This window comes from Bdellovibrio sp. BIS2 (genome assembly GCF_055398295.1).
Genome location: NZ_AP035879.1, coordinates 1 through 230,686, shown reverse-complemented (window position 1 = coordinate 230,686; position 230,686 = coordinate 1). Strand labels below are relative to the sequence as shown.

218 protein-coding genes, 5 tRNA genes and 1 other RNA gene (1 of these 224 cut by a window edge) are annotated in these 230,686 nt (G+C 49.9%); 88 read left to right on the top strand and 136 right to left on the bottom strand.

Features of this window, described 5'->3' with window-relative positions:
* Positions 1–450, top strand: the 3' portion of a protein-coding gene (locus tag ACZ520_RS01120; RefSeq protein ID WP_464127120.1) for a hypothetical protein. The gene continues 78 nt to the left of window position 1, outside the view; 450 of the gene's 528 nt are visible here — the last part of the coding sequence; its start codon lies beyond the left edge, outside the window; it ends in the stop codon at positions 448–450.
* A gap of 33 nt (positions 451–483) precedes the next feature.
* Here ACZ520_RS01120 and ACZ520_RS01115 read toward each other — a convergent pair whose 3' ends face one another.
* From ACZ520_RS01115 to rpsU, 6 genes are all read right to left on the bottom strand, one after another.
* Positions 484–840, bottom strand: coding sequence for a hypothetical protein (locus tag ACZ520_RS01115; RefSeq protein ID WP_088566565.1), 357 nt, complete (start codon positions 838–840; stop codon positions 484–486).
* A gap of 293 nt (positions 841–1,133) precedes the next feature.
* Positions 1,134–1,210 (bottom strand) — tRNA-Met (locus ACZ520_RS01110).
* Between the two features lie 129 nt (positions 1,211–1,339).
* Positions 1,340–3,169, bottom strand: coding sequence for an RNA polymerase sigma factor RpoD (gene rpoD / locus ACZ520_RS01105; protein WP_088566567.1), 1,830 nt, complete (start codon positions 3,167–3,169; stop codon positions 1,340–1,342).
* A gap of 14 nt (positions 3,170–3,183) precedes the next feature.
* Positions 3,184–5,052: a DNA primase gene (gene dnaG / locus ACZ520_RS01100; protein ID WP_464127119.1), complete on the bottom strand. Its 1,869-nt coding sequence runs from the start codon at positions 5,050–5,052 to the stop codon at positions 3,184–3,186.
* 15 nt (positions 5,053–5,067) lie between these two features.
* Positions 5,068–5,514, bottom strand: coding sequence for a GatB/YqeY domain-containing protein (locus tag ACZ520_RS01095; RefSeq protein WP_088566569.1), 447 nt, complete (start codon positions 5,512–5,514; stop codon positions 5,068–5,070).
* A gap of 92 nt (positions 5,515–5,606) precedes the next feature.
* The gene (gene rpsU, locus ACZ520_RS01090) at positions 5,607–5,801 is read right to left on the bottom strand and encodes a 30S ribosomal protein S21 (RefSeq protein WP_374032987.1); all 195 of its coding nucleotides are present in this window, start codon (positions 5,799–5,801) and stop codon (positions 5,607–5,609) included.
* Between the two features lie 178 nt (positions 5,802–5,979).
* Here rpsU and ACZ520_RS01085 point away from each other — a divergent pair, with 178 nt between their 5' ends.
* From ACZ520_RS01085 to ACZ520_RS01070, 4 genes are read left to right on the top strand one after another with little or no spacing between them, the layout of a single operon-like run.
* A complete protein-coding gene (locus ACZ520_RS01085) occupies positions 5,980–7,011 on the top strand; it encodes a hypothetical protein (RefSeq protein WP_374031758.1) in 1,032 nt (343 codons plus the stop codon).
* Between the two features lie 39 nt (positions 7,012–7,050).
* A complete protein-coding gene (locus ACZ520_RS01080; protein ID WP_374035851.1) occupies positions 7,051–7,803 on the top strand; it encodes a TerC family protein in 753 nt (250 codons plus the stop codon).
* Complete coding sequence (gene tadA, locus ACZ520_RS01075) at positions 7,803–8,744, top strand: tRNA adenosine(34) deaminase TadA (RefSeq protein ID WP_464127116.1); 942 nt, start codon at positions 7,803–7,805, stop codon at positions 8,742–8,744. Before ACZ520_RS01080 ends, tadA begins: the two co-directional genes overlap by 1 nt.
* Positions 8,745–8,794: 50 nt before the next feature.
* Positions 8,795–10,321: a DEAD/DEAH box helicase gene (locus tag ACZ520_RS01070; RefSeq protein ID WP_464127114.1), complete on the top strand. Its 1,527-nt coding sequence runs from the start codon at positions 8,795–8,797 to the stop codon at positions 10,319–10,321.
* 15 nt (positions 10,322–10,336) lie between these two features.
* Here the strand turns inward: ACZ520_RS01070 and ACZ520_RS01065 are convergent, their stop codons facing one another.
* The 7 genes from ACZ520_RS01065 to ACZ520_RS01035 form a co-directional block, all read right to left on the bottom strand.
* Positions 10,337–11,149, bottom strand: a complete 813-nt coding sequence (locus ACZ520_RS01065) for a gamma-glutamyl-gamma-aminobutyrate hydrolase family protein (RefSeq protein WP_374031755.1) — start codon at positions 11,147–11,149, stop codon at positions 10,337–10,339.
* Between the two features lie 59 nt (positions 11,150–11,208).
* A complete protein-coding gene (locus ACZ520_RS01060; protein WP_232468861.1) occupies positions 11,209–11,886 on the bottom strand; it encodes a response regulator transcription factor in 678 nt (225 codons plus the stop codon).
* A gap of 96 nt (positions 11,887–11,982) precedes the next feature.
* A complete protein-coding gene (locus ACZ520_RS01055; RefSeq protein ID WP_015089412.1) occupies positions 11,983–12,216 on the bottom strand; it encodes a translation initiation factor in 234 nt (77 codons plus the stop codon).
* A gap of 125 nt (positions 12,217–12,341) precedes the next feature.
* Positions 12,342–13,871 carry a SpoVR family protein gene (locus ACZ520_RS01050; RefSeq protein WP_088566575.1) on the bottom strand — a complete coding sequence of 510 codons (1,530 nt, stop codon included), beginning with the start codon at positions 13,869–13,871 and terminating at the stop codon, positions 12,342–12,344.
* A gap of 53 nt (positions 13,872–13,924) precedes the next feature.
* On the bottom strand, positions 13,925–15,022 hold the full coding sequence (locus ACZ520_RS01045; protein ID WP_088566576.1) for a DUF444 family protein: 1,098 nt from the start codon (positions 15,020–15,022) through the stop codon (positions 13,925–13,927).
* The gene (locus ACZ520_RS01040) at positions 15,022–17,097 is read right to left on the bottom strand and encodes a PrkA family serine protein kinase (RefSeq protein ID WP_088566577.1); all 2,076 of its coding nucleotides are present in this window, start codon (positions 17,095–17,097) and stop codon (positions 15,022–15,024) included. Before ACZ520_RS01040 ends, ACZ520_RS01045 begins: the two co-directional genes overlap by 1 nt.
* A gap of 76 nt (positions 17,098–17,173) precedes the next feature.
* Entirely contained in the window at positions 17,174–17,773 is a 600-nt protein-coding gene (locus ACZ520_RS01035; protein ID WP_232468863.1) for a hypothetical protein, read from the bottom strand.
* Positions 17,774–17,817: 44 nt separating this feature from the next.
* On the opposite strand from ACZ520_RS01035, the gene ACZ520_RS01030 reads away from it, so the two are divergent.
* Positions 17,818–18,456, top strand: a complete 639-nt coding sequence (locus ACZ520_RS01030) for a hypothetical protein (RefSeq protein ID WP_088566579.1) — start codon at positions 17,818–17,820, stop codon at positions 18,454–18,456.
* Between the two features lie 61 nt (positions 18,457–18,517).
* Here the strand turns inward: ACZ520_RS01030 and ACZ520_RS01025 are convergent, their stop codons facing one another.
* Together ACZ520_RS01025 and ACZ520_RS01020 are read right to left on the bottom strand one after the other, a co-directional pair.
* Positions 18,518–20,401 (bottom strand): tetratricopeptide repeat protein, encoded by a 1,884-nt coding sequence (locus tag ACZ520_RS01025; RefSeq protein WP_088566580.1) that lies wholly within the window; start codon positions 20,399–20,401, stop codon positions 18,518–18,520.
* 105 nt (positions 20,402–20,506) lie between these two features.
* Entirely contained in the window at positions 20,507–21,007 is a 501-nt protein-coding gene (locus ACZ520_RS01020; RefSeq protein ID WP_088566581.1) for a hypothetical protein, read from the bottom strand.
* A gap of 285 nt (positions 21,008–21,292) precedes the next feature.
* Between ACZ520_RS01020 and ACZ520_RS01015 the strand changes: the two genes are divergently transcribed.
* Positions 21,293–21,817 (top strand): polyhydroxyalkanoate synthesis regulator DNA-binding domain-containing protein, encoded by a 525-nt coding sequence (locus ACZ520_RS01015; RefSeq protein ID WP_231839234.1) that lies wholly within the window; start codon positions 21,293–21,295, stop codon positions 21,815–21,817.
* A 68-nt stretch (positions 21,818–21,885) separates the two neighbouring features.
* On the opposite strand, the gene ACZ520_RS01010 is transcribed toward ACZ520_RS01015, so the two are convergent.
* On the bottom strand, positions 21,886–23,136 hold the full coding sequence (locus ACZ520_RS01010) for a COG3014 family protein (protein ID WP_464128378.1): 1,251 nt from the start codon (positions 23,134–23,136) through the stop codon (positions 21,886–21,888).
* Positions 23,137–23,139: 3 nt separating this feature from the next.
* Positions 23,140–23,739, bottom strand: a complete 600-nt coding sequence (lpoB, locus tag ACZ520_RS01005) for a penicillin-binding protein activator LpoB (RefSeq protein WP_038450554.1) — start codon at positions 23,737–23,739, stop codon at positions 23,140–23,142.
* A 160-nt stretch (positions 23,740–23,899) separates the two neighbouring features.
* Here lpoB and ACZ520_RS01000 point away from each other — a divergent pair, with 160 nt between their 5' ends.
* Entirely contained in the window at positions 23,900–24,316 is a 417-nt protein-coding gene (locus ACZ520_RS01000; protein ID WP_232468865.1) for a JAB domain-containing protein, read from the top strand.
* Here the strand turns inward: ACZ520_RS01000 and ACZ520_RS00995 are convergent.
* On the bottom strand, positions 24,306–24,911 hold the full coding sequence (locus ACZ520_RS00995; RefSeq protein WP_232468867.1) for a hypothetical protein: 606 nt from the start codon (positions 24,909–24,911) through the stop codon (positions 24,306–24,308). The two genes, ACZ520_RS01000 and ACZ520_RS00995, sit on opposite strands and share 11 nt — an antisense overlap.
* 340 nt (positions 24,912–25,251) lie before the next feature.
* Here ACZ520_RS00995 and ACZ520_RS00990 point away from each other — a divergent pair, with 340 nt between their 5' ends.
* Positions 25,252–25,773, top strand: coding sequence for a hypothetical protein (locus ACZ520_RS00990; RefSeq protein WP_088566583.1), 522 nt, complete (start codon positions 25,252–25,254; stop codon positions 25,771–25,773).
* A gap of 50 nt (positions 25,774–25,823) precedes the next feature.
* Here ACZ520_RS00990 and ACZ520_RS00985 read toward each other — a convergent pair whose 3' ends face one another.
* The 9 genes from ACZ520_RS00985 to ACZ520_RS00945 all read right to left on the bottom strand — a co-directional run bounded on the left by ACZ520_RS00985 (position 25,824) and on the right by ACZ520_RS00945 (position 35,820).
* Positions 25,824–26,744: a hypothetical protein gene (locus tag ACZ520_RS00985; RefSeq protein ID WP_374031750.1), complete on the bottom strand. Its 921-nt coding sequence runs from the start codon at positions 26,742–26,744 to the stop codon at positions 25,824–25,826.
* The gene (locus tag ACZ520_RS00980; protein WP_464127107.1) at positions 26,741–29,107 is read right to left on the bottom strand and encodes a fimbria/pilus outer membrane usher protein; all 2,367 of its coding nucleotides are present in this window, start codon (positions 29,105–29,107) and stop codon (positions 26,741–26,743) included. The genes ACZ520_RS00985 and ACZ520_RS00980 overlap by 4 nt, the downstream gene beginning before the upstream one ends.
* Positions 29,108–29,154: 47 nt before the next feature.
* Positions 29,155–29,898, bottom strand: coding sequence for a fimbria/pilus periplasmic chaperone (locus ACZ520_RS00975; RefSeq protein ID WP_464127105.1), 744 nt, complete (start codon positions 29,896–29,898; stop codon positions 29,155–29,157).
* A gap of 68 nt (positions 29,899–29,966) precedes the next feature.
* Positions 29,967–30,179, bottom strand: a complete 213-nt coding sequence (locus ACZ520_RS00970) for a hypothetical protein (protein ID WP_374031747.1) — start codon at positions 30,177–30,179, stop codon at positions 29,967–29,969.
* 32 nt (positions 30,180–30,211) lie between these two features.
* Positions 30,212–32,179: a sensor histidine kinase gene (locus ACZ520_RS00965; protein WP_088566588.1), complete on the bottom strand. Its 1,968-nt coding sequence runs from the start codon at positions 32,177–32,179 to the stop codon at positions 30,212–30,214.
* A complete protein-coding gene (locus ACZ520_RS00960; protein WP_464127102.1) occupies positions 32,176–33,132 on the bottom strand; it encodes a hypothetical protein in 957 nt (318 codons plus the stop codon). Before ACZ520_RS00960 ends, ACZ520_RS00965 begins: the two co-directional genes overlap by 4 nt.
* Entirely contained in the window at positions 33,113–33,583 is a 471-nt protein-coding gene (locus tag ACZ520_RS00955; RefSeq protein WP_088566589.1) for a helix-turn-helix domain-containing protein, read from the bottom strand. The genes ACZ520_RS00960 and ACZ520_RS00955 overlap by 20 nt, the downstream gene beginning before the upstream one ends.
* Positions 33,584–33,642: 59 nt before the next feature.
* Positions 33,643–34,686: a rod shape-determining protein gene (locus ACZ520_RS00950; RefSeq protein WP_015089392.1), complete on the bottom strand. Its 1,044-nt coding sequence runs from the start codon at positions 34,684–34,686 to the stop codon at positions 33,643–33,645.
* Positions 34,687–34,788: 102 nt separating this feature from the next.
* Entirely contained in the window at positions 34,789–35,820 is a 1,032-nt protein-coding gene (locus ACZ520_RS00945) for a hypothetical protein (RefSeq protein WP_464127099.1), read from the bottom strand.
* Positions 35,821–36,021: 201 nt separating this feature from the next.
* Between ACZ520_RS00945 and ACZ520_RS00940 the strand changes: the two genes are divergently transcribed.
* Positions 36,022–40,875: a hemagglutinin gene (locus ACZ520_RS00940; protein ID WP_464127097.1), complete on the top strand. Its 4,854-nt coding sequence runs from the start codon at positions 36,022–36,024 to the stop codon at positions 40,873–40,875.
* On the opposite strand, the gene ACZ520_RS00935 is transcribed toward ACZ520_RS00940, so the two are convergent.
* Together ACZ520_RS00935 and ACZ520_RS00930 are read right to left on the bottom strand one after the other, a co-directional pair.
* On the bottom strand, positions 40,876–42,510 hold the full coding sequence (locus ACZ520_RS00935) for a glycerol-3-phosphate dehydrogenase/oxidase (RefSeq protein WP_416479659.1): 1,635 nt from the start codon (positions 42,508–42,510) through the stop codon (positions 40,876–40,878).
* Positions 42,511–42,513: 3 nt separating this feature from the next.
* Complete coding sequence (locus tag ACZ520_RS00930; RefSeq protein WP_088566593.1) at positions 42,514–42,969, bottom strand: hypothetical protein; 456 nt, start codon at positions 42,967–42,969, stop codon at positions 42,514–42,516.
* 51 nt (positions 42,970–43,020) lie between these two features.
* Between ACZ520_RS00930 and ACZ520_RS00925 the strand changes: the two genes are divergently transcribed.
* Positions 43,021–43,764 (top strand): HAD family hydrolase, encoded by a 744-nt coding sequence (locus ACZ520_RS00925; RefSeq protein WP_088566594.1) that lies wholly within the window; start codon positions 43,021–43,023, stop codon positions 43,762–43,764.
* On the opposite strand, the gene ACZ520_RS00920 is transcribed toward ACZ520_RS00925, so the two are convergent.
* Entirely contained in the window at positions 43,761–45,122 is a 1,362-nt protein-coding gene (locus ACZ520_RS00920) for a hypothetical protein (protein ID WP_374031742.1), read from the bottom strand. The two genes, ACZ520_RS00925 and ACZ520_RS00920, sit on opposite strands and share 4 nt — an antisense overlap.
* 297 nt (positions 45,123–45,419) lie before the next feature.
* Between ACZ520_RS00920 and ACZ520_RS00915 the strand changes: the two genes are divergently transcribed.
* Positions 45,420–46,736 (top strand): PAS domain-containing protein, encoded by a 1,317-nt coding sequence (locus ACZ520_RS00915; protein ID WP_464127094.1) that lies wholly within the window; start codon positions 45,420–45,422, stop codon positions 46,734–46,736.
* 41 nt (positions 46,737–46,777) lie between these two features.
* On the opposite strand, the gene ACZ520_RS00910 is transcribed toward ACZ520_RS00915, so the two are convergent.
* The 7 genes from ACZ520_RS00910 to ACZ520_RS00880 are packed head-to-tail and all read right to left on the bottom strand — an operon-like array spanning position 46,778 to position 52,577.
* Positions 46,778–48,100, bottom strand: coding sequence for an aminopeptidase P family protein (locus tag ACZ520_RS00910; protein ID WP_088566597.1), 1,323 nt, complete (start codon positions 48,098–48,100; stop codon positions 46,778–46,780).
* Between the two features lie 8 nt (positions 48,101–48,108).
* Positions 48,109–49,110, bottom strand: a complete 1,002-nt coding sequence (locus ACZ520_RS00905; protein WP_464127092.1) for a patatin-like phospholipase family protein — start codon at positions 49,108–49,110, stop codon at positions 48,109–48,111.
* Positions 49,079–49,855 carry a TlyA family RNA methyltransferase gene (locus ACZ520_RS00900; protein WP_464127090.1) on the bottom strand — a complete coding sequence of 259 codons (777 nt, stop codon included), beginning with the start codon at positions 49,853–49,855 and terminating at the stop codon, positions 49,079–49,081. Before ACZ520_RS00900 ends, ACZ520_RS00905 begins: the two co-directional genes overlap by 32 nt.
* Before the next feature lies 1 nt (position 49,856).
* Positions 49,857–50,726, bottom strand: a complete 870-nt coding sequence (locus ACZ520_RS00895) for a polyprenyl synthetase family protein (RefSeq protein WP_464127088.1) — start codon at positions 50,724–50,726, stop codon at positions 49,857–49,859.
* A gap of 3 nt (positions 50,727–50,729) precedes the next feature.
* Positions 50,730–50,954, bottom strand: coding sequence for an exodeoxyribonuclease VII small subunit (locus ACZ520_RS00890; RefSeq protein WP_011162803.1), 225 nt, complete (start codon positions 50,952–50,954; stop codon positions 50,730–50,732).
* A 1-nt stretch (position 50,955) separates the two neighbouring features.
* A complete protein-coding gene (gene xseA / locus ACZ520_RS00885) occupies positions 50,956–52,362 on the bottom strand; it encodes an exodeoxyribonuclease VII large subunit (RefSeq protein ID WP_464127085.1) in 1,407 nt (468 codons plus the stop codon).
* Positions 52,363–52,418: 56 nt separating this feature from the next.
* Positions 52,419–52,577: a hypothetical protein gene (locus tag ACZ520_RS00880; RefSeq protein ID WP_157678807.1), complete on the bottom strand. Its 159-nt coding sequence runs from the start codon at positions 52,575–52,577 to the stop codon at positions 52,419–52,421.
* 140 nt (positions 52,578–52,717) lie between these two features.
* Here ACZ520_RS00880 and ssrS point away from each other — a divergent pair.
* The 3 genes from ssrS (at position 52,718) to ACZ520_RS00865 (ending at position 55,525) form a co-directional block, all read left to right on the top strand.
* Positions 52,718–52,897, top strand: a non-coding RNA gene (ssrS, locus tag ACZ520_RS00875) — 6S RNA.
* Positions 52,898–53,015: 118 nt separating this feature from the next.
* Positions 53,016–54,986 carry a hypothetical protein gene (locus ACZ520_RS00870; RefSeq protein ID WP_464127083.1) on the top strand — a complete coding sequence of 657 codons (1,971 nt, stop codon included), beginning with the start codon at positions 53,016–53,018 and terminating at the stop codon, positions 54,984–54,986.
* Complete coding sequence (locus ACZ520_RS00865; RefSeq protein WP_464127081.1) at positions 54,968–55,525, top strand: hypothetical protein; 558 nt, start codon at positions 54,968–54,970, stop codon at positions 55,523–55,525. Before ACZ520_RS00870 ends, ACZ520_RS00865 begins: the two co-directional genes overlap by 19 nt.
* Here the strand turns inward: ACZ520_RS00865 and ACZ520_RS00860 are convergent.
* The 7 genes from ACZ520_RS00860 to ACZ520_RS00830 are packed head-to-tail and all read right to left on the bottom strand — an operon-like array spanning position 55,496 to position 61,931.
* Entirely contained in the window at positions 55,496–56,161 is a 666-nt protein-coding gene (locus tag ACZ520_RS00860) for a hypothetical protein (protein ID WP_088566605.1), read from the bottom strand. The two genes, ACZ520_RS00865 and ACZ520_RS00860, sit on opposite strands and share 30 nt — an antisense overlap.
* 6 nt (positions 56,162–56,167) lie before the next feature.
* The gene (locus tag ACZ520_RS00855; RefSeq protein ID WP_088566606.1) at positions 56,168–56,728 is read right to left on the bottom strand and encodes a NifU family protein; all 561 of its coding nucleotides are present in this window, start codon (positions 56,726–56,728) and stop codon (positions 56,168–56,170) included.
* The gene (locus ACZ520_RS00850; protein WP_416479667.1) at positions 56,725–57,954 is read right to left on the bottom strand and encodes an aminotransferase class V-fold PLP-dependent enzyme; all 1,230 of its coding nucleotides are present in this window, start codon (positions 57,952–57,954) and stop codon (positions 56,725–56,727) included. Before ACZ520_RS00850 ends, ACZ520_RS00855 begins: the two co-directional genes overlap by 4 nt.
* A 5-nt stretch (positions 57,955–57,959) precedes the next feature.
* Entirely contained in the window at positions 57,960–59,219 is a 1,260-nt protein-coding gene (gene sufD, locus ACZ520_RS00845) for a Fe-S cluster assembly protein SufD (protein ID WP_464127078.1), read from the bottom strand.
* 9 nt (positions 59,220–59,228) lie between these two features.
* A complete protein-coding gene (sufC, locus tag ACZ520_RS00840; RefSeq protein ID WP_464127076.1) occupies positions 59,229–59,987 on the bottom strand; it encodes a Fe-S cluster assembly ATPase SufC in 759 nt (252 codons plus the stop codon).
* A gap of 38 nt (positions 59,988–60,025) precedes the next feature.
* Entirely contained in the window at positions 60,026–61,483 is a 1,458-nt protein-coding gene (sufB, locus tag ACZ520_RS00835; protein ID WP_088566610.1) for a Fe-S cluster assembly protein SufB, read from the bottom strand.
* Entirely contained in the window at positions 61,476–61,931 is a 456-nt protein-coding gene (locus ACZ520_RS00830; protein WP_088566611.1) for an RrF2 family transcriptional regulator, read from the bottom strand. Before ACZ520_RS00830 ends, sufB begins: the two co-directional genes overlap by 8 nt.
* A 254-nt stretch (positions 61,932–62,185) precedes the next feature.
* Between ACZ520_RS00830 and ACZ520_RS00825 the strand changes: the two genes are divergently transcribed.
* From ACZ520_RS00825 to ACZ520_RS00795, 7 genes are read left to right on the top strand one after another with little or no spacing between them, the layout of a single operon-like run.
* On the top strand, positions 62,186–62,995 hold the full coding sequence (locus tag ACZ520_RS00825) for a hypothetical protein (RefSeq protein WP_416479669.1): 810 nt from the start codon (positions 62,186–62,188) through the stop codon (positions 62,993–62,995).
* A gap of 60 nt (positions 62,996–63,055) precedes the next feature.
* Positions 63,056–63,793, top strand: a complete 738-nt coding sequence (gene tolQ / locus ACZ520_RS00820; protein WP_038450529.1) for a protein TolQ — start codon at positions 63,056–63,058, stop codon at positions 63,791–63,793.
* Positions 63,794–63,795: 2 nt separating this feature from the next.
* Positions 63,796–64,212, top strand: coding sequence for an ExbD/TolR family protein (locus ACZ520_RS00815; RefSeq protein ID WP_088566613.1), 417 nt, complete (start codon positions 63,796–63,798; stop codon positions 64,210–64,212).
* A gap of 8 nt (positions 64,213–64,220) precedes the next feature.
* Complete coding sequence (locus ACZ520_RS00810; RefSeq protein WP_088566614.1) at positions 64,221–65,081, top strand: TonB family protein; 861 nt, start codon at positions 64,221–64,223, stop codon at positions 65,079–65,081.
* Positions 65,082–65,094: 13 nt separating this feature from the next.
* Entirely contained in the window at positions 65,095–66,480 is a 1,386-nt protein-coding gene (locus ACZ520_RS00805; RefSeq protein WP_416479671.1) for a translocation protein TolB, read from the top strand.
* Positions 66,473–68,773 carry a [protein-PII] uridylyltransferase family protein gene (locus ACZ520_RS00800; protein WP_464127072.1) on the top strand — a complete coding sequence of 767 codons (2,301 nt, stop codon included), beginning with the start codon at positions 66,473–66,475 and terminating at the stop codon, positions 68,771–68,773. Before ACZ520_RS00805 ends, ACZ520_RS00800 begins: the two co-directional genes overlap by 8 nt.
* Before the next feature lie 35 nt (positions 68,774–68,808).
* Positions 68,809–69,444, top strand: coding sequence for a peptidylprolyl isomerase (locus ACZ520_RS00795; protein ID WP_011162785.1), 636 nt, complete (start codon positions 68,809–68,811; stop codon positions 69,442–69,444).
* 53 nt (positions 69,445–69,497) lie between these two features.
* Here ACZ520_RS00795 and ACZ520_RS00790 read toward each other — a convergent pair whose 3' ends face one another.
* Both ACZ520_RS00790 and ACZ520_RS00785 read right to left on the bottom strand, forming a co-directional pair.
* Positions 69,498–69,956: a DUF4430 domain-containing protein gene (locus ACZ520_RS00790; protein ID WP_374031723.1), complete on the bottom strand. Its 459-nt coding sequence runs from the start codon at positions 69,954–69,956 to the stop codon at positions 69,498–69,500.
* Positions 69,943–70,293: a thioredoxin family protein gene (locus ACZ520_RS00785; RefSeq protein WP_464127069.1), complete on the bottom strand. Its 351-nt coding sequence runs from the start codon at positions 70,291–70,293 to the stop codon at positions 69,943–69,945. Before ACZ520_RS00785 ends, ACZ520_RS00790 begins: the two co-directional genes overlap by 14 nt.
* A gap of 181 nt (positions 70,294–70,474) precedes the next feature.
* Here ACZ520_RS00785 and ACZ520_RS00780 point away from each other — a divergent pair, with 181 nt between their 5' ends.
* Both ACZ520_RS00780 and ACZ520_RS00775 read left to right on the top strand, forming a co-directional pair.
* Positions 70,475–73,240, top strand: coding sequence for a hypothetical protein (locus tag ACZ520_RS00780; protein ID WP_464127067.1), 2,766 nt, complete (start codon positions 70,475–70,477; stop codon positions 73,238–73,240).
* A 126-nt stretch (positions 73,241–73,366) separates the two neighbouring features.
* Positions 73,367–74,068 (top strand): hypothetical protein, encoded by a 702-nt coding sequence (locus ACZ520_RS00775; RefSeq protein ID WP_088566619.1) that lies wholly within the window; start codon positions 73,367–73,369, stop codon positions 74,066–74,068.
* A 60-nt stretch (positions 74,069–74,128) separates the two neighbouring features.
* Here ACZ520_RS00775 and ACZ520_RS00770 read toward each other — a convergent pair whose 3' ends face one another.
* The 6 genes from ACZ520_RS00770 to ACZ520_RS00745 form a co-directional block, all read right to left on the bottom strand.
* Positions 74,129–74,689 (bottom strand): hypothetical protein, encoded by a 561-nt coding sequence (locus ACZ520_RS00770; RefSeq protein WP_088566620.1) that lies wholly within the window; start codon positions 74,687–74,689, stop codon positions 74,129–74,131.
* Positions 74,690–74,752: 63 nt separating this feature from the next.
* Positions 74,753–76,129 carry a S41 family peptidase gene (locus ACZ520_RS00765; RefSeq protein ID WP_088566621.1) on the bottom strand — a complete coding sequence of 459 codons (1,377 nt, stop codon included), beginning with the start codon at positions 76,127–76,129 and terminating at the stop codon, positions 74,753–74,755.
* Positions 76,130–76,133: 4 nt separating this feature from the next.
* The gene (locus tag ACZ520_RS00760; RefSeq protein ID WP_417867435.1) at positions 76,134–77,249 is read right to left on the bottom strand and encodes a murein hydrolase activator EnvC family protein; all 1,116 of its coding nucleotides are present in this window, start codon (positions 77,247–77,249) and stop codon (positions 76,134–76,136) included.
* Positions 77,250–77,252: 3 nt separating this feature from the next.
* Positions 77,253–78,146, bottom strand: a complete 894-nt coding sequence (locus ACZ520_RS00755; protein WP_088566623.1) for a cell division protein FtsX — start codon at positions 78,144–78,146, stop codon at positions 77,253–77,255.
* Positions 78,143–78,805 carry a cell division ATP-binding protein FtsE gene (gene ftsE, locus ACZ520_RS00750; protein WP_088566624.1) on the bottom strand — a complete coding sequence of 221 codons (663 nt, stop codon included), beginning with the start codon at positions 78,803–78,805 and terminating at the stop codon, positions 78,143–78,145. Before ftsE ends, ACZ520_RS00755 begins: the two co-directional genes overlap by 4 nt.
* Before the next feature lie 72 nt (positions 78,806–78,877).
* Positions 78,878–79,180: a hypothetical protein gene (locus ACZ520_RS00745; protein WP_232468877.1), complete on the bottom strand. Its 303-nt coding sequence runs from the start codon at positions 79,178–79,180 to the stop codon at positions 78,878–78,880.
* A gap of 71 nt (positions 79,181–79,251) precedes the next feature.
* Between ACZ520_RS00745 and ACZ520_RS00740 the strand changes: the two genes are divergently transcribed.
* From ACZ520_RS00740 to ACZ520_RS00685, 12 genes are all read left to right on the top strand, one after another.
* Positions 79,252–79,962 carry a DUF481 domain-containing protein gene (locus ACZ520_RS00740; RefSeq protein WP_088566625.1) on the top strand — a complete coding sequence of 237 codons (711 nt, stop codon included), beginning with the start codon at positions 79,252–79,254 and terminating at the stop codon, positions 79,960–79,962.
* A 15-nt stretch (positions 79,963–79,977) separates the two neighbouring features.
* Complete coding sequence (mscL, locus tag ACZ520_RS00735; RefSeq protein WP_088566626.1) at positions 79,978–80,412, top strand: large conductance mechanosensitive channel protein MscL; 435 nt, start codon at positions 79,978–79,980, stop codon at positions 80,410–80,412.
* A 177-nt stretch (positions 80,413–80,589) separates the two neighbouring features.
* Entirely contained in the window at positions 80,590–81,987 is a 1,398-nt protein-coding gene (locus ACZ520_RS00730; protein ID WP_374034522.1) for a coiled-coil domain-containing protein, read from the top strand.
* 81 nt (positions 81,988–82,068) lie between these two features.
* The gene (locus tag ACZ520_RS00725) at positions 82,069–84,744 is read left to right on the top strand and encodes a penicillin-binding protein 1A (RefSeq protein WP_464127061.1); all 2,676 of its coding nucleotides are present in this window, start codon (positions 82,069–82,071) and stop codon (positions 84,742–84,744) included.
* Positions 84,741–87,689, top strand: coding sequence for an excinuclease ABC subunit UvrA (uvrA, locus tag ACZ520_RS00720; RefSeq protein ID WP_464127059.1), 2,949 nt, complete (start codon positions 84,741–84,743; stop codon positions 87,687–87,689). Before ACZ520_RS00725 ends, uvrA begins: the two co-directional genes overlap by 4 nt.
* An 11-nt stretch (positions 87,690–87,700) precedes the next feature.
* Positions 87,701–89,422: an ABC transporter ATP-binding protein gene (locus ACZ520_RS00715; RefSeq protein WP_088566630.1), complete on the top strand. Its 1,722-nt coding sequence runs from the start codon at positions 87,701–87,703 to the stop codon at positions 89,420–89,422.
* A 20-nt stretch (positions 89,423–89,442) separates the two neighbouring features.
* On the top strand, positions 89,443–90,633 hold the full coding sequence (locus ACZ520_RS00710; protein ID WP_088566631.1) for a mechanosensitive ion channel family protein: 1,191 nt from the start codon (positions 89,443–89,445) through the stop codon (positions 90,631–90,633).
* A 127-nt stretch (positions 90,634–90,760) separates the two neighbouring features.
* Positions 90,761–92,317, top strand: a complete 1,557-nt coding sequence (locus ACZ520_RS00705) for a sigma 54-interacting transcriptional regulator (RefSeq protein ID WP_088566632.1) — start codon at positions 90,761–90,763, stop codon at positions 92,315–92,317.
* Positions 92,318–92,506: 189 nt separating this feature from the next.
* Entirely contained in the window at positions 92,507–93,376 is an 870-nt protein-coding gene (locus ACZ520_RS00700; protein ID WP_088566633.1) for a hypothetical protein, read from the top strand.
* A gap of 41 nt (positions 93,377–93,417) precedes the next feature.
* Positions 93,418–94,452: an aminoglycoside phosphotransferase family protein gene (locus ACZ520_RS00695; RefSeq protein WP_232468879.1), complete on the top strand. Its 1,035-nt coding sequence runs from the start codon at positions 93,418–93,420 to the stop codon at positions 94,450–94,452.
* The gene (locus ACZ520_RS00690; protein WP_088566635.1) at positions 94,449–95,438 is read left to right on the top strand and encodes a sugar phosphate nucleotidyltransferase; all 990 of its coding nucleotides are present in this window, start codon (positions 94,449–94,451) and stop codon (positions 95,436–95,438) included. The genes ACZ520_RS00695 and ACZ520_RS00690 overlap by 4 nt, the downstream gene beginning before the upstream one ends.
* An 11-nt stretch (positions 95,439–95,449) precedes the next feature.
* Positions 95,450–96,643: an exo-beta-N-acetylmuramidase NamZ family protein gene (locus tag ACZ520_RS00685; RefSeq protein WP_464127054.1), complete on the top strand. Its 1,194-nt coding sequence runs from the start codon at positions 95,450–95,452 to the stop codon at positions 96,641–96,643.
* Between the two features lie 54 nt (positions 96,644–96,697).
* On the opposite strand, the gene ACZ520_RS00680 is transcribed toward ACZ520_RS00685, so the two are convergent.
* From ACZ520_RS00680 to ACZ520_RS00670, 3 genes are all read right to left on the bottom strand, one after another.
* The gene (locus ACZ520_RS00680; RefSeq protein WP_464127052.1) at positions 96,698–97,711 is read right to left on the bottom strand and encodes a hypothetical protein; all 1,014 of its coding nucleotides are present in this window, start codon (positions 97,709–97,711) and stop codon (positions 96,698–96,700) included.
* 8 nt (positions 97,712–97,719) lie between these two features.
* The gene (locus ACZ520_RS00675; protein ID WP_464127050.1) at positions 97,720–99,228 is read right to left on the bottom strand and encodes a hypothetical protein; all 1,509 of its coding nucleotides are present in this window, start codon (positions 99,226–99,228) and stop codon (positions 97,720–97,722) included.
* A gap of 95 nt (positions 99,229–99,323) precedes the next feature.
* Positions 99,324–101,543 (bottom strand): Tad domain-containing protein, encoded by a 2,220-nt coding sequence (locus ACZ520_RS00670; RefSeq protein WP_464127048.1) that lies wholly within the window; start codon positions 101,541–101,543, stop codon positions 99,324–99,326.
* 122 nt (positions 101,544–101,665) lie between these two features.
* Between ACZ520_RS00670 and ACZ520_RS00665 the strand changes: the two genes are divergently transcribed.
* The gene (locus ACZ520_RS00665) at positions 101,666–102,544 is read left to right on the top strand and encodes a hypothetical protein (protein WP_374031706.1); all 879 of its coding nucleotides are present in this window, start codon (positions 101,666–101,668) and stop codon (positions 102,542–102,544) included.
* A 3-nt stretch (positions 102,545–102,547) separates the two neighbouring features.
* Positions 102,548–103,660, top strand: coding sequence for a beta-N-acetylhexosaminidase (gene nagZ, locus ACZ520_RS00660; protein WP_374031705.1), 1,113 nt, complete (start codon positions 102,548–102,550; stop codon positions 103,658–103,660).
* Here nagZ and ACZ520_RS00655 read toward each other — a convergent pair whose 3' ends face one another.
* Together ACZ520_RS00655 and ACZ520_RS00650 are read right to left on the bottom strand one after the other, a co-directional pair.
* Positions 103,661–104,410 carry an OmpA family protein gene (locus ACZ520_RS00655; protein ID WP_088566641.1) on the bottom strand — a complete coding sequence of 250 codons (750 nt, stop codon included), beginning with the start codon at positions 104,408–104,410 and terminating at the stop codon, positions 103,661–103,663.
* A 15-nt stretch (positions 104,411–104,425) separates the two neighbouring features.
* A complete protein-coding gene (locus tag ACZ520_RS00650) occupies positions 104,426–105,178 on the bottom strand; it encodes a flagellar motor protein (RefSeq protein ID WP_232468885.1) in 753 nt (250 codons plus the stop codon).
* Positions 105,179–105,273: 95 nt separating this feature from the next.
* On the opposite strand from ACZ520_RS00650, the gene ACZ520_RS00645 reads away from it, so the two are divergent.
* From ACZ520_RS00645 to ACZ520_RS00630, 4 genes are read left to right on the top strand one after another with little or no spacing between them, the layout of a single operon-like run.
* Positions 105,274–105,858: a phosphatase PAP2 family protein gene (locus ACZ520_RS00645; RefSeq protein ID WP_088566643.1), complete on the top strand. Its 585-nt coding sequence runs from the start codon at positions 105,274–105,276 to the stop codon at positions 105,856–105,858.
* Positions 105,855–106,847: an SDR family oxidoreductase gene (locus ACZ520_RS00640; protein WP_088566644.1), complete on the top strand. Its 993-nt coding sequence runs from the start codon at positions 105,855–105,857 to the stop codon at positions 106,845–106,847. The genes ACZ520_RS00645 and ACZ520_RS00640 overlap by 4 nt, the downstream gene beginning before the upstream one ends.
* A 7-nt stretch (positions 106,848–106,854) precedes the next feature.
* Complete coding sequence (gene mtgA, locus ACZ520_RS00635; protein ID WP_088566645.1) at positions 106,855–107,688, top strand: monofunctional biosynthetic peptidoglycan transglycosylase; 834 nt, start codon at positions 106,855–106,857, stop codon at positions 107,686–107,688.
* Entirely contained in the window at positions 107,685–108,092 is a 408-nt protein-coding gene (locus ACZ520_RS00630; protein ID WP_088566646.1) for a 2-thiouracil desulfurase family protein, read from the top strand. The genes mtgA and ACZ520_RS00630 overlap by 4 nt, the downstream gene beginning before the upstream one ends.
* Here ACZ520_RS00630 and ACZ520_RS00625 read toward each other — a convergent pair whose 3' ends face one another.
* The 6 genes from ACZ520_RS00625 to lysC form a co-directional block, all read right to left on the bottom strand.
* Positions 108,093–108,881 (bottom strand): ABC transporter permease, encoded by a 789-nt coding sequence (locus tag ACZ520_RS00625; RefSeq protein WP_011162751.1) that lies wholly within the window; start codon positions 108,879–108,881, stop codon positions 108,093–108,095.
* Positions 108,881–109,807, bottom strand: a complete 927-nt coding sequence (locus ACZ520_RS00620; protein WP_374031700.1) for an ABC transporter ATP-binding protein — start codon at positions 109,805–109,807, stop codon at positions 108,881–108,883. The genes ACZ520_RS00625 and ACZ520_RS00620 overlap by 1 nt, the downstream gene beginning before the upstream one ends.
* Complete coding sequence (gene typA, locus ACZ520_RS00615) at positions 109,807–111,621, bottom strand: translational GTPase TypA (RefSeq protein ID WP_088566648.1); 1,815 nt, start codon at positions 111,619–111,621, stop codon at positions 109,807–109,809. Before typA ends, ACZ520_RS00620 begins: the two co-directional genes overlap by 1 nt.
* Positions 111,622–111,743: 122 nt before the next feature.
* Complete coding sequence (dusB, locus tag ACZ520_RS00610) at positions 111,744–112,757, bottom strand: tRNA dihydrouridine synthase DusB (RefSeq protein WP_088566649.1); 1,014 nt, start codon at positions 112,755–112,757, stop codon at positions 111,744–111,746.
* Between the two features lie 232 nt (positions 112,758–112,989).
* Positions 112,990–113,589, bottom strand: a complete 600-nt coding sequence (locus tag ACZ520_RS00605) for a nitroreductase family protein (protein ID WP_464127041.1) — start codon at positions 113,587–113,589, stop codon at positions 112,990–112,992.
* 48 nt (positions 113,590–113,637) lie between these two features.
* Entirely contained in the window at positions 113,638–115,020 is a 1,383-nt protein-coding gene (lysC, locus tag ACZ520_RS00600; protein ID WP_464127039.1) for a lysine-sensitive aspartokinase 3, read from the bottom strand.
* A gap of 84 nt (positions 115,021–115,104) precedes the next feature.
* On the opposite strand from lysC, the gene ACZ520_RS00595 reads away from it, so the two are divergent.
* Positions 115,105–115,599 carry a hypothetical protein gene (locus ACZ520_RS00595; RefSeq protein ID WP_374034512.1) on the top strand — a complete coding sequence of 165 codons (495 nt, stop codon included), beginning with the start codon at positions 115,105–115,107 and terminating at the stop codon, positions 115,597–115,599.
* On the opposite strand, the gene mltG is transcribed toward ACZ520_RS00595, so the two are convergent.
* Genes mltG through ACZ520_RS00570 form a run of 5 tightly spaced genes read right to left on the bottom strand, consistent with a single transcriptional unit; the run spans position 115,596 to position 121,947 of the window.
* Entirely contained in the window at positions 115,596–116,678 is a 1,083-nt protein-coding gene (gene mltG, locus ACZ520_RS00590; RefSeq protein ID WP_088566653.1) for an endolytic transglycosylase MltG, read from the bottom strand. The genes ACZ520_RS00595 and mltG overlap by 4 nt on opposite strands.
* Positions 116,678–118,195 (bottom strand): succinylglutamate-semialdehyde dehydrogenase, encoded by a 1,518-nt coding sequence (locus tag ACZ520_RS00585; protein WP_416479687.1) that lies wholly within the window; start codon positions 118,193–118,195, stop codon positions 116,678–116,680. The genes mltG and ACZ520_RS00585 overlap by 1 nt, the downstream gene beginning before the upstream one ends.
* Before the next feature lie 3 nt (positions 118,196–118,198).
* Entirely contained in the window at positions 118,199–119,227 is a 1,029-nt protein-coding gene (locus ACZ520_RS00580; RefSeq protein WP_088566655.1) for an arginine N-succinyltransferase, read from the bottom strand.
* Positions 119,224–120,570 carry a M20/M25/M40 family metallo-hydrolase gene (locus ACZ520_RS00575; RefSeq protein WP_088566656.1) on the bottom strand — a complete coding sequence of 449 codons (1,347 nt, stop codon included), beginning with the start codon at positions 120,568–120,570 and terminating at the stop codon, positions 119,224–119,226. Before ACZ520_RS00575 ends, ACZ520_RS00580 begins: the two co-directional genes overlap by 4 nt.
* A complete protein-coding gene (locus ACZ520_RS00570; protein WP_088566657.1) occupies positions 120,571–121,947 on the bottom strand; it encodes an aminotransferase class III-fold pyridoxal phosphate-dependent enzyme in 1,377 nt (458 codons plus the stop codon).
* 135 nt (positions 121,948–122,082) lie between these two features.
* Here ACZ520_RS00570 and ACZ520_RS00565 point away from each other — a divergent pair, with 135 nt between their 5' ends.
* From ACZ520_RS00565 to ACZ520_RS00480, 18 genes are all read left to right on the top strand, one after another.
* The gene (locus ACZ520_RS00565) at positions 122,083–122,868 is read left to right on the top strand and encodes a tetratricopeptide repeat protein (protein WP_464127035.1); all 786 of its coding nucleotides are present in this window, start codon (positions 122,083–122,085) and stop codon (positions 122,866–122,868) included.
* A gap of 34 nt (positions 122,869–122,902) precedes the next feature.
* Positions 122,903–123,640, top strand: a complete 738-nt coding sequence (locus ACZ520_RS00560; RefSeq protein ID WP_464127033.1) for an outer membrane protein assembly factor BamD — start codon at positions 122,903–122,905, stop codon at positions 123,638–123,640.
* Entirely contained in the window at positions 123,640–124,362 is a 723-nt protein-coding gene (locus ACZ520_RS00555; protein ID WP_464127031.1) for a tetratricopeptide repeat protein, read from the top strand. Before ACZ520_RS00560 ends, ACZ520_RS00555 begins: the two co-directional genes overlap by 1 nt.
* A 12-nt stretch (positions 124,363–124,374) precedes the next feature.
* A complete protein-coding gene (hpt, locus tag ACZ520_RS00550; protein ID WP_088566661.1) occupies positions 124,375–124,893 on the top strand; it encodes a hypoxanthine phosphoribosyltransferase in 519 nt (172 codons plus the stop codon).
* Positions 124,894–125,190: 297 nt separating this feature from the next.
* Positions 125,191–126,678, top strand: a complete 1,488-nt coding sequence (locus ACZ520_RS00545; protein WP_088566662.1) for a HAMP domain-containing methyl-accepting chemotaxis protein — start codon at positions 125,191–125,193, stop codon at positions 126,676–126,678.
* Positions 126,679–126,688: 10 nt separating this feature from the next.
* Positions 126,689–126,997, top strand: coding sequence for a hypothetical protein (locus ACZ520_RS00540; protein WP_088566663.1), 309 nt, complete (start codon positions 126,689–126,691; stop codon positions 126,995–126,997).
* A gap of 153 nt (positions 126,998–127,150) precedes the next feature.
* Positions 127,151–127,339: a Flp1 family type IVb pilin gene (locus ACZ520_RS00535; RefSeq protein WP_088566664.1), complete on the top strand. Its 189-nt coding sequence runs from the start codon at positions 127,151–127,153 to the stop codon at positions 127,337–127,339.
* A gap of 49 nt (positions 127,340–127,388) precedes the next feature.
* Positions 127,389–127,583 carry a hypothetical protein gene (locus tag ACZ520_RS00530; RefSeq protein ID WP_011162732.1) on the top strand — a complete coding sequence of 65 codons (195 nt, stop codon included), beginning with the start codon at positions 127,389–127,391 and terminating at the stop codon, positions 127,581–127,583.
* Positions 127,580–127,828, top strand: a complete 249-nt coding sequence (locus tag ACZ520_RS00525; RefSeq protein ID WP_011162731.1) for a hypothetical protein — start codon at positions 127,580–127,582, stop codon at positions 127,826–127,828. The genes ACZ520_RS00530 and ACZ520_RS00525 overlap by 4 nt, the downstream gene beginning before the upstream one ends.
* Positions 127,829–127,837: 9 nt before the next feature.
* A complete protein-coding gene (locus ACZ520_RS00520; protein WP_464127028.1) occupies positions 127,838–128,479 on the top strand; it encodes a hypothetical protein in 642 nt (213 codons plus the stop codon).
* Positions 128,473–128,979, top strand: a complete 507-nt coding sequence (locus ACZ520_RS00515) for a hypothetical protein (protein ID WP_088566666.1) — start codon at positions 128,473–128,475, stop codon at positions 128,977–128,979. The genes ACZ520_RS00520 and ACZ520_RS00515 overlap by 7 nt, the downstream gene beginning before the upstream one ends.
* A 14-nt stretch (positions 128,980–128,993) precedes the next feature.
* Positions 128,994–129,905 (top strand): Flp pilus assembly protein CpaB, encoded by a 912-nt coding sequence (gene cpaB / locus ACZ520_RS00510; protein WP_015089307.1) that lies wholly within the window; start codon positions 128,994–128,996, stop codon positions 129,903–129,905.
* A 34-nt stretch (positions 129,906–129,939) separates the two neighbouring features.
* Entirely contained in the window at positions 129,940–131,469 is a 1,530-nt protein-coding gene (locus ACZ520_RS00505) for a BON domain-containing protein (protein ID WP_464127026.1), read from the top strand.
* Between the two features lie 52 nt (positions 131,470–131,521).
* Positions 131,522–133,738, top strand: coding sequence for an ATPase, T2SS/T4P/T4SS family (locus ACZ520_RS00500; protein WP_088566668.1), 2,217 nt, complete (start codon positions 131,522–131,524; stop codon positions 133,736–133,738).
* Positions 133,739–133,741: 3 nt separating this feature from the next.
* Entirely contained in the window at positions 133,742–134,617 is an 876-nt protein-coding gene (locus tag ACZ520_RS00495) for a type II secretion system F family protein (RefSeq protein ID WP_011162725.1), read from the top strand.
* A gap of 30 nt (positions 134,618–134,647) precedes the next feature.
* On the top strand, positions 134,648–136,300 hold the full coding sequence (locus ACZ520_RS00490; protein WP_088566669.1) for a DUF6531 domain-containing protein: 1,653 nt from the start codon (positions 134,648–134,650) through the stop codon (positions 136,298–136,300).
* Between the two features lie 15 nt (positions 136,301–136,315).
* On the top strand, positions 136,316–136,621 hold the full coding sequence (locus ACZ520_RS00485; RefSeq protein WP_088566670.1) for a hit locus: 306 nt from the start codon (positions 136,316–136,318) through the stop codon (positions 136,619–136,621).
* A 189-nt stretch (positions 136,622–136,810) separates the two neighbouring features.
* Positions 136,811–137,011, top strand: a complete 201-nt coding sequence (locus ACZ520_RS00480) for a hypothetical protein (protein ID WP_088566671.1) — start codon at positions 136,811–136,813, stop codon at positions 137,009–137,011.
* A gap of 103 nt (positions 137,012–137,114) precedes the next feature.
* On the opposite strand, the gene ACZ520_RS00475 is transcribed toward ACZ520_RS00480, so the two are convergent.
* From ACZ520_RS00475 to ACZ520_RS00465, 3 genes are read right to left on the bottom strand one after another with little or no spacing between them, the layout of a single operon-like run.
* Entirely contained in the window at positions 137,115–137,375 is a 261-nt protein-coding gene (locus tag ACZ520_RS00475) for a hypothetical protein (protein WP_088566672.1), read from the bottom strand.
* The gene (locus ACZ520_RS00470; RefSeq protein ID WP_011162721.1) at positions 137,362–137,754 is read right to left on the bottom strand and encodes a response regulator; all 393 of its coding nucleotides are present in this window, start codon (positions 137,752–137,754) and stop codon (positions 137,362–137,364) included. The genes ACZ520_RS00475 and ACZ520_RS00470 overlap by 14 nt, the downstream gene beginning before the upstream one ends.
* Before the next feature lie 42 nt (positions 137,755–137,796).
* Positions 137,797–138,978 carry a hypothetical protein gene (locus ACZ520_RS00465; RefSeq protein WP_464127022.1) on the bottom strand — a complete coding sequence of 394 codons (1,182 nt, stop codon included), beginning with the start codon at positions 138,976–138,978 and terminating at the stop codon, positions 137,797–137,799.
* 77 nt (positions 138,979–139,055) lie between these two features.
* Here ACZ520_RS00465 and ACZ520_RS00460 point away from each other — a divergent pair, with 77 nt between their 5' ends.
* Positions 139,056–140,642 (top strand): hypothetical protein, encoded by a 1,587-nt coding sequence (locus ACZ520_RS00460; RefSeq protein WP_464127020.1) that lies wholly within the window; start codon positions 139,056–139,058, stop codon positions 140,640–140,642.
* A 64-nt stretch (positions 140,643–140,706) separates the two neighbouring features.
* Here ACZ520_RS00460 and groL read toward each other — a convergent pair whose 3' ends face one another.
* The 7 genes from groL to ACZ520_RS00425 all read right to left on the bottom strand — a co-directional run bounded on the left by groL (position 140,707) and on the right by ACZ520_RS00425 (position 145,496).
* The gene (gene groL, locus ACZ520_RS00455; protein WP_417867389.1) at positions 140,707–142,347 is read right to left on the bottom strand and encodes a chaperonin GroEL; all 1,641 of its coding nucleotides are present in this window, start codon (positions 142,345–142,347) and stop codon (positions 140,707–140,709) included.
* 32 nt (positions 142,348–142,379) lie between these two features.
* The gene (groES, locus tag ACZ520_RS00450; RefSeq protein ID WP_038452046.1) at positions 142,380–142,667 is read right to left on the bottom strand and encodes a co-chaperone GroES; all 288 of its coding nucleotides are present in this window, start codon (positions 142,665–142,667) and stop codon (positions 142,380–142,382) included.
* 175 nt (positions 142,668–142,842) lie between these two features.
* A complete protein-coding gene (locus ACZ520_RS00445) occupies positions 142,843–143,349 on the bottom strand; it encodes a hypothetical protein (protein WP_374031683.1) in 507 nt (168 codons plus the stop codon).
* Between the two features lie 194 nt (positions 143,350–143,543).
* A complete protein-coding gene (locus ACZ520_RS00440) occupies positions 143,544–144,656 on the bottom strand; it encodes a hypothetical protein (RefSeq protein WP_464127018.1) in 1,113 nt (370 codons plus the stop codon).
* A 106-nt stretch (positions 144,657–144,762) separates the two neighbouring features.
* Positions 144,763–144,838 (bottom strand) — tRNA-Asn (locus ACZ520_RS00435).
* 57 nt (positions 144,839–144,895) lie between these two features.
* The gene (locus ACZ520_RS00430) at positions 144,896–145,351 is read right to left on the bottom strand and encodes a hypothetical protein (protein ID WP_464127016.1); all 456 of its coding nucleotides are present in this window, start codon (positions 145,349–145,351) and stop codon (positions 144,896–144,898) included.
* A gap of 68 nt (positions 145,352–145,419) precedes the next feature.
* A tRNA-Arg gene (locus ACZ520_RS00425) sits at positions 145,420–145,496 on the bottom strand.
* Between the two features lie 142 nt (positions 145,497–145,638).
* On the opposite strand from ACZ520_RS00425, the gene ACZ520_RS00420 reads away from it, so the two are divergent.
* Positions 145,639–145,729, top strand: a tRNA-Ser gene (locus ACZ520_RS00420).
* Positions 145,730–145,778: 49 nt separating this feature from the next.
* Here the strand turns inward: ACZ520_RS00420 and queF are convergent.
* From queF to ACZ520_RS00390, 6 genes are all read right to left on the bottom strand, one after another.
* Positions 145,779–146,291 (bottom strand): preQ(1) synthase, encoded by a 513-nt coding sequence (queF, locus tag ACZ520_RS00415; protein WP_464127015.1) that lies wholly within the window; start codon positions 146,289–146,291, stop codon positions 145,779–145,781.
* A 55-nt stretch (positions 146,292–146,346) separates the two neighbouring features.
* Positions 146,347–148,383, bottom strand: a complete 2,037-nt coding sequence (locus ACZ520_RS00410) for a hypothetical protein (RefSeq protein WP_464127013.1) — start codon at positions 148,381–148,383, stop codon at positions 146,347–146,349.
* Between the two features lie 58 nt (positions 148,384–148,441).
* Complete coding sequence (locus ACZ520_RS00405; protein ID WP_374034491.1) at positions 148,442–148,909, bottom strand: nucleoside deaminase; 468 nt, start codon at positions 148,907–148,909, stop codon at positions 148,442–148,444.
* 131 nt (positions 148,910–149,040) lie between these two features.
* Entirely contained in the window at positions 149,041–150,144 is a 1,104-nt protein-coding gene (locus ACZ520_RS00400) for a hypothetical protein (RefSeq protein WP_464127010.1), read from the bottom strand.
* 14 nt (positions 150,145–150,158) lie between these two features.
* Entirely contained in the window at positions 150,159–151,280 is a 1,122-nt protein-coding gene (locus ACZ520_RS00395) for a hypothetical protein (RefSeq protein ID WP_011162704.1), read from the bottom strand.
* Between the two features lie 9 nt (positions 151,281–151,289).
* Positions 151,290–151,694 (bottom strand): DUF333 domain-containing protein, encoded by a 405-nt coding sequence (locus ACZ520_RS00390; RefSeq protein ID WP_416479693.1) that lies wholly within the window; start codon positions 151,692–151,694, stop codon positions 151,290–151,292.
* Positions 151,695–151,812: 118 nt separating this feature from the next.
* Here ACZ520_RS00390 and ACZ520_RS00385 point away from each other — a divergent pair, with 118 nt between their 5' ends.
* A complete protein-coding gene (locus ACZ520_RS00385; RefSeq protein WP_416479694.1) occupies positions 151,813–153,870 on the top strand; it encodes a hypothetical protein in 2,058 nt (685 codons plus the stop codon).
* The gene (locus tag ACZ520_RS00380) at positions 153,854–155,803 is read left to right on the top strand and encodes an adenylate cyclase (protein ID WP_464127008.1); all 1,950 of its coding nucleotides are present in this window, start codon (positions 153,854–153,856) and stop codon (positions 155,801–155,803) included. Before ACZ520_RS00385 ends, ACZ520_RS00380 begins: the two co-directional genes overlap by 17 nt.
* Here ACZ520_RS00380 and ACZ520_RS00375 read toward each other — a convergent pair whose 3' ends face one another.
* From ACZ520_RS00375 to ACZ520_RS00350, 6 genes are all read right to left on the bottom strand, one after another.
* Entirely contained in the window at positions 155,804–156,439 is a 636-nt protein-coding gene (locus ACZ520_RS00375; protein ID WP_088566952.1) for a DedA family protein, read from the bottom strand.
* Between the two features lie 45 nt (positions 156,440–156,484).
* Positions 156,485–157,297 carry a DUF4476 domain-containing protein gene (locus ACZ520_RS00370; RefSeq protein WP_374034486.1) on the bottom strand — a complete coding sequence of 271 codons (813 nt, stop codon included), beginning with the start codon at positions 157,295–157,297 and terminating at the stop codon, positions 156,485–156,487.
* A gap of 193 nt (positions 157,298–157,490) precedes the next feature.
* Positions 157,491–157,580 (bottom strand) — tRNA-Ser (locus ACZ520_RS00365).
* 96 nt (positions 157,581–157,676) lie between these two features.
* Entirely contained in the window at positions 157,677–158,972 is a 1,296-nt protein-coding gene (serS, locus tag ACZ520_RS00360; RefSeq protein ID WP_374031671.1) for a serine--tRNA ligase, read from the bottom strand.
* A gap of 31 nt (positions 158,973–159,003) precedes the next feature.
* Positions 159,004–159,312, bottom strand: a complete 309-nt coding sequence (locus ACZ520_RS00355; RefSeq protein ID WP_088566685.1) for a hypothetical protein — start codon at positions 159,310–159,312, stop codon at positions 159,004–159,006.
* A gap of 27 nt (positions 159,313–159,339) precedes the next feature.
* Positions 159,340–162,237 (bottom strand): tetratricopeptide repeat protein, encoded by a 2,898-nt coding sequence (locus ACZ520_RS00350; protein ID WP_464127005.1) that lies wholly within the window; start codon positions 162,235–162,237, stop codon positions 159,340–159,342.
* A gap of 260 nt (positions 162,238–162,497) precedes the next feature.
* On the opposite strand from ACZ520_RS00350, the gene ACZ520_RS00345 reads away from it, so the two are divergent.
* The 3 genes from ACZ520_RS00345 to ACZ520_RS00335 all read left to right on the top strand — a co-directional run bounded on the left by ACZ520_RS00345 (position 162,498) and on the right by ACZ520_RS00335 (position 164,869).
* Complete coding sequence (locus tag ACZ520_RS00345; protein WP_011162695.1) at positions 162,498–162,896, top strand: hypothetical protein; 399 nt, start codon at positions 162,498–162,500, stop codon at positions 162,894–162,896.
* A gap of 142 nt (positions 162,897–163,038) precedes the next feature.
* Positions 163,039–163,941, top strand: a complete 903-nt coding sequence (locus ACZ520_RS00340; protein WP_464127002.1) for a polysaccharide deacetylase family protein — start codon at positions 163,039–163,041, stop codon at positions 163,939–163,941.
* 133 nt (positions 163,942–164,074) lie between these two features.
* The gene (locus tag ACZ520_RS00335) at positions 164,075–164,869 is read left to right on the top strand and encodes a trypsin-like serine peptidase (protein ID WP_416479700.1); all 795 of its coding nucleotides are present in this window, start codon (positions 164,075–164,077) and stop codon (positions 164,867–164,869) included.
* Between the two features lie 42 nt (positions 164,870–164,911).
* On the opposite strand, the gene murA is transcribed toward ACZ520_RS00335, so the two are convergent.
* From murA to ACZ520_RS00315, 4 genes are all read right to left on the bottom strand, one after another.
* The gene (gene murA / locus ACZ520_RS00330; protein ID WP_088566689.1) at positions 164,912–166,165 is read right to left on the bottom strand and encodes a UDP-N-acetylglucosamine 1-carboxyvinyltransferase; all 1,254 of its coding nucleotides are present in this window, start codon (positions 166,163–166,165) and stop codon (positions 164,912–164,914) included.
* Positions 166,158–167,039, bottom strand: a complete 882-nt coding sequence (gene prmC / locus ACZ520_RS00325; RefSeq protein WP_374034481.1) for a peptide chain release factor N(5)-glutamine methyltransferase — start codon at positions 167,037–167,039, stop codon at positions 166,158–166,160. Before prmC ends, murA begins: the two co-directional genes overlap by 8 nt.
* A gap of 3 nt (positions 167,040–167,042) precedes the next feature.
* Entirely contained in the window at positions 167,043–168,116 is a 1,074-nt protein-coding gene (prfA, locus tag ACZ520_RS00320; protein ID WP_088566691.1) for a peptide chain release factor 1, read from the bottom strand.
* Between the two features lie 138 nt (positions 168,117–168,254).
* Entirely contained in the window at positions 168,255–168,500 is a 246-nt protein-coding gene (locus tag ACZ520_RS00315) for a type B 50S ribosomal protein L31 (RefSeq protein ID WP_011162689.1), read from the bottom strand.
* A 334-nt stretch (positions 168,501–168,834) separates the two neighbouring features.
* Here ACZ520_RS00315 and ACZ520_RS00310 point away from each other — a divergent pair, with 334 nt between their 5' ends.
* The gene (locus tag ACZ520_RS00310) at positions 168,835–169,314 is read left to right on the top strand and encodes a hypothetical protein (protein ID WP_464126998.1); all 480 of its coding nucleotides are present in this window, start codon (positions 168,835–168,837) and stop codon (positions 169,312–169,314) included.
* Positions 169,315–169,392: 78 nt separating this feature from the next.
* On the opposite strand, the gene rho is transcribed toward ACZ520_RS00310, so the two are convergent.
* Entirely contained in the window at positions 169,393–171,138 is a 1,746-nt protein-coding gene (gene rho / locus ACZ520_RS00305; protein WP_464126996.1) for a transcription termination factor Rho, read from the bottom strand.
* Between the two features lie 393 nt (positions 171,139–171,531).
* Between rho and ACZ520_RS00300 the strand changes: the two genes are divergently transcribed.
* On the top strand, positions 171,532–171,900 hold the full coding sequence (locus tag ACZ520_RS00300) for a PilZ domain-containing protein (protein WP_011162686.1): 369 nt from the start codon (positions 171,532–171,534) through the stop codon (positions 171,898–171,900).
* Positions 171,901–171,968: 68 nt separating this feature from the next.
* Here ACZ520_RS00300 and ACZ520_RS00295 read toward each other — a convergent pair whose 3' ends face one another.
* The 6 genes from ACZ520_RS00295 to gatC all read right to left on the bottom strand — a co-directional run bounded on the left by ACZ520_RS00295 (position 171,969) and on the right by gatC (position 177,984).
* On the bottom strand, positions 171,969–173,321 hold the full coding sequence (locus ACZ520_RS00295; RefSeq protein ID WP_416479703.1) for an LPXTG cell wall anchor domain-containing protein: 1,353 nt from the start codon (positions 173,319–173,321) through the stop codon (positions 171,969–171,971).
* A 113-nt stretch (positions 173,322–173,434) separates the two neighbouring features.
* On the bottom strand, positions 173,435–173,860 hold the full coding sequence (locus ACZ520_RS00290; protein WP_374031663.1) for a DUF192 domain-containing protein: 426 nt from the start codon (positions 173,858–173,860) through the stop codon (positions 173,435–173,437).
* A 7-nt stretch (positions 173,861–173,867) separates the two neighbouring features.
* Positions 173,868–174,782 (bottom strand): Ppx/GppA phosphatase family protein, encoded by a 915-nt coding sequence (locus ACZ520_RS00285; protein ID WP_088566696.1) that lies wholly within the window; start codon positions 174,780–174,782, stop codon positions 173,868–173,870.
* Positions 174,783–174,796: 14 nt separating this feature from the next.
* Positions 174,797–176,230 carry an Asp-tRNA(Asn)/Glu-tRNA(Gln) amidotransferase subunit GatB gene (gene gatB, locus ACZ520_RS00280; RefSeq protein WP_088566697.1) on the bottom strand — a complete coding sequence of 478 codons (1,434 nt, stop codon included), beginning with the start codon at positions 176,228–176,230 and terminating at the stop codon, positions 174,797–174,799.
* On the bottom strand, positions 176,220–177,692 hold the full coding sequence (gene gatA, locus ACZ520_RS00275; protein ID WP_464126992.1) for an Asp-tRNA(Asn)/Glu-tRNA(Gln) amidotransferase subunit GatA: 1,473 nt from the start codon (positions 177,690–177,692) through the stop codon (positions 176,220–176,222). The genes gatB and gatA overlap by 11 nt, the downstream gene beginning before the upstream one ends.
* A 10-nt stretch (positions 177,693–177,702) precedes the next feature.
* Complete coding sequence (gene gatC / locus ACZ520_RS00270) at positions 177,703–177,984, bottom strand: Asp-tRNA(Asn)/Glu-tRNA(Gln) amidotransferase subunit GatC (protein ID WP_088566699.1); 282 nt, start codon at positions 177,982–177,984, stop codon at positions 177,703–177,705.
* A 115-nt stretch (positions 177,985–178,099) separates the two neighbouring features.
* Here gatC and ligA point away from each other — a divergent pair, with 115 nt between their 5' ends.
* Complete coding sequence (ligA, locus tag ACZ520_RS00265) at positions 178,100–180,100, top strand: NAD-dependent DNA ligase LigA (RefSeq protein ID WP_374031660.1); 2,001 nt, start codon at positions 178,100–178,102, stop codon at positions 180,098–180,100.
* On the opposite strand, the gene ACZ520_RS00260 is transcribed toward ligA, so the two are convergent.
* The 3 genes from ACZ520_RS00260 to ACZ520_RS00250 all read right to left on the bottom strand — a co-directional run bounded on the left by ACZ520_RS00260 (position 180,097) and on the right by ACZ520_RS00250 (position 182,831).
* Entirely contained in the window at positions 180,097–181,014 is a 918-nt protein-coding gene (locus ACZ520_RS00260) for a M12 family metallopeptidase (RefSeq protein ID WP_464126989.1), read from the bottom strand. The genes ligA and ACZ520_RS00260 overlap by 4 nt on opposite strands.
* A gap of 107 nt (positions 181,015–181,121) precedes the next feature.
* Positions 181,122–181,316 carry a histone-like protein gene (locus tag ACZ520_RS00255; protein ID WP_011162677.1) on the bottom strand — a complete coding sequence of 65 codons (195 nt, stop codon included), beginning with the start codon at positions 181,314–181,316 and terminating at the stop codon, positions 181,122–181,124.
* A gap of 93 nt (positions 181,317–181,409) precedes the next feature.
* Positions 181,410–182,831 carry a metallophosphoesterase gene (locus tag ACZ520_RS00250; protein WP_088566953.1) on the bottom strand — a complete coding sequence of 474 codons (1,422 nt, stop codon included), beginning with the start codon at positions 182,829–182,831 and terminating at the stop codon, positions 181,410–181,412.
* Between the two features lie 20 nt (positions 182,832–182,851).
* On the opposite strand from ACZ520_RS00250, the gene murD reads away from it, so the two are divergent.
* A complete protein-coding gene (gene murD / locus ACZ520_RS00245) occupies positions 182,852–184,204 on the top strand; it encodes a UDP-N-acetylmuramoyl-L-alanine--D-glutamate ligase (RefSeq protein WP_374034469.1) in 1,353 nt (450 codons plus the stop codon).
* Here the strand turns inward: murD and ACZ520_RS00240 are convergent.
* The 11 genes from ACZ520_RS00240 to ACZ520_RS00190 form a co-directional block, all read right to left on the bottom strand.
* Complete coding sequence (locus tag ACZ520_RS00240) at positions 184,188–186,218, bottom strand: hypothetical protein (RefSeq protein WP_232468902.1); 2,031 nt, start codon at positions 186,216–186,218, stop codon at positions 184,188–184,190. The two genes, murD and ACZ520_RS00240, sit on opposite strands and share 17 nt — an antisense overlap.
* 133 nt (positions 186,219–186,351) lie before the next feature.
* A complete protein-coding gene (locus tag ACZ520_RS00235; RefSeq protein ID WP_011162673.1) occupies positions 186,352–186,795 on the bottom strand; it encodes a hypothetical protein in 444 nt (147 codons plus the stop codon).
* Positions 186,795–187,442, bottom strand: coding sequence for a fructose-6-phosphate aldolase (gene fsa / locus ACZ520_RS00230; RefSeq protein ID WP_088566703.1), 648 nt, complete (start codon positions 187,440–187,442; stop codon positions 186,795–186,797). Before fsa ends, ACZ520_RS00235 begins: the two co-directional genes overlap by 1 nt.
* A gap of 61 nt (positions 187,443–187,503) precedes the next feature.
* Positions 187,504–188,013: a hypothetical protein gene (locus ACZ520_RS00225; protein ID WP_088566704.1), complete on the bottom strand. Its 510-nt coding sequence runs from the start codon at positions 188,011–188,013 to the stop codon at positions 187,504–187,506.
* Entirely contained in the window at positions 188,010–188,696 is a 687-nt protein-coding gene (locus ACZ520_RS00220; RefSeq protein WP_088566705.1) for a 4-hydroxy-tetrahydrodipicolinate reductase, read from the bottom strand. Before ACZ520_RS00220 ends, ACZ520_RS00225 begins: the two co-directional genes overlap by 4 nt.
* A complete protein-coding gene (dapA, locus tag ACZ520_RS00215; RefSeq protein ID WP_374034466.1) occupies positions 188,693–189,574 on the bottom strand; it encodes a 4-hydroxy-tetrahydrodipicolinate synthase in 882 nt (293 codons plus the stop codon). The genes ACZ520_RS00220 and dapA overlap by 4 nt, the downstream gene beginning before the upstream one ends.
* Positions 189,571–190,428 (bottom strand): diaminopimelate epimerase, encoded by an 858-nt coding sequence (gene dapF, locus ACZ520_RS00210; protein ID WP_464126985.1) that lies wholly within the window; start codon positions 190,426–190,428, stop codon positions 189,571–189,573. Before dapF ends, dapA begins: the two co-directional genes overlap by 4 nt.
* Positions 190,425–190,640, bottom strand: a complete 216-nt coding sequence (locus tag ACZ520_RS00205; RefSeq protein WP_088566708.1) for a hypothetical protein — start codon at positions 190,638–190,640, stop codon at positions 190,425–190,427. Before ACZ520_RS00205 ends, dapF begins: the two co-directional genes overlap by 4 nt.
* On the bottom strand, positions 190,624–191,475 hold the full coding sequence (locus ACZ520_RS00200) for a tetratricopeptide repeat protein (protein ID WP_464126983.1): 852 nt from the start codon (positions 191,473–191,475) through the stop codon (positions 190,624–190,626). Before ACZ520_RS00200 ends, ACZ520_RS00205 begins: the two co-directional genes overlap by 17 nt.
* A gap of 18 nt (positions 191,476–191,493) precedes the next feature.
* Complete coding sequence (locus ACZ520_RS00195) at positions 191,494–192,066, bottom strand: hypothetical protein (RefSeq protein WP_088566710.1); 573 nt, start codon at positions 192,064–192,066, stop codon at positions 191,494–191,496.
* Positions 192,067–192,138: 72 nt separating this feature from the next.
* Positions 192,139–194,535: a DNA translocase FtsK gene (locus ACZ520_RS00190; RefSeq protein ID WP_374034465.1), complete on the bottom strand. Its 2,397-nt coding sequence runs from the start codon at positions 194,533–194,535 to the stop codon at positions 192,139–192,141.
* A gap of 92 nt (positions 194,536–194,627) precedes the next feature.
* On the opposite strand from ACZ520_RS00190, the gene ACZ520_RS00185 reads away from it, so the two are divergent.
* The 5 genes from ACZ520_RS00185 (at position 194,628) to ACZ520_RS00165 (ending at position 198,378) form a co-directional block, all read left to right on the top strand.
* Entirely contained in the window at positions 194,628–195,266 is a 639-nt protein-coding gene (locus ACZ520_RS00185) for a radical SAM protein (protein ID WP_416479712.1), read from the top strand.
* A 95-nt stretch (positions 195,267–195,361) separates the two neighbouring features.
* Positions 195,362–195,601, top strand: a complete 240-nt coding sequence (locus ACZ520_RS00180) for a helix-turn-helix domain-containing protein (RefSeq protein ID WP_015089245.1) — start codon at positions 195,362–195,364, stop codon at positions 195,599–195,601.
* A gap of 102 nt (positions 195,602–195,703) precedes the next feature.
* Entirely contained in the window at positions 195,704–197,119 is a 1,416-nt protein-coding gene (gene dnaB / locus ACZ520_RS00175) for a replicative DNA helicase (RefSeq protein WP_088566714.1), read from the top strand.
* Positions 197,120–197,133: 14 nt separating this feature from the next.
* The gene (locus tag ACZ520_RS00170) at positions 197,134–198,060 is read left to right on the top strand and encodes an SDR family oxidoreductase (RefSeq protein WP_464126980.1); all 927 of its coding nucleotides are present in this window, start codon (positions 197,134–197,136) and stop codon (positions 198,058–198,060) included.
* A gap of 114 nt (positions 198,061–198,174) precedes the next feature.
* A complete protein-coding gene (locus tag ACZ520_RS00165) occupies positions 198,175–198,378 on the top strand; it encodes a hypothetical protein (protein ID WP_011162659.1) in 204 nt (67 codons plus the stop codon).
* A gap of 73 nt (positions 198,379–198,451) precedes the next feature.
* Here ACZ520_RS00165 and ACZ520_RS00160 read toward each other — a convergent pair whose 3' ends face one another.
* The 4 genes from ACZ520_RS00160 to rpsF all read right to left on the bottom strand — a co-directional run bounded on the left by ACZ520_RS00160 (position 198,452) and on the right by rpsF (position 201,327).
* On the bottom strand, positions 198,452–199,327 hold the full coding sequence (locus ACZ520_RS00160) for a S1 family peptidase (protein WP_374031648.1): 876 nt from the start codon (positions 199,325–199,327) through the stop codon (positions 198,452–198,454).
* A gap of 171 nt (positions 199,328–199,498) precedes the next feature.
* Positions 199,499–199,942 (bottom strand): 50S ribosomal protein L9, encoded by a 444-nt coding sequence (gene rplI, locus ACZ520_RS00155; RefSeq protein ID WP_088566712.1) that lies wholly within the window; start codon positions 199,940–199,942, stop codon positions 199,499–199,501.
* A 16-nt stretch (positions 199,943–199,958) separates the two neighbouring features.
* On the bottom strand, positions 199,959–200,849 hold the full coding sequence (locus ACZ520_RS00150; protein ID WP_374034459.1) for a DUF2232 domain-containing protein: 891 nt from the start codon (positions 200,847–200,849) through the stop codon (positions 199,959–199,961).
* Between the two features lie 19 nt (positions 200,850–200,868).
* Positions 200,869–201,327 carry a 30S ribosomal protein S6 gene (gene rpsF, locus ACZ520_RS00145; protein WP_088563732.1) on the bottom strand — a complete coding sequence of 153 codons (459 nt, stop codon included), beginning with the start codon at positions 201,325–201,327 and terminating at the stop codon, positions 200,869–200,871.
* Between the two features lie 148 nt (positions 201,328–201,475).
* Here rpsF and ACZ520_RS00140 point away from each other — a divergent pair, with 148 nt between their 5' ends.
* Together ACZ520_RS00140 and ACZ520_RS00135 are read left to right on the top strand one after the other, a co-directional pair.
* Positions 201,476–202,165, top strand: coding sequence for an FHA domain-containing protein (locus tag ACZ520_RS00140; RefSeq protein ID WP_088563733.1), 690 nt, complete (start codon positions 201,476–201,478; stop codon positions 202,163–202,165).
* Positions 202,166–202,176: 11 nt separating this feature from the next.
* Positions 202,177–203,061 carry an alpha/beta fold hydrolase gene (locus ACZ520_RS00135; protein ID WP_088563734.1) on the top strand — a complete coding sequence of 295 codons (885 nt, stop codon included), beginning with the start codon at positions 202,177–202,179 and terminating at the stop codon, positions 203,059–203,061.
* A gap of 69 nt (positions 203,062–203,130) precedes the next feature.
* On the opposite strand, the gene ACZ520_RS00130 is transcribed toward ACZ520_RS00135, so the two are convergent.
* The 5 genes from ACZ520_RS00130 to ACZ520_RS00110 all read right to left on the bottom strand — a co-directional run bounded on the left by ACZ520_RS00130 (position 203,131) and on the right by ACZ520_RS00110 (position 208,923).
* On the bottom strand, positions 203,131–204,774 hold the full coding sequence (locus ACZ520_RS00130; RefSeq protein ID WP_374034456.1) for a S8 family serine peptidase: 1,644 nt from the start codon (positions 204,772–204,774) through the stop codon (positions 203,131–203,133).
* Positions 204,775–204,984: 210 nt separating this feature from the next.
* Positions 204,985–205,236: a hypothetical protein gene (locus ACZ520_RS00125; RefSeq protein ID WP_088563736.1), complete on the bottom strand. Its 252-nt coding sequence runs from the start codon at positions 205,234–205,236 to the stop codon at positions 204,985–204,987.
* A 300-nt stretch (positions 205,237–205,536) separates the two neighbouring features.
* Positions 205,537–206,325: a succinate dehydrogenase/fumarate reductase iron-sulfur subunit gene (locus tag ACZ520_RS00120; RefSeq protein WP_088563737.1), complete on the bottom strand. Its 789-nt coding sequence runs from the start codon at positions 206,323–206,325 to the stop codon at positions 205,537–205,539.
* 10 nt (positions 206,326–206,335) lie between these two features.
* The gene (locus ACZ520_RS00115) at positions 206,336–208,252 is read right to left on the bottom strand and encodes a fumarate reductase/succinate dehydrogenase flavoprotein subunit (RefSeq protein WP_088563738.1); all 1,917 of its coding nucleotides are present in this window, start codon (positions 208,250–208,252) and stop codon (positions 206,336–206,338) included.
* An 11-nt stretch (positions 208,253–208,263) separates the two neighbouring features.
* Positions 208,264–208,923 carry a succinate dehydrogenase cytochrome b subunit gene (locus ACZ520_RS00110; protein WP_417862978.1) on the bottom strand — a complete coding sequence of 220 codons (660 nt, stop codon included), beginning with the start codon at positions 208,921–208,923 and terminating at the stop codon, positions 208,264–208,266.
* A 180-nt stretch (positions 208,924–209,103) separates the two neighbouring features.
* Between ACZ520_RS00110 and ACZ520_RS00105 the strand changes: the two genes are divergently transcribed.
* The 8 genes from ACZ520_RS00105 to ACZ520_RS00070 are packed head-to-tail and all read left to right on the top strand — an operon-like array spanning position 209,104 to position 216,657.
* On the top strand, positions 209,104–209,877 hold the full coding sequence (locus ACZ520_RS00105) for an electron transfer flavoprotein subunit beta/FixA family protein (RefSeq protein WP_011162646.1): 774 nt from the start codon (positions 209,104–209,106) through the stop codon (positions 209,875–209,877).
* Between the two features lie 10 nt (positions 209,878–209,887).
* On the top strand, positions 209,888–210,856 hold the full coding sequence (locus ACZ520_RS00100; protein ID WP_374031640.1) for an electron transfer flavoprotein subunit alpha/FixB family protein: 969 nt from the start codon (positions 209,888–209,890) through the stop codon (positions 210,854–210,856).
* Between the two features lie 2 nt (positions 210,857–210,858).
* Positions 210,859–211,524: a lysophospholipid acyltransferase family protein gene (locus ACZ520_RS00095; RefSeq protein WP_011162644.1), complete on the top strand. Its 666-nt coding sequence runs from the start codon at positions 210,859–210,861 to the stop codon at positions 211,522–211,524.
* A 47-nt stretch (positions 211,525–211,571) separates the two neighbouring features.
* The gene (locus tag ACZ520_RS00090; RefSeq protein ID WP_417867348.1) at positions 211,572–212,381 is read left to right on the top strand and encodes a peptidylprolyl isomerase; all 810 of its coding nucleotides are present in this window, start codon (positions 211,572–211,574) and stop codon (positions 212,379–212,381) included.
* Positions 212,382–212,393: 12 nt separating this feature from the next.
* Entirely contained in the window at positions 212,394–213,362 is a 969-nt protein-coding gene (locus ACZ520_RS00085) for a peptidylprolyl isomerase (RefSeq protein WP_374031638.1), read from the top strand.
* Positions 213,355–214,299 (top strand): peptidylprolyl isomerase, encoded by a 945-nt coding sequence (locus ACZ520_RS00080; RefSeq protein ID WP_232468907.1) that lies wholly within the window; start codon positions 213,355–213,357, stop codon positions 214,297–214,299. Before ACZ520_RS00085 ends, ACZ520_RS00080 begins: the two co-directional genes overlap by 8 nt.
* Positions 214,292–215,242 carry a 4-hydroxythreonine-4-phosphate dehydrogenase PdxA gene (locus ACZ520_RS00075; protein ID WP_464126971.1) on the top strand — a complete coding sequence of 317 codons (951 nt, stop codon included), beginning with the start codon at positions 214,292–214,294 and terminating at the stop codon, positions 215,240–215,242. Before ACZ520_RS00080 ends, ACZ520_RS00075 begins: the two co-directional genes overlap by 8 nt.
* Before the next feature lie 47 nt (positions 215,243–215,289).
* A complete protein-coding gene (locus tag ACZ520_RS00070; protein WP_011162639.1) occupies positions 215,290–216,657 on the top strand; it encodes a phosphomannomutase/phosphoglucomutase in 1,368 nt (455 codons plus the stop codon).
* A 33-nt stretch (positions 216,658–216,690) separates the two neighbouring features.
* Here ACZ520_RS00070 and ACZ520_RS00065 read toward each other — a convergent pair whose 3' ends face one another.
* Together ACZ520_RS00065 and ACZ520_RS00060 are read right to left on the bottom strand one after the other, a co-directional pair.
* Positions 216,691–217,668, bottom strand: coding sequence for a MerR family transcriptional regulator (locus ACZ520_RS00065; RefSeq protein WP_464126969.1), 978 nt, complete (start codon positions 217,666–217,668; stop codon positions 216,691–216,693).
* A gap of 43 nt (positions 217,669–217,711) precedes the next feature.
* Positions 217,712–218,212, bottom strand: a complete 501-nt coding sequence (locus tag ACZ520_RS00060) for a hypothetical protein (RefSeq protein WP_464126967.1) — start codon at positions 218,210–218,212, stop codon at positions 217,712–217,714.
* Between the two features lie 146 nt (positions 218,213–218,358).
* Here ACZ520_RS00060 and ACZ520_RS00055 point away from each other — a divergent pair, with 146 nt between their 5' ends.
* Positions 218,359–219,279, top strand: coding sequence for a hypothetical protein (locus ACZ520_RS00055; protein WP_464126965.1), 921 nt, complete (start codon positions 218,359–218,361; stop codon positions 219,277–219,279).
* 98 nt (positions 219,280–219,377) lie between these two features.
* On the opposite strand, the gene ACZ520_RS00050 is transcribed toward ACZ520_RS00055, so the two are convergent.
* The 10 genes from ACZ520_RS00050 to dnaA all read right to left on the bottom strand — a co-directional run bounded on the left by ACZ520_RS00050 (position 219,378) and on the right by dnaA (position 230,644).
* Complete coding sequence (locus ACZ520_RS00050; protein WP_011162635.1) at positions 219,378–219,695, bottom strand: ATP synthase F0 subunit C; 318 nt, start codon at positions 219,693–219,695, stop codon at positions 219,378–219,380.
* A gap of 32 nt (positions 219,696–219,727) precedes the next feature.
* The gene (gene atpB / locus ACZ520_RS00045) at positions 219,728–220,417 is read right to left on the bottom strand and encodes a F0F1 ATP synthase subunit A (protein ID WP_088563746.1); all 690 of its coding nucleotides are present in this window, start codon (positions 220,415–220,417) and stop codon (positions 219,728–219,730) included.
* Positions 220,407–220,763 (bottom strand): hypothetical protein, encoded by a 357-nt coding sequence (locus ACZ520_RS00040; protein ID WP_088563747.1) that lies wholly within the window; start codon positions 220,761–220,763, stop codon positions 220,407–220,409. Before ACZ520_RS00040 ends, atpB begins: the two co-directional genes overlap by 11 nt.
* On the bottom strand, positions 220,760–220,996 hold the full coding sequence (locus ACZ520_RS00035) for an AtpZ/AtpI family protein (RefSeq protein ID WP_088563748.1): 237 nt from the start codon (positions 220,994–220,996) through the stop codon (positions 220,760–220,762). Before ACZ520_RS00035 ends, ACZ520_RS00040 begins: the two co-directional genes overlap by 4 nt.
* Positions 220,996–221,793, bottom strand: coding sequence for a tetratricopeptide repeat protein (locus ACZ520_RS00030; RefSeq protein ID WP_088563749.1), 798 nt, complete (start codon positions 221,791–221,793; stop codon positions 220,996–220,998). The genes ACZ520_RS00035 and ACZ520_RS00030 overlap by 1 nt, the downstream gene beginning before the upstream one ends.
* 1 nt (position 221,794) lies before the next feature.
* Positions 221,795–224,278: a DNA gyrase subunit A gene (gyrA, locus tag ACZ520_RS00025; RefSeq protein WP_088563750.1), complete on the bottom strand. Its 2,484-nt coding sequence runs from the start codon at positions 224,276–224,278 to the stop codon at positions 221,795–221,797.
* 23 nt (positions 224,279–224,301) lie between these two features.
* A complete protein-coding gene (gyrB, locus tag ACZ520_RS00020; RefSeq protein WP_088563751.1) occupies positions 224,302–226,722 on the bottom strand; it encodes a DNA topoisomerase (ATP-hydrolyzing) subunit B in 2,421 nt (806 codons plus the stop codon).
* Between the two features lie 85 nt (positions 226,723–226,807).
* On the bottom strand, positions 226,808–227,932 hold the full coding sequence (recF, locus tag ACZ520_RS00015; RefSeq protein ID WP_088563752.1) for a DNA replication/repair protein RecF: 1,125 nt from the start codon (positions 227,930–227,932) through the stop codon (positions 226,808–226,810).
* Positions 227,932–229,038 (bottom strand): DNA polymerase III subunit beta, encoded by a 1,107-nt coding sequence (gene dnaN, locus ACZ520_RS00010; protein ID WP_088563753.1) that lies wholly within the window; start codon positions 229,036–229,038, stop codon positions 227,932–227,934. Before dnaN ends, recF begins: the two co-directional genes overlap by 1 nt.
* A 232-nt stretch (positions 229,039–229,270) precedes the next feature.
* Positions 229,271–230,644: a chromosomal replication initiator protein DnaA gene (dnaA, locus tag ACZ520_RS00005; protein WP_374031629.1), complete on the bottom strand. Its 1,374-nt coding sequence runs from the start codon at positions 230,642–230,644 to the stop codon at positions 229,271–229,273.
* Positions 230,645–230,686 lie beyond the last annotated feature (42 nt).

The window sequence follows — 230,686 nt, the reverse complement described above, 5'->3', positions numbered from 1 at the left end:
CTGCAGGGAGTGACCTTTACAGACTGGACACAGTGGACTTGCGAAGGCACTCGCTGGAAGATGAAATCCACCAAACAACAAGTCCAAAAGCAAACGCGGGATCTAAATGTTCGGGATTTAGGCTGGGCACTGACTGCTTCCGGCATTGATATTTTAAAACCGGCGACTACAGACACAGGCTGCGCTTATCTGCACGGCACAGGCAAGTACGGCAATAGAAACTCTCACGTCATCATTCCTTACAATGACAGCAATCCATCCACATGCATGAAAGACAACGGCCAGATACTAACCCTGACGATGGGCCAAGAGATTAAATTGCCACTGGGGCCCTGCACACCTGCAAGCCTTATTCAGACAGGCACACTCAAATTTCGTTATGGTTATGACCTGGATTCCGAAGGAGACGTTATCTGGAACCCGCAGCCTATTGAGTTCGTAGCCCAATAAAAGTTCTGCGGGTCTTGAGTTGCTGCGGCACCCTTATTGGGAGACTTTGCAATCCACAGGAGCCATCCCAGGGTGGCCGTCGACGACAAGCTTAAAGTTGCTTTTGGACGTCACGTCCACCTTGCCCAGACAGATGGGTTTATTGTCGGTGGAGATGATTTCGTATCTTAGGACAAGCTCATTGGTGTCCAACACTCCATAGTTTTTCTCGAAGGCCTCACCCGGTGCAAGGATCTTGTCATCCACAACACTCAGCGGGGCTCCGCCACTTGCACGAGTCAGAATCAAGTCCGCCATAAAACGCACATCCGTTGAATTCACAACCTTTGCCGTCATCGCCTGCGCAGCGCCGCCAAGAATCAATACAGAAAACATAGTTAGGAATTTCATCAGTACCCCCATTTACATTTTTAACACTGGCAACCCGACAGCGATATTGGAAATTGGAGATTAGAGGATTTTTACTTCGCAAAAATGGCAGGGGGGCGAGGTTGTGCCCGCGCTAAAAAGTGCCAGTGGCACTTTTTAGTGTGGAGCATGCGTGAGGCTCTTGCGGCGAAGGCCGCAAATGTCGAACGCTTAGAAAGACGAGGCTCGATGCCTCGGCTTTCGCGTCCCGACAAAGCCAGCACCAAACTCATTTAAAAATGAAAACTATCGGCAATAAAGAAGAAACAGAGGAATGGTAGGGGGCGAGGGACTTGAACCCCCGATCCCAGTGTTATGAGCACCGTGCTTTAACCAACTAAGCTAGCCCCCCACGATCTGGAATGAAGAGAGCCTATCAAACTAAAAAAGGCTTGGCAAAACCACAGTGCATTAGGCCTTAAACGAAAAAAGGCTCCCCGAAGGGAGCCTTTTGAGCTTTTGGCTAAGCCTAGTTGGTGGACTAGGAATCAACAAACGCTTTTAGTTTGTTGCTGCGAGAAGGATGACGAAGCTTTCTTAGAGCCTTCGCCTCGATCTGACGGATACGTTCACGGGTGACGTTGAAGTCCTGACCCACTTCTTCCAAAGTATGATCTGACTCTTCCCCGATACCGAAACGCATACGCAGGACTTTTTCTTCTCTTGGAGTCAAAGTCGACAGCACACGGCGGGTTTGTTCAGCAAGGTTCAGGTTCACAATCGCTTCTGCAGGATTGATGACCTTTTTGTCCTCGATAAAGTCGCCCAGGTGTGAATCTTCCTCTTCACCCACTGGAGTTTCCAAAGAGATAGGTTCTTTCGCAATTTTCAGAACTTTACGAACCTTATCAACTGGCATGTCCATTTTATCCGCGATCTCTTCCGGGGTCGGCTCACGGCCAAGTTCCTGGATCAGGTAACGGGATGTACGAACAAGTTTGTTGATGGTTTCGATCATGTGCACAGGGATACGGATCGTGCGCGCCTGATCGGCAATAGCACGAGTGATCGCCTGACGGATCCACCAAGTCGCATAAGTCGAGAATTTGTAACCACGACGGTATTCGAACTTATCAACGGCTTTCATCAAACCGATGTTACCTTCCTGGATCAGATCCAGGAATTGCAGACCGCGGTTGGTGTACTTCTTCGCGATGGATACAACCAGACGAAGATTGGCTTCAACCAACTCGGATTTCGCGGCATCAGCTTCACGCTCACCTTTCCAGATGGCCGTGTAGGTTTCTTTCACCCAGTTGTGATTCATTTCAGTTTCTGAATCCAAACGGCTGATACGCTTTTCCGCTTCCTGAGCCTGCAATACGTAGGATTTGAACTTCTGATAGTTCAAACCAGTGTCGCGGGTCATGCGGGTCAGTTCTTTTTCATTCGCATCGATCAGTTTCATACGCTCAGCCATCGCTGCAACGTCTTTGGAGAATGTACGCTCCACACCGTCTTTGATACGACGACGAAGAGTTCCGATACGGTTCACCAGGTTTTTGAACTTGATCACAACACGGTTGATGGTCTTACGGTTGAAGTTCACAGACTCGAAGTTCGCCATCAGCTTGTCATTCATGACAACAAGCTCTTTCATGGCAGCCTGACGAGCCGGAGTGTTTGTCTCTTCTTTACGAAGGGTCGCAAACAGCTTTTCCGCCGCTTTCTGATATTCAGTGACCTTGCCGATCAACTCGTGAATTTTATCGATGTATTCCTTTTCATCGTACTGAGTGTCCTCGTCCTCAAGGCCACGGAAGATCGATTTAACTTTGATACGGCCTTCATCAAGGCGCTTACCAAGCTGGATGATCTCGTAGGTACCCAGAGGGGACAAAAGGATCGCACGAACGATCTCGCGCTCCCCTTTTTCAATACGACGGGCAATTTCCACTTCCCCTTCACGGGTCAGCAGGGAAACACTTCCCATTTTGCGCAGGTAAAGGCGTACAGGGTCGTTACCCTTGACGTCTTCACTTTCGGCCAATTCTTCTTCATCAACTTCTTCGTCTTCAGAATCGACGTTTTCAAGGAAGGAGCCTTCGCCTTCCTCAGCTTTCGAACTTTCAGACAAGTCTGAAATTACTACACCACCGGCCTCAAGGCCCTGCATGAACGAGTCCAGCACGGATGGAGCGATAATTTCAGGGGGAAGGAGCTCATTGATCTCTTCGATCGTGAGTGCACCCTTCTCCTTTGCAAGCTTCAGGAATCTCTGGATTTCTTCTTTAATCAGAGCTTCCTGTTCCTGCAAAGAAAGAACCTTCACAGGCTCTTTCTCTTGTTTGTTTGGTAGGTTCGGTTTCATCAATACCCCGCCTTTTACCCTTTATTCAGAGAGATTCGGTTTCTCTGAATATTCATAATCTGTTCCAACTTATCCGAACTAGGTTCGTTTTTAAGATCACGTGCTAAGCGCTTTGCTTGTTCGCGCAGGAAATTTTCTTTTACGCGCTTAAAGCAATCGCGCAGGAGTTTCATTTCTGCCTCTTCGTCGTACCCTGGGTCGCCCTCATTCGCTGGGCTCACTTGGAATAAATATTCAGGCTGATCGACGTAAGAGACAAGCAGACTGGTCAATTTATCAAATTTACCGAGATCTTGTCTATACACATCCGTGGCTTTTTCGAGGATCTTTTTCACTCCTTCATGGGCCACGCTCTCGAGCAGATTTTCATTCACAAATTGATCGAAATTGGCACGACTTTTGAGTACCAATCCCAACAGCATCAGCTCTGCTTTAGAGGCACCCTGCAGACTGATTTTGCCTCCCTCTACACCAGAGGACACGTCTTGCGGGGCTTTCTGGTTAGCCGAGCCCATATTCGGGTTTGGCTGCACCGTCCTAGTCATTGCCGGGCGATTTTGTGAATTTACAGGGCCGCTGCCCTGTATTCCCACAGCCTGACGCAACCAAGGAAGCCCTACGTTCATTTTCTGGGCCGCCTCTGCCAAATACAGGTCTCTTAAGCGCAGATCCGGGATGGACTCAAACAGAGGTTTTAACTTATCCGCCAGCTTCACCTTTTCCGAGGCGTCACCGCGATAACCTTCCATCCAACGGGCCAAAATCATCACAAACAGGTCCGGAGCGCGATCCAGCTCGATTTTCAGAGCTTCCGATCCGTATTTCTTCACATAATCATCCGGGTCCATACCGTTTGGCAGCGTCAGCCCCTTCGGATACAGATCGGCCGCCAACAGGATCGGCAAACTGCGTTCAGCAGCTTCCATCCCGGCATTGTCCCCGTCAAACAGGGCCACCACGTTTTTGGTCATGCGCTTAAGCATTTTCCCGTGGTCCGGCGTCAGCGCGGTCCCCATCGTCGCCACGACATTGCGAATGCCGGCCTGGTACAGGGACACCAGATCCATATACCCCTCTACTATAAGGGCCAGATCGTCGCTGCGGATGTAACGGGCTGTCTGGGACAATCCGTACAACACCTTCCCCTTCACAAAGACCGGGGTCTCTGGAGAGTTCAGGTACTTGGGCTCATTTTCTTTTTTCTCTAAATAACGGCCCCCGAAGGCAATGGGCTCTCCCATCGCGGAAAGAATCGGGAACATCAAACGGTCACGGAAAATATCAAAGTGTCCGGACTTGTTGTTGCGGGCCTTCACCAGACGGGCTTCTTCCGCCAGCGCCATCGGCACATTTTTGCTAAGCAGGTATCGTTCCAGACCGTCCCATTCAGGCACGGCATAACCCACTCCGAAAGCTTCAATCACTTCCTGGGACAGGCCCCGGCTGGCGATGTATTTCTTCACCGGGTGGTCGTGTGGAACACGCTTAAGTTGCTCTGAAAAATAATCAGCCGCGAGCTTGTTTACTTTTAACAACAACTTCTTTTTATCACTGGCCTGATCGCGCTGGGCATCTTCCTTATCCGGAGCCGGCATCGGGATGCTGGCACGTCCGGCAAGATATTCCACCGCCTCAGGGAAACTCATCCCCTGATAGTCGCGCAAAAACGAAAACAGGTTGCCACTCTTGTGACAACCGAAACAGTGATAGACCTGTTTGGTTTCGGAAACGGAGAAAGACGCCGTTTTTTCAGCGTGATCAGGAAACGGACAGCGGCCCATAAGGCCGCTACCACTAGGTTTCAACTGAGTGTACTGAGAGATGATGTCAACGAGGTTGTTGGCCTCTTGCACCTTCTCGATAAAGTCTTGTGAAAATCGCATGTATCTCCAACAAAATTAGGAAAGCTTGGATTTAATAACTTCGCTCACTACTTTGTTGTCTGCGGCGCCGCCGGATTTCGCGATGACTTCTTTCATCACAGGACCCATGTCCTTCACGGATTTAGCACCCAATGCTGCAATTACTTCGGTAACAAGAGCTTCGATTTGTTCACGGCTCATCTGTGCTGGCAGATAAACTTCCAGTACTTTCAGTTCCGCGGTTTCCTGATCAACAAGATCTGTACGACCTGCAGTCTGGAATTGTTCGATGGATTCTTTGCGCTGCTTAACCAGCTTTTTGATCACGTTCATCACTTCATCAGAAGTGATTGGATCCGGTCTCATGTCGATTTCACGGTTTTTGATCGCAGCCTGGAGCATGCGAAGAGCTCCCAATTTTGCGGATTCTTTTGCGATCATGGCAGCTTTAACGTCAGCGGAGATTTTGTCTCTGATTTCCATAGTGCCTCCAAAAGGACTTACGAGAGGATTCGGTCATAAAACAGAGGCGACCAGTGGTCGCCTCTTGAAAAAACAATCTTTCAAAAAGGGAACTAGTCGTTCCAACCTTTTCTGGATTTTTTCACTGCGCGTTTACGAGCAGAGATAGACTTCTTTTTAAGTCTTACAGAAGGTTTTTCAAAGTGTTCGCGTTTTTTAACTTCAGAAAGAATACCCGCTTTTTCGCAGGACTTTTTGAATTTTCTGAACGCAGATTCAAAAGACTCACCGTCTTTGATCTTTACCATTGCCACGACAATCACCTTCCTTTCGATGTGGAATAAGAATTTGAGAGAAAGAGTGTATAACAAAGCGGCACAAAAGGGGCAAGTCTCGGGGTCCTGACGCGGTATATTATTCTTGGGCCGGTGCTTTTTTATTGAACAGCCCCGCGGCCGGTGGGACAAATGCAACAGAGGGGACCGTATGAAAGCACTTATCTACTTGATATCATTGTTATTCGTTGGAACCAGCCAAGCCCATGCTTGGGAGGCGTTCTATGTCCTTAAACCCGGAGAGCTGCGCTTTTCGAAGGCTGTCGCCACCTTCTCCCAGCAGGCCGCACCCGCTGATTGCCGGGCAAGGCTTAAAGAAATCACCTGCATTGTGAATCCGATTCAGGATCCAAAAGAATCCCGCACCTGCCAACCGGGCAGCGAAACGATGGCCCCGGCGATCGAGCGCATCTATGATGTGTTGCCGCCAAAACTGCAGCAAACCTTCTGCGGCATGACCGTGATCTTTATTGAAAACGACACCGATGTTCTGGCTTACGCCGGCGTCATGGCTTGGGATTCCAACAGCGAAGCCCAGGGCTCGTTCATGGGAATTCGCCGTGCTTTGGTTGAACAGAACTATGACGCCACATCGGTTTTGGGGTGGAAAGAGCAAAAAGCCTTTGGCCTGAAAGCCCCGCCCTTTGTGCATTTGCCAGAGGGGCCGCGCACCAGCATCGTTCTGCCGTCCTCGCTGTCAGCCCTTCATTATGTGATCGTGCATGAGCTTGGCCATATTCTGGACTTTGCCAATCGCGCCAACAACTTCGCCTGCCCGCCGGGGGAAACGTGCCATCTGAATGTTCCCGCACCGGGATCCTGGATGGCTTTAAGCTGGGAAACTCCCGAAAAACCCAAGTCGGATCAGTTGTTTCCGCTGTGGTCAAAGCTCTGCTTTTATGGCTGCAAAGAGCAGCTTAGTGTGGCCGAAATGGAAGACTTCTATCACCAATTGGCACCCACTGATTTTATCAGCACCTACGCAGCAGTCAGCCCCTGGGAAGACTTTGCCGAAAGCCTGACCTTCCATGTGATGGCCCAGCATGAGGATTTTGAATATCAGATTCAAACTCCGTTTGCGTCCTATGACCTTAAGAAGAAGTGGGACGGCCTGGGAATCAAAAAAATCTGGATGCAGGATTTCCTGAACCGCGATCTGAAATACCCAACACCTTTGAAATAGTCTAAATTGGGGGAACAACAACAGGAGTTCCCCTTTATGATGGAAATGCTAGCGAATCCGCAAATCTGGATCGCCTTCTTTACTTTGTTTGCCCTTGAACTGGTTCTGGGCATCGACAACGTTATCTTTATCTCAATCCTTGCCGGTAAACTTCCGAAGGAACAACAGGACAAAGCCCGCATCGCCGGTCTGAGCCTTGCCGTGATCACACGCGTGATTCTGCTGTTCTCTTTGTCCTGGATCATCGGTCTGACGGCACCGCTGTTTACAGTCTTCGGCCAGGAAATCTCCGGCCGTGATTTGATTCTGCTTCTGGGTGGTCTGTTCCTGATTGTGAAATCCACCATGGAGATCAATCATAAACTTGAGGGCGTGGAAGGCTCCCAGTCCAACCCGGTGGCGCATTCCTTTAATGCAGTGATCGTGCAAATCCTGCTTTTGGACATCGTTTTCTCTCTGGATTCCGTTATCACCGCAGTTGGTATGGTGAATGAGATTTCCGTGATGATCGCGGCGGTAGTACTGTCAGCGGCCGTGATGATCGTGTCGGCAAAATCCATCAGCAACTTTGTGGATTCTCATCCATCCCTGAAAATTCTGGCGTTGAGTTTCCTGCTGATGATCGGTTTCACTTTGATCGTGGAAGCTTTGGAAGTTCACATTCCAAAAGGTTATGTTTACTTCGCAATGGCGTTCTCGGTCGGCGTTGAAATGCTGAACATCCGCATGCGCAGAAAGAAACCGGCAGAGCCTGTGAAACTGCGTGAAAGAATCGCCGAGGAAACAAAATAGTGAGCCACCCTTCCCACGACGAAAAATGGATGCGCAAAGCCCTGGCGCTGGCCCGAAAAGCGGCCGAGCGTGAAGAAGTGCCTGTGGCCGCCATCGTTGTGGGACCGGAAGGGATGATCTCTTATGCGATCAACACCCGCGAACGTCAGCAGTCCCCCTTGGGACACGCCGAGCTTTTGGCTTTACACAAAGCCTCGCAAAAGCGCGGCAGTTGGCGTTTAAGTGATTGTACGTTGTATGTGACTCTGGAGCCTTGTGTGATGTGTGCCGGCGCCATTCAGCAATCGCGCATTGCCCGCGTGGTTTATGGCGCCAAAGACGCCAAAGCCGGCGCGGTGGAAAGCCTTTATCATGTCCTGAAAGACCCGCGCCTGAATCATCAGGTCGAAGTCAGCTCTGGCATTCTTGAACACCAATGCAGCGAGCTTTTGCAGGATTTTTTCAAAGGCCGCCGCGACGAAAAGAAATCCGAAAAAGCCCAGAAGGTATTCCGCGATCGCGCCAGCGTCGTGGTTTTGCACGAAGGTAAAGTCCTGGGCTTCCATGCGGTGGATCCCACAGCCCAAATTCCTTATTTCTTCCTTCCCGGTGGAGCGGTTGAAGCAGGCGAAACGGCTGCTGCCACTGCGGCACGCGAGTGTCTGGAAGAAACCGGCTACAAGATCCGCATCCTGGAAGAATCCGCCTTTGAACGCGTCTATGACTTTCCTTGGGACGGCAAAGTACACGCCTGCCGGACGGTGTTTTACGTCGGAGTTTTGGATCAAGAATGGGTCCCGCCAGGCAAAATTGAAGATGCCTCTTATCACAAGGGTGTGGACTGGCTGCCAGCCAAAGACGCCGCCAAAGTGTTTGGCTACAGCAAAGACATCCTCTGGGCCGTGCAAAAACTACTCAAAACCGCCCAAAAGCAAGCAGCCAGAACTGCCAAAAAACCTTAGGAAAGATAGAGGTTTACAGACCTCTCCCTGACCTGTAGAAGTTCCGTCACATGACGACGACTAAATTTACTGACCTTCCTTTGATTGCCCCTCTTCAATTTTCACTTAAAGAAGCAGGATACGAAACTCCAACCCCAATTCAGTTGGCAGCGATCCCTGTTATTCTTGAAGGGCACGATCTGCTGGGCATCGCCCAGACCGGCACCGGAAAAACCGCGGCGTTTTCTTTGCCGATTCTGCAAAACCTTTCCAAACACACGCGCAAGATCGAACCAAAATCCCCGCGCTGTCTGATTCTGACTCCGACCCGCGAGCTGGCCATTCAGATTCACGAAAACATCGAGGCTTACAGCAAACACCTGAACATGAAACACGCTGTGATCTTCGGCGGTGTGGGGCAAAACCCGCAAGTGCGCGCCCTTCAGGGTGGCGTGGACATTCTGGTGGCAACGCCGGGTCGTCTGATGGATCTGCACGGACAAAAGCATCTAAAACTGGATCGCGTGGAAATCTTCGTGCTGGACGAAGCCGACCGCATGCTGGACATGGGCTTCATGCAGGACATTAAAAAAATCCTGCCTCTGCTTCCGCAAAAACGTCACAACCTGTTCTTCTCGGCGACTATGCCGCACGAAATTCAAACTCTGGCCAACCGTATTCTGGTGAATCCGAAGAAAGTGGAAGTGACTCCGGTGTCTTCAACTGCTGAGAAAGTTGAGCAGCATGTGATGTACGTCGACAAGCCACAGAAGCTTGATTTGCTGTTGCATGTCCTGAAAGATGAAGCGCTCTCCAAGGTGCTGGTGTTCGTGCAGATGAAGTACGGCGCCAATCGCGTCGTGGACCGCCTAACAAAAGCAGGCATCCCTGCTGCCGGAATTCACGGTGACAAATCCCAGAACCAGCGTCAGCGTGCGCTGGAGGAATTCAAGAACGGTGACGTGCGTGTGCTGGTGGCAACCGACATCGCAGCCCGTGGCATTGACATCGACGGTATCACTCACGTGATCAACCTGGAACTTCCGCACATTCCGGAATCTTACGTTCACCGCATCGGCAGAACGGCACGCGCAGGCGCTACCGGCGTTTCGATTTCTTTCTGCACGGCTGAAGAAAGATCCTTCCTTTATGCGATCGAAAAAACCACTCGCACCAAGGTCAACGTCATCGAAGATCATCCGTTCCATTCCACTGAAATTGCCAATGCTCCGGTGATGACTGTGGGTAAAGCCAAAGCCATCCTAGAAGGCCAGCGCCTGCAGAATAAGGCTAAAAACCGTGGCGGCGGCCAACGTCGTCAAGGTGGTGGTGCGCCTCAAGGCGGCCAGGGTGGCGGAAAGAAAGCCGGTGGCAAACCAGCTCACGGCGGCAACAAGCCAGCCCACGGCGGCGGCAAACCGCACGCGAAGTCCGAGCACAAATCTGAAGGAGCAGCTTCTCACAAAGCTCACTCAAAACCTGCGCACGCAAAACCGGCTCACAAACCCGCTCACAAAAGTGAAGGCAAGTCTGCTGGTAAAAGCGAGCACGCACCAAAGAAGCGCAGCTTCTGGAGCCGTCTGCGCAACAAAGACTAAGTTTTTGTTTTTAAATCAAAGACCCAGAATATTTTCCGAAGGTTTCACCAGGGGGCCCTTACAGGCCTCCAGAAACTTCTTCACCAAAGGCTCTGACGACAGGAATCTTTCTTCCTCGTCGATATGAAACTCCGGGTGCCACTGAACACCCACAAAGAAGCCGTCTTGAGTGGAACTAAACGCCTCCACCAGACCGTCTTCCGAGGTCGCTTCGACTCGCAGCCCATTCCCCAGTTTTTTCACGCCCTGATGATGGATCGAAACAATCTCTCCGCCCGCCGTGTACATCTGTTGAAGCATTCCGCCCGGAGTGATTTCCACCCGGTGGGTGAGCTTTTCATAAAGCTCAGACTTAAAGTGCGCCAGATTGCTGGGAAGCTGGGTTGGCAGATCCTGGAATAAGGTTCCGCCCTTAAAGACATTCATCAACTGAAAGCCACGACAGATGCCTAACACCGGCTTATTGCGGGTGGCGAAGGCCTTCAGCAATTTCAGTTCATAGCGATCACGAATCGGATCGGTCTTGTGATGGGCCATGACTTCAATGGGTTCTTCACCATACAAGGTCGGACAGATATCCACCCCGCCCTGCAAAACCAAACCATCCAGAATTTCTGCGTACTGGTGAACATTCAGATCGTCTTTTTCCAGCAGGCCGGATGATTCTAAAGACGGAACCATAAACACCAAGCCGCCGTGTTTGGCGATCAAGTGCGCCAGATTCTGCTCAAGGTACTGGATTGATTTGCTTTTGATCTCAAAGCCGTCCGGCGTTTTATAAAGCAGACGAGGAGAAAGACCAATCAGCAAGGGTTTTGCTGCGTCCATACATTAAGTGTGGACCCATAAAACCCCTGGTGCAAGCCTCTTTGTGAAATTTCGGGGAACTATTCCTGAGCTTCCAGGCGATAGCCCAACGAAGGAACCGCCACGATGCGGCCGTTGAATTTATGAATTTTACGTTTCAGATAGTTGATCTGTGAATCCACATTTCGGGACGTCACTTCGGTGTCGCCCCAAATTTCTGAAAGACATTTTTCACGCGTGACCAGGTTGTTTTTCCCCGCCACCAGAAGCTTCAGAATATCAAACTGCTTTGGTGTCAGATTCACTTCTTCACCATCGACAAACACCTGACGGGAAAGAAGGTTCATCTTCAAATTCGCCGCATTCAGTTCTGAAGCCGCTTCCGGCTCTTTTTCAGAAAGGCGAGCTTTGATTCGCAAAATCAGCTCTTTCACATGGAAAGGCTTGGAAATGAAATCATCAGCGCCGGTTTCAAACGCTTTGATTCTTTCATCAATCGTCGCCGCACCGGAAACGAAGATGATCGGTGTATTTTTCGTGGAATCGCTTTCACGAACCATACGACACACATCCACACCCATCACACCCGGCATTTTATAATCCAAAAGGATCAGATCCGGACGCTTTTCATTGATCAGGCGAAACGCCGAGGTGCTGTCTGAAGTGTAAGAACACTCATACGTGGAGCTGAGAATCTCTGCCAGGAGCTTACAGCTTTCTTCATAGTCATCTACAATCACGATTTTTTTTGCAGCCAAGTCCGTTCCCCTTAAAGGAGTGGAAGTCGTAAACATATTCATATTTAAAAGCATGAGCCCAACAAATGTAAAGTGCAAGCTGCACAGGGTCCAGTTTTACATGCCTTTAAACTTGATCTTCTTCGCTTCCAGAATCTTCTTCAGTTGGTCTCTTTTGTCACCCTGGATTTCGATCATCCCGGCTTTGTCGCCCAGGATGTGGGTTCCACCGACGCCACATTTGGCTTTGAATTCTTTGGCCAAAGTCTTTAAGTACTCTTCATTACGAGGGAATCCATCAAGAACCGTGACCGTCTTTCCACCCCGTCCCCCTTTTTCCAGGCGGAACACAACGGTGAACTGGCCCTCCTGCACCGTGTCCTCAGGACGACAGCGGCATTCGGATTTTAATTCCTTACAATTCGGACATGTTACGTTGTCACGGGGATCAGTACTAAAAACTAAGCGAGTATTTTTCACGAACCTGAGCTCTCTTGATTGGATGGATTAGGGCTGGGCTCTTCACCCAACTTGTGCTGAGTATACTCTTTTCCATCGAATCTAAAAAGCTGCGGAGTTTCATCCATCACGGTCGCGATATTCACCGGGCGTTTCCAAAGCTTGAAAACGTTTTTCAGGGTTTCGCTCATGAAATCCGGCTGCATGTCGATGCCTTCATGCAGATGGGTCAAAAGCAGCTCCCCGCGGTTTTCAAAGTTTGCGTCTTCAATGCGAATGATCGGCTGACCGAAGTTCGTCATATGGAACAGCAATTGGGCTTTGATCGCCTTGAAGTCCTTGGTGTCGACCTCGAACTTCTGGGTTTTCTTATTGAACTTGTACACAAACATTTTGTTGCGCACACAGAAGTCTTCCGTCAGGAACTGATCAATGAACGTCACGTCATTGCAGACTTTTCTGACCTCGAAGATCTTGTCGCGACCCAGGCCCAACTTCCTGTCCCAGTGCTTGCGCTCACGCACGTCATCGCATTCTTCCCATTCACGACCGAACTGACCCTTGTTCCAGCGCTCTTCAATATCGCGCATCAGTTCGATGCCGACCTTGTACGGATTATACCCGTTTGGAGCCATCGCCATCGTGCCGGCATGGTGATCGGCAAAGTCGATGATTTCAGAGTCATTCAGAATCTTGGTCGTCATCAGTTTCGAGTGCCAGTAAGACGCCCAGCCTTCATTCATGGTTTTCGTCATACCCTGAGGCGAGAAGTAATAAGCCTCATCCCGGATGATCGAAAGCACATCCTGCTGCCAGTCCGTCAGCGGCGCATAGTGAATGAAGAAATTAAGAACGTCTTTTTCAGGTTCCGCCGGGAAGCGCTGAGCTTTGGCCTGCGCCTCGGCTTCCGCTTTCTGTCGCTGCTCTTCAACAAAAGAAGGCGGATTGATATAGTCCCGCATGTAGGAACGATCCACGCGCAGCAGATAGTTTGGTTCCTGCGCCGGTGGCGGATTCTGCGGCTTTACCACAGACTTTTCCACATAAGGGCTGTAACGGTCGATCAGGTTTTCCAGAGACAAACACACGTCGATGAAGTTTTCCACCACATCCTGACCATGACGGTCCATGTAGCGGCGGATGCGCGTGGCATGATTCGCCATCTGATCCATCATTTTGCGGTTGGTCTTGGAAAACCAGATGTTGTTCTTAAAGAAATCACAGTGACCGTACACGTGCGCCATGACCAGTTTCTGGTCCATCATGGCGTTACCTTCCATCAGGTACGCATAGCACGGGTCGGTGTTGATCACCATTTCATAGATTTTGGAAAGGCCGTATTCATAGCTCTTGGAAAGGTGCTCATACTCCATCCCGAACTTCCAGTGCGGATAGCGCACCGGGAATCCACCGTAAGCGGCGAACTGGTTGATTTGATCATAGGTGATCAGCTCAAAGATCGTCTCAAAGAAATCAAGGCCTGCGTCTTTCGCGATCTGGCAGATTCTTTTTCTTTCGGCTTCAAGTTCGGGTGTCAGATTAGCCATAATCACTCCGTGCTACTTCAGTTACGCGACTGACGTCGCTGCACTCTGTCCGCCTAGCGGCCTTTACCAAGGAAGTCTTTGATTGAATCCAGGATCTTGTCGCGGTTTTCGATCTGACTCAAAGTCAGCCTTTCGTCCTCGCCAAATTCCTTTTGCAGGTCCTTCAGGAACTGCCCGCTGCCGTATTTGCTTTCCACCTGGCCATAACTGAACACGTTACAGTTCGGCAGGAAGAATTCCTGCAGCATCTTAACACATAGACGCGTATCCTCGCCCGACCAGTTATCGCCATCAGAAAAATGGAACGGATAAATGTTCCACTCATTCGTGGGATAGTCTGTCTGAATGATTTCCTGGCACAGCTTATAGGCCGAGCTGATCAGGGTTCCGCCCGATTCACTGGTGCGGAAGAACGTGTCTTCATCCACCTCTTTGGCAGAGGCGTCGTGAATAATGAATCTGGTTTCCAGGCCCTTATAGTGTTTGCGCAGCCACGTGTTGATCCAGAAACTTTCCAGACGGACAATTTCCTTCTGCTCATCACCCATGGAACCCGACACGTCCATCATATAGATGACCACGGCCTGGGTTTGCGGCTGCTGCACTTTTTTAAAGGACTTGTACTGCATATCCCGGCGGATCGGCAGCACCAGCGGATCTTCAGAATTGTAAGTTCCCGATCCCACCATGCGCTTCAAAGCGCGTTTGTAAGAGGATTTAAAGTGGCGCAAGCCTTCCGGTCCGACCGGAGCCAGGCCCGTGAACTTCGTCTTCAGGGATTCGATGTTCTTAGCACCCTTGGGTTGAATCAGCGGCAGTTCCAGTTTTTCACCCAGAATGTCCGCCAATTCATCCATCGACATTTCGACTTCAACCAGATGTTCACCCGGAGCTTCTCCGGCCTGACCCTGTCCGCCTTCACCCGGATCGCCAACGTCTTGACCCGGCTGCCCTTCCCCCTGACCGACCCCACCCTGCTGTTTGGGACCGTACCGGAAGTTGGGAATATCGATGCGCGGAAGCGGAATCTTCACGAATTCATCTTCGCGCTTCCCGATCATTTCGCCCTGAGAGACGTACTTGCGCAGATCCTCTTTGACCTTGCCTTTAACGATCTCTCTGAATCTGTTATGGTCTTCGCGTATCGACATTATTTATTCTTTACGTCCCCTCGGGCGAAGATACTTGCCACGTAATGCAACACATCCGTAGCAGAGATTTCATCGTACCCGAAGTCCTTGATGAGACGGGTTTTAACAATATCAATCTTCTCTTGAGTGTCTTTGTCAGCAACGTTGCTTACCAATGTGGTCAGCTTGATGCTGTCTTTCTGATCCTCGAAGAGTTTCAACTCGATGGCTTTATGCAGGCGTTCGTTCATCTTGTAGTTGAACTTCTTGCCTTCCAAAGCCAAGGCCCCGATATAGTTCATGATCTCGCGGCGGAAATCATCCTTGCGGGACTCAGGGATTTCGATCTTCTCTTCGATAGATCGCATCAGACGCTCATCCGGCTCCTCGTCGTTGCCGGTGAACTGATTGCGAACTCGTTCTCTTTGCGTATAGGCTTTGACGTTATCAATGTAATTGGCACACAGGCGCTGCATGGCACTTTCATCCGCGCTGATGGCTCTTTGCACCTCAGCTTTGATGATTTCCTCGTACTCCTGCATGACCACACCCAGAAGTTCCTTAAACTCGGTTTTCAGCTCTTCGTTGGCGATCAACGAGTGGCTCTTAAGACCTGATTCAAGCTCTTTAAACACCATGAACGGATTCACAGATCCTTTATTGGACTGCTGGGCCGCCACCAGGGCGTTGGAAAGTTTGTCCTGGATGTAACGGGCCGAAATCCCCTCAAGACCCTCGCGCAAAGTTTCTTTACGAAGCTCGCGCACGTTGTCTTCGGTATAGTTCGGCAGGGTTTTACCGTTGTACAGTTTCAGTTTCTGTAAACGGGTCAAATTGGCTTTCTTCGGTTTTTCCAGACGGGTCAGAATTGCCCACATCGCGGCCATTTCAACCGTGTGCGGAGCAATACTGATTCCACGCACTTTCTGGGAATTGAAGTCGCGTTTATAGATGTTGATTTCATCTCTCCAGCGCGTGATGTACGGAATGTCGATCTTCACGGTACGGTCACGAAGAGCTTCCATGAATTCGTTGTCCTGCAGACGACGGTATTCCGGCTCATTCGTATGCCCGATGATCACTTCATCGATATGGGTCTGGGCAAATTTCTTAGGTTTCACCCGGTGCTCTTGCGAAGCCCCCAACAGATCGTACAAGAAGGCCACATCCAGCTTCAGAACCTCGACGAATTCAATCATGCCGCGATTGGCGACGTTGAACTCCCCGTCAAAGTTAAAGGCGCGTGGATCGGAATCAGATCCGTATTCGGCAATCTTACGATAGTTGATGTCCCCCGTCAGCTCGGTAGAGTCCTGATTCTTTTCATCTTTCGGCTGGAAGGTACCAATACCCACACGGTCCGCCTCAGAGATAAATAATCTTTTCACGCGCACGTGCGACAGAACCTGCATCAGGTTGCCGTCGTATCTTTCCATCAAAGCTTTAAAGATAAAGCGTGAAGGCGGGCTCAGTTCACCATCCACATGCACACGGAAGCTGCCTTCCTGGCCTTTGTTGATGGAATCGTAAACCGTCGAACGAAGTTCTTCCGGAATCAGCAGCAAAGGTTCTTCATTCATTGGGGAATGGAAGACCTTCACACCTTTACCCAGCAGACCGTCAAGTTCCAACTTTTCATCGATCCACTCAAAGGTGTACACCGCACCCTGCTTGGTGTGGGAATAGCGCTCCAATCCTTTTTTCAACATACGGCAGATCGTGGATTTCGCACTTCCGACCGGGCCGTGCAGCAGAATCACACGTTTCTCGGTTCCGTAACCCAGGGCCGCTGCTTTCAGGACATTCACCAATTTCATCAACTGCACATCAAGACCGAAGACCGCGTCTTTGCCGTTGTTGTGAACGTCGTCGAAGAACTTGTAGCGAATGACTTCTTTTTTGAAATCGATATACGTTTCAGTGCCTTCCTCAACGATCATGTCATACATGCGCTGATAGGCGTTTCGCGTGATTTTGGGATTTTGTTTTACCAGGTCGAGATATTCCTCGAAGGTGCCACTCCAATGCTCTTTGGCATGAGTGCTTGAGTTTTGCCAGTTGGCGACCAGTGAATGCAGATCAAACTTAGAGGCCATATTCTCTCCCCAAGGTGATTGGTGACACACCTACTCTGTTAGAGTATGCCTCATTACTAGACGGTTAACGAGTTTTTTAATTTAGTTGTATTGCTTTGAACCCTTGCGGTTGTCTCAAGGTGAAAAGCTCTGGTTTAAACTGGACCTCAGTCTTGGGTGCTTCGAAGAGCCACTGCATTTCAAATTGCGGGGCCGTAATTACGACTTTCTTTTGCCCTTCTTTTCGATCCAGCCATTCGACGCGTGTTTGTTTGGCAATATTCTCACATTGATAAATCAACCCTGCGGGATCCAATCCACATTTCCAGCCGGGGCCCCGCACCGGTTCATCAAAGGCGATATTGGCCAGATTCATCGGATGCAGTGGCATACCAATCACATTGGCGAACGCCCGTTCGGTGTTACGCCCATAGAAAAACGTCTTCTGAGGATAAACCGCATAAGAGATCTGTGTCGGGCTCATCACAACACTCGCCACTTGAAACCCCAGCAAAGCCGTGATTTCAAAACGGGCTCTTTCATTTTTGATCGCAAAGATATCTATATTTAATGACTGGGTCTTATTTTCCTTCTGATTTTTGATCAGGGCCTTGGTTTCCCACTGCGCTTTCTGAAACGCACCCTCTTTCACTGTCTTGGTGACACAGCCGGAAAGGAAAAGGGTTAGTACGAACATGAAAAAATAATTGAACCTGTTCATCATTGCCTTAGCATAGAGAAATGAATTCCCTTAAACAAGCCTTGATTCAATTAAAAGCGGACTGGAAAAACAGCCTCTTTTTGGGCTGTACAGCCACCCTGTTCGTTCTGGCGGTGCGCTTTACTCCTTATATTAGTGCATTGCTGATTTCCTTTGGACTGCTATTTTTGCAGGAAGTGACCAATCGTTACCTGACATTGAAGTCCTGGCCGCGGGATCTGGGTTTTCTGAAGGAAAACACTTTGTCCTTTGTTATCTGTTCTTTGATTCTGCTGCCGACAAGCACGCTTCTGGGCTCCGCCATCGGAGTTCTGGAAAGCCCGCAGGATTTCCTGCACACCATTCCGATGTCCTGGGGTCTTTTGATTCTGGCGGTGTATTTCTATCTGGTGCTGACCCATGCCCTGCGCATGACCATCGAAGACGGAACCGCTCTTGCAAAAGCGGTGGATATTGCCGCCCTGGCCTCGCTGAAAAACTTCCGCGAGTATTTCATCATCGCTTTTTATATGGCGCTGGCGGTTTTGATTTCAGGAATTTTGTGGGGCGCAGGCTTCATCGTGACTTTGCCAGTGATCTTCTTTGCCGCCCACTATTCTTTCCTGGCGACGAAAGAACGCGGACTGCTGCAGGAAAAGAAAACCGAACCGGCTTCTTAACCCGGAAAAAGAAAAAGCCCGCAGTTTGCGGGCTTTTTTATTTTAATTCTAAATCCAGGATCTATTTTTCAGAAGCGTGTTCCGCCACCGGCTTTTCAACGGAAGCTGGCAGACGAGGCGTGCCGTTCAGTTCCTGCTTTTCGATCGCCGTGATCTTGCTGCGGATTTCCTGAACTTTTTTAGGCTCAGTTTCAAGGTCCGCGGCTTTCTTATACATCTTCTTGGCTTTATCCACCATCGAGTGCTTATAGTAAGCATCACCCAGGTGCTCAGCAATGATGCTCACCGTGGACTGATGTTTGTAAGCGGCCTCCAAGAACTTGATGGATTCAGCGAACTTGTTTTGTTTGTACAAAATCCAGCCCAGAGTATCCAGCACATAACCATCCGTCGGCTCAAGCTCCAGCGCACGACGCGCCAGTTTTTCCGCCTCCGGAAGTTTCACTCCCATTTCAGCCCAGGTGAAGGCCAGATAGTTCAGGCCTTGCACGTGGTTTGGATCCAGCTCCAGAACTTTTTGCATTTCCGTCACAACCACATCTTTGTTGCCCATACGGTCGTTGATCGTGCCGTAATAGAAACGAAGCTGAGCGTTTTCCGGGAACTTTTTCAAACCCTGCTCCAAAGTGGCAGAGGCATTTTTGTAATCACCTTTTTCATCCAGCAAGGAAGCATACATCGCGAAGATCTGAGGCTGATCCTGGCGTGCTTTCAAACCAGCGGCCGCCACTTCCAAACCTTCATTCAGTCGGCCCAAACCTTTCAACAGGTAAGCGGCGTGAACCACGGCCTCACCATAGTAAGTGCTGGTCGCCGGGATCTTCGTGTATTCTTTCACGGCTTTTTCATGCTGACGGGTTTCTTCGTAAACCGCGGCCAGATAGAAGCGAACCTTGTCTGACTCTGGCGCATCTTTCAGAATTTCTTCCAGCTTCGCCACCGCCGTGTCGTAACGTTTCTGTTCAATCAGAATCAACGCCATTTTCATGCGAACATTCAGTGGCTCGTCGGAGTCCTGCTCCATCACTTCCAGTTGTTCATAGGCGTTTTCATAGTCACCGCGCTCGATATAGATCTGCGCCAGGACTTCAGCCACACGCGGGCTTGGGGAATTTTCTTTCTGGAAAGCGCGATACAAAGACACGGCTTTGTCTTCAGATTTCTGCTTGGAATAAAGCACACCCAAAGAAAGCACGGCATCGGCAAAATCCGGTTTCAGATCCAAAGCCTTCTTGAAGGAAGTCTCTGCCGCCTTTTGGAATTTGGTTTCAGACTGCTCCAGACGCACGCGTCCGATATAGTAGTGAGCCAGGTAAGGCGTGTTGTATTCAGGATTCTTCAGCAAAGACTCAAAGTACTTCACGGCTTTGTCGGACTGTTTCTGCTCGGAATACAAAGCACCGATGTAAAGCGGAGCCTCGGTATTGTCCGGCTGAAGCTTCATCACGGTGTTGTATTGTTCCATCGCCTTGGGATAAAGCTTCAAAGAAGAATACAAACCACCCAGCAACAGGTGACCGTCCACGTTCTTTGGATCTTTCGCCACCGCTTCTTCAGCCTGGGCCAAAGATTCAGTGATCATGCCCTGCTTCAGAAACTCTGCCGCCAGACGCATGTTCACGGCCGGGGAATTGGTGTCGTAGATAAGAACCATCTTGAAGGCTTCAACTGCTTTCTGAGAATTGCCTTCCAAAGCGTACGCCTCACCCATCGCGAAGTAGTAATCGGCCTGAGTGCGCATATAAAGTGGATCCAAGGAGGCCGCGCCGTTGTCTTCCGGAGAGACCACCGCCGGAGCAAAGGACGCAGGAGCGCGATTTCTATCGTTGAATGATGCCTCGTAGTAAGGGGCTTTGTCGTCAGACTCATTTGACGTGAAGGTCGCGCAAGCCGTGAGGGTCATCAGGAAAGGAACGATGATTGCGGTCCTAGTGTATGGAAACATGAAATCTCCTTAGTCACTAGGCTGATCGGCTTCTTATGAGAATTGCTTGATGCGGCTTGAGCACCCTTTCAGCAAACGCGACCAAGGGCGCGGCTGATAAAGTGCCTAGTTATGAGACACACTCAGAAGGACACCCAGATCGTCTCCTTCATAAAGAGGCTGGGCTTCCAGAGGTCGGTCCTCGTCATCGAGCGAAGCTGTTTCGATTTTCTGATTTGGACCGGACGACCACACCAGGATCTTGATCTTGCCAGCGGCATCCGCTGCAGAAAGGATGCGATAACGATAAGGCTGACCCCAAGGGTCTGTGCCCATGGTCCCCGTGCTGCGCAGGTTTTCAGCACTCAAAGCGGACTTATCCTCTGAAACCGAAGCTGGCAGCCTGCCTCCGGCCTTGTCTTCCGACACTGTATTTTTTGATGCTTCGCGGTAAATTTGTACAACTTGATACCCAACGACCTCTGCTTTTTGGCGGGCTGTCTCACTTCTAGAGTCCTGAATCTGACGATTCCAGGGGGTCGCAATGATGGCTGTAGAGAAGCCTACGAGGCCCAGCAGGGCCAACACACCAGAGGACTTAAACTCTTGTTTTTGCTCATTTTTCATTAATTATCCGCCCAAGATTGAAGGTCGTCCTTAAACATTTCGGCGGGCTTTGGAAAAAACTTTAGACAAAGGTCTGTAAAATTCGAAAAAACGAATGGCTATTTGCAGAAAAAATAACGCCTAGAGTCTTTTCTTTTGATTTTAGGACCCCTTGACAAGGGGTGGCGGCAGGGATAGGTTGCGCCCATCTGCAAGGGGACGCCGAATCATAAGGCACCGTTAACCCCTTGGGACTTTGGGGAAATTTCAAATTGGGAGGCACTTTTGATCAACCAAAACGAAACAATGACATCGAAGCCAAATTCTAAAGTTAAAATCATCAAGCGCTATCAGAACCGCAAACTCTACGACACTCAACAAAGCTGCTATGTGACTTTGGACGATATCGCTAAGATGATCCGCACTAACGAAGAAGTGATGGTTATCGACAACAAGTCTAAAAATGACATCACTGCTGCGACTCTGACTCAGATCATCTTCGAAGCTGAAAAGAAAGCATCTCAGTACGCTCCTCTTTTCACACTGCGTGAGATCATCCAGAACGGTAACGGCAGCATCTCTGGTTACTTGGCTAAACTTGGCGCGTTCCCTCAGGACTACATGACCAAGCAACAAGTGAACACAGTTGTTGAAAACGCTTCTACAGACAGCGTTAAACAAAACTTGGAAAACCGCGTTGCAACTGCAGCGACTCGCTACAACACAGACACTACTGCTAAAGTAGCTGCTGAAAAAGCGACTGTACTTCCAGGTCTTCAACAAGACGACGAAACTCCAAACCTGCCAGGCACTTCTTTGTTGAACAACTAAGAAGACCTTCCAGCAAGGGTTTCAAAAAAGGCTCCGCAAAGCGGGGCCTTTTTTTTATTCAATTTCTGCTATTTCAAGGATCTCCAGATCACGAACTTCTTTTGACCGGCTTTGATTTCCACGTCGCGGGAATCAAGACCCTCCCCGGTGGATGTATTGCTGTAGTCCACACCTTCCAAGCGGAACTTGTAGGTGCCCGCGCGCAACGGCACACGGATAATTTGAATTGTCTGAGGCAGGAAAGACCACTGTCGCACATCCGCGCGATCCGCCATCAACAAGGCGATGTAAGCCAAATCCCCCAAAGCCTGATTCTGCTGACGGATTTGATCGGACAACACCGCTTTGGTGGCAACACCCGCCACCCGTTTGGCGAAAAGAATTCCGTAATCCTCTTCCAGGGTTTTCATTGCGGCGGTTTGCACATCGTAAACTTCGCGGCTTAGGAAAGGCTCCACGTCGGTGGAAAGATACAGGCGTGCTCGTTGAGTTTGGCTGATCACCGGCACCAGCGTCGGCAAAGTGTGACCGTTGTTTTTACCCGCGGATTTTCGCGGCCCCCAACCCTGCTGATAGATAATCACCAGCTCCCCGTTTGCCCGGTCATACCAACGGTCGGATTCCACAACATCGGGGAATTTCTTTTTCCATTCCTTGTAGCTGTCCATGCGACGGGCCAGTTTCGCCGAACGAATCAGGTCCTCGCGGATCGTGGAAATGGAGGGGTCAATTTTGTAGGCTTCCGCATAGGCGATGTAAGCATCGTCGTAACTGCGGCTGGCTTCCCAGATCACGGCCGAAAGATATTTACTGAACGAATTCAGTTCAAAGGCCTGCTTTTCATCCGCGCGGTATTTCAGATATTTTTCATTGATACGACGGGCTTCAACCAGAGCATCATCCAGTTGATCCATTTCCAGGAAGTTCATCGCCAGATAGGCATTGATAAAAATCTTTTCGAAAGTGTCGCCCTTGTACTGAACCATTTCCTCGTTCAGCGCCAGGGATCCGGCAATGCGTGACACCGACTGATAGTCGACCAGTTCGGACAGACGATCAGCCTTCATCAGAATCTGATTGCTCTCTTTCAGTTGTCCGGCGACCTGCAGGGCCACGCCGTAGTCCATCAGATACGCCAGTTGGTCGTCATTTTCCTTGTCGGCCAGGGGCTTTAAATCCGCCAGAGCCTTGGTGAAATCATGACGAGCCAATGCCTCGCGGGCCGGCTGCACCTTGCTTTGGTAAGTGGCGCAACCAATCAGGGGCAAAACTAAAAAAAGACCCACGGCATGCGTGAGTCTTTGAGCAATAAGATTCATCAATTACAGACCGATGGATTTCTTTTTGAATGTTTTACGGATCTGTTTTTGGTCAGACCAGGTGATCATGCTGGATTTCAGATTGGTCAGATTCAAAGTCAGTTTGTAGTAAACGGACTTGTCTTTGCCCACTTCCTGAACGATGGAATCCAGACGGCCGTTGATGATGAAGTCTGCGCCAATCTGGCCACCTGGGCCTTTTTTGGTGCCTTCTTCAACCATGCCGGAATTCTGATAGTTGTATTCATCAGCGATATCCTGACGGGCTTCCTTGTCGATGAAACCAACCTTGCCGGATTTCATAAGCTCCACACGAACCATGTCCATGATGCTTTGAGTGTCGATGTGTTCGCTGGTTTTATTCTGCAGGCCAGTCACCATAACCACTGGCATTTTTTTAGCGCCGTTGATGGACGGAGAAGTCATCAAACTTGCCACCAGATCCTGAACTGCTTTCTGCATGTCTGTTTCAGACCACTGATCATTCAGAAGATTTTCACGGTTCACGTCGTCGTACTGGCCTTTCACGAAAGCTTTCGGACCACAACTGGTCATTGCCAAGAAAGAAAGAGCCACGGCTGCAAAAGTCAGATTCTTTTTCATAATACCTTCCTGTCCATTTCGGACACTTCCAAAGTCTATGCTGGGGTATTTCAGGGCGCAAGTCATGCCCCTCCGTTTCAGGACGGCTGTCCTAAATCCGTCCGCTAAATAAGGCCTGTTTTCCATTAAAAACCCCGTAATTTTGCAACGAGGGACAAATATGAGAGAAGTGTCCACAAGCCTGCAAGCCTATGAAATCCTGCGCAACGATATAAACCCCTTTGCTGAAGAGCTTTGGGTTCTTGCCCTGGACTCGCAAATGAATCTGGTGCGCAAAGAAATGCTGTTTCGGGGAACGGTGGATTTCTGTCTGATTCATCCGCGCGACATCTTCCGCTGTCTGGTGCAAGCCAACGCCAGTTCCTTTATTCTGGCGCACAATCACCCCAGTCAGAACGTGATGCCTTCCGAACAAGATCTGATCCTGACCCGAAAAATCCATCAACTGGCGCAGATGTTTGAAATTCCGCTGAACGATCATCTGGTCGTCTGTGAAAACAACTATTTCAGTATGGCTGATCATGGATATTTTAAGAAATGGCGAAAGACCCGCGCGACACGCAGTCTTACTGTATAGCTTCCGAACTGTAGTCAAACACATTCATGCTGCCGCCACTTGGATTGCGGATCGGAGTCACCGACAGAACGCGGGACAGATCTTCACTTAAGATCACACGGTATCCACCACGACGGGCGTTTTCAACAAACTGCCGAGCGTACTCTTCTTTGTATGCTTGCGAATACTCGGCCTGTTGTTCAGCGTTGAACAGTTCCTTCTGAACAATGTCATGCGGGGAAAGAGTTTCCTCTTTGCGCGTGCCACGCCCCAGCTCTTCCGCCAGCTCTTGTGCGCGCGTGTCCGATGTCAGATCCAGACGGTTTTCATTGTGATAAGCGCTTTGTGCAGTGGTGGAATTAAAGTCGGTGTTCATCAGCCGCGCGTTTTCAACCTGCATGCGCTGGCGGGCCATCTCCATCTTTTCGTTGGTCAACATCAGATGGCGGTTCACGGACTTTTCAAACTTTTCGGATTTCGCTGCCGCCGGAGCCGAAGCCACTTTTTTCGGCGGATCTTCAGAGCCCAGATAGACAAAGATCATCACCGCCGCCCCTACAAAGAGCAGCAAAGCCAAAAGCATAGAGTTTTCCTTTTGTGGCTTCTGTGAAGTCATAGCCCCCTTATCGGTCAATGTGGTCCACTTCTCAAGTTTGAGACTGTCTCAAGATGAGACACTTCGGGGGTATTGATCCACGTGTTTACTGCCTCATGTTTCAAGTTAAAGGTCGTTTAAAATCAGAGACTTCCAAACATTTCCTTGATCAAAGCCGCGGCTTTTTCAGGCTACGCCGAACGGGTGAGCTAAAATTTTGTCTCATTTGTCAAAAATCTGCGCATTAATCACGAGTCATTAACCACTTTAGGGCATTTTCGGTGTCGGCACAGAAAGTGAAGTTAAGAAGCTGTCAACTTAACTCATTACCCCCCGAACCCCCTTTTGAAAGGATCCCCCCATGAAAATGATTAAAACTCTTGCCGCTGTCAGTGCCCTGGCTTTCTCGGTTAACACCTTCGCCGCTTCCCAAGGCGCTTTGACGATCACAGGTGTTGTTGCCAACAACACTTATCTTTCCCTGACCAGCATGGGCGGCAATGATGCCAATGTGGATCAGACTCTGAACGTGGATCAGATCGTAAACGGAGCTGTGACTTCCAAGACTTTCGCAAGCATCTTCCACGAAGTTTCAAACTCCACCGGGGGTTACAAAATCACGGTTTCCTCTGCTCAGGCGGGTGAATTGCGCGGCCCAGGCACTGCGAAAGTAAAATACTCTTTGGATTATTCTTCCGCAAAGATCTCTATTGCCAACTGCGCTTTGACGGCAGCATGTGAAGCTTCTTCCGGCGCTTTGACTGCTAAAACAAGCTCTGCAGTTTCTGTGGTTGTTAAGGCCACTTCCACAGCGGCTGAAATTGCGGCTCTTCCGTCCGGCACATACTCTGACGTTGTGACCGTGACGATCGCAGCACAGTAATTTAAAACTGCAAAACAAAATAAAAAGCCGGTCCCTGCGACCGGCTTTTTTTATTGGCTGGATTGAATAGTCAGATTGATCGTGTCGCTGTAGGACCCTTGCGCTTTGCCGCTGGTATTCCCGATGATGATTGTCACCGGATTCACCAGCCCGCTGGCCGGCGAAGTCCCCGTCTGCGTGGCAATCTGGGTCCACCATGGAATCGCGTAAGTGGTTCCATTGATCTTAAAGGTGTAATCGATCGTATCCGTGCCGTTGACCTGCTTCAGCTTTCCACCGTTGTCAGACCAGGCATACAGATTATAGCCCGAATTGTATTTCACAATCACATCAGCGGTGCCTTGAGCCCCGGTTGTCAGGTTGTTGCCAAAGTTGATCGTGTGCGTGGTTTTGGAAAGATCAAAGGCCCCACCGGAAGACACTACCGACAGATCGGCTTTCTTGGGCGATCCGAATGTCAGCAGAAAAGCCTGTGAAGCCACCAGCGTGTAGTTTGAGATGTTTCCCTGATACAGGCGCACCGTCACAGTATCAAGATAAGTTCCCGCAGAGCGCCAGTCATTCGCGGTGTCAAAGGCCACGGTGTAAGACGACGTCTTGGTATTATAGAACGTATTTCCCTGAAGCTTGTCACAGATGACGTCCGAGCAGGAATTCACATCCGGGAACTTTTTCAGAATCTGCAAACCCGCATTGTCGGCCGAGATCTGGTACGGCCACACATCCGAACCTTTTTTGACAGAACGATTGGTGTAGGAATTCGAAGATCCATAATCAAAAGTCAGAAAATAATTGCAGGTACCTTGTGTGGTGTTGCCAAAGACTGTGACGTTAAAGGTGTCCTTCATCGTCCCGCCAGTCTGGAAATACGGCGCTGGCTGCGCCAGAATCAACCCCATGCTTGAACAGGCCGAGGCTCTGACTCCGGCAAACGTAAGTGCTGCAAGCAGAAGACCCACGATTAATTTCATCGCTGCTCCTTTGTTCCGGTTTTAACGGTGCCCAGATTCAACATTCTGTCAGCATTGCCGGGAATCTCAAATGTGAATGGAGCAAGACCTGATTGATCTGTCACAACCCGGTACACACCCGGTTCCAAACCTTCAATCAGGAAGCGCCCCTGCTTGTTGGTGAAGAAGGTGTTGTCCACGAGTTGTCCGTTGGCATCAAACACATCACCCGCGGCGTATTCCACCGCTTTGCCTGTGGCTGTCAGCAACTGCCCCTTGACCATGACTTTTTTGGCGATCTTCAGATCCAGCAAAATACCACTGCGATAAGTGGTCTGAGTTCCATAGAATTCTTTATCCAGCAGATAGCCCATTGGCAAAGAAGTGATATCCACATTCACCGTGTTTCGGTAATAAGACGACTGATCACGCAGCACCACCGTTCGGCGCGGCCCCAACTGAGCCTGCCCACGATCCCCCGTCGGATTGATCATGATGGCCTGCCCGTCTTCCAGATTCTTGGCGTGAATCAACACAAAGCTGTCGGTCACTGGTTGCGTGAAGGCCCCATGGCCACCCACCCACGCAAAGCCAGTGTTCAACCCCAACGACGTCAGGTTGTATTCACTTCCCTGCTGGGCATGGTTCATATGATCCAGACGCACACTGAAGGGCTGCTTCAAATATTCCCCCGAGATGCTGCGCGTGTTCCCCAGCTCGCTGTTTTGGATGTTTGCATTCCAGCGATAGTCATCATATTGATAGCGATTGTTGCGGGCCACGGTGGCATTGGTGGTTTTTTGAAGTGAGTCGTAATAAGAGCTCGCGCTGTAATAGCCCTGACTTTCATTCCAATAGAACGAAATCAAGAAGCGGTCTTCTTCTTTGTCCTGCAAAACCTTGTTATAGACAAATTCCAAGCGCATCTGGCTTTTCAGCGGAATCATCAGATTGGACCGATACGTGCGTTGGTCTTCTCCCGTCATATATTCCAAAGTATTGGCACCCACGCCCCACAGCCACGAGGAATCCAGACGGAAATTGAGCTGCGCATCGTAGCGGCGCAGGTACCTTAAAGGATCCACCACGGGGGTTTGCACCGTCACCGGGCTGAAGTCGCGATCCTGATTTTCAAATTCCAGAGCCAATAACAAAGGCATCTGACGACCCAGAATTTTATCCAGACTTCGATATGTCAAACGCTCGGCAAAACCACTTTGCTGTGCCGATTCAGATCCTTGCGCCGCTTGCAAAGACAGATATCCCAAACGGGAAACACCCGACACTTCCGCGCCCAGAAGCATCTTTTCATAATAGCCCTGATAGTTCAGCCCCACCGTCAGTTGATCGGTGATCCCGCGGCGGTTGTACAAACTGACAAAAGCCGCCGAATCGTCATAGGCCCGGTCGCCACCCGAAGGCTGCCACGGAAGACCGGCAGCATAAGAAAATTCTTCCACCCCGCGAGCCAGCAAGCTGTTTTCATAAAGCAGTGAGAAGTCATAAACTTCCTCTTGCCCCAGGTCATCTTTCACCTTGATGCGCACACTGCTTTGGCCTGTCGCCAAAGGGAAATCACGAATATTGAAAACCCCCGGAGCCAGGCGCACCTGACTGAACAGCAGGCCGTTGACATAGATCTCCACAATCGAAGTGCGCTTGATAATGATTTCGGTGTCACTGAGAGGTCTTAAGGTTTTATAAGGCTGAATTGCAAATTCCCGCGTCGCCGCCAGACCCGCAATGGAAGGTGTGATCTGAAAGCCCGTTGAGCGGAATGTCAGATCCCCCAGCGTGTAGCGGATCATGCGCTCTTCATCGTCATAGCGGATGCGCGTGTCCTGTCGGCGCCACTGGGAATCAGCGTCTTCTAAAAAATCCGCGCTGGATTCAAAGACAAAGCCTTTGATATTTTCCACCAACTCCAGATTTCCGGTCAGAGGCCGACGTTCGCTTTCCACATCCGGCCCGTACTGCCAGGATTGCTGGGTTCTTAGATTCAAGTACCCACTGTGCCGATCCGGGCGCAGGTACTTCTGATTTTCAAATTCAACAAAGTTCAAATCCAGATCCTGAGGCTTTCGATACTTGGCAGGAAGACTGAGGCGCAGCTCCAGGGTGGGCGGGTCAAAGGTCACCGAAAAGCCCACCGCCTCCAAAGACTGTGTCGTCACCACTCCTTCAGGAGTCACACTGCCTTGCAGGCGCAAAAACAAATCGTCCTTCATGTAGGGCTTCACAGCCTCAAGCACAGTGCGCGCTTCAACGGAAAATTCTTCGGCGCGGTCGCGCGGGAACAACCATGCCTCCGTCAACGGCCGCCCATCCAAAACAACCGGCGCCATCAGGAAAGGCTTTCCTAACGGAGGACGACCTTGTGCCATGACCAGCACCGGAAGCAGGATAGAAAAAATTAAAACGAGACAAGACCTCAATTCTCAAGATCCTTCAGCTCAATCGTGGCGCTCAATATTTGATTTGCAGGAACGTCCTTGGTTGTTTCAACCTCGGCCGTGGCCGTATCCCCGGCCAGCAGGTTGATGGACTCCACAGCCTTATTCGTGGTCAGATCCGCAATCACGGACTCACCGGCTTTGATCTTCAGATTCTTAAATAACAAAACCTTGTGGGCCTTGCCGTCATTTGCGAAAGTCACCGCCACTTTGCGGGCACCGGTGCGTTTCACGTCTTTGACGATCACTTTCGGCAACGCCCCTTCCGGCACAACGTAAGCTGAGGCCACGTACTGCAAAAGAAATTTTAAATTCACACTGGTTTTTTTCGGGTCCGAGTTCTTTTCACGAAAATCCACCGGCAGCTGTGAAGCCACCAGGCGATAGGCTTTTTCTTTTCCGTCCTTGATTTCACCAGACCACGACACACGCACGTTGCGCTTTTCCTTCGGCAGCAGCACGACCTGCTCAGGGTAAATCACAAAGTCTTCAGTTTTCGTGCGCACCTCTTCGCCTTTGGCATTGGTGCTGCGGGCGAAGGCTTCGATTTGTACAGGAAGCTTTTCATCACCGGGATTTTCAATCACCAGCACTTGGGTGGATCTTGATCCACTGGGCGCAAACTCCACAACCATCGGAGAAAATCGGAAGGCCCAGGAAACGGACGGAATTGCCAAAGCTGCCGAAATCAGAATCAGTGACATTGAAATGATTTTTGCCATATATCCCAATGATAGGGGCTATTTTTGGGCAAAAGAAGACTTCTTAAACCAGTCCTTAACAACTAGTCTTAGGGCGCTTGAACTGTGACGAGAGAAGCCGGAGTCCGCTTGTGAACTACGACTTTAAGGTGAGGTGAATTCTTTGTGATTTGCAGTTCACCGTTCTTGGTTTTCACGTCGACTTTTTCTGCGACTCTTCCGGAAAAATGCAGCTTATGACTTTTTGCCACCGCCACACCTGAAGCCATCAAAATCGAAAGAAAGACCGCCATGATACGCATGTCTTTCTTCTCGGACTAACTGGACTAAAGCTTTAGGACATTGGTTGGGGATTCTTTTCCTGGATTGGCGGATACACCGGGATGATCACGATAAACTCTGTGCCTACGCCCACTTCTGAGCGGGCCTGAATTTCGCCCCCGTGGTTCTGAACAATTCCGTAAGAGATACTCAAGCCCAAACCGGTCCCCTGTCCGACGCCCTTGGTGGTGAAGAACGGATCGAAGATTTTTTCCAGGACATCGGCGGACATGCCCTTGCCACTGTCTTGAATTGAGACCTGCACCCAGCCACGTTTGTCCTTGGAACCCTTGTAGTCCTTCAAAGCCGAAGTGGAAATCCAGATGTGACCGCTGCCTTCAATCGCTTGCACTGCATTGGACAGAATGTTCATAAACACCTGATTCACCTGGCTGGCATAACAGTGAATCAAAGGAGTTGGCTCGTACTGACGATGAATCTCGATGCGGTTTTTAATTTCACCCTGCAACAGATTCAAGGTGGTGTCGAGACTTTGATGAACGTCGATTTCCTGAAGTTTGGCTTCTTCCAGGCGCGAGAAATTGCGCAGCCCCAGAACGATGTCACGGGTGCGGCGGGCCCCGTCCTGACAGGACGCCACCAGCTTCGGCAGATCTTTCACGATGTAATCAAACTCGTACTCTTCCTTCAAAGCCGGAAGCTTTGGCGGATCTTTTTCGGCCACTTCAGCCAGCTCGATCAGTCTTTCCGAGTACTCTTTAAGATGAGTCATGTTGCTGTAAATGAAGCCGATCGGATTATTCAGTTCATGCGCAACACCGGCCACCAACTGACCCAGGCTGACCATTTTTGCAGAGTGAACAAGCTTGGTCTGAGTGTCCTTAAGTTCTTTGTTGGCCGCTTCCAGCTCGGTGATTTTTTTGCGAAGATCCGAACGGGCCACCCAGATTTTTTTGCTCATTTCATTGAACGACTCAGTCAGAAGACCGATCTCAGTGTCGTTTTTCACCGGAATGGTGACGGCCTGTTCCTGGGATTCAAAGGACTGCAGGGCTTCCACCAGTTCGTACAGCGGCTTCAGCACCCAGCTTGAAGTCACCAGAATCGTCAGAACCAACAGCACAATGACCGCACCAACGACGCTGATGAACGCATAGTTCACGTTCTTTAAAACTGCTTTGGCCTCGCTTTTTGAAGCGCCCAAGGCCACATAGAACTTCGTGATACCCCAGTTCAGCGGATAGATCAAAAAACCATAAGGGGTGCTGCGCACATTCAGATCAAAGAATGGCTCGGCCCCCGGGCGGAAATACGGACGGAAGAAGTCTTTTTTATAGAGGTAAAAATCCGGATGGCTGGCCACAACAGCCTGGCCGTTGTCCGAGAAAAAGATCAGTTCCAGCTTCAGGCGGCTTTTGATCTTGCCCACAAAAGTTTTGTTCAGATCCATCACCTGTTCCATGTAACCGACAACGCGGCCCCCGGCTCCGGTGATTTTCGAGATCAGGATCAGATTAACTTTTTGTTTGTCACCAAATTCAGCCAGGGAAATTTCACGCTGATCTTTGACCTGCGCCATGTACTTCGCCGACAGGAAAACGGCGTCCTGAACCGGAACAAAGCTGCGCACGTTTTCTTTTTCATCTTTGAAGACTGACGCCAGCATGCGGCCTTCGCGGTTGAAGAAGGTCAGACTGGAAATATTGTCAGTCTTGATCCACTGGGAAGAGATATTGCGGATGGTGCCGCTGTCGCCTTCAGCCATGTGATAGACAAGACTTGGATCACGCACATAACGATCCCGCTTTTGCTGAATGCTGGTCAGCAGGTCTGCCAGAATCAGCTCGACTTCGCGGGCATTGCCGCTCAGGCGCTGGGACAGCTCATGATCGATGGCTTTTTCGTATTTGATCATGGAATAGCCCGTGACGAACGCCAGGGGCACGACTGAAAACAGGACGAACCAGATAATCAAGATCGTGCGCAGGGATCGTTTGGGTTTCTTCCGGAGTGTTTTCACTTTTTGGATTCATCCAAAGTGAAGATCAGACGGATGATCCCGTCCGGCATCACACGAGGGTGTTTTTCTTTGGAAAATTTGGTCTTTCCGTAAGTGCCCAGATAATTCAGCAGATCCTGATACTTCGCTTCGGGAATGGTGAAGTGGTAATACATGGAGGTTGGAGTTTTCTTCCAGCCCAGCTCCACGGAACCGGCCTTACGACCTCCCAGCTCCATGATCTTGTCGGTGACCTTCGGGCCCACACTTTCAATGTTGGTGGCTACGATCTCGCCACGATAAAGGAATCCGCCGGAAGCGGCTGCCGGAGCAGCTTCCGCAGGCTTATCCTGTTTCGCCGCCACTGCAGCAGGTGCTGCTGGCGTGGGAGTAGTCGGTGCTGCCGGTGCCGGAGTTGCCGCCGCCGGTTTATCCGGAGTTTTTTCAGCCACTGGCGGAACAGCTTCTTTAGCCCCTTCATCCACGAATTCCGGAGTTTCCTGCACCACTGTTGCGGTTTCAGTTTTCGAAACCTCGGCCAGGATCACTTCTTTAGAGCCCGTCAGGTTCCCCAGTTGCATCACTTTCTGCCATGGTGTCACCGACAACAAAGTCACAATCACCCCAACAACAACCAGAGCTTCAAGGCCCCATTTAAGACCCTGAGGCCATTTGTCGAAATTGGATTTTTGCATCAGCACTGTCAGATAACTGGAAGGAGCATTGATTTGGGAAATGATCGGTTCAGAAACACGGGTGTCCGCCAGACGCTCGGCATACTTCTGACCATTTTCAATTTTGCCCAGATCCAACTGAGCATCACGCGAGAACTTCACATGATCTTCCACCGCAGAACGGCGTTCATGGTCCAGAGTTCCCGTCAAATAATCATAAAGCAGCTCATGCCCGATGAACGGAGAAATCTCTCTTTTGTTCTTTTTGGAGAGGGGAATTTTATTTTCCTGCTGAGCCATGCTTTAGTTTACTCACACCTTGGGTCATGCTTCCCAGCTTGCGCAATGCCCGGCCTAATCTGTATCGAATAGTGCCCTGGGTAATGCCCAAACCAGCCGAAATATCATCATCACTTATCTTCAGGATTTTAGACCAAATAACAGTCAATAGCTCGTCTTCTGAAGCGGATTTCTGAAATTCACGCCATGGGCCCAGATCGACCGCATCGGGAATCAGCCAACCGGATTCCACAGTGGTGTTGGGACGTCCGCGGGACACGCGCACTTTGAATTTGTCCCAGACCGTTTTGGTCGCGGCAACAATAGCTACAGAATTTTGCAAATCAGGATTTCGCGCCTTGCGAGCCCGACAAAGGGCCAGCGCCTGGGACGAAGCCTCTATCGCTTTTTGATCATCAAGCAGGGCAAAATAGAAAAACAAAGCGATAGATTGTACGTCAGCTTCGGTCATAGCACCTTTAAGTCCATTCGTGCGTTCGGGGGCACCCTTTCGTGGATGCCCTTACTATACTAATCGACTGTAAGCTGTCTGAGAAGGTCAAGCTGGTCGAGAACTTTACCGGAACCCATCACCACACAGGAAAGTGGGTCTTCAGCGATAGAAACCGGCAGTCCAGTTCTTTCTCTCAGAAGCACGTCCAGGTTCGCCAGCAAAGCGCCCCCGCCCGTCAGAACGATCCCGTTGTCCACGATATCCGAAGCCAGTTCCGGTGGAGTTTTTTCCAGCGCGGTACGAACAGCATCCACAACTTCAGACAAAGGATCCATCAAAGCATCGTTCACCTGGGAAGAGGTGATTTCGATGGTTTTTGGAGCACCGGCCACAAGGTCACGGCCCTTGATCTCCATGGATTTTTCTTCTTCAAACGGATAAGCGTTACCGATTTGGATTTTGATGTTTTCTGCGGTTCTTTCACCGATCAGAAGGTTGAACTGACGACGAACATAGTTCACGATCGCCTCGTCAAACTTGTCACCGGCAACTTTGATGGATTTGCAGTAAACAATACCACCCAAAGAAATCACCGCCACGCCCGTAGTACCACCGCCCATGTCGACAACCATGTTGCCGGATGGTTCAGTGATCGGAAGACCGGCACCGATCGCCGCGGCCATTGGTTCCTCGATCAGATAAACCTCACGGGCACCTGCGGATTGAGCTGCTTCTTTCACCGCACGTTTTTCCACCTGAGTGATCCCGTAAGGAACGCAGATGATGATACGAGGACGGATGAAGGATTTTTTCTCGCCAAGGGATTTGCCGATGAAGTACTTCAGCATGGACTGGGTGACTTCGAAGTCAGCGATAACACCGTCTTTGATCGGGCGGATCGCCACGATGCTGCCAGGTGTACGTCCCAACATGTCTTTGGCTTCTTTACCTACGGCAAGAACGCGGTTTTGCATGCCACGGTAATTCTTTTGGACCGCAACCACGGAAGGTTCATCAAGGATGATTCCGCGGCCTTTTACGTAAACAAGTGTGTTGGCGGTGCCAAGGTCAATGGCAATGTCATTGGAAAAATAGTCTTGAACTTTGTCAAAAAAACTCATGCTGAATCTCACTTCAGTGTAATATTCATCGGGCTTTAAACAGTTCAAGTCTAGGTTCTATAAAAACCGGAGTCAATACTGATATTTAGGCCTTCTCTGAGTTTATTTTGACGCAGGTGCGCACTGAATCGTAAGGTCGGTCCCCGTCAACTGACCACGGAAGCGAACTTCCAGGCCTTCATTCAGGGTTGTTTCAGCGACCAAGGTTTTGTCGATATCCAGATCCACCGCCTCAATGGCAATGCGCTCGTCTTGCGCTGCTGCAGCGGGTTTCAGGCGCAAAGTGATTCTTTCTGTCGAGCGGCCGCGGAATATTTCACGCTCCACTTTATTGGCAACATCCCACACGATCTCTTCGTCACGACGGGTTTCTTTGCGACCGGATTCAGAGTGAGTCAGCGAGCACTTCACACGGCGCAGATCGGCTTTGGGACGCTTGAAGGACTTGTCAGACAGACAAACCGCTTCCACTTCCTTTTGAATTTCAAGGTTAGTGACCTTCAGACTGATCTGCGAACCCAGGCCCGAGCGCACCGAGAACTTGCTGTCACCGCGCTGCTGGTGCAACTGGATTTCACCCAAAGCGGCGCGACCGGTCTGGGCCGGCGTCAGCAACAAACGGCCTTTGCCATAGGAATCAACCAGGCTGCCCAGAATGTCGTAACCCTGATCGTTCTTCCCGCTCCAGAACATGTCGCGATAGATCTGACGTCTTTGCGGATTGAACGGATTCATATTCTGCAGGAATGTGCGATCTTTCAAATCCATTCCGTTCACCACACAACGAGCGGTGCTCATCGCCGGCAAAGTTCCAGGACTGCTGACTTGAGTGTTGGTGGTGCACATGCGGTTGTAAGTTTCCACGCGCATTTCGCGGGCGCAGTTGTTGTTCAAGGCATCGTTCAGCAAAGCATCGCAGTACGCATTTTTGGAGGTCAGCTTCTGGCGGCCGGTGGTGCAGCCATTGAATTTATATTCGTAGGTGAATTCACCCTGCACATCCACAGGCGTTGGCGTGGGTGTCGAGGTTGTCGGCACCGGAGCTGCACCTCCGCCGCCACCGCCTCCGCCATTAGAGCAGGCCGCCACGGACAAAGCCAAAACAGACAAAGCAAGTTGTAGATGAATGCGCATGCTATACCTCCACACACGGTCAACACCGCCCTTACTTCAAAGACCCTGCCAACGTCATAATGCAATTGTTAGAGAACCAGAGGCCCCTTCTGTTACTCCTCTGACAGGTGTGACAATTTGAGACACTTTTCCGCCAGATTTCGCGAAAAGCCAGTGATCCTCGTTTAAATCCGACGAAACATCAGCCGATAAGTGTAGTAGATGAACGTAACGGCACTATTGATACTCCTTATCACCGGTCTGGTCTCGGGTTGCACCCTCGTGGGCAATCTGACGGACTATAATTCCCTGACGCCGCCGGTTCTGACCGACAGTAACGGAACCAAAATTGAATCCCTGATCATCAATTCTGCCGACAGTCTTTCCAACTACAACCTGCGCGGTGAATGCTACTATCCAAATCAAAAAATTGACGTGATCATTCAGCCCAGCCTGAACAGTCTGTCGACGATGGAACCAAAAACCTTCACCACCGTCTGCCAGGATGGAAGCTTCAGCCTGGATGTAAATACACAAGGCTGGCCGGATGCGGAATACACTGTCAAGCTGGAAGTGACCTCATTAGCGGGAGTAAAATCTTCGAACGAAACTGCTGTCACCAAAGACATCATCGCCCCGAATGTCAGTTTCTCCACAGCCCTGCCCGCGGAAGTGGGTAATGCGCTGATCGTGGCCCTGCCGGTGGATGGTACTTGCGAAAATGATGACGGACCTGTGTCGATTGTTTCTCAAGGCACGACGCTGGCGACTTTCACGTGCACCAACGGGACTTTCAGTGGTCCGGTGGTTGTCGGGGCGCTCAATGACGGCGCGACTGTTTTACAGGTTTCACAAACCGACAGCGCCGGAAACACCGGCACCGCCAACAGCTCTTCTTTCAATAAAGATTCCATCGCCCCTCTTCTGCCGGTGACCTTCGGTACGTTGGGAAGCGCTCTATCCAACAATGACACGGATCGCACGGTCACAGTGACGGTACCAGCGGACGCCACTCAGTATCGCTATGTCGTTGTGAAAGACACTGATTGCAGCAATCAGTGGGCGGCGTTGATGGCTGCCACGCCAGTGCCTGCCGGGACCCCGGCGACTTTAAGTTTTGCAGGCGATGGCCAATACCGCCTTTGTTTCATTGCCGGAGACCAGGCCGACAACTGGCAACCGGACACGGCAGTCATTGAATCCGGCGCTGTCACTATCGACACCGTGGGACCGGCTTTGAATATCACAAGTCCTCTCGCTGGCAGCAAACATAAATCCACTGTCACTGTTTCAGGTACTTGTGAAGCCGGGGCCTCTTTAAATTTTGCCGGCGACTATACGACTTCGCCATCCACCGGCACCTGCAGTGTGGGTGGAACTTTCAGCTTTAACATCACGCTGACGGCCGGGGATGGGTTGAAAAACTTCACGCTGTCCTCGACTGACGGCGCAGGCAACACGACAAATCACACCGCCTATTCTTTGATTCGTGACAATGTGATTGTGGCTCCGTCCGTGACGTTAAACACGGCAAGCACCACAAACAACCCTGCCGCGAAGTTCACAGTCAACGACTGCAGTGATGCGACTTTCATTCTGATGAAAGAAATCAATGCGCCTCCGGCCCTGGGGGATTCCGGCTGGATCGCCTGCTCGACTGCGGCACAAAACTATACCTTTGATCTGAGTGCCAATGGCGATCAGCAGGGGCTTCGCAACGTGCGCTTCTATGCCCGTGATGAAGCTGGGAACATTTCCACCGCAACGGTCTTTACTATCACCTATGACAGCAAGGCTCCCATTCTGACTTTGGATCCGGTGCCGACCCTGGCGATCAATGTCAGCTATCCCTTTGTGGTTTATGTCACCGAAGCCACCGTGACTGCGGCGGACACTTTGTATTTGGACTATTCCACTGACGGCGGCACCACCTGGAATGTGGCCACCAGCCGTGCGTTGGGACTTGCAGGTCCCATGAACAACAAATCCTTCACCGTGAATTGGACGCCGAATGCCTACAACACCAATGTGCTGGTGCGCGCGCGTTTGACCGACAGCCACGGATTGACTGGCACCGGCACCAGCAACGCTTTCGATGTGATCCTGGACACCATCAAGCCCGTTATCACGGCGAGTGAAATGAAAATCAATGGGCAGCTTGATCCGGATGATACCGTACGGTCTTACGTCACCGTCAGCCTGAAGGCGTCAGACGCGGAAACTGCCGTCACCAAGTTCTGCTTAAAAACCACCAACAGCGCTCCGAATGCCTCTGACAGTTGCTGGGTCAGCGTGAAAGCACCAAAACCAGGCCTTGCTGAACTGCCGACCTTAACCCTGGTGGATTTTGATTTCTTCCTGGGAATCAATTTTGGCAGCTATAGCATCTATGCCTGGGTGATGGACGTCGGTGGCAATATCAGCACCAATTCCGCAACCCTTGAAAAAGACTATAACACCATCAACTACATCAACGATCCGCCTCCCCTGGTGGCAAACTTCCTGACGGTGAATTCGACCACCCCGAATAATCCGCCAAATACTTTTGACATGAACTTTGCCAATGGCGCTGCCGCCCACATCAGTTGGCAAGCCAGTGACAATGGCACGATCGCCAAGGTCGAACTGTTTTATGCCATCGACGGTCAGCCGTTCACTCTGATTTCAGATGCACTGGCGAACAATTCCAGCAATGCGACAGCGTGTGCGTATTCGGCTCCGCGCACGGGTTGTTATCTTTGGAACTCGACTGTTCCCAACGACACCTTCTTCAAGCTGCAGATTCGCGTGACTGACAACAACGGACAGACCTCTCAGGTCACCAGTCCCCCGCTGAACAGTGGTGCTTACAATCTGATTGCCGGAAACCAGGATCCAGGACATGACGGAAATGCCAAAAGCACCGTCTTTAATACCAATGTGAACACAGACACCGCGCCCGGCACAGTGCTCGTCACTACCGATGGAAAAATCTTCTTCAACGATTCCTCTTACGGCATCATTTACATTGATCCGACCACCAACAACTCGAAGGTCCTTTTGCGTCTGGCAAAAGAAAATGAAAATGCCTTTGGCGATGGCATTCCGGTGGAACAGGCTCGCGCCAAGGCGATCTTGCGTACAGCGCTGGACTATCAGAACCGCATTCTGGTTTATGACCGCGATATGATCCGTCGAATCGACACCAACGTCACACCGATGACAATTGAAACCCTGATTGGTGCGGACCCGGCTGGAAATCTTGGAACGGACACCGCCGACACTGTGGCCGATCCACGGGACTTGAAAATCAATCTGATCAAGACTTCGTCTGTTGATGAAACCTGGCCGATCCGCCGACGTTCTCCGTTCATCCCTATGCCTAACGGGGATCTTTATTTCATTTCAGAAAAACCCCAGACAGCCAAAGACAACGGGGGTCGCATCCGCCTGTATAAAGGTTCTTTGGCGGTTCCGCGTGTGGAAAGCGTGCGATTCTCAGGAGCTGGGGTCTTTGGTCAACCGGCCTGGGATCTGAACACGATGCCTTATTCATTCTTCAGCTTAAAATTTGACCCTGCGACCAGTGCCATTCAGAAAGCCTACGTTCAGGCAATCTATAGTGTCCCGGGAAATTCTTATGGCCCGATGACAGAGCTTGATCCGGTGACCCTCGTGGGAAATGGTGTTTTCCCGAATCATCCGTTTGGAAACTCTTCGCTGACTTATTACGACGTCCAGGGCATGGACGGCCGCGTTTACCGCGCCAATCGATCCACCGAAAACGGCGTCAGTCAGTTGCAGGATGACGGCACCTGGGTGCGGGTTCTGGGAACCGGTTCTCAAGGGGAATGTGCCGATGGAGTCGATGCGACTTCCTGCCCGGTCGCACTGGATGACGTCTTTGTGGACCGTTATGGCCGAATCTTCTTTTCTGCGCGAGGAGTTATCCGCACTGTCGTGAACGGCAAAGTCTATACCCTGTTCGGTCAGCGCAAAGACGCTGGCGATGGCGGCTCCGGATTTGACATGCGCCTGGCTTCCGTTACCTACATTGATCACAGTGTGGGCGATGGTGTGATGTTGTTGGATCATCAGCAAAATAAACTGCGCGAGGTATTCCCGGGGGCATCTCCGGAAGTCCGCCTGGTGGCCGGCGATGGCGCCAATGCGGGAGTCAATTTCGGTATTGCCGCCAATCTGCAGTCCATTCTTTTGGGGAACTGGTGGGACCCGAATCAGTTTGCCACTAATCCAGCCAATGGTGATGTTTACATGAACTGCGCCACTAACAAAGTACTGGTCACTCCTCCAAGCACTTACACGGTCTATCACAGTGTCTGCCGTCTGAATCGCGCCACCGGCATGTGGGAACAGATGATGAACGGCGAAGGTGCCACACCAAGCCACTCTCAGACTTCTATCGATTACGGTGATCTGCAGTTGGTGGGTTATTCTCCAGAGATCGTGGGCTTCAAGGCCGGAAATCTTTTGATGAACAATCTTTACTGGAACGGAACCGCTCACCACAATGCCACCTTCCGTCTGATCACGCCGACCACCACCCATCACGTCGGTGGTCGCATTAGCGTGGACTCAGATGCTGATGACTGTCCGGACGGGCTTTCCACAGACTGCTCATTGGGTGTCAGCGGGGTTCACCGAGTGGCTGCGCCTGTGTATTTTGATCAACTGAGCGGCTGGATGTACACCCCGCCAGTAAATGCCTCAATCCTGACGGCGAAAATGCACGTGCTGTATTCTGGCAACGTCAAGACCTTGCTGACACTGCCGCAGATTCCAAGCGCCTATGCTTATGATTCTGCGGGAGCCGCAATTTACTACTGTGGAAATGTCGACAAGAAACTTTATAAGGTCGCGATTCACAATGCGGGAGATCTGGGAAATACCGCCGTATGGCCATTGGCTTCCGGGACTCACTTTACCATCACCGAGCTTCCGATGCCGACGGACTCGATTACATGTCAGGGGCGCCGCATTCTGATCAAGGCCGCTTCGGGACCAAAACCAAAACGCCTGGTCTTTATGGCCATGCAAAATGGTCTGCCGGCCGTTTCGGAATACTTTATTCCTTAATTAGAAATGTTTTTTCCATTCCACTTCGCGGGCCATGTATTCGGTCAGCATGTGCAGTTCTTCTTTCAGGCGGGCTTCGTTCCAGCCCAGCTTTTCCTGGAAGACTTTACCGATTTCTTCCATGTGCTTCACCCCGTGATTTCGATCCGCCAGGAACAAAGGCACCCGGCGGGCAAAGAAGTCACGCATATGCAGACACATCGTGGAATCAATGGCCTGAGCCGCTTCCAACTGCCAGTAAGTCATGTCAGAGGAGTACTTGTTCAGAATCTCTTCACCTTCCATACCATAACGTTCTGCCAGCAGACGCATGTCTTCGACAGAATGCCCGGTTTCATGGGCCCATACGTCCGCCTGAACCTTGGCTTGCTGGAAAGCATCCACGCTCGTGTATGGATTAAGTGGCGTGACCGTGTTTGATTTGGACCAGGTCACACGCTCTTCAAAGGTAAAGAACTTCAACGCCGCTTTGACGGTCTGTTCACACATCAGGCGGTAGGTGGTGTATTTTCCACCTGCCACGAAGGTGATTCCACGGTCATCAGACAAGATCGTGTGCTCGCGGCTGGTTTTGCCTTCGGTACTGGAACCGTCAGCCACCAGCGGACGAACACCGGCATAGCTGGCGATAATATCGTGAGCCGTCAGGTTGGCGCCCGGGAAGTAATGATCCGTGATCGAAAGCAGATACTTCACATCTTCCGGTGTGGTGGTTACGTTTTCCGGCGACTCCTTAAAGTCAGTGTCAGTGGTCCCAATAATGATCATCTCGTGACGAGGAATCCCGAAAACAATACGATCACTTTTTTCTGCTCCCATCACCACGGCACTGGTCAACGGCAGGCGGTGCTTTGGCAGTGTTAAGTGAATGCCTTTGGTGGGGCGAAGAATCTTTTTCCAATCTTTGAAAATGCTTTCACCCAGCTCGTCCGTCCACGGGCCCACGCTGCTGATCACATGGCGGGCTTTGACCGTGAACTTTTCCTTGGAATGCTGGTCTTCGCATTTTACAGATTGAATCTTTCCGTCCGGGCCAAAATTCACGCCCGTGGCTTTTACATAGTTCACACAAAGCGCGCCGTTTTCATTCGCCGATCTCATCGTTTCATGAACCAGGCGGTCATCATCCATGTACGCGTCAGAGTAAATGTAAGATCCAAGCAGGTTGTTCGGACGAATCGCCGGCATGTGCTCGATAGACGCTTTGGCATTCAGACGTTCATGCATCTCCGGGGCCTGGAACAATGACAGGGCATCATACAACCACATGCCCAGACCCATCTTGCCCATGCCCACACGGCTTTCCTGATAAAGAGGAATCATGAAACGCAACGGATGCACCAGATGCGGCGCCATTTCAAACAAACGGCCCCTTTCATTCAGTGCCTCGAAAACCAGTTTAAATTCCATGTTTTCCAGATAACGAATGCCACCGTGAATAAGTTTTGAGGACTTTGAAGACGTGCCAGAGGCAAAGTCGCGGGCTTCAATCAAAGCCACACGCATACCGCGCGCCGACGCATCACGCGCCACCCCTGCTCCGTTGATTCCTCCCCCGATTATCACCAGATCAAAATCCTGGGATTTCATCTTGTTGATATTTTGAATTCTGTTTGCGAAGGAGAAATTCTTCATGGCTTATCCTTTTGTCGTCTTGACGGAAAGAGTTCCCGGTTGCCAGCTTTCGGCCTTGAAAGCTTTTACAGAGTTTGGCACTCCGTTGTCGTTCGGGAAGTACACCCGTTGCAGATGCTTTTCGCGGCCCAGTTTGTAGGCCAGCTCACAAAGTTCATCGCGGGCCTGCAACGAACTGTACTGCACGTGCTCCACCCACAAGGTCTGCGTCTGTCCATCCAGGAACAACAGCGGCTGGGCAATGAAATAGCCCATCAGCTTGTTGGTGTCCTGCTCCACAGCCAGAAAACTCCAGCCCAGGGCAATGTAATGATTCAGGGCCTCAACGCGGAACTTGGAGTTCCAGGTGGCAATCATCCGCTCCATTTCATCCGGATAGGTTTCTGCGAGTTTTTTATTTTCCAGATCCAAAATCTGTTGCAAATCTTCCGGCTGAATCACGCGGCAATACAGGCTCATGCCCTCAGGTCTCCTTGTCATTTTACTTTTCATATTTCATACTAAGACACTATGAAATACAAAGACTATTCCACCGACATTTGGAACCGCATAAATACGACACTGGACCAAGTTTTAAAACAGGATTCTGCACCTGTGGCCGCCTTTGATGCAGATGGTACTTTGTGGGATACCGATCTTGGCGAAACTTTTTTCCATCACCAGATCGACAACAAACTTGTGACTCTTCCACCACAGCCCTGGGAACACTACGAGAACATGAAAGCCGCAGATCCGCGCAAAGCCTACCTTTGGCTAGCTCAAATCTGTCAGGGACAAAAACTGGAGCAAGTGCACCAGTGGGCTGTTGATGCGGTCAAAGGCCACTTCCCGGTTCCTGTATTTTTGGAACAAAAGAAATTGATCGATCTGTTTCTTTCCAAAGGTGTGAAAATTTACGTTATCACCGCCTCGGTCAAATGGGCGGTGGAGCCCGGCGCGGAAATGCTGGGCCTGACCAAAAACGATGTGCTGGGTGTGGAAACAATCGTGGATAACGGCGTGATCAGCGATCGCCAAAAAGGCACCATCACTTATCGTGAAGGAAAAGTGGAGGCCCTTCTTGAGGCCACCGGCGGCAAAAAGCCGTTCTTTGCCTCCGGTAACACCATGGGTGACTACAATCTGCTGCAATCGGCGACGCATCTAAGCCTGGCCGTCAGCGCCGCTTCCCGTGACGACAAGCTCTTCAAAACCGAAAAAGAACTGCAGGAGAACGCTGAAAAGTTCTCCTGGCTGTCCCATCGTTTTGTCTAGCGAACAAGCTTGTTCATGTTAAAGCGATAGCTCAACGTCAGATTGAACTGATTCGCCTTGTTTGGATATTTCAGATTTTCCTTGGCACCTTTGCGATCCAGCTGGGTGCTGCCGTACTCGAAACCGATATCCAGATTCTTCAGGCCCAAAAGATTGCGGCAAGTGGTGCCAGCAGCCCAGCCGCGCACCCCGCGCACTTTTTCAAAAGTAAATTCGCCATCAGCAAATGCCGCGTCGGTATTGAACACATGCTGGTTATAGTAGAAATCCCAGGCGCAGGGTCCCGCCTCCACTCCACGCATCGCCACTTCCACACCGTGGGCTTTTGAATTCACATGCTGGGCATGAGGACGACGACCGTTGCCATCACCTTGTTTGTTGCGAGTGAAGTCCGCGCGGAAGACGCGCACTTCGGCTTCACCGTACTTGGACGTGAACATGTATCCCAGATAGGTGGTCATATCATCCTGGGATCTTTTTTCGCCGGGGAAGCTTCCCACATCTCCGTGCGCCCCGGTCACGCCAATGTACAAGTCATGATTCTTCAAATACGGAGCTGACTTGTCGAAGACCTTGCGAAGGGCATTGGCCACGCGCAATTCCACCGTGCCACCATAGGCCGGATACGAGTTCGCACGAGAATCCGCCGGATCCAGACTGGATTCACCTTTGATCGTGTCCCCGTCCACCACACTGAAGGACGCCAGCAACACGCGGTCCAGCTCTTCTTTCAGTTGATAGTTCATCTGAATCCCTTTGTCATAGCGAACCATCAGACCATAGGGAGCTGTCACATAGTAGCGGCTGGGTTTTCCCTGCAAAGGATTTAAGCCGCTGACCGGGAAAGCTCCGGCCAGAACCGTCACGTCCTGAGAATCGGTCATCTGGATATTGGCACCGATGTTGGCCAGGAACCACGGACGATCCACATATCCATCCGCACGCAAGCGATCCGAGTTGTGGAAGTTCTGTTCATTTGTTTCATTATAGTCGAGCACCTGATTTTTCGGGATGGCGCTGATCGAAATAAATATCTGCTTGAAGTGACGATTGGCAAAAGTCTTGGAAATCTTTCCTTCCACTTCCGTCACCATGTCGCCCATCGAAGTTTCATTTCCTCCCTCACGGCGAAGATCATTGTTGATCACCGCTGCGACTTGCGCGGAAGCAGAGCCTTCCAAACAGATTCCCTCGTGGTAAATTCCACCCCGGTCGTAACACTCATAGGATTGATCGGCACCTCTCCAATAGGCGTTGGTGTCCCAATGGACAGTTTTATCTGCAGCTCCCGCAGGGCCCGCAGCAATCAAAAGACTCACTAAGCCCAGCTTGTTCCAGTTCACTGAATTCTTTTTCATGAATATCTCCTGTTTAAGTTTTCAGAAGTTTAGAGATCAATGATCGTGCCATGCGGGTGTTCCGCACCAGTTCCGCAGAGGGTCGTTCCGGCCGGCGCTTATTACAGAGCCTCCATGGTAACAGCCGCAAATCCGCTCCCACAGCAACAACCAGCGCCCGGAAACTCACCGAACGTTTCACCCAGGTGACACAGGGAACACCTCCACCGAGGCGGTGGAATATTCCATCGAATATCTCATATTTGTTGATGCGATTTTTCTGTCGAGTATAAAGCGGGCCTTGCACGAGGTGATTCGATGGCTCTGGAAGCCGACTTTGCATTGGACGAATTGTTTTTCTCTAAAACTGATTTTAAAGGGCGGATCGAATCAGGCAATCAAGTCTTCGTCAGAGTCAGCGAATACTCTAAGGACGAGATCCTGGGACGCCCCCATAACATCATTCGCCATCAGGATATGCCCCGCAGTGTCTTTAAACTGTTCTGGAGCTACCTGCAAAGCAACAGACCCATTGCGGCTTTTGTAAAAAACAGATCAAAAACCGGCAAGTACTACTGGGTCTTTGCTATGGCCTTCCCCATGAACGATGGCTATCTTTCCATTCGTTTAAAGCCCACGTCTGTCTTTCTGGGTGAAGTGCAGAAGATCTATGCCGAGCTGGTGTCCCGAGAAAGCACCGGTCTTGGCATTGAGCAAAGCGAAGGTCTGTTGCTTTCAGAACTTCATAAACGCGGCTTTCACAGCTATGACGCTTTTATGACCCGTGCCCTGCTGGAGGAAATGAAATCCCGGGATCAGTTGCTGCTGCACTATGAAAAGAAAGTCTTGCAGACAAATAAGTGCTCGGACCGAGTGGGGGAAATGCAGGAAGCTTCAGGCAAATGCACCGACGCCGCCCGGACCGCTTTTGACCTTGCAGATTCCCTGAACCAGCGCTTTAGCCGCAACAACCAGGCGCAGAATATCAGCGACATCTGCCGCGAAGTGCAGATGGTCACCACCAATCTGACCATCTCGGCCGCCAAACTGGGAGAAGCCGGAAAAACCTTAAGTGTGGTTTCCAAGAATCTGGAAAGACTGGCAATGGAAATTGCCGAAAGTTCCCGGGAGTTTGATGAAATCTTCGCCAGCTTCAGTGTCGCGGCTTCGCGCATGTACTTTTCCATGGCCACATCACGCCTGCAAATTGAAATGATGAACCATCTGATTGGTGAAACCCAAAGCTCCGAACAAGAGGACTTCCTTGTTCAGAACTGTCATCTTTTGAAGGATCTCATTTCAGCGAACTTTGCCGATGTGGAGGAAACTGCCAAGAAGCTGATCAAAGAAAACAAGTCCCTGAACCGCTCTATCAACATGCTGTCCAAAGTCACCGCAGGGATGGATGTCATCTGTGTCGTGGGAAAGATCGAAATGGCCCGGGTAAAGGAATTCTCAAGCTCTTTAGAATCCTTGCTGGGTGATATGGAAAATCTGACCGCGAGCTTTAAAAAGACACTAAGGTCGATTGAAAATGAAAGCCAATGGGGGCTTGTTCGGTCCAGCGAGCTAAAAAACCATCTTTACGTGATTTCTCAAAGTCTTCGCCATGTTGACAACAGCATGATGGCATAAAAAAGGCCCACCTTCCGGTGAGCCTTTTGGGCTTTTAAATTTTAAGCCTTGCCGACGACTTTTTCGATATCCGCAATTTCTTTGGGAACTGATGAAGTCATGTTTTCAGAGCCAGACGAAGTCACACGCAGATTGTCCTCGATACGAATGCCGATACCACGGTATTTCTGAGGAGCTGATGCGTCGTCAGCCGGGATGTAAAGGCCCGGTTCGATCGTGAAGCACATATTGGCTTCGATCGGACGTGGCTCGTTCTTTTTAAAGTACAAACCAGCATCATGCACATCCATGCCCAGCCAGTGGCCGATACCGTGAGGATAATACTTTTTCTGAGCCAAGGCCTGAATCAAATCATCCTTGCGCCCGGACAACAAACCCAAGTCCAACATCAGATCCGTCAGCAAAGACGTTCCCATGTCGTGCAGGTCTTTAAAGAAAATTCCCGGCTTCACATAGTCACAGATCTGCTTTTGAACTTTCAAAACACCTTCGTACACACGCGCCTGCTCGTCTGTGAACTTGCCGTTCACCGGATAGGTACGCGTGATATCGCCGGTGTAGTAGTTGAACTCGGCACCCGCATCAATCAGCAACAGATCCCCGTCCTTGCAGACCTGATCGTTGAAGTTATAATGCAAGGTCGTCGCGGCATTTCCGGAAGCCACGATATAGTTGTAACCTTCACGGGCAGAACCTCTCATATAGAAGTTGTGTGCCAGCACCCCTTGCACCTGGCGTTCCGTCACCCCTGGGCGGGTGAAGCGCATGGCCGCCAAATGGGCCTGAGCGGAAATTTCACACGCTTCACGCAACTGAGTCAGTTCGTATTCAGATTTCACCAGACGAAGTTCACCCAGCAGGATATCCGCATCGTGAATCGCCAAAAGGCCATTCCCCATGCGCCCTTGCAGAGCTTTCACCGTTTGCAGAATTTCCTGCATCTTGTGATCCATCTCGGTGTTTTTGTACTGACTGTAATAAACGCGGTCGACCTCTTTCAAAAGCTGAGGCGCCACTTTGGTCAGTTCATCAAACGGATAGGCCTTGTCGATTTTGAACTCACGCTCGCAGCCTTCCGGACCATAGCGGAAACCATCCCAGGTTTCTCTTTCCACGTCACGACGGCGTACGAACATCACTGTTTCCGGAGTCAAACCCGGACGGTGAATCAAAACAGACTCAGGCTCTTCCCAGCCGGTCAGGTAAAACAGATTGGAATCCTGACGATACGGGAAATGACAGTCATGATTGCGGATGTATTCCGGATGAGAAGCCACGACCAGAGCGCCACCTGGGATTTGCTCCCCGGCTTTTTTTCTTCTTTCGGAAAAGATGTTCATGTCATAGATGGGTTTTCTGCTCATAAATTCTCCTAAAGTCCCCATTTGCGGGTAAGACCCTTCAACTGACGGGCGGCAGAGTCTGCCCCCTTGTTCATGATCTCACGACGCTTGTCGAAATCCATAATACCATAGCTGGACGTATCAAGCGAGATGACAGTGTCAACTCCTGGCAAAGGCTTATTATACAGTCCCGCGATTTCACTCCATAAGACGTTGTCGGTGGCACTGGACTCCAGGGTGAAGGGTTTTGAACCCCCCGGGGCCTGCAGCACATTGACCATCACGATATAGTTAGCCCCTTTTTGGCGCAGGTAATTGGCCAGGGCCGTGATGTCGCGAACGCCCGCCACGCTGTTTTGGTAGGGCTTAAAGAACGGCGGATAGGCCATGCACAGATACATCAACTGATCGATGCCCCCGCGGTTCATCAGGTAGACCTGATTCTTCTTTAAGTTGTAAGACGGACAGGCAAACGGCACTTTGAAGTCTTCCACTTTGGCGCGATTGAAAGCCACACCGACAAAGTCCTTCAACACCGTCACTTCGTTGTTCTTGTTCACACCGCCCAGAAGGGATTTTTTCAAAACCTCTTCATCCTTCAGCTTAAACATCTGCCACTCTACATCGTTGGCAAGTTCCTTGTTGGCGTAAAGCGCCGCCATCGGAGCGGCAAATTCAACTCCACCAATAGCGTAAACCGGAACCTTGGCTCTTTGCAGCTCATGCAGGAATCCGATGTGCGCGTAGGTCTTTGCCCCGCCACCGCCCAGAATCACACCGATCTTGGGCATGGTTGGAATCACCGGCGCCGGAGGCGGTGGTGGCGTTTCAGCCAAGTCTTCTTCATCTGATTCCATCCGCGGCGGAGTGCCAACATTTTCCGGCGGACGCGGCTGAGTCACCCCCGGACGGCTGGGAGTCGGCTGCGGAGTTTTGCGAATGTCTTCGCGGGTTCTTAAGTTCTGACAGCTTGCCAGAAACAGGAACAAGACAATCCAGCTAGATTTTTTTGGCAAAAACGAAGAACTCATTATTTCCGTCCTTTCCCTGAATCGGAGATGGGAAGTAGTCGAGAACCTTAAATCCATTTTGCGAACAAAGTTCCTTTATCCGCGTCTCGACTTCTTTATACAGTGAAACATCTTTGACTATACCCCCCTTGGCAAGGCCGTCAACGCCGACCTCGAATTGGGGCTTTACCAGACTTAAAAGACAGCCTTCAGTCTTAAGAAAATGTGCCAGTTCCGGAACTATCAAAGAGATCGAAATAAAAGAGACGTCCATGACGACCAGGTCAAACTTGTCTGGCGGGGTCGCCTGATTGACGGCTTCTTCACGGGAAAGATTGCGGGCATTGATGCCCTCGATAACTGTCATTCGTGGATTGGAACGAAGGCTGCTGTGAACCTGACCGTGGCCCACGTCCACACCCAGCACCAAGCTTGCGCCCTTTTGCAGAAGACAATCGGTAAAGCCCCCTGTGGAAATACCCACATCCAGAACTTTCAGCCCCTGCACCGAAATCCCGGCTTGCGCCAAAGCGCCTTCCAGTTTCAGGCCTCCGCGGGACACAAAACGATTCGCCGGACCTGCTTCCACTTCGATCTTTCCCTGATGGGATTCCAAAACGGCGAAGCTTGCCTTTTTCAAAATGCGCTTTTGCGAATTTTCAAAAAGAAAAACCTGACCCGCCTCGATCAGCTCCTGAGCATGAGTGCGCGACTGCGCCAGACCCTTTTCAACAAGATAAAGATCCAAACGCAGTTTATCGCCCATATTACACCTGACGGTTTTGATTAAAGCTGATCAGATACTCCAGCAGTGGAGCATCGGCAGACACTTTGTGCAGTTCCGCCAGTGTCGAAGCACTGACATCTTTCAGATAGGTCTTGGTGCCTTCAAGCCCCAGAATACCCGTGAAGCTGCGAAGATCCTGACCTTTTTCGCCGTGATCCAAAACATCGTCGGCCACCTGGAAAGCAAGCCCCAGGCCTTCGCCGAACTTTTTAAGACTTTCAATTTCTGTGGGTTTAGCCCCGGCAATCACAGCCGCCCCCTCAACCGCCACACGAATCAAAGCACCGGTTTTAAGACGGTGCAGATGAGTCAGCTCTTCCAGCGACATCTGTTTGTCACCGGCACGCAGGTCAATCGCCTGACCGCCGACCATGCCACGAATGCCTGCGGCGGAAGACAATAGGCGCGTCAGTTGCCCGACCAGGAAACTGCTATCCCCATAGTTTTCAGCAATCAGCATGAAAGCTTCGGTCAAAAGAGCATCTCCGGCCAACAACGCAAAATCCTCACCGAACACTTTGTGATTGGTGGGTTTCCCGCGGCGCATGTCATCGTTATCCATGCACGGCAGATCATCATGAATCAAAGAATACGTATGAATCATTTCCACGGCAGCGGCGAAAGGCAAGATGCGCTCTTTGCCGGCCCCGAACAATTCACCGACCAGCAAAGACAGAACCGGACGGAAACGTTTCCCGCCATTGGTGGCAGAATAAAGCATGGACTTTCGCAATTCAGAAATGGCGCTGCCGGCTGGCAGTTCCATATCAGACAGATATTTTTCCACAAACTGGTTCACAGCCTGGGTGCGCGCGGTGATTTCCTGATCAATCTGAATTGCGAGATCCAAGACTTAGTTCTCCTCTGAAGTGAAATCCGTGGTCACCGGCTGACCATCAGCCCCCACAGACATCAAAAGCTTCACTTTGGATTCAGCTTCGTTCAAACGCTGATGGCATTCGCGGGAAAGTTTCACACCTTCCTCGAACAGCTTCAAAGACTCTTCCAGAGCCAGATCGCCTTTTTCCATCTTTTGCACGATCTCTTCCAGACGGCCAAGTTTCTTTTCAAAATCCATTCTATTCCTCCTTCACGCCATCCACGATGGCGGTCACTGAGCCCTGAGCCAGGCGGATATCCAAAAGGTCTCCTTTTTTCACCTGGCTCGCAGATTTAATTACTTGCGAATTTTTGGTCACGATTGAATACCCACGCTCAACCACCTTCAGTGGACTGAGACTATCCAGCATAGCCATGACCTTGCCCATGCGGGCCTTTTTTCTTTCAATCGAAAAATGCAGCGCCTTTTCAGAACGTGCTTTCAGATATTCCAGATCCTTTTTCTTTTCATCGATCAGATCCTGAGGGCTTCCCAGTTTCTGGCTCATCAGCTCGACCCGGTGGCGACGCTCGGCCAGACGGCGGTTGATCGCAAACTCCAGACGATTTAAAAGATCATCATTGCGAAGCTCCAGATCCTGCAAGCGGCGCTTCGGATCGACCAGACGCTTGGAAAGACCCCGCATCTTTTCACGCAGGAACTTCATCTTCTTTTCAAAAGTCAGATGCAGCATGCGCTCTAGCGAAACAACCTTATTGGCCAGTTCACCCGAACTTTTCGCCACAAGCTCTGCTGCAGCCGACGGGGTCGGCGCACGCAAGTCCGCCACGAAGTCGGCAATAGTAAAATCAATTTCATGTCCCACGGCAGAGATCACCGGAACCGGACTGGCCGCAATCAAACGCGCAAGACGTTCGTCATTGAAGCACCACATGTCCTCAATCGACCCGCCACCACGTCCGACAATCACCACATCCACACCCGGAAGGGCCGTGGCTTTCTTAAAGGCCTCGCAGATTTGCGGAGCCGCCGCTTCCCCCTGAACGATGGTTGGAACCACCGTCACCTGGATGGCTTTGGCACGACGGGAAAGAACATTCAAAATATCACGAATGGCCGCCCCGGTCGGGGACGTCACGATGGCAATATGCCTTGGGAAAGTCGGAATCGGCTTTTTGCGGGCAGATTCAAACAAACCCTCGGCTTTCAATTTCATCTTTAGCTGTTCGAAGGCTTTTTGCAAAGCCCCGGCGCCGACCGGCTCCATCATCTCGCACATCAGTTGATAGTTGCCGCGCGGTTCATACACCGTGATACGGCCGCGCACGATCACTTCCATCCCATCGGTGGGTTTGAATTTCAAGCGGGCGTTGTTGCCACGGAACATCACGGCCGTGATCTGGGAGCGGGAATCTTTCAGGCTGAAATAAAAATGGCCGGAGGTGTGCGCTTTGAAGTTTGAAATTTCACCCTTCACCCACACCTGCCCGATCTGTCCTTCCAACAACTGTTTCACATAGATATTCAGCTGTTCAACGGAAAGCACGGAAGGTTCATTGGTCTTCGTCAACAAGTCGGCAGCCCCAAGACTGGCTTGAGCTGAGACATCCGTTTTTCGAAGTGGCTGATTAGGAGAGTCCGACATGGGAGCAGAGGCTAATGCCCCCACCCGGTGGAGTCAATACATTGAGAGTCAATGTGCTAGAGGGAAGTATACCAGACGTTCTGAACGGACCACAGGCCGCCCACAAAGAAGCACACCCACCCCAGGGATTTGTGCTTGGCCAAATTGGCATAGGCCTCACCCATGCGTTCCTGCCCGATGCGCGCCAGAACCGGGTTCTCCAACACAACAACCATCAGGAGTCCATAGAAAAAAACCACGAAGGGAAAAATAAAATCGAGCTTTTCAGGTGTCATATTCAATTTATCGGAGCTTTACCGGAAAGTAAGAGTCCGGTTCGATTGACGATACGAAAAGACATGATAGAATGGTTTACAGAAGGGTTCGACGGCGTAAAGCTCTATCGAAAATAAACCTTACAAGCATATTTTTGGGGACTGTCCCTGACAATGGTGAGCAAGCTCAGCTCGTACTGAGAAGCCTAAAGTTGTTATCATGGTTACCCACCTTAGCTAAAACAGGTTTACTTTTTCAGAGTGGTCTTCGAGCCTTTTTTTATTTGTCTCAAGCCGAGACAGTCCTGCAAAAAACTTCGTCATTTCCTCAATAATTTCGATTAAGAAATAGGGCTTTCGCGCGTTCAGCCCACCCCCCGTAAATCCGATAAGATCTACATGACTTTGAACCGGATGATGGCTGGTTTTATCAGCGCGTGGACTCTTATTCTGACAGCTTGTGGTGGTGGCGGCCTTGAAGGCGGCGACTATTCATCCAATGCCCCGGCATCCGAGGAACCTGCCTATTACGGCAAGCCCACCGATATGGATGCCGCCCAGTCTGTCACCGTCACACTGCCGGCAAAATTCCTGTATCGGGGCCTGAGCTTCACCCCGGGCAGCTCTACCAACGGACTGACTTCTGTGGTTTCTGCTGCCAATGCCATTCCTATCGCCTTTGCTGAATTCCATATCTACGATTCCTCCGGCTCGCGCATCCAGCAGGGTGAAACAAACACCAATGGGATTGCTTCTTTCATGATCCCGAAGACCACCGGAACCTACACCTTCAAAGTATTCTCGCGCGCCTACAACGACTATTTGAAAGTGAGTGTGCTGGCGGATATCTATTCCAACACACCTCACTATGCTGAAAAGTCTTTCACCATCACCGCTGGTGACATTACGGCAGGAACGAAGGATCTGACATCGACCCCGGTTTATGCCGAAGCCAATGAAAGCATCTCTTCACGCATTGAGGGTGGCGCCTTCAACATCATGTATGACATCCTGCTGGCGAATGAATACATCCGCCGCAATATCGGCAAGAACAACGGAGGCACCCCGTCCACGGATACCAACGTGTGGTGGGTGGCCGACAAAGTCACTGTATTCTGGAAAGCCGGCTTTAATCCTTACTCCTATTTTGGCTCCAACTCCCCGCTGTCTTTTTATTCGCCGGGGGATCGCAAATTATACATTCTGGGCGGCGTGAATGGGGATGTGAAGTCCTCGGACACGGATCACTTTGACGATTCGGTGATCTTGCACGAATACGGCCACTTCCTGGAAGACGTTTACGGGAACTCTGGATCTCCGGGCGGGTCCCACACGGGGAACTTTGTGATTGATGCAAGACTTGCGTGGAGTGAGGGCTGGGCCAATTACTTCCAAGCCGCTGTTCTAAGCGGTGCAGATGCAGCCTTTAACAACGCTGATGAAAATCGCGCACCGACAGACCCTCGCTATCATTATTACGTGGACACTTATGGCTATCGTGCCTCAGGCAACACCGCAGGTGTCAGCATTTCCTTCAACCTTTGGCAGGATGGAACCGCGGCCAGCTATGACAACACCGCCTCGGACCTTGCCGGGACCGGTACTTTCCGCGAAGTTTCAGTGTCACGTGCTCTGTACAAAGCCACTCGCAAAGACGATGCTCAGTACGAAGCCACCAAATACGGTGGTGGCATAACCTTCACCAATATCTGGAAGACCTTTGCCGGTGAAGACACTTCCGGCCACAAGAAATCCAACCCGATTACCACCAGTCTGGTGAACACAACGACCTATCCGGTACCAAGTGTGGGACTGTTCAACAATCTGCTTTCCCGTAACGTTGTCGGTGCCACCGCAAAATGGGATGCGATCTTGACGGAAGAAAAGCAGACCAAGACCACCAAAGACTATGCGTACTATCTGGGAACAACCGGGGGCGCCTGCTCGGGCACAACTGAGTTTACTGTCGGCAAAGAAGAACAACTGATGACCGCCAGAGACAGCGTTAAACGTTCAGACCAGCAGGTGAACAACGACTTCTATCTTTACTATCACGATGGAACTTCCACGACCCTGGGGTTGAGTTACACCAGTACCAAACTGGATTTGGACCTTGTCTTGTACAAGAAAGACTACGTCTACTTTGAAGATACTTACTGGAAAGCCGGATATTCATCAGATTACATCGTAAAACAAAGTCGCAATGTGGCCACCACTTCGGAGAGCATCTCCCTAAGTGGAGTGCCGGCAGGATACTACATCCTTAACGTTAAGATTAATGCCTATAACAAAACAGCATCGCAGATGAACACCAATGCGACCTACAGCTTAACCAAAGGGGGGGCCGCCATATGTGGAACCGAAAGATAACCATCACCGCAATTCTCTCCCTGGCAGTTGGCGTTTCCGTTTTCTCATTCGCGGGGAAATCGGAAAACCGCACACCCGCCTCCACTGGCAAGTCCACGTGGCGCCCCGCGCCCGTTGGGAAGCATCTGGCTCTTTTCCATGTCGAACTAAAGTCCGAAGATGAAATTCCTGAATCCGGCAGCGACGAAGTAAAACTGATCGGCCGCGTTCTGGTGAATCAGGCCCTGCAAGGCGATCTGGCTTACACCTGGTCCCTGCCCGAGGGCGTGAGTGTCGTTGATGGCATTACTTCCGACACCTTGTCCGGCGTTAAGGTCGGCCAGGTGGTTGAATTGAAGATCACCGTCACGGGTTTCTCGAAAGAAAAACAAAATGCCATCTCTTTGGCGGTAAAAGCCCTGGCTCAGGAAGAAGTTCTGGGTAACTCAGCAGTGATTGTCAGCCGCAACGAAGACACCATGGAAGCCACAGCGCCCGACATGAAAAGATCCGCGGAAGAACAACTGGGATCAGAGACAGTCCACCGTCGTCGTAAATAAGAATCCCTTAATCTCTCCGTTGCGACGGAGAGAACTGGCATAGCGAGGCTCCACCTCAAAGCGCCGCAGGCCCTCCGAACACAGCTCCCACAATTGATGCTTTCCCACCTGAAACCTCATGGTTCCGGGGACCTTTCCACTGAGCAGATCCAGAGCCGCAGCAAAGAGGTCGCGAGTCACCGCCTCTTCACGCCCGTAAAGTTTCCACCACTCAAGGGTATAGAGTTCTTCCAAGGTGTAGGTTGAAACCTCAAAGAAACGCAAATTGCGGAAAATCTGCAGGTTGTCGCTGGTATAGATCTCAACGATATTCGCCATTTCAAGCTTGTCGAAGAAGTCCGAAGAAGGCACAAGGCCCCAACGGCGCAGCGCCTTCCAACAAAAGCGCGGAGAGTCTTTCAGGGAGTAGCTTTCAGCCTGAACTTCCTGGCAGATCTCCACATAATCTTTCAAAGTTTGCAGAGCCAGGTCTTTTTGGTCATTGGCGAGCCGGCAGAAGTGCGGCAGAGCGGGGTCATGATAGGGTTTGACTGACAAACCCTCTTTTTCCAGAACCAGGGCGAGGCGCTCACACAACAGACGAAATCTTTCAACCCGGTCTGGAGTTTGCTTCTGAGCACCTTGCGCTGACTGCATTCATCCTCACATCGGGATAACTTCAATTGTTGGATTGAATTGATCCCGCAAAATTCCCTCGATGGCCATCAGTGTTCCTGAAGTGGCACTTGGGCAGGTTCCACAAGCTCCCTGGTAAAAGACATAAAGCTTGTTATCTTCATATTTCACCACATCCAGATCCCCGCCGTCACCTTGCAAACCGGGACGGACCGTTTGGTCCAGAATCTCTTCGATCTGCTGGACCTCAGGAGGAAGGCTGGCGCGGCGAAGCTTCTTTTCATCCATCTGGGTCACAGCCGGATTATGCGCTGGCATACGGGTCTGAATCACCGAACAAACATTGCGCTGAATCTCTTCCGGATCCGCATCAAAATTATGAGTGATCGTGATCACGTTCTGGAAGAAGTGAACCTGACGAACGCCCTCCACCTGGAACAAGGAAGACGCCAGAATGCTCTGCTCAGCTTCCTTGGCATCCGCATAGGTCGCTTTTCCTTCATTCAAGACGGCGCGATCCAACACGAATTTCCACGCATTAGGGTTTGGAGTTGCCTGAATACGAATCAGTACATCTTGGGTGCTCATAACAACATCTCCCGGGCCTTCACCACGGCTTTAACCATAGAATCAATATCTTCACGATTATTATACACTGAAAGGGACGCTCTGACGGTGCCTGGAACTCCCAGACGCGCCATCAGGGGCTGCGTACAATGATGACCAGCTCGGACTGCCACACCTTCTTGGTCCAGAATCTGACCAATGTCAGAGTGGTGAGCCCCTTTCAGATTAAAGGACAAAATCGCCCCTTTATTCAGAGAGGTTCCATAGATTTTCAAATCCGGAATCTCCAGGAGCTTGCCCGTCGCATAGTTCAAAAGATCCATTTCATACTTATGGATTTTATCCAGACCAATCTTTTCAACAAACGTCAGCGCCGCATGCAAACCCACAGCACCTTCCACGTGCGGAGTTCCAGCCTCAAAACGAGTCGGCACATCATTGAACGTGGTTTTTTCGATCGTCACTTTGGAAATCATGCTGCCGCCCCCTTGATAAGGTGGCATCTGATCCAGAATCTCTTTTTTCCCGTACACAGCCCCAAACCCAAACGGGCCGAAAAGCTTGTGAGCAGAAAACACAAAGAAGTCGCAATCAATCTCTGAAACATTCACCGGCAACTGAGACACGATCTGGGCCCCATCCACCAGAACCTTCGCACCGACTTCGTGAGCCAGCTTCGTCAAAAGCTTCATGTCTGTATTGGTGCCCAGAACATTCGAAGACGCAGTGAAAGCCACCATCTTCGTGCGGGCATTCAGTTTCTTTTTGAAATCTTCAAGATCCAGTTCACCGTTATCCAGAATATCGGCCGCCACAACTTTGGCGCCGACTTTTTCCGCGACCATCTGCCACGGCACGATGTTTCCGTGATGCTCCATCACGGTGATCAGGATCTCATCCCCGGCTTTCAAGTTCGAAAGACCCCAGGAATTTGCCACCAGATTCACGCCCTCGGTGGTGCCGCGAACAAAGATGATTTCCTCGGACTGACGGGCCCCCAGGAATTCGGCCACCTTCTGGCGGGCCGCTTCGAAATGCCCCGTCGCCACATCACCCAGATAGTGAGCGCCACGATGAACATTGGAAGTTTCATAAGAATAAAAATGCGCAATACGGTCGACCACCGACTGCGGCTTCAAAGTTGTCGCCCCACTGTCCAGATAAACCAGGTTCTTGCCATGAACTTTTTGAGTCAAAGCCGGGAACTGGGATCTTACAGAGGCAAATATATCGTCTAGATTGCTCATAACACTTACCGATTCAGGGCAAGGCTGCTGAACGCCTCGTCCAGATGGCGAGACAGCCATTTCTGGATGCTCTCGTCGGAAATTTTATAAATCACTTCAGAAAGGAACCCGTAGCTCAGCATCGGGATGGCTTTCTCTTTAGGGATTGCGCGGGATTGCAGATAGAACAGCTCTTCGCGGTTCAACTGACCCACTGTGGAGCCGTGCGCCGCTTTCACGTCGTCTGCATAGATCTGCAGACAAGGCTTGCTGTCGGCTTCCGCCTTGCCACTTAAAAGCAGATTATTGTTCAACTGGGCCGAGTTGGCTTTCTGCGCACCTTTTTCGATGCGAACGGTTCCGCAGAACACGGCACGGGATTCCCCGTCCAGGATGCCTTTGTAAAGCTGATTGGTATTGCACTCGCCCACTTTATGGTTGATCAAAGACGTGTTGTCCACGTGCTGGGTGCCACGAACAGCGTACACGCCCAGGATTTCTGTGTTGGAGCCAGGACCGTTCAAGATCACATCCAACGAATGGCGAGACAGACTTGCACCCGTCGCAAATGCCAGACTTTCCACGTTAGCGTCTTTTTCCACCACCATGCGGGTGCGACCGATATTCACGGCACTTTCGCTTTCGGCCTGAACACGCACGTACACAAGCTTGGCACTTTCACCAACGTGCACGTCGCTGACTGAGTTCGCAAAGTAACTGGTGCCCGTCTTGCCGTAATGGCTTTCCAGCACACGCACGGAAGAACGTGCGCCCACTTCAAGACTGAGGCGAGGAGAAACCATCAATGGCGGCCCCCCTTCTGTAGACGTGAAGAAGACGAAATTCACAGGTTTTTCCACAGACGTTTCTTTGGCAACACTCACCACGAACGGCTTTGCCATGTAAGCGCCATTCAAAGCATCAAAGGTGTCATCAAACTGAGCCGGATACTGGGAAAGTTCTTTTAGATTCACGCCCGCTGGCAATTCAGCCGACAGGGTCTTGTTCAAAACACCATTGAAGAAAACGATGTTGGCAAATTCTGGGTTCAGATATTTTTTGATTTCAACCAGAGTGTCATGACTTGGCTCAAACGGGTTCACTGCGCTTGGCAGGAACGTGCCTTCATTCAAAGCTTTCACGCTGGTATAGTGCCAGGCTTCATCTTTGCGGGTCGGAAGACCTTTATTCAGAGCATAGTCATACCCCGCCTTGCGGAAAGCGGACAATGCGCCTTCGGCAGGATTGGATTGACTGAATTTTTCATAGCTCGTTAACAGGTTCATAGTCACTTCCTATACCGTCAGCCAGTCGTAGCCTTTTTCTTCCAGCTTCAGCGCCAGTGAGCTGTCGCCAGTCTCAATGATCTTGCCGTTCGCCAAAACGTGAACGTAATCCGGCTTGATATAATCCAACAGACGCTGATAGTGAGTAACCAGAATGATCGCGTTGTCTTTACGGCGAAGTTTATTCACCCCTTCAGAAACAACACGCAAAGCATCGATATCCAGACCGGAATCTGTTTCATCCAAAAGCGCCAGGCGCGGGGACAAAACCGCCATCTGAAGGATTTCATTTTTCTTTTTCTCACCACCAGAGAAACCTGTGTTCACCGGACGATCCAGATATTCAGGTTTCATGCTGACCAGTTTCATTTTCTGATAAAGGAATTCGCGGAACTCGCCTTCAGGCATTGGTTCAGAGCCCTGGTGCTGCAATACAGAGTTGAAAGCCGTGTGCAGGAACGTGAAGTTGGAAACCCCCGGAACCTCAATCGGATACTGGAATGCCAGGAAGATGCCTTCTTTGGCTCTTTCATCCGGTTCAAGATCCAACAAGTTGGTCATGTTGAAGTTCACTTCGTATTTCACTTCGCCGGAAGTGACTTCATACGCCGGGTGACCGGCAAGCACTTTGGAAAGTGTGGATTTACCGGAACCGTTCGGGCCCATGATGGCATGAACTTCACCCGGCTTCACTGTCAGGTTCAGACCTTTCAGGATTTCTTTTTCTTCAACTCTTGCATGTAGGTTTTTGATCTCTAGTAAATTCATATTTCACCCTTGCGCTGCTTCAGCTGCGCTCTGCCGGCCTAGCCGACACTATTTTCTAATTTCATTTCGATCAGTTTTACGGCTTCGACAGAGAATTCCAGAGGAAGCTCTTTAAAGACCTCTTTACAGAAGCCGTTGACCAGCATCGAGATTGTTTTTTCCATATCCAGACCGCGGGACTGCAAATAGAAGATCTGATCTTCACTGATACGTGAAGTCGTCGCTTCGTGCTCAATCGTCGCAGTTTTGTTTTTCACTTCAATGTACGGATAAGTGTGCGCACTGCTTTGATCACCCACCAGCATGGAATCACACTGGGAATAGTTGCGCGCATTTTCCGCCGAAGGCAGGATTTTCACCTGACCACGGTAGGCATTGGAGGACTTGTCCGTCGAGATCCCTTTGGAGATGATCGTGCTTTTGGTGTTTTTACCAATGTGGATCATCTTCGTGCCGGTATCCGCCTGCATCAGATCGTGAGTCAAAGCCACAGAATAGAAAGCCCCTTCAGAGCCTTCACCCTGCAGGATGCAGGATGGATACTTCCACGTGATTGCAGAACCGGATTCCACCTGGGTCCAGGAGATCTTGGAATACTTCCCAAGAGCTTTTCCACGTTTGGTCACAAAGTTATAGATACCACCACGGCCTTCTTTATCGCCCGTGTACCAGTTCTGAACAGTCGAGTACTTGATCTCGGCATTGTCCAAAGCCACCAGCTCAACAACTGCGGCATGCAGCTGGTTTTCATCACGCTGAGGAGCTGTACAGCCCTCAAGGTAATTCACATAACCGCCCTCATCACACACCAACAAAGTTCTTTCAAACTGACCGGTGTCTTTGGCGTTGATACGGAAGTAAGTGGAAAGATCAATCGGGCAACGAACGCCTTTCGGGATGTAACAGAAAGAACCATCCGTGAAAACCGCCGCATTCAAAGCGGCATAATAGTTGTCCGTGTGAGGCACAACAGAACCCAGATACTTCTTCACCAGATCCGGATGTTTATGAATCGCCTCGGAAATAGAACAGAAGATCACACCGGCTTTATCCAAAACCTCAGTGTGAGTCGTACCTACAGACACAGAGTCAAACACCACATCCACAGCAATACCGGAGATGCGTTTTTGTTCGGTCAGCGGGATACCCAGTTTTTCAAAAGTCTTGATCAGTTCCGGATCCAGATCGTCCAAAGATTTTGGTTTCGCAGCTTCATCCGTCGCTTTTTTCGGCGCGGAATAATAGCGAATCGCCTGGAAGTCGATCTTTGGATAGGACACGTGCGCCCACTCGGGTTCCACCATTGTCAGCCAATGACGGAACGCCTTCAGACGGTATTCAAGCATCCATTCCGGTTCATTCTTTTTCGCAGAGATCAGACGAATGATGTCTTCGTTCAGACCCAACTGCACCTGGTCTGTTTCAATGTCGGTGGTGAAACCGTATTTGTATTCGTAACTTTCCAGCGGATTGCTGGAGGATTTGTTGTTATCCATGGGCCACCGCCTCAGAGGATTTTTTCGCTGGCATTGCCACTCTTTCCACCAATAGTTCTTTCAGGCTCAGGCTTTTGTAGAAGTCTGTAAGTCTGTGATTCAAAGCTGTGATCGGAGACACGATGTTGCAGGTGCCTTGAATTTCACAAGGTGCTTCCTTGTGCAGGCATTTCACCAACGCAGTTGGTCCTTCAATCACCTCAACAAGGTCGTGTATGGAAACCTTCGCCAGGTCTTTCGTGATTTGATATCCGCCATTGGCTCCGTATTCGGCGCGCAAAATCCCGCCCTTTTGCGCCATTTGCTGCATCACACGAGCCGTCGCATCAAAAGGTGTATGGAAAGAATCCGACACTTCTTTGGCAGTTGTGAGCTCACCGGGGATCTTTTGGCTCATGTATTTCAGAGCCATCAGAGCGTATTCAAGCTTGCGATTGATTTTATTCATGTAAGGTTCCCTTCACCAGCGCCCCTCAGAGAGTCCTCTGCGGACACGGCGTCGCTTTCTATCTAATAGAAAGCCAATTGAAAAACAAGGCGAAATACGCCTAATTTTAACGTATTTAAGATTGTGACAGGAATCTTTCCTTTAGTTTTGAAAAAATGTGCTGATTTCAAAGTCTTAGGGTGCTATACGAAAGGCCTATGAGAATCCTTTTCATTACCGCTGTCAGCTTCCTTATCCTTGGTATTCTACTGCTTATGGCCCGTATATGGGGCTTGGGGCAATCCTTCCCAGTTTACGAACACGCCTTCTTTTCTGGCCCCGCTCCGATCGTGATCGTTAAGGCGGACACTCTGGAGAAGGTTCAGGAAACCCTGAAACTCAAGCCTGATGCCGTGATCTGGGCCGACGTGCGCATTTCTTCCGATAAAGTGCCGTTCATTTTGCCTGCCAGCCGGGACCGCGAATTCATCGATATGAAGCTGGCTGAACAGAAAGCCAATCCGACGGCCAAAATCATGACCGGTGGCAAGTTGTCGGAATACCCATGGGAACAGATCAACGAATTCTATAAAACCACTCCGGCTTTGAAGGAATACTACGAACAGTTTCCCGAGACTCGTTTTGTTCTGAATATTATAGATAACGTGCACGACGTGCATTCCACGGTGGTCAGTGCGATTGATGACCTGAAGCCAAACCCGCGCACCCTGATTCAAAGCGATGCCCTGATCATCATGACCTCTATCAAAGAACTGAAGCCCGAGTGGGTGTACGGCACCAGTCAGCCGGATATTATGAGATTACTCAGTTTTGATTCGCTGTGGATTTTGCCTTCGACTCAATTCAAAGGCGACGTCTTCATCGCTCCCTTCAAATTGATGAAACGCCCCGCTTTCAACGATGAGATCATCACGGAGATGCGTCGTCGCAACAAAAGAATCTTCCTGGGACCTATCGAGAATGAAGCTCAGCTTGCTGAGGCGAGTCGCTATAAGGCCGAGGGCCTGATCACGACGAATTTGCCAGAATTGCTCCGTCTTCTAAACCAAGGTCCTGCTCAATAGGTTGATCCAAAATGCATTTGGGCATATCGTTTTAAGACGTACCTTAACGGAGGTCTAGATATGTCCCCTATTTTTGTCAACGCGGCCCAGGCTGCACCCTCTGTATCAGTGAACACCAGCTCCATTGATGCTATCGCTCAAGCAAGTCCCATTGTTCAGCTGACTTTGTTGATGCTGATTGTGATGTCCGTTTTCTGCTGGGCCATCGGTTACTCCAAATATGTCACTTTCAAAAACATGAAACAGTCCGATGAACTGTTCTTGTCCAAATTCTGGAAAGTGAATTCCCTGGATACGTTGTTTGAAGACATCGACCAATATAAGGACTCTTCTGTCGCCCGCGTCTTTAAAGCCGTGTACCTGGAGATGAAAAAGATCTCTGAGTCCCCGCTGCTTTCCAAAACCGAAGGCGATAAACCGATCCTTTCCGGCATCGACAACCTGGAACGTGTCCTGAACAAAGCCACTGAAAGCGAGATCTCCAAACTGGAATCGCGTCTGACCGTTCTGGCAACAACCGGTTCCACCGGTCCCTTCATCGGTCTTTTCGGTACGGTTTGGGGGATCATGGGTTCCTTCCACAAGATTGGTCAGACCGGAACAGCCAGCCTGGCGGTTGTAGCGCCGGGTATTTCTGAAGCCCTGATTGCCACGGCGATCGGTCTGGCAACAGCGATTCCAGCGGTTGTTTTGTACAACAACTTTATCTCTAAAATCCGCAAGCAGGAAATCGCCCTGAACAATTTCGGCGCGGACTTCCTGAACATCGTTAAACGTAACTTCTTCCAAGGAAATTAATCATGGGAATGAGTGGCGGCGGCGGAAAAAGCCGGGCGACATTAAGCGAAATCAACATCACGCCTTTGGTGGACGTGATGCTGGTGTTGCTGATCATGTTCATGGTGACGACTCCTTTGATGCAACAGGGGATTGAAGTGGATCTGCCAAAGACCTCTTCTTCCGGTGTTGAAGTCAACGAAGAGCCTTTTGTACTGGTGATCAATTCAGATCAGAAAATGACCATCGCCAAACAAAAGATCGCCATGACAGAACTGCGCCCGAAACTGAAAGCGATCTTCGAAAATAAAAAGAACAAACAGGTGTACATTCAGGCAGACCGCAAAGTGGACTATGGCTTCGTCGCGGAAGCTATGGCCGAAGTGCGTGCCGCCGGCATCTTTAACATCGGTCTGATCACTCAGCCGAAAGATCAATGACCTGAGCTGTGAACTATTTAGAGGAAAAAGATCAGCAGAATGATGAGCAAGTAACCCGCGGCATAGGGATCTCCTTTGCCCTGCACGCGCTTATTATTTCGATCTTTACTTTGAAGACCGTCTTCTTTGATCCGGAACCGATTGATTTCTCGCAAGCTGTGCGTGTGGACATGGTAGGCTTGCCGGACAAGGTGGAGCCCAAAGACCTTGCAGCTCCGGCCAAAGAAAATCCCAAACCGGCTCTTCCTGAAAAAGAAGTCGCCAAAGAACCCGTAAAAGAAAAGCCGCCTGAAAAGGCTCCGGAAAAAGTGGTGGAAAAGAAAACTCCGCCAAAGCCAGAGCCCGTGAAACTTCCTCCGGCAAAAGCCAAGGAAGAAGGCATTAATCTGGAAAAAGTAAAATCCCAGCAGCAGAATGCTTTGGATAAACTCAAAGCCATGGCTGCCTTGGAGAAAATCAAAGAAGACGTGGCGGAAGACAAGAAAAAAGCCGCAGCAGCTGCCGGAACCGGCAAAGCCGCCACCGGAAGTGCCCCTGTGAAAGGCAATGTCCTGTCGCCCGGCACATCTTTGACTGGAATCGCCAAGCTTCAGAATGACAACTACATTTCTGATCTGGATCGTCACATCAAACAAAATTGGACAATCCCAGAATGGCTGGCGAAGCGTGATTACAAAGCACAAGTGCGTGTGTTCGTGGATTCGCGCGGCAATATTCTGGGCAGAAAAATTGTTAAATCCAGTGGCAATCCCAGCTACGATGAAGAAGTATTAGCAACCATTGACCGTTCAGCCCCTTTCCCGGCTCCGCCAGAAAAGCTGATCGCTGTATTCTCTGTGGACGGAATCCTGATCGGATTCCCGGAATAACTAGGAGGACATCATGATGAAACAGATACTGGCCCTTGTTCTGATTATCGGCCTATTCCCTCTTTTCTCCCATGCCCAAAATAACAACGGCATCTATATTAAGCTGGGTGAAGCTCGCACCAAAAAAAGTCTGATGGCTTTCCCGCCGCTGCAATACACGGGCTCCCCTTCAACGGCATCCCGCAATCAAAGTGTCGGGGTTGAGATCTTTAATACGATCACCAATGACCTGACCGTTTCTTCCTACTTCCAGTTCATCAATCAGAGCGCCTTCCTGGAAGACACCTCCAAAACGGGCTTGATGCCGGCACCAGGCCTGCCAAATGGATTCAAATTCCAAAGCTGGTCTTCGATCGGCGCGGACTTCCTGATCCGTGCAGGTTACTCGGTCGTAGGCAACGAAGTGACTTTGGAAACTTACACTTACCATGTTCCCCGTGCCGCCTTGGTTCTGGGGAAAAAGTATAAAGGCCCAACCAGCAGTGCCCGTCGTATCGCGCACACTTTCGCCAACGACGTGATGAAAGCTCTGACCGGTGTTGAAGGTCCGTTCCTGTCCCGCGTGGTTGTTTCCAGCGACAAGGGCAGCGGCCAAAGCAAAGAGATCTTCACCATGGACTGGGATGGCGCGAACATGGAACAGGTTTCCAATCACCGCAGTATCTCGATTTCCCCGGCATGGTCCCCGGACGGTAAAAAAATCGCTTACACTTCCTATGTGAAACGTGTGGGCGCAAAATTCCGCAACGCAGACATGCTGCTTTTGGATCTGACGACCGGGAAAAGATCTTTGGTCTCTTACCGTCAGGGCATCAACTCAGGGGCGTCGTTCTCTCCGGATGGTCGTCATATCTATCTGACAATTTCTCAAGGCAACAGCCCGGACATCTATAAAATGTCTTTGGATGGAACCCTGGTGGGCAAAATCACCAATGGCCCGGCCGGAGCCCTGAACGTTGAGCCGACCGTTTCTCCGCAAGGATTGTTGAGCTTCTCTTCTGACCGTGCGGGTCGTCCGATGATTTACACGGCGGACGCTGCCGGGAACAATGTGAAACGCATCACTTTTGCGGGTGTGTTTAACTCGTCCCCGTCCTGGTCCCCGGATGGCAAAAAAATCGCCTTTGCCGGTCAGAGCGACAACAACTTTGATATCTTTGTGATGAACGCCGACGGCACCGGAATGATCCGTCTGACTTCTGCGAAAAAACCAAACGGTCGCATGGCCAGCAACGAAGACCCTTCGTTCTCTCCGGATGGAAGATTCGTGATGTACACGTCCAACCGCACGGGGAAAAATCAGATCTATATTTCCACCGTGGACGGGACCGAAGAGCGTCGTGTGACCAACGACAACAACAACTATTACAAGCCAAAATGGTCCAACAACATTGACTAACTTATCCATCGAGGATCAGTTACGGCAGGAGCGCAGCGAGATCTGGTCTCGCTTTGCTGACGCCGCCAAGACCGACTCTATGGCCCCCGATCAAATCTGCCAGCAATGGAGTGGGGCCGCGGACCTTCTTTTACGCCACGCTTTTGATCACTGCTTTTCCAATCAAAAAATTGCGCTTTTCGCCCTTGGAAAATTGGGGTCGTCAGAGCTGAATTTAAGTTCCGATGTCGATGTTCTGCTGGTCAGCCAGGAAGACTCCCCCCAAAGCCTTTCGGCCTTGCGCAAGTTTCAAAAAATTCTGACCGAACGAACTGCTGCCGGTTTTGTTTTTCGGGTGGACTTTGACCTGCGCCCCGGCGGCAAACAGGGGCCGTTGATTCCGACCCTGGATCAATTCAAAGACTATTATGGCAACTATGGCGAAACCTGGGAACGCCTGGCCTTTGTTCGTCTGCGCCCGATTGCGGGTGATGAAGATGTGCAGAAGGAAGTGCTGGCATTTGCGCAGAAGTTTTCTTTCCGCAAACATCTGGATTTTACTTTGCTGGAAGATTTAAAAACCCTGCGCTCTAAAATTCAGGGGCACTATTGGGAGCGGTCGCAGGATCAGGTGGTGGATTTAAAGCTGGGCATCGGGGGTATCCGCGATGTCGAGCTTTTCACCCACGCCCTTCAGGTTATTCACGGCGGCCGCGATCTGACTTTGCAGGTGCGCGGAACCACCGAGGCGTTGGTACTGCTGGAAATGAAAGAACTTCTGCCTTCTGAAGAAGCCAAATTCCTGCGCCAGCACTATTGGAATCTGCGCCGTCTGGAAAACTACGTTCAGGCCCTGAACGACGAACAAACCCACTTGCTGGTTTTGACGGAATCCCATCCTGAATTTGTGATGCAGGCGTTGCCGAATCTGAAGTTCGACATGCTTCGCTGTGATTCCATCGTGAAAAGTCTTTTAGGAGAAGCCCCGAAAGAAATTTCACTGGAAGAAGAACTGAAACGCACCGGCTTGCCGGATCAGGATCTGCAGGAACTTTGGCAGGAAATCCTGGGGCAGGAAGTGCTTTCCCGCAACAAGGGCCGCGATGAGCTTTCCCGCAAAGCTTTCCTAGGGGCTTTCCTTGAGACCTTGCAGGAACAAAAGGGCGACATCCGCCGGGGCTTATTGCTGTTAAAAGACTTCATCGGCAGCACGCGGGCCAAAGCCAGTTTCTTTGCGCTGCTTTTACGCGAAAAAGAACTGCTGCAGGAACTGGCGTGGCTGTTTGGCCATTCACCGTATCTTTCCCGCATTCTGTGCAATCGCCCTGAGCTGCTGGATAGTTTCGTTTACCGGGCACAAGACAAACACTCGGAAGACCTGGGAACCCTGCTGGAAGAGCTGGCTGAAAAGAAGCTTCTTTCTGAAGTCATCAACGGAAGCGAGTACCTCGAGGATAAAAACCTGCAGCAACTGACGGCGAATCTGACTTCCACCGCGGATTCGGTGGCGACCACGTTGCTGGATGCTCTGAAAAAAGAATATCCCTCGAAGCTGCGCATTCTGGCATTGGGTAAATGGGGCGGCCGCGAGATGGGCTTCCGCTCGGATCTGGATTTCATTTTCGTCGTTCCGGACGAACCGGGTGAAATGGACCATAAGCTCGCCAAACGTTTCATCACCCGTCTGACGGAAAGCCATCGCGGGGGAAACATCTATTCTATCGACATGCGCCTGCGCCCTTCCGGCAAAGCCGGCCCGCTGGTGATCGTGCAAAAGGATTTGGAAGACTATCTGCAAACTCAGGCGGCGGCCTGGGAGCGACAAGCTTACCTGAAGGCCCGCTGGATTGGCGAAAGCACTCACAACAATCTGGGTTTTTTGGATCGGGGGCTTTCATCTGCGGAGCTGGATGAGCTTGAGCGCATTCGGACTCAGTTGATGGTTGAAGGAGTTCATCCGAATCTGAAGTACAGCGAGGGCGGTCTTGTGGATGTGGAACTGGCCGCACAAACCGCCGTTTTGAAAAAGAAGCTCAAGCCCCCCTCGTCGGCAACGACGGATTTGATCAGCGCTTTAGAGGAGAAATCCGGGGTTTTACTCAAGAACTATGACCGACTGCGCCAGATTGAGCAGATGCTTCAGCTTGTTGCGTCAGAGTCGCTGACTGAACTGAGCCCAAATCATGAGTCGTTTCATGCTCTTGCCTTGGCGCTTCATCTGCATCCCTCAGAGCTCCTGAATGAAGTCTTAAGCCTGCTTCAGGCCAACGTTGCACTTTTGAAGGAACTTGACCCTCGCCGGCTGCCTCACTAATAGTGAAGGGGTTGGACAAAAGTCAGGAGACCGCAATGTCGAAGAATATCGATGTTAAGAAGGTATTTTGGATCTACCTTTTTGCATTCCTATTGGCAGCTTTCAGCTTCCGCGCAGATGCAAAGACAGAATCCAAGGCAAAGGCTACGAAGAAGGGAAAAGACATGATCGCAGTATTTGAAACATCCAAAGGCACTTTCAAAGTAAAGCTTTTCGCAGATAAAGCGCCAAAAACAGTGGAAAACATCGTGGGCCTGATCGAAGGCACCAAAGAGTGGACTGATCCTAAAACTGGCGAAAAAGTAAAGAAGCCATTCTATGATGGTCTGACTTTCCACCGCGTGATCAAAGATTTCATGATCCAGGGTGGTTGCCCACTTGGAACTGGAACTGGCGGCCCAGGCTTCCGTTTCGAAGATGAGTTCCCAGCTGGCGCTCCGAAACACGACAAACCAGGTATCCTTTCCATGGCGAACGCGGGTCCTAATACAAATGGTTCCCAGTTCTTCGTAACAACTGTTCCAACTCCTTGGTTGGATGGCCGCCACACTGTGTTCGGTGAAGTTGTTGAAGGTATGGACGTGGTTAAATCCATCGAGAACTCCAAAACAGGAGCTATGGATCGCCCAGTTGAACCAATCGTGATCAAACACGTAACGATCCAGAAGTAATTTCGAATTTAAATTTGAATATTAAAAAGCCCGGTGGAAACACCGGGCTTTTTTTATTTGCAGAACTGATCGGCGGCGATCCAGTAGGCCGGGGAACAATAGTCCGTCCACTCATTATTCTTATTGGTGGAGTACGCATAGAACCAGGTCAGTTTATCGTCTTGGGATTTGAAATGAATCTTGTCCGGCATTTCTGTCGGCTGCTTGCCGTTGATAGTGTAACACCAGCCATAGGCACGCAGTTCAGTGTCAGAGACAACCTCAATACTGTCCAGACCGATCGGGCTGTTGATGATGGAATTGATGCCTTCGGCAGAGCCCACATACGGGATCTTGTTCGCATCAAAGATTTCAAGGCTCAGAGCGCCTACAGATTTAGTCAAATCCGCTTGATAAGTGCCTTCGTGTACAGGAGTGTTTTTGCAGGCGCCAAAGATTCTCCAGGACACCGCTTGGGACTGAGATGCTGTCAGCACCACTAGCAGTGGCAACAACGGCTTAAGAGTTTTCACGACGGACCTCTTCCATATCGATTTCTTTGGCCTTCACCACGATCTGCTCAAAGATTTCTTCCGGTAAAGCGCCTGGCTGGCTGAAGATGATGTCGCTTTCTTTGATGATCATCAAAGTCGGAATGGATTTGATCTGAAACTTGTCCGCCAGCTCCACTTCGGCTTCCGTGTCGATCTTTCCGAAAATCACCTCCGGGTGTTTTGCGGCCACAGACTCAAAGATCGGGGCAAAACGACGGCAAGGTGCACACCACGTCGCCCAGAAATCCAGAATGATCATGTTGTTGCTTTCAACGATCTCTTGAATGTTGTTCTTGGTGATTTCTACGACAGCCATGGGGCCTCCTGTTTTGTGGCGCTAGGCTTATCCCAAATCCCAGAATGAGACAATCACAAGATTTAGACACCCCGGTGCCCGTTTGCGGCCTCGTCGCGGTATGAGACAAGTCCCGTGCCATTTAATCGCTTTTGAGGGGCCCAAAGCTTGCTTCTATACATTCAGAGACTGAGGTGAAGCTATGAAATGGTTCTCTAAGATTCTGACTGCCATTGCCGCTGTTAACATGATCCTGGCCCCTGTGGCCCAGGCTGCAGCCAATTGGACTGAAAAAGAGAAAGCTCAACTTGCCCAGTACCGCGACTTCCTGGAGCCAATGGGTTACACCCTCTATGTCGACAAGGAATCCAAGAAAGCCCAGGTCTTTGATAAAACAACCAAAAAACTGGCGATGGAAATCCCGTTCGGGGAAGAAAAACAACTTCGCAAGTTCTCTCCAAAATCCATCAATAAAATGATGCTGGATGAAATGGTTCGCATTAAGAATGCTTCCAAAGCATCCCTGTCCCACACCGTAAGAAACCTGCCGACGGAATCTGCGATGTTCTTCGTGGCGATGGGTGCGGTAGTGGCCGGTCAATTGATCACAAACTATTCGCAAAATCCTGTGGCAATGCAACAGCATATCCAGCACCAGCTTTCACCGATGGGTGTGTTTGGTTTCTTCACTTTCATGTATTCCCAAGGGCTGACTTCCAACCTGCTTTCCACTTACATCAAAAATCCAAAGTTCCACCACATGATCCCGTACCTGGGCATGACCGTAGGTGCTTTCCTGCAAACTTATCTTTCTTCTATCGCTTCAGATCCTAACGTGAAAGCTTGTGCGAAGGTTATGATGGGCGGAAAAGTTTCCCAGAAAGACACCGCGGCTGGCGTTGAAGAAGATCCATGCGGTAAAGCTTACGAATACCTTGTTATCCACAAGAAAATCTGGGAGTACGCTCCGGGCATCGCGTCCATGCTGATTTCATCCGGTGCGGCGGCTTTGGGTCAGGCTCTTCTGACGAAAGTGATTTTGCGTGTGACGGGTGTTGATATCGCTGTCTGGCTGACTCCGGGCACGATGCAGGTAAAAGGTTTGCGTCTTTTGATTGTTAAAGGCCTTCAGATCTCGGCGTTCGTCGCTTTGGACATGTGGTTCAACCGTCATGTGACCTTTGCCTGGAAGAACTTGTTCGATGGGGCCGATTTCCACGACATGAACCGCGACATGGTGAACCACGTGAACACCCTGAAAACAGCGAAGTGGAGCGATTCTACTGACAACTTGAAACATGAAATGAAGCACTTCCATCAGAAGATGATGGACTGGCGCATGATCAACATGGCTGAAGTCTATGAAGCTCACCACAACTGGTCTGAAGCTTTGAAAAGCCTGACGAGCATGTTTAACAGCAGCTATTCCTTCTATAACGATTTCGTGAACGAAATCCGCAACGCCAGATTCAACGAATCCCAGGTGCAGCCCCTGCTACGCACGGCTCCGCTGAATGGCGTGACTCCGCTGGATATGGCAGAAGGCCGTGAGGATCTTTATCTGACTCACCCACAGTTTATCGAAGGCATGCAGTTGGATACCGTAGCTGAAGCAGCGATCAAAGCCGATGCTTTGATGAAGTCCAATAAAGCCAAATATCTCTACCCTGCTGAAAAGAAAACTATCAACGGCATCATCGCAAAACTTTCCACGGGTGATCGCGACCAGATCGGTAAAGGTTTGCTGGAGCTAAACAACAACATACGCATTGCCGCTCAGAATGTTTCAAGCTCTCAGAACTATTTCCACGTGATGAACGAGATCCGCAGCTATATGGGTTCTCCGGATCCATCCCTGGAAGTGGGTCGTGGCTTCGGTCAGGCTTACGAAAAAGCTCCGAGCACAGCAGAAACTTTGGCTGGCACAAGCTACTACCGTCAGGTGGGCCTGTTTAAAACTCCGAAAATCACGGACTTCCTGGTCATGCAGATGATCTGCGGTCCGGACGTGGAAGCCAATGGCAAAGTTGTGAAAACTCCAAAAATTGCCGGTGCTCACACGGGCTTCCCGTCTGTGTTCCTGCCACCGACTTTGGCAAATCAGAATGATGAATTTGATCCGTGCTTTGGTATCAAGGCCGATGCTCCGGTTGAAAGAATCTACAACTGGCCGGTGCGCGCAGCCAGCGGCAAAAGCTATAAGGGCTTTGTTGAATACCTCGTACACGAAGCCCGTGACAATGCGGTTGGCTCTAAAGAAGAGTCCGCATTCCCGGCTTGGTGGACTGCCAAAACAGAATCCCAGATGCAAAAGGCCTTTGGTGAATTCTCCAAGAGCTATGACGAAATCGTCGTGAAGATGGTTCGCAAAATGTACAACAACGAACGAAGCAGCTTCAACCGCGGACCAATGGCAAACGGAATCATCAACGCTGTCTTCCAGGAAGAGCGCGTGTACCTGGCTTTGTTGCAGGAAATGCTTCAGCCATCCGCGAAGTTTGATCTGAAGTTTGAAAATCTGCTGAAGAATGCTCCGACCCATGCAGCGCTGAAGGCTGTTGAAGGTGAGTTCTTTGCTCTGAACAATTTGCTGAAGAAAATCGAAGTTAAAACGATCGAAGGCCGCGAAGTGATTCAGTCGCCTTTGGAAAACTATCAGCTCGAAGAGCAAGTGACCAAAATCCAGACCGCCTTGGCGGGCGTATCCACCCTGCTGGGCGTGGGTGACGCGACGGACGGCGCGGTCGTGACTTTGAATCAGCAACAACGTGATATCGCGGTTCAGGCACTGGAGCAGCTTCAGTCTCTGGCGCAGGAAGTGATGATGTACGGCTCTATGGCGAACGCAGTGAGCTGGGACAAGATCCGCAATATCAAACGTCTCAATGCGGAACAGGGTCAGTTCCAAAATGAGATTCAAGCCAAGATCTCTCAAATGAGAGGCATGGCGATGCCGGGCAAGAACTAGTTGGTACGCCCTTTGATATATAGAGTGTTGAAACGATTAAACTAAGCAAGGCGCTTCTGGGATTGGAGAGTCCCAAAAATTGGAGTGCCCTGTTTAAAAAATTAACAAGTACTAAGGAGAGAGAGTATGAAAAAAGCATTTGTGTTCGGTATGGCAGCCCTGGTGACGACTATGTCCCTGTCTTTGACGGTCCACGCAGCCCCTGGTGCAAAGCCAGCGCGTGAAGCTTTGGTGGAATACACCAAGCAGGTTAAGGCCGCCGCTTTCGGTAAACGCATGACCTCCAAAGGTTTGGATGCCCAGCAACTGAAAGTCGCTCAAGACAACATCATCAACGAGCTGGCCCTTCCTTCAGGCAAGAACAATGCTCTTTCCATGGCTCTGAAAGCAGATCCAACCAAGTCCGCACAACGTCTGGACAGCCTGGCAACTATCGTTGCAGCTAAAAAGATGGCGGCAGAGATTAGCAAAAACGACGCTAACGAAGGTCAATCCATCGATGCAGCAGCGACCGCTTCTGCGAAACTGATGGCAAACTCCTCTTTGACGGGCGCTCGTAAAACAGCGAAAGACCTGAGCGCGGCTGAGTTGACTGAAACTACAGCGGCATTGTCCAAACTGGAAACTCTGCCAGAGGCTATCTTGACCAGATTCTCTAAAGCAGAGCGTGACTCTTACACTCAAATCATCGAGCGCCACGACCAGATTGTTGAATCCGGCAAACGCGGCACTTCTGAAGAAGCATTTGTAGACGCGATCATGGAAGTCAAAGGCGTTGATAAAGCCAAAGCAATGGAAGTTGTGAAAAAGCTTAAAGAGTGCGTGTAAGAATAAAGAAAATCTCTACTCCGAAAAGCCGGGTCAGCAATGACGCCGGCTTTTTTATTTTTACTGGCAGTTATTGAATTCTTTGAAGTAGCGCTGGCAGATGGAGTACTGCGAATTGCAGTCATTCACATCGGTAGACTGGTAAGTTGCCATGGGGCATTCACGCATGGCTGTTTTTGTAACGACAGCCTGGAAAGATCCCTCCGCATAGACAGTGTTTCCGCTGACCAGACGATAGTTCACGTTGTTGGTGCCGACTTCCAGCAAAGGCTTTTGGAAAAGGGTGGAAATCCACAGATTGAAAGCATCAGTACTGATGCCGCGAGCCCCTTGATAGTCTTCTGTTTTGGAGCGATTGGAACCATCCTGATGAAATGCCGTCAGCTCCACTTTCGTCACTCGCGCATCACGAGGTCCCACGAAATGATCATAAGCCCCCGGTTTCATCACGATATCACGACAAGAATACAATGCCGTTCCGTTGCCGTTAAAACCGCCGCAGATAACACGAACCTGACCTTGAATTGGAGTGACAGTGAGGGAGTTCCCTTTTTCGAAGCCGACGTTCTGGGCCTGAGCCAAAGAACACAGCGCTGTGATGAAGATAACAAGTCTTAACATGAAAGGCCCCCTCTGCCTTGGATGTGCGGCTAGAGTAGGGCCTCTAAAATTCTTAATCAATAACTAGCGCGTCAAAGCCTTCAAAGTATCCCATGCTTTGAGGTAGCTAAATGCTTGATATGCTTGGTAATCAGCTTTGAACAGCTTATCGCGCGGCGACAGCTTTTCATCTTTTTTCGATCCCACGTCTTTCCACCAAGCCAAAGCTCCTTCTTCTGCGCCCTCTTTGACATCCAGCTTCTCTGCGGCTTTCTCACGATCACCTTTCAAGTGACCGGCAATATCACCTTCACGGGTTGTGACAGATTTCACAATCGCTTTAGAGAATGCATCTGGGTCCACGTCTTCAATTTCAATGTCAGGATGAATGCCTTCCGCCTGGATTGAAACACCATTTGGCGTATAGTAACGAGCCACAGTCAATTTCAGACCACTGCCATCACCCAGCTTGATCACCGACTGCACAGAGCCCTTACCGAATGTTCTTTGACCCACGATCAAAGCGCGTTTGTTGTCTTGCAAAGCACCGGACACAATCTCGCTCGCACTTGCTGTATATTCATTGACCAAGATCACGATTGGGAAGTTTGTGTACTGACCTTTTTTAGAAGCCGTCGCCACTTCTTTTTCGTTTTTGTTACGGCCAATCGTGGACACGATAGTGCCTTCTTTCAGGAACATATCGCTGACCTTGATCGCCTGATCCAACAAACCACCCGGATTTCTGCGCATATCAATCAACAGACCGGACATGTTTTTGTTGTTCTTGATATGAGTTTCAACAACCTTTTGCAGATCTTTGGAGGTGTTTTCGATGAAGCTTGTGATGCGCACATAAGCAAAGCCATCGCCCAGATCCGTATACTTCACCGATTTGATTTTCACGCTGCCGCGAACCACGGTGATGTCACGAGGCTTTTCCTCGTTATCACGAACCACACGCAAAACGATCTTGCTGCCCTTTTTCCCACGCATCATCACAGAGGCTTCGGCCAGACTCATACCCTTGGTGGTTGTTCCGTCGATAGCCACAACTTTATCCCCAGCCTTGATACCCGCTTCCCAGGCTGGCGCATCTTCGATCGGAGAAATGATCGTCAGAATGCCGTTCTGAATGGAAATCTCAATACCCAAACCGCCGAACTCACCGCTGGTCTCTGTTTCAAAGTCCTTGAACATTTCAGGCGGCATGAAGTTCGTGTGCGGATCCAGTTCGCGCAGCATACCTTTGATCGCACCATAAACCAGCTTCTTGGTGTTCACTTCTTCAACGTAATACTGCTGAATCAGATTTAGAACCTTACTGAAGTTCTGAAGGTCCGCATACCTTTCCTGGGCAAAGGCTCTTACTTGAAAACCTGTTTCTGCCATGATGAACAAAACCAGCAGAAGGGCGCCGCCCAAAATATAGGTTTTCCAGTAGCGTTTGAGTGATTGCATAGTGTTAGAGTCCTTTCATCCACTGTTGCGGGTCGTAGGGTTCGGAAAAATGTCTAATTTCAAAATAAAGTCCGGAACTGCCGTCTTGTGGGGCTTCACCCACCTGAGCCAGCACCTGAGAACCCGTGACCTCGTCACCAGTGTTCACTTTCACTTCTTGTGCATGGGAATAGACGCTGTAGTAGTGATCGCCATGATCCACAATCAGAGTTGTTCCAAAGCCCGGAAGCGTTCCGACATAGGAAACCTTTCCTTCAAACACGGCTTTGATATTGCTACCCTTGGCCGCGGAGATGAAAATTCCCTTGTGAGTTAAAGTATAGGGGTGATCCTGACCTTTCATAAGTCCAAATTTGCGGGTGATCACACCTTCAAGAGGTGCAGAAAGCTCACCTTTTTGGTCGGCAAAGGACGGCTTAAAGAGCAAGTCAAACAGTCCGGCATCGTCAATATTGTACTGCAGGGATTTTTCCCGAAGACCGTTGATTTTATTGATGGCAAAGAGCTTGTTCTTGCGGATTCCATCCAGAAGCTTGCCCTTCAGGTCCTGCTCTTTGCGCAAGGCCTTTTCCTGGGCAGCGATCTTTTGCTCAACGGTTTTCATGCTGTCCAGTCGCTGCGCCAGGGTCTTGCGTTTGCTTTCCAGATCCTTAAGGTCCCGGGAATAGTTTTTGATCAATTCAAGATCGCGAGCAGCCACCACACCCAGAATTTTCAGGTTTCTTTCCAAAGACGCTGAGCTGCTGGACGAAAACAGGAACCGGGCAATCGAAGGCCCGCCCAGCTTGTACATGGCCCGCAAACGTTCCGCCAAAAGAGTTCTTTGCTGACGGGACTTCAGGTCCAGATCCTCTACTTTTTGGGTGAGATTTCGGATGTTCACCTCGAGGAAAGCCCGCTGCTGCGACATCTCCCCTTTTTCGGTCACGATCTTTTTGATTTTCTTATTCAACTGATAAAGAGCCGACAGGACCTGACGTTGCTTCAGCTCGGCATCTTCAAGCTTTTTCTTGGTCGCTTCAAAGTCTTTGGCAAGGTTGTCCACGTCGGTGGGATTTGCGGCTTTCGCCCCCAACGACAATGAAAACACCAATGCCAACAGAATCTGTGCAAGCTTCAACGATCACCCCTGACTTCCGGCAAAGCCGTCATTCATGCGACGAACACACAGATAAGATCCCAAGGCCCCAAGCCCAGTGCCCGCGATAACAAACACCACCAAAAGCACCGGACCCATAAACTGAATGTGCTCGCCCAGTTGCAGGAAGCTCAGCTTCGTGATCAGCAGATTTTTGATCCCGATGTAAACGGCAAAACAAAGACCCAAAGACAAGACCGAGGAAACAACCCCCAACACCGCTCCTTCCACCAGGAATGGCTTTCGGATCATGGAAGGCGTGGCACCAATCATTTCCAGTACCACAATCTCGTCCTTGCGAGCCTGAACCGAGGCACGAATGGCGTTGGACATAACAAACAAGGACGCTGCCAGAATCACCAGACATAACGCGCGCAAGGTCAACTCGATCGCATTAACCAGTGCAGCGTACTTTTCGACCCAGTCCTGGCCATAGCTGACTTCATCCACACCCTCCAGTTGACGAAGTTTTCCGGCCATGGACTGCAACACGGTTGTTTGCTCGGCCGCGGCCACGTCGGATTTCAGTTGAACCAAAAGACTTGCGGGAATCAGACGAAGCAGTTCTTCATCCTGAGAGATATCCGGAGCATAACTTGCCATCTGGGAACGGAAGTCACCCAAAGCCTGCTCTTGTGTGACAAACTTCACACCTGCCACATTTTCATTTTCTTTGATTTTACTTTCAATGTCCTGACGGCCTTTTTCAGAAAGATCCTGAGAAAGGTAAACCGTCATCTGCACATCCTCACCCCACAGAGTCAGAATGTTTCTGAAGTTCTGAGATACCAAAAGGGCGGCACCCATCACCACAAAACACGCGGTCACGACAACCAGGGTGGAAACCTTCAACGCCCAGTTCTTTTGATGTGGTCTCACTTGGTGTCCCCCACAATCATTCCATCCTGCAGTTGCAGTGTGCGCTTCTTGCGACGACGAACCATCTCGTGATCATGCGTTGCCACAAAGACGGTGGTCCCTTGAGAGCAAACACGTTCCAGAAGATCCATGATCTCTTCACTTAAGCGCGGATCCAGATTTCCTGTCGGCTCATCGGCAATCAGCACTCCTGGCTGATGAATGATCGCCCGGGCAATGGCGGTTCTTTGCTGCTCCCCCCCGGAAACGAAGTCCGGGTACTGATCATGCTTGTGCGCAAGGCCCACCTGCTCCAGCACCTCGTACACACGGCGCTGAATGGCGGGTGCTTTATCGCCGCGAACCTGCAATGGCAACGCGACATTTTCAAAGATCGTTCGATCCTTCAAAAGTTTGAAATCCTGAAAAATCACACCGATTTTTCGGCGAAAGAACGGAATTTGGGAATCTCGCATCGTCAATAGATCATGGCCCGCCACCTTCACATCCCCTGATGTGGCGATATCGTAGGCTGAGATCATCTTGAACAGAGTTGTTTTACCTGCCCCACTGGGACCGGTCAGAAAAACGAACTCACCCTTGTCGATGCGCAAATCAATATTCTTAAGCGCATGAACCGGGCCTGGATAGGTCTTATAGACGTGAGAGAATTCAATCATCCCTTCATCTTATGAAAGATGACTGCTGATGAATACTCGCCACAAGTCGAGGTTTTGGTGTTTTTGAAGGATTTAAGGAAGGCTTCCCGCCATCAGGGTATCAATTATCGTGGTGTGTTGACGGCGCAGGGCCAACTTGATGGCTTCCTCCGACTGAACAGACCCCAGCTTCAAAACAGTGTCATAGGGTGTTTTGATGGTCTTCATCACAGCTCCGTTGCAGAAGATTCTGCTGACCAGATAAGGATTTTGCGTTCCCCAATCCTCTGTCTGAATGTGGAACTTCTGACCGCGCACTGTAATATCTGAGTTAAAACCTTTTTGCACCTGCACAAACCTCCCGGAAAAATTAGCAGATTTTACTGTGTTTCTCATCAATTTTTTCTTGGACGATGAGCGAATTAAAACTAGAGTCAAATCCTGGATAAATAAAAGGAGATTTGTGTATGAAGATGTTCTCGATTGCCGCAAGTGTGTTCGCCTTGCTTTGTTCGTTCTCTGCCGCTGCGGCTCCGGTTACCGGTGAAGCAGAAGCTGGTGCCGTAATTGTCAGCGGTAACAGTGATTCTGAGAGCTATGCTGCGAAAGCAAAAACCACTTACACGCAGGACAAAAATGTTTATTCCGCATTCGGGCGCTACTTAAAAACGGACTCCAACGGTGTTGAATCTGCCCGCAACTGGGAAATCGGTGCTCGTTACGAACGTGAACTGACCGACTATCTGGGCGTGTTTGCCGGCCAAAAGGCAGAAAGCGATATCTTCAACGGCTACATCCAAAGGGACTCTTCCGACTTGGGTTTGAAGTACAGCGTGATCAAATCTGACGAAATGAACTGGTTCTTCGAGGTCGGTTATCGTTATCAGAAGACACTTCCAACCACCGGCGGAACGACTCATGACAACATGGGCCGTCTGTTCACCGAATTTAACAAAGCTCTGGATAAAACCTTGTCATTCAAATACTGGGCGGAGTATCTGCCGAACTTCACAACCACCGATGCTTATTTGTTCAACACGGAAGCTTCATTGAATGTGATGTTGAATTCTGTGTTCTCTTTGAAGTTGGCTTATCTATTACAATATCAAAATTCCATTCCTGCTGATGGCAAGTACACCACAACCACGAGTACAATGAATCTCGTGGCAAAATTCTAAGAAAGGATTGAAACCATGTTTAAGGAGTTCAAAACGTTTATCATGCGCGGCAATGTTCTGGACATGGCCGTGGGTATCATCATCGGTGCGGCGTTCGGCAAGATTGTTTCTTCATTTGTTGCTGACGTTTTAACGCCGATTCTATCATTGGGCCTGGGCAAGGTGGACTTCTCAAATCTTTTTGTCGCCCTGAATGGAGAATCTTATCCAACGCTGGACGCTGCCAAAGCGGCTGGTGTGGCAACTGTGAACTACGGTATCTTTATCAACATGGTTCTGGATTTTGTTATCGTGGCCTTTGCCATCTTCCTGATTGTGAAAGCTGCCAACAAGATGAAAAAGGCTGAGGAACCAGCTCCGGTGACCACGAAAGAGTGTCCGGAATGCTGCTCTTCCATCCCGGTGAAGGCCCGCAAATGCGCTCACTGCGGAAGTGCGGTTGCTTCCTAGACCTTTTCAGTTTCGAAACACCTCGAAGCCCGGTCCCAAGCCGGGCTTTTTTATTTTCTTTTCCCGCCTGTACTGGCTCTGGCCGAAATCTCATTGTGAGACGTAAACCTTTTAGGCAGGTCTGCCGATAATTGGTACTGGTATTGCACCACTCATTATCATCGGGGAGGAAATCAAATGAATAAGATTTCAAGCTCTAAAAAAAATGCATCTGTCAAAACAGTTATCAACATCCTGAGCGTGCTTTCTTTGGTAGCCCCTTCCGTATCCTTTGCTGAATCAAGTACTGGCGGAATCACAATTGGCACCAGATCTGCCGAGGACGTAGCTGAAAGCAAAAAAGCACGCGAGCGATCTGAGTGTAATCAGGCACGCAGCGAAATTTCCTCCGCTAAAAACAAAATTGCCGAAGCCTGCCGCAAAGCCGGCCTAGGTTCAGGATGCGCGGAAAAAGCCGCTGCCTGCTCCGAAACTTTGGGCACTGATAGCTTTGACACCACTGACGCCATCGGCACTTTGATGGGTCTTCCGGCCGGCTCCAATATTGGTGGCTCTTGCCCACAGATGAATGGTCGCGACTATTACGACGAAAAAAAGCGTCTTGAAACCGAGATCAAAGACACTCAAAAAGACATCGCCGAACTGGCTGATGATGAAGCTGAGATCAAAGAGACGTTCAATACGACCATTCAGGAACTGCAACAGGCTCTGACCGATGCCCAACAGGAACTGGAAGAAACTAAGACGTCATTGGATGAGCAAGAGCGTGAAAAGATCTCTGAATTCCAGGCCAGCCAAAATGCTGCCAAAGAAAAGCTGCGCGAATACAACTCCAAAATCATCGCTTTGCGTTCTGAGATGACCAATGCCGTTCGTGAAAAAGCGACCAAAATGCTGGAATTAACGGCAGAAACATCCAAGTATGCCTGTAATCAGGAATACACCAAGGCCGCAGAATCCTATGGCAAAGTGAACGCGACTTCCAATAAAAGCCATATTTCCAAAGCCAAAGCACAAAAAGCAGCGGCTTTGGATGCGTTCAACAAATGTATGAACCGCTTCCAGCAGGCTCGAATTTCTTTGAACGAACAAAGTGCCGCAAAAATGGAATCCATCAACGACCAGATCCGCAATGCTGAAGCCAGCACCGACGAACTGAATGATTCTTTGAATCTGGCTTCCACGCAGTTGGATCAGATGAAAGCGGACACGACCAAAAGAAAAACTCAGGCCGAAAAGAAGGTCACAGACCTGATGACCCTGACTCAGAACAAGATGCAGGCGGCTCAGGAAAACATGCAGACCAAACTAAAAGCCCTGGCTACTAAACAGCAGAGCTACACCGAGGCTTTGAACCGGGCGAACAACTCTTTGATGACTTTGGGTCCTGCGCCAAAACGTGGTGCGGAATACACATCTGAGGAAGCTTCCAGTGAAATCTCCGCGCAAACTGAGATTATCGAAGACGTAAAAGCCAACATAGCCAGTTCCGGAATTGATTGCTACCTGGGCGAAGCTGCGAAGGGCTCCTCAAAACGTTCCCGCAGCTCGGGCTCTAAATCAGGCAGAAAGTAAGACCCAGCCTTCGGGCCAGTGTCCCTAGACCCTACCCATTTGCACTGTTAGAATGGGGGCTTATTAAAGGAGCCCCCCACAGTGTTAAAAAAGATCCTGCTATTTTGCGTCGCCCTCGGTCTTGTCGGCATCCTCGGTGTCTACCTCATCATTCAGTCTGTCAGATCCGGCCTGCCACAATTGATCACTGTGAAAGACTACCAGCCCCTGCTGGTCAGTCAGGTCTATGATCGCAACAACAAGAAAATCGGTGAGTTCTTCCGCGAACGCCGCACCTTGGTTCCTTACGAAAAGATTCCAAAGAATCTTGTTAATGCATTCCTGGCGGCCGAAGATGATCAGTTCTTCTCGCACAAAGGGATCAATCCCCAAGCGATCTTCCGTGCGGCATTAGCCAACCTGCGCGCCGGTCGTTCCGTTCAAGGGGGATCGACGATCACGCAACAGGTGGCAAAAACACTGCTTCTGTCCTCTGAAAAAACTCTGACCCGAAAATTGCGTGATATTCTTCTGGCAATTGAGATGGAAAAGAATCTGAGCAAGGAAGACATCCTTTTCCTTTACCTGAATCAGATCTATTTCGGTCAGGGAGCTTACGGTGTTGAACAGGCCGCCCAGACTTATTATCGCAAACCGGTTTCCAAACTGACTTTGTCCGAAATGGCAATCCTGGCGGGTCTTCCTCAGGCTCCTTCCCGTTACAGCCCGGTTTCAAATCCTTTGCGCGCCAAAGAACGTCAGATCTATGTTCTGCGCCGCATGGCTGATGTGGGTTACGTCAGCAAAGAAGAGTCCGAAGCGGCCATCAAAGAGCCGGTGAAGGTTTACGTTCGTGAAAACTACGAAGAGTATGCTCCGTTCTATCTGGAAACTGTTCGTCAGTTGCTGGTGAATCAACTGGGTGAAGACATGGTTCTGGACAAGGGCCTGAAAATTTACACCAGCCTTGATCTGACCAAACAGATGGCCGCTCAGGACTCTGTAAAAGAAGGTCTGAAGTCTTTGGATAAGCGTCAGGGTTATCGTGGTCCCTCCAAAAACCTATCTGATGAAGACGCTATCGAAGAATTCCTGAAAGAAAATCAAAAGAAGCTGATCTCGGACTTCACTCCGGAAAGAACCATTCTGCCGGACGGAAAGTTCGCCGATATCGTACCGGTGAAATCAGCGCAGGATGAAAAGCTGCATCCGTTGCTGCCTCCGTATATCAAACTGAAAGACACCGTGAATGGTGTCGTTGAAAAAGTCGACGATGCGCTGGGTTTGGTTTACGTGAAACTGCCAGAGACCCGCGGCGTGATTGACATTGAAACCATGACTTGGGCCCGCAAACCGGATTCCGAGGCTCGCTATGACCTGGCCGCGATCAAAAAACCTTCTGAAGCGCTGAAGAAAGGCGATGTGATTCTGGTGAAAGTGGTCGCAGATCAATTCAACTCCAATCGACTGGCCAGCAAGAAAAAAGGCCTGCCGACTGCTGCCGCACCCGACTTAAGCAAATTCATCGGTCTTGAACTGGATCAGGAACCACTTGTTGAAGGGGCCTTGATTTCATTTGATCAGGAAAATCAGGATGTCCTGGCGATGGTGGGTGGATCCAACTTCGCAAAAAGTGAATTCAATCGTGCAATTCAAGCTCCCCGCCAGACAGGCTCTGCATTCAAAGCAATCGTCTACGCTTCGGCTCTGGAAAAGGGCTACACTCCGGCAACTCCGATCATGGATGCCCCGATTGTATACGAAGAAGGCGGCGCCGCTGACGATGCTGAAGGTCAGGGTGACATGAAGGTTTGGAAGCCATCCAATCACTCCAAAAGCTTCGGTGGCGACATTCTGTTCCGCAACGCTTTGGTCAAATCTTTGAATATCCCGACAGTAAAAATCATCGAGGATGTCGGTGTTCCATGGTCTATGGAATACGCTCGTCGACTGGGAATCTACAGTCCGTTGAATCCGGACTTTACACTGGCCCTGGGCTCCAGCAGTGTGACTTTGTATGAAATGACCAAAGCCTTTGCTGAATTTGGTCGCCTTGGAAAAAGACTCTCCCCGCTGCTGATTCACAAAGTGGATGATGCCAATGGCAAGAATCTGCTAAAGACCGTGTCTTTGGATGCCCGTTTTGACAAAGAGATCAAAGCCATCAATGACGGTTTCGAAGAGCGTCGCAAAGCCTTCCTCGAAGCCATGAACGATCCAGCCAAGGTCGAAGAAATGAAAAAGAAGGAAGGCAAGAATGCCAAACTTGATCCAAGCATCTTCTTCCAGGATGCTGATCAGCTGATTCGCCCTTCCACTGCTTATGTCATGACAACCTTGTTGAAAGGTGTTGTTGAAGACGCGGGTGGTACTGGTGGTCGCGCAAGAGCGGTGGGTCGCGAAGTGGCTGGCAAAACAGGTTCCACGAACAACTACTTTGACGCGTGGTTTATCGGCTACAGCCCGCAGATCTCCACTGGTGTGTGGGTGGGCTTTGACAAAGAAAAAAGCTTGGGTAAAGGCGAGGTCGGTGGACGCTCCGCTTTGCCGATTTGGGTGGACTACATGAAAGCGGCTCACGAAGGTCTTCCGCAGATGACTTTCCCCGTGCCGGACGGTATTGTGTTTGCTAATATCGACAGCGAAACAGGTAAACTGGCTTCGGCTTCAACCAAGAAGATCATTCGTCAGGCTTTCGTTGAAGGGACTGAACCTACAGCCGCCTCGAACAAAGCAGAAGAAGCGACTGACTTCTACAAACAGGATTTATCGGAATGAAGGATATTCACCTCTGGGGGGTGAAACAAAACAATCTTAAGAACATTGAGGTCAAGATCCCGGTTGGTACCATGACTGTGATCTGCGGCCCCAGTGGTTCCGGGAAATCTTCCCTGGCCTTCGAAACTTTGTTTGCCGAAGGTCAGCGCCGTTTTATCGAAAGCATGTCCAACTATGCCCGTCAGTTTCTGAACAAAGCTCCGAAACCGGACATCGAAGGCATCAATAATATTCCCCCGGCGATTTCGATTGAACAAAAGAATACGGTTAAAAGCTCCCGATCGACCGTGGGAACCACGACCGAAATCATCGACTATCTTCGACTGCTTTACGAAAAAATCGGGAAATCCTACTGCCCGACTCACCACTGCCCCACTGAAAAAGAAAGTGTGACCGAAGCCACCGACAAGGTTCTAAAGAACTTTGCCGGAAAGCGCGGTTATCTTCTGGTAGAAATCAATTCTGAAGGCCGCGTGGCTGAAGGCAAAAAGCTTCATTCACTTCTTTTGCAGGACGGCTACCTTCGTATCTACATCCCAAAAGTGACCGAGGTTAAAAAGCCTGCAGCAAAAGCAGCTGGTAAAAAAACCAAAGCTTCCGGCAAGAAGGCCTCCAAAAAAGTGGAGGTTCCAGAAGTCGTTCCCACAAATCCTGGCGGCCTGACCAATGAAGAAATGGGTACGGTCGTCGAAATTGGCGAAGCCGCCGCAATCAAAAAAGGTCTGCCTAAAGAAACGTTCTATCTGGTGATCGACCGTATGTCTTTCAACGAGGATGAACGCGGCCGACTGGCAGATTCACTGACTCAAGCCTATGAAGCCAGCATCAAATACAACACTCATCTGATCACCCGCCGAGCGACCATTCTTTCCACTGATGGAGAGCGCCTGCAGGTCAGCGAAGAAGCGTCCTGTCCGGTGTGTGGCTACACGCCGCCACCACTGAGCTCGAAACTTTTCAGCTTTAATTCTCCGATCGGGGCCTGCCCAACCTGCAAAGGCTTCGGTAATATCCTGGACATCGACGAAGAAAAAGTGATTCCAAATCCGAATTTGAGCCTGGCTCAAGGGGCCTTAAGCCCGTTCTGGATGCCCAGTGCGGCTCATGAAAAAAAGCAGCTGCTTGCGTACTGCAAAAAAACCAAGATCGACACACACACCCCTTGGAAAGACCTTCCAAAAGCGGAACGTGATGTGATCTGGAATGGAAATAAAGATTTCTTCGGCGTGCGTGGCCTGTTTGAATACTTGGATCAGATCAAATACAAAATGCACGTGCGTGTGTTTATTTCCCGCTTCCGCAGTCCGTTCCAGTGCCCGACTTGCAAAGGCGCACGCCTGCGCACGGAAGCCAATCACGTTCTAATTGCCAACTCGAATATCAATGATCTTTCCAATTTGACGATTGAGGACCTGAATGCCTTCTTCCAAAAACTGGAAGTCACCCCATTCCAGCAGGAAGTAGCGGGAGAAGTGTTAAAACAAATCCGCTCACGCCTGGAATTCCTGATGCGTGTCGGGGTTCATTATCTGTCCCTAGGACGAGAAACCCGCACACTGTCCGGCGGAGAATATCAGCGTTTGATCTTGGCCAACCAACTTGGCATGGGTCTTTCTCAAGCCTTGTATGTTTTGGATGAACCGACTGTGGGTCTGCACCCGCGCGACAACGACCGCCTGATTTCGATCCTGAAGGATCTTAAAGACCTTGGAAACACCTTGGTCATCGTTGAACACGATCACGATGTGATCAAAGCCAGCGAGCACATCATCGAAATGGGTCCTGGCTCTGGATACCTAGGTGGTGAGGTTGTTTACTCTGGCACCACTGAAAAATTCTATGACTATGAAAAGTCCAACACCGTTCCGTTCCTGAAGCCTTCCAAAAACTGGCAGGCTTTACGCACGATTCGCCCGGTGGATGTCGATAACTACAAGGTTAAGATTGAACTCAAAGGCGCCAAAGGCCACAACCTGAAGAATCTGGATGTGGTCTTCCCGCTGAATCGTCTGGTGACCGTAACGGGCGTCAGTGGCTCAGGCAAATCGACTTTGATCTCAAAAACTCTTTATCCGGCCTTGGCTCGCGCTTTGGATATTGAATACATGCCAGCGCAGGACTATTCCGGCTTGGATGGCGTGGAGCATATCAAGAACGTACTGCTAATCGACCAGTCCCCGATTGGTAAATCCGCGCGAAGCTCACCGATCACTTACCTGAAGGCGTTTGATGCCATTCGTATGATCATGTCGACAACCCCTGAATCCCAGTCCCGTGGTTACACGGCCGGAACCTTCAGTTTGAATGTGGATGGCGGACGCTGCCCGGCCTGCAAAGGCACAGGCTATGAGGAAATCGACATGATGTTCATGGATAACGTGGTTATCCCATGTGACGTTTGCGACGGTAAAAAGTACCGTCCCGAGATCCTGGAAATTCAGTACAAAAACAAAAATATTCACGAAATTCTTTCAATGACCGTGAATGAAGCCATGAATTTCTTCGTGGCTCACCCGAATATCCGTAAGCCTTTGAGCGTACTAAAAGAAGTCGGTCTGGATTACCTGCAACTGGGGCAACCGGCCAATTCTTTAAGCGGTGGGGAATCCCAGCGTCTGAAAATCGCCAAAGAACTGTCTCAAGTCCAACAGAAGTCCACCCTGTACATCCTGGATGAGCCGACCACCGGTCTGCACTTCCGCGAGGTCGAGCTTTTGATGAAGGTTTTGAACAAGCTGATCGAGACTGGCGGCAGCGTCGTCGTCGTGGAGCACAATTTGGATGTGATCCGCGGTTCAGATTATGTGATTGACCTCGGTCCCGAAGCGGGTAAAAAAGGCGGAAACATTGTGGCTACGGGCACTCCGGACGACATCATGAAAGTGAAGAAAAGTCTGACGGGGCAATATCTCAAGCGTTATATCGAGAGCCACCAAACCTCGTAATCTGGAAACAAATGATGTCACCTGAAATCAAGAAACTCCTGGGCGAACTTAAACAGTACAAAAGCACCCTTTACATCGTCGCCGCAACAGGGATTCTGAACGCACTGGCAACCACTCAACTGGCCTATATGATCAAGGGTCTGTTTGACGGGCTGTCTGCAAACCAGCAGCAAGCCATGGCCACCCTTGTGCCGATCGCATTGGGTTTGGCTCTGGTTCAGGCGACGTCCCGCTACTTCCACATTTATCTGATGAACTACACGGCTGAACGTGTGGTTCAGGGATTGCGCCAGAAGCTTCAGCAGAAGTTCATGCGCCTGAATCTGTCCTTCCATAATAACTATGCAGCGGGTTCCGGTGGTTTGATCAGCCGTATTCTGAATGATATTCGCATCATCCAGGATGGCCTGCGCGTCGTCGCTGACATCTTTCTGTATCCGCTGATGCTTGTGGGTTTGTTGATCAATCTGATCCGCATCGACTGGAAACTGACCCTGGCAACCTTCCTGATTGCTCCGTTGATTGCCGTCATTCTAAAAAATATCGCGCGCAGCATGCGCAAGTACATCCCCCAGGAACGCGATGTGATGGAGTACATGACCTCCACCATCAAGGAAAGTCTGGACGGCGTTCGCATCATTCAATCCTTCAATCTTGAAAAAGACATGGGCGAGCGCCTGATCAAGGAATCCGACAAGTACCTTGGTATTCGCAAGACCATCTACAAACGCCAGGAAGCCAGTGGTCCGGTGACTGAATTCCTGGCCACAGCGATTGTACTTTGTGTGTTCATGTACGTGAGTTATGAAATCGCCGCTGGTCGCAGCACACCAGGCACATTCGTGGGCTTTGTGGCTTCTCTGCTGATGATCAATCAGCCCATCAAGCGTGTTCAGGAAGCTTATGTGCGCATTCAGGAAGTGACCATTTCCCTGCGCCGTATCTTTGAAATCATTGAAAACGAATCAGAGGTTCCTCAAGTTGCCAATCCGGTTCCTTTCCCGAAAGACTGGAAGAAGATCACATATAAAAACGTAAGCTTCAGCTATGGCAAAGAAATGATCCTGAAGAACCTGAATCTTGAAATCAACCGCGGCGAAGTGGTTGCCCTGGTCGGCGCCAGCGGCAGCGGCAAATCCACCATCGTGAATTTGCTGGAAAGATTCTTTGACCCCACCTCTGGTGAAATCCTGATTGATGACGTGAACATCCACCACATCGGTTTGCAGGATCTGCGCCGCAATGTCGCACTGGTGACTCAGGATGTGTTCCTGTTCAGCGATACCATTGAAAAGAACATCTGGGCTGGTGATTACAACCGCACCCGCGAAGACATCCCTGCCATGGCAAAGCTGGCCAATGCCCATGACTTCATCATGAAGACACCACAAGGTTATCAGAGCCGCGTGGGTGACCGCGGAAATCTTCTTTCCGGTGGTGAAAAACAACGCATCAGTATTGCGCGAGCGATGTTTAAAGATGCCCCGGTACTGATCCTGGATGAAGCGACCAGTGCCTTGGATACTGCCAGTGAAATTGAAGTCCAAAAAGGTATTGATCACCTGATGGAAGGCCGCACAGCTCTGGTGATTGCACACCGCCTGTCGACAATTCAAAAAGCTGACAAGATCGTCGTTATGAAATCAGGTGAAATCGCCGAGATCGGAACTCACAAAGACCTCATGTCAAATGAGGGCGAATACTTCCGTTTCCACAGTTTGCAACACACTTAGTTCTATGATCTAAATAAAGTATGTCTACTTTATTTGGATCTGAGCTAAGCAGCGCTGTTATCAACACCGGTATCGCCACCATCATCCTGATTGTGGCCTTGTCCCTGATGAGCTGGCTTTTCCCGTGGCTGCAGAAAAAAATCAAGTCCCTGCCCCACAGCCAACTACCCGCTTTAAAAATCCACAACTTTGAAATCATCACCGCTCAGGCCCTGACATCTGGCATCTGCAGCCTGCTAAAGGGGCTCCGACTGATTGTTACGCTGCTGGGTCTTTATTTCTATTTCTCCCTGGTGCTGGGATTTTTCCCCGACACGCAGCACATCTCGGAAAACATGCTTCACTACATTCTGGATCCTCTGAAGGAAGTACTGAAGACCATCATCGACTACATACCCAAAGCCATTTACGTCGTCGTCATCTGCCTGGTGATGCGTTACATTCTGAAAGTCATCCGCTTGTTCTTCCTGCGCGTGGAAGGCGGATACTTGAAAATTGAAGGATTCCATCCCGAATGGGCTCACCCAACCTACAATCTGGTGCGAATTCTGGTTCTGGCGTTCACACTGATCATCATCTTCCCTCACCTGCCGGGCTCAAGCTCTCCAGCGTTTCAGGGGGTTTCTGTATTCCTGGGGCTTCTGATCTCTCTGGGGTCAAGCTCTGCCATTTCCAATATGGTGGCAGGACTGGTCATCACGTACATGCGCCCGTTTCAGGTGGGTGACCGCGTAAAACTCGGCACGACGGTCGGTGATGTCGTTGAAAAAAACCTTCTGGTTACCCGCATTCGTACGATTAAAAATGTGGATGTGACGATCCCGAATTCAAATGTCCTGAACAGCCACATCATCAACTTCAGCGCCGTTGCTGACACCAAAGGACTGATCCTGAATCCACGAATCACAATTGGTTATGATGTGAACTGGAGAAAGGTGCACGAGCTTCTGCTGGGAGCCGCAGCCCGCACCGAAGGCGTATTAAAAGATCCGAAGCCGTTTGTTTTCCAGACAGCTCTGGACAACTCCTACGTGCAGTATGAACTGAACGGCTACACCCGTCTTGCAAACAATTTTGACGATGTGTATTCCGATCTATACAGAAATATTCAGGATTTGTTTAACGAAGCTCAGATTGAAATCATGTCTCCGACCTACCATGCGCTTCGTGATGGCGAAGGAAAGCACATCCCGCCTGAATATAAGTCTTAGAATGAGACATGCGTACCAGTCCTTGGTCCAGCTTTGCACGCTCTTTAGACAGTCCCGCTAAAGTTCGTCTACTTTCTTGACGATAAAAGTATCGATACTTTTGACAGTCACTGAAAGGACGATACTTATGATTAATTGGGATGAGTTTGAACATATACATGTCATCAACAAGCTCAAACAGATTCTCAGCGCGTGGTGGAACATTGACGTTGTTTTCACAGACGAGCGCGGAATGCTTAAAGGTTATGACTCTGATAAAGTCACTTTCAGCAACCCGGCAATCACAGCTCTGGTAAGAAAAGAAGCTGGCCAGCAAAGCATCGCAGAACTTGTGACCAAGTCTCTGGATGATCTTCGCACTTCCCAAAACAGATTCTCCCTGCGCAAGTGGGACATGGTTGGTTTCGATGTGGGTGTATTCCCGATCATGATCGAAAATGACTGTGTGGGTACGGTTGTGGCTATGGGCTTCTTCCGTGACTCCAACTTCACTTCACGTCTGACAGAAATCCGCGAGCGCCTTGCAGCGTTTGGCATGTCCGGCGAAGTGATTGAAAAATGTCTGGGCAAGCTGAAATTCCTGGATGATCAGGAGCGCGCTCACTTCAATGAGCTTTGCGAACTGGTGGCTCAGGAAATCGTGACTCTTCACCTGGAAATCTCTTCCCGTGAAGACCGCATCAAAGAACTGAACAAGGAACTGGGCAACCGTTTCAAGTATGACAACATGATCGGTAAATCCAAACCAATGCAGTCTCTGTACGCTTTGCTTGATAAGATCAAAGGTGCGGATTCCACAGTGTTGGTACAGGGTGAAAACGGTACAGGTAAGGAATTGATTGCAAAATCAATTCACTACAACTCTCACCGCAAAGACAAGCCGTTCGTTATTCAGAACTGCTCCGCGTTCAATGACAACCTTTTGGAATCCGAGTTGTTCGGTCACGTAAAAGGCTCTTTCACCGGCGCTTTGAAAGACAAAAAAGGTCTTTTTGAAATGGCTGACAAAGGGACCTTCTTCCTGGATGAAATCGGGGACACCTCCCCGCAGATGCAGGTAAAACTGCTGCGTGTCCTTCAAGAAGGCACGTTCATGCCAGTGGGTGCGACGGAATCCAGAAAAGTGGATGTGCGCATCGTAGCGGCAACAAACAGAAACCTTAAAGAGATGGTAGAGCAAGGCACCTTCCGTGAAGACTTGTACTATCGTCTGAATGTGATCAACATCCGCGTTCCACCTCTGCGTGAAAGAAAAGAAGACATCCCTTTCCTGGTGGATTTCTTCCTTAACAAAATTCACGATCAGCAAGGCGGACCAAAACGCCAGATCACCAAACGCGCCCTGGAAAAGTTGTATGACTATCCATGGCCGGGTAACGTGCGTGAGCTGCAGAATGAAATCGAAAGACTTTGTGTTCTTTCCGGCGAAGAAACAAAACTGATGGCGGAGCTGCTTTCCCCGAAAGTTCTGGAAGCTGGCGAAAAGAACAAAGTTCAGGGTTCCCGTTTGCAGGGTAAGCTGAAGGATGCATTGGAAGATCTGGAACGCGAGATGATCCGCGAGGGTCTGCGCCGCACAGGTTGGAACAAGTCCAAGCTTGCAAAAGAACTGGGTATCAGCCGCGCAGGTCTTATCATGAAGGTCGAAAAATACGGCCTGGATAAACGTAAACTGGCGCGCTAAAAAGGGCACCGACCCTAAAAGAATTACCTAAATGATCGAAACTTAGTGGGCTTTAAGAGCAAATCTTAAAGCCCACTTTTTTTGCCTAAAACCCCCTAAGATACTGATTCTACAAGGAAATTACAACACCCCTTAGACTTGGCATTGCTCTTGTAATAGGGAGTCTTTGTGTAAGGGGTACGTGGTTTTATGCAGACAACATTGGATAGCTCTTTTGTAGAAAGACTAAAGCAGATTCTGGCCAACCGCTATGGGAAGGGTTTACAGATCCGTCAATTGATGGACCTGTCTGAAGTTTCAGGCGCGGAAGAAATGTTCACGCGGGGGCGTGACCTTCATATTCCTATTCGAGTGAATGGGAACTTCCTGGGAACAGCTGTGGTGCCATCCGCAGATGATCTGAATAGTGAGAAGCGCACTGGAGTGGCTCAGTTGGTAAGAATGGTGCTGGAGCCTGCCATGTACAAATGGTATCTGGATCAGAAGGAAGCCAACCTGGAAGAACTTAGTAAAGTTCAGCCTAATCTGGACAACGTCCGTCTGTTTGGTGAAGAACCAATGCCTTCCATCGATGAGCTTCTGGCCGATAATTCCATCGTGCCCAACGAAGGTCCAGCTGCAGAGCTGATTTCTCACCTGATCCACCTTGAGGGGCGATCAGAAAACAACAACAAGAAGGTCGCTTTGCAACTGCATGAGCTGACCGGCCGCTGGGCATTTGTTCCTTTCAACGACATCAAAGGCCAACTGCATTCCTCTATGGACATTGCCCGTATGGGTGGAATGACAATCTTTGTGGAAAACGTGGAAAACCTGAATGCCGCTGAACAAGAGCTGTTGATGGATTATATCAGCGAAGAGCATCTGGAAGACGAGCCTCTGATCATTACAAGCTCCCTGAAAAGCCTGGAGGAGCTGGGTGAAAGCACGCTGGATTCAAAATTCGTGGATGAAATTTCGGTGAACTGCTTTGAAGTGGACCGCGCACCGATGACGCCACAGGGGCTGAAGGAAGTTCTGGAGCTGTTCTTCATGAAAGACGGCCCGATCGACGCCTAAGTTTCCCGTCTGATTTATCCTTGATAATGCCGTGAGTGTCTGTGAGAATTTTTCTTATGGTCACTCACGATGAATTCCTAGTTCCATTTTTGACAAAAGCTTTGAACTCCGACAACTACAAGGTCTTTTCCTTGGCCGGAGACGCCTCCAACCGTCGCTACTATCGCGTGGTGCAGGACAACCAGTCCTGGGTGCTGATGCGCTGGGAGCCTTATGATCCCAACAACTATCCCTTCCTGAGCGTGCTGAATCACTTCGCCAAAAACGGCGTGCATGTTCCGACCGTTGTGGCGCAGTCCCCGCAAGAAGGTCTGATGCTGCTGGAGGACCTGGGTGATCTGACTCTGGAAAGAAAGTTCTGGGAAAGCCAAAGCCAGGAAGCGTCTTTGGAGTTCTACCAGATGGCCGTCGACGAGATCGTGAAAATCCATCACCCGGCCACTTTGGATAAATCTGACTGCACCGCTTTCAAGATCGAATTCAACACCGAAAAGTTCCTGTGGGAAATGAACTACGGCAAAGACAATCTTCTTTCCGGTGTCCTGAAATTCCCATTCGGCGAATCCCTGAACAAAGAAATCACGGATATCTTTGTGGATATCTCAAGCCGTCTGGACAGGGAGCCAAAACGCATCGCTCACCGCGACTATCATTCCCGCAATCTGATGATCAAACTGGATCAGATGAGCGTGATTGATTTCCAGGACGCCCGCCTGGGGCCGATTCAGTATGATCTGGTCAGCTTGATGCGTGACTCTTACGTGGATATGAATGATTCCATGGCGCGCACCCTGATTGACTACTATCTGGAAAGATCCAAGGCTTACTTGCCGAAAGATTTCTCGCGCGAACAATTCGATCGTATTTACGAACTGCAATCCATCCAGCGCTGCTTTAAAGCCTGTGGAAGCTTTGCAAGCTTCTATCACCTGCGACAGGATCGTCGTTATCTGAAATACCTTTCCGGAACTCTTCGCCGTGTGATGAAAGCCATCAACGAATTCCCGGAATACAAAGTATTTGCCGATGTCCTGATTGATTCCGGCGCACTGGAAAGAAAGTACGAAACTCTATGAATGTGATGCTGCTGGCGGCGGGTGAAGGCACTAGACTTCGCCCCTATACGCTGACACTTCCAAAACCGGCCATTCCGTTTGTGACGGTGCCTTTGGCCGGACACTCCCTGAGCTTTCTGGGAAACCTAGCCATCAATAAACTGGTGGTGAACACCTATCACTTACCCGGTGAAATCCACCATCTTTTCCACAGTCTGCGCCACCATGCCAAGTCTTTGCATTTTTCAGATGAAGTTGGCCAGATTCTGGGAAGCGGTGGCGGCTTGGGGAAGGCGCGGGATCACTTTATGGGTGATGACTCTTTCGTCATGATGAATGCCGATGAAATCATTCTTCCCAAAGAAGCTGACATCATGAAAAAAGCCATTACTCATCACCGTCATCAGCGCAGCCTTGCGACTCTGATGGTGATGGATCACCCTGATGTGGGAACAAAGTTTGGCGGGGTCTGGACAGATGCGCACAACCGCGTGCTCGGCTTTGGAAAAACCCCGATCGCCGGAGCCGTGAAAGCTTGGCATTTTGTTGGAGTGCAGATTCTATCCGACAAGGTCTTTGATTTTATCCCGGCTCAAGGGGAATCCAACATCCTGTATGATGCTTTGACCACGGCCATAAAAAAGGGTCTGAGTGTCGAAGCCTATCCTTTCGAATGCACATGGTTTGAAACCGGAAATCCCACAGACTTCCTGGAGGCCTCTGAAAAGTGCCTGCATTATCTGGCTGGCCCGGCGACTTACCAAAAGGCCATTTTAGAGGGAACCCTGAAAAGATACTCTAAAGAGGAAACCGTTCTGGCCTCCACAGACGGGGGTTACAGTCTGGTTTCCAAATCCGCATTTTTGGGACATTCTCGAATTCACAAAACATTCTGCGCAGGACCTGGAGCCATTGTTGAAAATGGTTGCGAGCTGACGAATGTGATCGTGGGCGCCAATGCCCGAGTGCCCGCCGGCACGAATGCCAAAGACACTCTCTTTCTGTAATAAGGATATTTATGAAACTTGGTCTTGAAGTACTTCTGTCTAATCCAAAGATGCTAAAAAGTCTTAAAGGCAAACGCGTGGGCCTGGTCTGTCACCCTGCCAGCGTGGATGAAAATCTTCAGCACAGCATGGATTTGCTTTCAAAGAAAATCAAACTTTCCTGTGCCTTAGGCCCCCAACACGGGGTTCGCGGCGACAAACAAGACAACATGATTGAAAGCCCGGACTTTGTCGATCCGGTTCACAAAATTCCTGTGTTCAGCCTGTATGGCGAAGTTCGCCGCCCGACTGCTGAAATGATGTCCCACTTCGATGTTGTCCTGTTTGATCTTCAGGATCTGGGCTGCCGTATTTACACGTTCATCACGACATTGCTTTACATCATGGAAGAATCGGCAAAGCTTGGAAAGACCGTCATCGTCTTGGACCGCCCGAATCCGGCAGGCCGCCCGGTGGAAGGCTTTAAAATGCTTCCAGGCTGGGAATCCTTTGTGGGTGCGGCACCGATCCCTATGCGCCACGGCCTGACTGTGGGTGAGCTGGCTTTGTATTTTGCTGACTACTACAAAATGGATCTGGATCTGCAGATCGTGAAAATGAAGGGCTACAATCCTGACAAAGGCCCGGACTTTGGCTGGGACCTGAAACGTCCTTGGGTGAATCCTTCTCCGAATGCAGCCTCTTTGAATATGGCGCGCGCTTATTCTGGTACCGTGCTGATTGAGGGTACAACTCTTTCAGAAGCTCGCGGCACGACTCGTGCGCTGGAAATCATCGGCGCTTCGGATATTGATTATGCCGAAGTTTTAGTACGCATGAAAAAGAAAGCACCTCAGTGGTTTAAGGGTGTGACTTTGCGTGAGTGCTTCTTTGAGCCGACCTTCCATAAGCATGTGGGCAAGCTTTGCCATGGCTTCCAGTTCCACACGGACGGCATCAGCTACAAGCACGATCAGTTCAAGCCTTTCCGTCTGACAGCACTGATGCTGAAGGTGATCCGCGAAATGCATCCGAAATACCCGATCTATCGGGATTTCGCGTATGAATACGTTAAAGACCGCCTGGCTTTTGATGTGATCAACGGCGGACCGGCGCTGAAGAACTGGATTGAAAATCCAAAGGCGACCCCGAAAGATCTGGATGCAGCTTTGGCGAAGGATGAAAAATCCTGGATCAAGGAAAGAAAGAAATACCTGCTTTATTAAAAACAAAAAGGGTGCTGGAGACAGCACCCTTTCTTTTTTCTGATATTTTGATTTTTATTTCTGCAAAGCCAGTTCAGCGTCGGTATAGAAAGACTCTTGGCTTTCTTTGACTTTATATCTGCGGGTCATCATCAGAAAGATACTGTCAGCGGCAACGCCGATAGGTTCACCATTGTAGTTCTTCTGCATGCCTGCAAGGCTTGATGGGTCGCGCTCAAGACTGACACTGCCAGAGCCAGAGCCGCCTGCTCCTGCATAACCGCCACCCGAACCATCATCAGTGGGGGAAGCTGGGCCCCAGCCACCACCACCGCCGCCACCGCCTTCACTGAAGCCGTTGGTTGCTGTCATGGAACCGAGTTTGAGCTTATCTACCTTATCAGAGGATTTTTTGGAAACCTGAGCATAGGCATCTTGTGCCGCCAAAATCGCACCTTGTGGAATTCCTGCAGCCGCCATTGAAGCTGCAGAAGAAAAGTCCGATGCCTTGTAGGTTTTACCATCGGGAGTTTTAATCGTACCAGTCTTAGGGTCGTATATACCACCCTTGGTCAAAGCACTGGTATTGCTACCAAGGGACTTAACACTTGGATCATTTGCAAGTGGGTTATTGGGATCATTCAAGTCAATATTACCGTAATCATAAGGATTATTACCCAAGCCATCAGACTGGAATGAAGTTAAACCTGAGGAGCCAGCGGCACTACCATGTTCTTTACCCTGCATCATCGATAGGATTCCAAAGCCTGTGAAAATAGCCATCATCGCGCAGGAGCCGCCAGAGCCGCTACTGCATGGTGGATACTGTTGCGCAGCCATGGCGAACATCATCGCACCAGTCAGAAACTGAGTGGCTTGGGCGCCTTTATTGGAGCTGCCGGATTTATCAGCCGAATCTTTAACAGAAGGTGATGAGGATTTGCCTGTTGTGGTTTCCACGCCTTTATCAGCTGTAGTCTGATTATTTGTTGTAGACGTGCCGCCACCGCTAACAGTCACAGCACCCGCCATAACCGGAGACCAGATCAACGACAATATACAAACGAACTTGATTGTTAATTTCGTCATAGCTTCCCCTAGTTATTCAAAAGAGTGTTCTTATTATCGCGGTAGCGTTCTTTGATCTTTTCCCAGTTGGACTTCCCACCCTGGCCAGTCACTTCATTTTTCCAAGCCTGCTGACCCGCCATACCTTGGGAAGGATCTTTTGCGCCACCCGGAAGGTACTGACGCAGCTTCGGATCAGAACTTTTAAAGCCGCCGAATCCACCACCGCCTCCGCCGCCACCGGAGCCGGACAGAATATCCGTATTCAGACCTTTTTTCGCAGCCTCGCCTTGAGCACCGGCACCACCGCCTCCGCCCCCACCAAAGCCACTCAGACCACTGCCACCACCAGTCGGAGCACCGATACCAGAGGAATCACTGCCACCGGCATTGGTGGAAGCAAGATCACGCAATCCCGCAAGAGGATCGCTTTCAATGCCTGGAAGAGTGCTTGCATCCCCTTTGCCATTCGCGGTGCCCAACTCGGCGCCTTGGGATGTCAAACGAGACGTGGATCCATCGTTGGCTTTTTGATAAGAGTTCGAACAACCTGGAGTTCTTGGATTTGCTTTACAGATACACTCTGGGTCGTTGGCAGCAGTCGTTGCATCCGCGCACTTATCGACTGCAGGAGTGACGGCAACGTCCGTGCCGGTACCGTCGGACTCCTCGTCACACTGCTGACCTTGTTTGAAAGAAGAGATCATGGAAGCAATACCGGCTCCTGCTGAAACCAGCATGTTTCCATAAGAGTAAGTACAAGCCTTATCTTTCATAGCGATTGACTGGGCAGCAATCTCCGCCCCAGCATCACCGGATAGTGCCGAGTCTTTTTCTACAGTCTGCTGAACCATCGGCAGCTCTTTGCTAACTGCATTGCTAAAGTTTGTACAAGCTGCGATTGCCGCACCGTTGGTTGGCACAAGGGGCTGACAGGCACTGAGAGAGGCTCCACTTGAATCGACAACCTTCTTAATTCTATCCAGATTTGTCTTAACCGTATCACATGATGCCTCACAGGCAGCTCGAGCAGAAGAACAAGCCGCAGTATAGGCAGTAAGACCCGCCTGAGCCAGACGTGCAATTTTAGCCAGGTTACTACAAGCATCCTGAACTGCCACACCCGTAATCATGCTGGCGACGGTATTAATATTATTTAGGGTTTTTTGAAGTTCAGGGCTGGTTTTTTCACGACATAACCAAGAAGCTGTCGCTTGGGTCTTTACACAAGTGCCGTGTAAATTGCTATAGTAACTGGCGGCACTGTCTATCTCTTGCAGGAGATTAATGGCGGGAACATCAGCGCCCGCAGATCTTGCGGCGGTACCCAATGAGAGCCAGTTGGATGTGGCCCTCTTCACGTTCTTAGCTTCTTCAGTAAACCCTTTACCTTCAACCTTTTGTTGAGCCGCGCTAACGTCCTTCGTATCAGCTTTTACTTTTACGTTGGAAGTGGCATCACCCTCGGCCTGAGCAAGCGAAGCAGTGAACGACAATGCAATTAGGCCTGAAAGAAGACTTGTCTTCAAACTACGCATAAGAATTTCCCCTACCATATCCTTTTCGGACAAAGGTCAGAGTTTCTTAAGTTTTTAGGTCTTGTCTTAGAATGAGACACTCAGATGAAATCTGTTTAGAACTCGCTATCATCGGGAGGGGGATTGAGCAATGCTCCACGCACACCCACGCCGCCCAATTCAAGATCGGTACGACGAAGATAGTCAGATGAAACCATCTTCACAGAATAGCCCGTTGTACCACCGGAGACACAGTTTCCTGGGTTTGGCACTTCTGGCTCTCCTGAATCAGCCCCCCTTGGAGTGATCGTGCACTTGCCGAACTTGCCTGGATCCAAACTGTAATCCACAAGACTCACAGGTGCCCACGAAGTCAGTACATCCTGCCATTTCGTTGATATGTAAGTCAGCTTTCCGGCAATGTCCACAAACGTCTTCATGAAGGTATTATTGGCGACAGCCTTATACTGATCAATGACGCTGAACTTATCCCAATTGATACCTTCTTTATTGGAACCTTTGTGGGTACCGATATCACCCAAGAACTCTCTATTATCGCTATAGTACGCTGAACCAACCGTCTTTAAGAAGCCATCGCGCAATCGAGTATAGTAGTTGTGATAGAAATCAGGCTCTATCGAATAGTACGTCAGGTCAAATGGGTCAGGAAGAATGGCTGACAGCTCTAGCATGCGCATACGAGAAGGTCCGTCGTTAGCATGATCCCAAGCCAGTAAATCTTGATTTCCACCACGTTGATAGAAATTAAATGGCAAATGCTTCCAATGTTCAAAGTTCGGGGCAGTATCACCTGTATTTTCCGGATTGGAGCCCACCTCGACATTGTCATTCGCTCCTATCCTCCAGTTCGGATCCAGCTTATAAATCGCACGTCCATACTGATATAGAACCCGACGACTTTTCAAACCTACTTTATCTCCAATATAGCGACTGTAGTTTGCGATTCGCGTTGGATCTCCCGGTACACCCACATGGGCTTGATCCATCAAACGAGGTGGTAGATTAGGATCCGTCTTATCATTCGGACTGCCTTGGGAACCATTATATGAGGCGGATCCCGATGGATACTTGTTGTAATACCATGGACCAATGCGACCACCGAATGGCTTGTAGAAAGCGCGGGCTTTAATTTCCAAGGAGCCAAAAGGCGAGAACGGAATCTTCGGACGTGCCGACGCAGAAACGCCTACATAGGCCATGCACCAAGGGTTCTTTTCAACCCCGATTGAATAGTTGTAGATATCACTGATGGGCTCGCGAATCCCAATATAGTTTTTTAACTCGTCGACCTCAGTTCTAAATCGTCCATCAGCAACTGTGGCATTAGGAAGATCTGATTCAACATTTGAAAGCATTTTGGGTTTTGGAGTAATCGTGGATGTCGTACAAATGGTATCAATGTAGCTGAAACCAGGATAAGTCTTGATCTGCTTCAACCAGCGAGCCGGCTCCCCTTTAGCCCCCTGCGATCCATTGCAGGCCGAATGCCCCAAAGAGTTATAGATACTCATTTTCAAATCGGATGTGTTGTTTGCAGCCGTCAGATTATTCTTAAGAGTATTCTCCATACCCAACTTGACGCTCTTGCCGTCAATATCAAAGAAATCTGCATCCGGGGAACTGGGGCTCATCGCCTTGGAAAGATAGGACATCAAAAGCGCACGATTACCTTGATCTATATTAAAGGCAACAACGAACCCACCCAGCATCAGATAGTTAAAGGAACCGAAATCCTTACAACGCTCAATCAAGCTGGCACGTAAGTTCAGCGCCAGACTTCTAGTCCTTCCAGAAACACTCGGCAAATCGATCAGCACAGGTGGGATTCTGAAGACACTAATCCCATTATGAGATTTGAGACTTTTACAGGTGTTCTCACCAGCTGGCATTGGTTTAAACGGAATATAAGTAATACAGAAAGATGGTGAGTCATAAAAGTTCTGAGCCGCCGGATTCAAACTGTCATCATCGCTATTGCGAAGACGACCCCCACCTGTTTTATCAAACGGATGCTCCTCGAAGTCCCCGGCCGTCCCCAGCATGCGATAGCGCCATGCCAGAAGCTTCCAGCTTTGTCTGATTTGATAGTTCGTATGGGCAATGACGTTCATGCCCTCGGCTTGTTTCATCGCGCCGTAATAGGCGGCCAGATCGACAGAGTTTTGCAGATTGATTTTATGGTGAACCAAAAGACCAACGTTGATGACCATTGCGAAGAAAAGGAAAAGAATCTGAAAGATCAACGCCACGAACAGGGCAATCTGCCCCCGCCTGTTGTTAAGATTCTGAATAAAAGTGCTTCGTGAGTTCAACATCTGTATCCCAGCATTGTCTCGTAGGTTGTCTCATGAAGCAACAACTCGACCTCTAAAACTTTGACTTGTTCTATAGTGAGATGACAGACTTTTATCCATAGTTCTGAAGGGAGAACTCGACGATGGTCCAACGACTTTGCCTGACGATTTTGCTGACACTGATGTTTGCGGGCCACGCACATGCTGATGTTCTATTTGAGGGCTACGCGAAAGTGCTTTCCGGCGAAGAGCACATCGGATACGTGATCAGCCGCTACGAATTTGAGCCAAAGAAAAAGCAATTCGTCTCCACCTACTTTCTGAAAACCGGGAAAGGTCCCAGCGAAACCACAGAAAGCCTAAAAGCTTACGCGGATGCCGAGCTGACACCGATTTCTTATGAATACACTTCTTTGGCTGGCAAAGAATCAAAGATCATCGACGCCAAATTCAAGGCCGGGACCTTGAGTGCCGTGATCAAAAACGGCAACAAAGTTTCCCGCATCGAAAAAAAGATCCCCAAGGGCACTTTTCTTTCCACATTCCTGGTGTACCTGATGCTGAAATCCAAAGAGGGCCTGAAGTCTGAAACCAACTATGAGTATCAGGCCATCGCCGAAGAAGACGGCGCCATCTATAAGGGGCAGGCGTTAGTTGGAAAAGAAGAAATCTACAACGGCTTTAAGTCCTTTAAGATTCTTAACACCTTCAAAGACATTAAATTCTTAAGCTACGTCAACGAACGTGGCGAAGTCCTTGGCACAAATGCCATGGGCCAGGGCATCGTCACTGAGCTGGTGGCAAATCCCTCTGAAGCCATTGGAAATATTCCCTATAGCGCCTCTCTGCTAAAAACTTTATTCGGCAAGGTGCCGGCCGGTGACGCCAACGTCGTCTCCCGCAATGCCAAGCTGAAAGCAGCAGAAGCCAACGCCCCAGCTCCGAGCAAGCAATTCGGCGTACCGCAAGGACAGGGAATCATCATCAAAGCTCAACCGGAAACAGAGAAAAAAGGGAACTAGTTCATGAGTATCAGTCACATCATTGGTCAGCACATGTTCATCGGCGTATCAGGTCACGCCCTCACCGCTGACGAAAAGAAGTTCATTGTAGAAAATAATATCGGTGGTGTGTGCCTTTTTGGCCGAAACGTTGCCGAACCCAAACAGGTTCGCGAGTTGTGCGCCGAAATCCAGTCTTTGCGCCACAAACAGGTCGACAAAGCTCCGCTGTTTATCGGTATTGATATGGAAGGCGGCCGCGTTCACCGTCTGAAGGCTCCATTCACAGTATGGCCACCACTAAGAAAGCTCGGCGATCTGGATGCGCCGACGGTATCCTTCCACTTTGCCAACCGCATGGGTCTTGAGATGAAAGCCGTCGGCATTAACCTTGATTTTGCCCCGTGTGTGGATATCTTCACCAATCCCGGCAACACCGTTATTGGAGACCGTTCCATCAGCTCCGATCCAGAGATGGTGGCAAAACACGCCTCGGCTCTGGTTCGTGGATACATCAAAGCCGATATCATCACCTGCGCAAAACACTTCCCCGGCCATGGCAACACCATCGTCGACAGCCACGAAGACCTGCCGGTTGAAAACACCGATCTGGAACGTCTGGAATCCTGCGAACTGATTCCGTTTAAAAAGACCTTCAAATCCCGCGTCGACATGGTGATGACCTCGCACATCAAGTTCCCGAAAATTGACCCTGAATGGCCTGTAACTTTGTCTGAGACATTCGTAAGAAAAATGATTCGTGAAGAAATGCGCTATCGCGGTCTTATAATCACTGACGACCTTGGCATGAAAGCCATGACCAAGCACTATGGTATTGACGAGGTGCCTGTGCGCGCCCTGAAGGCGGGCGTGGATCTGCTTCTTTACTGCAACGACCCGGAAGTTCCACCTCAAGCCTACGATGCAATCCTGGGGGCAGTGGCCCAAGGATCTTTGAAGAAAGAGGACCTTGAAACCAGCTATCGCCGCATCATGGACTTTAAGAAGGTAAAAATCCAGAATCCTGATCCACTTCCATTGGAAGAGGCCATTAAGATTATCGGCAGCCCTGAACATCTGAAAATCGCCTCTGCGATCGCCGGTGGTCAGATTCCCGACGGACTTTTGCCGGAATAATCAGATTTCAACTTTGGAACTGTCGGTGACGATGAAGATCTCGATCCGGCGGTTCATCGCCCGGTGCTCATCGGTATCGTTGGGCACCACGGGTTTCTGATCCCCATAAGACAATGAAACAAAACGCTTCGGATCCATCTGGTGGACTTTCACCAGATAGCGTACCACCGCGGAAGCCCGGCCCCCGGCCAGCTCCCAGTTGCTTGGGAACAGGGTGCCTGACATCGGCAAATCATCCGTATGACCTTCGATAATGATTCTTTTTTTGTGAGTCTTGAGAACATCGGCCACCTTATCCAGGCTTTTTAAAGCTTCCGGTTTCAGCTTGGCTGAACCCTCCTGAAAAAAGGTGGAGGCGGCCAAAGCAATTCTCACCCCAACAGCATCATGATAAACATCCTGAATGGCCTGCTTCTTTTGGGCACTGTCCATGGACTTATCCAGAGACCTTTCCACATAGTCTTCGACCTCGGCAGGTCCGCCTTTTTTCGGGAAGTTCCCCACGGGCATTTCAAGCTCACCGATGATACTGCCGATAGAATTAGGATCCGCATCAGACCCGCCCCGGCCCACCAGGTGCAGACTGAGCTTCACAGAGTCTTCGAACTCTTTTTGTTTTTCTTCATTAGAAGTCGACGTGGCGTACATGACAACAAAGAAGGCAAACAGCAGTGTGATGAAATCCGCATAAGAGACCAGCCATCTCTCATGGTTTTCATGTTCTTCATGTTTGCGGTGTTTTTTTGCCATGAATTATTTCCGGATCTATTTCTGATCGCTATCAAGATAGGCGTAAAGCTTCTGTTCAAGCACGACAGGGTTCATCCCGCTGGCAATCAGCAGACCCCCCTCAAGGACCATCATCTTTTCACGGGTCATTGCCTGAACACGGCGTTTAAGTTTGTTTCCAAGAGGCAGGAACAACAAGTTGGCAGAGCTGACTCCATACACCGTCGCCACAAAAGCCACCGCAATACCCGCCCCGAGTTTGCTTGTGTCCGTCAGGTTTCCCATGACGTGAATCAGACCTAAAACCGCACCGATGATACCGATGGTTGGAGCAAAGCCTCCAGCGTCTGTCCAGATCTTGGCTCCGCCCAGAAGCTCTTCTTCCTCAGTGTGGATTTGGGTTTCAAAAATATCCCGGATCGTGGACACATCCACCCCGTCCACCACATTTCTAAGAACCCCTTTTAACAGGGGATCTTCAATGCGGTTCAAACGTGGCTCCAAAGCCAGGATGTTTTCTTTTTTGGCCAGACGAGCACAGTCGACGATTTCGTTTAGGCGCACTTTGCTGCGGCTTTCTTCATGACGAAAGGCCTTTTTTGCCAACTGCAAACCGGTCTTTAAGTCTTTCTCAGAACTGGAAACCATGACGGCGCCGATGGTTCCGGTTAAAACGATAATAAAGGCCGTCAATTGCATCAGCGAACTTGTGTGTCCACCTTCCAGCAGGTTGCCAAGCAGAATCCCACCGACCCCTACCAGAATCCCTATCCATGTTGCTTTGTCCATAAACAGAATGATGCCATAGGCCCCTTCCGGTGACACTTGGACCAGTGCAGAACCTAGACTTTCTGCGAGCGAAAAATTAGGGTAAAGTCACCGTGATGCTCGATTTTATTTTGTCTCTCGATAAGAGTCTTTTTGTATTGGTGAATTCACATTGGACCGCGGCTTGGGCCGATCAATTCTTTCCGTTTATCACCGATCTGCACAAAACACCGTTTTTCAAATATGTTCTGGTGCCGGTGATTCTGGCGCTGTTCATCTGGCGTCGGGGTCTTAAAAAAGGTCTGATCATCTTTGTTTTTGCTCTTCTGTCCGTATCGATCTCTGACGGCGTGGGGAACTGGGCCTTGAAAAAAACTGTTCAGCGCCCGAGGCCGGCCAACACTCAAGGGTTGGATGTTCAGGTGCGCGCTCCCTTTGGCGGCTATAGCTTTGTTTCCAATCACTCTACCAACATGTTCAGCTTCGCCAGCTTTACCTCTGCCATTTTTCCGCCGGCGACTGTGCCACTGTATACTTTGGCAACCGTGGTGGCCTATAGTCGTGTCTATAACGGCGTGCACTTTCCTACAGACGTGATCTGCGGGGCCCTACTGGGAATGATTTTTGGCATTTTGTTCGCACGCCTGTGCAAGTTGATTCTTGATCGCATCAAAGAAGAAGAAGGGACCGTCACAACATGAAGAAGGTTTTAGTCACCGGAGCAAACGGTTTTTTGGGTAGCTGGCTGACCAAAGCCCTTCTGGAAGATGGCCACGATGTTTATGCTCTGGTCCGCCCGAAAAGTGATCTTTCCGAGCTTGAAGGGGTGAAATGCAAATACGTTCACGGTGATGTCACCGACGTGCACTCACTTTTGGAAGCCACCAAAGGTATGGACACCGTCTTTCATCTGGCTGGCGTCATCGCCTATAAAAAATCCCAGCGCGCCCAGATGGACAAGGTCAATGTACAGGGAACCGCCAATGTGATCGCGGTTTGCCGTGAGCACAAAGTGCGACGCTTGGTTTATTTGTCTTCCGTGGTGGCCATCGGTGCCGGCTACACACCCGATCAGATTCTGAATGAAGAATCCCCTTACAACATCGCGGACCTGAATCTGGGATACTTTGAAACCAAACACCAGGCCGAGATCCTGGTGAAGAATGCCTGCGAAAAAAATGAAATCGATGCGGTGATGCTAAACCCCTCCACGATCTATGGTCGCGGTGATGCCAAAAAAGGCAGTCGCAAAATGCAGGTCAAAGTTGCTCAAGGAAAATTGAACTTCTACACCTCTGGTGGTGTGAACGTGGTGGCGGCAGAAGACGTTGTGGCTGGCATCCTGAGCGCCTGGAAGATCGGCCGCAAAGGTGAGCGTTATATTCTTTGTGGGGAAAACATTCTGATCAAAGACCTCTTTGCCATGATCGCGGCTGAAGCCGGCGTCAAACCACCAAAGTATCAGCTTCCTGACGGTCTTTTACATGCCGTGGGCGCAGTTGGTGACTTCATGGAAAAGATGGGCATGAAGGGGCCTTTAAGCCGGGAAAATGCCTACACGGCCACGATGTATCACTGGTTTGATTCATCCAAGGCACAGAAAGAGCTGGGCTTTAAACCAAGACCGGCCCGCGAAGCCATTCACAATTCCGTGCAGTGGATGAAAGATCACGGACTGGTAGCGAAGTAATCCCCGCATGATCAAAAAGCTAATCTTTTTCTTACTGGGTGTTGTGACTTTGATGGGTGTTGCTGTGGCGTCGCTCTGGGCCTGGCTTCCTTCGGATAAGGACATTCGCGGCTGTATGGTCACAAAAATGTACCAAGTGGAACTGTGCCCCGGTTCCAAAAACTATGTCCCGTTAAAGCAGATTGCCCCCATCCTGCAAAAGACCATCATCCTGACCGAAGATTCAAATTTCTATAATCATAAGGGCTTTGACTGGGATGCGATTGAAAAGAACGCCAAAGAAGGCTGGGAAACCGGCGTCTTTAAGCGCGGCGGTTCCACCATCACGCAGCAGCTCGCCAAAAACATGTTCCTGAACAAGGACCGCACCTTTATTCGCAAGGGTCTTGAAGCCATCATCACCGACCGCATCGAGCACACCCTGACCAAAAAAGAAATCCTGGAAAGATATCTGAACGTGGTGGAGTTCGGCAAAGACATCTATGGCGTCAAAGCAGCCGCGAAGTACTATTTCAAAAAATCACCGGCAGAACTGACAGTGGTTGAATCGGCATTCCTGGCGATGGTCCTTCCAAACCCCGTGAAATATTCCCAGTCCTATTACCGAAAAGAACTGACACCCTTTGCGCGCAAACGCCTGGGAAGAATTGTTGATGACCTTTTCCAGTATCACCGGATTTCGCAGGAAGAATACGACATTGCCAGTGCCCAGGTGGCCTATTTCTTCCAGCCTGAGCCACCACCGGAAGAGCTGACTTCAGGTGAAGAGGTGCCGACTTTGGAAGAACTTGAAAATCTGGAATCCCAAGAGCAGCTTGAGAACAGCGAGGAGACCGAATGAAAATTGTATCCGCCTGTCTTTCCGGTGTTCACTGCCGCTATGATTGCAAAGCCCAGACAAGATCCCCGATCGAAGAGATGGTGCAAAATGGTGAAGCCATTCCCGTCTGCCCCGAACAATTGGGCGGCCTTTCGACTCCCCGTCCGCCCGCAGAGCGTATTGGCGACAAAGTTCTAACCAATCAAGGTGTGGATGTGACCGAGCAATACACCCGCGGAGCGGAAGAGGCACTAAGAATTGCCAAGCTTGTCGGCGCCACCGAGGCGCTGTTGAAATCCAAATCCCCGATGTGCGGATGTGGAAAAATCTATGACGGCACCTTCACCGGCGCCCAAAAAGACGGTGATGGTGTCTTTGCCGAGCTTTTAAAAAAACACGGCATTAAAGTCACAGCGATCGACTGATTATTTAAGCAGCTTCTTGCGAATGCGGAAAAAGGCGATGTTCATGCAAATCCACGTCGCCACCAGCAGAATCAAAACGTGAATCAAAACCCACAAGGTCGGCCCCTGATGCAGCACTTCGCGCACGGCTGCCACCGCGTGTGTCAGCGGGAACAAATAAGCCACATAACGAAGCGCCGCTGGCAACTGATCCAGCGGGAAGTAAGTTCCACTGAGCAGACTCATAGGAACAATCAAACCTGAAGTGGAATAGATAAAGGAATCGTAGTTGCGCGCATAAGAAGTCAGAATCATTCCGATGCAGGAAAACAGTGCGCTCATCAGGAACAGAATCGGCAACGCCAGCAAAATACGATAAGAGTCAATCAAACCAAAGAACAAAGCCACAATCGTGACCCCGGTCACACCAAAGAAACCTTTGCTGGTCGCCCACAACAGTTCGCCCGCCACAATTTCTTCAGGTCCCACACGCGTCAGCATGATTGTCGCGTAGGTTTTCTGATGAGTCAGCTTCGTGTAATTCCCGTAAGTGCCTTCAAAGAAAGCCACCATCATCGCTGTCGTGGACAACAACGCCGGGAAGAAGAATTCAATATAAGACATGCCACCCATGTTGTTCACAAAGGCGCCAAGACCAAATCCAATGGCTCCCAGATAGATCACTGGCTCCAGCACAATCCAGAACAGGGACACAAGCCAGGTCTTTTTAAAGTACATAAAATTGCGGGACCATACTTTCATGGCGCCGCTGTTCACTGTGGGAATGGTAAAGCAGTCTTTCAGCTTCATTATTCGTCCCTCAGTTGATGACCCGCAAGCTTCAAAAAGACGTCGTTCAACGTCGGCTTGCGGATAAAGATCTTATCACTGGCAATCAGGTCCACGACACGACGGCCCTCCTGATTTTCCTTCACCAGAACAGACACGGTGTCTTTGATCACCTGATACGAGAACCCCTCGGCGCGCAAACGGCCCAGGTAATAATTCAGATCCACCGGATTGGTGTCGAACTCCACCACTTCCTTGCCGATCAGATCGCGAATCAGATCGCGGGGCTTACCGACGGTCAGAATGCGGCCGCCATCGATGATCGCCACACGATCACACATCTGCTCGGCTTCTTCCATATAGTGGGTGGTCAGCACCAAAGTGCTTTTCTCAGATTTTAGATGCTTGAAGAAGTCCCAGATCCAAACTCGCGCCTGCGGGTCAAGACCCGTGGTCGGCTCATCCAGGAAAACCACTTCCGGAGAGTTAATCAGGCCCCGGGCAATTGCCAGACGGCGCTTCATGCCACCGCTCAGCGTTTCCACCGAGCGGTCCTGATATTCTTCCAGCTTCATCAGACGCAACAAGGCCTGGGCTCGAAGATCGGCCTCAGCAACAGGGATATTATGAAAGCTTGCGTAGACGAGAAGGTTTTCAAGGACTGTAAAGTCAGGATCAAGGCCGTCCTCTTGCGGGACGACCCCTATGCGAGATTTGATCTCGCGGAAATTCTTTTTTACGTTCAGGCCAAGAACATAAAGTTCCCCGCTTGAAACCAGGGCTGAGCAATACATCATTTTCATGGTTGTAGATTTGCCAGCCCCGTTTGGACCAAGAAGCCCGAAACATTCGCCTTTGTAAATTTCAAGATTGATTCCGTCGACGGCGATCTTGTCGTCGTACTTCTTTGTCAGATCTTTTATTTCAATGGCGACGTTCGTACTCATTATTCCTTCGCTGCTTTTGCACGTTTGTGCGGATCAAGTTCACGCAAACGAAGACGGATGTGCTTCGGCGTCACTTCGATCAGCTCAGATTCTTTGATCCATTCCATCGCTCTTTCCAAAGTGAATTTTTTCACCGGAACCAGACGGATAGCTTCATCAGAACCCGAAGCACGTACGTTTGACAATTTCTTTTCACGAGTGATGTTCACTTCTAGATCATTTTCCTTGGCGTGTTCACCAACGATCATGCCTTCGTACACTTCATCACCGTGCTCAACCATCATGACACCACGCTCTTGAAGATTCCAGATCGCGTAGGATGTCGCAGTACCTTTACGGTCAGAAATCATCGCACCGTTCAAACGGTGTTCGATTTCACCACGATAGTCATCCCAACCGTCAAATTGGGTGTTCAGCAAACCGGTACCACGAGTGTCCGTCAGGAACTCAGAACGGTAACCGATCAAACCACGGGAAGGAATACGGAACTCCAGACGAGTACGGCCGGAACCCTTTTGAACCATGTTAGTCATCACACCTTTGCGTTTACCCAACTTTTCAGTCACGGCACCAACGTAAGCATCTTCGATATCGATAACCGCGATCTCCATTGGTTCCATTTTCTTGCCGTTTTCCTCTTTGAAGACAACAGTCGGTTTGGAAACCAGAAGCTCGAAGTTTTCACGGCGCATTTGTTCGATCAAAACGCCCAACTGAAGCTCACCACGACCCACAACTTTGAACGCATCTGTAGAGTCCGTTTTTTCCACGCGGATAGCCACGTTGTACAACAACTCTCTGTCCAGACGGTCGATGATTTTACGGGAAGTCACGTTCTTACCATCAAGGCCGGCGAAAGGACCGTTGTTGACAGAGAAGACCATGCCCACTGTCGGCTCTTCAACGCGGATACGCGGAAGTGGACGAGGATCCAAAACAGAAGTGATGGTGTCACCGATAGTGAAATCTTCCATACCCGCGATAACAACCATGTCACCCGCGCCAACTTCCTGAGCAGGAACCTGGGAGTTCACTTTGTACTGGAACAATGCGGATACTTTAACTTTCTTCTGAGCGTTCGCCTGAACGCAAAGAACTTCGTCACCCACTTTGATGGTACCGGCTCTCATACGACCGATCGCCAGACGACCTACGTAGTCATTGTAAGAGATGTTGGAAACCATAACCTGAAGTGGAGCGTTTTCCTCGATAGTTGGAGGCGGAACCAGGTTTACGATTGCATCGTAAAGAACTTCCAGGGAACCAGTGTTAACCGCTGGATCCAAAGTCGCCATACCTTCACGCGCGATAGCGTAAACAGTGTGGAAATCACATTGCTCTTCAGTTGCATCCAAATCGATGAACAAGTCGAACAATTCGTTATGAACTTCCTGAATACGAGCATCAGAACGGTCAATTTTGTTGATACAAACGATAACTTTTTTGCCGCCCTCAAGAGCTTTTTTCAAAACGAAACGAGTCTGTGGCAATGGACCTTCGGAAGCATCGCAAAGAAGGATACAACCATCAACCATGTTCAGGATACGCTCAACCTCGCCGCCGAAGTCACTGTGCCCCGGTGTATCGACGATATTAACTTTGATATCTTTGTACATGAAGGAGGCGTTCTTTGCCGCGATCGTGATCCCACGCTCTCTCTCAAGATCCATGGAGTCCATCAGGCGCTCTTCAACGTGCTCATTGTCACGGAAAGTACCTGCTTGTTTAATCAAGTGGTCAACCAGTGTCGTCTTACCGTGGTCGACGTGCGCGATGATCGCGATATTTCTAATTTTCTTCGGATCTTGAATCATATTTACCCTTCGTTATGAAACTCTCTAAAAACAAAACACTTAAAACTTAAACTAAAATCAAAACAAATGCTCGTCAGGCTCTTGTCAAAACGCCATCAGAGGCCCCTGCAGTTCACGGTTTGTTAACCGTGACCGCCCATTAAGAAATCTTCCTGACTGGTGTCTTCTTGTTCTACATTTCCAATACTTGCGAAAAACTCATTCGCTAAGGCCATGATCTCGTCATTGCTTTTGGACTGGAATAGATTCTTACGGAATTGAGCCGCTCCAGAATACCCTGTTGAGAACCAAGCTGCAAACTTTCTGAGCTGGATCCCGGTGATGTGCTCATCACAATGCGCCACGATCTCTTTTTGCAGACCCTGGAACAGACTCACATAATCCCTCTTCACGTCCTTAATCGGCTCGCCTCGCCACAAGGACAGGGCATCCATGAAGATAAACGGGTTTTTAAGGCACCCACGGCCGATCATCACCCCGTCACAACCGGACTGCTGCAGTCTTAAATTGGCCTGACGAGGAGTGAGGATGTCTCCGTTTCCAAGAATGGGAATCTTGGTATTGGCTTTAACATCCGCGATGAAGTCCCAGTCCGCAAGTCCGGTATAGGCCTGCGCACGGGTGCGCCCGTGGATCGCAACCCAGGAAACCCCTTCGTTGTAGGCAATATTACAAATTTCAGTGGCGTTGCGGGAATTCGCATCCCAGCCCGTGCGGATCTTGATTGTCAGAGGAATTTTAATCGCCGCTTTGACAGTGGAAACCATCTTTTGCACGGCCGCCGGGTCTTTCAGGATCGCGGAACCCGCCCCCTTTTTCACGACCTTCGGAACAGGACAACCAAAGTTCAGATCGACAAAGTCACAACCATCCGCCTCGGCCACCTGGGCGGCGCGGGCCACGATCTCGGGCTCTTCACCAAAAAGCTGGATGCCGATGGGGCGCTGAGATTCATCAAAGCTCATCAGCTTCAAAGTGCGATCGGACTTGTATTCAATACCACTGGCACTGACAAGTTCGGTGACGACAACACTGGCATCTAATTTTTTGATAAAGGTGCGAAAAGCGTGATCCGTGATCCCGGCCATAGGGGCAAGGACAAAGGGATTTGTCTTTAAGGCTTCAACTGGATTCATAGGGGAAGCGATATATCAAAATCCCCATTCTATGGATAGGGAAAACCACCGAATAAACAAAAGAAATCGAGAGCTTATAGGTTTTTCAGGCCCGATGACCACGGGCTTTACGGGGAAAGCGCCTTCTGAAAGACCGTCTATTCGATTGAGGTGGTTTTAAGCCAATGAAAAAGGGGCCCAATGGACCCCTTTGTTCATACAAAACCAAATAATTTTATGTACTTAACTTACTTTATTCAAGCCAAGTTACGCGGCCCTCAGTTTGGCGGGGGGCTTTGGGGGGATTGTGATCCGGGTATCCCATCACCATCGCACACAAAAGTTCCAGCTCCCCTCGCTGGTATTCCGGAAGTTTATCCACACCCAGGAACTGATCGACCTCTTCCTTGATCTCTAGTGGAGCGCCCATCGTGCAACTGCCAAGGCCTTCCACCAGACACGCCAGATTCATGTTTTCCACCGCCATGTACACCGAACCAATGCTGGTGTGATAGCGCTCTTCAGAGTCATTATGGGAATACGCAAACACAATCACCGGCGCATCGCCGAGTGTGTAGAAGAATCTTTCTGTGAAATCATAAAGCGACGGCTTCAGTCTTTGCGACAAAATGTCTTTGATGCCCAGCCAGGATTTTTGCGAATACTTCAAATACTCGTCGCGCTTTTTTCCCGTCACAACAAAGAAGCGCCAGTTCTGACGATTCTTTCCCGACGGCGCCTGCATTCCCGCAGCCAATACTCGCTCGATCACGTCTTTAGGAATCGGCTCAGCCTTATACTTGCGAATGGACTTCCTAGATTCCAGCAACTTGTAAAATTCATTCTTTTCCATTCGTAAATCTCCTTACGCGACGCTTCGGAAAAAGTAAGCAGGTACCTTTTAGGCCATTTCTTCGATGCCGGCTTCAATGAAACAAGCATGCAGGCGTTTAATGGCTTCGGGGCCATGCTCGTCAGCCACCAGGAAGCAGAAGTTGTGTTTGCTGGCGCCCAGACAGATCATGCGAACATTGATGTCTGGAATGGCTTCGAAAATTCTTTTTCCCAAGCCCGGCGTGTGGTTGATGTTGTTTCCGATCAAAGAAATCAGCGCCAGGTTTTCTTCGACCTGAACATCCGCAATCTGGGACAGATCCTTGATCAGATTTTTGTTCAGCAAAGTCGAGTCATCCAAAGTCACGCTGACTGAAATCTCAGAAGTCGTAATTGCATCAATACTGACTTTATGATCATTGAAGATTTTGAAAATCTGGAACAGGAAGCCATGCGCGTACAGCATTTCCGGGGTGGAAAGGGTTACGAGCACCTGCTTTTTTCGAAGCGCCATCGCACGAATCAGAGGGTGATCTTCCACATCCATGCGCACCCAGGTGCCACGGGCCTCAGCATCAAAGCTCGAGCCCACAAAGACCGGAATATTTTTACGAATTGCCGGCAGCAATGTCGCCGGATGCAAAACTTTCGCGCCAAAAGTGGCTAGTTCGGAAGCTTCTTTGAATGAAATCTCACTGATCGGCTGAGCCTTCGGACACAGGCGCGGATCGGTCGTTGCAATCCCCGCCACATCTGTCCAGATTTCCAAAACATCGGCAGACACACCTTCCGCCAGAATCGCTGCCGAATAATCACTGCCACCGCGACCCAACGTTGTGGTGATACCCTCTTCGGTCATGCCGATGTAACCTTGCGTGCACACGACTTTCTTTCCGTCACGCAGGAATGAAAGATTCTTCTGGCAAAGACTGGCCACCTCGTTTGTAAGTGGCTTGGCTTTACCGAACTGATCATCCGTGCGCAGAACTGTTCGCACATCCAGAAGTTCCGCGGATTTTGTGGAGTTATGCTTTTTTAGAACCTGAGACATCGCTTCGGTGAAAAGCACGGAAGACATTCTTTCACCCAGACTCATCAGGGTGTCCATGGCTTTGACAGAGCAGTCTTTCAAAAGGTGCACACCTTTTGCCAAAGAGCTCATTTCTTCAAACAAAGAATCCAATTTCACTTGAGCATCGGCAGGCAGCTTCAGATCCTGGGCGATCTTGTTGTGTTTATCCTGAATCTTGGAAAGGATTTTTTCTGATTCCGGCCAAGCCTGGGATTCAGCCGTTTTGCCAAGAGCAATCAGATCGTTCGTGGTGCCGGAGGTGGCAGACACTACCACCAGGCCTGAACCCTGACGGAAGCTGACTTCCGCACTGCGAAGCATACAGTCTGCATCTCCCATGGAGGTGCCGCCAAATTTAGAAACTACCAGTTTTGCCACATGCACTCCTTGGCCCTTGGGCCAGGGAATATCCTAATGCGGTTATGCTTTTTCATTCAACGACTTTTATGGCAGACTTTCCCTATGAACGCGACCACCTCTGATACGACATTTAAGAAAAAAGAAATCATCCTTATGGGAGCCCTTGCCTTGATTGCCATGGCTTTGACCGTGGTGGCCGTGGTCCCTTCCCTGCGCGGAAAAGTCAAAGATGCTTTTTTAAGTTCAGAGCGCAAGATCGTCGCCAAAGTGGACGGCACCCTGGGCCCGGACGGCCCCAAAGTGGTGGTTCTTAAAATCCAAAGCCGCAACAGCTTAAGCTTGGAAGTCTATGATGCCGCCGCCGAAGGCTTGACCTTGATGGCAAGACTGCCGCTGTATGAAACCCGTGACGGGTTTGTGCTGGTTCAGGGAAATGCCACGAATCTGGCACTGACAGATGTGGACAAGGACGGGACTTTTGAGATTGTGGCACCAACTTATGATGAGCAGATGGTGCCTAGATTAAATATCTTCCGTTACAACCCGCATACGAAATCCTTCGACCGGGCGACAGCTCCCGAGGGCTTTGAGCCCTAGTTTTTATCCGGAGTGGTCGGGCGTTTTTGCAGGTCTCTCCAGGATTTTCCTTCACGCGCTTTACGATCCAACTGGAATTTTTGAACCGCACGCTGATGACCTTTGTAGTCTTCAGAAAACACATGGGTCCCGTCGTTCTGACTGACAAAGAACAAATACTGGCTTTCCTGAGGCTTGACCGCCGCCAAAATCGCTTCACGCCCCGGGTTCGCAATCGGCCCCGGAGGCAATCCATAGATCACATAGGTGTTATAACGAGTGGGCGTTTGCAGATCGGCGCGCGTGATGTTGATCACGATTTTACCCAATGCCTCGGCTTTTCCGTAAATGACTGTCGGGTCTGTTTGCAAGCGCATTTTTTTCGCCAGACGGTTGTGGAAAACAGAAGAAATCAAAGGCCTTTCTTCCGGCGCACCCGTTTCTTTTTCGATGATGCTTGCCAACGTCACTACTTGATTGCGGGTCATGGATTTGATTTCAGCCTGAGCCATCACCTCGTTATAAACGTACAAGAAACGCTTCACCATGTTTGAAATCAGCGTTTTGGTGTCCGTGTATTTGGTCAGCATGTAGGTTTCCGGGAACAAATAACCTTCCAGACTGTCAGCCTTTTCACCCAGCAGGCTTTGAATCAAAGCCGGGTCACGCACCAAAGCCATGAAGCTTTCGGCCGTGCCGAAGCCCTGCTTTTCGTAAAGTTCGGCAATCTCGTAAGTGCTCAGGCCCTCACTGACCGTGAAGCTTCGGGCGATGCTTTTCCCGGATGTGATGGCCTCAAGGACTTCAGCCGGAATCATGTTCGTGCGAAGAAGGTATTCACCGACTTTGATTTTGGAACGATCCCCTTTAAAGCGGGCAAAAAGATTAAAGAACGTGGCGTTTTTCACAAGGCCCTTTTCTTCAAGCTCTTTGGCAATCGTGGCAAAGCCTTTTCCCGGAGTGACTTCGTAAACCACATCCTGAGCCACATCGCTGGGACGGGAGTTGGTAAACTGATAGGCCAAATAGGCCACGCCGCCACCGACAGAGGCCAAAAGGATCACCACCGCAAGAATCAAAACCAAAATCGTTTTCTTCATTACTTCATGTCCAAGTTCATGCCCGGCAAAATTTTTGTCGGGTCAAAAGGAGTCGTATCTTCAAGGCTCGCCACCGGAACCGTGCAGTACTGAATTGCAAAGTGCGCAGAAGGACGATCATTGCCGGACTTACCCATGCCACCAAATGGCAGACGGGAACTGGATCCGTTGGTCGTGCGATTCCAGTTCAAAAGACCCACACGCGCCTTCAACAAAGCCTGCTCGTAAAGTTCCTTGTTCTTAGAGAACAGCGCCATCACCAGGCCATAACCTGAAGAGTTCACGATATTCATCGCCTCGTCAAAGTTGTCAGATTGATAGATCGCCACATTCGGGCCAAAGATCTCGCTTTTCTGATAAACGCTGTTTGGATCAAACTTGTTCACCAGATGGATCGACGGCGTCACATAGTAACCTTTGTGTTTCAAATCCAACGCTTTACCGCGCATCAGGCTTTCACAGTTTTCGCGGTTGGCGATTTCCTGGAAGCGGATGTATTTTTCCACCGCCGCTTCATTGATCAACGGACCCATGAAGTTGTTTTCTGTCCAGTGACCGATCGTCAGCTTTTTTGCCGCCTGATAGAATCTTTCTGTGAACTCGTCAGCGATTTTCGGGTGCAGGATAATACGGCTGGTGCAGGAACAGCGCTGACCTGCGGTCATATACGAACCCACAAGGCTTTCATAGATGGCCTTGTCCATATCCGCATCATCCCAGACAACCGTGGCGTTCTTACCACCCATTTCAAGAGCCAGGATTTTCCAGTAGTGATTCAAAGTCTCTTGCTTGATTTTCAAACCGACTTCGTAAGAACCCGTGAACAAGATCCCGTCGACATGCTCGTTGGCAACCAAACGTCCCCCGGCCGCGCCGGCACCCTGAACCAGATTGAAGACGCCTGGCGGGAACTGGGCTTTTTCATAGATTTCCGCCATGAACTGACCCACGGCCGGTGTCTGTTCGGAAGGCTTGAACACCACGGTATTGCCCGCGATCAACGCCGGAATGATGTGGCCGTTGGGTAAATGCGCCGGGAAATTGAACGGACCCACTACCGCCATCACCCCGCGAGAGCGATAACGAATTACACCTTCCACTTGCGGAAGAGCGTTGGGAATTCTTTCTTCCGCCACCAGATTCAAAGACTGATTCAATGTGATGTCGATTTTTGCGCCCAAAGCTTTGGCTTCGGTCAACGCTTCCCAGGTCGGCTTCCCCGTATCACGGGAAATCACCTGCGCCATTTGTTCCGCGTGAGAATCAAACAGCTCCTTCAAACGCATCAGATAGCCGCGACGCTCGTCCACAGACAGCATCGCCCAGCCCATGTAGGCCTTTTTCGCCGCCACGCAGGCTTCGTCAATGTGGTCATTTTTAAATGGCACCGTCATGACAAGATCAGACAAGTCGGCGGGGCTGATGTCCTTGAACTCGCCGTCCCCTTTGCTGACCGGAACAAAACGTCCGTTGATAAAGTCACCTTTGTATTTGATTGGGAAGATGGTGGTGCTCATTTTCTATTTTCCTCTGTTGTAATTAAATGGAGACATATAAATTTCTTCGCCGACTTCAATGCCCAGAAGCTGACGCACTTTTGGCGCCAGCGCCACATCATTGCCGCGCACATCTGCTGAAGCCAGGGAGGCTTTAAACTCCTCACCCGTTGTCGCAACAAGGCCCTGCTCTTTATAAGCAGCATCCTTGAATTCGGTCACCCGCAGACGACGACCTTGGGTGATGGGCAGAATCTGGGACACGTTTGCGCCATAATGAGGACCGCCATCGAAAGGATCGACCTCATCCAGATAACTAAAGCCGATGCTTTCCAAAAGATGCTGGGCAGGCTTCGTGGCTTCACCCACACGGCCCAAAACCAGACGTGCTTTGGCGTCCAGCAGGCAAAGATAAATATCATCCTGCGGGAACAGACTTTCGATAAACTCTTTGTGGGATTGGGAAAGAAGATCCGCTTCCTGATAAGGAAGACCGGTGAATCGGCGGCCCAGAGCCTCCCAGAATTCACTGCGGCCTTCATCTGTCAGTGGCGGCGTCAGTTCACACAGCACACGGTCTTCAAAGCGTTCCGGGTAAAGACCCATGTATAGGAAACGGGAAAGACTGATTTGCTTTCCCAGTTTTTCCGGACGACGTCTGTAAGACTTATCAACAAGAAGTCCTCCGATTTCTGTTGGACCGTCAAAATCCAGCTGAAAGCGCAAAACTTGATGAATAAAGCCCACTCCCAAGTCCTGGGAAAAATGGTCGCGTTTGAAAATTTTGAAATAACTGTGGGGAACTTCATCGTTGCCGTGTTTGGCCAGTACCAGGGAACTTCCCACGACGTACTTTTCTTCGACGTCTTCCAGAACGAAAAGATATTCGGACTGGGTTTTGGAAAGCTTGCCTGCAAACGACTGTTCACTGCGATCGATCTTTTCACCGATCACTTTCTTATCACCCGGCAGGTTCAAAAGATTGAACTGCTTGGCGAGGTCCACCAGTTGATTCAAATCATCGTGATGTACCGGACGTATTATGAAACTCATAAACAAAACCTTTCGATGATCCTTTTATAAAACTCAATAGCTTTGTGCAGATCCTCAATAGAGACATGCTCCTGAGGAGTATGCACATTTCCTTCCCTCTTTCCGGGACCGAAACAAACACATTCAATGCCCACGCGGGTGAAGATGCTGGCTTCATTGGTGGAAGCCTGGGTGATCGGCTTGTCATCAAGTCCCATCGCCCGCAATTCATCCAGACACCCCTTTGCCAGAATCGAAGTCACTTCGGTTCGGAAGGGTTTTTTATAATCATTCACACGGAACGTGGCACCATTGGCTTCGCACACCTGGCGCAGACGGTCCATCCAGCCTTCATAGATTTCATGCGTGATCACCGGAGGGATCCGGCATGAACCGGAAATCTGAATGTCGCCTTCATTGGTGCGGATAAGCCCAATATTCAATGTCGGCGTGGTCGGATAAAAATCATCGTCCTTGTGATCCAAAAACTCCAGCTCCAGAGCCTTCACCGCGCGATAGATATTCGCAATCTTGCGCGAAATCGGTTCTGCGATCTGAGTCACCATATCGATTTCCAGAAACGCGTGGCTGGGAACAGTGTTAAAGTTGATCCCGCCATCCATCTCCATGACGTTCACCGAATCCGGCAGCATCATGAGATATTCAAACATCTTGGCAATCGCACTTTCCCCCAAATGCGGGGTTGAAGAGTGCGCCGCTTTGCCACGGAAAATCTTGGACTGAGTCGACGTACTTTCGCGCAGGTTGTGCTCTTCACGATAGCGCATCTCTTCATCCGAGAACGGCACGTGAATCTCAACACTGGCAAAACCTTTTGCCGCATTAATCACACGCAAATCGCTGGGCTCCCCGATCATCGCCATCTTCGCAGAAATCTTGTTTTTGCGAATCAGCTTCAGCGCCCCTTGCATGCCGGATTCTTCACCGAAAGTTCCAACCAGCACCGGCGGCAAGCGCCACGCACGATGGGTTCCGAAAGACGCCAGCGCCTCCAGCTTGCACAGGAAATCCAGCTTTACATCCGCAGCCCCCAGGCCATGGATTTTTCCGTCGATGATGTGCGCATCAAACGGATTGCTGCCCGTATCTGTCCAAAGTGAAAACGGTCCAGGATCCACCGTGTCCAGGTGCGTTTGCAGCAGGAACTCGGCTTCCGGGCGCTCTGCCACCGGGCGGGCAATCACATTGGCCTGCTCAAGGTCCCCGACAACCTCTTCTTGCTCTTCAACGTGCAGTCCACGCTGACGGCAGAAAGCCGCCACCCACTTGGACAATTCTTTATTGCCGTGAGTGGGTGAGCTGTCGATAGCAATCAGTTGTCGGCAGGCCTCGATGAAGTCCAACTAGACTCCTTCAAGCAAAGTTTTTTCAATCGCTTTCAAAGCGATGTCGATGTCAGCGTCTTCAATGATCGCCGGCACCAGGAAACGGGCACGAACCGGATCTTTCCCGCAAGGGAAAGCAATCACGCCGTTTTGGAACAGTTTGTTCAGGAAGGCATTCACGCTTTCTTTTTTTCCGTCATGCGGAGTGAACGCAATCATCAGACCCATGCCGCCCGCATCCTGCGCGATACCTTTGCAGGAAGTTTCATTCAAACGGTTGATGCCGTCGATGAAGCGTCTGTGAATTTGATTGATACGACCCTGAGGACCCAGGAAGCCTTCACCCAGCATGTCCAGCATTTCCATGCCCGCAGTCAAAGACGGCGTGGAGCCCGAGAACGTGCCGGCGATCAGACCTGGTTTTGGATTGTATTCTTCAGTGTAAAGAGTCGCACCCACCTGGGCTGTTTTTGCGATCGTGCAGATGTCGATGTACTGACCAATATCCAAAGTTTCATAAGCAAAGTATTCACCCGTGCGTGTGAAGGTCTGAACCTCGTCCGCCCAGATCGCGATGTTCTTGGATTTACAGAAATCCAGAAGTGGGATGAAGAATTCACGCGGAGCCGCCTGGTAACCGCCTTCACCCAGCATCGGTTCAAAACCAAAGACAGAAATGTTGCCTTCATGTTTTGCCACGTGCTCTTTCATCACGTTCAAAGCTTTTTCGCCGGATTTTGGATCGCGCTTGTCAAAGAATGGAACGCGCAGAACCTCGTGATATTCAGGCAAACCCTGTTTGTAAGCCGGATTGTCCGTCACTTCCGCCATCATTGTGGAACGACCTGCAAAGGCATCTTTGAAGCCCATCACAAAACGAGCCGGAGAATTTTTCTGACGGGAAAGTTTCAGCGCATTTTCATTGGCCATGGTACCGCAAGTGGCGATCCATGCATATTTCATGCGGCTTTTTTTACTGGCAAGTTTCACCATTTTTTCAGTGAACAAGCGATATTCGTTGTTTGGCTGAAGGTTGCCTTGAGTCAGAATGTCCGCCAAAGAACCACGAACCGCAGCAGCGATCACGCGTGGGTGAGAGTGGCCCATCAGGTGAATACCGATACCGTTGATCAAATCCAACTTCACGCTGCCGTCTTCAAGCTCCACGTAAGGACCGCGGCCCGCGCCCGTACCCATGTACGGATAGTGCAAAGGACGACCACGGAACTGACCGGCAAGATCAATCTTTTGTTTTCCAGAATCTTTAAATTCATCCATCGGAGCGCGAATGCCAGTGATCTGTGCGTTTAGTTTTCCAACTTCGCCAACAAGATCCTGAACCATGGATTTGATTTTATCGGATTGCTGTATCTGATGACCTACAAGAGAACTCATAATACCTTTCGCGGGGCCTAATCTAAGCAGGACCCATTGTTTTTTGAAATGCCCGTCTAGTTTACTCCTGGGTCAGGACTAAGACAAGCCACGCCCTAGACATCAAGAGACTTTTATCTGTAAACTTTGAGAGCTATGTCGAACTTGAAATTGCTCTCTGTGTTCTTTCTTTTTCTGGTTTTGCCCTCTCTAGGCGCGGCGCAAACAGAGACCTCTGCAGATCTTTTTAAGCAGGGAACTCAGTTTTATGTCGCCAAAGACTATGCAAAAGCGAAGGAAAGCTTCTCTAAAGCCCTGCAGAACGATCCGCACAACGCGACGGTTCTTACCAATCTTGCGTTGAGTGAGTTTCAGCTTGGAAACAAGCCCCTGGCAGTTGGCCTTCTGCGCAAAGCCCTGGATTCAGAACCGGAACTTTCCACAGCAGTGGCTGGACTAAAGTTTGTGCTGTCACAGATGCAGGTGAAGGAAGTTCCACATCAGATTGAAACTTACGAAACCCTTCGAAAGAATCTGCTGCAACCCGTTCCCTTGACGGCGTATCTCATTCTTTCCACTCTGCTTTTCTTTGTCGCGGGATGGCTGCTTTTAGGCTATGCGGGCGCTAGACGCCGCGCCCTGACTGAAGAAACCGCGCTGCCAAGATTCCCGACCGTAGCCGTCATTTTGACCCTGGGCTTTGTTATATTTACAGGGCTTCTGGGGTTGAAAATCTATGACCTGTCGGTGACTCGCGGAACCATCATCGAAGAGAAAGTCGCGTTGCAAACCGCCCCAGGTGAAAACCAGGTCTCCATCCTCGATTTATTCGGCGGAATGGAGGTTGTCGCCCACACCACTCAAGGCGATTGGGTGCAGGTGACATACCCAGGCTCTCTTACCGGGTGGATTAAAAAATCCTCACTGCTTTTGACGCGTTGACAGCTGGACCTTGGTCAAAATATGATTTACCTCTATGTTGAAAACGCTCCGAGTCATAGTCATTCTCGCGGCCCTGGGAACTCTGGTTTCCTGTGCCTCCACTGAAAAGAACTCCAATACGCCGGAAGGGGCTTTCGCCATTGCGGAAGAGTACGACAAATCTGAGCGCTATGAAGAAGCCATTCGTCGCTACACCGAAGTAAAAAACAAATTCCCGTACAGCAACTTCGCCACCAAAGCCGAACTTGCAATCGCGGATGTTTACTACAAACAGGAATCCTACGCCGAAGCCCAAGTCTCTTACCAGATGTTCAAAGAGCTTCACCCGACCGTGCCGAACTCGGACTATGTTCAGTTCCGCATCGGCATGAGCTATTACAACCAGCTTCCTTCCACCATTGACCGCGATCTAACTCTGGCCAATGACACAATCTTGAATCTTTCTGATTTGATTAAGAAATATCCGAACTCTGAGTTCGTGGCCGAAGCCAAAGAAAAGCGCACCGCTGCGATTCGCATGCTGGCGGAAAAAGAGGAATACATCGCGGATTTCTACTTCAAACGTAAAATCTTCGACAGTGCTCTGGGCCGCTATGAAGGTCTTTACAATAATTATCGCGGCCTTGGCTTTGATGCCAAAGCCCTTTCCCGTGCCACCATCTCGGCACAGAAAATCGGCGACACCGCGAAAGCAAAAAAATACGAAGCCGTTTTGGCCCGTGACTTCCCTGGCAGTCGCGAACTGAAAGACGCTGAAAAGGAGCTTGAGTAATGAACGCTCTTCATGACGATATGCTCTCTGAAGCCCGTGGATACTTCATCAACGGGAACTACAAGATGGCCGAACCGATTCTGAACCAGATGCTTCTGCAAAACACCCGCAACCCGGAAGTTTATCAGATGCTGGCGACGATCTTTTACGACAAAGGCCAGTTCAGCAAGGCGATTAAAACCTTCCGTCGTGCTCTGGAAATTGATCCGACCTACACCGACGCCAGTGTGGGTCTGTCCATCATTTTGAATGACCTGGGCAAATACGATGAAGGCAAACAGGTGTTCCTGGATGCTCAATCTCAGCTAGAGAAAAAATCCGGCAAGCAGGACCCGTTTGTAGACGAAAAAATCGCCTCCAAACACGAGGAACTGGCGGACCTGTATTATCAGTACAAGCGCTACAATGAAGCTTTGGAACAACTGCTGAAGGCACAAAAACTTTCCGGCAGAAAAGCGGAAATCACCATGCGCATTGCCGAAGTTCATGTGCAACTGGGCCAGACTGAGCGTGCGATCAAGGATCTGAAGTCCCTGATTCGCGAATACCCACACCTTATTCCAGCTCGACTGAAGCTTGGGGCGATTTACTACAACTCAAACAATATTGCTGAAGCCACTGAACAATGGGAGAATATCCTTATTCGGGATCCGCAACATCCCGAGGCTTTGCGCTATCTGAAAATGGCGCAGGCTGCTGGCATCACTTCCATCGACTTGTAAGAGGCACACAACATGGCACAACTTAAAGATCAAATGGTTCCCTTCCTGACAAGCGACGAGATCAAAGAACTTGTCGAGACTCTGGCTTCCCAAATTGAAGCTGATTATGAAGGAAAGGAAGTGGTGTTCATCTGTCCTTTGCGCGGCTCCATCCACTTCACTGCGGATTTGATGCGTAAAGTGGACCTGCCTCAGCAGGTGGATTTCGTTCACGTGCAGGCGGTTGAGCGCGGTGGCGCAATCAAGATTGTAAAAGACATCTCCGTGAACATCGCAGGCAAGCACGTGATCGTGGTTGAAGAGATCATCGACACCGGCAGAACTTTGAGCTTCCTAAGAAGCCGTCTGTTTGCGTCTGCTCCGGCATCTTTGAAAATCGTGACCCTGCTGGATAAACCGGCACGCCGTGAACTGCCAATCAAAGCTGATTACATCGGAAAGACTATTGAAGACCGTTATGTTGTTGGATACGGAATGGATTCCGAAGAGCTCGGAAGAAATTATCCGGATATTTACGCGCTGAAAAACTAATCACGCGGACGTCGTTAGGAAACGACGACGTTCACGACGAATAGAATGACCACACAAAAAGCGTAGAGAAAAACAAGGTGCTTAGGCATGCTGAGAAGTCTCCTAAGCCCCAATCTAGAGAGTCTTAGGACCTTCGTCAACACAGGACCCCAACCTAGGTCCAATTTTCTAAACAAAACTCACTTATATCAGAATTAATACCACCTCGTATTCAGGTTGTAGATCGCCCAAAAAGGTCCAGCCAGACTCGGATTGGCATTTAAGGACTCCGAAGAATCTGGCCGGAGGATTCCTTTTATGAACCAACTTTCACTCAAAGGCCGCTTTCTGATGGTGACCGGACTGTTGATGGCGATCGCCCTGATCACCAATCTGCTTTCCTTGGACCGCCTTCGCTTTCAGAACAAGGTCACCGGGGAAATCGGCGAAGTCTGGCTTCCGGCGGTCAGTAAAGCCGCGGATCTGAACATTAATCTGGCCAACTATCGCAAGCTGGAATTCAACCTGCTGGCGACCCAGAGCACTGACGAACGCAAACAGATTCTGGATGAAATGGACAGCCTGCTTGGAAATATCACGATTTACTCGAAGGTTCTGGATCCTTTGCTGACCACCGATGATCTTCGCAAAACCTATGAAGAGTTCCTGGCGGGCTGGGAGGCCTATCAGGAAGAAAGCGAAAAGTTCAAAGGCGCCGTTGATCAGGAAAACGAAAAACTCGCAGAAGAGATCCTGCAAGGGACTTCCAACACCCAGTACACCAAAGCCTATGATTCCCTGAAGAAACTTACCGATGACAGCTACATGGCCGGTGTAAGCAATGCTGAAAACGTCGCCAAGAACTTCAAACTGACCATCTACGTTCTTTCCTCCGTTGTGGGTGTCAGCCTTTTACTGGGGCTTTTTGTCAGCTTCTGGAACATCCGCAAAGTTCAAAGGTCCTTAAACATGGTTGCTGGCGGCCTGGATGAAAGCTCCTCCACCATCCGCAATCGGGCGACGGAGCTGGTGTCTTCCAGCGATCAGATCTCCTCAAGCTCCACGTCCACGGCAGCCTCATTGGAGGAAATCGTTGCATCCATGGAAGAGCTGACCGCCACAGTTCGCCAGAACTCGCTGAACTCCAATCAGGCGGCGAATATCTCCGTTGAAGGCCAGCGTACAGTGGATGAAGGACAGAAAAAACTGGAACGTCTGGTACAGGTGATCAGCGAGATTTCCAACAATTCGAAAAAGATTGAAGAGATCCTGACGATGATTGATGACATCGCCTTTCAGACGAACCTGCTGGCGCTGAATGCGGCGGTGGAGGCTGCGCGTGCCGGGGAACAAGGAAAAGGGTTTGCCGTTGTGGCCGACGCGGTTCGGGCACTGGCGCAAAAAAGCGCCGGGGCTGCCAAAGAAATCAGTGTTCTAATTCACGAGGCTTCCGAAAAATCCAAGCAGGGCGTCAGCCTGGCTGCAGACAGCGACACGGCTTTAAAAGCCATTGTGCAAAACACCCGCACAGTGTCCGAGCTGATTCAAACAGTGGCCCAAGGGTCCCATGAACAGTCCCAGGGCATTGAACAGGTGAACAAAGCCCTGACCCAGATTGATCAAAGCCTGCAAGGCGTGGCTTCATCCATGGGTGCCGTCACAGGCTCCACGGAAGACATGCAAACCCAGTCTGAAGAATTACACAAAATGATGTGTGAACTTCACATTCTGGTCGGACATAAAGAAAATAAAAACAAAGAAAATGAAACCAAACACGGGCACGAAGAAATCGAGTCCGCCATTTAAGGAGTTATCCATGAAGAAATCCACATTGATCGCCGCTTTGATTGTTTTTGGATCTGTTGCAGCCCACGCCGGTGATTGCACGATCACAACCAGCCGTAAGGCCTGCGCCGGAAAGGAAACTGAGGCGTTGAAACCTTACAACGGTAAAAACCCGACTGATGAATCCAAAAAACTGGACAGCGAGGAAGCCTGCCTGAAATGGGGCGAGAAATCCTCCAAAATCATCCGTAAGGGCACGCTGACGGAAAAATCCGTGACTGTCAAATTTGATGGCAAGGATCTTGGCAAGACTTTCGCCGACAAAGCAGAGTGCAAATAGAGCGAAATCGTCTAAGTTCTTTACGCCAGGGAGGTCCAGGGACCTCCCTTTTTATTTTCCCAAAATGAGACGTGCGCGTTGTTCAGTTTCTGTAATCCGTCCTCTAAAGAGAATCCCAAAATTATCCGATATTGTCTCTAAGGAGGAACATCCATGAAGAAGTTTAAGAACTTTTCCAAGAAGCTATTGAAGAATGAACGCGGCCAAGGTGCGACAGAATACATCCTGTTGCTGGTGGTTGTAGTCGCTTTGGTGGTTATCTTCAAAGACAAAATCAAAAGCGCAATGGAAGAAAAAGTCGGTTCATTGGCTAGTGATATCACAGGCTTCAGCGGTAACTAGTTTCTCCTGACGATTTCCGCTATCAAGCTGGGAATAAAAGGGGGACCCAATGACCGTAGAGTATGTGCTTTTACTATTTGCGACCTTCTTCTTTATCCTGAAGGCGTTCATGACTGCTCCGGCCGAGGCCTTTAAAACATCAGGCCCGCGGCTGGGTGCACGCATTGAACAGCAACTCACGACAGGAGCAGGTTTCAAACCCATTGATGGAAATCACATTGGCTGGGACGGAGAAACAAGATGAAAAGGCATGTTAACAACAACAAAGGCCAATTCCTTGTCGAGTCCGTCCTGCTGATGACTTTCATGGTGGGAGCTCTGATCTGGGCAACCGGTCAGCTGCGCGAGAACAAGTATCTTGCGAAACTGATCTCAAGCCCCTGGCAGAAAGTTTCCGGAATGATTGAGTCCGGCGTCTGGGACACCCCGGAAAGCGCCAGGGCCAAGCATCCCAACCAGGTTCGCCGGTCTCTGACCGCAGAACCTTAAAAGGAGAGAATGAGCAGAACGAAGAGCTTCTCCAGTACAATACAAAATGAACGCGGAATGATTTCCGCAGAGTTCATTTTTGCCATCGTCATTGCGGCGGGGCTTTGTATTGTCTTCTTCGCTCTGAACTTCACTCTGTCCATGGCCGAAGTGGCCCAGTACATCGCGTTTTCTGCTTCCCGTGCCCACGCAGCCGGGCACATCGATCAGGACAAGCAGGAACAGATGGCCAAAGACAAATACCTTTCCCTGATCAACAACCGTGAACTTAAGCCTTTATTCAACAAGCCTGACGGCGGATGGTTCGTCCTGTCCCCGCAGATTGATGTTCGTGGTGGTGGTGAATCCGGTCGCACCTTTGACAGCGACTATCGCTACACCGAAGAGCGCGTCCCGCAAGTGGGCGTGCGTTTTGATTTTACAGCCAAACTGCTCAGCCTGAAGGTCGCCTTCCTGGGGCCGACAAACGAGGACGATGCAGGTTTCAGTGCCAAAGTGACCGCCTTCCTGATTCGTGAGCCGACTCAGAAAGAATGTTACGAACTTCAGATCAAGCGTCGCTATGAGGCGGTTTTGAATCTGGATCAACGCTTTAAGGAACTGGCCCGCGACACCGCAGGCTATATTCCCTCGGAGGACAACGGATGCTGAAAAAGCAAAAACGCAAATCCTCCATAAATAACGAGAAAGGGATGGCTGTTTTAGAGCTCGTCCCTATTATCATTGTGATCGTGCTGCTGGTGAACTTCTCTTTGGGGTTCTTCGGCGCCATTCACACCGGGATCCTCAATTCCATTGCCTCCCGGAACTATGCTTTTGAAACTTTCCGCAACCGCGCCAATCTGACTTACTTCCGTTCCACTCCGAATGCGGACGTGGCCCTGACGTACGATAAAGTCGGCATGCGTGTGCATGGAACCCTGTCTGAAAACACCAAAGAAGGTGCCAATGACTGGGTGGCAAGTTCCCGCCGCATTGACTTCATGGCTTTGCAGCGTGAAGCCGCTGAAATTGCGGGAACAAAACCGGAACACGAAAGAACCCGTTCTCTTCCCGGCGGAAGAAACGAAACTCTTTCGGTGAATCCGATCTGGATTAAAACGACGTATGGAATTTGCCTTAACTCCGAGTGCGCAGGCACCGGAAGCTAAGAGAGTGGGACATTATGGGATCAAACGAAACTAGAAATTTATGGCTTTCGATTGCAGCAGGTGTCTTTGCGACCTTCCTGCTGTACAGCTATTCCCAGGAAAAAAAGGCCGAGTACGACAAACGCTTCGGTTCCACTAAGCGTGTGGTCGTAGCCAAGGAAGACATCGCCGAAATGCAGACCATCTACGACACGATGGTTGAAACCAAAGAGCTTCCGGCGGATTTCATCCAGCCTGATGCCATCACGATTCCTGACGAAATCATCGGTAACGTGGCGGCCGTGCCAATCAGAAAAGGCCAGATGGTCGTGAAGAACAACCTTTTGACTCCGGGCCCGGACACAGGGATTTCCCTGCAGGTTGCGCCCAGCAAACGTGCTGTCACCATTCCCGTGGATGAAGTGCGCGGGGTTGCGAAACTGATCCGCCCTGGGGACCGTATTGATATTTACGCCGCGGTGGATTCCGGCAAAGGTGTGAACCAGCGCCGTGAAGTCTTCACCATGATGAACGACGTGGTCGTTCTGGCAACGGGTGTGAGTGTTGTGAATAACATTCCACGCATGTTTGAACTGGATTCAACCGGAAAGAACCTGACCCAGATCGCCCTGACTGGTGACACCAAGTACACCACAATCACGGTCGAAGCGACGCCGAAAGAGGCGCAGGATCTGTTCTATATTCTTTCCACGGCTCCGGGGAACTTGTTCATGGCTTTGAGAAATCCAAGCGACAGAACAATTCCGCCGCGCATGCCAAGTTCGACTTCTGACAGTGTATTGGGAAAACCGATGGTTTCTATGGACGCTCCGGCAGCACCGGCAATCGCGATGCCGCCACGACCTTACGTACCACCGGTTCAACAACAGAGGGCAGCACCTCCGCCAGCACAAAGACCACGCGCCAACGGGTTTCAAACTTTGTAATTGGGTCTGATTTAGGGGAATTGAAGGGGGATATATGAGACGTAAATTTCTGATCACCGGACTGCTCAGTCTGTTTATGATCAGTGGAAATGTGGCCTGGGCCCAGGAAGAACTGGAAGCCTCGCCGACATCATCCTCAGAAGGTGAAGAGGGCGTATATCGTTCTCGCAAATTCATCAATCTCACCCTCGGCATTGAGCAGGACGAGAAGCTTCCCCCGCTTCCGGACAGCATTGAATTCAAAGGTGACTTCCGCCGAATCGTGACTGCGGCGTATGCCAAAGATCTGAATGTGATTCGTTTCACGCCGAAAGGTGAAGGTTTTGCGACCCTGACCATTCACGACAAACGAAACGGCAAGATCGTTGCGGAATTCCGCATCGACGTCAAGAAAAGCAAACTGGACAAGGTTGTACGCGAGATGCGCGCCCTTCTGGGTGACATCGAGGGTATTAACATCAAGATCGTGAACAACCGCGTGGTTGTCGACGGCCAGATCCTTTTGCCAAAAGATCTGGCGCGTATCTATAACGTTGTTCAGCAGTTCGGTGAACAGGCGTCTTCGCTTGTTACCTTGAGCCCGCTGGCACAAAAGAAAATCGCAGAGTTCATTGCCCGCGACATCAACAACCCGGAAATCGAAGTCCGTGCCGTGAATGAAAAAATCATTCTGCAGGGCTGGGCCAATTCTGACGAGGAAGCCAAACGTGCCGAGATCATCGCCAAAACCTATCTGCCCGATATCGTGATCGAGGCCGCCGAGGAAAAAGGTGTGATCAAAAAACGCCGCCCGGCGAATGATGGTGTGATCAACCTGATCCAGATCAAGGAAGCTCCGGCGAAACCACCAAGCAAAATGATCCAGTTGGTGGTGCATTATGTGGAACTGAACAAGGACTATTCCAAGGCCTTCAAGTTCCAGTTCACTCCGGAACTGGGTGACAACTCGCAGATGACCTTCCAGACCGGTGGCGATTCTCCGGGTGGTGTGATCAGCTCGATCACCGGAACTGTTTCCAATCTTTTGCCCAAACTGAACTGGGCAAAACAACACGGCCATGCCCGCGTGCTTGAAAGCACCAGCCTGATCGTGGAAGACGGTAAAAAAGGTGAAATCAAACAGGTGACCAATCAGCCTTATCCGGTCATCGGTAAAGACGGCACCCAAGGAACTGCCTTTGCCGAGGTCGGTATCGTGACGGCGATCACCCCTGTTTTGCTGGGTGAAAAATCCGGCAGTGTGCACATGGAAATGGCCTTTAAGGTGTCCAGCCTTCTGGGGAACACTCCAAGCGGTGCGCCAATCACCAGTGCGAATGAAATGACCTCCACCGTGACGGTGCGCGACCGTCAAAGTGCGGCTGTGGGTGGTTTGATTCGTAACTCGACCTCGACCGGGTACAATCGTCCGGCAGGTCAGAAGAACCCGATCATCAGCCTGTATGCATCCAAAGACTTCATCAAGCAACAAAGCCAGTTCGTGGTCTTTGTTACACCGATAGTTAAGACTTCCGCCAGCTCCGGGGCTGAGCAAATTAAGAAGAAGTTCCGTTTACGCGACTAGGGTCTCGTAAACGGACCTCCTGTTTCAGCCGATAGGAAAGCTGGAGGTCTGTTTGGCTATCAATCCTAATTGTAATCTCATCGCAGTGGTTGGCGGTAAAGGCGGCGTTGGAAAATCCGTCTTCGCAGCCAATTTCGCCTGCACCATCATGAACGAACTCCGCAGCCAGGTTCTTCTGATCGATGCCGATGCCAAGAGCGTCGGCGATCAGAACGTGATCATGGGTCTGAAACCCCAAAAGACACTGAAAGAACTTGCAAGCTTCCAGGGATCTTTGAACTCCCAGCCAATGAACACTCTTGTGACCATGCACCAGTCAGGTTTGGCTTACCTGGGTGCAGTTCGTGGCCCGGAAGAAAGCCTGAACATCAATCCGGATCTTTTGGGAAAACTGCTGGAGTTTTTCTCTCGCGCTTATAAATTCATTATCGTCGACGTGGGTACCGATCTGGGCCCGGCACAAATGGCCGTGCTTCAGGAAGCCACCGCCATCATGATCGTGACGACTCCGGAAGTTCTGGTCGTGACGCAGACTCAGCGTCTGGTGAATGAGCTTTTGTCGGCCACATTCCCGAAAGACATGTTCCAGTTAGTGATCAACAAAGCTTCTCCAACGGGTCTTTCCCCGCAAACGATTTCAAATCAATTGCAACTTCCTTTCCTGGGAATTATTCCTCAGGATGAAGCCACTTCCATGATGTCCCTGCAAAAGTACACCCCTTTTGTGATCTCGGCGCCCAAAGCACCAGTCACAGCGGCGTACTATGATGTCGCCCGTAAACTGACCGGCGGTATTTTGCAGCGCCTGAAAACCGTGGCGCGTCCGAAGCCGGCTCCGGCAGCCGCAGCCTCTGGCGATGCGGGTGGCACGGTCAACACTCAAGGAATGGATGCCCGCACCCTGCTGAAAATCCGCATCCATAACGAACTGATCCGCACCGTGGATCTGAAAAAGCTTCTGGTCGACGGCAAGCAGGATGAAAACAAAGAAAAAGAAGTTCGCGAAAAAACCAAACGCGAAATCACCCTGATCGTGGACCGCGAGGCCCCGGATGTCGCGCGTGAAGAGCGCTCCAAACTGATCAAAGAAGTTTTGGAAGAAGCACTGGGACTGGGGCCTTTGGAAGATCTTCTGGCCGATCCGGATGTCACCGAGATCATGGTTAACGGTAATAAACGGGTCTTCGTCGAGAAAAGTGGTAAGGTTCAGCTCAGCCCTGTGACCTTCACCTCCAACGATCACTTGCGCCGAATTATCGAGCGTATCGTGACACCACTGGGTCGTCAGATCAATGACTCGACTCCGTACGTGGATGCGCGTTTGAAGGACGGTTCGCGTGTGAACGCCGTGATTGAGCCTTTGGCCATTGACGGACCGGCACTGACCATTCGTAAATTTAAAAAAGGTGGTATCACCGCTGAAAAGTATATCGGTTACGGAAGTATCACCAAGAACATGATCGACTTCCTGCGCATCTGCGTGGAAAACGGTCTGAACGTGGTGATCTCTGGTGGTACCGGTTCAGGTAAAACATCCCTGCTGAACATGCTGTCTTCCTTCATCCCGTCCAACGAACGTGTCATCACGGTCGAGGATGCGGCCGAGCTGCAGCTGCAACAGGAGCACGTCGTGCGCCTGGAAACCCGCCCGGCTTCGATGGAAGGTTCTAACGCCATTCACATCCGTGACCTGATCAAGAATGCCCTGCGTATGCGTCCTGACCGCATCATCGTCGGTGAGTGCCGTGACGGCGCCGCCCTGGACATGTTGCAGGCCATGAACACGGGTCACGATGGTTCCATGACCACGACTCACGCCAACTCTCCGCGTGAATGTGTGGCCCGTCTGGAAACACTTTGTATGATGTCCGGTATGGACCTGCCAATGCGTGCGATCCGTGAACAGATCGCCGGTGCGGTGAATCTGATTGTGCAGATTTCCCGTCTGTCCGACGGAAGCCGTAAGATCCTGAGCATCACCGAAGTGGCGGGCATGCAAGGAGACGTGGTGACTTTGGCTGAAATCTTCAGATTCAAAGAAACCGGTTACGACAAAAACAGAAAGATCCAGGGTGTCTTCCAGGCAACTGGTACCATCCCAAGCTTTATCCAGAAACTGAGCGACAAGGGTGTGGTGATCCCGCGTGAGATCTTTGCCAATGACCCGAATGCAGGCACACCGGCAGCGGCCGCTCCTGCGAAACCACCAATCCCAGCTGCGATGGCCCCGAAAATGCCAGGCGTGGCTCCAGTGAAAAAATCGGGGTAAGTCATGAGTTTCCTGTTTAACGAATGGGTTATGATCCCTCTGTTTGGCATCTGCGTTTTCGTCATCGTCATCCTTTGGGCTGACAAGGCGATTGCGTGGCTGCACAAGCGCAGCCTTGGCCAGCGCGACGAGGTGATCAAGATTCTTCGGGTGATGGGAATGGACGTCGACGAAAAGAAAGTCACCCTGATCATCCTGCTGATGAGCTTCGGTTTGGGTGCCCTGGTCTTCCTGATCTTCTGGCCAAGTGTTTTGATGGGTGCATTCTTTGGTGCTTCCATCACCGTGGCCGGCTGGCAGTTGCCACTGCTTTTGGTGCGCATGATCTATGAACAGCGCTGTACCAAGTTTGTGGATCAGATGGTCGATGGTCTGACGATCATGGCCAACGGTATCAAGGCCGGATCCAATCCGCAGGAATCGATGAAACGTGTGGTGGAGATCATGGGAAATCCCATGAGCCAGGAATTTGCGCAAGTTTTATATCAGATGCAAGTCGGTGACAGCTTTGAAAGCGCACTGAATGACCTTGGCAACCGCATCCCGCGCCCGGATGTGCAGATGTTTGTGACCTCCATCAACATCTTAAAAGAGACCGGTGGTAATCTGGCAGAAACTTTCCAGACCATCGTACTGGTCGTGCGCGAACGACAAAAAGTAGAGAAAAAAATTCAGGCTTTGACCGCTCAGGGGATGATGCAAGGGATAATCGTCACTCTGATTCCGTTTATCTTGATGGCCGTGTTCCTGGTGATCGATCCGGCGTTCATCAAACCTATGTTTAACACAACCCTAGGTCTAGTGTTACTGGCAGCGATGCTGGGTCTGCAAATAATCGGTGGCGTGCTTATTAAAAAGCTTGTTACCATTAAAGTGTAGTTTGTCAGTTTCAAGGAAGAGGTATCGATAATGAAGAAAGCACTCTTGGCGTTCGCCTTTCTTTTTTCTGCCCAGGCGTTCGCGCTTGTGGATATGAAAAATGCCAACTACTCCAACACCTGGATTGATATGGATGTTCCGGGCAGCGGGTATGATCTGAAAATCGTGCGCACCTATAACAGCCGTTCTCTTTTCAACGGTATGTTTGGCTTCGGCTGGTGTTCTGATTTCGAAACCGCGATGGAAGTCACTGCCGAAGGCAACATCAAGGTGAAAGAATGCGGTGGTGGTCTTGAAGTGACCTTCTCTCCTCGTGAAATCACCCGCAAGGACGTCGACAGCTCTATCGCCCAGATCGTGAACAAGATGAAAGCGGAAAAGAAAGTCGGCCTGACAGAGGCGGCGATCAACACGCTGAAGACACAGTTGCTTGAAGACGACAGCCTGCGTGCGGAATATGCCCGTCAGTACGGAATCACGGTTCCGGTAAAAGAAGGCACCAAATTCTACGCCAACGGCCGTGAAGTTGAGCACTTCATTTTCAACAAAACCTATTACACCAGAAATCTTCCTGATGGCAGTTCCCAGCGCTTCAGCCCGCAGGGAAAACTGACTCATATCTATGACAAGAACAACAACTTCCTGAAATTCGACTATGACAAGGACGTGATTTCCACGCTCCAGGACAACAACGGTCGTCGTCTGACTTTCAAATACTTCCAGAACAAAAAAGTAAAAACCATCACCGGTCCCAACGGTCTGATGGCGGAATACAAGTTCGCCAATCTGGATGACCTGGCTTCCGTAAAGAATGCCTGGTTGAAAACATACACTTATGAATACGATGAACTTCACAATCTGACCAAGGCGACCTGGCCGGATAAAACGTTTGTCGCCTTGAAATACGACAAACAAAAAGACTGGGTTCTGGCGTTTGCAGACCGCGATAAGTGTATCGAGACCTACAAATACGAAGACTCTCCGACAGATCCGAAAAATCACTACTGGTCCACAGTGAAAAAGACCTGCGGCAAAGAAGTGATGGCGGATAATAAATATGAATTCTGGCACCAACAGCGCGCGGACGGTCAATATTACCTGCAGCGTGTGATGACGACCGTAAACGGCAACGTCACAGACATCACTTACCATGAGGTCTTTGGCAAACCCGTTTCCATCCGTCGCAATGCCGACCGTATCTCTTACGAATACTATCCAGATGGCCTGGTGAAGGTGAAAGCCGCACCAAACATGAAGATGGCATTTGAGTACGATCCGAAGGTTAAAAAGGTCAGCTCTGTGAACAGCACTTACTTCAATGAAAAAGGTGCCAAGGTGGCCGTTAAAGCCGCTCAGTTCAAATACGATGGCAAAGGAAACCTTGCCTATGCCCAGAACAGCGATGGCCAGAAGATCAATATGACATATGATAACCGCGGCCGTATTGCGACCATTACAGATCAGGCCAAGAAAGTGGTTAAAATCGAGTACGAGGAACGCTATGGGAAGCCATCTGTAGTTACCCGTCCCGGTTTGGGCACAATTGTGGTAAGCTATAAACCAAATGGTGAAATCAGCAAAGTGGACAGCAAAGAGGGGCCATCTGTAGCTATGCAGGTAGCCAGCACATTTAATAACCTCTTGGATATCATTGCTCCCGCAACTGCGGAACTTTACCTCTAAGGAGAAGGTGATTATATGAAAAGACTCTTGGTTCTTTCCATCTTGCTGACCCTGGGCTTCTCCTTTGCGGGAACGGCCTCTGCTGACGAAAACGCCAACCGCCCGGTAAACCCTGGTGAAGACCCGAATGAAGCCTTCAGATCGTCTCCTTTTGAGGCGACGACATCGGCTTTGGGCGACTGCCGTGAGTGTATCGCCTACCGTACCGGCGCCACCACGGGCAAAGGCTCCCGTCGCCATGACGACACTGTTTCCAGAGAAATCAAAGGCTCCAGCGCGACGCCGGGTGGATCTGAGAAATCCGGCACCGGAAGACAGTAATCCCATCTGTCTAGAAACCTGACACTCGCCTTACACAAAAGGGCTTTGGACATCCAAAGCCCTTTCTTTTTGCCCTGAAACCCTCCGAATTGTCTCACCCTGAGACGAAAACTCTGGCACACGCGATGCAATAGACCTCATTGAGTTCTTAATGATGTTTTTAAGTGTGTAAGAAAGAAGGAGAGTTTTATGAAGAAAATCGTACAAGCCACTATTGCTATGTCTTTGATCGCCTCTGTGGCAATGGCAAACACGGGTGTTTCTTGCAAAAACAACAGCGGAAGCGGTCGTCATTCCTCGACAGCGTTCAAGCAGGAGTTCAAAGCGAAGGTTGCTAAAGACACTTCGACTAAGACTTCCAAAGAGAAAACAAGCAAAGGCTGGAACTAATCCACGCGCTTTGGCTTGAATTGAATATGCCCCCTAGGGAGAGTGACTATCCCCCCCTTACAGTCGCTCTCCCTTCCCCTTTTTAAAAAAAGGGCAGGGTGAACTAGCGAATCGCTTTTTCGTGAGCGCCTTCCTGGAATCCGTCCACCGTGCTGGCCACGCCATCACCCAAGGAACGACCCAGATTTCTGATCGCCATGGCACCACCAGCGGCCGCACTTTGAATGTACTGAGACACCGTGGATTTCTGCAACCAGCGGAAAGAATGAGATTCAATCGAATCGCCGCCCACTTTCACCTGCATCAAAACAATCAGCAAGGCTGTCGCAGCAAAGCACTTCAATACAAATTTAAGTTCTTCCATGAGTCGATTCTCCCAGATGCGGTAATACTTTTGTGATTTCTTTTAAAAGCTGTTCTTTGCTGAATGGTTTTGGCAGATAGGCATCAAAGCCCGCCTCGAAGGCTTTCTGCACCAGAGCTTCCTGATCGATTGTGGAGCAGCCGATGATTTTAATATCAGGATGAAGCTCTTTCAGAATCTTTGCTGTTTCAATGCCGTTACGAAGTGGCATGACCATATCCAAAAATACCAGATCGGGCAGTGTGGCTGAAACCAGCTCTACCGCCTCGTCCCCGTTGGCAGCTTCGCCGACGCACAGGCCCCCTTCCGAGGTCACAATATTTTTGATAAGTTCACGCAAGAAGGCGGCATCATCAATTACAGCAAAACGAATCTTCATACCGCCAGTATAGAATTTAGCAGGCTTTTTTGTGAGTGGATTTTAGTGACCCCAACGATAGCCCAGTGAGAACATATAAAGCGAATTGGTCACGCTGACATTGTTCGGAGTCAAACCTGTACCAGGGTCTGGCAGACTGGCGGGACCGTCAAAGACGTTTCTTTCAGTCGAAGCACCCAGGCTCCAGATCATCTGGCTTTCGCGGGTGAATTTCCATTCCCCACCGACATCAAGGCCAATGCGCACACTTTCTTCGCCTGCACCGGATTGGATATTGGCACCCGCCGCACCTTCAGAGTGCTGCAGACGCGGGAAGAAGCTTCCCCCCAGTGTCCAGGCATAGTTCGCCGACACAGGAATCCGCGCTTTCAACCCCACACCCAGCCCTTGTGTTTTCAGACGAGCACGGGAGGTGTTATCACTGGGAACCGTCATCTTGTTATCACTGTACAACAAAGAAAATTCCAATGAATTGGATTTACGGGAAACGCCGAAGAACTTACGGAAGTTCAGACCCAGATCAACAAACTCATACTTTGCCGAAACGCGGGACTGATCTGCATCGATAGAGTCCACATCCGCCGCAAACGAGAACAAAATCTGTCCGCTCACACCAATCAACGGCGTAAACCAAACGTTCGTGCGAATCTTTAGAGCATTAAAGAAACTCTGATAATCCCGGAACGTATAATTGGACTGCGAATCGTTGTATGCCACCACGGGCATCACGTCCAGCTCCAGACGATTGTTGCGGATGTCATCTTCGTGGATTTGCTCGCGATAGAAATCAAAAATTTTGGAGGCCTTGTCAGAGAAAAGACTTTCCGCCTGCTCACTGATCGTGGGTTCCTCGACTTCAGGCGAGGTTTCTGCACCCGTCACTTTCGGAGCGGCTGCCGGCGCGACTGGAGTCGCCGCTGCTGCCTGAGCTTCGGCCGCAGCTTTGACTTCAGCTTCTTTCTTCGCAGCCAGTTCCTTTTCTTTCTTTTCAGCTTCGGCTTTTTTCTCGGCCTCAAGCTCGCTGGTCTTCAGTGTTCTGACAGCGACACCCTCGGAATCTGTGATCACCGGAGTCGCTTCTGCTTCAGATGCCGGACTGCGCTTGTTGGCCTTGCGAACCTCATAGCGTCCTGAAGAAAAACCCTCCAGACCCACTTGGGCTGATGCCGGATAAGCTGAAGCAAAAAGAGCTGCAAAAATCAGAAAGGAAAATGAAGACTTCATAAGAAATCTTTCGGCTTTCGGTCCGTATTACTTGACGCCAAATTGACCTGTTTTCAGAGGCAGTGCAGAATAAATTTATGAAATCATTCTTCCTAGGTTCTCTCTTCGTCGCGTCCTGTTTCATTTCAATCAGTCCGACTGCGTGGGCCCAGACCAATGCCCAGAACGTCTATGTCAGTGCTGCCGACCAAGATCTTGCGATTAAATCCATTGTGCTGGTTCCAACCACCGACAACGTGGGTGGTATCTACGCAAAACCTGCCGAAGAAGAACTTAGAAATCTTTTGAACGAAGACAAGCAATGGTCTTTGTCCAACTTCCCAAAAGATCTGAAAATCAAATCTGAAACTTTGGATGAAAATCCATCCGAAGTTCAAACCGTTCTGCAATCCACGCAAAGCGAAGCGGCCCTGACCTCGAAAATCATTCGTGGTCCGCGTGGGATTTCCATCACCCTGACTCTGTTTGTGGGCCGTGAAGGCCTGCCGCTGCTGCAGGAATCCCTGAATGACTACAAGGGTTTTGAAACCGCCGAGATCAAAAATGAAGTCCGTCGCCTGTTTGAAAACCTGAAGTACCGCATGCCTTTCCGCGCCACTATTCTAAGCCGCCGGGGCCAGCAAGTGACCCTGAATCTGGGCAGCAACTATGGTCTTAAACCTGACAGCCGTGTGTCGGTGGTTCAGATCATCAAGATCAACCGTCATCCCAAACTCAAATTCATGATCAGCACCGAAAAAGAAGTTCTGGGCCGCGTGAAACTTTTCAAAGTGGAACCGTTCATGAGCTTTGGTTACGTCGAAATGGAAAAAGATCCGGGCGTGATCACCGTCGGCTCCAAAGTGATGCCGGATGAGTTTGTAAAGTACTCAACCCCGATCACCACCCCTTCCGGAAAAGTCCTGCAAGATATCAGCACCCGCCCGGACAAGGACGTGGCGTTTGGCGAAGAGCCCACCGAATGGCTGCCGACAATGCCTCCGCAGTTCGGTAAGGTGGAATTGATGGCGGGCTTTGGCAACTACACCCAAAACACCAGCCTAACGACACCAGAGTCGGTGAGTGGCAGCAACAACTTCGCTCCGAACATTTTGGTGCGTGGTGAGCTGTGGCTGAATCCGGAATGGTACATGGGCGTTCACCTGCGCCAGTCTGTGTTTTCGATTGATAACAACCAGGCCGGAAGCTCCCCTTCGTCTTTGAACATGTCTGTGGGTCAATACGGCGTGAATGCGGGCTACAACTTCCTGCTGACCAATGACTTCTTTGGACCGAAGCTTCAAATCGGTGCGGGTTACATGACCACAAAGTTCACTGTGGATGGCAGCACGCCCACCACCTTCACCAGCATGGACTATAGCGGCTTCTTAATCAGCCTGGCCGGTCAGTTCCCCCTGTCTGAGGAAATCCCGGTGGATATCGGCGGACGCTTTGATTTCTATATGAATCCCGGCATGAGCGAGTCCCAGGACAGCGGTTCAGGATCTGACAGCAAGATCAATTCCTTCAGCTTCTTTATGGATTATAAAATGAAAACGCGCTTTAAGATCCGCGGCGAGCTGATGATTGAAAACTACAGCACGGATTTCTCAGGAGCCACCCGCGCCACCAGCACCAGTCACAAGATGACAACATTGTTCGGTGGGGTTCAGTACCTGTTCTAAAATAAAAAAAGCCTGGGTTTAGAGCCCAGGCTTTTTGCGTTAAGCACAGTCAGTAGTCAGAGGACTACATCATGCCACCCATGCCGCCCATACCGTCGTGGCCAGGCATCGCAGGAGCTGCAGATTCTTTCTTAGGTGCTTCAGCGATCATAGTCTCTGTCGTCAGCATCAAAGAAGAAACGGAAGCTGCGTTGGTCAAAGCGCAACGAACAACTTTAACTGGATCGATAACACCGTCTTTGATCAGATCAGTGTATTCGTCAGAGTAAGCATTGAAGCCCCAAGTTGTGGACTTGTTCTGAAGGATACGATCCAAAACGATCGCGCCATCCAAACCAGCGTTAGCCGCGATTTGACGAATTGGCTCTTCGCAAGCACGTTTGATGATAGTCGCACCGAATTGCTCTTCTTCAGAGAATTTGGATTTGTCGATTTTCGTGGAAGCACGAAGCAAAGCAGTACCACCGCCCGCTACGATACCTTCTTCAACCGCAGCGCGAGTCGCGTTCAAAGCGTCTTCTACACGGTGTTTTTTCTCTTTCATCTCAACTTCAGAAGGAGCACCAACGTGGATAACTGCAACACCGCCAGCCAATTTAGCCAGACGCTCTTTCAGTTTTTCTTTGTCGTAATCAGAAGAAGTCTCTTCGATTTGCGCTTTGATCTGACCAACACGGCCATTGATGTCGTTCTTTTTACCAGCGCCATCGATGATTGTAGTGTTGTCTTTGTCTACAACGATACGTTTTGCAACACCAAGGTCAGCAACAGTCGCTGCCTCAAGTTTCAAACCAACGTCTTCAGAGATCACTTTCGCGCCAGTCAGGATCGCGATGTCTTCAAGCATTGCTTTACGACGGTCACCGAAGCCTGGAGCTTTAACTGCAGCGATGTGCAGAGTGCCGCGCAATTTATTAACAACCAAAGTTGCCAATGCTTCGCCTTCAACATCTTCCGCGATGATCAACAATTGACGGCCTTGTTTTGCAACGCCTTCAAGGATACCGATCATGTCTTTCATGGAAGAGATTTTTTTGTCGTAAACAAGAACGTAAGCGTTCTCAAGAACTGCTTCCATTCTTTCTGCGTTGGTTACGAAGTATGGAGAAAGGTAACCACGGTCGAATTGCATACCTTCAACTACAGTCACTTCAGTTTTTGCAGTTTTGGATTCTTCGATAGTGATAACGCCTTCACGGCCTACTTTATCCATAGCGTCTGCCAACATCTGACCGATTTCTTTGTCATTGTTTGCAGAGATAGCACCAACTTGAGCTACTTCGTTGGAACCTTTTACCGGTTTGGACATGGATTTCAATTCGTCGATAACGATTGCTACTGCTTTGTCGATACCACGTTTGATGGACATTGGGTTGTGACCCGCGGAAACAAGTTTCGCGCCTTCACGGTAGATAGCTTGAGCCAACACTGTTGCAGTTGTTGTACCGTCACCAGCTTCGTCATTGGTTTTGGAAGCAACTTCCTTAACCATCTGAGCGCCCATGTTTTCGAATTTGTTTTCAAGTTCGATTTCTTTCGCAACAGTCACACCGTCTTTAGTGATCAGTGGGGAACCGAAAGATTTGTCGATAACAACGTTGCGGCCTTTAGGGCCCAAAGTTACTTTTACTGCGTTCGCCAGAGTGTTCACACCTTTAAGGATGTGTGTACGAGCGTCTTCTGAGAATGTGATTACTTTACTCATGATTTTCTCCGTTTACTTATTGATAAAAAGAATTAGTTGAATACGCCCAGGATGTCTTCTTCGCGCATCATCAGGTATTCTGCGCCATCCAGTTTCAATTCAGTTCCAGCGTATTTGCCGAAAAGAACTTTATCGCCAACTTTAACTTCCAATGGAAGGATCTTGCCATCTTCAGTTACGCGGCCTTTGCCAGTCGCGATGATTTCACCTTTTTGTGGTTTTTCTTTTGCAGTGTCAGGAATGAAAAGACCGCCAGCGGTTTTTTCTTCTTCCGCCATTCTGCGAACTAGAATTCTGTCATGAAGTGGGCGAACGCCAATTTCGTTCTTAGCCATTGTGAGCCTCCGTTTAAAACTCAGTTATGTATAAACTGTATTTACGGATGCTAATATGAATCGGCTGTGGAAAGAGTCAAGGTCGGGCGCCCAATTTTCCTGAATGAAACAGTTTGGCGCACCGAATAAAGATTAAGACTTATTTAGAATTTTCGAAGGCTTATTTAACGCCGTCTTTTCCAAAGTTATTCGCACTGGCCGGAAGGTCCGAAGAATGCGCCCCGAACACAGAGTTCGCATAGGCCGTCATCAGCTCCGCCACCTCTTCCGGGGACAGTTTGCCGGCCACTTCATTAAAAGCGGTCTTTTTATCCTGAACCTTGGTGAGATAACCCACGAAATAGTCCGTCACGGAAAGGTCTTTGGCGACTTCAAGGTCATAAATTTCCTCACGAAGTTCGCGTTCCAGCTTTTCCACAGAGATATCCTGAGAAGCCACCGCCTCCAAACCCGCGCGGTGAGCCATGTTGGGGTCCGTGCCGGCAGCAGCCAGGCGGATGCCTTTGCGGGCGTCGATCTGGGACTTCAGGGTCGTAACTTTGACCTGAGCCTGTTGAACTCTTTCCGTTTTCCACTCCCTATAACTCTTCACTTCGGCGCCAGCTTTCATAGTGAAAGCCGTCAGGCTCCAAAAGGCGATTAGGGGCAGATATTTAATAAGGCGCATGAGTCCTCCAGCAGACGTCCGATAATTCCAAAGCCCCATAATACAAAGGCTATGCCCGGCGAAAGATGGCTCATTTGCAATATAAACGATTTGGACCCTGAAATATGGCCCAATTGGGTCACTTTGAGACAAAATAGGCTTTACAGGAAATTGATACAAAGACGGGGCCGGAAAGGACCCCGGAGGCTGGCGACCTATAACGGCTTGCTGAGTTTGATCAGGTCCTTGTGCAAAGTCTGCGCTTTCTTGTCGATGGACTTGGAAAAGTTCGGTGTCGTCAGTTTGAAAACCAACACCGCCATCATGAAGGCAGATTTGTCTTTATAGTTTTGCGCCAGCTCGCGTTTTGCCTTCAGCAATTCTTCGTCTTTTTGCAAAGTCTGAATCAGCTCCGTTGCTTTTGCATCTTTCAAAAGATCCTTCACCGATTTCACACCCTGATCGCGCAGCTTTAGCTCTTCATAGAAGGACTTGAGGTATTTGGCCTCTTGGTCGTCGACGGCTTTTCCCATAGTGGCCGCCGGATTTTTTGCACCCTTAATCTGATCAATCACTGCCGCGACCGGCTTTACCCCTTCGCTCCAGTCAAAAGATCCATAACCTTCCGGATACAAAAGTTTGATCAGACCTGGAAAACCCACCAAGGCTGTTTCTTCGGAACTTTCTTCTTCAAGCTCTTCTTTGTTGAATTCAAACTTCCCGGATTTCAGCTCTGGCAGCAGCAACGCGGGGGTGAGCACCATCTCAAAGCGGAACTCTTTTTCCAGATGCGCTGAAGGACTCCAGTCCTTGATGTTGCGTTTTAATTCGGACAGCTTCGCGCGATCATCGTCACTCATGTTTTCTTTGGAAAGTTTCGCCATTTCTGTCAGAGAATCTTTCAACAGCGCCATGCCGATCTGCCCGGTGATAACTGGCATTTCACAATTGCCGAAGTGCCACCACAAGTTTGCAAGTTTCAGACTTTGCTCCCAGGATTTTGCAGTGATCGCTTCGTCATTCAGTTTTTTGGAAATCTCCAAAAGCCCGGTCATCGGCAGCAATCCCGAAGAGGTGGTCGCCTGAAAAGCGGAGCACGTGGTGAAATCACCTTCTTCAGACAGTGCACGCAGGGACTGTTCTGGATTTTCCGAGGTCAGCACTTTTTCCATGCGAAGATACAGGTCTTTGTCATTGGCGGCCGGAATTTCAAATTTCGCAGATTTTTTTAAGTGAGGATTGATGCCAGAAATGGATTCGTTAAAAACCGGAGCCGAAGCAAGAACCTGAATCGGAAGAATCAACACGCTGAAAATCCAAACCTTCATGGCAAACTCCTTTTAGGAGATTCCATGCTATCGAATTTTACAGGGGGTAAAAATAAAAAAACCAAGTCTTATGGACTTGGTTTTCTTAATCACAATCTAAAAAGATTGGCTCAGAAGGAGGGACTCGAACCCCCGACCCAGCGGTTAACAGCCGCTTGCTCTACCGACTGAGCTACTTCTGAACTCGGTGAAGGGCTAAATTAGCGGCTTTGGGCGGTTCTTGTCAAACAGAAATAATCTTAAGGGACTGCAAGCCGATCCAAAGCCTTGGAAAGCATCGGAGAGCTAAAAGGCATCCCTTTGACGCGGAAAACCGGCTTTCCCGGAACCTGCTCAAGGATCACAATCTCTCCAGACGACGCCCCATGGGCCGCCAGGATCTTTTTAAATGAGCTTTCCTCGATCCCCTCCATAGAAAAGGCCCCCATCATGATTTCACAGACGGAACTGATGTCTTCAGGCTTTTCCAGGGTTTTAACAACGGCGCCGGCTTGATCAAAGATTTCCACTTTCGGGGCTTTTTCCGGGCACCAGTTCAGGGGGCGATAGTCACTGCCAATCAAAAGACCCAGCGCGCTTTGCGGGTCGGAAGCCTTGTCCTCTAAAGCGCCGCCATCCAGGGCCTTCATGCCATAGAAAACGCCGACCAGGGCCAAAACCATCATGCCGATTTTAAGATATAATGTGCTTTTCATCGCTCAAACGTAACTCGGCGAGTTGAAACTGGCTAGCTATAACATGGGAAGTAAAAAGAGAGAAAAAATGGTGCACTCGAGAGGATTCGAACCTCTGACCACATGATTCGTAGTCATGTACTCTATCCAGCTGAGCTACGAGTGCACTGTGAAAGAGAAGTATAGATAGACTGCGGCCAGGGAAAAATCAAGCATTCTTGATAATTTTACAAAAAGAGTCGAGGCAAGACCTTGATTAACGGGCTGGGCTATGGCAATTTGGATCCTCAGTCGAGAAAACCGACCGCGGAGAGGTGGGTGAGTGGCTGAAACCAAGCGTTTGCTAAATGCTCGTACACCAAAAGTGTACCGAGGGTTCGAATCCCTCCTTCTCCGCCACTTTAACCTGCCTTCGAGCAGGTTTTTGTGTTTCTGGGCCGACCCATCCTTAGTAAAGCTTTGAAAGCTCCATAGAATACTTGCCCGGAGCATATTCACTCATGCGCTTCTTATAAAGATCCTGGAAGAACTTATCTTTAGCCGCATAGTTGGCGTAAGGGTAAATCGCAATCCCCCCACGCGGGGTGAACTCACCGATGACTTCAATGTATTTGGGCTTCATCAACTTCACCAGATCATCACAAATGGTCTGCACGCAGTCTTCATGGAAGTCACCGTGGTTGCGGAAGCTGAACAGATACAGTTTCAGGGATTTGGATTCGACCATCTTTTTGTCAGCGATGTAGTTGACGAAGATTTTTGCGAAATCCGGCTGACGGGTCTTAGGGCACAACGACGTGAATTCAGTGCACACAAAAGTTGTCCAGGCGATCTTGCCCGGGTTTTTGTTGTCAAAGGCCTCCAGAACTTCTGGAGCATATGTTTCAGGGTAATGAGTTTGATTTTCACCCAAGGCGAAATCAGCAAGCTCTTTAGAATCACGGCCGTTTTTCTTTTTCATGGGGACCTTTTTAAGAGATATCCCCACTATTAGCAACGGTATCTTTTACAGGCGCCTAGTTGATATTGGCGGCACCAATGTAACGAGCCAGCCAATATCCATACAGATAATCCACCCCTGAGTTTTCCACACCTTTTCGGTGAGAATCCTGATACAGGAAGGCCCCGTCTTTCCAGACAAAGTTGCTGGTAAAGGCCTGCAGCTCAAATACCGGATAGTTATACAAACCCTGATAGAAATAGCTGACGGGTGGTTCCGGTTTTTTCAGGGACTTCCAGAACAGCCTTGGAATCGGAGACATGCACCAATCCGGGCGCAAAGAGTGATCAATCGTCACATCCAGATTTGGGCGCGGATACGGGATTTCGCGAAGGCCCCAAGCAGCCTGATTCAAAGATGCATTGAACTGCGCCTCGCTGCTTTCCGAGCGGAAGTTCCCACCGCGGGTTCCGTGTTTATACGCAAAACCGTAAGCCACCAGAGTCTGCAAATGTCTTTGCGCCGGGGAATAGGTCACCCAGGCATCCATCAGACGCTCGCGCAACTGATCGCGGATTTTACTTTGCCCCAGCAGATCCGCCAAAGTGATGTCCGTGATATCACCCACCAACCCCAGATTGATCCCGCTCCAGTCGGCAGAGCCATGCCAGTAGAAAGTGGTGTCGAAGCTGTAGCCGGTCACCTTGGTTTTAATCTTGTCGTAGTATTTGATGTACTGCTCTTTGAAAGAGGCATCATTTGTCAGCCAGGCCGCCAGTCCCAAGGCCGCCGGGCGGTTCTGGGATTTGTCATTCACAACCTGTAGATCAATCAGCTTGCGGGAATTGGCACGAAGCTCTTTCCAAAGTTCGGTTTCACTTTGTGGAAGCACCATTCCGGCCCACAGGAAGCCATGAGTGATTCCTTTGATCATGTCGTTGTTGCCGCCCTCAAGCCAGATCAGATGCTGGAACTTGCCTTCACCGCGATGCCACTTTGCCGGAACGGGCTGGGCTGGATTATACAGGGCCAGTGTTCTGGCAAACTGCTGAGGATCGTTGGTGATCTCCATCAACGTCATCAAACCGCGCAGGGATTTCTTCACGTTATCCAAAGCTTCGCTGTCTTTGGTCTTCAGATAGCGCATCGCCTGAGAACCCACATACATTCCCGTCCACAGAGCGGCGTCACCGTCGAAGGAATAATTCAGCAGACGTCCACTTTCATCCAGGACAGCGTGCGCGACCATACCGGCTTCATTGATATGGAAATCGCGGGTGTTCTTGTCATAGCTCTTGGCTTTTTCTTCCAGCGATGGAGCATACGCGTTTCGTTTTACCGCTGCCTCCGTGATGCTGATGTCATCGACGATTTTGTTGGTGACACGAATCACGTCCTTGTTATTGCGATAGAACTGAAAGTCCGTGGGATCAAAAACGATATAGGGATTTTCGTTTTTGTATTCAGGACGGTTCTTATAGGATTTCACCAACGGATCTTTTTCATAACCGATGTCGCGCTTGAAAAGATTGATCACACCACGAACTACCAAAGGAACCTTTGGCCCCTGGGCGCTGATGTTCTGACGCTGATTGACCCACAGGGGTTGCGCCTCTAGATCGCGACGGGTGGTGATCCATTCGTTGTAGTTAGAAACTTTTTTATCGGCATAGTGAGTTGCAAGACCGTTCGGGGTCACCACATAGCGCGAAAGCACCGTGATCGGCGCACCGAAGTCTGAGGGGTCCCTCTTTTGATTTCCCAGCTTCGTGATGAAATCACCCTGGCGAATGTCATAGGAGATAGTCAGGGAATCATGCGTGGCCACGGCTTTCCCGGTCCACACTTCCTGCACTTTCAAGCCATCAAAGAAGTAGTTGATGTAGGTGACCATGCGAACCACATCAAAAGTTCCATCGGAAGCTTTGCGCAGTTCAAGCTCGCCGTTATACGGTCCACGCGTGGAAGAAGTCCCCTGCAAAAACCAAATACCCTCCATGCCGCCATTGGCTTGCAGAGAGGCGATATCGCGGGGGATTTGTTTTTCCTTGTGCTGGCAGGACAAAGAGACAACAACGCTCAAAAAAAGAAAAAGGAATGAAAGTGCTTTCATTCCTTTATTCTCTCTGACTTGTGATGGGGACTGCAGTCCCAAAACTATTTACTGGGCTTTAGTACGGAACCTTGTCGGCTTTATTGTCCCACTCTTTGAAAACTTCCAATGCTTCTGTGTGAGCGCATTGAACCATGGGTACTTTGCGGTCTTTGAGGTCTTTTGGAATTTCCTGATAAAGGAAGTCGTCGTCGAAGTTGATTTCAGCGGCATCTTTGCGGGTGTTGCCGTAATAGATCTTTTCGATGCGTGCCCAGTAGATTGCAGACAAGCACATTGGACAAGGTTCGCAGCTTGTGTAGATTTCCGCACCAGCCAGTTCAAAATTACTGATTTTGGAGCAAGCGTCGCGGATAGCAGAAACTTCAGCATGCGCGGTCGGGTCGTTGGAGGACGTCACTTTGTTCCAACCTTCACCGATGATTTTGCCGTCTTTAACAATGACTGCCCCAAAAGGACCGCCTGCGCCGGCACGCATGTTGTTTCTGGAAAGCTCGATGGCTCTTAACATAAATTCTTTGTTCATAGGCCGACGAATTTATGGGGACTCATGGAGTTAGTCAAGTTGAGCTTATGTTGCCAAAATTAAGGTAAGCTCAGGAAAATAACGCCAAGCCGCCTCGAATCAAGGCCGCGTTTAGCGTCAGTTGAAATGAATTAGTTTTGTGCCTGCTCAAGCCAGGTCAAAGCACCCAGCTCATAGAACGAACGATCCAAAAGGACCTTGGCATCCACCCAACCATCGCTGTTGGCATTCTGCCATCCTTCACCCCAGGAGTTTTGAACTTGCAGGGCTTCGTAGCAGTCGCCTGCGCTTCTGCAGACTTTGCGGTAGCCTTTGATGACGACGCCGTGGCCCTCGCCAGCCCTGCTTCCATCTTTATTTTTTAAGTCTCCACATGCCTTCAAAGATTTAACGGTAACTTTTTCTTGAGCACAGAAGGAAAAAGCAATTGGGCGTTTCTTGGACAAAACTTCTTTAATTTTACTAATAGTGGAGGCGTAATTGGATTTTGATTCTGTGGGAAATTGTTTAAGGTTCCACGAATCACTCATTAAAAGCATATTCTTCATATCCAAACAGGCGTCAGGGACTAAAAGTCTGTCCAAAAAAATCCCATAAGATTCCTGAGAAAACGCCTCTAAAATATCTTTATTAGATGCTTTAAGATTAAACTTGTCCTTCAGCTCCTGCGACTTTGCAGTAGCATACTCCAAACCACATGAGGCACATTCTTTGGATTTCTTGATAAATGTGTCATAAGAATCTTTAAATGTCTTCCACATGGATATTTCAAGATTCTGAGCCTCAACTGGGTCTTTTACATTCGCTACGACTTGGTTAAATGGCGCACATGATTCTTTCACAGAAAATTTACCTAAAGATCTCTGCAAAGATAATGCAGCCGAGCCGCCCTCATTCAATCCGACAAAGCTTTCTCTATCCTCATCGCTCATTCCCTCTGGCAATTTCGAACTGTATCTTGCAACATCCAATGCCGAAAAACGCTTATCATCACCTACATTCGCACAATCTGAAATGCTATTTTTAACACAATATGCTTCGTTCAGAAGTGTAGAGGCGACAAAAGAATAGCAGATTCCAAAAGTATCCTGGGAACGCGTCGGTGGCATATTCGTGACAGCCAATACGCCACCATCGTCTTTCAGCAGCTCTCTTGGAATTGGGTCCAAGCCCATCGCGGCATGTGATTGGGGCGCTATTAGAACTAGAAAAATAAATTTCCATAGTTGTCTCACGGGGCCCTCTTTTCCTAGCTGCGAGGCTGCAACCAGTTTAAAGCGTAGGTCTCATAGAAGGTGCGATCCAGAAGCTCTTTTGCATCCACCCAGCCGTCATCATTTGATTTCTGCCAGCCTTCACCCCAAGAGTTTTGCACCTGAAGTTCCTGACGGCAGACACCTTTGGAATTACAGATTTCGCGATAGCCTTTGATCACCACCGCGTGACCCGCACCGGACACATTCCCCGAAGCGTCCTTGATTTCTCCACAAGCTTTGTTGGATTTCACCGACAGAGGATCTTGAGCGCAGAAACTAAGGGCCAAGGGTCTTTTTTGTGTCAGGACTTCTTTGACTTTGTTGATCGACGACTTGTAGTCGCCTTTTTCACCTTCCATAGGGAAGGACTTTACCGCCCACTTACCCTCAAGACTGATCATGTCCGACATCTTACGGCATTCTTTAGGAATCAAAAGCTTATCCAGGAACAAAGAATAGGACTCTTGTGAAAACGCATCTAGAATCTCCTTGTTCGAAGCTTTCAGATTATAATTCTGTTTAATATCGTTGGCTTTGGCAGTGGCATACTCAAGACCACACTCAGTACATTCGGCATTTTTCTTTCTGAAGCTCTCATAAGAATCTTTCAACGACTTCCACATGGCGATTTCCAGATCCTGGGCCGCCTGTTCGCTGCCAGCCCTGGCGACGATCTGATCCGTTGGAGCGCACTGCTCACTGACGGCATCTTTGGCTTTGTTGATATTCAAAAGAGTGAAGACGGGCATACCTCCCTCGTTTAGTCCCTTGTAGTCCCGCCACATTTCCCCATCCGCGCCTTCTTCGGGGGCACGACTGTACCGAGTGACATCCAAAGCCGAGACCCTTTGTGAATCCGGGGCAGTGGCGCAACTGGCATTTCCACTTTGCACACAGTTTGCCTCATCCACCAATACTGCCGCCACGGCAGCATAACAGATCCCAAAGCTATCCTGAGATCTCACCTTTGGCATATTAGTCACTTGCACAGTGGATTCACCCTTTAAGGCGTAGCCCTCTCCATACTTTATTTGGGAATGCGGGATCATTCCATATTCGGCCAGCGTTGTACTGGCTCCGAACAGAATTGAAAATGCCACCAACAGTCTCTTCATTGCCTCAACCTACTGCTTCTTGGAAAAGTGTTTGTTATAAAGAGTCCACGAATCAATCACCGAGCCGTCCGGAAAAACGCAGTAATCGTACTCTGCTTTTTTGGCATCAAGAAGAATACGATTCAAAGCCTTATGTGAAAGGCAATAACGAGCGGCTGGATTGCCGATCACACCCACATTCGGAGTCTTCGCCACATCCAACTTGGTCTGTGCCGCTTTCCAGGCGTCGCAGTTCATTTTGCCATTCTTTAAACAGCTTTCAGAAAGCGTCAGTCCCTGATAATCCAAAACAGAAACAACAACGTATTTTTTGGTCTCGGGAGTAAACATCTTCAGCTTGCGCACAGGCGCCGCTCCAGCATTTACGGTCATTAGAACCAAAAACAGCACCAGCAAAGTAAAAATTTGTCTCATATTGATATGATGAAAGAGCGGAAGATCTTAAGGAATGGTGCCAACTCAAAACTGGGCCATAGACCAGCCAGATCTAAGTACCGTAAACCAATCGGGCATTTATGCCGATTTATAGACTGTGAAGATCCTTCTAACCGCCATCTTTTTCCTTCAATCTGCGTGGGCTCAAAGCCCCGGGAAGACCTATTTGAAGGCGGACGAGATCGTTTACAACCCCGGCAAATTCAAACCTGGCCGCTATGTCATTTCCTACAAAGATTTCGAAGACATCCGCTTGGATAGCAATCTCGATGGAAAGATTGACTTCTGGTATCTGAAAAAAGGCTCCACGGAAATTTACACTCACTTCACAGATGGAAATCCTATCCGCTGGGAAGTTCGCACCAACAGAAGAAATGTCATCACCGAAGCTTCTTATACGATGGCGGGTGGTCGATGGACGCTCGAAGCTTCCGGAGTTCGCGCGCCGACCCTGATGAACCTGCAGGACGAAGGATGCGAAGTCACTGCGATCAAAAAGAAAATCACCTCTTTAGGCGAGGATCTTAACCGTCGCGCACTCGCAATGGGAATTGAAGAGCACCTGATCGACAGTGGTTGCCAGGACAAATTATCCGAAGACTTCCTGCAAAGCCTCACCGATTCACTCAGTAAAAATCTGACTTCCTCCAACAAACTGACTGACTGCCTGAACGGCGAAGAGTTCAAAAAAGCCTTCTCCAAAGATAAAATTCCGGTTCAACCCGAACTGCTGGCGGCCAAGTATCAGTTGCAAGTGGCCCAGTTGGGAAAACAACCTAAAAACTATGGGCCGCTGGTCAAGTGCGAAAAGGCGAAGGATCAAAAGGCCGCCCTCAGCACGGATGAGACAACTGGATTCATTCATCTGGATCCGGAAGCTTTGAGTGGTGCGACCCCAGAAACCAATAAAAAATCCAATGCGGTGATTTCACCCTCCAGTATGGCCCATGAACTTCTGCATCGTGCGGGATTGAAGAGCGAAAAGGATGTTGCTGCAGTTGAACACTTCTGCAAAGGACACCCCGACAATTACCCGAAGATCTCCGCAATAGACATGACTACCTTCAGTATGACCCGAACCTTGAAAAAGAACGCTCAAGATGGCGCGGAACAGGCTGCCGCCCAGTCAACCGCCAATCTTATGGACCAGGAGATAAAAGCTAAGGCCAGCACTAATAAATCCGATAAAGGTATGGGCTCGGCGGCGACCTCGGCCGCTGTCAAAGGAGGCTCGCAGCAAGCATCTGCTGCCGCGACCGCCAATGTGCCGGTAGAGCTGACCGTAGCGCAAGTTCAGGTTCCGCCAGCTCCCACGTTGTCTGAATCCATCGTAAGTCCACCTCCGTCTACCGAGGCCGGTTCCCAGCAGGCCCTGGTCCGTTCAGCCTCCGAAAGCAGTGGCATGTTACGCATGGCCAACAACCTGGTTGGTGCGATGAACACCCAAGCTCTGGCCGCCACCGACACTGGCAGCTCGGAAGCTGGCAGCGGATCTTCTGAAGTCTCTCGCTCTGTCGCCTCGACAAAATCAAATGCTGCCATCAAGGGCTCCTCTTCCAATCCTGGTGCAGCCCTATTGAAGGCCTCTACCAGATCCATGGCCTCTGATGAAAGGGTGGTTGAACAAATCACGCTGGATGGCTCCAACATAGCTCCATCGGCCCCAGCGGCTGCCTCTTCTTCTAGAAATGTCGCAAGCACTTCTGCACCTTCTGCCTCCCGCGCTCCTGCAAACGAAAGTTCTGTTGGCGGCAGCGGCGGAGGGGAAGTGGCTGGTGGCAGCGCTTCCTTTGGAGGGAGTGGAGGTTCCTTTAGCGGTTCCGGAGCGGGCGCAGGCCTGGGATCGGCTCCATCACCATCTCCCGTTCGTGGACCGGCTGCCACTCGTCCTAGCGGCGGCGGTACGGAACCTGTGAAAAATGCCAAGTCCGACAACGGATCTTCGGCGCCAAGCGCCGCGCGGGATGAAGTGATCACATTTATTTCCAATAGCAACTATGCTCAGGCAAAAAAGAAGCTTTCGGATCCAGCATTCGGTAAGCAGCTTGAGTCCCAGAAAATCACCGTTCTGGATCTTTATGGCAATTCATTTGGGGCCACCAAAGGTGAGGTGATCTTCCTGGATCAAGGAGATCGCTTTGTTCGCCAAAAATAAAAAGAACAAGTCTGTCGTTGTCCTGATCGTCAGCGTTTTTTGGGTCGGGTACGTGATCGCCTCTGCGGTACAGTTCTATCTAAACGTGAAAGAGCTGACCGACCGCGAAGTCGAACGCCGCCTGATACAGATGCGCTTCGTGCAAGAAAGCTTCACTCCGCTGGTCATCACTGAGAACTTCACCCAACTGAAAGACCGACTGGAAGGTGCCCGCAACCTGTTCCTGATTGATTTCTACATTCTTCAGAATGGACCAGAGGTGGTTCTTTGGTATAACAACTTTGATAACTTAGCTGGAATCAACGTCGACTATCAAAACTTCAATCAAACTCTTGAGACTGACAAGCTCGCCATTCGCACCATCAAACTGATGGACTATCGCTTCACCGTGGGCGTCTTCCAGGACAAAAACCAAATCATGCTGCAAACAGCTTTGTCGATGAAAGGGCTGATCCTACAGGATCTTCTGATCGTAACACTGATTGTGGGCTTGGTCGTTTATCTGTTCCTGAAAGACATTTTGGACATCACACAGATTCTTTCCAATCGTGATCGCTCAAAGCTTGCCAGTATTAAGACCCTTTCCAAAGAGGGCCGTACACTTTTACAAGCCACCCAAACCTACGAAAGCACAAAAAAGTATCTCGAACACGAAAACAGATACTACTCAGATTCCCTGACCCCGGCCATCCTGCATGAAATGAAGTCTGGCCAGAAAGCTCCCTATGCTTTCCAAAGCACCATGATCCGCGTGGATCTGAACGGCTACACGCAGATCTTCCTGGATAAGAAGGACGAATACGTCACCGAGATCATGAACACCTACTTCATCAAAGCCCGCGAACTGATCGAACGCTATAACGGTTTGATCTATCAGTACGTGGGGGATGAAATCGTTTTCCATATCAAAGAAGATAAACAGAATTCCCAAGCCCTGGCGCTGGCGTGCCTGCGCAGTGTCTTTGAAGCCGCCCAGCAGATTGAAGCAAGCCTTCCCGAAGGGGCCGATCACTATTTCAAGGTAAAGGGCAGTTTTGTTCTGGGTAAAATCCGTTTTGTGAATCAGGATTCAGGCTTTGCCCTGAGTGGCCTGCCCCTGATTGAATCTGCCCGTCTGCTAAGTCAGGTGGATGACAAGGCTTCAAGCTCGGTCACTTTCTATGCGGAAGCCGCAGATTCCGTAAGTGGTCTTTGCACCATTTCCGACACAAAAGAGACTCTGCTAAAAGGTTTTGCCAAGCCGTCAACTCTTTATCGGGCAAAGGATTTCACGACGGTGACCGAAGCCCTGCACAAGGACGTGAGCCTTCTGACATACTTCCGCAGTGACGACGACCTTTGCGCCATTTATGAATTTTTGAATGAAGAAATCAGCAAGGGACAGGATCAGGCCTTCTTCACTGCCTTTGGCATTTTAAAGACCTTCAAAGTTAGGATGAGCGGGGAAGGGCAGGCCGATGCCTTTACCAAGTTCCTGCGCCATATCCTTACGGCAAATCAGTCCGGGAAAGCTAATGACAAAGTGCTTTCCGCTGCCATCTCATTAGCGTCGAACTTCGTCCCTTCCTATCTGGTGAAAGAATCATTGCTGGATACTTTAAGTTCCTGTCTGGAACATGCTGACCCGCGAGTTCAGGCCAATACCATCATCGTATTGGGAGATCTGGCTGAAGACATCGCCTTCCTCAGACGCTTCGTATATTCCAAGAATAATCGAGTGTCTGCAGATGCGTTGCTGGTCAGTGGTAAACGTAATATTGACAAGGAACTTGCCGAGAAGCTGAAGGAATACCTGGATTCCAAAAATCCGCTGTTCGTGGCCAGCGGCCGCTTTGTTGTGAAATCATTGGGTGAACACTATAAATCCGTGGACCCCGTGTTCTATGAGACCAATCCCCATTTAAAGGAACTGGTCTCGCGCTTGACTGGCTAATTACGCCTGCTTTCTCTTAAGCTTACTTGAAACCCACGGCCACACCATCGGCAGCAAAGAAACACCGATCACACCAAAGATCACGATATGGAAGTTCTGCTTCACCACCGGAAGATTTCCAAAGAAGTGGCCTGCCAGAACAAAGATCCACACCCACGCAATCGCGCCACCGATGTTGTAAACGATGAACTTACGGTATTGCATTTCACCGATGCCGGCTACAAACGGAGCAAAGGTGCGAACGATCGGAGCAAAGCGGGCAGCTACAATTGTAAAAGCCCCCCAGCGCTCATAAAAAGCGTGAGTTTGTTCCAGATATTTTTTCTTGAAGAAGCGGGAATCTGATTCAAAGACCTTCGGCCCCAAATACTTCCCGATATGATAGTTCACGGTGTCGCCCAGAATACCGGCGATCGTCAGACTGATCAGAATCACCCAAAGATTCAAACCACCTTCCACCACGGTGAAAGCACCCAGTGCAAACAGCAGGGAATCCCCCGGCAGGAACGGTGTCACCACCAGGCCGGTTTCAGCAAAGATGATCAGGAAAAGAATCACATACAGCCAAGGTCCGAAGAAAACGATCCATTCAGCGATGTGCTTATCAAGGTGCAATATAATATCAATGAGTTCCATCATAGGGGCCAGAATCTTAGCATTGGCCCCCAAGCGCAAGAAAAATCAGATCCCGACGATGCGGCGGGCCTCTGCGCGATCAAAATAACTGAATCTGTCTTCAATCATCTTGGAAAGGTTTTCTCGGTCCACAACAGTTGCATGCAACAAACGAAGCGCTTTGAATTTTCCTTCAGAGAACGGGAATTCAGACACCACATCACCCAACTGAACCGCCTGCATTTCCGGTTTCTTTTTCAACCCGCGGTAAGAGGCCAGATAAGTTTCAATCACCGCAAACTTGTCTTCATCCCGGGAGGCTCTGTCGAGTTGTTCCAGCATCACGTCCGTTTTGATGGCGAAGAATCTTTTGGTCATCAGTTTGTTGACGTTATAAACCTCGATTTCGGCACCCGCAGGCATGAAGACCTGAATGCGCACATAACATCCGCCTTCAAGCTGCACGATTTCACGGTTGCTGGTGGCAATTGAACAAGAATAGCTGCCGCTACCGATTAGATCCAAAGTGGTGCCGTTGGGTCTTTCGTTCACCGAGCCCCAGGAAGCTGATTTCGCCCACACACGATAGATGCGCAAAAAGCCAGCGTCCGCCGGAAGATCCTTGGAATAGACAACTTCAACGTCATCATCAAAACCAAAGACGTTCACGTTGATCTTTTCATAGCCGTCCACGCGGAACTCAATGTCTTCAATAGAGGGATTGTATTTGGAAGGAATGGATGACCAGTTGATGCGATTTTTTACGCTGGGCTTTCCGTTGGCGTTGTTGCCATCCTTAGAGCCACCGCCGCCGCTGTCACAGCCAGCAAGAAATGCCAAAGCCATCAATGAAACACAGATCTTGGAAAGAACTGACATAAAACACCCCACTGTTTTAAGCAGATCAAATCAAGACGAAGATCTAAAGGCAACGGAGATTTTCCCTTGGGATTAATCCAATTTCAAATTACCAATTTCCAGCCACTTTTGCGCACGGAAAAACTTGCTTTACTATGAATTAGGGAAAGAAATTAGAAATTGGAGCATTAGAGGATTTTTGCTAGGGCAAAAATGGCGGAGAGTGAGGGATTCGAACCCTCGAGCCCCGCGAAGGGCTGCCAGTTTTCAAGACTGGTGTATTCAACCGCTCTACCAACTCTCCGTCGACCGTTTTATGGGTTTTGACGAGAGTATTCAAGCAGTTGTTTCCATGACGCAGCATGAGGTCGCCGCCTCATGCTGCGTGGATTTAAAGGACTTACTTACGAATCTCGGTACGGCCGCCCATATAAGGCTGCAAAGCCTTTGGAATGCCCACGGAACCGTCTTCACGCTGGTAGTTTTCCAGGATGGCCACCAAGGTTCTTCCCACCGCCAAGGCAGAGCCGTTCAGGGTGTGAACGAACTGAGGTTTACCACCCGCACTGCGGAAACGAATGTTAGCGCGACGAGCCTGGAAATCTTCGAAGTTAGAGCAAGAGCTGATCTCACGATACGCATTCTGACCCGGCAACCATACTTCCAGATCATAAGTTTTCGCAGATCCAAAGCCCATGTCCCCGGTGCACAGAAGCACACGACGGAACGGAAGCTCCAGATCCATCAGGATCTGTTCAGCGTGGGAGGTCAATGCCTCGTGAACTTCATGGGACTTGTCCGGATGAGCAAACACCATCAATTCAACCTTGTCGAACTGGTGCTGACGAATCAGACCTTTGGTGTCGCGACCCGCTGAACCCGCTTCAGAACGGAAGCACGGAGAATACGCACAGAAGCTTTGTGGCAGATCTTTTTCATCCAGGATCTCATTGTTGTAGTAATTCGTCACCGGCACTTCTGCGGTTGGAATCAGATACAAGTCTGAACCTTCCAGATGGAATACGTCCTCTTTGAATTTCGGGAAGTTCCCGGTGCCCAGCAAGCTGTTGCTGTTCACCATAAACGGCGGAATCATTTCGGTGTAACCATGTTTCATGGAGTGTTTGTCCATCATGAACTGGATCAGCGCGCGCTCCATTTGCGCCGCCGCCCCTTTCAGGAAGGCAAAACGAGTTCCGGTGGTTTTACCCGCACGCTCGAAATCAATAATGTTCAGCGCTTCACCCAGTTCCCAGTGTTCTTTCGCTTTAAAAGAAAACTGGGTCGGAGTACCAACAACTTTGATCTCTTTATTGTCTTTTTCAGAAGAACCCACTGGCACAGAAGAGTGCGGCTTGTTCGGAATCACCAACGCCAGGTTCGTCACCTGCTGGTCGGCTTCCGCAGCCTTGGCTTCAAGCTCTTTCACCTGGGTTTTCAGAACGTCGACTTCCGCCAAGATAGCAGAAGCATCGCCGCCTTCGCGTTTGATTTTACCAATCTCGCCGCTCAGTTTGTTTTGATTGGCTTTGGCCGTTTCTGCCAGAGTGATCAGTTCTTTACGCTTTTTATTAAGCTCCATGATTTGCTCAAGAACTTCGGTCGAAGCACCACGATTAACAAGACCCTGCTTGTATTCATCATAGTAAGAAGTTCCGTTTTCAGCTTTTTTCTCAAGAAGTTTAATATCAATCATCTCAACGTCCTTTTAACAACTAACGCCCCAATTAAGGTGCGACCAATATATACATGCGCAGAAGCATCGCCACAAGCACACAGATCAAATCAAAAATTAAAATCTGACCAATGCTCCAGTTCGCCAGCAGTTTCATGATAACGGCCACAACCACCACCATGACAAAGAGCAGGGCAAATGTTCCGTACCCCACCAGCTCCTGGCCGATCAGGGCCAGCGTCAACCCCAGGAGCAATCCTGTGATCAATCGCAAACTGATATGAAAAAGTGAGATTGTTGAAGACTTCACGCCCTCTTGTGCGCTGGAGGCAAGTCCTCTCATTTTATCGCCGATTCCCATGGCTTAAATTCCTTCCGTTGTCCGTCCCTAGTTGCCCAGTCTCATGATTTTCGCTTCTATTTCAGCACGATCCAAAGCATTTGGCGAGAGGCCAAGATATTTATTGTAGGCCTGCGCCGCAGAGCGGGTGTCGCCCTTCATTTCGTAAATGGCCCCTTGCTCCCGGTAGATTTCCGCATAACCGCTTTCTCGGGCTGATGCCAGGGCCAGCATGTCTTCAGCCACATCCAAGGATCCCGACTGACGGTAACACTGGGCGGACTTGACGTAAATATCCGCCCCTTGCGGACGAAGCTTCATGGCGGTGGAGTACTCTGCCGCACATTCGGCATACTGCCGGCGGGCCGTGAACACTTCCGCCGCCAGAATATAGGAATCAGCCACGTTCGGATTCAGCTTTTTTTCGGATTTGGAGGCTTCCAAAGCCGTCGCAAAATCCCCCGAAGCAAACGCCGCCTTGCCAATGTAATAGTGCGTGCGCGGGTAGTTGGCGTTCAGACGCTGCACCCGTTTAAACTGCTGGATGGCCTCCTCAAAACGGCTGGTTTCCAGATACAGTTTGCCGGCCTGGAACAAAGCCTCCCCATCGGTGGGATCCAAAACGGCGGCACTTAAGAACGCCTTCAAGGCTTTGTCATTCAGACCCAAAGCCTTTTCACTTTCACCCAGCCCCAGCCATGCTTTTTTATTGCGCGGATCTGCCTCGGCGACCTTTTCATAAATATCCTTGGCCTGGCTGTAGCGGTCTTCGGATTTATATACTTCCGCCAAAGCGATTCGATAGTCCAAGGTGTAGGAGAAGCGTTTGATCAGTTCGTTTAGATAAGTGATCCCGGAATCCACCCCGTTGGTTTGCGCCAGCATCTTGGCATAGGTGATCTGCGCTTCGGGATTGGTGGCATCAATTTCCACCGCCTTGGTGGCATAGCGGATCGCATCTTTAGATGCATTTTCCTTACGCTCAATTTCCTTTTTGTTGATCGGCATGATCGAGCGGGCGAGCAGTCCGTTGGCTTTGGCCAACAAAATATATGTATCAATGTCCCCGTCATAGGCCTTCGCCGCACGCAGAGCATAGTTCACAGTGCCCGGCATGTTGTTTTTGCGGAACTCCAACTGCGCCAATCCCCGCAAAACTTCATAGTTGTTTGGCGCAATTCTCATGGCGTTGGTCAGGATCTGCAAAGCCCCGACAAAGTCAAAACGCTGGGACATATAATCAGCCTGAAGCACATACGCGGACACCAGCTTCGGTTCGGCCTTGATCGCTTTATTCAACCACTCAATGGCTTCAAAGCTTTGATTCAGTTGCCACAAGGCCTTGGCCGCCTTCATGGCCGCGGTTCCGTTTTTAGGATCTGCCTCAAAAGCCGCTTTGAATTCAGCCTGCGCTGCCAGGAAGTCCCCTTGGCGCACGTACTGGTCACCCAAGTACAGCAATTCATTGTTACGGCCTTTTTCGCCCTTCACCTTGTCAGTACCCCCCAGACGAATCACCAACTGACGAAGCTCGCCGTTGTTGGGATTCAGTCCGAAGGCTTTCTGTGCGACTTCCAGGGCTTTCTTTTTCTCACCACGCAAGACAAAGATTTCAGCCAAAGCGCCGTAACCTTCCGCCTCAATCAAAGAGGGGATGCGCCCCTTGGATTCCAAACCGGAATTCAAGAAAGCATAGGCGGTGTCAGATTTTTTAAAGCCATGGTATTCCACGATACCGGCAAAGACTTTGGCTTCTTTGTGCTTTGGATTTTTCGTCAGAACATTTCTCAGAATTCCCGCAGCCGAGGTGAAATCACCCTGATGATAAAGCGCCTGGGCCAAAGCCACCTGCGGATGCAGCCACTTTTCCCAAAGCTGCGCGGCTTTTTCATAGTAAGGCACGGCATTCACGTAATCTTTTTCACCCGCCAAAAGCTCGGCTTTGAAATCATAAAGCACCGGAAGCAAAGAAAACGGCTCAGAGCCTTCCAGCGTGGCCTCGATGGTTCCTTTGGCTTCTTTGTATCGGCCCGCCGTCATCAGCTTCACGGATTCACACACCTGACCAAACGGGCTGATCACGTTCAAGGCCCGGGTCGCTTGCGTGATTCCGGCGATGGTTTTAATATCCTGCGCATCCTGAACCGCGAACGGCCACAGCTCATAGTACACCACACAAAGCAGAGCGCGCACTTCGATGTTCATCGGCGCACCCTCAACAATGCTGACCAGTTTGTTCTGGGCTGCGACGTAGGATTCAAAAGTGTCCTGCTCCATCGCAAAAAGGGCTTCATTCAGTTTTTCTTTGATCTGCTGGTCTGAAAGCGTGGCCGTGGATTTTCCTGGCGCCAAAAGATGAATCTTGGAACCATCCGCAGGCCCGCTATCCCACAACAAGAACACGCCCAGAACAATCACCACCATTAAAATCAAGGCGGGGATTTTCAGGGATTTGGCGATCTCGCCTTTTTCCATGTTTTTGATATTGGAAAGTTCAATCACGGAATCAGACTTGGATTCCCTCGAGCTGACCGAGGCGATCTTCTGCGCTGGCGGAACATAGGCCGGTGTATCCAGCACATCAATTTGTTGCAGCAGCGGTTTTTGCGGCTGAACGTTGGCGAAGCTTTCCGGCGAAGGGGTGCTGCCGGTGTTCGTGTTGTTGCGCGGAGCTTTCGGCGCCTGCACGATCACGGTTTCAGCTTCCATCTTCTGGGCTTTTTTCGGATCGACGTCAACGACGCCTTCCAGGGCTTCCAGAAGTTTGTCATAGAACGCTGGCTCTTTGGAAATCAGCGTCCACTGGCCATCGGGAAGTTTAGAAATCATCTCCTGACCGGAAAAGACACCCTCACCAATCATCTTAAGAATGGCTTCGGTGGAGTAAGGTCCTTTGACCTGACCTTTTCTAGTTTTAACAACCCAAGTGACCTGAATGCGTGACATAGACACCTGATTATACAAAGGTTTTTTGACAAAGGTTACGACCCTCATGGGGGTGTCTCAAGGTCTGTGCTTTAGTCAAGGAAGCTGGTTCCAGAATAGAACCTAAAACCCATTATGGAATTACCCCTGGTTCCGATTTGAGTGCCTAAGTCGAGCCTGGCCGACCTCAAATCGAATTAAATGCACTTTCAGGACTGTCTCATATTGGCACACGGTTTGCTTTATAGGACATCGTAAGTTCGTGATTTGGGGAGTAAGTAGTGATTCGTAACGCTTTGATTGCAGCATACATCTTGGTAGTACTGGCGATTTCCGCGGTAGCGCGTGCTGGTGTTTTGCCAAACAATGCAATGGGCGAAGAAGTCGGTGTTTCCGATCTTCAAAACTACAACTTCAAAACTCACACAGGTGAAATCGTGGCTTTGGCTGACGGCTCTCTCGTTTTGGCGATGGCTGACCAGCAAACATTCTTCCTTTTGAAGTCACAAATCGACCTGACTCCTTACATTGGTTTTAAAGTTATGATGAGCGGTATTGAACTTGAACATCAACTTGCTCCCAATTTTGAGCTGGAAACTGTGGACCCCCTCCCTGGTTTCGGCTTCGGGAACAAAACGGTCGTCTTCTTTGTGTTTGGTATCAGCGAGGTTACTCAGTAATCTCAATCATGAGTCTCAGCCCCATCCCCTCCGCGGGCTGAGACTGTTTTTTTCTCTTAAAAAGGCCTGCGGATCCCCCTCCTTGCAGGCCTTTTCTTTTTTTAAAGTTCAAAAAATCGAAGTTAAGTGCCATGGTTGATTTATGAAATCACTCATCGCTGTTTTTGCAATCCTGATCATTCCCGGCTTCGCACAGTCCACCGAAGTTGCCATCACCATGGACGACTTTAATGTGCATGAAGAAACCCACCTTCCTGCGGAAAAAAGAAACGAAGCCATCTTAGCGGCCCTGAAAAAACATAAAATCAAAGCCGCCCTTTTTGTGACGTGCAAACACCTGAAATCCCCGCGGGACGAAAAGCTGCTGGTGGAATGGTCCGACCAGGGCCACCTGATCGGCAATCACACCGTGAACCACAAGCGCTTCGACGCCAAGGTCAGTGTCAGTGACGAGATTGCCGAAATCCAGCAATGCGATGAGCAGCTGAAATCCCAGAAGAACTTTGAAAAGATCTTCCGCTTCCCGATGCTGGCAGAAGGGGACACCGCCGAAAAGCGCGATGCGGTTCGCGACTGGATGAAGAAGAACTCCTATCGCAATGGACACGTGACCATTGATGCTTCGGACTGGTATGTGGACCGCCGCCTGCGCGACAAACTTGCCACCGATCCTGATTTTGATCTTTCCAAATTCCGCGATTTTTACCTGCAGCACATGTGGGACCGCGCCCAGTATTACAATGATCTTTCCAAAAAAGTCCTGGGCCATGAGGTGAAGCACACTTTACTGGTTCACTATAATCTGGTGAATGCGCTTTTCCTGGATGATCTGATTGCGATGTTTAAAAAACGCGGCTGGAAAGTGATCGATGCAAAAAAAGCCTTCAAAGATCCAGTCTTCACAAAGCTTCCCAACAGCATGCCTTCAGGACAAAGCCTGATCTGGGCGCTGGCGAAAGAAAGCGGAAAGCTCGAAGGTGAACTTCGTTATCCGGGTGAAAACGACACCTATGAAAAAGAAAAAATGGATGCTCTGGGTTTGTAAATCCACTTTCTGTTTCTGCTAGTTTTTGGAACGCATGTGTTTACGCAGCCAATGGTTGCAGCAGTGATCTTTGTTTTGATTTGTTGTTGGTTGTCCCATTAGATCTTTCAAAATTTTTTAGAAAGGTCTTTCAATGAAGTTCATTGTTTCTCTTTTACTTGCTTCCACCTTCTCGTCTTTGGCTCACGCTGAAATCTGCGGCGGCACTGATGATCGCGCTCTTTCTTTCGACAGCAAGGTCGGCCGCCTGGTTAAAGAAGGCGCCACTCAAGGCTGCACAGTGACTTTGGTCAGTGACAACTGTGTTGTGACGGTGGGGGCGTGCGCTTTGGACCGTGACTATGTCGAATTCAACGTTCCGGTATCCGTTGCCGGTGTCGCGCAGAAGTCTTCCCTGGAAGACCGTTACTATGTAGAAAAAGGCACGGAACGCCACAAAGCGGACGGCATTGGACATCAGTGGGCTGTACTAAGACTGAAACCCAACGAAGTGACTGGCAAAAATGCAGGGGCTGTTCAGGGCTTCTATCATATAGCGACGAAGAAATCCCAGAACAATGATCCTATTCGGGTGGTCAGCTATGGCTACGCCTTGAATGATCTTTATGACATCAAACACGGTGAAATGCCGGCCAATTCCAATCCGGAACAGATGCATTTTGCGCAGCAAGTGTCCCATGGAAAACTTGTGAAAGCGGGCATCTTCCTGATTCCTGAAATCATCGAACACGATGCCGACACTTCATATGGCAGTTGGGGCGCACCGGTGATCAACGAAAAGACCAATGAACTTGTCGGGATCAACACTCACGGCGGTTGCCGCGCCCAGTATGTCGTGAAGGCGGGGGCTCGCTACACGAACTCTGGAACCTCCATCACCGGATCTTCCGCATTCAGTAAAGCCATCAAAGCCTGTGTGGGGAAATAGTTCGCAGAAATAAAAAAGGCTCCGTGAAGGAGCCTTTTTTTCTTATTCAATTCTTCTGATCTTCGCACCCAGGGAGGAAAGCTTGTCTTCAAGCTTTTCGTATCCACGATCCAGGTGATAGATGCGGCTGACAACGGTTTCACCGGAAGCCACCAGGCCCGCCAGAACCAACGAGGCACTGGCGCGCAAGTCCGTTGCCATCACCGGCGCACCGGTCAACTGACCAGGGCTGCCACGAACAACGGCCACACGGGTTTTCGGCGTGATATCCGCGCCCAGACGGCAAAGCTCGGTCACGTGCATGAAGCGGTTTTCAAAAACAGTTTCAGTGATAACACTGGTCCCGTGAGCAACCGTCATCAATGCCATGAACTGCGCCTGAAGATCTGTCGGGAACAATGGGTGAGGAGCCGTGGTGATATCCACCGCCTCCCACTTGTCACAAGGGAAGACCGTCATGGTGTCTTTCGTTGTTTCGATCTTAAAACCCGCTTCGCGCATTTTCAGAATCAATGCTTCCAGATGAGCCGGCACACACTTCGTCACCGTCACTTGACCTTTGGTGATCGCGCCGGCAATCAGCAAAGTTCCCGCTTCAATACGATCAGGCATGATGGAATGTTTTGCAGGCGTCAGTTTTGCCACGCCTTCAATACGAATCACGCTGGTCCCATGACCCGTGATCTTGGCACCCATCTTGTTCAGGTATTCAGCCAGATCAACGATCTCAGGCTCTTTCGCCGCGTTTTCAAGAACCGTCACACCGTCAGCAAGAGTCGCTGCCATCATCACGTTCTCAGTTCCACCCACGGTCACTGTTTCAAACAGGAAAGTTCCACCTTTTAGTTTCGGGGAACCTGCGTGAACATAACCTTCTTTTTGCGTGATTGTTGCGCCCAGGGCTCTGAAACCGTCCAAATGCAAATCAATAGGACGACTTCCGATGGCACAACCACCCGGCTGGGAAACAACCGCTTCACCGTATTTTGCCAGCATCGGGCCCATGCACAGGAAGCTTGCGCGCATCTTGCGAACCAGATCGTAAGACGCTTCAAAAGAAGAAGGCTTGTTCACAGTAACGTGAAATTCATCACCCACCCACTTTGTTTCACAGCCCAGGCTGTTTAAAAGTTCAGAAGTGGATTCGATATCCTTCAGTTTCGGCATATTGGTGAAGACGTGGTTGCCTTCAGCAAGAAGAGTCGAAAACAAAATTGGCAGAGCAGCGTTCTTTGCACCACTCGTAGCGACAGTACCTTTTAGTGGGCCATTGCCCATGACGACCATTTTATCCATGTGTTTCTCCGCGGATGACTCTATCATGCCCAGAAAGATCTTTGATGACACTGATTTCGTTAAATATTTTTAAGCTTTCATAGGCCTGCTTCATCGCCGGTCCCTGACTCATTCCCATTTCCATCAACATCAAGCCCGGTGTCTTCAGGTAGGGGGCGAAAGCTTTGGACCATCCCTTTAGTAGGGCCAGGCCGCTATCTTCGGCATACAAAGCCGAGTTGGGTTCAAACTTCTTAACGTTTTCTTCCACCTGCGGGTCATCCGAAGCGATGTACGGAGGATTGGAAACCAACACATCAATCCCGCTTTGTCCGGTGAAGTCCTTGTATGCCGACATGATGGCTTCCACATTTCCCGCATCCAGGTTTAGGAATTGAACCCGATCAGCCACTTCCAGCGCCTGCGCATTTCTTTGAGCAACCTCAATGGCCCCCGGAAGCAGGTCCACGGCGATCAGCTTGGCGTTTGGATATTCCTTCAAAAGGCTCAATCCAATGCACCCCGAACCACATCCCAGGTCAATAAGACCCAAGGATGCTTCTTTGTCCGAAGCCCACGCCAGAACATCTTCCACAATGTGTTCAGTTTCCGGGCGCGGGATCAGCACCTGGTTGTTCACCTCGAAACGGTGATTGAAGAAATCACGATAACCCAGAATGTAGGCCACCGGCTCTCCGGAAGCGCGACGGCGGACCAGTTCACGCAGAACGGCCAGCTCTTCATCCTTCATCGGCTGATCAAAGCGCAAATAAAGCTGAATGCGTTCCAGCTTCAGCCCGTGGGCCAAAAGCAGTTCCGCATCCAAACGTGGAGTATCGATTTTTTTGTCTTTGAAGAAAGCTGTGGTTTTATCGAGTATTTCTTTTAGTTTCATTCATTAAGCAGAGACTTGTTTTTTAAGTGCCTCTGCTTGGAAGTTAGCAATGAGTGGATCAATCAGCAACTCAAATGAACCGCTCATAACCTGATCCAGTTGGTGGATCGTCAAACCGATGCGGTGATCGGTGATACGGGTCTGAGGGAAGTTGTAGGTGCGGATGCGCTCAGAACGATCGCCTGTACCGATCTGCTCCAGGCGGACATCGGACGCCTCTTTACGGGCCTTTTCGTCCTCAATCTGCTGCAGTTTTGCGTAAAGGATCTGGAAAGCACGCTCACGGTTCGTGGACTGTGATTTACCTTCCTGACATTTAACGTCGATACCTGTCGGCAAATGCACGACACGAACCGCGGATTCAGTTCTGTTCACCGACTGACCGCCGGAGCCCTGAGAACGCATGGTCTCAATACGCACGTCAGACATCGGGATCTTGATTTCCGAAACTTCAACCTCTGGGATCACCGCCACTGTCACAGTGGACGTGTGGATACGACCCGCGGCTTCCGTTTTAGGAACACGCTGAACGCGGTGAACGCCGGATTCGTATTTCAGTTTACTAAAGACGGAATCGCCCGTGACACTGGCGATGATCTCTTTGGCTCCGCCGGCATTGCCTTCAGAGAAAGAAATCATCTCCACCTTCCACCCTTGAGTGGAGGCATAGTGAACATAACCACGGAACAATTCATCAGCGAACAAAGCCGCTTCATCCCCACCGGCACCGGCACGAATCTCAAGAATGGTATTCTTGTCGTCGTTCGGATCTTTGGGAATCAGGGCGATTTTAAGCTGTTGTTCAAGCTCAGGCAGCTCAGCTTCAAGCTCTTTCACCTCTTCACGGATCAGTTCACGCATTTCTGCATCCTGTTCCGCAGTCAGAAGCTCTTTGCTGGCTTTCAGGTTTTCAGTTTTCTTGCGATAGTCGCGATAAACCAGAACGATCTTTTCCAGATTGCCCAGTTCTTTCATCAAAGCACGGTATTGCGTCTGATTAGAGGCAATGTCCGGTCTTTGAAGAGCCATATTGACTTCTTCGTAACGAGATTCGACTGCATCTAACTTCGAGAACATGGCTGAGGCTCCTGGATCTATTGATAGGTCTGATAAATCATGCTGATCGGGATTGGGACCATCGCTGAAAACGAAAATGCGGTTCGAAGATTGAACCGCATTTCATACAAGAACGTCCTCCGAACGGAGGTCTGAAATTTACTTCTTGCCGTAACGTTTTTTGAAACGATCGATACGACCTTCAGTATCCATCACACGTTGCTTACCAGTGAAGAACGGGTGAGATGCAGAAGAGATCTCAACTTTGATTAGTGGATATTCTTTACCATCTTCCCATTTAACAGTTTCGGAAGAGTGCAGAGTAGATGTTCCCAAGAAACTGAAGTCGCAAGAGATATCTTTAAATACAACAGTATTTACTTTTGGGTGTAGGTTTTGTTTCATGACCTGATTCCTTCTAAATAATTTAACCTATGGGTCTTAAGCTGTAAGGATGTAACATACTGACTACCCCGTGTCGAGCAGAAATCGCTGCTTTTTTTAGCAACAGATCCGCCGACCATGGCCATCCTTGGTTTCGTTAATATTTAATAATAACGTATATTTAAGATATATCATGACCAACCCCAGATGAACCTCGGGGGCTCCCGCCAACGCCAGGAAAACCAGACCTCCCCGAAGCTGACAGCCCCTTGTATTTTGCCTTCGCCCCTGACGGAATCTTGAGAGCCACCCCGGGCGCACCTACCCTTGAGCCACTATAACAAGGAGGAATTCCATGAAGTTTCTGATCCCTTTTGCGGCCGTTTTAACCCTGTCTCATGTGGCATCGGCCGAAAGCATCTATTGCACCTTCACTGAACCTTTTATTTCCGTGTCCTATAACTCCGACACCAACAAGGTGAAAGTCTCCACTCCGGATCAGGGCTCGGTTGAGCTGACCGGTAAAGTGACTTTTGATAAAGGCGGCCTGATCCATATCACCTCTGAAGGCTTAAACCACAAGCTGACGGTGAATACGACCAAAGAGGGCTCCGACGGAATGTCCGACTTCGTCTATCCGTTTGAAGGTGTCATCAACACCGATCAGATCTATGGCGGTTGTGAAACCGATACTTTGAAAAAAACCGAACCCACTCCAGAGCCAGAGCCCCAACCCCAACCAGAACCCCAACCAGAACCCCAACCAGAACCCCAGCCACAGCCTCAGCCGCAACCTCAACCGCAGCCCGAGCCTCAACCACAACCCAATCCATAAATAAAAAAGGGAGTCTCATCGACTCCCTTCCTCATAACCTCAAATTTCCAATCTCCAATATCCAGGGCTAAGCAAAGCTTAGCCTGGTCCAGACATCGCCTTCAGGAAGTCGGTGTTTGTTTTCGTGCCTTCAACTTTATCGATCAGGAATTCCATCGCGTCGATAACGTTCATTGGCGCCAAAACTTTTCTCAGGATCCACAGACGGTTCAAGTCTGCTTTATCAACCAACAGGTCCTCTTTACGAGTGCCGGATTTGTTGATGTCCATGCAAGGGAAGATACGTTTTTCCATCAGCTTGCGATCCAGGTGGATCTCGGCGTTACCAGTACCTTTGAATTCCTCGAAGATAACCTCATCCATACGGGAACCCGTATCGATCAAAGCCGTCGCGATGATAGTCAAAGATCCGCCCTCTTCGATGTTACGAGCCGCACCGAAGAAACGTTTTGGTTTGTGAAGGGCGTTGGAGTCCACACCACCAGACAGGATTTTTCCAGAAGGCGGAACAACCGTGTTGTAAGCGCGCGCCAGACGAGTTATGGAATCCAAAAGGATGACAACGTCGTGTTTGTGTTCAACCAGACGTTTTGCTTTTTCAATAACCATCTCGGCAACCTGAACGTGACGAGTTGGTGGCTCATCGAACGTGGACGATACAACTTCACCTTTTACGGTACGTTGCATGTCGGTCACCTCTTCCGGACGTTCATCGATCAGAAGAACGATCAATTTCACTTCCGGATGATTGTGCGTGATCGCATTGGCAATTTGCTGCATCAAAACGGTTTTACCCGTTCTTGGTGGCGCCACGATCAAGGCACGCTGACCTTTACCCAACGGAGCCATCAAGTCCACAACACGCGTGGTGTATTCACCAGGGCTGTGTTCCAGCTTCAGGCGCTCGTTAGGATAAAGCGGCGTCAAGTTGTCGAACAGGATCTTGTCTTTGCCTTTTTCAGTGGTCTCGAAGTTCAGAGAATCCACTTTCAACAATGCAAAGTAACGCTCGCCATCTTTCGGCGGGCGCACTGTTCCCGTCACCGTATCACCGGTTCTTAGACCGAAGCGACGGATCTGGGATGGGGAAACATAGATATCATCCGGACCTGGAAGATAGTTGTAATCCGGAGAACGCAGGAAACCGTAACCGTCCGGAAGGATTTCCAGAACGCCAGAACCATAAATGTCCTGACCCAGTTTCGCGGCACGCTTCAAAATTTCGAAGATCATGTCCTGACGGCGAAGACCGGCAGCGTTTTCGATTTTCAGTTTGTTCGCAAGCTCTGTTAGCTGCGTGATGTTTTTTGATTTCAAATCCTTGGAGGACAACCAGCTCTTTTCCTCGTCGGTCAAAGAAATGTCCGCCAAATCCACGTCCTGAACCTGAGCTGGCATCACCGAGTGAGCGTCATCACCCATCGGCTGGGCTTCATCGCGGCCACGGTCATGACGGAAGTCACGGCGCTGATTGTTGCCGCGATCGTTTCTGTGACCACCACGATCATTTCTGTCACCACGATCCCCACGGTCGTTGCGGTCAGCGCGGTCATTGCGATCCCCACGATCACGATTGTCGCGATTGTGCGGGCGGAATTCACGGCGTTGCTGATTTTGTTGAGGTCTGTCCTGGCGAGGTTCCTGACCGGCTGGAGCGGCAGGGGCAGTTTCAGTGGCTTGTGGCGCAACGGGTGCGGCTTCGGCTGCAGGTGCTGGGGAAGCTTCGGCAGCTGCTGGAGCAGAGGTTTCTTCAGTAGTACTCTTCGCAGTGCGGGTACGTTTTTTTACCACCTCAACGCCTTGTTGATCTTTAGGTTCAGACAAACAAATTCTCCTTGTAGGGATTTAAATCAGAAAAAAGAGCGATATATATAGGAAGCCGATCCGACTGGATTCGTACTTATTCGTTATGACCCCACTGTCCTTGAGCCGCCCCCCGCTTGTCAACAGCAAAACTCCCGGGGGCCCCTTTGTAAGCTGATTGTTTCAGGGTGAAACAGGGTCGAGGAAACAGAAAGTTGTTCATAATGACTGGAAACTTAACAGTTTTTTTGTTTTCTAAAAGTGAAGCCATTTCAGGTGTTTAAATATGAGCCTGGGAAGGTCCGGTTTTCAAAATTTTAACCTGAAATTTCAAAAATCACCCCGACCCCCTATTAATTTTTGGTAAGTAATACCGAAAGGATAGTATCCAAATTTAAGCACAAGGAGTCTGACGTGGAGGACACATATACAGTTCCGGCACCAAGAACCCCTCTTAACCTCGAGGTGTCTTTTAAGCGCAATTACGCGCGCGAAGAGACCAAAGGCACGCTTAAGAATATCAGCATCACGGGAGCCTTTTTAGAGTTTGAGGGCGGAGAAGTTCGCGCCAACGAAAAACTAAACCTGGTCATTATCGTGGCCGGTCGTGAGCGCAAGATCGCCGCTCATGTGATCTGGACCAACTCTGTTGGGGTCGGCGTGAAGTTCATGCCGGTGAACAACCGTGACGTTCAGATTGTCGATGACCTGATCTATTTCGTGGAAAACTCCCGAAACGATCGCCGGTCCGTAATGGATACGATCTTTAAAAAAGTCGGATAAGATCCGGAAAAACAAAAAGAGCGAGTGAAAACTCGCTCTTTTATTTTTTGGAGGACCCGGGAACCTGATTATGTTCCTACGTGGGTGTTGTCCATAGCCTGCTGTTCAAGCTCTTTCTGTTTTCTTTTCTTTCTCATCACAATCAGCACTGCCAAACCTGCGGCTGCCAGACCAACAACTGCCAAAGCCATTGTTGTGTCGTTATCCATGCCGGTCGGAGCTTCTTCAGCCACTTGCGGAGCCGGAGGATTGATTGCTTCCACTGGTGGTGGTGGTGGTGGCGCCATGTCCTGAGCCATGTCTGGCGGCGGAGGAGGCGGAGCCATATCACCCGCTTGCTCCATCGGAGGCGGTGGGATGTCCATCTGAGCCTGCTGAGCCATTGGATCTTCCGGCATTGGTGGAGCCGGGATTTCTTCCGCAGGAGCCGCAGGCATATTGCCAGCCACTTCCTGGTGCGGTTGTTCCATCGCAGGTTGCGCCGGAGCCGGAGCCGCAGCAACCGCGCCGCCTCTCCAGTAACGAAGCTCTGTACCTTCAGCGATATTGCCTTTGGAGTCTACAGAGTTAGAGGACCAAACCTCTTTCCATGCGTTGTCATAACCCAGAAGGTCTTTGGAAACTTTTCTGATGTTGTCACCGGCTTTAGCCACGTAAGTCTCAGGCGCAATGCCGTTGTCTTCGTAGTAAGTGATCATGCGGGCAGAGTCATCCGGACGATTTGGAGAATTGTAGTAAACCTTGTCACCAGCGCGAACGTCGCGGGAATTGAATGTCGGGTTGCCTTTTTTCAGTTCCTTGCGCTTGTCAGCGCCATAGATCATCTGGCTGATACCTTTCAAAGTGTCACCCGGGCGAGCGAAGTAAACTGTATTGAACCAGGTGCCGCCGGCCTTCCAAGGAGTTGTTGCAACTTTTTGCAATGGAGCGCTGGCTTTCTTCGGAGCTTCCGAAGAGGAATCAACCACTGTCGTGGAGGATTCAGTCACAGTGGAACTTTCAAAGACAGAGTTGGAGGAAGTGTCCGTCGTCGTTGTTGTTTCAGCTACAGAAGTTGTTGGAGCTGGAACATCGGCAGCAGGAGCTTCTGCGAACGGGTCGGCTGGCAAAGTTTCAGTGGTCGTCGCGACATCGGTCTGTTCTGTGGTAGCCTGATCATCACCCAGAGTCGTTTCAGCAGTTGTGGTTGTTGTTTCAGTGGTTGTTGTGGTTTCGCCCAGAGCATCTTCTGGCAGTTGGTCGCTGGCCAAAGAGTCATCACCGGCAATTTCAAGGGCGTCATCACCTTCTAGTTTTTCAAGGTCTGCGGAATCGAAGTCGGAAGCAACTTCAGCGTCTGCTTGGCTATCTTTAGACGTACAGCTTGTTACTTGGAATGCCAGACCTAGGCACGCTAGTAAGATAACGAGTTTTTTCATCATGTATTCATCCTTGATTGATGCCACGAAACATACTGTTTCAGTTAAGCGTTATTAACAATCTAAGCACAAGATCGAAGTCATGCAAACACTAAGAAAATCACTGGACTTTTGATCTAGTGGATCTTGAGTTTGGAACCCATCTTTATTTTATTTTTATCGAACCAACCTTTGTTCATTTCAAGCGCATACTTCGCAGGTTGTGCACTGGCATAAGACGGCAAGGCCGAGTCCGGAACACCTTTCCCGGACTTCATTTCCTTCACATCGATCAAGGTCAGACTTTTGTCGAAGTAGCCAATGGACAGATCTATTAATGTGTTCTTCATCCAGAAGAATCGGGTTTCCTCATTTTTAAATATAAAGAGCATTCCTTCATCTTCACCCATCTGCGAGCGGAACATCAGGCCGCGCTCATGCTGATCAGGTGTCTCGGCCACCTCCACGACAAAGGTCTTGGAGCCCAGAGTGACTTTCTTTTTTGAAAATTCCTTGGCCGCAAAGGACTGCGGAAGCAGGACCAGGAACAATCCTGCAAACATGACAAACTTAGCGAGCGTAGAACATTTCCAGCGCAACACCATAACGAACCCCTTTGGTCGTAACAACCATACCTTCCAAATTTAAAGCTTCCACCACTGCCAGCAGGATCGAGGCCCCCGCAAAGATAATATCCGCTCGGCCGCCCAGATGGTACTTGGTCTTTTTTTCTTCGACGGTGGTACGGGCAAATTCCTCCACCCAATGGGCCAGACGGTCTTTCTTCAAAAAGAAACCATCCACTTTCTTTTCATCAAAGCCACCGACCTCGATCGCAACCAGCGCTGTGGGTGTTCCCGCAACAGCCACGATCTGATCAATCTTGTGCTTTGTAATTTCTGGCAAAATTGTCGCCAGTTGTTCCTGAATATAGGCTTCCAAGGGCTTGCGATCCTTTTCGATCACCGGCTGGGTTGTGACAAACTTTTCCGTCAGGCGAACACCCCCGATGTCAAGACTGTGGCCGTACAGGATATCAGCGCCCTTGCCAACGATCAGTTCGGTGGAGCCACCGCCAACGTCCACCACCAGGGAAGTCACATTCGGATCGGTGCCACCGGCAGTCCCGCCCAGATAAGTGATTCTTGCTTCATCCTCGCCAGGAATAATTTCAATCGGAATTCCCAGCTCTTCGCCAATACGAAAGAGCTCCTGACCATTACGCGCATCTCGCGCGGCCGAGGTCGCCATCGCCAGAATCTGATCGACATGCTCAGAATCGATTTCTTTTTTAAATTCCGTCAGACACTGGCGGGCCCGGGCCAAGGCATCGGGATGGAATTCGCCGGTCTGACCAACCCCCTGACCCAAACGCACAACCTGCATCAAATCACGATGCACCTTTTTGATTCCGTCTTTGTCGCCTGAAGCAATCAGACACAGAAAAGTGTTCGTTCCCAGATCAAGTGCTGCAACTTTCTTCATTTCTTTATCCTGTCCTATTTCAACTTTTCCTGAAGGATCTTATTTACCAGTTCCGGATTGGCCTGCCCCTTGGAGGCCTTCATCACCGCGCCGACAAAGAAGCCAAAAAGGTTTTTCTTTTTGCCGGACTTGTGATCTTCGACGGTCTGCGCGTTAGCCGCCAGCACTTCATCCACCAGTTTTTCAATGGCGGCGGGGTCCGAGATCTGCACCAGTCCTTTTTCCTTCATGATGACTTCCGGATCTTTTCCGGAGTCCCACATTTCCTGGAAGATGGTTTTGGCAATCTTACCGGAAATTGTGCCCTTGTCGATCATCGCGATCATTTTGCCCAACTGCGCCGGTTTGATGGGGGATTCTTTGATGTTCTTGTTGGCGGAATTCAATTCACGCAAAAGCTCTGTCATAATCCAGTTCGAGGACGCCTTGAAATTTCTGGATTCTTTCGCTGTGTCCTCATAGAAATCCGCCAGATCTTTTTCCGTGGTCAGCACGGCGGCATCGAGCTCTGGCAATGCGTGCTGTTCCTGAAAGCGCTTCGCGCGGGCAATCGGAAGCTCCGGAAGTTCTTTTTTGTACTTTTCAATGATGTCGTCAGTAACTATCACCGGCAGCAGATCCGGATCCGGAAAATAACGATAGTCTTGCGCATCTTCTTTGGCGCGCATTGAGAACGTGCGGTTCTTGTCCGGATCCCACAAACGGGTTTCCTGAATGATTTTTTCACCGCGCTCGACACAGTCAATCTGACGTTCAATTTCATATTCAATCGCTTTTTCCACAAAGCGGAACGAGTTGATGTTTTTGATTTCGACTTTGGTTCCGAACTGAGTAGCGCCCTCTTTGCGGACCGAAACGTTACAGTCACAGCGCAAAGAGCCTTCTTCCAGGTTTCCGTCACACACATCCAAGTACCGCACAATCTGACGGATCGTGCGTGCGTATTCGGCGGCTTCCTGAGGAGTGCGCATGTCAGGACCCGAGACCACCTCCAGCAGTGGAATGCCGGCCCGGTTGTAATTGATCAAAGTGTATTCGCCGTGGTGATTGGATTTTCCAGCGTCTTCTTCCATGTGTGCGCGGGTGATGGAAACAGTTTTTTCTTTTCCTTCCACCTTAAAGGTGATGGAGCCGTTTTCACAGATCGGCTGATCGTACTGGGAAATCTGATAGCCTTTTGGAAGATCCGGATAAAAATAGTTCTTTCTGGCAAAAACAGATTTACGACGGATGTCACAACCCAGAGCAAGGCCCGTTTTGATCGAGTACTCAACCACTTTGCTATTTAGAACCGGCAGGGTGCCGGGCATGCCCACGCTGACGGGTGACGTGTTTTCATTGTCACCGGCATCAAAGGTGGTTGCTTCCGAGCTGAAGATTTTTGTCCTGGTGCTTAGCTGCACGTGGATCTCAATGCCTATGACAGCTTCATAGCCTCTAGATGACATGGGGATGTTTTCCTTTCACCAAAGAGGCGCTCTCCAGTGCATAAGCCACATTCAGCATTTTTTGTTCTTCAAAGTGACCTGCCGTCAGTTGAATGCCGATGGGAAGACCGCTTTGAGATTGCCCGAAGGGAACACTCATTCCCGGAAGCCCGGCCAGATTTGTTGAAGTGGTGAAGATGTCATTCAGATACATCGCCAGCGGATCAGAAACCCGCTCGCCAATCTTGAAGGCGGGCGCGGTGGTCACGGGACTCAGGATGACATCACATTTTTTGAAGGCTTCCAGATATTGTTGCATGATCAGGCGGCGCACCTGACCGGCTTTATTGTAAAATGCATCATAGTAACCACTGGAAAGGCAGTAGGTTCCCAGCATGATACGACGTTTGACCTCGGCCCCAAAGGCCTGCCCGCGGGTCTGACTGTAGAATTCTTCCAAATCCACAGCTGACAGATTTTTAAATTCCGCGCGGTATCCATATTTCACGCCGTCATAGCGGGAAAGATTCGACGATGCCTCACTGGCGGCCACCAGATAATACACCGGCACGGCAAACTCGGTCATGGGAACAGAGACTTCAACAATCTCAGCACCCAGTTGTTTCAATGTATCCACCGAGTTTTCCACAGTCTTTTGCACGTCTGGATGCAAATTTCCAGTCATGTATTCTTTCATCAGACCGATCTTCATGCCTTTCACATCGGCTTTCAGATTCTGACTCCAGGCGGGGACTTTTTTCTGTGCGGTGGTGGAATCCTGCGGGTCAAATCCGGAAATCACTTCCAAGGTCAAAGCCGCATCCTTCACCGAACTTACCATGGGGCCTGCCTGATCCAGCGAAGACGCATAAGCAATGATGCCATAGCGGCTAACACGGCCGTAAGTGGGTTTTACCCCGACAATGCCACAGAAGCTGGCGGGCTGACGAATCGAGCCGCCCGTATCAGTTCCCAAAGTTCCCGCCACCAGACGTGAAGCCTGCGCGGCCGCCGAGCCTCCGGAAGATCCGCCCGGCACTCGCTCCAGATCCCACGGATTTTTCACCACTCCGTGGAAAGACGTTTCGTTGGATGAACCCATGGCAAATTCGTCCTGGTTCAGTTTTCCCATCACCACGATGCCGGATTTTTTTAGGCGCGCCACCGCTGTGGCGTCATAAGGGGGAACAAAGTTTTCCAGAATCTTGCTTCCGGCCGTGGTCGTAAGACCCTTGGTACAAAACATCTCTTTGATTCCAAAGGGAACACCCGCCAACAGACCGACATCCTCGCCCTTGGCAATACGTGCATCCAAGGCCTCGGCGTCCTGAACCGCGACAGGATTCAGGGAAGTGAAGGCATTCAGTTTCGGGTTCAAAGACTCAATGCGCTTACGGAAATGCTGTGCCACTTCCTTGGCACTGACCTTGCGAGTTTTGACGGCTTCAGCAATTTCCGAAATAGAGGCAAATGTTAAATCCACAATCAACCTCCTAAACAACCGGGGGAACTTTAAAAAGATTGCCGGCACGATCCGGAGCATTGCCAGTCATTTCGTCGGCCGTGAATTCCTGACTGACAACATCTTCGCGCCAGTAAGCCTCAATTTCCGTTGGGGTCACCAAAGGTTCTATTCCGGCAGTGTTGATTTTTGAAATCTGCTCAAAGTGGGTCAGGGCCTTGGCCAGCTGGGTGCTGTATTCCTGGGCTTCTTCATCCGTCACATGCAGGCGGGCAAGTTTGGCAATCGTTTCGATCGTCTTTTTGTCAATCACCGGAAGCTCCTCTCGGTCTATCGACAACTACGCTATTACAAACTATCTTCAGAGTCATCTTTTGCCCAATGCGTTTGATGGTGACTGGACCTCAGAGATAGGTGCAAATTGTTCTATGTCCAAAAAACGTCATGAAGAGCTCAAAAAGATCATTTCCGAACACGACCACAACTATCATGTTCTGGATAAGCCCATCATTACAGATTACGAATACGATCAGCTCTTCAACGAACTTTTGGAGCTGGAAAAAAACCCCAAAGGTCTGGACCTCAGCGATTCACCTTCACAAAGAGTGGGCGGAACAGTTCTGGAGGGCTTTGCCAAAGCCCAGCACCGTTTGCCGATGCTTTCGCTGGCCAATAGTTATTCTCCGGAAGATATTTTCGAGTTCGACGAACGGGTCCGCAAGTTTCTCAACACCGAAGATCCCGTGGAATACCTGTGTGAGCTAAAATTTGACGGCCTTTCCATGGAACTCATCTATGAAAAAGGCCAGTTCATTCGCGCCATCACCCGTGGCGACGGCACCGTGGGTGAAGACGTCACCCACAACATCAAGACCATCAAGAGCATTCCACTAAAGCTTGCTCATAAAAACCCACCCGAGCTTTTGGAAGTGCGCGGGGAAGTTCTGATGTTTAAAGAAGACTTCGCCAAGCTGAATGAAACTCAGCAGGAAAATGGTCAACAGACTTTTGCCAATCCCCGCAATGCCGCGGCTGGCACCGTTCGCCAACTGGACTCCAAAATCGCGGCCTCACGTCCGCTGCGTTTCTTTGGATATGCCCTGGGTGCGGTGGAAGGGGAAACCTTCAACACCCAAAAGAACATCCAGGAATACTTCAGTGCTCACGGCATCCCGACGGTTCTTCCCTATAAAGAAGAACTGCTGGTGGTGGCCAAGGGACCGGAAGAGGTTGTGAAGTACTATCACCACATTGAAAAGGTTCGTCCAAAACTTCCCTTTGATATCGATGGTGTGGTGATCAAGGTCAATTCCTTGCGCCTGCAGGATGATCTGGGGCTGGTGGCCAGAAGTCCCAGATGGGCCACCGCCGCGAAATTCAAACCGGAACAGGCCCAAACCACCGTCGAAGACATTGTCGTCCAGGTGGGCCGCACGGGGGCACTGACTCCGGTGGCCATCATGAAGCCCGTGAAAGTCGGCGGCGTCACGGTCACCAATGCAACTTTACACAATCAGGATGAGATCACCCGCAAGGACATTCGCATCGGCGACACCGTGATCATTCAGCGTGCCGGCGACGTGATCCCGGAAATCGTGGAAGTTGTAAATCCTGACAAGCGCCCTGCGGACCGTTTGCCTTATTCGATTCCTGAAAACTGTCCGGCGTGCGGTTCCGTCGCCGTGAAAGCCGAGGGCGAAGTGGTCACCCGCTGTGTGAATCCACTGTGTATCGCTGTGGTGAAAGAATCCCTGAAACACTTCGTGGCCCGAAGAGCGATGAATATCGACAAAGTGGGTGATCGTCTGATTGAAACCTTGGTCGACAACAAATTGCTGACCAGCTTTTCGGATTTTTACCGTCTGACAAAAGAACAGATTCTTTCTTTGGATCGTCAGGGTGACAAGTCTGCTGACAACATTATCAAGTCTATTGAAAACAGTAAAAACCCGACGCTGGCGCGTTTCATCTTCGCGCTGGGAATTCGCTTCGTGGGTGAACAAACCGGAAAACATCTGGCCGATCACTTCCTGACGATTGATAAGTTCCTGGCCGCGACGGAGGAAGAACTGCTGCTGGTGCCGGAAATCGGCGCCAAGGTCGCCAAATCCATTCGCGACTGGACAGGCAATCCAAAGCTTGTCGATGAGGTGTATGCGATGATGGACCTCGGTGTGAAAATCGCAGGACCCGTGCGCGCGCAAGAGGGTTCCCTTTCAGGGATGAGCTTCCTGATCACCGGAACTTTGCCGGTGAAGCGTGATGACGCCAAAGATCTGATCGAGAAAAACGGCGGAAAAATTCTGGGCTCGGTTTCATCCAAGCTGAATTATCTGGTCGTGGGTGATGATCCCGGATCAAAAGTGGAAAAAGCTCAAGGCCTGGGTGTGAAGATCATCTCTTGGGATGAACTGCAGGCCATGATTTAGTTTTTGCCGTAAACCTGCACAAGGCGCTGGATGTCTCCGGCGCTCAGGGCCGCGCTGGGGGCCAGTTGCGCTTCGGTTTTTGATTTCAGAGTCACTCCGCCATTTTTACTGAAAGCTGTCGGTTGATACAGCGTGACCGATTCAAAGTCGAACGACGAAGCCCCGCTTAAGACCATCAATGACGCCGGGAACAGTTCAAAATTGTGTTTGTACTTTTCCTGAATATTGTCCCACATCACTTCAACAAACCGGTCCCGATCGCTGCGATTCTGTTCGTGGATAAACCCCAGGGCGTGCATGATCTCGTGGGTGATCTCAGTGACACCGCAGCCTGAGGAAATCCACAGGGGCTGCTTGCCACCGACTTTTCCCAGATAGGATTTACACCCCGAACCGGCTTCAAACACCAGAACATCTTCCTGATGGTTGTAAGGAACAAACTTAATTGGAGTTTCCACAAACTCGGCAATAGCCTGAATGATTTCTGACTTGTTGGGCACATCATCCTGGATATGAAACGGCACCACGCCGTTTTCCCACAACTGGACGCTTTCCAGGGCGACACTGCCACGGAGCTTGGCGCTGCGGGGAACTCCAATCACGATGTCTTCGTTTACGACAGCCACACCGTCTTGCACCACATAAGTCAGTTCATTTTTGACTGACGGCTCATCATGCGGGGAAGCTGGCTCCTCGAAGGGAACACTTTCACCGGCCGGTTCCGCAGTTTTCAACTCAAAGGCTGCGGCAACTTCACTGGGGGCGGAATCGGATGCAGATTCCAAGTCAGCCGGCTCCTGGCTTGCCGCCACAGGGGGCTTGTGAACATCAGGGTCTTCAGACGGTTTGAGCCATAGAAAGCAGGCAACAACAGCGGCAAGAACAAGAAGGGCAGGCACGGCTTTTTTGATCATTAAAACTCCGGGGGAATTTTTCTGTCGTAAAAAATGCAAAACCCACGGTTTCAGGGCCGTGGGTTTTAAAATTGAACCAATGCTGAACGAATTTTCGTTCGACCGAATTAAAGGTGGTCGATAACGATATCGCGAGCCATTACGGTTTTACGACCGTCAGCTTTTGCAGATTCAACGCCTTTCAAGCACAGTTGCTCAATGGCTTTACTGAGTACGTCAATAGTCTCAGCAGATGTGTTCATTTGACCTTTTTCTTTGATCAGTTTTTTAACTTTGCTTGTTACTACAAGTACTTCTGCCATGATATACCTCTCCATCCATGTTAATCGAACAGATAAAAGGTTTGCATAGGGTCCTGTGAATGACAATATGAAATCTTCTTGCGGCGCACTAATTTAAGAGCGCCCCGGGTTCATTAACAGCTCCGCTTTTCCATCCACGAACTTGAAAAGCTCTGCCTGACGGGCTCCGGCTTCACCCGGGGATATCCACACGAACGTCTTTTGATCCAACGGCTTGGTGCATTCCACATCCAAAAAGGCCGGCGACCAGCACCCGCTGTTCAGGTGTTCGACCGATCCGATCATTTCATGACGGGTGTGATGAGTGTGCCCGTAAACTATGCGATTCACTTTAGTGATTGCACTGGTCATAGCCAGAACACGGTCATCGGGTTCTTTGTAGCCAGACACGAGGGAGGTCACCGATTTGCTGTAAAATAAGAAGAACGGCAACAGCAGGAACAACGGAATGAAAGCCCAGAAGAATGAGATTTCATAAATGGCCCGGACAACGATCATCAGTTGGAAGATCAGATAGAACGCCACGAAAATAATAAATGCCCGATCCAGCCACAGCTCTCGCGCCAGCAGAAAGGGATTGCTGGCCGCCGGAGCCACAAAGAGCTCTTTCAGCTCACGCACCATGCGGGGTTCTGCGTTCGACTTTTCGGCTATCAAAGACACGCGGTCTTCAATCTTTAAAGGATTTCTCATCGGAGCCGCCAGACGATCATAGAACGAGTGAAGTAGCGTCAGCACCGAACCCCAGAACCAAGTCAGCACCAGACCCGGCTGCGCACGCAGCATGTATTTCACAAAGAACTTAATGTACTGCGGAATACTCATGATGTAATTACTGTCCACATGCGGGTTGAAGAAACCCATTCCGTTCATCAGATAACGGCAAGCCAGATTCCCAAAGGGAAGTTTCAACGAAACAAAATTGTAACCACGAACAAACGGATTGATCGGGTCCTCACACATGCAATATGGATCGTACTGATTGCCGTGTTCGATCAGCGTGTCTTGATTGCTGATGTAGAACCACTCGACAAAGCGCACCTGCTGCTTCTTGTCTTCCGGCAAGTTCAGGTGACGATAAATTTCAGCCTGCACTTCCGGGAAGTGAAGTTCCAGATCGTGATTGCCGATGACAAAGACCGCACGGTTGCCACGCAGGACAAACTCACGCAAAGCACGCACCCAGTCGGCGTGATCTTTCAGGATCACCTCAATTTTAAAACGAGAGCGCTCTTCGATCGGAAAAAGACCGCGGCGCTTTTCAAGACCACTGACATGAAAGACCGGCTCATCCGGCAAACGCAGCACACTGTCAAAATCGAAGATGTCACCATTCAAAACAAGCTCAACGGATGCTCCTTGCGCCTTTTCCTCGCAGTTCTTCAGAAACACTTCAAACGTGTCATCAAAGAAGAACTGACGTGTCTTAAATTTCTTCCACAACGGGAAGCGCAGGTTCACCGGTTCAGCTTCACACAAATGCAAATCACTGATGATCGCAGTGTGCGACGCCATTTTAAAATCAGGAAAAGGTCTTGAAAAAGAAGTGGGCAAATCTGCCTCCCAAGTCTATGATCGTGCAGATGAAAGAATTTATCAAGAACCTGAAGACTCCAATTGCAATTGTCGGCATGGGAAAAAGCGGCGAGGCCGCCAAGCGCCTGCTGATTTTGGCTGGTCATGCACCTGAATCCATTCTTACCTTCGATGGAAAACTGGAATCGGCTCAGTTTCGTGATCCTCAGGTCCTGATGAATCAAAAACCCGGCACACTGGTCGTGTCCCCGGGTGTTCCCCTGGCATCAGCCTGGATCCAAGATGCACAGAAAAACGGAGTCCGAATCACCAGTGAGCTTTCCCTGGCATGTGCGACCTTGGACTCCGAAAAAGTGATCGGCGTGACCGGTTCGGTGGGAAAAAGCACCACCGTTTCCATTTTGGGCGCGGGGCTAGAGGCCTTTTCAAAAACCGGCTTTGTCGGAGGCAACCTGGGCACTCCGTTTGCGGACTACGCAGCAGATGTTCTTGAGGGTAAGCGCCCTCGCGCAGACTGGGTGATTTTGGAGCTTTCCAGTTATCAACTGGAAAACTGCGAAGGTCTGTCTTTGGATTATTCTGCCATCACTTACTTTACGTCCAATCATCTGGAACGATATGACAGCCTTAAACACTACTACGACACCAAGTGGAAGATCCTTTCTTTGACCAAGGATGCTTTGCTGCTGAACCGTGAAGGTGGCGATCTTGTAGAATACTTCCATAAAAACGGTGGACCTGAACAGGTGAAGATCATTTCCCGTTCGGACAAGGCCCTGACTTCTTTGCAACTTGAAAAAGCGCAGTTGATTGGCCAGCACAATCAGGACAATTTGGCGCTGGCAAGCGCTCTGGCTTTGGCGGCGAAATGGCCTTCATCCGCAATTGAGGGAATGAAAGCTTTTAAAGGCCTTGTGCACCGTCTGGAAAGTGTTGGCACCCACAAGGGCATTCGTTTCATCAACGACAGCAAAGCCACCGCCATGGACAGCGTGCTGATCGCAGCTGCGGCGGCTCACGACACTTTATCAAAACCGGGAAAGCTGTGGCTGCTACTGGGCGGTCGCGACAAAAATCTTCCGTGGCAGGATCTCAAAGCACTGGGAAATCTGAAAGACATCGAGTTTGTCTTCTTTGGTGAATGCCGTGAAATCGCCCAGAAAAAATCAACCCTTGCCGGAAACTCTTTTGCCCGTTTGGGCGAAGCCATGTGCGACATCTTGGGGAAGGCCCGACCAGGTGATACCGTGCTGCTCAGTCCGGGAGGAACCAGCCTTGATGAATTCAAGTCGTTTGAAGATCGCGGGAACTATTTCAAGAAGTGTGTTTCGGAATTTACTCTCGGAAACTAAGCACGGACAGCGTGTTTGGATCCACCGGCAGAACGCGGGAATAGATCTTCTGCGTTCTTTCGCCCACCACCACAACTTCGTGGATGTCTTCAGGAACGTTGTAAAGAATGAAACCACCGCCCGCAATACCCTTGCCATTTTGCAGGATACGGCCTTGCATATCGAAGTACACAATCTGGCGCGGATTGAATGAATCATACGCCGCCAGATAAACTTCAAAGTTTTCATCCGGAACAAAGCCCACGATCACACCTGCCGTCGGCAGATCATCAATTTTCAGATAACCTTTAATCGCACTTAACCATGACCAACGAACCACCGGCGCATGCACGTATTCATCGTTGTCATTGTAAACGTATCTCGCCGCCACATAGTCGGTGCCTTCAGGCTGAACACGCATCAGACCGTAACGTTTCAAATTCGGCAAAGTCACCGTGGTGGCGCCCTGCACTTCAAATTCGCTCTGCAGACTTTGCATGGTCACGGTGGCTGGAACGGCGTCCCCGGCAAAGGCGTCATACACCCGCAGCGGAACGGCTTCGTTTTTCATGGTGGACTGAATGTCCCCTTGAGCTACCGAACCTTCTTCGACCACCACGTTTTGATAACCCACAATCGCCTCGGCTCTGGTTGCCAGCAGGGAGTGGAAGCCTGGCTCCGCATTTACAAAAGCAAACAGACCGTTATCACCCGTGGCTTTCAGACTTGGATCCGGAAGCATGAACTGATTAAAGTACACCGGCACCAGGCTTGGATCGGATTCCACTACGACATCAATTCCGGAAAGAGTCTTGCCGTCAAGGCTGACCTTACCCCAGATGATCGTTGGTGCCCCTTCAAAGGACATCTGTCTTTGCTGGCTTAAAATATCCTGCAAGGCCTGAATCATGGACGCCGGATAAAGAGGCGTCTTAAATTCCTGCCCTGAAACCACGATGGAAGCCGTCTGCATGTGCGAAGGCGCCGCCGCCCGCATCACTGTCGTGGATCCCTTGGTCACGTTATCCATAGCCACGGCACCGTCTTTTTTCGGAGCAACTTCTTTGGCCCCTTTCACAAAGGTCACCAGGGTCTTCGCGGGAGCTGCATCATCCGGTTTTGGATTGTAAGCACTTGTGACAATACCGCCAAAGTCAGGATGTGGTTCGATGCGAATCTTCGGTCCTTGCAAACGGTTTTGCGCAATCGAAGCAACACGGTTTAAGCGGAAGCTGCCTTCACCCAGGGTTTTACCCTCTTTATCCACCAGACGGGCAATGATGGATCCGGTCACGTCTTCAACATCTATATTATACTGACCCTGAACAAGATTGACCTTGCCCAGTTCTTTTAAGACACCCTCGTCACTGCGACGGATCTCAATATGATGTTCATTGGTGACAGCCAGACCCCCGGTGATTTCAAGAGGACCGGAAATGGAACGAATGCCCGCCGGTCTTTGTTCTTCCACCAGACCATAGGAAGGATTCATGCCGTCATCAGAGGGCTGGTTGTTGCGATCCGGAATGCGCACTTCAGCTTGAGGGATCTTTGTATTGGCTTTGCCGGTGGCATCCACACCCGCCACGTACACACGCGGGTTGGAAGATGTTGCCGCCGTCATCACGCCGGATTTTTCCAGAACCTCTTTGGCCATGTCAGACCATGTTGGCTGGCTCCAGTCCTGACCGATGACTTCACTGCGGCTTTGAGCCACTTGCAGTCGCTTCGCCTGAGCAGGGGAAAGATCATTCATCCATGCCGTCGGATCAGCATCCACTGTTGCCGTGGTCGGCGCTTCGGCGACAAATCTTTCCGGAGTTTTTTGAATCACCATTTCAGCAATCTCCACGCGCTTTGCAAACAGCGGTGCGGTGGATTTTTCTGTGGCAAGATTCAACGGTTTTACTTTTTCAATTCTTGACCACTCTGCAAGTTGCCTCTCGGATTCCAGCAGTTCTTCAAAGGCGATATGTGGTGGAGAATTTTTCTGAGCTTTGATGGTGAGCGCTTCGTAAATAGGTATGAACTTCAAGCCACCCGTGGGGCTTGACCAGTATAAGCTTCCAGCTAATACCAGGAGCGGCCATAAGAACCGCTTCAGTCGCATTCCTTGCAACAGTCACCTCATTTGAAGAATAGTCATTTCTGACTAGCCTTAATCGTATTTAGAAGGAACGGAAGTCGTCAATCACGTTACGACTGTCGCGACTTTGGTTAAGGGACTGGCGGATCTTTTCCGCGATGGGCGCGGCTTTGTCGTCGTCGCGGTCAAGCAGGTCAAAACCGCCATCCTCATTACGACCTTCGACCAGAACCTGGACCTGAACATCGTAAGGACGGCGATCACCAAGAACAGTGACATGGGTGTAGAAACGTTCTCTGGCCATATCCATCTTATCGATATTCTTGCCTTTTTTGTCATAGTACTGAGACGTCATCTCGCGCCCGTTCTGACTGATGGATTTAGGCTCGCCAATAACGGCCACAATCGCACGACGGGTCTCACTCAAGTTCAGTGGGGTTTCACGCAAGATCACCCCACCAGTGCGACAACCAGCAAAAAAAAGCGTCGATGCAAGAAGGAATACCCAGACGAAGGTCTTCATCATTATTTCTTCTGAGCCTTGTTCCAGTCATCCATGAACATCTTGATACCTTTGTCAGTTAACGGATGGTGAGTCATGGATTGCATCACTTTAAACGGAATAGTCGCGATGTCCGCGCCCATTTCCGCTGCAAGTTGGATATGCATCGGGCTTCTTACGCTGGCTACCAATACTTCAGTCTCGAAGTCATAGTTGCGGTACATTTGAATAACCTGATCAACCATCTGCATACCTTCAACACCAATATCATCAAGACGGCCCACAAATGGGGAAACCATCGTTGCACCCGCTTTAGCGGCAAGCAATGCCTGCATTGGAGAGAACACCAGCGTGACGTTGGTCTTGATGCCTTCCGCTTTCAATTTCTTGACGGCGATCATGCCGTCTTCGCACATCGGGATTTTCACAACAACGTTGGACGCCAGTTTTGCCAGCTCTTTACCTTCACGAACCATTTCTTCGTGCTGCAGGCTGATCACTTCGGCAGACACTGGACCGGTGATTTCTTTGCAGATCTCTTTGATCACGGTGTGGAAGTCCTTGCCGCTTTTTGCGATCAAAGAAGGGTTTGTTGTAACACCGTCAACCCAACCACGAAGATTGGCTTGTCTGATTTCTTCAATTTCTGCTGTATCAATGAAAAACTTCATGGGGACTCCCGAGTCTGGAAACGTGATTTTTGGATACCCTCAATTTGTACGTTTTCCAGGATTAAAAATCAACCAGGCTTTTACCCTGAATATGGAACTCGGCCTGCTTGGCCGGAAGGGCGGAGCGCGCAATTTCGCTCAAGCTCTTTTGATAGATGGGATGCTCATATTGCCCCCAGGCCTCTGCGGCACAGCGAATAATAAGCGGATCCTGGTGCAGTTGTGGATAGGGAAGCGTCAGACGCGGGGACATCAAAATCATGTCATCGAAAGTCAAAAGGGTCAGCTCCGCATGGCTGCGCTGAAGCAGGCCCGGAGCGCCCTGTTCACAGCCCGACAAAATCATGTGCAGACACTGATCCACAGACATCATGGTTTCAAAGCGAATCACAAATTCCATGCGCGCACTCAAATCCAGACGCTCAGGGGTCAGATAGCGCTTATAGACTGAGGAGATCGCCACAATGTCTCCACACTCTGACAGTTTCGCCAGAAGACCTTTGGCCTTCTCAGTGCCGCCGACCAGATCCAGCGTTAGATATATCAATGCCGAATGTCGCACTGGACTCATTTGTTTTTTCCGAAAAGGACATCACGAATCTGATAAAGGCCGGGCTTTTGTTTCACCAGCCATTCCGCAGCCTGCACAGAACCCTTCGCAAAGACCGTGCGATTCAAAGCCGTGTGCTCAAAAGTCAGAACCTCTTCATCACTCATGGCAAAAATCTTATGCACGCCAAACACACCGCCCCCGCGGATGGCCAAAGCTTCAGGAAGCTTCTTATCCACAGCTTTTTCCAGATTTTCCTGCAGGGTGATCGCCGTTCCGGAAGGTCTGTCTTTTTTGCGGTTGTGGTGGATTTCCTCAATCTGGAAATCAAAGTGTGAAATCGCGGAAAACGCTTTCAGTGCTTCGTTCAGCACCGCCACACCCAGGCTCATATTGGAAGACCAAAGAACCGGGATCTTTTTGCTGTAGGTTTTTAGCAGCTCTTTTTCTTTTTTGGAAAAGCCCGTTGTTCCGCACACCACCGGTGTTTTGGTTTCGCTGGCTTTTTTCAGAACATCTTTCAGGGCCTCGGGAGAAGTGAAGTCAATCCACACATCCACCGCTTGAGCTTTCTTCGCATCCCACTTTTCTGAGCGCAGCGGGGCATACACCAGTTCGCAGCGGGGATTGGCTTCAATCACGGCAGCGATCTCTTTCCCCATACGGCCGGCAGAGCCCATCAGGCCGATTTTGATCTTCTTCACAGCACACCCACTTTTTTCATTTCGGCCTGAAGTTTTGCGGTGTTTTCAGCACCCAGCTCCACCAGTGGCAAACGCAACTCTGCGGAATCCAGAAGACCCATCAGTTGCAGGGCTTTTTTCACCGGAATCGGATTGGCTTCAACGAAAAGCAGGTTGATCAGGTCATTGTATTTCGCGATGTCCGCGCGGGCCTTGTCCAGCGCCCCTTCCGACACCCATTTTTTCCACTGCACCATTTGCGCCGGAATCACATGCGACGCCACCGAGATCACCCCGTGACCGCCAGCGCCCAGGAATTCCACATACGTGCCATCATCACCGGACAGCATCACAAATTCACTGCCGCAGGCTTTGATGATTTCACTGGCCAGATCAATTTTTCCAGAGGCTTCTTTGATGCCGACCACGCCGGAAACTTTGGCAAGATCACGGATGGTGCCGGTCTCCAGAGACGTGATCGTGCGGCCCGGAACATTGTAAAGAATGGTCGGGATCTTCACGGAAGATGCCACGGCTTTGAAGTGCTCATACAATCCGCGCTGTGGTGGTTTGTTGTAATAAGGAACCACCACCAGAATCGCATCCGCACCCATTTCTTCGGCCTTGCGGGAATCTTCAATGGTCTGGGCTGTGTTGTTGGATCCTGTTCCCATGATCAGAACAACTTTGTCACCGCAGAAACTGCGGATGTGCTTAAACAACTCCGCTTTTTCCGCCGAGGTCAGGACCGGGCTTTCACCCGTGGTTCCGTTAACGACAAAACCATCCACACCACCAGCCAGTTGCTGCTTCAATAGTTTGTCCAAAGAAGCAAAGTCAATTTTTCCGTTTTTAAATGGCGTTACCAGTGCGGTGAACGTGCCTTTGAAATTTTTCATCCTACCACCTCAAGATTGTATTTAAAGTCCCCGACAAATACGGCATCCCCTTCCATCAGCGGGTGGGGATCACCACTGATGAACGTCACTTGCATTGAACCACCGGGCATTTGCACTTCCACGCTGGTGTCTTTGCTTTCTTTACTGTGAACCAAGGCCGCCGCCACGGCACCCGTGCCGCAGGCCAAAGTGTAATCTTCCACTCCGCGCTCAAATGTCACGGCTCTGATTTTCCCTGCTGATTCCTCGGCATAAAATGTGACGTTGGCGCCAGCAGGCTGCAGATCGTGATGGGATCTGGCTTCACGGGCCATGTCTTTTAAGGCCACGGTGTCGGAAAACGCATGGATCTTTTGCACCAAGTGCGGAACACCGGTGTTCACCAGGGCGAATTTTTCTGTGGAGCTGGATTTGGTTTTAAGTTCGATCAGCTCCTGGATGAAGCGCGCTTCCGGCATTTTCACGCGGATGCGGCTATTACCTAAAATTTGCGCCACCACCAGGCCTGCGCCGGTTTTAAAGCGCAAGACTCCGGTGCCTTTGACGTCCAGAGAGTCATAACAAAAGCGCGCGGCACATCGGGCGGCATTGCCGCACATTTCTGCCGTGGACCCGTCGTTGTTGTAAAAGTCCCAGTGAAAATCAAAACCGTCGCTGCCGTCTTCGATCAGCAAGAAACCGTCGGTGCTAAGACCCAGAACACGGTCGCACACCAATTTCGCAAACTGCGGGCGGCTCATGCCCAAAGTCTTTTCCAAGTCGGCCCACGCCGAGCCCTTGCGGGCATCAATCAATGAAAATGTATTTCCCGCGCCGGACATCTTGGTGATCGACAGCGGTAACAGACGGTTCATGGCTCCTCCGTCTCGGCAGAGGTGTCATCATCCTGATTTTTTTTGATGGTTTTCTTTTTTGGATTCGGCGCCTGGTTGGCATCCTTGAAGGTCGGCTCACCACGGCCCAGCGGGGCCGGGTTCAATGGTGGCAGGGGACGGCCCTTGACTCCGCATGCGGAAACACTCAAGGCCAACACGGCAAACAGAAGGATTTTATTCAGCGGTTCCATTCATCCCCTTAAGCTCGCCTTCGACTTCCAAAACGCGTCGGCAAAGCATGGGGTCTATCATATACTGTCTGTACTGGTTCGCAGAAATGTTTTTGCAGGTCATCACGTATTTCTGAGCCTGCTCGGTGTTCATCTTTTTCTGAGAATGAGCCACTTTCCACTGCCAATAGTAGGATTCAGGATATTTTTCGTCCGCTTTCTTCAAAAGAGCCAAGGATTCCTGAGTTTTTAGCGGATTGTTAAGATCCAGAAACTTTTGGACCTCCAGGGCGTACCAGTACTTCTGCAGCGGAGATTTCTTCACCGCCACCGTGTCATACACTTTCTGGTACTCCGGCCATTTGGTCTGACAAGCCAACGCCTGGGCTTGGGTCAGTTTCAGATCTTCATCAAAAGGCACTACCAAAAGCTGTTTTCTTACAGTTTCTAGGCCTGCTTTGCAGTCACCCTTGGCGATCATCAGGCGCGCCATTTCAATCACGATGGGGAAGTTGTCAGGCTCGATGCGCGCAGCTTCCGAGACCTTGTCCAAGGCCTGATTGACGTCGGCCTTACGCAAAGACACGCCGGTTTCATAGAGCTGCTGGGACTTGTCACTGAAAAAGATGTTGGAAACTTCGCTGACGGTTTTTTTCAGTTCCGCCACCGCCTGAGGGCGGGTTTCTCTTTGAATCGCAGCCGAAAGAATATTGAGCGCTTGAGTGCGGTCGCGCTGCAGACTCAAATTATAGGCTTTTTCGATAATATCTTTGTAGGTCTCAGACTTGGGAAGTTTCGTCTGAGAAAAAGCGGGCAGGGCAAAAAAGGAAAGAGCCGCTGTTAAGGCGGCTCTCATCACTGTCATTCTCATGAATTATTTCTTCTGGAATGATTTCAAAGCAACAGTCACTTGGCCGAATTGGCTTGGAGCAACTTGTTTCAACAAACCGGACATTGGAACCAACTGTGGATTGATCCATGCGTTGATTTCAGAGTTGTCTTCTTTGTTTTTAAGACGAGCGTGGATGCAATCGAAAGTTCCAGCAGGAACAGTGATGCGCGCTTCTTTAACTTCGATAACTTCGATGTCTTGTTTAGGGATTTGTTGTTCTTTACCGTTCACCAGCAATTTTTTAGTTTCGCCAGTGTTTGGATCGATCAGCATTTCCATTTTTTGCTTACCAGCAAAACCAAGATCCATATCCTGATTCATCCAGATGCCATCAGCGCCGATAGAAGCTACAGACGTGATCATGGAACCTTTGATGAAGCCCATGTCGATGCTGTAGTCAGCTCTGTCGCCAACTTTCCAGTCCAAACCAGTAGTTTGAGCCTGTTCCAAAATGCCAGGCATTTGAGCCTGAACAACTACTTCCGTGATAGATGGTGCTGCAACTGCATTAACAGAGAACGCCAAACCTAGGGCCGCAATAATAGCCTTGAACATAAATTCCTCCTTGAATGGTTATATGGTCTCCTAATGAGACCACGACCAAGGGTGGTGCAGTCAAGGCTCTATTTATTGTTCTCTGTAACTACTCACCAGAACTTGACGCGGCTTGCTGCCGTTCGCTGGACCCACCACACCTTCTTTTTCGAAGATTTCAATCATGCGGGCAGCACGCGGATAGCCGAGTCTGAATTTGCGCTGAATTAAAGACGCAGAGATTTCTTTCTGCTCAGAAGCCCAAGACAGAATCTCGTCGTATCTTTCATCGTACTCTTCTTCACCAAAGCCGCCGCCGTCGCCGCCACCTGCTTCGCCGCCGTCACCACCAGCAAATCCATCCAGCGCTTTCATCGCCAGTGGATCGTATTCAGGTTCCGCTTGCGATGCCCAGTGTTTCACGACATTGCCGATTTCGCCGTCAGACAAATAAGGTCCGTGGTGACGAGTTGGTTTTCCCACACCCGGAGCCTGGAACAGCATATCCCCGTTCGGCAACAGACGTTCCGCACCCGAATCATCGATGATGATTCGGGAATCCATTTTGGACGCCACTTTCAAGGCCACACGGCCCGGGATGTTCGTTTTAATCAAACCGGTCACAACGTCTTTGCGCGGAGACTGGGTCGCCAGAATCAAATGGATTCCGCAGGCACGGGCTTTCTGGGTCAGACGCTGAATCGGCTCTTCGATGTTTTGTTTTTCAACGATCATCAAATCCGCCAACTCATCCACCACGATCACGATGTAAGGCAATGGCTGGTAATAGTACTGATCGAGCTTCGCCTTGCCCTCTTCCAGCTCCTGATTGATTTTTTCATGCTCTTCCACGTCGGCCTTGGAAAGATTGCCGGTCTTTTCGTTGAAGGCTTCAATTTTACCAACACCGAATTTGGACAGGGACTTATAGCGTTTTTCCATCTCACGAACCGCCCACTTCAGCGCCGTCGCGGCCTTCTTCGGTTCGGTCACGTGCGGAAGCACCAGATGCGGAACAGTCGAGAATGGCGCCAAGTCGACCATTTTCGGGTCAATCAAAACCAGGCGCAGCGTTTTCGGTGAATGCCTGAACAACAGACCCGTGATGATCGAGCCCACAAACACGGACTTACCAGAACCCGTCGTACCGGCGATCAGCAAGTGCGGCATCTTTCTGAGATCCACCACTTTAGGTTCACCGTCCACCGCACGGCCCACGGCCATCGGCAAAGCCAGATCCTCACTCCAGAACTGATCTTCAGCGATCAGGTCTTTGTAATAAACTGTTTCACGCTTCAGGTTCGCGGTTTCAATACCCACGACATCCGTTCCCGGGATGTGTCCCACCACACGCACAGATTCGGAAGACAGAGCCAAAGACAAGTCGTCTTCAAGCTCGGAGATTTTTGAGATCTTCACATCGGCATTAGGTTTAAATTCATACATCGTGACCAGCGGGCCGGGTTTGGCGTCCTGGATGCTGCCTTCGATGGAGAAGTTCTTCAATTTTTCAACCAGAGAATCGGCTTTACGCTGAATCTCGGCCTTGTCGATCTTGATACGGGACGCCGGAGGATCTTCCAGGAGCGCCAGTTTCGGCATGTCCCAGTTTTCAATACGACGAGGAGGTTTGGCCTTCATCACGACTTTGCGTTTTTGCGCCAGACGAACGGCAGGAACTTCTTCCTCTTCTTCGTCGTCGGATTCTTCTGCATCCTCTTCGGTTTCTTCCTCGTCTTCTTCTTCTGCCGCAGCCAGAAGCTCTTCCAGTTCTTCGTCCTCTTCCTCTTCTTCTTCGGAAGGTTTTTCTACGAACTTCTTGTCGGAAAGAGGGAAAATGGCCGCCTTGGCTTTTTCGTCTTTTTTGGATTTCTTGGTTTTTTCTTCCTTCACGAACATGCCGGAAAAGAACGCCGCAATTTTATCGGTGAACTTTTTCTTTTTCATGTCAGCCAAAAGGCCCTGAGGAATCTCTGCCAGCTCCTGCAAAGTGCGTTCGGAATAGAACACCACCAGCACGGCCATCAACGACCACAAAATCACCTGCACACCGACCGAGTTAAACGCCTGCATCAGCGCCTGGGACACGCCCAGACCCAAAAGGCCCCCCAGATAGATCTGCCCCTGGAAAATCTTCGTGTTCGGCAAATACAGGCTGAACAAAGCCGCCACATTCACGATCAGCAGCAAAGCCCAGACAAAACGAATGTTTTTTAGGTTCAGGGATTCACCCTTAAAGCTTGCATAGGCGATTTTACCAAAGCAGGCCACAACGACCCAGGCCGCAAGGCCCATTGCCTGGTACAGCATATCGGCCAGGAAGCTTCCTACAATTCCGCAGTAATTTGTGGATCTTAGCCCCTGTCCCATGGAATTCAGGGAAGGGTCCATAGGGTTGTAGCTAACCAGGGCCAGGGCGAGGAAAAGCCCCAAGCCTAAAAAGCCTATTGAAATGACGTCCTGTCGAAACTTTTTAAGGAATTGGTTCATTTAAAAAATTTACGAAATTCCCAGCAGTTAGTCATGCTCCCCGGGGCCTTCCTTGACTTAAGCCCCGGTATGCCCGACAAAGAGCCAGTCAAATGCTTAAAATAAATGAGATTTTCTATAGTATTCAAGGTGAAACGACCTATGTGGGCTGCCCCACGGTGTTCGTGCGCCTGACCGCCTGCAACCTGCGCTGCACTTACTGCGACACCAAGTATTCTTACTATGAAGGTGAAATGCAGACCCTGGAAGCCATCATCGCCGAGATCGATTCTCATAAGGCACCTAATGTTTGCATCACCGGTGGTGAGCCGCTGTTACAAAAAGAAGTTCACACGTTGATGAAAACTTTGTGCGACAAAGGTTACTTGGTTTCTTTGGAAACAAGTGGATCAAAAAGTGTTGAGCAGGTGGATCCTCGCGTAAAAATAATTTTGGATGTGAAAACTCCGGACAGTGGCGCGGCAGATTCATTCGTGATGGCCAACATCGGCTTTTCCACTCCCAGCACGGAATACAAGTTCGTCATCTGTTCAGAAAAAGATTTCGAATGGTCTGAGGAATTCTGCCGTCAACATAATTTATTTGAAAAATTTGTGGTTTTATACAGCCCATCATACGGCCAAGTGTCTGAACGCTGGTTGGCAGAAAAAATTTTGCAGAAAAATTCATCAGCAAGGTTGCAATTGCAGCTCCATAAGTATATTTGGAATCCCGAAACACGCGGAGTATAGTCTCTAACTATTCAGTCTGAAATTTTGGGAGTTCCATGACGCCGAACCTAAACAGTTCCGATAATCTTTTTGTCGCTAACCTTCAATCTGTAAGCTTGGAGAAACTAGTTAAAAGCAAACTAGAAGTTCTTTTTGCCCAGCAAAAAGAAGCACAAGTTGAGCTGAACGGTTTGTACAATGTGGTTCTGGAACAAGTTGAAAAACCTCTTCTTGAGCTGGCTTTGCGCGCCTATAACGGCAATCAGGTGAAAACCGCGCAAATGCTTGGCATCAACCGCAACACCCTTAAGAAGAAAATTGACAACTATAAGATTCGTGTAAAGAAAATGAACTAGTATCGTTCAAGTCTTGCATCAGCGGGCCACCTAGAACCACCACCACGCACGAGGCCCGCAAATTTTGAGTTCTATTAATTTTCGTTACTCTAGAGGGGTTCAATGAGTACGCGAATTCCACCACAAAATCTTGATGCCGAACAGTCCATCCTGGGCGGTTTGATGCTGGATCGCGAAGCTCTCGATCAGGTCGGCGACGTCCTGATGGCCGATGACTTCTATAAACCTGGTCACCAGAAAATCTACGACGCTATCAAGGACTTGCACGCCAAGGGCCAGCCTATTGATATCATCACCGTTACCAACGTTCTGCAGTCCCAGGGACACATGGAAGTTGCGGGCGGTCCTGAGTATCTGATCAGTCTTCTGGATAAGACCATTTCTGCTGCCAATATTTCCACACACGCGAAAATCGTGAAAGACAAAGCGACTTTGCGCCGTCTGATCGCGATCAATTCCTCGTTGATTGAAAAAGCCTATGATCAGGATTTCGTCGACGTGGAATCCTTCGTGGATCAGGCAGAATCTGAAATCTTCAAAGTGGGCGAGAACAAAACCAAAACCGGTCTTGTCGGATCCATGGAAATCGTAAAAGCCTCCATCCAGAAGATCGAGGAGCTTTACAAAAACAAGGCCGAGATCACCGGTCTTGCCACGGGCTTCAAGAAGCTGGATGAAATGACCGCCGGTCTGCACCCTGGAGAGATGACGATCATCGCCGCTCGTCCGTCCATGGGTAAAACAGCGTTCTCTCTGAATATCGCCCAGCACGTGGCACTTCGTCTGAAAAAGACCGTGGCTTACTTCTCCCTGGAGATGGGTAAAGAATCCATGATGATGCGTATGTTGTCTGCGGAATCCAAAGTCAGCATGAGTGAGATCCGTAACGGCCGTATCCAGGATTCTGCATGGCCGAAACTGATCAACGCCGCCAGCGCGCTTTCTGAAGCCTCCATCTTCATCGATGACACGCCAGGGGTTTCACCGTTTGAGATCCGCTCCCGTGCCCGTCGTTTGAAAGCGGAACACGGCCTTGATCTGATCATGATCGACTACTTGCAGTTGATGAGCATGAAACAAAAGATGCAGTCTCGTGAACAAGAGGTTGCCGAAATCTCCAAGTCCCTGAAAGCCATCGCCAAGGAACTGCAAATCCCGGTGATCGCACTGGCCCAGTTGAATCGTGGGGTTGAGGGACGTACCGAGAAAAAACCTATGCTTTCTGACCTGCGTGAATCCGGATCCATCGAGCAGGATGCCGACGTTATCATGATGCTTTATCGTGATGACTACTACGACAAAGAAAATCCGGACAAACAAGGTCACGCCGAAGTGATCGTGGGTAAGCAGCGTAACGGTGCCACCGGCCCTGTGAAAATGCGCTTCGACGCCCAATACAATAGATTCCGTGATGCAGATCCGGAAGGCAGCCCGGTGAGTCCACTGCCTCCACCGCAGGCGCCCCCACCAATGCCGGGCGGCAGACCTAAAAACTTTGCACCGGGTTCAACGGTCTAACATAATGGGGTCCTATGGGGCCCCTTTTTCATTTCTTCCGTCGCAAACACAAACAAGAATTCAAACCCGTCGTTTTAGTCACGGGATGTTCCGCTGGCATCGGCTTGGCCGTCGCCCACCTGTTACGCCGGCATCCTGAGTACCGTCTGGTGCTGACCGCGCGGGAAAAGAGTCTCGATAAACTTCGTGATGAATTTCTGGAGGACGAACGCCTGCTGATCCGTCCGCTGGACGTGACTTCAGAATCCGATCGCATGCTTTTGGTGAATGAAGTCAGCAAAATCTGGGGCGGCATCGACATTCTGATCAACAATGCCGGCATCTCTTATCGTGCGGTCGTTGAACACATGACTGAAAAAGACGAAGAGCTGCAAATGGCCACCAACTATTTCGGGCCGATGGGTTTGATTCGTCTGTGCCTTCCGCACATGCGCGAAACGGGCAGGGGAAAGATCATCAACGTGTCTTCCGTCAGCGGGATGCTGGCGATGCCGACAATGTCCTCGTACTCAGCTTCGAAATTCGCACTGGAAGGCGCTTCCGAGGCCCTGTGGTACGAGATGCGCCCGTTTGGTGTGACGATCTCCCTGGTGCAACCAGGCTTCATTCACAGCCCGTCCCACAAGAATGTCTATCACACGCAGAATTCGGACCCGACCCGCAACTGGAGCGGTCCTTACTGCGATTTCTACAAGAACATGACCCCGTTTGTGGAAAAGATGATGAACATGTCGCTGACCACTCCGGAAAAGGTCGCCAAACAGATTCTGCACACCATGAAGACCGAAAACCCGCCGCTGTGGATTCCGGCCACCCTGGATGCGACGGTGTTTTATTATATCCGCCGTTTGCTGCCAAGACGGGTGCTTTTGCCGTTCCTGTACTGGTGTCTGCCAGGGGCGCGGCATTGGGCCAAAGAACACACCCACAGGCGTTCTTAGGCTGCCAACTGGACCTTGGACTTGTTTCGGGGTTTGGGGTTGAGTTCCCGTTAACCTCTTGATGGACTGAAGTCGTCTTCAATTAGAGACCTTTGAAAAGCATGGAGGCTGATCATGGGAAATAATCTGGCGAAGACAGTGGTTGCGGCAACTGGACTGCCTCAGGACCCTGTCGAAAGAGAATTCAATAGTTTGCTTGAAAAGCACGGGAAAAACCCCGACAGCCTGACGCTGGAAGAACTGCGAGAGGTGATGGCGGAATACCTGCAGATGGTCTTCCTGGAAATGCATGTGGAAGACGGCGCCGAAAGCGCTTAATCGATTCACACCTTAAAACGAAAAAAGCCACACTGAGATAGTGTGGCTTTTTTATTTTCAAACTTAGCAGGAACTATTTCGCTGCGACCGCTGTTTGTTTTGCTCTTTTTTGCAGAGTCTTCATCGCACCATTGATGAAGTCAGCCTGGGATTTCACTTTCGTGTAAACACTCACCAAAGAGCAGTCATCTTTACCGTCTTTACCGGCACCACGGCTGGTGATTCCCCAAACGTACTGCTGACCTTTAACTTCCAGGAACGCCGGACCACCGGAATCACCGTGGCAGGCACCTTTGCCTTGGGACTGATCCAAAAGGATTTCAGTTTTACCGAAGGATTCAACGATTTCCACATCCACTTTACGAAGACGGTCATCAGATTTCGTGTTCACACCATCTGTTTCGATCAGACCGTAACCAGCCAAAGTCACTTTCGTGCCTGGAACCAGCAGAGATTCGTCAGACAAGAACTTCGCCACTTTGTAGCCCGGAGCCATTGTGCCTGCGAACTTCAAAACCGCCACGTCGTTGGCGTCTTCACCTTGCTCGCCCATTTTACCGTAGTCTTCATGAACGACGGCATCGGTCACCAGGCGAACATCAGCTCTTTCCATTTTGTTGATGTCGGTGTTGAAAATAATATAGATAGCCACTTCTTTGTATTCTTCACCCACAACCGGAACGCAGTGACCCGCAGTCAGAACCATGTTGTTTTTAAGCAGAGAACCTGTGCAGATGAAGGAACCTTCCTGACCATCCTGAGTTTGCACAGAGGCGATAATAGCCACTGTGGTCTTTGCGATGGAATCAGAAGTCTCTACCGGCTCACCGCCGATAATGCTTGTGCCTTGAGTGTTAACCGCGTTTTGAGAAGCCGGTGAACACGCCACCAAACCTGCCAGAACCGTCGTCGTCAGAACCAATGCTTTAGATACGTTGATCAGTTTCATGTCGCCCCCTACCTTCCCCAAAAGGTGAGGCCGTTAAACACCCAAAATGGCACCGGTGCAATACAATTTTTCAAATGTGGTCCATAAAAAAGTCTTATGGATAAAAAGAAAAGGGACCCTTGTGGGGTCCCTTTAAAGAAACATTCAGCTTTCAGAAGCCTGTAATGCGGCTTACGCGCGCTCAACAGCGATCTGGATCTTTGCTTCCATGCCTTCAGAATAACGAACAACCGCTTTGTGCTGACCCAATACTTTGATTGGCTCTTCCAAGTGGATGTCACGACGGTCAACAGAGTGACCCATTTTCTGAAGTTCTTTGGAGATGTCTGTAGTTGTTACAGTACCGAACAACTTATCAGTCTCACCAGCAGCCAGTTTGAATGTAACTGTGGTGCCGTTGATTTTGTTAAGAAGTTCTTGTCTCTCTGCCAAAGCTTTTTTCTTTTTCGCTTCAGCAACACGTTGCAAGTGCTCATACTCTTTTACGCGTTTTTCAGTAGCTTCAGCAGCCAGTTTGCGTGGGAACAGGAAGTTTCTCGCGAAACCTTCAGAAACGTTCACCAACTCACCAACACGACCTACATCTTTAACGTCTTTTTGAAGAATAACTTTCATGTGATCTCCATAGTTTTTAGCTGTTTTCAGATGGTGTCTTCATCTTGCGAAGACGCGCTCTGAAATCAACCCAGTAATCGATCAAGCCAACCACTGCCAGAATCGGCAATAACTGACCGACCAAGATTATGTACGTCAGAACCCGAATGAACAAACCTGCTCTCATCGAATTCAGAAATACCTCCAACACTGCCAGCCCCTGGAAGAAATAAAGAACGATTGCGACGTTCAAAATATTTACTGCGAGGATAGCAATGGCCTTACCGCCAAAACTCACCATTGTCAGAAGGAAGGCTGTCATCGCCACCCAAATAAAATAATCGGGCAAACGATATTCCAACAACTTGAGCTGAGAGGCAATTTTCTCGCGGGGCAAATTGAGCCACGAAAAAACCCTTCTCTCAAAAATAAGTCCCAAACCCAGGGCTAACACCAAAATGATAACCACGGCTGAGGGAACCTGCTGCATCAGAACACCCGGATCCATTTTCACAGCGGGATTCATTTCCTGAACCTTCTGTGCGAACTTTTCCACCAGTCCCTGAACTTCAGCATACGTGTTGATACCGTTTCTTTTGAAAGCCCCCAGGATACCCAGGCCAGCGGCCACAGATCCCACAAAGACACTCAGCAGACCCGAAATCCACCACCCAAGTCCTCTTTGTTCCATTTCCATATAGGCGCCTAAAGTCATCCAAACAGAGCCTAGAAACAGAGCCAGAGGCTGAGCGTTCAGGAGCCACGCTGCTCCTGTGACCACGATCCCCAAAATCCAAAAGGCGACGGGGCCGTAAGTCTTGCGCAATACACGAAGAAGAGGGGCGCCCATGACCACAGTGAGCATCGACAACAAAATCGAGAGTGATGAAATTGTGATGAACTTCTGTGGGGTCGCCGTCTTCTTCATGGCTTACGCCTTTTCTAAATTATTCGCCTTTGTCGTAACGCTCAGAACGCTCTGCTTTAGCAGCAGCAAATGCAGCTTTACGGGCAGCAGCTTTTGCTTCACGTTCTTTTTCACGAGCAGCAGATTCAGCAAGACCTTTTTTGAAGCCTTCCATGAATTTCACAAGTGAAGTGCGCTCATCCAAGCGAGTGTGCATAAAGCGAAGAACTTTGTCGTTGATACGCATAGTTCTTTCAAGCTCTGCAATGGCTTGAGTATCTGCTTCGAATGTAGAGTGGAAGTAGATAGCTTTTTTCAGCTTACCAATTGGAGTTGCCAAAGTTCTTTTACCCCAAGTTTCCAAAGAGTTGATGGAACCTTTGTAGGATTCAATCGTAGCTTTGTTCTTCTTGAAAAGATCTTTTTGATCTTCCAAAGAAGCATCTGGGTGCATAAGAACGACAACCTCGTAAGGTTTTTTCGTTGTAGTAGTTTCCATTGAACTATCCTTTCGGTTTATAGCCCCCACCTCTGTGTGCGGGAGCAAGGATGACTTTTTAAAATGTTTTACGGGTTTAGCACGGCTTTGGCCCAAGCACAAGGAATAGGCAATTGAATCCCCAAGAAACCAGCCCTAGAATGTGTAAATGGTCACATTTATTGAGATTATGGACGGCCCCAACGAAGGCTCCCGCTTCAAAGTTGAAGAGGGTTTGACCCTGGGTCGATCCAAGGCCGACATTATCATCAAGGACGGAAAAGTCTCCAGCACCCACGCCCAGTTTGCGGTGGACGGGAAGGGGCAGTACGTTCTGCAGGATCTTGAGTCCTCCAACGGGATCCACATCAACGGCCGCCGTGTGAAAAAAGTGGCCTTATTACCGGGGGTTATCTTTGAGCTGGGCCGAACCCAGTTCAAAGTCGTGACGGTCGAAGAAGAACTCGCATTGGACTTTAGCCGCCTGATCACCTGGCGCAGTATTTTGCGCGACCGCCTGGGGGCCTTGGAAGCTCCCGAGAGATCCGAGCCGGTGACCTTGCAAAGCTTTTCTCCTGCGCTGCGTCTTCAGTTCATCCAAGGCATCCAAACCGATGAGGAAATTATTTTAGGGTACGGCCCCCGCAAGGCCGGAGCTGACAGCCTGGACATTGAGCTTTTGGATGATGAAGCCCCGAAAGAGGCCTTTGAACTGCACTCAGGACCGGGCATGGTCGAGATTAAAATTAAAGCAGCAGGCCGGGTCACACTTAACAATAAATCCGTAGATGCCGAAATGTTAAAAGATGGGGATTTGATTTCTGTGGGGAACACCCTTATTAAAGTCACCTACATCTAGAGGAAGGCATCATGGACACCACACCGAAAACCACCGGCAGCTTTGAAAGCTTCGACGGCACTCCGATTTATTACGAAGTGCGCGGCGAGGGTGAACCGCTGGTATTGGTGTATGGCATCGCCTGTCTGCTGAATCACTGGCATCACCAGATTGAATACTTCTCCAAAAAATATCAGGTCATCAGTTTTGATCTGCGCGGGCATCAGAAATCCTGTCCTGTGGCCGATGTCAGCCAATTGACCGTGGATGCCCTTTCCAAAGACATTATCGGGCTGATGGCGCACTTAAATATCCGCAAAGCCCACTTTGCCGGTCACAGTTTTGGCGCGCCTCTGTTGCTGGATCTGTACGAAAAAAAGCCGGAGCTGTTTTTGTCGATGGTCTTTATCAACGGATTTGCGAAGAATCCGATCAAGGGCATGTTCGGCCTGGATGTTGTCGAGCCGTTCTTCTATTTTGTGAAATCGCAGTACGAAAATCAGCCCGACGTGTGGAATACTCTGTGGAAACTGGCGGTGGATAACCCGATGTCGATGTACATCGCAGCACTCGCCGGTGGATTCAACCTGAAAGTCACCCACTTCAAGGACATCGAGGTCTATGCCCGTGGTGTGGCCCGCATGAATCTGGAAGTGTTCCTAAGGCTGTTTGAAGAGCTGATGAAATACGACGGCGAGCCGGTGCTGGAAAAAATCGAAGTGCCGGTGCTGATTATTTCCGGCGAAAAAGACATGGTCACGCCGATCCGCTTTCAGTATCACTTCAAAGAGAAGATCAAACACTCAGAGTTTGTCCTGGTGCCTTACGGGTCCCACTGCACGCAACTGGATTTCCCGGACTACACCAATCTGAAAATCGAGAAATTCCTGCTCGATGTAAAAGAGCACAAGATCTGATTCTCAAAAATAAAAAAGCCACTCATTTCCAGAGTGGCTTTTGCTTTTTTCAATCACCAGTGGGGCTTATTATCTCCACGCCGCTTTAGTGATATCGAAACCGTATCTGTTAACTGAATCATCGGAAGTGAAGACGATCTTCACATACTCTCCATCAATAACCGGAGAGAATGTCTCATCGTTTTTGCCGCTCATGTTGCCGACAAGTTTGCCGTTGGCATCATAGAACTCCACTTTGTCGTAATCTCTCTCAGTGTCGAACTTGGAGAAATACACGGAGATCTGTTTTGCGCCCGGAACAGAGACTTCATACACCAGGTTGGATTTGTTGGTGTAAGGGTGCGGAGTGGAGTGAGCCACGTCCACAGTCTGCCAGTTTACTGGATCGTTTGGATCCGGCTGCGGCAGGGTGTTGGTCAGCATGGTATAAGCGTTTGCCAAACCACCTTTGGATTTACCACGAAGGCCCGCCAGAGGCTTGGACGTCGCGATAATTCTTTCTTTCATCTCAATACCTGTCAGATTCGGTTCAGCCGTTGCCAGAAGAACCGCCATACCCGACACGTGAGGTGTCGCCATGGAAGTACCGGACCAGGAATCGTAACCCGCACCAGTGATGGAGGAAACGATGTTCACACCCGGCGCGCCCACGTGAACTTTGGTTTTACCATAGTTCGAGAAGGACGCGATCTGACCGCGGTTGTCGATAGCTGCTACCGACAACACGTTTGGCACATCGTAAGTTGCAGGGTAAGTCGGGTTGGAATCGTTGTTGTTGGATTCATTCCCCGCAGCCGCCACAAACAAAGTGCCTGCAGCGTTGGATCTTTCGATGGCCTGTTTCAGAGTCTCAGAGTAGCCACCGCCACCCCAGGAGTTGGAAAGAATTTTTGCACCCTTGGAGGTTGCGTAATCAATGGCTTTCAAAGCGCCATCCAAAGAACCAGAACCACTCGCAGAAAGGAACTTCACACCCATGATGCGAACATTCCAAGCTACACCCACAAGACCTTTGCCGTCATCACCGGAAGCACCAATGGTACCAGAGCAGTGAGAGCCGTGACCGTGATCATCCAGTGGATTGCCGGTTGGTTTCGCCGCTGTTACGAAGTTTGCACCATAAATGTCATCGATGATGCCGTTGCCGTCATCATCAACGCCGGCTTTACCGTTTAGCTCCGCATCGTTTGTCCAAAGGTTGGATTTCAGATCCGGGTGGTTGTAGTTGATACCGGTGTCGATCACCGCCACAACAACATCTTTGGAACCTGTCGTGATATCCCAGGCTTGTGCTGCACCGATATCGATGCCAGCAATGCCTTCACGTTTTTGGGAATCGGCCTGACCGGTGTTGATCATGCCCCACAATTGACCCAGCATTGGATCGTTGGGAGTTTTATTGATTCTATAGATGAAGTTCGGCTCAACGATGTCCACGTTGGGATTCATCGCCAGGGATTTCATCACGTTGGATTGGATTTCAAACACCGGACGTTTGATCACGACGATGTTTTGACCAGGGATTACATCTTTAATGTAAGAACCCAGATCCTGGCTCAGTTCCTTCATGGAGGAAACCGCCACTGCTTCGTCTTTGAATTTAACGATGAATTCACCAGGTACGGATTCAGGCGTTGCTGCAAACGCGTTCAATCCCGTGATCAGCAAACCAAAGAATGCTGCCTTGGAGGCTCTTCCGATAAGCCCTGTCATATGATCCTCTCCTTCATTGGGTGATTTTCCAGAAAGCGAAGGGGAAAAATTTTCCCAGACGTTTCCTAGTTCCAAAATGGTACCAATGTGAGAGGGGGCTGGTTATCTATCTTTCGATTGTGGTTAGATTTCTTAAAAATTTTGGCTCAAAGTCCAGTTGTATCCAGACGAAAGTCCAGTGGTGAGCAGGGAATTCCACCGGGCTCTCGACTAAGACACAGCTTTTTTGCTGGTCTTTGGTCTAGGTGTGACCTCCTCAACGAAATCAAAACTGAGTTGTTGAGGAGTTTTAAACTGAACAATACGTTCAGGGTTTGCCGCCATCTCTTTTTTCTCAGAAGGAGTCGGCACGCTGACTCCTGTTGAAGCTTTGATGAGGTGTTTAATAAAGGCTTCTTTCACACTGTCCGGTGCGTTTTTGTTAAAGCCCAGTTCTGCCATCAGTTGATCAATCTTCTTCATAAGCCCAATCCTTGGTCTAGTTTCGGAAGTTTGCTGAACAAGCTTTAGAAGTATTCGAAGATGAATTGAATCAAAGATGTCTCTCAATAAGACAGACCCATGCCGCAGAATTTAAAGGTTAAAGGTGCCTGGTGATTTTTTACACCCACACAGCGTCATTTACCTTAAGTCAGCGAATTAACACATAGAAGTTTAAACAGAATAGCCGTGTTTAAGGGGACTTAACGCGCCGTAGGTGTAAAAAGTCACCAGGCACCTTTTGGAAATAAAAAAGGGAGTCCGAAGACTCCCTTTTGAGATTTAGCCGGCGCCGCCGTCTTTGTGTTTTTCACGTTTGGTGACGTTGGCCACGAAGAATTCGCGGTTCATGCGGCTGATGTTGGTCAGCTGGATTTCTTTCGGGCAGGCTGCTTCGCAGGCCCCCGTTGTTGTACAAGCACCGAAGCCTTCGGCATCCATCGCTCCCACCATGCGCATGGCGCGTTCTTTTCTTTCAACCTGACCCTGCGGAAGCAGTGCCATGTGAGAGATCTTGGCGGAGGTGAACAGAGCTGCAGAGGCATTCTTACAAGCCGCCACACACGCCCCACAACCGATGCAGGTCGCTGAAGACATCGCTTCATCCGCATCCGCCTTCGGTACCAGAATCGCGTTGGCATCCACGGCATTACCCGTGTTTGCAGAGATATAACCACCCGAAGAGATGATGCGATCCAAAGCGGATCTGTCCACCATCAAGTCCTTGATCATCGGGAAGGCCTTTGCACGGAACGGCTCAATTGTCAGAGTCGCCCCATCGTTGAAGTTACGCATGTGCAACTGGCACACGGTAGTGGACTTCATCGGACCGTGAGCTTCACCGTCGATCACAAAACCACAGGTACCACAGATACCTTCACGACAGTCGTGGTCAAAGGCGATAGGCTCATCACCCTTTGCCACCAGTTCCTCATTCACCGCATCCAGCATTTCCAGGAAAGAAGCGTCTTCAGAAACGTTCTTTGCCTGATACTCTGCAAAGCCCCCTTGGTCTTTCGGGCCTTTTTGTCTCCAAACTTTCAAAGTCAGATTAATATGTTTTCCAGACATGTTACGCCTCTTATTTGTAACTGCGAGTTGCTAGATGTACGTTATCAAATGTCAGTTCTTCTTTGTGACGAACAGACGTGTCGATTTTGCCGGTGTATTCCCAGGCAGCCACGTGACAGAAGTTCTTATCATCACGTTTTGCCTCGCCATCCACCTGGTGCTCCTCACGATAGTGACCACCGCAGGATTCTTCTCTTTCCAAAGCATCACGGCACATCAACTCGCCAAGCTCTAGGAAGTCCGCCACGCGGCCGGCTTTTTCAAGCTCCACGTTCAGATAATTTGCATCACCCGGGATACGAACGTTGTTCCAGAACTCTTCACGGATTTTCGGGATCTCTTGCAGGGCTTTTTTCAAGCCTTCCGCATTACGACCCATACCGCAGTATTCCCACATCACGTTACCAAGCTCTTTATGGAAGCTGTCGACCGTGCGGGAACCCTTGATGTTCATCATCTTTTTGATTTCTTCTTTCACACCGTGTTCAGCCGCTTTGAAGGCCTCGTTCGTTGTGGAAACTTTTTCAAGCTTTGTTCCACCCAGGTAGTTACCCAGAGTGAATGGAAGAACGAAGTAACCATCCGCCAGACCCTGCATCAGAGCTGAAGCGCCCAAACGGTTGGCCCCGTGGTCAGAGAAGTTCGCTTCCCCCGCCACGAACAGACCCGGAATAGTGGATTCCAGGTTGTAGTCCACCCACAAACCACCCATGGTGTAGTGAGGAGCCGGGTAAATCATCATCGGCTGTTTGTAAGGATTCTGACCGGTGATTTTGTCGTACATCTCAAACAGATTTCCGTAACGCTCGGAAATCTTGTCTTCACCCAGACGTTTGATCGCGTCTGCGAAATCAAGATACACGGCTTTACCGGATTCATTCACCCCGCGGCCTTCGTCACAGCGATATTTCGCCTGGCGGGAGGCAACGTCACGCGGAGCCAGGTTCCCGAAGGACGGGTACACGCGCTCCAGATAGTAATCACGTTCATTTTCAGGGATGTCGTTCGGATGACGTTTGTCACCAACAGCTTTCGGCACCCACACGCGACCATCATTGCGCAGGGATTCAGACATCAAAGTCAGTTTGGACTGATTTTCGCCGTGAACCGGAATGCAAGTCGGGTGAATCTGCGTGTAACAAGGGTTTGCGAAGTAAGCGCCACGTTTGTGGGCTTTCCAAGCCGCCGTCACCGCACAGTTCATCGCATTGGTGGAAAGGAAGAACACGTTGGAATAACCACCGGAGGCGATAACAACCGCATCCGCTTCGTGAGATTCAATTTCACCAGTCAAAAGATTGCGTACGATGATACCGCGGGCTTTGCCGTCGATAACAACCACGTCCAGCATTTCACGACGGCTGCGCAGCTCGACGTTGCCGACATCAACCTGTCTCATCATTTCAGAGTAAGCACCCAGAAGAAGCTGCTGACCGGTCTGACCGCGGGCATAGAAAGTACGGGACACCTGCGCCCCGCCGAATGAACGGTTGGCCAGAGTTCCGCCGTATTCGCGGGCAAATGGAACACCTTGCGCCACCATCTGGTCGATGATGTTCGCAGACACTTCCGCCAGACGATAAACGTTGGCTTCACGAGCGCGGAAGTCGCCGCCTTTTACAGTGTCATAGAAAAGACGGTAAGTGGAATCGCCATCATTTTGATAGTTTTTCGCAGCATTGATACCACCCTGAGCCGCCACCGAGTGGGCACGGCGAGGGGATTCATGCACGCAGAAAGCTTTTACTTTATATCCCAGTTCACCCAAAGAAGCCGCCGCGGATGCACCGGCAAGACCGGTCCCCACCACGATGATGGAGTGCTTTCTTTTATTCGCCGGATTCACCAGCTTGTAGTCGAACTTGGTTTTGGTCCATTTGGATTCAATCGGGCCACTTGGAATTTTGCTGTCTAAATTGTGCGCCATGTGTTGTCCCCTTAGTTACCGACAAGGAAAATGTAAACTGGTTGAGCGATAAAACCCGCCGCCACAACAACGGCGTAAGCGTAGCTCAGTTTCTTCCACGTGTTTCTGTATGTACCTTCCATCAAACCCAATGACTGGAATGTGGATCCGACACCGTGGCTAAGATGGAAGCCCAGAAGAACCAGACACACCACATACCATGCGATGTAACCAGGGCTTTGAAAGACTTCAAACATCAGCTTCGCCAGGTCGCGCATCACCACACCGTTGACGGTGGTTTCATAGTGCGTGCCGTATTTGAAAGTGATCAGATGCAGAATGATGAAAAGAAGAATCAGACTGCCCTGAATCGCCATCGTGCGGGAAGCCAGCGTGACTTTCTTTTTTCCGGAAGCGGCAACGGCGTAACGCTGCTGTTTTGCCTCGCGGTTGTTTTTGGTAAGACTCAAAGCACAGAAAACGTGAACGATCAAAGCCAGAACCAGAACGGCTTCTGCGACGTAAATGATGTTTCCGCTTGTGAGTGCGTGTCCGTAAGCATTGTAGGCATCGTTACTTACGAAGATGAGTAGATTGCCGGCCATGTGTGCGAGAACAAATCCCGCCCATACTAAACCGGTGATTCCCATTAGGTACTTTTTCCCGACGGTAGATCCGAGAAATCCAGACATGGTGTAGAACCCCTTGTTTTTGGTGTGTATTTTCTCAATAAGTTTCCACTTACCATACTCCCGGGTGCAGCTTTTTGTCCATGTCCCCCGTCATGTTTCGCGACACGTTAAATATACAATTTAGTTTTGCCTTTCCTGGACTTGGGATAGAACGAAACCCTCTTAAAAACGGGGTAAAACATGAAGATTTTTGTGTGTATCAAGCAGGTGCCTGACACCGAAACAAAGATTAAGATCTCTCCCGACCAGACTGGTATCGACACGGCGGGTATTAAATGGGTTATGAACCCTTATGACGAGTATGCAGTTGAGGAAGCCAACAAGCTTCGCGACGCAAACCCGGGATCCCAAGTATGGGTTCTGTCTGTTGGACCAAAGGCTCGTGTGGTTGAATCCTTGCGTACCGCATTGGCGATGGGCGCTGACGAAGCCATCGTGGTGAACGGCGAAGGTCTGGATAACTTTGCCACGGCAAAAGCTTTGGCTGAAGTGATCAAAGCTGAGGGCGGCGCAAAAGTCATCTTCTCCGGCAAACTTGCAATTGATGACAATGCTTCTTCTGTCAGCCAGATGATGGCTGAATTCCTGAACGTTCCTCACACCACAGTGGTATCGAAATTCAATTTCAATGGCGAAAACGTTGTGGTTGAACGTGACATCGAAGGTGGCGCGAAAGAAGTCGTGCAAATGATGACTCCAGCGGTTGTGGCGGCGAACAAGGGTTTGAACATGCCTCGTTACGCAAGTCTTCCAGGCATCATGAAAGCCAAAAAGAAAGTGATCAAAGAAATCGAATTCGCTTCTTTGAACATTCCGGCTTCCGATATCAAAATCAAATACTCCGGCTTTGCTCTTCCGGCTGACAAACCAGCTGTAAAAATGCTTTCTGGTGATGCTTCTGCACAGGCGTCCGAGCTGGTTAAACTTCTTCGCGACGAAGCGAAGGTTCTGTAAGGATTAAGACATGGGTAAAATTCTAGTTTTTGCTGAACACACAAACGGTAAACTAAAACGCAGCTCCCAGGAGCTTCTTCAGGCGGCAGCCGCTTCCGGTAACACGGTTGTTGCGGTGGCTTTCGGCTCTCACGCAGGTGATGTGACAGCAGCTTTGGGTCACAACGGGGCTTCTGAAGTTCACGTTGTGAAAGACGCTTCTTTGGATGCCTACAATCCAGAGGCTTTCACTGCAAATATCGCAGCGATCATCGGCAAAGTTCAGCCTTCCATCATTCTGGCTTCTGCTTCTTCCACCGGTAAGGATCTTTTCCCTCGCGTGGCGGCTCGTTTGGGCGTGGGTGTGGCAAGTGACTGCACGACTTTGAATATTTCCGGCGACAACGTGACTGCGGTTAAACCAATGTACTCCGGCAAATGCTTTGCGACGGTGAACTTTGAAAACAGCGCCGTAAAAATCGTTTTGATGCGCGCCAATCAACTTCCTGTAGCAGCAGCGGACACTTCCAAAACTGCCAACGTGGTTGAACACGCGGCAGCGGCGGCGGACCTGAAAACCTTGATCAAAGAAATCGTGAAGGGTGCTTCCGAGAAATTGGATCTGACTGAAGCTAACATCGTGGTCAGCGGCGGTCGTGGTCTGAAAGAAGCGGCCAACTTCAAGATTTTGAATGATCTTGCAGACGTTTTGGGTGCCACCGTGGGTGCTTCCCGTGCGGTTGTGGATGCGGGCTGGGTTGGTCACGGCATGCAGGTGGGTCAAACTGGTAAAACAGTGGCTCCGACTTTGTACATCGCAGTTGGTATCTCCGGCGCTATCCAGCACTTGGCTGGTATGAGCGGATCCAAAGTGATCGTGGCAATCAATAGCGACGCCAACGCACCGATCTTCCAAAAAGCGACTTACGGCATTGTCGGTGACGCTTTGGAAATCGTTCCAAAACTGACAGAAGAGTTCAAAAAAGCTCTTCACCACTAATCGTGTTTAGAAAGTATATTCTTCCGATTATTGTTTTCGTTTTCTACCGAACCCTCTCATGGACATGGAGGGTTCGGCTTATCGAGCCTGATTCCCTGAAACAATCTGTTGATTCCGCAACTCCATCTCCGGTGGTGCTGGCGCATTTTCACGGGGATGAGCTCGCGCTTTTATCCATCGTAAAAAGATACCGCATCGCCACCATCGCTTCACAATCCAAAGACGGTGAGTTGATGGCGACGGTGCTGAAGTGGCTGGGGGCAAAAACCAGTCGCGGTTCTTCCACGCGCGGTGGTGTGCAGGCCCTGAAAGGTCTTTTGCGTTTGGTAAAAGACGGGGGAAATTGCAGCTTTGCTGTGGATGGTCCAAAAGGCCCGTTACACAAAGTCAAACCCGGTGTGTTTGAACTTTCCCGCATGATTCACGGTCCGATTTACGCTGCGGGTGTGGCGTGTGATCGTGCGATCCATTTCCCCAAATCGTGGAATAAAACTTTTCTGCCCAAACCCTTCGCCAAAGTGATCATTTACTGGGTGGGACCGATGGCTCCAGTGAGCAAAGAGATCGATCCAAGAAACCCAGACCTTGCTCTAGAGTTAGAGGCTCTTTTGCACCAAGCTAGGCAGCAAGCTCTTAAATTCATTGCGGATAATGATGCTCAGTGCTAGCGTTTTAGCATAGTTCTCATTCAACTTTTTAAAGGGACTTTTGAAGCATGAAACTTGTAATCAGCATCTTGTTGCTCATCTCTGCGACCGCTTTTGCACAGAAATCCACGGACGTCGTGGCTCAGGTGGGTAAAAAAACTATCACGCTTGAAGACTTCAATAAAAAGTACAACGAAGTGAAGTCTCAAACCATCAACCCGCCTACCAAAGAACAATTCCTGGAAGACCTGGTTCGCTACGAAATGGGTGTTCAAGAGGCTGAAAAGCGCAACCTGCAAAAAGACCCTATCGTGCAGGACCGCTTCAACCAGGAGATGTATAAAGCCCTTCTGGAAAAAGACATCGGTCAGCGTGTTCAAAAGATCCAGGTTTCCGATGCTGAAATGAAAGCTTGGTACGCCAAGAATCCGGAACTTCGCACCAGCCATATCCTGATTGAGTTTAAAGCAGGGGCGACTCCGGCGCAGGTGGCTGAAGCAAAAAAACGTGCGACAGAAATCTACGAAGAGGTTAAAAAGAGCAAAAGACCATTTGAAGAGCTGGTTAAACTTTACTCTGACGATGCTCTTTCCAAGCAGGTTGGCGGCGATATCGGCTGGCAATCCCGCGTGACACTGGTTCCGAATTACTACGAAGCGGTTGTCAACATGAAGGTCGGTGAGATTACGGGGCTTATCGAAACTCAGTTTGGCTTCCACGTTATTAAACTGACCGGTCGCAGAAGCTTTGAGAACGCGAACAAACGCCAGATCAGAGCGGCCGTTTTCGATGAAAAAAGAAAACAGGTCTTTAACGACTACTTCGAAAAAATGAAGAAGTCTTATCCGATCAAAGAAAACAAAGGTCTTCTTAAATAAGGATTTGATCCGATGAAATTTTCAAAGAGCCCCGCACTGACGGGGCTTTTTATTTTTATGAGCCTCGCTTTGGCGGGATGTCCATCAAGCTATCAGAAACTCTCCACCAAACCCGTGGAGAAGGTGAACGACCACGTTCTGACCTCCAAGCAGTTCGCCAACCAACTGGCCCGAAGACTTCGTAATTTCGACGCCCTGGCGGCGAAGGATCCCAACAACATCCATCGCATTAAAGAAGAAATCCTGCGCGACTTCCTGGTGAAAAGCCTGACGCTGGACTGGGCCCGGGCTCAAAGCATCGTCATCGCTGAAAGCACTCTGGATAAAGAAGTCGACAAACTGCGCGCGAACTATCCCGATGATCTTTCTTTCCGCCGGGCCCTGGCTTTGGAGAATCTGTCATTCTCGGAATGGCGTGAAGAGCTGAGATATTCCCTGGTCGAGCGCGAGGTCTTTAAAAAGATCAACGAAAAGGTCAAAGCACCGACAGAAGAAGAGATCAAACGCTACTACGAAGACAACAAGGACCGCTACAAACGCAAAGAACGGGTGTACCTGCGCCAGATCGTGGTGGACGAGGACGCGAAAGCTGATGCCATCAAGGTGGACCTGAAAACCGGTGATTTTGCCGAACTGGCCCGAAAGTATTCCATCACACCTGAAGCCAAGCAGGGTGGAGTTGTCGGCTGGATTGAAAAAGGCTCTGTGGATTACTTTGATCCCCTGTTTAATGTTGGTTCTGGCGTGCAAACAATCAAAAGTCCGTTCGGAATCCACCTGATTCGTGTGGAAAAGAAGGCCCCGGCCTCCACTTTATCCCTGGAGGAGGTCAAACCACAGATTATCCGGGCGCTGCGCGCACAACGCGAGCAGGCGGAATACGTGGCATGGCTTGATGCCCAGCTCAGAAGTAGTAAAGTCTTAAAGGACTACGAACTGATGAATTCCATCAAGGTGGATACACGAGGAACCAATGATTAATCTTCTTTTTGCTTTGCTAGTGGCTACACCAAGTCATGCCGAGATTGTGGAAAAAACTGTGGCTATCGTGAATAGCGAACTGGTTTTGGAATCTGATTTCAAGGACCTGGTAAAACGCATTCCAAAACAGGGCATGGTTGATGAGTCCTTGTTGTTTGATAAACCAGCCACCAGTCTGATTGGGAACCGCAAAGCGCAACTGGATTACCTGATCAACGAAAAGATCCTGCAATCTGAAATCAAACGCCTGAACCTGACCGTGACCAACGACCGCGTGGAATCCGAATTAAAAGAAATGGCCCGCAAAAACCAGGTTAGCGAAACGGAACTTGCCAAGGTGATCCAGCAGCAGGGTGTTTCCATGGATGACTATCGCCGCTTCCTGAAAGACAGCATTGAAAAACGCTCTTTGATGGACGCCGAGATCATTTCCAAGCTGCGTATTTCTGACGAAGACGCGCTGAACGAATACCTGAAGACCAATCCGAACAACCGTCCTTCCATTGATGAGTTCTCGGTGTCTCATATCTTCTTCAATCCGAAAAAAGGCGGCGCGGAAGCTTCCATCAAGCGCGCGGAAACCGTGCTGGGTAAACTTCGCAGCGGCGAAAACTTTGAAAACCTGGCGCAGCAGTTCAGTGAAGATCCAAACTTCTCCACCGGTGGCGCTCTGGGCACCTTTAAATCCGGCGATTTCCTTCCGGAAATTGAAGAGGCTATTTCCAGCCTGAAGGTGAACGAGACCACTCCGATCGTGAAATCCCGCATGGGTTTCCACATCGTAAAACTGACGGGTAAAAAACTGACCACGGATCCGAAATTTGAGCGCGCTAAAGACAAAATCAAAGCGCAGCTTCTGGAGGCCAGCTTCAAACGTCAGTTGAAAAACTGGCTGCAATCCAAACGTGATGAGTCCTTCATCCGTATCAATGAGTAAACTTCGAATCGCTCTTACGACCGGGGATGTGGATGGCATTGGCTTTGAGGTCACTGCCAAGGCCCTGCATCACCTGGGCCCGCAAAAGGGTGTGCAGTTTCTGATGTGGCGCCCGGAAGGGGCTTCGCAAAAGTATCTGAACCTGATTGATCAGAAATTTCAGCGCATCACCGTGGAGGACCTTTCCCAGGCTCTGGAGATCGAGGGTCCCTATCTGATTGATATTGCCTCAGACCTTGCACCTGCGGAGTGGGTGGAAATCAGCGCCAAAGCCTGCCTGAAGAAAGATCTTCACGCGATGGCAACTGCCCCTTTATCAAAAACTTCAATCAAAGCGGCGGGCTTTAAAGACCTTGGACACACGGACATCTTAAAAAGACTTTCCAGAGCCAAACATGTGCACATGGGTTTTGTCGGAGAGAAGTTCAACGTGGTCCTGGCCACCGCACATCTGCCGGTGAAAGAGATTACCAAGCATTTAAGTTTCAGTGTGCTGGCCGAAGCCCTGATCAACGCCAATGAACTCAGAAAAAAGCTTCCCGCCGCCCAGGCTAAAAAACCCATCGGTGTTCTGGGGCTCAACCCCCATGCCGGCGAGGCTGGGTTGATCGGGCAGGAAGAGCTTTTGTTTTTCCCAGAGCTTGTAAGTTTTGCCAAAGAAAAAAAGATTCCGTTTGAAGGACCGCTGGTTCCGGATGCAGCCTTCTTCTCGGAAAACTGGAAAAAATACTCGGTGTATTTGAGCCTGTATCACGATCAGGGGCTGATTCCGTTTAAAATGATTCACGGGCAGGACAGTGGCGTGCATATGACCCTGGGAATCCCGTTTGTTCGCACCAGCGTGGACCACGGGACGGCCAAAGACATCTTTGGTAAGAACAAAGCCAACCCTCATTCGATGATTGATGCCGTTCGCTGGGCGGTAAAATTAGCTCGACTCTAGAGCGCAGAAATTATAATCCTAAGCCCTTGAAATAATTGAGGTGATATATGTTTCAACCCGTCATTTTTAGAGAATACGACATTCGCGGCGTCTATAACGGACAGTTCGACGACAACTTTGCTTACCTGCTGGGTCGCGCTTACGTCGTTTACATGAAACAAAACAAGAACATCACAAATCCGACCGTGGCGTTGGGCTGTGATGCGCGTGAAAGCTCTCCGGCCATCATCAAGAATCTTGCAAAAGGTCTGATGGACTCCGGCGCGAAGGTTATTCACCTGGGTCTGGTAACCACTCCGGTTTGTTACTTCGCCACGTTTGAATTGAAAGTCGATGGCGCGGTTCAGGTCACTGGTTCGCACAATCCTCCAGAATACAACGGCTTTAAAATCTCTGTGGGTAAAGGCACCATCTTTGGCGTCGAAATCCAGAAGCTGTTGCACATCATTCAAAAAGGCGAATTCATTGACGGTCAGGGTTCTGAAGAATCCTTCGATATCAAACCGATGTACTATGCTCGCTACGCCAAAGAATTCGGCCACATCAAAGACACCAAAGTTGTTTTGGACTGCGGTAACGGTGCTGGCGGTTCTGTGGTGCGCGGCCTGTTTGAAGCCTGCGGTTTGAAACCAACCATCTTGTTTGAACAGCCAGACGGCACATTCCCGAATCACCACCCGGATCCAACGGTTGAAGAAAATCTGGTGGATCTGAAAGCCCAGGTTTTGAAAGAGGGTGCGGTTGCCGGTATCGGTTTTGACGGCGATGCGGACCGCATTGGTGTCGTCGATCACACCGGCCGCATGGTTTACGGTGATGAATTGATGGTGATCATTTCCCGCGCGATTTTGGCTGAACAAAAAGGCGCCAAAATCATTGGTGACGTGAAATGTTCTGATCGCCTGTACCACGATGTTGCCAAACACGGTGGTCAGCCCATCATGTGGAAAACCGGTCACTCTTTGGTGAAAGAAAAAATCAAAGTTGAAAAAGCGCCATTCGGTGGTGAGATGTCCGGTCACGTGTTCTTTGCCGACCGCAACCACGGTTATGACGATGCTCCTTACGCGGCTTTGCGTTTGGTGGAAATCCTGGCAAAAACCGGCAAAACCATTCCACAATTGTTGGAAGGTTTACCACCGGCTTTCAACACTCCGGAAATCCGCATCGACACCACAGAAGAAAAGAAAGTTCTGATCGTTGAAAAAATGATCGAAGCTTTCCCGGCTAAAGAGGGTGCTGACTATAAAGTGGACTTCACTGACGGTATCCGCCTGAGCTTTGCTGATGGCTGGGCACTGTGCCGCTCTTCCAACACACAGCCGGTGGTGGTGGTTCGTTACGAATCCTCCTCCCAGGCGGGGCTGGATGCGATCCGTAACCGCGTTGAAGCGATTGTGAACAAGTATCTTTAAGAACTAAAAGCCGGGTGATGAACCCGGCTTTTTTTATTTCAGACATAGGCTTTCTGTCGGCAGGCCCAGCTTCATCACGGCCGTGATCGAACTTAACAGGGCCAGCTCGTCCGCAAACCCCAGACGGCTTTCCAGCTTCAGGTGCACCGTCTCTTTTTGCAGATTGTATCCGTACAACGAAATTTCACTGCCGGAACAAACCAGTCCGCCGATTTTTTTGATCTGCTTTTCCAGTGCGCGGTTCTTTGAATAGTACTGATAGTAGGTGTCTCTGATTCTTTTATTGGAAACGATCTCCAGAAGCGCCTGATCTTCCGCATGGATCACGGTCGTCACATGAGAGCCGACAAAGTTATAAAGACGCAGATAATTTTCCTGAATCGCACTGTCTGAACCACTGACGGAATTCAAGACAATCACATTGGGCGCAAGGTTTTCCACACCTTTATCCCCGAGGTTTTCTTCGGGAAGAACAAGAATGTAGGATTCCGGAAGTTCAAGTTCCTCACTCCAAAACAACAGCGGAATGTGGCGGTCCTGAAGGTGCTTTTGAATATACTCAGCCGTTTTCTGAAGGCCCTGGATTCCTGTGACCACGATGGCCGGATTACCCTGATAACTCATGATTGCTCTCCTCTCGTCAGCCGCGATGGGCTTTGTGTTGTTCTTCAGAGAGGAAAGAAGTTGTTCAATCTGCCGGCGCTGATCCTGCAACTGATCGGACTGCTCACGCACTAGATCCAGACGATGGCTGAGTGAGCTTACCAGACGTGATTTATCTAAATCGCGATCAGCCTGAAGAAGAGCTTTCACTTCTTCCAGCAGAAATCCCAGGTCTTTAAACTCTTTCAGACGAGCGGCTTCGGAAAGCTGGCTTTCCTGATAATAGCGATAGCCGTTGTCCCCGCGATGGGGTGGCACCAGCAGATTCATGTCTTCATAAATGCGCAGGGCTCTGGGAGAAAGACCCGAAGCTTTGGCAAATTGTCCGATCGTCAGCCAGTTTTTCATTCTTACCTCTAAGACAACTCTCAACGTTGACGCTGGGTTAAGGTCAATGGCGTTTCACAGGTTTTTTTGATTTAGAAGCGGATTTCCGGGCGGGCTTTTTTGTGACCTTCTTGGCCACTTTCTTTTTAACGACCTTTTTGGCGGTTTTCTTCTTCGTTTTCTTGCGCGACTTTTCCTGGGGCCACACACCCACGCGGGGATCCGCACTTCGCACCAGACGGGTGATCATTTCAATGCGCTCTTCCCAGCCCTCAAACGTGAAGGGCAGATACAGCCATTTCGGCAGCACCGGATGGTTCACTAAAAACGGGAACTGCTGCTGCAGGGATTCGTGATGAATCCGGTCGGTTGCAATCAAAACTCCATTCCAGACTTCGAATTCGTATTCTTTACCACGATAGGAATAGTCCCCGACGTTTTCTGAAAGCAGCATCTTCAACTGGCCCTGATAATACAGCGCCAGTCCGCCGAACATCGACTTGATAATAGCGTCGGGCTTTTCCTCAAAGAACTCAAAGATCCAGCGGTTTTCAAATTGCTTCATACTTCCATAGATACCAAGGCCTTATCGAGCTCTCAAGACGGAAAAAGGCCCCTGTCTAAGGATTAGACACTTAAAATTTCTATTCTGAAATCTGGGGCATTTGAGCTGTCATCTCATTTGCACCTAAAACACCGCGAGGTGAAGTGATGACTTTGATTCGACTGGCGGCCGTGATTCTTTCCCTGATTTTTGGTGCGTCTGTATCCATGGCAGACTGCCGTGATTGCACGACCGTGGACTTTGAAAAGAACATCCAACTGAATTTGCTGACTCCGATGCTGTCCATGTCCCTGAAAGACAAAATCACTTACGTTCAATCCTTCGGTATTGATGTTTACCGTGTGAAAGATCCCGAGAACCTTCCTGTCACTGTTCCCTACCTGCCTTACGCCACGGAAGATATTATTCCCGCAAAATTCATCAAGCTGTTTTCCGAAGGTGCGATCGGGCAGTACATGACGGAAACCAATTACGCTTACACCGTAAAAAAGCCCACCATCCTGTTGATTGAAAGTGTGGATGACTGGACCGTGATCCATGAGTTTGCCCATTACTTGTTTGATCGCGCTCGCTTAATGGAAGACGACACTCGTGAGTCCCTGCATCTGATGCATTCCGAAGACGCGCAAGAGGATTTCTTTGACGCCAAAGAAGCCTATCGCAACTTTGGAGGATACCGGGATGAAGAACACAAGAACCGCACCATTCAAAGCTTCGTTCTTTATGCGAAGATGCAGATTTTCTTTGAGCGCTCCGCAAGCCTTGAAGAAACCACGATCGAGAAACTTCTGCGCAATTACCATGTGACTCACAAGCCTCACGGTTTTACTCACAAAGACACCGAACGCAGCGACCGCTATGTTTATAATACGTCCCAGAAAGCCCAAGAGGCCTTGCGTTTACTGCTGGAGGACTGCGTGGATCTGGCGAAGACTTTGACCCCTCGGGATCATACGCTGATGACGGAACTTAAAACGGTCTGCCATCAGGCAAGCGAGCTGAAAAAAGACGGTGTGAATGTGTATGAAAGCACCGGACTGAAAATATCGCTGACGCCCGCGTATTAGAAGTCATCAGCACAAAATAAAAAACCCACAACCGATAAAAGTTGTGGGTTTCTAAAGACCGTTAAACCGGCCTTTGTGATCAAAAGATCAAGCCTGAATTATTTCAAGCCCAAAGCGATGATCAAAGCGTAGATTACTAGGGATTCGATAAGAGCTAGACCCAAGATCATTGGGATCAAAAGCTTACCAGAAGCCGCTGGGTTACGAGCGATACCTTCCAAAGCTGTGGAAGCAGTTTTACCTTGAGCCATTGCACCTGCGAATACAGAGATAGAGATTGCAAGAGCTGCTGCGATAGCAACAAGACCGCGGTCAGAGTTAGCAACTACAGTTTCAGTAACTGCAACAGCTGCTTCTTGAGCGAAAGCGGAAGAAGATGCGAACATAGCGATAGCTGCGATGATCATTTTTTTCATGTGGAACTCCTTATGGTTTAAAAATTTGCCTTTTAGTGATCGTGTGCAATCGCGAATGCCACGTAGACCATTGAAAGCAAAGTAAATACAAAAGCCTGAACAAAGCATACGAACAATCCCATTACATAGAATGGAATTGGTACACCGATTGGAACCAGATCAAGGAACACGGAAAGAACCGTGTGGTCACCCATCATTACGTTCGCAAGACGAAGACCCAAAGAGAAGGGGCGAACGATGTGGGAAACGATCTCGATCACAAACATCAACGGAGCCAGGAAAATAACCGGACCCATGAAGTGCTTAAGGTAAGCGATTGGTCCGTTTTCTTTAACACCCTGGAAGTTATAGAACAGGAACATCAACACACCGAAACCGAATGTGGTGTTCATGTTTTCAGTCGCCGGAGTCATACCCGGGATCATGCCCAACAAGTTGTTGAACAAGATGAAGAAGAACACGGAAGCAAAGAACGGGATGTAGTGTTTGCCGTGCTCGCCGATAACCATGTCAGCCAGACCGGAAGTCATCTCCGTCAGAAGCTCGAAGATACCGCGCAAAGAGAACTTGCTTGCTGGCAATACAGCGGCTTCACCTTTACCCAGAGAAGCACGTGCAGCTGCACCGATACCAACTGCTGCTACAGTGGCAATACCCAGAGTCGCAACGTGTGCGTACTCGTGACCAACGCCCGGAACCAATTGTGTCCAGTTAAATGACATCTTCTTTTCCTTCTCTTAAGGCTTCTTTCACCGCATATCCGAGCGCCGAAAGAATAAAACTTGCGACCCCTAGTGCGAACCACAAAGTGTCGAACCAGATTTGGTCTACAAGCTTAAAGATAATAATCCCTAAAATCGCGTACTTAAATACAATGATCCCGATAGCTAGGGCAACCAATTTCTTACTGAAGATCAATCCCCAAGCCCATCCCATCAGGAAAAAGCTCACCAAAATGACTAAAGCGCCTGAAATGAAGGAATAGCTCTGTTGTGGTGCGGCAAAAAGCCCTAGAAGGACGCCCCCAAGGAGGGTGGTGAGGGCTTGAATGGCGAGTACATATTTCATGGCGTCCCGGGTGGTTTCTTGGATTCTGATTCTTTCTCATCTTGTTTCTGAATTCGGTTCAGCAACCAGACGACCCTGACCAGCCAGCCCACCAAACACGCCAGGCTTAATCCGGCAAAGATAAGACCCTTGGTTTGATACTTCTGATCAAGATACTGGCCAAGGTAAAAACATCCCAGGATCAAACCGACAAGTTCAAAGCCGATGGATGCAAAGATTATATACTTTTTCATTACTTCCTGAACCCTTTCGCTCCCGGAGCGTTCTTCATACGCTCCTGCAGGCGCTTGATACGCAGTTCGATATACTCAGGAGGGTTGTACTTGCCCCGGTGCTCTTCCAACACAGCAATGGCGCTTTTGAAATCCAGATTTTCTTCATAACAAACTGCCAGGGTCAGGGCGACGTTTTCCTGAACAGCTTTGTCCGGATACTTATCAATGAGTTCCTTAAAGATCGCGGCAGCATTCTTGAAGTCCTTCTTCGCCACCAGGATATTACCCTTCAGCATCAGACCACTAAAGCGGATGTTGTCGTCACTTTTTAGTTTCAATAAAGAGTCGATTTCGGATTCAGCCTGGAAGAAGTTGTTCTGATAGTACTGCGCACGGGCCACGTTCATCTTATACTGGGCCGCCTCCAGATCCGTATGAGGCATCTGTTGCAGTTTGCTGTATTCAATGATCGACATCTGATAGTTCTGCAGATTGTTGAAATAAATCGAGGCGATTTGCTTCTGGGATTCAAGGCGTTCCGCCTCATCGGTTGAATGCAGAACAATGTAATGATGATAGTTGATGGCTTTATTGAAGTCTTTGATTTCGAAGAATGAAATTCTTGCGGCTTCGCGGGCAGCTTCCAGCGGGAATTTGCTGTCGCTGTTTCTTTTGATGACCCGGTCCAGATAACCCAGGGCGATTCGATGATGACCCTGGGCTATGGATTTTTGAGCTTGTTTAAAGTCCGCCTCTTCCTGCGAAGAGCAGGCGGACAGAGCCAAGACTAGGACGACCAGCAAGGCTCTGATCATGTTAGTGAGGCGCGCCTTCCGGAGCCGGAGTTTCCTCCGCCGCCGTATCGTCTTCAGCCACAACCGCCACGCCAGTCACGGTCTCATCTTTTTCGTCGATGTTGATCAGGCGCACACCTTGAGTGTTACGGCCCAGAACCGAGATGTCCGTCACTTTCATGCGGATAACCTGTCCTTTATCGGTGGAAAGAATAAGCTCCATGTTGTCAGCGACTTTCTTCGTGCCGATAACGACACCAACCTTGTCGGTTGTTTTCTGAGTGATGATACCCACACCGCCACGGGACTGGATGCGGTATTCGCCTGTTTCAGAACGTTTACCGTAACCTTTGGAAGTCACCATCAGAATGGTGTCTTTGGTGTTCTTTTCAAGAACTTCCATCGCCACCACGATATCGTCTTTTGCCAAAGTGATCGCTTTCACACCGCGGGCGGTACGACCCATCTCACGCACATCTGCTTCGTTAAAGCGGATGGACATACCTTCTTTGGTCGCGATGAAGATATCACTCTGACCGTCAGAGATCTTCACATCAATAACACCGTCATCAAGATCGGTGGTCAATGCGATGATACCTGCGGTTCTTGGGTTCGCGAAGGCATCCAGAGATGTCTTCTTGATAACGCCTTTTTCAGTCAGCATCACTGCGTATTTGTTTTCGCTGAATTCATTCACCGGCAGAATCGCACGAACGCTTTCACCGTTGGAAAGCTGAACCACGTTCGCCAAAGACTTCCCTTTGGAAGTTCTGGTGCCCAAAGGCAGACGGTGAACTTTACACCAGTAAACTTTACCTTTGTCAGTGAAGACCAGCAGCATGGTTTTGGTGCTCGCAGAGAAGATGTCCGTAACGTAGTCTTCTTCCTTGGTTTCCATGCCTTTCAGGCCTTTACCGCCACGTTTTTGCACGCGGTATTCTTCAACCGGGATACGCTTGATCAGGCCTGTGTTGGTCACAGTCACAACCATTTGTTCGTCGGCAATCAGGTCTTCGTCTTCCAGATCGCTCAGGTCACCCGTGATTTGGGTGCGTCTTGGATCGGCGTAACGTTTTTTCAGGTCTTCCAGTTCGCCCACGATGATTTTGTAAATTTCGCGAACATCAGAAAGAACAAATTTCAACCAGTCGATTTGTTTCATCAACTCGGCCAGTTCAGCGATGATCTTGTCACGCTCTAAACCTGTCAGACGCTGCAAACGCATTTCCAGGATCGCAACAGCCTGTCTTTCTGAGAATTCAAATTTCGACATCAGGGCTTCACGAGCGGCGTTGGCCTCTTTGGAAGCACGGATGGTTTTGATCACTTCTTCAATGTGATCCAGGGCTTTTTTCAGACCTTCCAGGATGTGCGCGCGCTCCTGGGCTTTTTTCAATTCGAAGATACAGCGTTTCGTAACAACGTCACGACGGTGATCCACGAACGCTTCCAGCATGCCTTTCAGGTCGAAGGTCACTGGCTGGTTTTTCGCATCCAGGGCCAGCATGATGATACCGAAGCTCGTCTGCATCTGAGTGTACTTATAAAGTCGGTTCAGAATAACGCTGGCGTTTTCACCGCGCTTCAGAACAACAACGATACGCATACCTTCTCGGGAAGACTCATCGCGGATGTCAGAAATACCCTCGATTTGTTTATCACGAACAAGGTCCGCCATGCTTTCAATCAGCTTGGCTTTGTTCACCTGGTAAGGGATTTCGGTGATGATGATCTCTTCGCGGTCTTTGACCTGAACGATTTCAGCCACCGCTTTGATAGTCACAATACCGCGGCCTTTTTTATAAGCCTGCAGGATGCCTTCGCGACCGGCGATCACACCTGAAGTCGGGAAGTCCGGACCCTTGATGTGTTGCATGAGGTCTTCAATCTGACAGTCAGGATTTCCGATCAGATGGATACATCCGTCGATAACCTCACCCAGATTGTGCGGAGGAATGTTGGTCGCCATACCCACGGCGATACCCGCAGAACCGTTCACCAAAAGATTCGGGAACTTCGATGGAAGAACCGTCGGAATCAGCAAAGAGTCATCGTAGTTCGGACCGTAAGAAACAGTTTCTTTTTCCAGATCATTCAGCAGCTCTTCTGCCAGAGCTGTCAGACGGATCTCGGTGTAACGCATGGCTGCCGGAGAGTCACCGTCGATGGAACCGAAGTTCCCCTGGCCATCTTCCAGCGGATAGCGCAGGGAGAAATCCTGGGCCATACGAACCATGGTATCGTAAACGGACGCATCACCGTGCGGGTGATATTTACCGATCACGTCGCCGACCACACGGGCAGACTTCAGGTAAGGTCTGTTGTGGCGGTTGTTCATTTCACTTTGAGCAAACAAGACGCGGCGGTGAACCGGCTTCAGACCGTCACGAACATCCGGCAGGGCACGGCCCACGATCACAGACATGGAATACTGCAGATAAGCTCCGCGCATTTCCTTGCTGATATCAACTAACGTGACGCCTTTTTCTTCTTGATTATTTTCCATAAACTTTCAAATCCCTTAAAAAATTAAACGTCCAGGCTGCGCGCAAGCAAAGCATTGTCGTGGATGAACTGACGACGAGGTTCAACCATTTCACCCATCAGGATGGAGAAGGTTTCATCCGCGGCAACCGCATCATCGATGGTCACTTTCAGTAAAGTGCGGTTGTCCTTGTTCAGAGTGGTTTCCCACAACTGCTCCGGATTCATCTCTCCCAATCCTTTATAGCGCTGGATGTAGATGCCTTTTTTCGTGGATTCCATCACGTGTGTATAGAATTCATTGTAGCTTTCAAATTGAACTTCGTTATCACCTTCAAGGATGGTCAACGGAAGAGTGCTGATCGCCTGAATATCAGCCCAGATTTTTCTAAGCTCGATGATTTCAGAAGAACGCAGGTTATCCAGGCTGAACTTGGTCGTCATGCGATCTGCGTAACGAACGGTGTAGATGTCAGCATAGACTTTGCCGGTTTCAGCCTCGGTTTTAACTTCACCTTTGTATTCAGTGATACCCAAAGTCTGATCGGCATTGATCCAGGCACCGAGGTCCGTAAGAACCTGTTCCATTTTCTTGTTGTCAGCAAAAGTCTTTTCAAAATCAGACACTTTGCTTAGCAGGAAGTACAAAACGTCCTTGTCGTATTTTTTAGAGGACACACGCAGAAGATCGTTGAAGCGCTGGATGTTTAGGATCAACTGGCGCAGATCTTTTTCCGGCAGGGATTCCTTGCCTTTGATTTTGAAGTTACCAAGACCCGAGCTCAGAAGATACTCGGTCAAAGCCGCTTCATTTTTCAGGTAAGTTTCCTCTTTGCCTTTTTTCGCGCGGTACAAAGGTGGCTGGGCGATATACACATAACCGCGCTCAAGCACCAGTGGCATCTGGCGATAGAAGAACGTCAAAAGCAATGTCATGATGTGGGATCCATCGACGTCGGCATCGGTCATGATGATGATTTTGTGATAACGGATTTTATCCACGTTCACATTGTCTTTGCCGATACCGGTACCCAAAGCAGAGATGATGACTTTGATCTCTTCAGAGGAAATGATTTTGTCAAAACGCGCTTTTTCAACGTTCAGGATTTTACCTTTTAGCGGTAAGATCGCCTGCGTGCGACGGTCGCGTCCCTGCTTTGCGGAACCACCTGCGGAGTCACCCTCCACCAGGTACAGTTCACAAAGAGCCGGGTCACGTTCCTGACAGTCCGCCATTTTACCTGGCAGCGAGCCGCCATCCAAAACGGTTTTACGACGAGTCAGATCACGGGCTTTTCTGGCCGCCTCACGGGCACGCGCGGATTCCACGCACTTCATGATGATGTTTTTTGCTACCGATGGATTGCGGTCCATCCAGTCGGCCAGCTTTTCATTCACCATCGCCTCGACGATACCTTTAACTTCGGCATTACCCAGTTTGGTTTTGGTCTGACCTTCGAACTGAGGCTCGCGAACTTTCACGGAGATAACGGCCGCCAAACCTTCACGGATGTCTTCACCCTCAAGGTTGGCTTTCAGATCTTTCAGAAGATTTTTTTCAGTCGCATACGCATTCGTTGTACGAGTCAAAGCGGCACGGAAGCCGACAAGGTGAGTACCACCTTCATGCGTGTTGATGTTGTTGCAATAAGTGAAAATGGATTCAGAGTAAGAATCATTCCACTGCATCGCGATTTCCACATCGACGTTGTCTTTTTCACCTTTGAAGTAAACGACTTCGTTGTGCAGGGATTTTTTGGACTGATTCATGTACTTCACGAATTCAGCCACACCTTCGGAATACTGGAAGTCCTGCTTTTTGCCGTTGCGTTCGTCGGTCAAAGAGATATGCAGGCCCGCATTCAGGAACGCCAGTTCACGGAAACGGTTGGCAAGAGTGGTGAAGTCGTAGCTCAGAGTTTCGTCTTTGAAAATTGTGCGGTCCGGTTTGAAAGTCACTTTCGTGCCGGTTTTGGTGGTGGTTTCACCCTGGGCCACCGGCGCCAGGATTTTCCCGCGCTCGTAGTTTTGTCTCCAGAAGTGACCGTCACGCTGAACTTCCACGGACACACGGTCAGAAAGGGCATTCACAACGGAAGCACCCACACCGTGCAGACCACCGGACACTTTGTAACCGCCACCGTCGAACTTACCACCGGCGTGAAGTACGGTCATAACCAGTTCAAGAGCGGATTTACCAGTTTGTTTCTGAGTCGCAACAGGAATACCACGGCCGTCATCCTCGACAGTGATGGATTCATCGGCGTTGATGGAGACACTGATCTTTTTGCAGTAGCCGGCCAAGTGTTCGTCTACGGAGTTATCCACAATTTCATACACAAGATGGTGGTAACCTTTGAAAGCGGTGTCCCCGATATACATCCCGGGACGCTTACGAACTGCTTCGAGACCTTCTAGAACCTGAATTGAATCGGCCGAATAGGATTTTTGTTCTTCTGTTGACACTGGAACCCCTCATTGCTTTGCATACCCCTCGACAGTTTCGAAGGTGTCGCGTTCATCATTTCCCGCAGTTGAAAACTGCCAGGAGCTACTCAAGGATTTGGCCATCCTTGATGCGCACCACGCGGAGCTGATCGAGGCTGAATGATTCAGGCAATGTGAAATCCGTCGTCGTCACAAAAATCTGCGTATTGATCTCGTGTAAGAACGTAATCAGTGCATCTCTTTTGGCTTTATCGAGCTCAGAAAGTACATCGTCTAACATCAGCACAGGATAGGTCCCGTGAGCCTTCCTATGATACACAATTTGGGCCATTTTGAAAGAAAGAATGATCGCTCTCTGCTGCCCCTGGCTACAGAAAAATCGTGAGTCTTTTTGACCATATAGGAACACAATATCGTGCTTATGAGGACCCACCAAACTTGTCCCGCTTGAGAGCTCCGCATCATGCAGTTCACGAAGTCGTTTTGTGATTGCATTTTCGACTTCTTCACGTGTGAAACTCACCGCATTTTGATCGGAAACAAGGTATTCCACCGAGATATCCACAGTGGAATTGCCAGAAATGTATTGCATGGCATTATTGAAGTCTTTGGAAAGTCCCTGCAAAGCGGTGATGCGGGCATGGGTCAAATCGGTCGCTAAACGCACAAATTGGGGGTTTAAAGACTCCAAAAGGTTCTCGGTGACCGTTTTATCCTGCAAACCCTCTAAAAAGTTCTTAAGGATCTTGTTGCGCGTTTTCAACGCTTTTCGGTAATCGGCGATCAACTGGGCGTTTTTTCGGTCAAATGTCACCAGCAGCTCGTCGACCAGTTCGCGGCGATGATCAGCGCCCTCTTTGATCGAAGAAAGACTTTCCGGACTGAACACCACGCTGGCAAAAATTTTGCGGATGTCGGCCGAGTTCACGCGCTTGTCGTTCAGAGTTAGAACCTTGCGGCTTTTTGAAAGGCCTAATTTTAGTTTGTAATGAAGATCGTTCTGAGTAATCAGCGCCTGGATAACCGACTCGGAAGTGTTTGAGTTGATCAGGGTGGAGTTGTCAGAGTAGCGGAAGGAGTCCCCTTGAGAGATCATGTACATCGCCTCAAGGAGATTTGTTTTACCCTGTCCGTTCTCTCCGAGGAAAACATTCACTCGCGGAGAGAAGGACAAAACCACGTCCCGATAATTTCGGAAATTAACCAGACGCAGTCTTTCGAAAATCATTAGATTCTCATTGGCATCACAACGCAGGTGTAAGTCTGGTCGTTGTGAGGTCTCATCAATCCTGGTGAAAGATGATCATTCAGTTCGAAATCAATTTTATCCTGGTTCATGCTGGTCAGGATGTCGGTGATGTACTTGGCATTGAAACCGATTTTGATTTCATTACCCATGTAATCCACTTCGATCTCTTCCTTTGCATCACCCAGTTCCGGATTGTTTGAAGAAATCTCCATACGGCCGTTGGAAAGATTCAACAGTACCGCTTTGGATTTTTGATTCGCCAAAAGGGACACGCGTTTCAGTGAAGTCAGGAACGCATCACGGCTGATCATCACTTTTTGCGGAAGCTTCTGTGGAATAAACTGTTGATAATTCGGGTACTTTCCTTCGATCAAACGAATCATCAGAATTGTTGATGAATGTTTCAATACGAATTGGGAGCCTTCCACAGCTATTTCCACAGTGCCGTCGATGCTTTCAAGAATTTTTTTAATCTCGTGCAGACCTTTGCGCGGAATGATCACGCCTTGAGTGGCGTTAACCTTGATGTCCTCGGAAGGTTTATTCACCAAGCTCATGCGGTGACCGTCCGTTGCCACCATTTTAAAACCGCTTTGAGGATTCAACTCAAAGAAAACACCGTTCAGGTGATAGCGGGTTTCATCGGTGGAAACAGAGTAGATTGTTTTATCAATCATCTCTTTCAGCACTTGTGCATGAATCTTGATAAACGCCTGGGAGTTGTAAGTAGGGAAGATCGGATACTCTTCCGCAGAGATACCCACAATCTTGGATGTGTATTTCCCTTGTTTGATCTCAAGCCAGTTGTTTTCTTTTTTGATCAAAGTGATTGGACCTTCAGAAAGTTCTTTCGCAATGTCGAAAAGACTTTTTGCACTGACCGCCACTTTGCCGGCCTGATGAACTTGAACTTTGATTTGATCGGTAAGGCTTACTTCCAGGTCGGTTGCAAAAACCTTCAATGTGTTCTGATCAGCTTCCAACAAAACGTTGATGAGGATGGGCATGGTGTTGCGCTTCTCAACAATGTTCTGGGTTTTTCCGATAAGACTTAACAGATCTCGCTTATCAATTTCTAATTTCATAAGACCCTCTTTTAAGAACCCTCTTATTATCTAATTCTATATATATAAATATCTAGTAGTAGTAGTAGGGGCGTGGAAAACCTAACAAATCCCCTAAGTCCATGTAAACACTAAAAAACATTTGTGGATAAAGACTCTGTACAACTTTGCAGTTTTAGAGCCTTTTTTGGGGGTAACTTGGATCCACATTTTAAGCCCCAAGTTCTTCCACAACCCTTTCCACAGTCCACATTCACACCCCTGTGATATTGTGGATTCTTTGCTCCAAGTCTTCGATATCTTTGGCGATATCTTGGTCAGAAGCCTGTAGATTCTTGACCCGTTCCAGAGCATTCATCACAGTTGTGTGATCTTTGCCCCCGAAAGACTTGCCGATATCCACCAAAGATTTATCCAGGAACTTCTTAATCAGATACATCGCGATTTGACGTGGAACGACAATCGGCTTGGCTCTGGTGGATGATTTAAGATCCAAAACACGCACTTTAAAATGATCCGCCACAAGCTTCATGATCTCTTCAACCGAGATCGTGCTTTGGGTTTCGTGGTGGGCCAAGATGCGCTTTACAAGTTCATGATCAATCGGCAGACCCTGAAGCTCAGAGAACATCTTCACCTTCTTCAGATTGCCTTCAAGCTCTCTGATGGAACGTTTGGATATTCTGGCTATGTAGTTCACGACGTCTTCTGGAAGGCGCACGTTGAACTTTTCTGCCTTGTAGCGAAGGATCGCAATACGGGTTTCCAGATCCGGCATGGTGATGTCCGCGATCAGGCCCCGTTCTAAACGGGTGCGACTGCGGTCTTCAAGGCCATGGATATCCTTGGGCATGCGGTCGCTGGCCAGGATGACCTGCTTGCGGCTGTCGATAAAGCTGTTCACGGTGTGGAAAAACTCTTCCTGAACAGCCTCACCGCGTGCGATGAACTGAACGTCATCCACCAGCAGAATGTCCGAGTTTTCGCGGTACTTCTGGCGGAATTTATCCATTTCGTGGCGGCGGATGGCGGAAATACACTCATTCATGAAGCGTTCAGCCGAGATATAGGTAATTCTAAGCTGCTGATATTGCTCGCGAATATGGTTTCCAGCGGCGTGCAGAAGGTGGGTTTTACCCATTCCCACCGGTCCGTATATATAGAGAGGGTTGTAATCGTCAGCCCCTGGGTTTCTGGCCACGTTAAAGCAGGCGGCATGGGCAAACTCAGAGTTCTTTCCCACGACAAAGGTCGAAAACGTCAGCTCCGAGTTTAAAGTGTCGGAACTGGACCTTGGTTGAGTAGGCTGGATATTCTGAGCACGCGCCAATTGGGCCTGGAGGATCTCAGAACCGCTTAAAACCTCATCCGGGGTTGTGGATGTCTCAATATGAGAATTTATTTTGTTCCCCGTAATACTGAACTCGACCTCAAACGGCTTACCGTAAGTATCTGAAATTTCTGTATAAATTTTATCCTGCAGGTTCTCGATCACGAAATACTGATGAAGGGCATTGGGGACTCCCAAGACCAGGCGGGGACGATCCGCCGAGCCCGTGGTGCTCACGTACTCAATAGGATCAAGCCAGGTATCCAACAACTTATTGTTGTCGTTCCGGCTTTTCATCTTAGTTTTGATAAGTGTCCAAAAAGACGAGTTTAATTCCAC

Excerpts from the sequence above, each read along its gene's own strand:
- ACZ520_RS01115 (WP_088566565.1), bottom strand. The coding sequence starts at position 840 with ATGAAATTCCTAACTATGTTTTCTGTATTGATTCTTGGCGGCGCTGCG.
- rpoD (WP_088566567.1), bottom strand. The coding sequence starts at position 3,169 with ATGAAACCGAACCTACCAAACAAACAAGAGAAAGAGCCTGTGAAGGTT.
- dnaG (WP_464127119.1), bottom strand. The coding sequence starts at position 5,052 with ATGCGATTTTCACAAGACTTTATCGAGAAGGTGCAAGAGGCCAACAAC.
- ACZ520_RS01095 (WP_088566569.1), bottom strand. The coding sequence starts at position 5,514 with ATGGAAATCAGAGACAAAATCTCCGCTGACGTTAAAGCTGCCATGATC.
- rpsU (WP_374032987.1), bottom strand. The coding sequence starts at position 5,801 with ATGGTAAAGATCAAAGACGGTGAGTCTTTTGAATCTGCGTTCAGAAAA.
- ACZ520_RS01085 (WP_374031758.1), top strand. The coding sequence starts at position 5,980 with ATGAAAGCACTTATCTACTTGATATCATTGTTATTCGTTGGAACCAGC.
- ACZ520_RS01080 (WP_374035851.1), top strand. The coding sequence starts at position 7,051 with ATGGAAATGCTAGCGAATCCGCAAATCTGGATCGCCTTCTTTACTTTG.
- ACZ520_RS01070 (WP_464127114.1), top strand. The coding sequence starts at position 8,795 with ATGACGACGACTAAATTTACTGACCTTCCTTTGATTGCCCCTCTTCAA.
- ACZ520_RS01065 (WP_374031755.1), bottom strand. The coding sequence starts at position 11,149 with ATGGACGCAGCAAAACCCTTGCTGATTGGTCTTTCTCCTCGTCTGCTT.
- ACZ520_RS01050 (WP_088566575.1), bottom strand. The coding sequence starts at position 13,871 with ATGGCTAATCTGACACCCGAACTTGAAGCCGAAAGAAAAAGAATCTGC.
- ACZ520_RS01045 (WP_088566576.1), bottom strand. The coding sequence starts at position 15,022 with ATGTCGATACGCGAAGACCATAACAGATTCAGAGAGATCGTTAAAGGC.
- ACZ520_RS01040 (WP_088566577.1), bottom strand. The coding sequence starts at position 17,097 with ATGGCCTCTAAGTTTGATCTGCATTCACTGGTCGCCAACTGGCAAAAC.
- ACZ520_RS01035 (WP_232468863.1), bottom strand. The coding sequence starts at position 17,773 with ATGTTCGTACTAACCCTTTTCCTTTCCGGCTGTGTCACCAAGACAGTG.
- ACZ520_RS01030 (WP_088566579.1), top strand. The coding sequence starts at position 17,818 with ATGAATTCCCTTAAACAAGCCTTGATTCAATTAAAAGCGGACTGGAAA.
- ACZ520_RS01025 (WP_088566580.1), bottom strand. The coding sequence starts at position 20,401 with ATGTTTCCATACACTAGGACCGCAATCATCGTTCCTTTCCTGATGACC.
- ACZ520_RS01020 (WP_088566581.1), bottom strand. The coding sequence starts at position 21,007 with ATGAAAAATGAGCAAAAACAAGAGTTTAAGTCCTCTGGTGTGTTGGCC.
- ACZ520_RS01015 (WP_231839234.1), top strand. The coding sequence starts at position 21,293 with ATGACATCGAAGCCAAATTCTAAAGTTAAAATCATCAAGCGCTATCAG.
- ACZ520_RS01010 (WP_464128378.1), bottom strand. The coding sequence starts at position 23,136 with ATGAATCTTATTGCTCAAAGACTCACGCATGCCGTGGGTCTTTTTTTA.
- lpoB (WP_038450554.1), bottom strand. The coding sequence starts at position 23,739 with ATGAAAAAGAATCTGACTTTTGCAGCCGTGGCTCTTTCTTTCTTGGCA.
- ACZ520_RS01000 (WP_232468865.1), top strand. The coding sequence starts at position 23,900 with ATGAGAGAAGTGTCCACAAGCCTGCAAGCCTATGAAATCCTGCGCAAC.
- ACZ520_RS00995 (WP_232468867.1), bottom strand. The coding sequence starts at position 24,911 with ATGACTTCACAGAAGCCACAAAAGGAAAACTCTATGCTTTTGGCTTTG.
- ACZ520_RS00990 (WP_088566583.1), top strand. The coding sequence starts at position 25,252 with ATGAAAATGATTAAAACTCTTGCCGCTGTCAGTGCCCTGGCTTTCTCG.
- ACZ520_RS00985 (WP_374031750.1), bottom strand. The coding sequence starts at position 26,744 with ATGAAATTAATCGTGGGTCTTCTGCTTGCAGCACTTACGTTTGCCGGA.
- ACZ520_RS00980 (WP_464127107.1), bottom strand. The coding sequence starts at position 29,107 with ATGGCACAAGGTCGTCCTCCGTTAGGAAAGCCTTTCCTGATGGCGCCG.
- ACZ520_RS00975 (WP_464127105.1), bottom strand. The coding sequence starts at position 29,898 with ATGGCAAAAATCATTTCAATGTCACTGATTCTGATTTCGGCAGCTTTG.
- ACZ520_RS00970 (WP_374031747.1), bottom strand. The coding sequence starts at position 30,179 with ATGCGTATCATGGCGGTCTTTCTTTCGATTTTGATGGCTTCAGGTGTG.
- ACZ520_RS00960 (WP_464127102.1), bottom strand. The coding sequence starts at position 33,132 with ATGGCTCAGCAGGAAAATAAAATTCCCCTCTCCAAAAAGAACAAAAGA.
- ACZ520_RS00955 (WP_088566589.1), bottom strand. The coding sequence starts at position 33,583 with ATGACCGAAGCTGACGTACAATCTATCGCTTTGTTTTTCTATTTTGCC.
- ACZ520_RS00950 (WP_015089392.1), bottom strand. The coding sequence starts at position 34,686 with ATGAGTTTTTTTGACAAAGTTCAAGACTATTTTTCCAATGACATTGCC.
- ACZ520_RS00945 (WP_464127099.1), bottom strand. The coding sequence starts at position 35,820 with ATGCGCATTCATCTACAACTTGCTTTGTCTGTTTTGGCTTTGTCCGTG.
- ACZ520_RS00940 (WP_464127097.1), top strand. The coding sequence starts at position 36,022 with ATGAACGTAACGGCACTATTGATACTCCTTATCACCGGTCTGGTCTCG.
- ACZ520_RS00935 (WP_416479659.1), bottom strand. The coding sequence starts at position 42,510 with ATGAAGAATTTCTCCTTCGCAAACAGAATTCAAAATATCAACAAGATG.
- ACZ520_RS00930 (WP_088566593.1), bottom strand. The coding sequence starts at position 42,969 with ATGAGCCTGTATTGCCGCGTGATTCAGCCGGAAGATTTGCAACAGATT.
- ACZ520_RS00925 (WP_088566594.1), top strand. The coding sequence starts at position 43,021 with ATGAAATACAAAGACTATTCCACCGACATTTGGAACCGCATAAATACG.
- ACZ520_RS00920 (WP_374031742.1), bottom strand. The coding sequence starts at position 45,122 with ATGAAAAAGAATTCAGTGAACTGGAACAAGCTGGGCTTAGTGAGTCTT.
- ACZ520_RS00915 (WP_464127094.1), top strand. The coding sequence starts at position 45,420 with ATGGCTCTGGAAGCCGACTTTGCATTGGACGAATTGTTTTTCTCTAAA.
- ACZ520_RS00910 (WP_088566597.1), bottom strand. The coding sequence starts at position 48,100 with ATGAGCAGAAAACCCATCTATGACATGAACATCTTTTCCGAAAGAAGA.
- ACZ520_RS00905 (WP_464127092.1), bottom strand. The coding sequence starts at position 49,110 with ATGAGTTCTTCGTTTTTGCCAAAAAAATCTAGCTGGATTGTCTTGTTC.
- ACZ520_RS00900 (WP_464127090.1), bottom strand. The coding sequence starts at position 49,855 with ATGGGCGATAAACTGCGTTTGGATCTTTATCTTGTTGAAAAGGGTCTG.
- ACZ520_RS00890 (WP_011162803.1), bottom strand. The coding sequence starts at position 50,954 with ATGGATTTTGAAAAGAAACTTGGCCGTCTGGAAGAGATCGTGCAAAAG.
- xseA (WP_464127085.1), bottom strand. The coding sequence starts at position 52,362 with ATGTCGGACTCTCCTAATCAGCCACTTCGAAAAACGGATGTCTCAGCT.
- ACZ520_RS00880 (WP_157678807.1), bottom strand. The coding sequence starts at position 52,577 with ATGGTTGTTGTGTTGGAGAACCCGGTTCTGGCGCGCATCGGGCAGGAA.
- ACZ520_RS00870 (WP_464127083.1), top strand. The coding sequence starts at position 53,016 with ATGACTTTGAACCGGATGATGGCTGGTTTTATCAGCGCGTGGACTCTT.
- ACZ520_RS00865 (WP_464127081.1), top strand. The coding sequence starts at position 54,968 with ATGTGGAACCGAAAGATAACCATCACCGCAATTCTCTCCCTGGCAGTT.
- ACZ520_RS00860 (WP_088566605.1), bottom strand. The coding sequence starts at position 56,161 with ATGCAGTCAGCGCAAGGTGCTCAGAAGCAAACTCCAGACCGGGTTGAA.
- ACZ520_RS00855 (WP_088566606.1), bottom strand. The coding sequence starts at position 56,728 with ATGAGCACCCAAGATGTACTGATTCGTATTCAGGCAACTCCAAACCCT.
- ACZ520_RS00850 (WP_416479667.1), bottom strand. The coding sequence starts at position 57,954 with ATGAGCAATCTAGACGATATATTTGCCTCTGTAAGATCCCAGTTCCCG.
- sufD (WP_464127078.1), bottom strand. The coding sequence starts at position 59,219 with ATGAACCTGTTAACGAGCTATGAAAAATTCAGTCAATCCAATCCTGCC.
- sufC (WP_464127076.1), bottom strand. The coding sequence starts at position 59,987 with ATGAATTTACTAGAGATCAAAAACCTACATGCAAGAGTTGAAGAAAAA.
- sufB (WP_088566610.1), bottom strand. The coding sequence starts at position 61,483 with ATGGATAACAACAAATCCTCCAGCAATCCGCTGGAAAGTTACGAATAC.
- ACZ520_RS00830 (WP_088566611.1), bottom strand. The coding sequence starts at position 61,931 with ATGAATAAAATCAATCGCAAGCTTGAATACGCTCTGATGGCTCTGAAA.
- ACZ520_RS00825 (WP_416479669.1), top strand. The coding sequence starts at position 62,186 with ATGGCCCGTATATGGGGCTTGGGGCAATCCTTCCCAGTTTACGAACAC.
- tolQ (WP_038450529.1), top strand. The coding sequence starts at position 63,056 with ATGTCCCCTATTTTTGTCAACGCGGCCCAGGCTGCACCCTCTGTATCA.
- ACZ520_RS00815 (WP_088566613.1), top strand. The coding sequence starts at position 63,796 with ATGGGAATGAGTGGCGGCGGCGGAAAAAGCCGGGCGACATTAAGCGAA.
- ACZ520_RS00805 (WP_416479671.1), top strand. The coding sequence starts at position 65,095 with ATGATGAAACAGATACTGGCCCTTGTTCTGATTATCGGCCTATTCCCT.
- ACZ520_RS00795 (WP_011162785.1), top strand. The coding sequence starts at position 68,809 with ATGTCGAAGAATATCGATGTTAAGAAGGTATTTTGGATCTACCTTTTT.
- ACZ520_RS00785 (WP_464127069.1), bottom strand. The coding sequence starts at position 70,293 with ATGGCTGTCGTAGAAATCACCAAGAACAACATTCAAGAGATCGTTGAA.
- ACZ520_RS00780 (WP_464127067.1), top strand. The coding sequence starts at position 70,475 with ATGAAATGGTTCTCTAAGATTCTGACTGCCATTGCCGCTGTTAACATG.
- ACZ520_RS00775 (WP_088566619.1), top strand. The coding sequence starts at position 73,367 with ATGAAAAAAGCATTTGTGTTCGGTATGGCAGCCCTGGTGACGACTATG.
- ACZ520_RS00770 (WP_088566620.1), bottom strand. The coding sequence starts at position 74,689 with ATGTTAAGACTTGTTATCTTCATCACAGCGCTGTGTTCTTTGGCTCAG.
- ACZ520_RS00765 (WP_088566621.1), bottom strand. The coding sequence starts at position 76,129 with ATGCAATCACTCAAACGCTACTGGAAAACCTATATTTTGGGCGGCGCC.
- ftsE (WP_088566624.1), bottom strand. The coding sequence starts at position 78,805 with ATGATTGAATTCTCTCACGTCTATAAGACCTATCCAGGCCCGGTTCAT.
- ACZ520_RS00745 (WP_232468877.1), bottom strand. The coding sequence starts at position 79,180 with ATGAGAAACACAGTAAAATCTGCTAATTTTTCCGGGAGGTTTGTGCAG.
- ACZ520_RS00740 (WP_088566625.1), top strand. The coding sequence starts at position 79,252 with ATGAAGATGTTCTCGATTGCCGCAAGTGTGTTCGCCTTGCTTTGTTCG.
- mscL (WP_088566626.1), top strand. The coding sequence starts at position 79,978 with ATGTTTAAGGAGTTCAAAACGTTTATCATGCGCGGCAATGTTCTGGAC.
- ACZ520_RS00730 (WP_374034522.1), top strand. The coding sequence starts at position 80,590 with ATGAATAAGATTTCAAGCTCTAAAAAAAATGCATCTGTCAAAACAGTT.
- uvrA (WP_464127059.1), top strand. The coding sequence starts at position 84,741 with ATGAAGGATATTCACCTCTGGGGGGTGAAACAAAACAATCTTAAGAAC.
- ACZ520_RS00715 (WP_088566630.1), top strand. The coding sequence starts at position 87,701 with ATGATGTCACCTGAAATCAAGAAACTCCTGGGCGAACTTAAACAGTAC.
- ACZ520_RS00710 (WP_088566631.1), top strand. The coding sequence starts at position 89,443 with ATGTCTACTTTATTTGGATCTGAGCTAAGCAGCGCTGTTATCAACACC.
- ACZ520_RS00705 (WP_088566632.1), top strand. The coding sequence starts at position 90,761 with ATGATTAATTGGGATGAGTTTGAACATATACATGTCATCAACAAGCTC.
- ACZ520_RS00700 (WP_088566633.1), top strand. The coding sequence starts at position 92,507 with ATGCAGACAACATTGGATAGCTCTTTTGTAGAAAGACTAAAGCAGATT.
- ACZ520_RS00690 (WP_088566635.1), top strand. The coding sequence starts at position 94,449 with ATGAATGTGATGCTGCTGGCGGCGGGTGAAGGCACTAGACTTCGCCCC.
- ACZ520_RS00685 (WP_464127054.1), top strand. The coding sequence starts at position 95,450 with ATGAAACTTGGTCTTGAAGTACTTCTGTCTAATCCAAAGATGCTAAAA.
- ACZ520_RS00680 (WP_464127052.1), bottom strand. The coding sequence starts at position 97,711 with ATGACGAAATTAACAATCAAGTTCGTTTGTATATTGTCGTTGATCTGG.
- ACZ520_RS00675 (WP_464127050.1), bottom strand. The coding sequence starts at position 99,228 with ATGCGTAGTTTGAAGACAAGTCTTCTTTCAGGCCTAATTGCATTGTCG.
- ACZ520_RS00670 (WP_464127048.1), bottom strand. The coding sequence starts at position 101,543 with ATGTTGAACTCACGAAGCACTTTTATTCAGAATCTTAACAACAGGCGG.
- ACZ520_RS00665 (WP_374031706.1), top strand. The coding sequence starts at position 101,666 with ATGGTCCAACGACTTTGCCTGACGATTTTGCTGACACTGATGTTTGCG.
- nagZ (WP_374031705.1), top strand. The coding sequence starts at position 102,548 with ATGAGTATCAGTCACATCATTGGTCAGCACATGTTCATCGGCGTATCA.
- ACZ520_RS00655 (WP_088566641.1), bottom strand. The coding sequence starts at position 104,410 with ATGGCAAAAAAACACCGCAAACATGAAGAACATGAAAACCATGAGAGA.
- ACZ520_RS00650 (WP_232468885.1), bottom strand. The coding sequence starts at position 105,178 with ATGGACAAAGCAACATGGATAGGGATTCTGGTAGGGGTCGGTGGGATT.
- ACZ520_RS00645 (WP_088566643.1), top strand. The coding sequence starts at position 105,274 with ATGCTCGATTTTATTTTGTCTCTCGATAAGAGTCTTTTTGTATTGGTG.
- ACZ520_RS00640 (WP_088566644.1), top strand. The coding sequence starts at position 105,855 with ATGAAGAAGGTTTTAGTCACCGGAGCAAACGGTTTTTTGGGTAGCTGG.
- mtgA (WP_088566645.1), top strand. The coding sequence starts at position 106,855 with ATGATCAAAAAGCTAATCTTTTTCTTACTGGGTGTTGTGACTTTGATG.
- ACZ520_RS00630 (WP_088566646.1), top strand. The coding sequence starts at position 107,685 with ATGAAAATTGTATCCGCCTGTCTTTCCGGTGTTCACTGCCGCTATGAT.
- ACZ520_RS00625 (WP_011162751.1), bottom strand. The coding sequence starts at position 108,881 with ATGAAGCTGAAAGACTGCTTTACCATTCCCACAGTGAACAGCGGCGCC.
- ACZ520_RS00620 (WP_374031700.1), bottom strand. The coding sequence starts at position 109,807 with ATGAGTACGAACGTCGCCATTGAAATAAAAGATCTGACAAAGAAGTAC.
- typA (WP_088566648.1), bottom strand. The coding sequence starts at position 111,621 with ATGATTCAAGATCCGAAGAAAATTAGAAATATCGCGATCATCGCGCAC.
- dusB (WP_088566649.1), bottom strand. The coding sequence starts at position 112,757 with ATGAATCCAGTTGAAGCCTTAAAGACAAATCCCTTTGTCCTTGCCCCT.
- ACZ520_RS00605 (WP_464127041.1), bottom strand. The coding sequence starts at position 113,589 with ATGGAAAAGAATGAATTTTACAAGTTGCTGGAATCTAGGAAGTCCATT.
- ACZ520_RS00595 (WP_374034512.1), top strand. The coding sequence starts at position 115,105 with ATGAACGCGACCACCTCTGATACGACATTTAAGAAAAAAGAAATCATC.
- mltG (WP_088566653.1), bottom strand. The coding sequence starts at position 116,678 with ATGAAGAAAACGATTTTGGTTTTGATTCTTGCGGTGGTGATCCTTTTG.
- ACZ520_RS00585 (WP_416479687.1), bottom strand. The coding sequence starts at position 118,195 with ATGAGCACCACCATCTTCCCAATCAAATACAAAGGTGACTTTATCAAC.
- ACZ520_RS00580 (WP_088566655.1), bottom strand. The coding sequence starts at position 119,227 with ATGAGTTTCATAATACGTCCGGTACATCACGATGATTTGAATCAACTG.
- ACZ520_RS00570 (WP_088566657.1), bottom strand. The coding sequence starts at position 121,947 with ATGAGTTCTCTTGTAGGTCATCAGATACAGCAATCCGATAAAATCAAA.
- ACZ520_RS00565 (WP_464127035.1), top strand. The coding sequence starts at position 122,083 with ATGTCGAACTTGAAATTGCTCTCTGTGTTCTTTCTTTTTCTGGTTTTG.
- ACZ520_RS00560 (WP_464127033.1), top strand. The coding sequence starts at position 122,903 with ATGTTGAAAACGCTCCGAGTCATAGTCATTCTCGCGGCCCTGGGAACT.
- ACZ520_RS00555 (WP_464127031.1), top strand. The coding sequence starts at position 123,640 with ATGAACGCTCTTCATGACGATATGCTCTCTGAAGCCCGTGGATACTTC.
- hpt (WP_088566661.1), top strand. The coding sequence starts at position 124,375 with ATGGCACAACTTAAAGATCAAATGGTTCCCTTCCTGACAAGCGACGAG.
- ACZ520_RS00545 (WP_088566662.1), top strand. The coding sequence starts at position 125,191 with ATGAACCAACTTTCACTCAAAGGCCGCTTTCTGATGGTGACCGGACTG.
- ACZ520_RS00540 (WP_088566663.1), top strand. The coding sequence starts at position 126,689 with ATGAAGAAATCCACATTGATCGCCGCTTTGATTGTTTTTGGATCTGTT.
- ACZ520_RS00535 (WP_088566664.1), top strand. The coding sequence starts at position 127,151 with ATGAAGAAGTTTAAGAACTTTTCCAAGAAGCTATTGAAGAATGAACGC.
- ACZ520_RS00530 (WP_011162732.1), top strand. The coding sequence starts at position 127,389 with ATGACCGTAGAGTATGTGCTTTTACTATTTGCGACCTTCTTCTTTATC.
- ACZ520_RS00525 (WP_011162731.1), top strand. The coding sequence starts at position 127,580 with ATGAAAAGGCATGTTAACAACAACAAAGGCCAATTCCTTGTCGAGTCC.
- ACZ520_RS00520 (WP_464127028.1), top strand. The coding sequence starts at position 127,838 with ATGAGCAGAACGAAGAGCTTCTCCAGTACAATACAAAATGAACGCGGA.
- ACZ520_RS00515 (WP_088566666.1), top strand. The coding sequence starts at position 128,473 with ATGCTGAAAAAGCAAAAACGCAAATCCTCCATAAATAACGAGAAAGGG.
- cpaB (WP_015089307.1), top strand. The coding sequence starts at position 128,994 with ATGGGATCAAACGAAACTAGAAATTTATGGCTTTCGATTGCAGCAGGT.
- ACZ520_RS00505 (WP_464127026.1), top strand. The coding sequence starts at position 129,940 with ATGAGACGTAAATTTCTGATCACCGGACTGCTCAGTCTGTTTATGATC.
- ACZ520_RS00495 (WP_011162725.1), top strand. The coding sequence starts at position 133,742 with ATGAGTTTCCTGTTTAACGAATGGGTTATGATCCCTCTGTTTGGCATC.
- ACZ520_RS00490 (WP_088566669.1), top strand. The coding sequence starts at position 134,648 with ATGAAGAAAGCACTCTTGGCGTTCGCCTTTCTTTTTTCTGCCCAGGCG.
- ACZ520_RS00485 (WP_088566670.1), top strand. The coding sequence starts at position 136,316 with ATGAAAAGACTCTTGGTTCTTTCCATCTTGCTGACCCTGGGCTTCTCC.
- ACZ520_RS00480 (WP_088566671.1), top strand. The coding sequence starts at position 136,811 with ATGAAGAAAATCGTACAAGCCACTATTGCTATGTCTTTGATCGCCTCT.
- ACZ520_RS00475 (WP_088566672.1), bottom strand. The coding sequence starts at position 137,375 with ATGGAAGAACTTAAATTTGTATTGAAGTGCTTTGCTGCGACAGCCTTG.
- ACZ520_RS00470 (WP_011162721.1), bottom strand. The coding sequence starts at position 137,754 with ATGAAGATTCGTTTTGCTGTAATTGATGATGCCGCCTTCTTGCGTGAA.
- ACZ520_RS00465 (WP_464127022.1), bottom strand. The coding sequence starts at position 138,978 with ATGAAGTCTTCATTTTCCTTTCTGATTTTTGCAGCTCTTTTTGCTTCA.
- ACZ520_RS00460 (WP_464127020.1), top strand. The coding sequence starts at position 139,056 with ATGAAATCATTCTTCCTAGGTTCTCTCTTCGTCGCGTCCTGTTTCATT.
- groL (WP_417867389.1), bottom strand. The coding sequence starts at position 142,347 with ATGAGTAAAGTAATCACATTCTCAGAAGACGCTCGTACACACATCCTT.
- ACZ520_RS00445 (WP_374031683.1), bottom strand. The coding sequence starts at position 143,349 with ATGCGCCTTATTAAATATCTGCCCCTAATCGCCTTTTGGAGCCTGACG.
- ACZ520_RS00440 (WP_464127018.1), bottom strand. The coding sequence starts at position 144,656 with ATGAAGGTTTGGATTTTCAGCGTGTTGATTCTTCCGATTCAGGTTCTT.
- ACZ520_RS00430 (WP_464127016.1), bottom strand. The coding sequence starts at position 145,351 with ATGAAAAGCACATTATATCTTAAAATCGGCATGATGGTTTTGGCCCTG.
- queF (WP_464127015.1), bottom strand. The coding sequence starts at position 146,291 with ATGAAAAAGAAAAACGGCCGTGATTCTAAAGAGCTTGCTGATTTCGCC.
- ACZ520_RS00410 (WP_464127013.1), bottom strand. The coding sequence starts at position 148,383 with ATGAAAGCACTTTCATTCCTTTTTCTTTTTTTGAGCGTTGTTGTCTCT.
- ACZ520_RS00405 (WP_374034491.1), bottom strand. The coding sequence starts at position 148,909 with ATGAACAAAGAATTTATGTTAAGAGCCATCGAGCTTTCCAGAAACAAC.
- ACZ520_RS00395 (WP_011162704.1), bottom strand. The coding sequence starts at position 151,280 with ATGAAGAGACTGTTGGTGGCATTTTCAATTCTGTTCGGAGCCAGTACA.
- ACZ520_RS00390 (WP_416479693.1), bottom strand. The coding sequence starts at position 151,694 with ATGAGACAAATTTTTACTTTGCTGGTGCTGTTTTTGGTTCTAATGACC.
- ACZ520_RS00375 (WP_088566952.1), bottom strand. The coding sequence starts at position 156,439 with ATGGAACTCATTGATATTATATTGCACCTTGATAAGCACATCGCTGAA.
- ACZ520_RS00370 (WP_374034486.1), bottom strand. The coding sequence starts at position 157,297 with ATGTCAGTTCTTTCCAAGATCTGTGTTTCATTGATGGCTTTGGCATTT.
- serS (WP_374031671.1), bottom strand. The coding sequence starts at position 158,972 with ATGATTGATATTAAACTTCTTGAGAAAAAAGCTGAAAACGGAACTTCT.
- ACZ520_RS00355 (WP_088566685.1), bottom strand. The coding sequence starts at position 159,312 with ATGGGAATCGGCGATAAAATGAGAGGACTTGCCTCCAGCGCACAAGAG.
- ACZ520_RS00350 (WP_464127005.1), bottom strand. The coding sequence starts at position 162,237 with ATGTCACGCATTCAGGTCACTTGGGTTGTTAAAACTAGAAAAGGTCAG.
- ACZ520_RS00340 (WP_464127002.1), top strand. The coding sequence starts at position 163,039 with ATGAAATCACTCATCGCTGTTTTTGCAATCCTGATCATTCCCGGCTTC.
- ACZ520_RS00335 (WP_416479700.1), top strand. The coding sequence starts at position 164,075 with ATGAAGTTCATTGTTTCTCTTTTACTTGCTTCCACCTTCTCGTCTTTG.
- murA (WP_088566689.1), bottom strand. The coding sequence starts at position 166,165 with ATGGATAAAATGGTCGTCATGGGCAATGGCCCACTAAAAGGTACTGTC.
- prmC (WP_374034481.1), bottom strand. The coding sequence starts at position 167,039 with ATGAAACTAAAAGAAATACTCGATAAAACCACAGCTTTCTTCAAAGAC.
- prfA (WP_088566691.1), bottom strand. The coding sequence starts at position 168,116 with ATGTTCTCGAAGTTAGATGCAGTCGAATCTCGTTACGAAGAAGTCAAT.
- ACZ520_RS00315 (WP_011162689.1), bottom strand. The coding sequence starts at position 168,500 with ATGAAACAAAACCTACACCCAAAAGTAAATACTGTTGTATTTAAAGAT.
- ACZ520_RS00310 (WP_464126998.1), top strand. The coding sequence starts at position 168,835 with ATGAAGTTTCTGATCCCTTTTGCGGCCGTTTTAACCCTGTCTCATGTG.
- ACZ520_RS00295 (WP_416479703.1), bottom strand. The coding sequence starts at position 173,321 with ATGATGAAAAAACTCGTTATCTTACTAGCGTGCCTAGGTCTGGCATTC.
- ACZ520_RS00290 (WP_374031663.1), bottom strand. The coding sequence starts at position 173,860 with ATGTTTGCAGGATTGTTCCTGGTCCTGCTTCCGCAGTCCTTTGCGGCC.
- ACZ520_RS00285 (WP_088566696.1), bottom strand. The coding sequence starts at position 174,782 with ATGAAGAAAGTTGCAGCACTTGATCTGGGAACGAACACTTTTCTGTGT.
- gatB (WP_088566697.1), bottom strand. The coding sequence starts at position 176,230 with ATGTCATCTAGAGGCTATGAAGCTGTCATAGGCATTGAGATCCACGTG.
- ligA (WP_374031660.1), top strand. The coding sequence starts at position 178,100 with ATGTCCAAAAAACGTCATGAAGAGCTCAAAAAGATCATTTCCGAACAC.
- ACZ520_RS00260 (WP_464126989.1), bottom strand. The coding sequence starts at position 181,014 with ATGATCAAAAAAGCCGTGCCTGCCCTTCTTGTTCTTGCCGCTGTTGTT.
- ACZ520_RS00255 (WP_011162677.1), bottom strand. The coding sequence starts at position 181,316 with ATGGCAGAAGTACTTGTAGTAACAAGCAAAGTTAAAAAACTGATCAAA.
- ACZ520_RS00250 (WP_088566953.1), bottom strand. The coding sequence starts at position 182,831 with ATGGCGTCGCACACTGCGATCATCAGTGATTTGCATTTGTGTGAAGCT.
- ACZ520_RS00235 (WP_011162673.1), bottom strand. The coding sequence starts at position 186,795 with ATGATGAAGACCTTCGTCTGGGTATTCCTTCTTGCATCGACGCTTTTT.
- fsa (WP_088566703.1), bottom strand. The coding sequence starts at position 187,442 with ATGAAGTTTTTCATTGATACAGCAGAAATTGAAGAAATCAGACAAGCC.
- ACZ520_RS00225 (WP_088566704.1), bottom strand. The coding sequence starts at position 188,013 with ATGAGTCCAGTGCGACATTCGGCATTGATATATCTAACGCTGGATCTG.
- dapA (WP_374034466.1), bottom strand. The coding sequence starts at position 189,574 with ATGAAAAATTTCAAAGGCACGTTCACCGCACTGGTAACGCCATTTAAA.
- dapF (WP_464126985.1), bottom strand. The coding sequence starts at position 190,428 with ATGAACCGTCTGTTACCGCTGTCGATCACCAAGATGTCCGGCGCGGGA.
- ACZ520_RS00205 (WP_088566708.1), bottom strand. The coding sequence starts at position 190,640 with ATGGAACCGCTGAATAAAATCCTTCTGTTTGCCGTGTTGGCCTTGAGT.
- ACZ520_RS00200 (WP_464126983.1), bottom strand. The coding sequence starts at position 191,475 with ATGAGAGCCGCCTTAACAGCGGCTCTTTCCTTTTTTGCCCTGCCCGCT.
- ACZ520_RS00195 (WP_088566710.1), bottom strand. The coding sequence starts at position 192,066 with ATGTTCAAGGCTATTATTGCGGCCCTAGGTTTGGCGTTCTCTGTTAAT.
- ACZ520_RS00190 (WP_374034465.1), bottom strand. The coding sequence starts at position 194,535 with ATGAACCAATTCCTTAAAAAGTTTCGACAGGACGTCATTTCAATAGGC.
- ACZ520_RS00185 (WP_416479712.1), top strand. The coding sequence starts at position 194,628 with ATGCTTAAAATAAATGAGATTTTCTATAGTATTCAAGGTGAAACGACC.
- dnaB (WP_088566714.1), top strand. The coding sequence starts at position 195,704 with ATGAGTACGCGAATTCCACCACAAAATCTTGATGCCGAACAGTCCATC.
- ACZ520_RS00170 (WP_464126980.1), top strand. The coding sequence starts at position 197,134 with ATGGGGCCCCTTTTTCATTTCTTCCGTCGCAAACACAAACAAGAATTC.
- ACZ520_RS00165 (WP_011162659.1), top strand. The coding sequence starts at position 198,175 with ATGGGAAATAATCTGGCGAAGACAGTGGTTGCGGCAACTGGACTGCCT.
- ACZ520_RS00160 (WP_374031648.1), bottom strand. The coding sequence starts at position 199,327 with ATGAAACTGATCAACGTATCTAAAGCATTGGTTCTGACGACGACGGTT.
- rplI (WP_088566712.1), bottom strand. The coding sequence starts at position 199,942 with ATGAAAGTTATTCTTCAAAAAGACGTTAAAGATGTAGGTCGTGTTGGT.
- ACZ520_RS00150 (WP_374034459.1), bottom strand. The coding sequence starts at position 200,849 with ATGAAGAAGACGGCGACCCCACAGAAGTTCATCACAATTTCATCACTC.
- rpsF (WP_088563732.1), bottom strand. The coding sequence starts at position 201,327 with ATGGAAACTACTACAACGAAAAAACCTTACGAGGTTGTCGTTCTTATG.
- ACZ520_RS00140 (WP_088563733.1), top strand. The coding sequence starts at position 201,476 with ATGGTCACATTTATTGAGATTATGGACGGCCCCAACGAAGGCTCCCGC.
- ACZ520_RS00135 (WP_088563734.1), top strand. The coding sequence starts at position 202,177 with ATGGACACCACACCGAAAACCACCGGCAGCTTTGAAAGCTTCGACGGC.
- ACZ520_RS00130 (WP_374034456.1), bottom strand. The coding sequence starts at position 204,774 with ATGACAGGGCTTATCGGAAGAGCCTCCAAGGCAGCATTCTTTGGTTTG.
- ACZ520_RS00125 (WP_088563736.1), bottom strand. The coding sequence starts at position 205,236 with ATGAAGAAGATTGATCAACTGATGGCAGAACTGGGCTTTAACAAAAAC.
- ACZ520_RS00120 (WP_088563737.1), bottom strand. The coding sequence starts at position 206,325 with ATGTCTGGAAAACATATTAATCTGACTTTGAAAGTTTGGAGACAAAAA.
- ACZ520_RS00115 (WP_088563738.1), bottom strand. The coding sequence starts at position 208,252 with ATGGCGCACAATTTAGACAGCAAAATTCCAAGTGGCCCGATTGAATCC.
- ACZ520_RS00110 (WP_417862978.1), bottom strand. The coding sequence starts at position 208,923 with ATGTCTGGATTTCTCGGATCTACCGTCGGGAAAAAGTACCTAATGGGA.
- ACZ520_RS00105 (WP_011162646.1), top strand. The coding sequence starts at position 209,104 with ATGAAGATTTTTGTGTGTATCAAGCAGGTGCCTGACACCGAAACAAAG.
- ACZ520_RS00100 (WP_374031640.1), top strand. The coding sequence starts at position 209,888 with ATGGGTAAAATTCTAGTTTTTGCTGAACACACAAACGGTAAACTAAAA.
- ACZ520_RS00090 (WP_417867348.1), top strand. The coding sequence starts at position 211,572 with ATGAAACTTGTAATCAGCATCTTGTTGCTCATCTCTGCGACCGCTTTT.
- ACZ520_RS00085 (WP_374031638.1), top strand. The coding sequence starts at position 212,394 with ATGAAATTTTCAAAGAGCCCCGCACTGACGGGGCTTTTTATTTTTATG.
- ACZ520_RS00080 (WP_232468907.1), top strand. The coding sequence starts at position 213,355 with ATGATTAATCTTCTTTTTGCTTTGCTAGTGGCTACACCAAGTCATGCC.
- ACZ520_RS00075 (WP_464126971.1), top strand. The coding sequence starts at position 214,292 with ATGAGTAAACTTCGAATCGCTCTTACGACCGGGGATGTGGATGGCATT.
- ACZ520_RS00070 (WP_011162639.1), top strand. The coding sequence starts at position 215,290 with ATGTTTCAACCCGTCATTTTTAGAGAATACGACATTCGCGGCGTCTAT.
- ACZ520_RS00065 (WP_464126969.1), bottom strand. The coding sequence starts at position 217,668 with ATGAAAAACTGGCTGACGATCGGACAATTTGCCAAAGCTTCGGGTCTT.
- ACZ520_RS00060 (WP_464126967.1), bottom strand. The coding sequence starts at position 218,212 with ATGAAGCAATTTGAAAACCGCTGGATCTTTGAGTTCTTTGAGGAAAAG.
- ACZ520_RS00055 (WP_464126965.1), top strand. The coding sequence starts at position 218,359 with ATGACTTTGATTCGACTGGCGGCCGTGATTCTTTCCCTGATTTTTGGT.
- ACZ520_RS00050 (WP_011162635.1), bottom strand. The coding sequence starts at position 219,695 with ATGAAAAAAATGATCATCGCAGCTATCGCTATGTTCGCATCTTCTTCC.
- atpB (WP_088563746.1), bottom strand. The coding sequence starts at position 220,417 with ATGTCATTTAACTGGACACAATTGGTTCCGGGCGTTGGTCACGAGTAC.
- ACZ520_RS00040 (WP_088563747.1), bottom strand. The coding sequence starts at position 220,763 with ATGAAATATGTACTCGCCATTCAAGCCCTCACCACCCTCCTTGGGGGC.
- ACZ520_RS00035 (WP_088563748.1), bottom strand. The coding sequence starts at position 220,996 with ATGAAAAAGTATATAATCTTTGCATCCATCGGCTTTGAACTTGTCGGT.
- ACZ520_RS00030 (WP_088563749.1), bottom strand. The coding sequence starts at position 221,793 with ATGATCAGAGCCTTGCTGGTCGTCCTAGTCTTGGCTCTGTCCGCCTGC.
- gyrA (WP_088563750.1), bottom strand. The coding sequence starts at position 224,278 with ATGGAAAATAATCAAGAAGAAAAAGGCGTCACGTTAGTTGATATCAGC.
- recF (WP_088563752.1), bottom strand. The coding sequence starts at position 227,932 with ATGATTTTCGAAAGACTGCGTCTGGTTAATTTCCGAAATTATCGGGAC.
- dnaN (WP_088563753.1), bottom strand. The coding sequence starts at position 229,038 with ATGAAATTAGAAATTGATAAGCGAGATCTGTTAAGTCTTATCGGAAAA.
- dnaA (WP_374031629.1), bottom strand. The coding sequence starts at position 230,644 with ATGAAAAGCCGGAACGACAACAATAAGTTGTTGGATACCTGGCTTGAT.